The 224,049-nt window shown below is 69.6% G+C and carries 213 protein-coding genes, 1 tRNA gene and 1 riboswitch (2 of these 215 running past the window's edge); of the genes, 111 read left to right on the forward strand and 103 right to left on the reverse strand.

What is annotated here, in order from left to right; genetic code table 11:
* The 3 genes from AC1U89_RS00495 to AC1U89_RS00505 all read right to left on the reverse strand — a co-directional run.
* On the reverse strand, positions 1-1,164 hold the 5' portion of the coding sequence (locus tag AC1U89_RS00495) for a YifB family Mg chelatase-like AAA ATPase (RefSeq protein ID WP_479897682.1). 381 nt of this gene lie to the left of the window's left edge; only the first 1,164 of its 1,545 coding nucleotides appear in the window; the start codon lies at positions 1,162-1,164; its stop codon lies beyond the left edge, outside the window.
* A gap of 129 nt (positions 1,165-1,293) precedes the next feature.
* On the reverse strand, positions 1,294-2,241 hold the full coding sequence (gene gshB, locus AC1U89_RS00500; RefSeq protein WP_479897683.1) for a glutathione synthase: 948 nt from the start codon (positions 2,239-2,241) through the stop codon (positions 1,294-1,296).
* Between the two features lie 110 nt (positions 2,242-2,351).
* On the reverse strand, positions 2,352-2,924 hold the full coding sequence (locus AC1U89_RS00505) for a DUF308 domain-containing protein (RefSeq protein ID WP_479897684.1): 573 nt from the start codon (positions 2,922-2,924) through the stop codon (positions 2,352-2,354).
* A gap of 144 nt (positions 2,925-3,068) precedes the next feature.
* Here AC1U89_RS00505 and AC1U89_RS00510 point away from each other — a divergent pair, with 144 nt between their 5' ends.
* Both AC1U89_RS00510 and AC1U89_RS00515 read left to right on the forward strand, forming a co-directional pair.
* On the forward strand, positions 3,069-3,545 hold the full coding sequence (locus AC1U89_RS00510; RefSeq protein ID WP_479897685.1) for a MarR family winged helix-turn-helix transcriptional regulator: 477 nt from the start codon (positions 3,069-3,071) through the stop codon (positions 3,543-3,545).
* A 170-nt stretch (positions 3,546-3,715) separates the two neighbouring features.
* On the forward strand, positions 3,716-4,723 hold the full coding sequence (locus AC1U89_RS00515) for a zinc-dependent alcohol dehydrogenase family protein (protein ID WP_479897686.1): 1,008 nt from the start codon (positions 3,716-3,718) through the stop codon (positions 4,721-4,723).
* 84 nt (positions 4,724-4,807) lie between these two features.
* Here the strand turns inward: AC1U89_RS00515 and AC1U89_RS00520 are convergent, their stop codons facing one another.
* The 5 genes from AC1U89_RS00520 to rdgB all read right to left on the reverse strand — a co-directional run bounded on the left by AC1U89_RS00520 (position 4,808) and on the right by rdgB (position 8,746).
* On the reverse strand, positions 4,808-5,623 hold the full coding sequence (locus AC1U89_RS00520) for a SirB1 family protein (protein ID WP_029909086.1): 816 nt from the start codon (positions 5,621-5,623) through the stop codon (positions 4,808-4,810).
* Positions 5,620-6,033 (reverse strand): YraN family protein, encoded by a 414-nt coding sequence (locus AC1U89_RS00525; protein ID WP_479897687.1) that lies wholly within the window; start codon positions 6,031-6,033, stop codon positions 5,620-5,622. Before AC1U89_RS00525 ends, AC1U89_RS00520 begins: the two co-directional genes overlap by 4 nt.
* Positions 6,030-6,899, reverse strand: coding sequence for a 16S rRNA (cytidine(1402)-2'-O)-methyltransferase (rsmI, locus tag AC1U89_RS00530; RefSeq protein ID WP_479897688.1), 870 nt, complete (start codon positions 6,897-6,899; stop codon positions 6,030-6,032). The genes AC1U89_RS00525 and rsmI overlap by 4 nt, the downstream gene beginning before the upstream one ends.
* Before the next feature lie 100 nt (positions 6,900-6,999).
* Complete coding sequence (hemW, locus tag AC1U89_RS00535) at positions 7,000-8,148, reverse strand: radical SAM family heme chaperone HemW (protein ID WP_479897689.1); 1,149 nt, start codon at positions 8,146-8,148, stop codon at positions 7,000-7,002.
* Positions 8,141-8,746, reverse strand: coding sequence for an RdgB/HAM1 family non-canonical purine NTP pyrophosphatase (rdgB, locus tag AC1U89_RS00540; protein WP_479897690.1), 606 nt, complete (start codon positions 8,744-8,746; stop codon positions 8,141-8,143). The genes hemW and rdgB overlap by 8 nt, the downstream gene beginning before the upstream one ends.
* Positions 8,747-8,921: 175 nt before the next feature.
* On the opposite strand from rdgB, the gene AC1U89_RS00545 reads away from it, so the two are divergent.
* The 4 genes from AC1U89_RS00545 to AC1U89_RS00560 all read left to right on the forward strand — a co-directional run bounded on the left by AC1U89_RS00545 (position 8,922) and on the right by AC1U89_RS00560 (position 10,741).
* Positions 8,922-9,212 (forward strand): type II toxin-antitoxin system RelE/ParE family toxin, encoded by a 291-nt coding sequence (locus tag AC1U89_RS00545; protein WP_479897691.1) that lies wholly within the window; start codon positions 8,922-8,924, stop codon positions 9,210-9,212.
* A gap of 45 nt (positions 9,213-9,257) precedes the next feature.
* The gene (locus AC1U89_RS00550; RefSeq protein ID WP_479897692.1) at positions 9,258-9,563 is read left to right on the forward strand and encodes an addiction module antidote protein; all 306 of its coding nucleotides are present in this window, start codon (positions 9,258-9,260) and stop codon (positions 9,561-9,563) included.
* 390 nt (positions 9,564-9,953) lie between these two features.
* Complete coding sequence (locus AC1U89_RS00555) at positions 9,954-10,487, forward strand: DUF2975 domain-containing protein (RefSeq protein WP_479897693.1); 534 nt, start codon at positions 9,954-9,956, stop codon at positions 10,485-10,487.
* A gap of 23 nt (positions 10,488-10,510) precedes the next feature.
* Complete coding sequence (locus tag AC1U89_RS00560) at positions 10,511-10,741, forward strand: helix-turn-helix domain-containing protein (protein ID WP_029909097.1); 231 nt, start codon at positions 10,511-10,513, stop codon at positions 10,739-10,741.
* Positions 10,742-10,916: 175 nt separating this feature from the next.
* Here AC1U89_RS00560 and rph read toward each other — a convergent pair whose 3' ends face one another.
* Positions 10,917-11,636, reverse strand: coding sequence for a ribonuclease PH (rph, locus tag AC1U89_RS00565; protein ID WP_479897694.1), 720 nt, complete (start codon positions 11,634-11,636; stop codon positions 10,917-10,919).
* Positions 11,637-11,759: 123 nt separating this feature from the next.
* On the opposite strand from rph, the gene hrcA reads away from it, so the two are divergent.
* The gene (hrcA, locus tag AC1U89_RS00570; RefSeq protein ID WP_479897695.1) at positions 11,760-12,836 is read left to right on the forward strand and encodes a heat-inducible transcriptional repressor HrcA; all 1,077 of its coding nucleotides are present in this window, start codon (positions 11,760-11,762) and stop codon (positions 12,834-12,836) included.
* Positions 12,837-12,843: 7 nt separating this feature from the next.
* Complete coding sequence (grpE, locus tag AC1U89_RS00575) at positions 12,844-13,464, forward strand: nucleotide exchange factor GrpE (protein WP_479897696.1); 621 nt, start codon at positions 12,844-12,846, stop codon at positions 13,462-13,464.
* A 90-nt stretch (positions 13,465-13,554) separates the two neighbouring features.
* Here the strand turns inward: grpE and AC1U89_RS00580 are convergent, their stop codons facing one another.
* Complete coding sequence (locus AC1U89_RS00580) at positions 13,555-14,025, reverse strand: low molecular weight protein-tyrosine-phosphatase (protein ID WP_479897697.1); 471 nt, start codon at positions 14,023-14,025, stop codon at positions 13,555-13,557.
* Between the two features lie 97 nt (positions 14,026-14,122).
* Between AC1U89_RS00580 and msrA the strand changes: the two genes are divergently transcribed.
* The 3 genes from msrA to AC1U89_RS00595 all read left to right on the forward strand — a co-directional run bounded on the left by msrA (position 14,123) and on the right by AC1U89_RS00595 (position 16,480).
* Entirely contained in the window at positions 14,123-14,641 is a 519-nt protein-coding gene (msrA, locus tag AC1U89_RS00585) for a peptide-methionine (S)-S-oxide reductase MsrA (RefSeq protein ID WP_479897698.1), read from the forward strand.
* 138 nt (positions 14,642-14,779) lie between these two features.
* Entirely contained in the window at positions 14,780-15,898 is a 1,119-nt protein-coding gene (dnaN, locus tag AC1U89_RS00590) for a DNA polymerase III subunit beta (RefSeq protein WP_479897699.1), read from the forward strand.
* A 150-nt stretch (positions 15,899-16,048) separates the two neighbouring features.
* On the forward strand, positions 16,049-16,480 hold the full coding sequence (locus tag AC1U89_RS00595) for a DUF1493 family protein (RefSeq protein ID WP_479897700.1): 432 nt from the start codon (positions 16,049-16,051) through the stop codon (positions 16,478-16,480).
* A gap of 34 nt (positions 16,481-16,514) precedes the next feature.
* On the opposite strand, the gene AC1U89_RS00600 is transcribed toward AC1U89_RS00595, so the two are convergent.
* On the reverse strand, positions 16,515-16,643 hold the full coding sequence (locus tag AC1U89_RS00600) for a hypothetical protein (protein ID WP_479897701.1): 129 nt from the start codon (positions 16,641-16,643) through the stop codon (positions 16,515-16,517).
* A gap of 182 nt (positions 16,644-16,825) precedes the next feature.
* Between AC1U89_RS00600 and AC1U89_RS00605 the strand changes: the two genes are divergently transcribed.
* The 8 genes from AC1U89_RS00605 (at position 16,826) to gyrB (ending at position 24,327) form a co-directional block, all read left to right on the forward strand.
* The gene (locus AC1U89_RS00605) at positions 16,826-17,200 is read left to right on the forward strand and encodes a VOC family protein (RefSeq protein ID WP_479897702.1); all 375 of its coding nucleotides are present in this window, start codon (positions 16,826-16,828) and stop codon (positions 17,198-17,200) included.
* Positions 17,201-17,382: 182 nt separating this feature from the next.
* Positions 17,383-18,027 (forward strand): hypothetical protein, encoded by a 645-nt coding sequence (locus AC1U89_RS00610; protein WP_479897703.1) that lies wholly within the window; start codon positions 17,383-17,385, stop codon positions 18,025-18,027.
* A complete protein-coding gene (locus tag AC1U89_RS00615) occupies positions 18,024-18,638 on the forward strand; it encodes a hypothetical protein (protein WP_479897704.1) in 615 nt (204 codons plus the stop codon). Before AC1U89_RS00610 ends, AC1U89_RS00615 begins: the two co-directional genes overlap by 4 nt.
* Positions 18,639-18,855: 217 nt before the next feature.
* Positions 18,856-19,545, forward strand: a complete 690-nt coding sequence (locus tag AC1U89_RS00620) for a hypothetical protein (protein WP_479897705.1) — start codon at positions 18,856-18,858, stop codon at positions 19,543-19,545.
* Between the two features lie 99 nt (positions 19,546-19,644).
* Entirely contained in the window at positions 19,645-20,394 is a 750-nt protein-coding gene (locus AC1U89_RS00625) for an SDR family NAD(P)-dependent oxidoreductase (RefSeq protein ID WP_479897706.1), read from the forward strand.
* Positions 20,395-20,452: 58 nt separating this feature from the next.
* Positions 20,453-20,641: a hypothetical protein gene (locus AC1U89_RS00630; RefSeq protein WP_479897707.1), complete on the forward strand. Its 189-nt coding sequence runs from the start codon at positions 20,453-20,455 to the stop codon at positions 20,639-20,641.
* A 42-nt stretch (positions 20,642-20,683) separates the two neighbouring features.
* Positions 20,684-21,847 (forward strand): DNA replication/repair protein RecF, encoded by a 1,164-nt coding sequence (recF, locus tag AC1U89_RS00635; RefSeq protein WP_479897708.1) that lies wholly within the window; start codon positions 20,684-20,686, stop codon positions 21,845-21,847.
* Between the two features lie 59 nt (positions 21,848-21,906).
* On the forward strand, positions 21,907-24,327 hold the full coding sequence (gene gyrB / locus AC1U89_RS00640; RefSeq protein ID WP_479897898.1) for a DNA topoisomerase (ATP-hydrolyzing) subunit B: 2,421 nt from the start codon (positions 21,907-21,909) through the stop codon (positions 24,325-24,327).
* Between the two features lie 71 nt (positions 24,328-24,398).
* Here the strand turns inward: gyrB and AC1U89_RS00645 are convergent, their stop codons facing one another.
* The 3 genes from AC1U89_RS00645 to AC1U89_RS00655 form a co-directional block, all read right to left on the reverse strand.
* Positions 24,399-24,953 (reverse strand): RICIN domain-containing protein, encoded by a 555-nt coding sequence (locus AC1U89_RS00645; protein ID WP_479897709.1) that lies wholly within the window; start codon positions 24,951-24,953, stop codon positions 24,399-24,401.
* 123 nt (positions 24,954-25,076) lie between these two features.
* The gene (locus AC1U89_RS00650; protein ID WP_479897710.1) at positions 25,077-26,093 is read right to left on the reverse strand and encodes a hypothetical protein; all 1,017 of its coding nucleotides are present in this window, start codon (positions 26,091-26,093) and stop codon (positions 25,077-25,079) included.
* Positions 26,094-26,372: 279 nt separating this feature from the next.
* Positions 26,373-27,653: an NRAMP family divalent metal transporter gene (locus tag AC1U89_RS00655; RefSeq protein ID WP_479897711.1), complete on the reverse strand. Its 1,281-nt coding sequence runs from the start codon at positions 27,651-27,653 to the stop codon at positions 26,373-26,375.
* A gap of 160 nt (positions 27,654-27,813) precedes the next feature.
* Here AC1U89_RS00655 and AC1U89_RS00660 point away from each other — a divergent pair, with 160 nt between their 5' ends.
* A complete protein-coding gene (locus tag AC1U89_RS00660) occupies positions 27,814-28,764 on the forward strand; it encodes a bifunctional helix-turn-helix transcriptional regulator/GNAT family N-acetyltransferase (RefSeq protein WP_479897712.1) in 951 nt (316 codons plus the stop codon).
* 137 nt (positions 28,765-28,901) lie between these two features.
* Here the strand turns inward: AC1U89_RS00660 and ybaK are convergent, their stop codons facing one another.
* From ybaK to AC1U89_RS00700, 8 genes are all read right to left on the reverse strand, one after another.
* Entirely contained in the window at positions 28,902-29,375 is a 474-nt protein-coding gene (gene ybaK / locus AC1U89_RS00665) for a Cys-tRNA(Pro) deacylase (protein WP_479897713.1), read from the reverse strand.
* 77 nt (positions 29,376-29,452) lie between these two features.
* Positions 29,453-31,936: a glycoside hydrolase family 3 protein gene (locus AC1U89_RS00670; protein WP_479897714.1), complete on the reverse strand. Its 2,484-nt coding sequence runs from the start codon at positions 31,934-31,936 to the stop codon at positions 29,453-29,455.
* 396 nt (positions 31,937-32,332) lie between these two features.
* Entirely contained in the window at positions 32,333-33,856 is a 1,524-nt protein-coding gene (locus tag AC1U89_RS00675; protein ID WP_479897715.1) for a tryptophan halogenase family protein, read from the reverse strand.
* Between the two features lie 120 nt (positions 33,857-33,976).
* Positions 33,977-36,928 carry a TonB-dependent receptor gene (locus AC1U89_RS00680; RefSeq protein ID WP_479897716.1) on the reverse strand — a complete coding sequence of 984 codons (2,952 nt, stop codon included), beginning with the start codon at positions 36,926-36,928 and terminating at the stop codon, positions 33,977-33,979.
* A 251-nt stretch (positions 36,929-37,179) separates the two neighbouring features.
* On the reverse strand, positions 37,180-37,911 hold the full coding sequence (locus AC1U89_RS00685) for an SGNH/GDSL hydrolase family protein (protein WP_479897717.1): 732 nt from the start codon (positions 37,909-37,911) through the stop codon (positions 37,180-37,182).
* Positions 37,908-41,351: a glycosyl hydrolase 2 galactose-binding domain-containing protein gene (locus AC1U89_RS00690; protein ID WP_479897718.1), complete on the reverse strand. Its 3,444-nt coding sequence runs from the start codon at positions 41,349-41,351 to the stop codon at positions 37,908-37,910. Before AC1U89_RS00690 ends, AC1U89_RS00685 begins: the two co-directional genes overlap by 4 nt.
* A 46-nt stretch (positions 41,352-41,397) precedes the next feature.
* Positions 41,398-42,897 carry a carboxylesterase/lipase family protein gene (locus AC1U89_RS00695; RefSeq protein WP_479897719.1) on the reverse strand — a complete coding sequence of 500 codons (1,500 nt, stop codon included), beginning with the start codon at positions 42,895-42,897 and terminating at the stop codon, positions 41,398-41,400.
* A complete protein-coding gene (locus AC1U89_RS00700; protein WP_479897720.1) occupies positions 42,884-43,807 on the reverse strand; it encodes an ROK family protein in 924 nt (307 codons plus the stop codon). Before AC1U89_RS00700 ends, AC1U89_RS00695 begins: the two co-directional genes overlap by 14 nt.
* A 182-nt stretch (positions 43,808-43,989) precedes the next feature.
* Here AC1U89_RS00700 and AC1U89_RS00705 point away from each other — a divergent pair, with 182 nt between their 5' ends.
* Entirely contained in the window at positions 43,990-45,213 is a 1,224-nt protein-coding gene (locus AC1U89_RS00705) for an ROK family transcriptional regulator (RefSeq protein WP_479897721.1), read from the forward strand.
* Positions 45,214-45,228: 15 nt separating this feature from the next.
* Here the strand turns inward: AC1U89_RS00705 and AC1U89_RS00710 are convergent, their stop codons facing one another.
* The 3 genes from AC1U89_RS00710 to AC1U89_RS00720 all read right to left on the reverse strand — a co-directional run bounded on the left by AC1U89_RS00710 (position 45,229) and on the right by AC1U89_RS00720 (position 49,254).
* Complete coding sequence (locus AC1U89_RS00710; RefSeq protein ID WP_479897722.1) at positions 45,229-46,827, reverse strand: flavin monoamine oxidase family protein; 1,599 nt, start codon at positions 46,825-46,827, stop codon at positions 45,229-45,231.
* Positions 46,828-47,028: 201 nt separating this feature from the next.
* Positions 47,029-48,063 carry an aldo/keto reductase gene (locus AC1U89_RS00715; RefSeq protein ID WP_479897723.1) on the reverse strand — a complete coding sequence of 345 codons (1,035 nt, stop codon included), beginning with the start codon at positions 48,061-48,063 and terminating at the stop codon, positions 47,029-47,031.
* 21 nt (positions 48,064-48,084) lie between these two features.
* Positions 48,085-49,254 carry an MFS transporter gene (locus AC1U89_RS00720; protein ID WP_479897724.1) on the reverse strand — a complete coding sequence of 390 codons (1,170 nt, stop codon included), beginning with the start codon at positions 49,252-49,254 and terminating at the stop codon, positions 48,085-48,087.
* Between the two features lie 99 nt (positions 49,255-49,353).
* On the opposite strand from AC1U89_RS00720, the gene AC1U89_RS00725 reads away from it, so the two are divergent.
* The gene (locus tag AC1U89_RS00725; protein ID WP_479897725.1) at positions 49,354-50,268 is read left to right on the forward strand and encodes a LysR family transcriptional regulator; all 915 of its coding nucleotides are present in this window, start codon (positions 49,354-49,356) and stop codon (positions 50,266-50,268) included.
* 147 nt (positions 50,269-50,415) lie between these two features.
* Here AC1U89_RS00725 and AC1U89_RS00730 read toward each other — a convergent pair whose 3' ends face one another.
* The 4 genes from AC1U89_RS00730 to AC1U89_RS00745 all read right to left on the reverse strand — a co-directional run bounded on the left by AC1U89_RS00730 (position 50,416) and on the right by AC1U89_RS00745 (position 53,323).
* Positions 50,416-50,892, reverse strand: coding sequence for a cupin domain-containing protein (locus tag AC1U89_RS00730; RefSeq protein ID WP_479897726.1), 477 nt, complete (start codon positions 50,890-50,892; stop codon positions 50,416-50,418).
* Between the two features lie 8 nt (positions 50,893-50,900).
* The gene (locus tag AC1U89_RS00735) at positions 50,901-51,821 is read right to left on the reverse strand and encodes an alpha/beta fold hydrolase (RefSeq protein WP_479897727.1); all 921 of its coding nucleotides are present in this window, start codon (positions 51,819-51,821) and stop codon (positions 50,901-50,903) included.
* A gap of 150 nt (positions 51,822-51,971) precedes the next feature.
* A complete protein-coding gene (locus AC1U89_RS00740) occupies positions 51,972-52,838 on the reverse strand; it encodes a dienelactone hydrolase family protein (protein WP_479897728.1) in 867 nt (288 codons plus the stop codon).
* A 140-nt stretch (positions 52,839-52,978) separates the two neighbouring features.
* Positions 52,979-53,323, reverse strand: a complete 345-nt coding sequence (locus tag AC1U89_RS00745; protein WP_479897729.1) for an L-rhamnose mutarotase — start codon at positions 53,321-53,323, stop codon at positions 52,979-52,981.
* A 153-nt stretch (positions 53,324-53,476) separates the two neighbouring features.
* Here AC1U89_RS00745 and fucP point away from each other — a divergent pair, with 153 nt between their 5' ends.
* From fucP to AC1U89_RS00780, 7 genes are read left to right on the forward strand one after another with little or no spacing between them, the layout of a single operon-like run.
* A complete protein-coding gene (gene fucP, locus AC1U89_RS00750; RefSeq protein ID WP_479897730.1) occupies positions 53,477-54,781 on the forward strand; it encodes an L-fucose:H+ symporter permease in 1,305 nt (434 codons plus the stop codon).
* Complete coding sequence (locus tag AC1U89_RS00755; RefSeq protein WP_479897731.1) at positions 54,781-55,608, forward strand: amidohydrolase family protein; 828 nt, start codon at positions 54,781-54,783, stop codon at positions 55,606-55,608. The genes fucP and AC1U89_RS00755 overlap by 1 nt, the downstream gene beginning before the upstream one ends.
* A gap of 4 nt (positions 55,609-55,612) precedes the next feature.
* Positions 55,613-56,383 (forward strand): IclR family transcriptional regulator, encoded by a 771-nt coding sequence (locus tag AC1U89_RS00760; protein ID WP_479897732.1) that lies wholly within the window; start codon positions 55,613-55,615, stop codon positions 56,381-56,383.
* A complete protein-coding gene (locus tag AC1U89_RS00765; RefSeq protein ID WP_479897733.1) occupies positions 56,380-57,414 on the forward strand; it encodes an aldo/keto reductase in 1,035 nt (344 codons plus the stop codon). Before AC1U89_RS00760 ends, AC1U89_RS00765 begins: the two co-directional genes overlap by 4 nt.
* A 10-nt stretch (positions 57,415-57,424) precedes the next feature.
* Positions 57,425-57,721: a UxaA family hydrolase gene (locus AC1U89_RS00770; protein WP_479897734.1), complete on the forward strand. Its 297-nt coding sequence runs from the start codon at positions 57,425-57,427 to the stop codon at positions 57,719-57,721.
* Between the two features lie 2 nt (positions 57,722-57,723).
* Positions 57,724-58,935: a UxaA family hydrolase gene (locus AC1U89_RS00775; RefSeq protein ID WP_479897735.1), complete on the forward strand. Its 1,212-nt coding sequence runs from the start codon at positions 57,724-57,726 to the stop codon at positions 58,933-58,935.
* Between the two features lie 13 nt (positions 58,936-58,948).
* Complete coding sequence (locus tag AC1U89_RS00780) at positions 58,949-59,677, forward strand: SDR family oxidoreductase (RefSeq protein ID WP_479897736.1); 729 nt, start codon at positions 58,949-58,951, stop codon at positions 59,675-59,677.
* A gap of 22 nt (positions 59,678-59,699) precedes the next feature.
* Here the strand turns inward: AC1U89_RS00780 and AC1U89_RS00785 are convergent, their stop codons facing one another.
* The 5 genes from AC1U89_RS00785 to AC1U89_RS00805 form a co-directional block, all read right to left on the reverse strand.
* Complete coding sequence (locus tag AC1U89_RS00785) at positions 59,700-59,927, reverse strand: hypothetical protein (RefSeq protein ID WP_479897737.1); 228 nt, start codon at positions 59,925-59,927, stop codon at positions 59,700-59,702.
* On the reverse strand, positions 59,875-60,537 hold the full coding sequence (locus AC1U89_RS00790) for an RNA polymerase sigma factor (protein ID WP_479897738.1): 663 nt from the start codon (positions 60,535-60,537) through the stop codon (positions 59,875-59,877). The genes AC1U89_RS00785 and AC1U89_RS00790 overlap by 53 nt, the downstream gene beginning before the upstream one ends.
* A 115-nt stretch (positions 60,538-60,652) precedes the next feature.
* The gene (locus AC1U89_RS00795; protein WP_479897739.1) at positions 60,653-61,027 is read right to left on the reverse strand and encodes a flagellar protein FliS; all 375 of its coding nucleotides are present in this window, start codon (positions 61,025-61,027) and stop codon (positions 60,653-60,655) included.
* Positions 61,014-62,714, reverse strand: a complete 1,701-nt coding sequence (fliD, locus tag AC1U89_RS00800) for a flagellar filament capping protein FliD (protein ID WP_479897740.1) — start codon at positions 62,712-62,714, stop codon at positions 61,014-61,016. Before fliD ends, AC1U89_RS00795 begins: the two co-directional genes overlap by 14 nt.
* Positions 62,715-62,833: 119 nt before the next feature.
* Entirely contained in the window at positions 62,834-63,934 is a 1,101-nt protein-coding gene (locus tag AC1U89_RS00805; RefSeq protein WP_479897741.1) for a flagellin N-terminal helical domain-containing protein, read from the reverse strand.
* Positions 63,935-64,254: 320 nt separating this feature from the next.
* Here AC1U89_RS00805 and AC1U89_RS00810 point away from each other — a divergent pair, with 320 nt between their 5' ends.
* From AC1U89_RS00810 to AC1U89_RS00835, 6 genes are all read left to right on the forward strand, one after another.
* The gene (locus AC1U89_RS00810) at positions 64,255-64,539 is read left to right on the forward strand and encodes a flagellar hook assembly protein FlgD (protein ID WP_479897742.1); all 285 of its coding nucleotides are present in this window, start codon (positions 64,255-64,257) and stop codon (positions 64,537-64,539) included.
* A gap of 11 nt (positions 64,540-64,550) precedes the next feature.
* Positions 64,551-65,828 carry a flagellar hook protein FlgE gene (gene flgE, locus AC1U89_RS00815; protein ID WP_479897743.1) on the forward strand — a complete coding sequence of 426 codons (1,278 nt, stop codon included), beginning with the start codon at positions 64,551-64,553 and terminating at the stop codon, positions 65,826-65,828.
* Positions 65,828-66,139, forward strand: coding sequence for a hypothetical protein (locus AC1U89_RS00820; RefSeq protein ID WP_479897744.1), 312 nt, complete (start codon positions 65,828-65,830; stop codon positions 66,137-66,139). The genes flgE and AC1U89_RS00820 overlap by 1 nt, the downstream gene beginning before the upstream one ends.
* 5 nt (positions 66,140-66,144) lie before the next feature.
* Entirely contained in the window at positions 66,145-67,848 is a 1,704-nt protein-coding gene (gene flgK, locus AC1U89_RS00825; RefSeq protein WP_479897745.1) for a flagellar hook-associated protein FlgK, read from the forward strand.
* Between the two features lies 1 nt (position 67,849).
* Complete coding sequence (locus tag AC1U89_RS00830; RefSeq protein ID WP_479897746.1) at positions 67,850-68,746, forward strand: flagellin; 897 nt, start codon at positions 67,850-67,852, stop codon at positions 68,744-68,746.
* A 138-nt stretch (positions 68,747-68,884) separates the two neighbouring features.
* Entirely contained in the window at positions 68,885-70,051 is a 1,167-nt protein-coding gene (locus tag AC1U89_RS00835; RefSeq protein ID WP_479897747.1) for an acyltransferase family protein, read from the forward strand.
* Here the strand turns inward: AC1U89_RS00835 and AC1U89_RS00840 are convergent.
* From AC1U89_RS00840 to AC1U89_RS00870, 7 genes are read right to left on the reverse strand one after another with little or no spacing between them, the layout of a single operon-like run.
* Positions 70,048-71,064: a Rieske 2Fe-2S domain-containing protein gene (locus AC1U89_RS00840; protein ID WP_479897748.1), complete on the reverse strand. Its 1,017-nt coding sequence runs from the start codon at positions 71,062-71,064 to the stop codon at positions 70,048-70,050. The two genes, AC1U89_RS00835 and AC1U89_RS00840, sit on opposite strands and share 4 nt — an antisense overlap.
* Positions 71,061-72,188, reverse strand: a complete 1,128-nt coding sequence (locus AC1U89_RS00845; protein WP_479897749.1) for a hypothetical protein — start codon at positions 72,186-72,188, stop codon at positions 71,061-71,063. The genes AC1U89_RS00840 and AC1U89_RS00845 overlap by 4 nt, the downstream gene beginning before the upstream one ends.
* Entirely contained in the window at positions 72,185-73,351 is a 1,167-nt protein-coding gene (locus AC1U89_RS00850) for an ATP-grasp domain-containing protein (RefSeq protein WP_479897750.1), read from the reverse strand. Before AC1U89_RS00850 ends, AC1U89_RS00845 begins: the two co-directional genes overlap by 4 nt.
* Positions 73,348-74,607: a cell division protein FtsA gene (locus AC1U89_RS00855; RefSeq protein ID WP_479897751.1), complete on the reverse strand. Its 1,260-nt coding sequence runs from the start codon at positions 74,605-74,607 to the stop codon at positions 73,348-73,350. Before AC1U89_RS00855 ends, AC1U89_RS00850 begins: the two co-directional genes overlap by 4 nt.
* Positions 74,604-75,449, reverse strand: a complete 846-nt coding sequence (locus tag AC1U89_RS00860; RefSeq protein WP_479897752.1) for an MBL fold metallo-hydrolase — start codon at positions 75,447-75,449, stop codon at positions 74,604-74,606. Before AC1U89_RS00860 ends, AC1U89_RS00855 begins: the two co-directional genes overlap by 4 nt.
* Positions 75,446-76,447 (reverse strand): NAD-dependent epimerase/dehydratase family protein, encoded by a 1,002-nt coding sequence (locus AC1U89_RS00865; protein ID WP_479897753.1) that lies wholly within the window; start codon positions 76,445-76,447, stop codon positions 75,446-75,448. The genes AC1U89_RS00860 and AC1U89_RS00865 overlap by 4 nt, the downstream gene beginning before the upstream one ends.
* The gene (locus AC1U89_RS00870) at positions 76,447-77,451 is read right to left on the reverse strand and encodes a 3-oxoacyl-[acyl-carrier-protein] synthase III C-terminal domain-containing protein (protein WP_479897754.1); all 1,005 of its coding nucleotides are present in this window, start codon (positions 77,449-77,451) and stop codon (positions 76,447-76,449) included. Before AC1U89_RS00870 ends, AC1U89_RS00865 begins: the two co-directional genes overlap by 1 nt.
* 360 nt (positions 77,452-77,811) lie before the next feature.
* Here AC1U89_RS00870 and AC1U89_RS00875 point away from each other — a divergent pair, with 360 nt between their 5' ends.
* From AC1U89_RS00875 to AC1U89_RS00990, 24 genes are read left to right on the forward strand one after another with little or no spacing between them, the layout of a single operon-like run.
* Positions 77,812-78,513, forward strand: coding sequence for a flagellar hook-basal body protein (locus AC1U89_RS00875; RefSeq protein ID WP_479897755.1), 702 nt, complete (start codon positions 77,812-77,814; stop codon positions 78,511-78,513).
* A gap of 1 nt (position 78,514) precedes the next feature.
* Positions 78,515-79,279: a flagellar hook-basal body protein gene (locus tag AC1U89_RS00880; RefSeq protein ID WP_479897756.1), complete on the forward strand. Its 765-nt coding sequence runs from the start codon at positions 78,515-78,517 to the stop codon at positions 79,277-79,279.
* A 50-nt stretch (positions 79,280-79,329) separates the two neighbouring features.
* Positions 79,330-79,746, forward strand: coding sequence for a hypothetical protein (locus AC1U89_RS00885; RefSeq protein WP_479897757.1), 417 nt, complete (start codon positions 79,330-79,332; stop codon positions 79,744-79,746).
* Complete coding sequence (locus tag AC1U89_RS00890; protein WP_479897758.1) at positions 79,743-80,333, forward strand: flagellar basal body L-ring protein FlgH; 591 nt, start codon at positions 79,743-79,745, stop codon at positions 80,331-80,333. The genes AC1U89_RS00885 and AC1U89_RS00890 overlap by 4 nt, the downstream gene beginning before the upstream one ends.
* Positions 80,330-81,445, forward strand: coding sequence for a flagellar basal body P-ring protein FlgI (flgI, locus tag AC1U89_RS00895; RefSeq protein ID WP_479897759.1), 1,116 nt, complete (start codon positions 80,330-80,332; stop codon positions 81,443-81,445). Before AC1U89_RS00890 ends, flgI begins: the two co-directional genes overlap by 4 nt.
* Positions 81,446-81,452: 7 nt before the next feature.
* Positions 81,453-81,797 (forward strand): flagellar basal body rod protein FlgB, encoded by a 345-nt coding sequence (locus AC1U89_RS00900; RefSeq protein WP_479897760.1) that lies wholly within the window; start codon positions 81,453-81,455, stop codon positions 81,795-81,797.
* Positions 81,798-81,800: 3 nt separating this feature from the next.
* Positions 81,801-82,235, forward strand: a complete 435-nt coding sequence (flgC, locus tag AC1U89_RS00905) for a flagellar basal body rod protein FlgC (protein WP_479897761.1) — start codon at positions 81,801-81,803, stop codon at positions 82,233-82,235.
* Positions 82,232-82,543, forward strand: coding sequence for a flagellar hook-basal body complex protein FliE (gene fliE, locus AC1U89_RS00910; protein WP_479897762.1), 312 nt, complete (start codon positions 82,232-82,234; stop codon positions 82,541-82,543). Before flgC ends, fliE begins: the two co-directional genes overlap by 4 nt.
* Before the next feature lie 37 nt (positions 82,544-82,580).
* Positions 82,581-83,894: a flagellar basal-body MS-ring/collar protein FliF gene (gene fliF, locus AC1U89_RS00915; RefSeq protein ID WP_479897899.1), complete on the forward strand. Its 1,314-nt coding sequence runs from the start codon at positions 82,581-82,583 to the stop codon at positions 83,892-83,894.
* Entirely contained in the window at positions 83,875-84,345 is a 471-nt protein-coding gene (locus tag AC1U89_RS00920; RefSeq protein ID WP_479897763.1) for a hypothetical protein, read from the forward strand. The genes fliF and AC1U89_RS00920 overlap by 20 nt, the downstream gene beginning before the upstream one ends.
* Entirely contained in the window at positions 84,342-85,070 is a 729-nt protein-coding gene (locus AC1U89_RS00925; RefSeq protein ID WP_479897764.1) for a FliH/SctL family protein, read from the forward strand. The genes AC1U89_RS00920 and AC1U89_RS00925 overlap by 4 nt, the downstream gene beginning before the upstream one ends.
* Positions 85,067-86,395: a FliI/YscN family ATPase gene (locus AC1U89_RS00930; protein ID WP_479897765.1), complete on the forward strand. Its 1,329-nt coding sequence runs from the start codon at positions 85,067-85,069 to the stop codon at positions 86,393-86,395. Before AC1U89_RS00925 ends, AC1U89_RS00930 begins: the two co-directional genes overlap by 4 nt.
* On the forward strand, positions 86,395-86,844 hold the full coding sequence (locus AC1U89_RS00935) for a hypothetical protein (RefSeq protein ID WP_479897766.1): 450 nt from the start codon (positions 86,395-86,397) through the stop codon (positions 86,842-86,844). Before AC1U89_RS00930 ends, AC1U89_RS00935 begins: the two co-directional genes overlap by 1 nt.
* Positions 86,841-87,674 (forward strand): hypothetical protein, encoded by an 834-nt coding sequence (locus AC1U89_RS00940; protein ID WP_479897767.1) that lies wholly within the window; start codon positions 86,841-86,843, stop codon positions 87,672-87,674. The genes AC1U89_RS00935 and AC1U89_RS00940 overlap by 4 nt, the downstream gene beginning before the upstream one ends.
* Positions 87,664-88,053 carry a flagellar hook assembly protein FlgD gene (locus tag AC1U89_RS00945; protein WP_479897768.1) on the forward strand — a complete coding sequence of 130 codons (390 nt, stop codon included), beginning with the start codon at positions 87,664-87,666 and terminating at the stop codon, positions 88,051-88,053. The genes AC1U89_RS00940 and AC1U89_RS00945 overlap by 11 nt, the downstream gene beginning before the upstream one ends.
* Before the next feature lie 14 nt (positions 88,054-88,067).
* Positions 88,068-89,261, forward strand: a complete 1,194-nt coding sequence (locus AC1U89_RS00950) for a flagellar hook protein FlgE (RefSeq protein WP_479897769.1) — start codon at positions 88,068-88,070, stop codon at positions 89,259-89,261.
* Positions 89,258-90,004 carry a FliM/FliN family flagellar motor switch protein gene (locus tag AC1U89_RS00955; protein ID WP_479897770.1) on the forward strand — a complete coding sequence of 249 codons (747 nt, stop codon included), beginning with the start codon at positions 89,258-89,260 and terminating at the stop codon, positions 90,002-90,004. Before AC1U89_RS00950 ends, AC1U89_RS00955 begins: the two co-directional genes overlap by 4 nt.
* An 11-nt stretch (positions 90,005-90,015) precedes the next feature.
* Complete coding sequence (fliN, locus tag AC1U89_RS00960; RefSeq protein WP_479897771.1) at positions 90,016-90,345, forward strand: flagellar motor switch protein FliN; 330 nt, start codon at positions 90,016-90,018, stop codon at positions 90,343-90,345.
* Positions 90,346-90,386: 41 nt separating this feature from the next.
* Complete coding sequence (locus AC1U89_RS00965; protein ID WP_479897772.1) at positions 90,387-90,728, forward strand: flagellar biosynthetic protein FliO; 342 nt, start codon at positions 90,387-90,389, stop codon at positions 90,726-90,728.
* Positions 90,725-91,666 (forward strand): flagellar type III secretion system pore protein FliP, encoded by a 942-nt coding sequence (fliP, locus tag AC1U89_RS00970; protein WP_479897773.1) that lies wholly within the window; start codon positions 90,725-90,727, stop codon positions 91,664-91,666. Before AC1U89_RS00965 ends, fliP begins: the two co-directional genes overlap by 4 nt.
* Positions 91,663-92,430, forward strand: a complete 768-nt coding sequence (locus tag AC1U89_RS00975; protein ID WP_479897774.1) for a sigma-70 family RNA polymerase sigma factor — start codon at positions 91,663-91,665, stop codon at positions 92,428-92,430. Before fliP ends, AC1U89_RS00975 begins: the two co-directional genes overlap by 4 nt.
* Before the next feature lie 9 nt (positions 92,431-92,439).
* Positions 92,440-93,009 (forward strand): tetratricopeptide repeat protein, encoded by a 570-nt coding sequence (locus tag AC1U89_RS00980; protein WP_479897775.1) that lies wholly within the window; start codon positions 92,440-92,442, stop codon positions 93,007-93,009.
* Positions 93,010-93,026: 17 nt separating this feature from the next.
* Positions 93,027-94,370 (forward strand): serine hydrolase domain-containing protein, encoded by a 1,344-nt coding sequence (locus AC1U89_RS00985; protein WP_479897776.1) that lies wholly within the window; start codon positions 93,027-93,029, stop codon positions 94,368-94,370.
* A gap of 54 nt (positions 94,371-94,424) precedes the next feature.
* On the forward strand, positions 94,425-94,682 hold the full coding sequence (locus AC1U89_RS00990; RefSeq protein ID WP_479897777.1) for an acyl carrier protein: 258 nt from the start codon (positions 94,425-94,427) through the stop codon (positions 94,680-94,682).
* Between the two features lie 2 nt (positions 94,683-94,684).
* Here the strand turns inward: AC1U89_RS00990 and AC1U89_RS00995 are convergent, their stop codons facing one another.
* On the reverse strand, positions 94,685-96,283 hold the full coding sequence (locus AC1U89_RS00995; RefSeq protein ID WP_479897778.1) for a class I adenylate-forming enzyme family protein: 1,599 nt from the start codon (positions 96,281-96,283) through the stop codon (positions 94,685-94,687).
* A 44-nt stretch (positions 96,284-96,327) separates the two neighbouring features.
* Here AC1U89_RS00995 and AC1U89_RS01000 point away from each other — a divergent pair, with 44 nt between their 5' ends.
* Entirely contained in the window at positions 96,328-97,620 is a 1,293-nt protein-coding gene (locus AC1U89_RS01000; protein ID WP_479897779.1) for an AMP-binding protein, read from the forward strand.
* Between the two features lie 25 nt (positions 97,621-97,645).
* On the opposite strand, the gene AC1U89_RS01005 is transcribed toward AC1U89_RS01000, so the two are convergent.
* Positions 97,646-98,995 (reverse strand): condensation domain-containing protein, encoded by a 1,350-nt coding sequence (locus tag AC1U89_RS01005; protein WP_479897780.1) that lies wholly within the window; start codon positions 98,993-98,995, stop codon positions 97,646-97,648.
* A 136-nt stretch (positions 98,996-99,131) separates the two neighbouring features.
* Between AC1U89_RS01005 and AC1U89_RS01010 the strand changes: the two genes are divergently transcribed.
* Entirely contained in the window at positions 99,132-100,085 is a 954-nt protein-coding gene (locus AC1U89_RS01010; RefSeq protein ID WP_479897781.1) for a hypothetical protein, read from the forward strand.
* A gap of 11 nt (positions 100,086-100,096) precedes the next feature.
* Here the strand turns inward: AC1U89_RS01010 and AC1U89_RS01015 are convergent, their stop codons facing one another.
* The 6 genes from AC1U89_RS01015 to AC1U89_RS01040 all read right to left on the reverse strand — a co-directional run bounded on the left by AC1U89_RS01015 (position 100,097) and on the right by AC1U89_RS01040 (position 118,368).
* Positions 100,097-102,133 (reverse strand): flagellar biosynthesis protein FlhA, encoded by a 2,037-nt coding sequence (locus AC1U89_RS01015; RefSeq protein WP_479897782.1) that lies wholly within the window; start codon positions 102,131-102,133, stop codon positions 100,097-100,099.
* The gene (locus AC1U89_RS01020) at positions 102,126-103,184 is read right to left on the reverse strand and encodes an EscU/YscU/HrcU family type III secretion system export apparatus switch protein (protein WP_479897783.1); all 1,059 of its coding nucleotides are present in this window, start codon (positions 103,182-103,184) and stop codon (positions 102,126-102,128) included. Before AC1U89_RS01020 ends, AC1U89_RS01015 begins: the two co-directional genes overlap by 8 nt.
* Positions 103,184-103,942, reverse strand: a complete 759-nt coding sequence (locus AC1U89_RS01025) for a flagellar biosynthetic protein FliR (RefSeq protein WP_479897784.1) — start codon at positions 103,940-103,942, stop codon at positions 103,184-103,186. Before AC1U89_RS01025 ends, AC1U89_RS01020 begins: the two co-directional genes overlap by 1 nt.
* Before the next feature lie 3 nt (positions 103,943-103,945).
* Positions 103,946-104,185, reverse strand: coding sequence for a flagellar biosynthetic protein FliQ (locus tag AC1U89_RS01030; RefSeq protein ID WP_479897785.1), 240 nt, complete (start codon positions 104,183-104,185; stop codon positions 103,946-103,948).
* 378 nt (positions 104,186-104,563) lie between these two features.
* Complete coding sequence (locus AC1U89_RS01035) at positions 104,564-105,124, reverse strand: hypothetical protein (RefSeq protein ID WP_479897786.1); 561 nt, start codon at positions 105,122-105,124, stop codon at positions 104,564-104,566.
* Positions 105,121-118,368: a LysM peptidoglycan-binding domain-containing protein gene (locus AC1U89_RS01040; protein WP_479897787.1), complete on the reverse strand. Its 13,248-nt coding sequence runs from the start codon at positions 118,366-118,368 to the stop codon at positions 105,121-105,123. The genes AC1U89_RS01035 and AC1U89_RS01040 overlap by 4 nt, the downstream gene beginning before the upstream one ends.
* 251 nt (positions 118,369-118,619) lie before the next feature.
* Here AC1U89_RS01040 and AC1U89_RS01045 point away from each other — a divergent pair, with 251 nt between their 5' ends.
* Positions 118,620-119,768: a tetratricopeptide repeat protein gene (locus AC1U89_RS01045; RefSeq protein ID WP_479897788.1), complete on the forward strand. Its 1,149-nt coding sequence runs from the start codon at positions 118,620-118,622 to the stop codon at positions 119,766-119,768.
* On the opposite strand, the gene AC1U89_RS01050 is transcribed toward AC1U89_RS01045, so the two are convergent.
* From AC1U89_RS01050 to AC1U89_RS01070, 5 genes are all read right to left on the reverse strand, one after another.
* A complete protein-coding gene (locus AC1U89_RS01050) occupies positions 119,765-120,172 on the reverse strand; it encodes a hypothetical protein (protein WP_479897789.1) in 408 nt (135 codons plus the stop codon). The genes AC1U89_RS01045 and AC1U89_RS01050 overlap by 4 nt on opposite strands.
* A gap of 178 nt (positions 120,173-120,350) precedes the next feature.
* Positions 120,351-120,427, reverse strand: a tRNA-Arg gene (locus AC1U89_RS01055).
* A 70-nt stretch (positions 120,428-120,497) separates the two neighbouring features.
* Positions 120,498-121,814, reverse strand: coding sequence for an NCS2 family permease (locus AC1U89_RS01060; protein WP_479897790.1), 1,317 nt, complete (start codon positions 121,812-121,814; stop codon positions 120,498-120,500).
* Positions 121,815-121,817: 3 nt separating this feature from the next.
* Positions 121,818-122,876: a purine nucleoside permease gene (locus AC1U89_RS01065; RefSeq protein WP_479897791.1), complete on the reverse strand. Its 1,059-nt coding sequence runs from the start codon at positions 122,874-122,876 to the stop codon at positions 121,818-121,820.
* A gap of 249 nt (positions 122,877-123,125) precedes the next feature.
* Positions 123,126-124,088, reverse strand: coding sequence for an ABC transporter ATP-binding protein (locus AC1U89_RS01070; protein ID WP_479897792.1), 963 nt, complete (start codon positions 124,086-124,088; stop codon positions 123,126-123,128).
* Between the two features lie 155 nt (positions 124,089-124,243).
* Between AC1U89_RS01070 and AC1U89_RS01075 the strand changes: the two genes are divergently transcribed.
* From AC1U89_RS01075 to AC1U89_RS01090, 4 genes are all read left to right on the forward strand, one after another.
* Positions 124,244-124,528, forward strand: a complete 285-nt coding sequence (locus tag AC1U89_RS01075) for a zinc-finger domain-containing protein (RefSeq protein ID WP_479897793.1) — start codon at positions 124,244-124,246, stop codon at positions 124,526-124,528.
* On the forward strand, positions 124,528-124,959 hold the full coding sequence (locus AC1U89_RS01080; protein ID WP_479897794.1) for an acyl-CoA thioesterase: 432 nt from the start codon (positions 124,528-124,530) through the stop codon (positions 124,957-124,959). The genes AC1U89_RS01075 and AC1U89_RS01080 overlap by 1 nt, the downstream gene beginning before the upstream one ends.
* A gap of 94 nt (positions 124,960-125,053) precedes the next feature.
* A complete protein-coding gene (locus AC1U89_RS01085) occupies positions 125,054-125,716 on the forward strand; it encodes a hypothetical protein (protein WP_479897795.1) in 663 nt (220 codons plus the stop codon).
* A gap of 32 nt (positions 125,717-125,748) precedes the next feature.
* Positions 125,749-126,999 (forward strand): UbiH/UbiF/VisC/COQ6 family ubiquinone biosynthesis hydroxylase, encoded by a 1,251-nt coding sequence (locus AC1U89_RS01090; RefSeq protein WP_479897796.1) that lies wholly within the window; start codon positions 125,749-125,751, stop codon positions 126,997-126,999.
* Between the two features lie 46 nt (positions 127,000-127,045).
* On the opposite strand, the gene AC1U89_RS01095 is transcribed toward AC1U89_RS01090, so the two are convergent.
* From AC1U89_RS01095 to AC1U89_RS01110, 4 genes are all read right to left on the reverse strand, one after another.
* Positions 127,046-128,134: an acyltransferase family protein gene (locus AC1U89_RS01095; protein ID WP_479897797.1), complete on the reverse strand. Its 1,089-nt coding sequence runs from the start codon at positions 128,132-128,134 to the stop codon at positions 127,046-127,048.
* Positions 128,135-128,138: 4 nt separating this feature from the next.
* Positions 128,139-128,339 (reverse strand): Trm112 family protein, encoded by a 201-nt coding sequence (locus AC1U89_RS01100; protein ID WP_477034572.1) that lies wholly within the window; start codon positions 128,337-128,339, stop codon positions 128,139-128,141.
* Positions 128,340-128,540: 201 nt separating this feature from the next.
* Complete coding sequence (locus tag AC1U89_RS01105) at positions 128,541-129,203, reverse strand: LON peptidase substrate-binding domain-containing protein (RefSeq protein ID WP_479897798.1); 663 nt, start codon at positions 129,201-129,203, stop codon at positions 128,541-128,543.
* Between the two features lie 10 nt (positions 129,204-129,213).
* The gene (locus tag AC1U89_RS01110) at positions 129,214-130,128 is read right to left on the reverse strand and encodes a tetratricopeptide repeat protein (RefSeq protein ID WP_479897799.1); all 915 of its coding nucleotides are present in this window, start codon (positions 130,126-130,128) and stop codon (positions 129,214-129,216) included.
* 134 nt (positions 130,129-130,262) lie between these two features.
* On the opposite strand from AC1U89_RS01110, the gene AC1U89_RS01115 reads away from it, so the two are divergent.
* Positions 130,263-130,673, forward strand: a complete 411-nt coding sequence (locus AC1U89_RS01115) for a hypothetical protein (protein WP_479897800.1) — start codon at positions 130,263-130,265, stop codon at positions 130,671-130,673.
* 2 nt (positions 130,674-130,675) lie between these two features.
* On the opposite strand, the gene AC1U89_RS01120 is transcribed toward AC1U89_RS01115, so the two are convergent.
* Positions 130,676-131,182, reverse strand: coding sequence for a prolyl-tRNA synthetase associated domain-containing protein (locus AC1U89_RS01120; RefSeq protein WP_479897801.1), 507 nt, complete (start codon positions 131,180-131,182; stop codon positions 130,676-130,678).
* Positions 131,183-131,253: 71 nt separating this feature from the next.
* On the opposite strand from AC1U89_RS01120, the gene AC1U89_RS01125 reads away from it, so the two are divergent.
* Positions 131,254-131,997 (forward strand): DUF6065 family protein, encoded by a 744-nt coding sequence (locus tag AC1U89_RS01125; protein WP_479897802.1) that lies wholly within the window; start codon positions 131,254-131,256, stop codon positions 131,995-131,997.
* Positions 131,997-132,422, forward strand: a complete 426-nt coding sequence (locus tag AC1U89_RS01130; protein WP_479897803.1) for a hypothetical protein — start codon at positions 131,997-131,999, stop codon at positions 132,420-132,422. The genes AC1U89_RS01125 and AC1U89_RS01130 overlap by 1 nt, the downstream gene beginning before the upstream one ends.
* Here the strand turns inward: AC1U89_RS01130 and AC1U89_RS01135 are convergent.
* Entirely contained in the window at positions 132,419-133,768 is a 1,350-nt protein-coding gene (locus AC1U89_RS01135; RefSeq protein ID WP_479897804.1) for a voltage-gated chloride channel family protein, read from the reverse strand. The genes AC1U89_RS01130 and AC1U89_RS01135 overlap by 4 nt on opposite strands.
* Positions 133,769-133,794: 26 nt before the next feature.
* Positions 133,795-133,873, reverse strand: a riboswitch (Fluoride riboswitch).
* A gap of 34 nt (positions 133,874-133,907) precedes the next feature.
* A complete protein-coding gene (locus AC1U89_RS01140; RefSeq protein ID WP_479897805.1) occupies positions 133,908-136,319 on the reverse strand; it encodes a membrane-bound PQQ-dependent dehydrogenase, glucose/quinate/shikimate family in 2,412 nt (803 codons plus the stop codon).
* A gap of 188 nt (positions 136,320-136,507) precedes the next feature.
* Here AC1U89_RS01140 and AC1U89_RS01145 point away from each other — a divergent pair, with 188 nt between their 5' ends.
* From AC1U89_RS01145 to AC1U89_RS01155, 3 genes are all read left to right on the forward strand, one after another.
* Positions 136,508-137,062 carry a hypothetical protein gene (locus tag AC1U89_RS01145; RefSeq protein ID WP_479897806.1) on the forward strand — a complete coding sequence of 185 codons (555 nt, stop codon included), beginning with the start codon at positions 136,508-136,510 and terminating at the stop codon, positions 137,060-137,062.
* 2 nt (positions 137,063-137,064) lie between these two features.
* Positions 137,065-137,367: a winged helix-turn-helix domain-containing protein gene (locus AC1U89_RS01150; protein ID WP_479897807.1), complete on the forward strand. Its 303-nt coding sequence runs from the start codon at positions 137,065-137,067 to the stop codon at positions 137,365-137,367.
* Between the two features lie 201 nt (positions 137,368-137,568).
* Positions 137,569-138,258 carry an alternative oxidase gene (locus tag AC1U89_RS01155; RefSeq protein WP_479897808.1) on the forward strand — a complete coding sequence of 230 codons (690 nt, stop codon included), beginning with the start codon at positions 137,569-137,571 and terminating at the stop codon, positions 138,256-138,258.
* 192 nt (positions 138,259-138,450) lie between these two features.
* On the opposite strand, the gene glmM is transcribed toward AC1U89_RS01155, so the two are convergent.
* On the reverse strand, positions 138,451-139,797 hold the full coding sequence (gene glmM, locus AC1U89_RS01160) for a phosphoglucosamine mutase (RefSeq protein ID WP_479897809.1): 1,347 nt from the start codon (positions 139,795-139,797) through the stop codon (positions 138,451-138,453).
* A gap of 162 nt (positions 139,798-139,959) precedes the next feature.
* Here glmM and glmS point away from each other — a divergent pair, with 162 nt between their 5' ends.
* A complete protein-coding gene (gene glmS, locus AC1U89_RS01165) occupies positions 139,960-141,780 on the forward strand; it encodes a glutamine--fructose-6-phosphate transaminase (isomerizing) (protein WP_479897810.1) in 1,821 nt (606 codons plus the stop codon).
* A gap of 64 nt (positions 141,781-141,844) precedes the next feature.
* On the forward strand, positions 141,845-142,798 hold the full coding sequence (locus tag AC1U89_RS01170; protein WP_479897811.1) for a DUF1176 domain-containing protein: 954 nt from the start codon (positions 141,845-141,847) through the stop codon (positions 142,796-142,798).
* Here AC1U89_RS01170 and AC1U89_RS01175 read toward each other — a convergent pair.
* Entirely contained in the window at positions 142,795-144,210 is a 1,416-nt protein-coding gene (locus AC1U89_RS01175) for an APC family permease (RefSeq protein ID WP_479897812.1), read from the reverse strand. The genes AC1U89_RS01170 and AC1U89_RS01175 overlap by 4 nt on opposite strands.
* Positions 144,211-144,332: 122 nt before the next feature.
* Between AC1U89_RS01175 and AC1U89_RS01180 the strand changes: the two genes are divergently transcribed.
* Complete coding sequence (locus AC1U89_RS01180) at positions 144,333-144,809, forward strand: SAM-dependent methyltransferase (RefSeq protein ID WP_479897813.1); 477 nt, start codon at positions 144,333-144,335, stop codon at positions 144,807-144,809.
* On the forward strand, positions 144,806-145,540 hold the full coding sequence (locus AC1U89_RS01185) for an HAD family hydrolase (RefSeq protein WP_479897814.1): 735 nt from the start codon (positions 144,806-144,808) through the stop codon (positions 145,538-145,540). Before AC1U89_RS01180 ends, AC1U89_RS01185 begins: the two co-directional genes overlap by 4 nt.
* A 43-nt stretch (positions 145,541-145,583) precedes the next feature.
* Here the strand turns inward: AC1U89_RS01185 and AC1U89_RS01190 are convergent, their stop codons facing one another.
* From AC1U89_RS01190 to AC1U89_RS01200, 3 genes are all read right to left on the reverse strand, one after another.
* Entirely contained in the window at positions 145,584-146,633 is a 1,050-nt protein-coding gene (locus tag AC1U89_RS01190; RefSeq protein ID WP_479897815.1) for an alpha/beta hydrolase-fold protein, read from the reverse strand.
* A 90-nt stretch (positions 146,634-146,723) separates the two neighbouring features.
* Positions 146,724-147,914, reverse strand: a complete 1,191-nt coding sequence (locus AC1U89_RS01195) for a class I SAM-dependent methyltransferase (RefSeq protein WP_479897816.1) — start codon at positions 147,912-147,914, stop codon at positions 146,724-146,726.
* Between the two features lie 100 nt (positions 147,915-148,014).
* Positions 148,015-149,010 (reverse strand): aldo/keto reductase, encoded by a 996-nt coding sequence (locus tag AC1U89_RS01200; RefSeq protein WP_479897817.1) that lies wholly within the window; start codon positions 149,008-149,010, stop codon positions 148,015-148,017.
* Positions 149,011-149,115: 105 nt separating this feature from the next.
* On the opposite strand from AC1U89_RS01200, the gene AC1U89_RS01205 reads away from it, so the two are divergent.
* From AC1U89_RS01205 to AC1U89_RS01225, 5 genes are all read left to right on the forward strand, one after another.
* On the forward strand, positions 149,116-150,009 hold the full coding sequence (locus AC1U89_RS01205) for a LysR family transcriptional regulator (protein WP_479897818.1): 894 nt from the start codon (positions 149,116-149,118) through the stop codon (positions 150,007-150,009).
* Positions 150,010-150,166: 157 nt separating this feature from the next.
* Positions 150,167-151,195, forward strand: coding sequence for an aspartate-semialdehyde dehydrogenase (locus AC1U89_RS01210; protein WP_479897819.1), 1,029 nt, complete (start codon positions 150,167-150,169; stop codon positions 151,193-151,195).
* Between the two features lie 104 nt (positions 151,196-151,299).
* Positions 151,300-152,211, forward strand: a complete 912-nt coding sequence (gene rarD, locus AC1U89_RS01215; RefSeq protein WP_479897820.1) for an EamA family transporter RarD — start codon at positions 151,300-151,302, stop codon at positions 152,209-152,211.
* Positions 152,212-152,281: 70 nt separating this feature from the next.
* Complete coding sequence (locus AC1U89_RS01220; RefSeq protein ID WP_479897821.1) at positions 152,282-153,571, forward strand: serine hydrolase domain-containing protein; 1,290 nt, start codon at positions 152,282-152,284, stop codon at positions 153,569-153,571.
* Entirely contained in the window at positions 153,568-154,995 is a 1,428-nt protein-coding gene (locus tag AC1U89_RS01225; RefSeq protein ID WP_479897822.1) for an MFS transporter, read from the forward strand. Before AC1U89_RS01220 ends, AC1U89_RS01225 begins: the two co-directional genes overlap by 4 nt.
* Positions 154,996-154,999: 4 nt before the next feature.
* Here the strand turns inward: AC1U89_RS01225 and AC1U89_RS01230 are convergent, their stop codons facing one another.
* The 3 genes from AC1U89_RS01230 to AC1U89_RS01240 all read right to left on the reverse strand — a co-directional run bounded on the left by AC1U89_RS01230 (position 155,000) and on the right by AC1U89_RS01240 (position 158,032).
* Entirely contained in the window at positions 155,000-155,818 is an 819-nt protein-coding gene (locus AC1U89_RS01230) for a transporter (RefSeq protein WP_479897823.1), read from the reverse strand.
* 10 nt (positions 155,819-155,828) lie between these two features.
* Positions 155,829-156,968 (reverse strand): serine hydrolase domain-containing protein, encoded by a 1,140-nt coding sequence (locus tag AC1U89_RS01235; RefSeq protein WP_479897824.1) that lies wholly within the window; start codon positions 156,966-156,968, stop codon positions 155,829-155,831.
* A gap of 203 nt (positions 156,969-157,171) precedes the next feature.
* Positions 157,172-158,032, reverse strand: coding sequence for a pyridoxal kinase (locus AC1U89_RS01240; protein WP_479897825.1), 861 nt, complete (start codon positions 158,030-158,032; stop codon positions 157,172-157,174).
* 209 nt (positions 158,033-158,241) lie between these two features.
* Between AC1U89_RS01240 and AC1U89_RS01245 the strand changes: the two genes are divergently transcribed.
* Positions 158,242-159,564 (forward strand): site-2 protease family protein, encoded by a 1,323-nt coding sequence (locus AC1U89_RS01245; RefSeq protein WP_479897826.1) that lies wholly within the window; start codon positions 158,242-158,244, stop codon positions 159,562-159,564.
* 58 nt (positions 159,565-159,622) lie between these two features.
* On the opposite strand, the gene ahcY is transcribed toward AC1U89_RS01245, so the two are convergent.
* The 3 genes from ahcY to AC1U89_RS01260 form a co-directional block, all read right to left on the reverse strand.
* Positions 159,623-161,014, reverse strand: coding sequence for an adenosylhomocysteinase (gene ahcY / locus AC1U89_RS01250; RefSeq protein WP_479897827.1), 1,392 nt, complete (start codon positions 161,012-161,014; stop codon positions 159,623-159,625).
* A 106-nt stretch (positions 161,015-161,120) separates the two neighbouring features.
* Positions 161,121-162,158, reverse strand: a complete 1,038-nt coding sequence (locus AC1U89_RS01255) for a DUF1176 domain-containing protein (RefSeq protein ID WP_479897828.1) — start codon at positions 162,156-162,158, stop codon at positions 161,121-161,123.
* Positions 162,159-162,183: 25 nt separating this feature from the next.
* The gene (locus tag AC1U89_RS01260) at positions 162,184-163,716 is read right to left on the reverse strand and encodes a CYTH and CHAD domain-containing protein (protein WP_479897829.1); all 1,533 of its coding nucleotides are present in this window, start codon (positions 163,714-163,716) and stop codon (positions 162,184-162,186) included.
* Positions 163,717-163,824: 108 nt separating this feature from the next.
* Here AC1U89_RS01260 and bioB point away from each other — a divergent pair, with 108 nt between their 5' ends.
* Positions 163,825-164,841, forward strand: coding sequence for a biotin synthase BioB (gene bioB / locus AC1U89_RS01265; protein WP_479897830.1), 1,017 nt, complete (start codon positions 163,825-163,827; stop codon positions 164,839-164,841).
* A gap of 176 nt (positions 164,842-165,017) precedes the next feature.
* Here the strand turns inward: bioB and AC1U89_RS01270 are convergent, their stop codons facing one another.
* The 5 genes from AC1U89_RS01270 to AC1U89_RS01290 form a co-directional block, all read right to left on the reverse strand.
* A complete protein-coding gene (locus tag AC1U89_RS01270; RefSeq protein WP_479897831.1) occupies positions 165,018-165,296 on the reverse strand; it encodes an HPr family phosphocarrier protein in 279 nt (92 codons plus the stop codon).
* Positions 165,293-165,700, reverse strand: a complete 408-nt coding sequence (locus tag AC1U89_RS01275) for a PTS sugar transporter subunit IIA (RefSeq protein ID WP_029909326.1) — start codon at positions 165,698-165,700, stop codon at positions 165,293-165,295. The genes AC1U89_RS01270 and AC1U89_RS01275 overlap by 4 nt, the downstream gene beginning before the upstream one ends.
* A gap of 75 nt (positions 165,701-165,775) precedes the next feature.
* On the reverse strand, positions 165,776-166,210 hold the full coding sequence (locus tag AC1U89_RS01280) for an HPr kinase/phosphorylase (RefSeq protein WP_479897832.1): 435 nt from the start codon (positions 166,208-166,210) through the stop codon (positions 165,776-165,778).
* Complete coding sequence (locus tag AC1U89_RS01285; RefSeq protein WP_479897833.1) at positions 166,207-167,868, reverse strand: sensor histidine kinase; 1,662 nt, start codon at positions 167,866-167,868, stop codon at positions 166,207-166,209. Before AC1U89_RS01285 ends, AC1U89_RS01280 begins: the two co-directional genes overlap by 4 nt.
* A gap of 7 nt (positions 167,869-167,875) precedes the next feature.
* Positions 167,876-168,586, reverse strand: coding sequence for a response regulator transcription factor (locus tag AC1U89_RS01290; protein WP_029909332.1), 711 nt, complete (start codon positions 168,584-168,586; stop codon positions 167,876-167,878).
* 203 nt (positions 168,587-168,789) lie between these two features.
* Here AC1U89_RS01290 and AC1U89_RS01295 point away from each other — a divergent pair, with 203 nt between their 5' ends.
* On the forward strand, positions 168,790-170,511 hold the full coding sequence (locus tag AC1U89_RS01295; protein WP_479897834.1) for a hypothetical protein: 1,722 nt from the start codon (positions 168,790-168,792) through the stop codon (positions 170,509-170,511).
* Between the two features lie 228 nt (positions 170,512-170,739).
* Here AC1U89_RS01295 and pseC read toward each other — a convergent pair whose 3' ends face one another.
* Both pseC and pseB read right to left on the reverse strand, forming a co-directional pair.
* Positions 170,740-171,921, reverse strand: coding sequence for a UDP-4-amino-4,6-dideoxy-N-acetyl-beta-L-altrosamine transaminase (gene pseC, locus AC1U89_RS01300; protein ID WP_479897835.1), 1,182 nt, complete (start codon positions 171,919-171,921; stop codon positions 170,740-170,742).
* The gene (gene pseB / locus AC1U89_RS01305) at positions 171,921-172,955 is read right to left on the reverse strand and encodes a UDP-N-acetylglucosamine 4,6-dehydratase (inverting) (protein WP_479897836.1); all 1,035 of its coding nucleotides are present in this window, start codon (positions 172,953-172,955) and stop codon (positions 171,921-171,923) included. Before pseB ends, pseC begins: the two co-directional genes overlap by 1 nt.
* A gap of 128 nt (positions 172,956-173,083) precedes the next feature.
* Between pseB and AC1U89_RS01310 the strand changes: the two genes are divergently transcribed.
* The gene (locus tag AC1U89_RS01310) at positions 173,084-173,491 is read left to right on the forward strand and encodes a hypothetical protein (protein WP_479897837.1); all 408 of its coding nucleotides are present in this window, start codon (positions 173,084-173,086) and stop codon (positions 173,489-173,491) included.
* Positions 173,492-173,646: 155 nt separating this feature from the next.
* Here the strand turns inward: AC1U89_RS01310 and AC1U89_RS01315 are convergent, their stop codons facing one another.
* The gene (locus AC1U89_RS01315) at positions 173,647-174,150 is read right to left on the reverse strand and encodes a nucleoside deaminase (RefSeq protein WP_479897838.1); all 504 of its coding nucleotides are present in this window, start codon (positions 174,148-174,150) and stop codon (positions 173,647-173,649) included.
* A gap of 50 nt (positions 174,151-174,200) precedes the next feature.
* Here AC1U89_RS01315 and AC1U89_RS01320 point away from each other — a divergent pair, with 50 nt between their 5' ends.
* Positions 174,201-175,607 (forward strand): pseudouridine synthase, encoded by a 1,407-nt coding sequence (locus AC1U89_RS01320; RefSeq protein WP_479897839.1) that lies wholly within the window; start codon positions 174,201-174,203, stop codon positions 175,605-175,607.
* A gap of 30 nt (positions 175,608-175,637) precedes the next feature.
* Here the strand turns inward: AC1U89_RS01320 and AC1U89_RS01325 are convergent, their stop codons facing one another.
* Complete coding sequence (locus AC1U89_RS01325) at positions 175,638-176,495, reverse strand: CPBP family intramembrane glutamic endopeptidase (RefSeq protein ID WP_479897900.1); 858 nt, start codon at positions 176,493-176,495, stop codon at positions 175,638-175,640.
* Between the two features lie 222 nt (positions 176,496-176,717).
* Between AC1U89_RS01325 and AC1U89_RS01330 the strand changes: the two genes are divergently transcribed.
* Positions 176,718-177,356: a TMEM175 family protein gene (locus tag AC1U89_RS01330; protein ID WP_479897840.1), complete on the forward strand. Its 639-nt coding sequence runs from the start codon at positions 176,718-176,720 to the stop codon at positions 177,354-177,356.
* Positions 177,357-177,360: 4 nt separating this feature from the next.
* Positions 177,361-177,924: a 16S rRNA (guanine(966)-N(2))-methyltransferase RsmD gene (gene rsmD / locus AC1U89_RS01335; RefSeq protein WP_479897841.1), complete on the forward strand. Its 564-nt coding sequence runs from the start codon at positions 177,361-177,363 to the stop codon at positions 177,922-177,924.
* Positions 177,925-177,927: 3 nt separating this feature from the next.
* Here the strand turns inward: rsmD and AC1U89_RS01340 are convergent, their stop codons facing one another.
* Positions 177,928-180,030, reverse strand: coding sequence for an AsmA family protein (locus AC1U89_RS01340; protein WP_479897842.1), 2,103 nt, complete (start codon positions 180,028-180,030; stop codon positions 177,928-177,930).
* 247 nt (positions 180,031-180,277) lie between these two features.
* The gene (locus AC1U89_RS01345) at positions 180,278-180,640 is read right to left on the reverse strand and encodes a hypothetical protein (protein WP_479897843.1); all 363 of its coding nucleotides are present in this window, start codon (positions 180,638-180,640) and stop codon (positions 180,278-180,280) included.
* Positions 180,641-180,793: 153 nt separating this feature from the next.
* Here AC1U89_RS01345 and AC1U89_RS01350 point away from each other — a divergent pair, with 153 nt between their 5' ends.
* The 3 genes from AC1U89_RS01350 to AC1U89_RS01360 all read left to right on the forward strand — a co-directional run bounded on the left by AC1U89_RS01350 (position 180,794) and on the right by AC1U89_RS01360 (position 182,642).
* Positions 180,794-181,435 (forward strand): HAD-IA family hydrolase, encoded by a 642-nt coding sequence (locus AC1U89_RS01350; protein WP_479897844.1) that lies wholly within the window; start codon positions 180,794-180,796, stop codon positions 181,433-181,435.
* A gap of 33 nt (positions 181,436-181,468) precedes the next feature.
* A complete protein-coding gene (locus AC1U89_RS01355; RefSeq protein ID WP_479897845.1) occupies positions 181,469-181,753 on the forward strand; it encodes a 4a-hydroxytetrahydrobiopterin dehydratase in 285 nt (94 codons plus the stop codon).
* Positions 181,754-181,856: 103 nt separating this feature from the next.
* Positions 181,857-182,642, forward strand: coding sequence for an SDR family oxidoreductase (locus AC1U89_RS01360; RefSeq protein WP_479897846.1), 786 nt, complete (start codon positions 181,857-181,859; stop codon positions 182,640-182,642).
* Positions 182,643-182,818: 176 nt separating this feature from the next.
* On the opposite strand, the gene AC1U89_RS01365 is transcribed toward AC1U89_RS01360, so the two are convergent.
* Together AC1U89_RS01365 and AC1U89_RS01370 are read right to left on the reverse strand one after the other, a co-directional pair.
* Entirely contained in the window at positions 182,819-183,376 is a 558-nt protein-coding gene (locus tag AC1U89_RS01365) for an ActR/PrrA/RegA family redox response regulator transcription factor (RefSeq protein ID WP_029909359.1), read from the reverse strand.
* Between the two features lie 88 nt (positions 183,377-183,464).
* Positions 183,465-184,874: an ActS/PrrB/RegB family redox-sensitive histidine kinase gene (locus AC1U89_RS01370; protein ID WP_479897847.1), complete on the reverse strand. Its 1,410-nt coding sequence runs from the start codon at positions 184,872-184,874 to the stop codon at positions 183,465-183,467.
* A 55-nt stretch (positions 184,875-184,929) separates the two neighbouring features.
* Here AC1U89_RS01370 and AC1U89_RS01375 point away from each other — a divergent pair, with 55 nt between their 5' ends.
* The 3 genes from AC1U89_RS01375 to AC1U89_RS01385 all read left to right on the forward strand — a co-directional run bounded on the left by AC1U89_RS01375 (position 184,930) and on the right by AC1U89_RS01385 (position 187,633).
* Positions 184,930-185,523, forward strand: a complete 594-nt coding sequence (locus AC1U89_RS01375; protein ID WP_479897848.1) for an SCO family protein — start codon at positions 184,930-184,932, stop codon at positions 185,521-185,523.
* A 91-nt stretch (positions 185,524-185,614) separates the two neighbouring features.
* Entirely contained in the window at positions 185,615-186,865 is a 1,251-nt protein-coding gene (locus tag AC1U89_RS01380) for a polyhydroxyalkanoate depolymerase (RefSeq protein ID WP_479897849.1), read from the forward strand.
* Positions 186,866-186,913: 48 nt separating this feature from the next.
* Positions 186,914-187,633, forward strand: coding sequence for a M48 family metallopeptidase (locus AC1U89_RS01385; RefSeq protein ID WP_479897850.1), 720 nt, complete (start codon positions 186,914-186,916; stop codon positions 187,631-187,633).
* 36 nt (positions 187,634-187,669) lie between these two features.
* Here AC1U89_RS01385 and AC1U89_RS01390 read toward each other — a convergent pair whose 3' ends face one another.
* On the reverse strand, positions 187,670-189,634 hold the full coding sequence (locus AC1U89_RS01390) for a transglycosylase domain-containing protein (RefSeq protein WP_479897851.1): 1,965 nt from the start codon (positions 189,632-189,634) through the stop codon (positions 187,670-187,672).
* A gap of 322 nt (positions 189,635-189,956) precedes the next feature.
* Here AC1U89_RS01390 and recQ point away from each other — a divergent pair, with 322 nt between their 5' ends.
* Together recQ and AC1U89_RS01400 are read left to right on the forward strand one after the other, a co-directional pair.
* On the forward strand, positions 189,957-191,795 hold the full coding sequence (recQ, locus tag AC1U89_RS01395; protein ID WP_479897901.1) for a DNA helicase RecQ: 1,839 nt from the start codon (positions 189,957-189,959) through the stop codon (positions 191,793-191,795).
* Between the two features lie 100 nt (positions 191,796-191,895).
* Positions 191,896-192,204, forward strand: a complete 309-nt coding sequence (locus AC1U89_RS01400) for a hypothetical protein (RefSeq protein ID WP_479897852.1) — start codon at positions 191,896-191,898, stop codon at positions 192,202-192,204.
* Between the two features lie 11 nt (positions 192,205-192,215).
* On the opposite strand, the gene mmcB is transcribed toward AC1U89_RS01400, so the two are convergent.
* On the reverse strand, positions 192,216-192,671 hold the full coding sequence (gene mmcB, locus AC1U89_RS01405) for a DNA repair putative endonuclease MmcB (protein ID WP_479897853.1): 456 nt from the start codon (positions 192,669-192,671) through the stop codon (positions 192,216-192,218).
* A gap of 89 nt (positions 192,672-192,760) precedes the next feature.
* On the opposite strand from mmcB, the gene AC1U89_RS01410 reads away from it, so the two are divergent.
* Positions 192,761-192,967, forward strand: a complete 207-nt coding sequence (locus AC1U89_RS01410) for a hypothetical protein (RefSeq protein ID WP_337685335.1) — start codon at positions 192,761-192,763, stop codon at positions 192,965-192,967.
* Here the strand turns inward: AC1U89_RS01410 and AC1U89_RS01415 are convergent.
* From AC1U89_RS01415 to AC1U89_RS01425, 3 genes are all read right to left on the reverse strand, one after another.
* Positions 192,964-193,518, reverse strand: a complete 555-nt coding sequence (locus tag AC1U89_RS01415) for a lipocalin family protein (protein WP_479897854.1) — start codon at positions 193,516-193,518, stop codon at positions 192,964-192,966. The genes AC1U89_RS01410 and AC1U89_RS01415 overlap by 4 nt on opposite strands.
* A 1-nt stretch (position 193,519) precedes the next feature.
* On the reverse strand, positions 193,520-194,038 hold the full coding sequence (locus tag AC1U89_RS01420) for a lipocalin family protein (protein WP_479897855.1): 519 nt from the start codon (positions 194,036-194,038) through the stop codon (positions 193,520-193,522).
* Positions 194,039-194,140: 102 nt separating this feature from the next.
* Positions 194,141-195,274, reverse strand: coding sequence for a ferritin-like domain-containing protein (locus AC1U89_RS01425; protein WP_479897856.1), 1,134 nt, complete (start codon positions 195,272-195,274; stop codon positions 194,141-194,143).
* A 161-nt stretch (positions 195,275-195,435) separates the two neighbouring features.
* Between AC1U89_RS01425 and AC1U89_RS01430 the strand changes: the two genes are divergently transcribed.
* A complete protein-coding gene (locus AC1U89_RS01430) occupies positions 195,436-196,143 on the forward strand; it encodes an NAD-dependent deacylase (RefSeq protein ID WP_479897857.1) in 708 nt (235 codons plus the stop codon).
* A gap of 1 nt (position 196,144) precedes the next feature.
* On the opposite strand, the gene AC1U89_RS01435 is transcribed toward AC1U89_RS01430, so the two are convergent.
* On the reverse strand, positions 196,145-196,582 hold the full coding sequence (locus tag AC1U89_RS01435) for an SWIM zinc finger family protein (RefSeq protein ID WP_479897858.1): 438 nt from the start codon (positions 196,580-196,582) through the stop codon (positions 196,145-196,147).
* A complete protein-coding gene (locus AC1U89_RS01440; protein WP_479897859.1) occupies positions 196,579-196,980 on the reverse strand; it encodes a metallopeptidase family protein in 402 nt (133 codons plus the stop codon). Before AC1U89_RS01440 ends, AC1U89_RS01435 begins: the two co-directional genes overlap by 4 nt.
* A 138-nt stretch (positions 196,981-197,118) precedes the next feature.
* On the opposite strand from AC1U89_RS01440, the gene divL reads away from it, so the two are divergent.
* Positions 197,119-199,431 (forward strand): cell cycle protein kinase DivL, encoded by a 2,313-nt coding sequence (divL, locus tag AC1U89_RS01445; protein ID WP_479897860.1) that lies wholly within the window; start codon positions 197,119-197,121, stop codon positions 199,429-199,431.
* A gap of 169 nt (positions 199,432-199,600) precedes the next feature.
* Here the strand turns inward: divL and AC1U89_RS01450 are convergent, their stop codons facing one another.
* The 7 genes from AC1U89_RS01450 to sdhC all read right to left on the reverse strand — a co-directional run bounded on the left by AC1U89_RS01450 (position 199,601) and on the right by sdhC (position 205,562).
* Complete coding sequence (locus tag AC1U89_RS01450) at positions 199,601-199,921, reverse strand: 2Fe-2S iron-sulfur cluster-binding protein (RefSeq protein ID WP_029909408.1); 321 nt, start codon at positions 199,919-199,921, stop codon at positions 199,601-199,603.
* 32 nt (positions 199,922-199,953) lie between these two features.
* Positions 199,954-201,174, reverse strand: a complete 1,221-nt coding sequence (locus tag AC1U89_RS01455; RefSeq protein ID WP_479897902.1) for an NAD(P)/FAD-dependent oxidoreductase — start codon at positions 201,172-201,174, stop codon at positions 199,954-199,956.
* Between the two features lie 96 nt (positions 201,175-201,270).
* A complete protein-coding gene (locus AC1U89_RS01460; RefSeq protein ID WP_479897861.1) occupies positions 201,271-202,170 on the reverse strand; it encodes a tetratricopeptide repeat protein in 900 nt (299 codons plus the stop codon).
* On the reverse strand, positions 202,167-202,949 hold the full coding sequence (locus AC1U89_RS01465) for a succinate dehydrogenase iron-sulfur subunit (protein ID WP_479897862.1): 783 nt from the start codon (positions 202,947-202,949) through the stop codon (positions 202,167-202,169). Before AC1U89_RS01465 ends, AC1U89_RS01460 begins: the two co-directional genes overlap by 4 nt.
* Positions 202,950-202,960: 11 nt before the next feature.
* Positions 202,961-204,748, reverse strand: a complete 1,788-nt coding sequence (gene sdhA, locus AC1U89_RS01470) for a succinate dehydrogenase flavoprotein subunit (RefSeq protein WP_479897863.1) — start codon at positions 204,746-204,748, stop codon at positions 202,961-202,963.
* Positions 204,748-205,152: a succinate dehydrogenase, hydrophobic membrane anchor protein gene (gene sdhD, locus AC1U89_RS01475; protein WP_479897864.1), complete on the reverse strand. Its 405-nt coding sequence runs from the start codon at positions 205,150-205,152 to the stop codon at positions 204,748-204,750. The genes sdhA and sdhD overlap by 1 nt, the downstream gene beginning before the upstream one ends.
* A gap of 2 nt (positions 205,153-205,154) precedes the next feature.
* Entirely contained in the window at positions 205,155-205,562 is a 408-nt protein-coding gene (gene sdhC, locus AC1U89_RS01480; RefSeq protein ID WP_479897865.1) for a succinate dehydrogenase, cytochrome b556 subunit, read from the reverse strand.
* 244 nt (positions 205,563-205,806) lie between these two features.
* Between sdhC and AC1U89_RS01485 the strand changes: the two genes are divergently transcribed.
* Positions 205,807-207,981 carry a hybrid sensor histidine kinase/response regulator gene (locus AC1U89_RS01485; RefSeq protein WP_479897866.1) on the forward strand — a complete coding sequence of 725 codons (2,175 nt, stop codon included), beginning with the start codon at positions 205,807-205,809 and terminating at the stop codon, positions 207,979-207,981.
* 283 nt (positions 207,982-208,264) lie between these two features.
* Here the strand turns inward: AC1U89_RS01485 and AC1U89_RS01490 are convergent, their stop codons facing one another.
* The 3 genes from AC1U89_RS01490 to AC1U89_RS01500 form a co-directional block, all read right to left on the reverse strand.
* Positions 208,265-208,849 (reverse strand): NUDIX domain-containing protein, encoded by a 585-nt coding sequence (locus AC1U89_RS01490; RefSeq protein ID WP_479897867.1) that lies wholly within the window; start codon positions 208,847-208,849, stop codon positions 208,265-208,267.
* Positions 208,850-209,066: 217 nt separating this feature from the next.
* Positions 209,067-210,185: a cell division protein ZapE gene (gene zapE / locus AC1U89_RS01495; RefSeq protein ID WP_479897868.1), complete on the reverse strand. Its 1,119-nt coding sequence runs from the start codon at positions 210,183-210,185 to the stop codon at positions 209,067-209,069.
* Between the two features lie 51 nt (positions 210,186-210,236).
* Positions 210,237-211,148 (reverse strand): LysR substrate-binding domain-containing protein, encoded by a 912-nt coding sequence (locus AC1U89_RS01500; protein ID WP_479897869.1) that lies wholly within the window; start codon positions 211,146-211,148, stop codon positions 210,237-210,239.
* Between the two features lie 114 nt (positions 211,149-211,262).
* Between AC1U89_RS01500 and AC1U89_RS01505 the strand changes: the two genes are divergently transcribed.
* Positions 211,263-212,018 (forward strand): SDR family oxidoreductase, encoded by a 756-nt coding sequence (locus AC1U89_RS01505; RefSeq protein WP_479897871.1) that lies wholly within the window; start codon positions 211,263-211,265, stop codon positions 212,016-212,018.
* 90 nt (positions 212,019-212,108) lie between these two features.
* Positions 212,109-212,297 (forward strand): hypothetical protein, encoded by a 189-nt coding sequence (locus tag AC1U89_RS01510; protein WP_029909430.1) that lies wholly within the window; start codon positions 212,109-212,111, stop codon positions 212,295-212,297.
* 46 nt (positions 212,298-212,343) lie between these two features.
* Here AC1U89_RS01510 and AC1U89_RS01515 read toward each other — a convergent pair whose 3' ends face one another.
* Positions 212,344-212,979 (reverse strand): hypothetical protein, encoded by a 636-nt coding sequence (locus AC1U89_RS01515; protein WP_479897872.1) that lies wholly within the window; start codon positions 212,977-212,979, stop codon positions 212,344-212,346.
* Positions 212,980-213,084: 105 nt separating this feature from the next.
* Here AC1U89_RS01515 and AC1U89_RS01520 point away from each other — a divergent pair, with 105 nt between their 5' ends.
* The 9 genes from AC1U89_RS01520 to AC1U89_RS01560 all read left to right on the forward strand — a co-directional run.
* Positions 213,085-213,939, forward strand: coding sequence for a 1-acyl-sn-glycerol-3-phosphate acyltransferase (locus tag AC1U89_RS01520; protein ID WP_479897874.1), 855 nt, complete (start codon positions 213,085-213,087; stop codon positions 213,937-213,939).
* The gene (gene tsaE, locus AC1U89_RS01525) at positions 213,936-214,391 is read left to right on the forward strand and encodes a tRNA (adenosine(37)-N6)-threonylcarbamoyltransferase complex ATPase subunit type 1 TsaE (protein ID WP_479897875.1); all 456 of its coding nucleotides are present in this window, start codon (positions 213,936-213,938) and stop codon (positions 214,389-214,391) included. Before AC1U89_RS01520 ends, tsaE begins: the two co-directional genes overlap by 4 nt.
* Positions 214,381-215,472 carry an N-acetylmuramate/N-acetylglucosamine kinase AmgK gene (gene amgK, locus AC1U89_RS01530; RefSeq protein WP_479897876.1) on the forward strand — a complete coding sequence of 364 codons (1,092 nt, stop codon included), beginning with the start codon at positions 214,381-214,383 and terminating at the stop codon, positions 215,470-215,472. Before tsaE ends, amgK begins: the two co-directional genes overlap by 11 nt.
* On the forward strand, positions 215,469-216,212 hold the full coding sequence (murU, locus tag AC1U89_RS01535) for an N-acetylmuramate alpha-1-phosphate uridylyltransferase MurU (protein ID WP_479897878.1): 744 nt from the start codon (positions 215,469-215,471) through the stop codon (positions 216,210-216,212). Before amgK ends, murU begins: the two co-directional genes overlap by 4 nt.
* Before the next feature lie 2 nt (positions 216,213-216,214).
* Positions 216,215-219,199, forward strand: a complete 2,985-nt coding sequence (addB, locus tag AC1U89_RS01540) for a double-strand break repair protein AddB (protein WP_479897879.1) — start codon at positions 216,215-216,217, stop codon at positions 219,197-219,199.
* The gene (locus AC1U89_RS01545; protein WP_479897880.1) at positions 219,199-219,759 is read left to right on the forward strand and encodes a hypothetical protein; all 561 of its coding nucleotides are present in this window, start codon (positions 219,199-219,201) and stop codon (positions 219,757-219,759) included. Before addB ends, AC1U89_RS01545 begins: the two co-directional genes overlap by 1 nt.
* Positions 219,734-223,237: a double-strand break repair helicase AddA gene (gene addA, locus AC1U89_RS01550; protein ID WP_479897881.1), complete on the forward strand. Its 3,504-nt coding sequence runs from the start codon at positions 219,734-219,736 to the stop codon at positions 223,235-223,237. Before AC1U89_RS01545 ends, addA begins: the two co-directional genes overlap by 26 nt.
* 117 nt (positions 223,238-223,354) lie before the next feature.
* Positions 223,355-223,690 (forward strand): thioredoxin, encoded by a 336-nt coding sequence (trxA, locus tag AC1U89_RS01555; RefSeq protein WP_479897882.1) that lies wholly within the window; start codon positions 223,355-223,357, stop codon positions 223,688-223,690.
* Between the two features lie 166 nt (positions 223,691-223,856).
* A protein-coding gene (locus AC1U89_RS01560; RefSeq protein WP_479897883.1) for a hypothetical protein crosses the window boundary here: on the forward strand, positions 223,857-224,049 show its beginning. Its footprint extends 1,079 nt past the window's final position; the window shows 193 of its 1,272 coding nt (coding positions 1-193); the start codon lies at positions 223,857-223,859; its stop codon lies off the right edge, out of view.

Here is a 224,049-nt window from a genome sequence, read left to right on the forward strand (position 1 = left end):
GGCCGGCATGTCGACAGCCAGGTCGATGCGGTCCATCAGCGGCCCGCTGACCCGCCCCTGGTAGTCGCGCTGGCAGCGGGGCGCCTTGCCGCACGCCCCGCGCCCGGCCCCGCCGTGGCCGCAGCGGCACGGGTTCATCGCCGCCACCAGCTGCACCCGGGCCGGATAGCGCACATGGGCGTTGGCCCGGGCCACCATCACCTCGCCGGTCTCCAGCGGCCCGCGCAGGCTGTCCAGGGCCTGGACCCCGAACTCGGGCAGCTCGTCCAGGAACAGCACGCCGTTGTGGGCCAGCGACACCTCGCCCGGCTTGGCCTTCAGTCCGCCGCCGGTCAGGGCCGCCATCGAGGCGCTGTGGTGCGGGGCCCGATACGGCCGGGCGCGGGTTAGGGTCCCCTTGGCGATCAGCCCCGCTACCGAATGGACCATCGAGGTCTCCAGCAGCTCGTGCGAGCTCAGGGGCGGCAGGAGGCCGGGCAGGCGCTGGGCCAGCATCGACTTGCCCGAGCCCGGCGGGCCGCAGAACAGCAGGTTGTGCGAGCCGGCGGCGGCGATCTCCAGCGCCCGCTTGGCGTGCTCCTGGCCCTTGACGTCGCGCAGGTCGCGGACCGCCTCGCCCTCGACCACCGGGCCCGGAGACGGGGCCGACAGCACCTGGCCGCCCCGGAAGTGGTTGATCAGGGCCACCAGCGAGCGCGGGGCCAGGATGCGGGTACCGCCCGCCCAGGCCGCCTCGGGCCCGCAGGCCTCTGGGCAGATCAGGCCCAGGTCCATCGCCCCGGCGGCCATGGCGGCGGGCAGGGCCCCGGCGCAGGGGGCGATCCGTCCGTCCAAGGACAGTTCCCCCATCGCCGCCCAGCCATCCAGCGCGTCGATCGGGATCACGCCCATGGCGGCCATCACCGCCAGGGCGATGGGCAGGTCGTAGTGGCTGCCCTCCTTGCGCATGTCGGCCGGGGCCAGGTTGGCGACGATGCGCTTGGGCGGCAGGGCCAGGCCCATGCCGGCGAATGCTCCGCGCACCCGCTCCTTGCTCTCGGCCACGGCCTTGTCGCCCAGGCCGACGATGACCATGACCTTGTCGCCGCCCGTCAGCTGGACCTCGACGTCGACGCGTCGCGCCTCCACCCCCTCGAACGCCACCGTGACGACCTTTGCCGCCATTGGGATTCGCCCCTCTTGTCCACCCATTTATCCACAAGCCAAGCATGGCCGTTGGAGCGGAGCAAGAACGAAAAACGAACGTTTCAGGAAAGTGTGACGATTCAGTCGTCTAGAAGTAGTTCCTAATCCTCAGGTAGAGCTTAGTTCGGCGATCCGATCCCAGAGGATCGCCGCGGCGTCGGCGCCGCCGAACCGCTTGAGTTGCTGGGCCCCGGTCGGCGAGGTGACGTTGATCTCGGTCAGGTACTCTCCGATCACGTCGATGCCCACGAACAGCAAGCCGCGCTTCTTCAGTTCCGGGCCGATGATGGCGCAGAGCTCCAGGTCGCGCGCGGTCAGGTCCACGGCCTCGGCCCGGCCGCCCACCCGCAGGTTGGACCGCACCTGGCCGGCGGCCGGCACGCGGTTGACCGCGCCCACCGGTTCGCCGTGCACCAGCAGGATGCGCTTGTCGCCCTTGCTCACGGCCGGGACGAATTTCTGGGCGATCACCTGCTCGCGGCCGATCATGGCGTGCAGTTCCAGCAGGGCGTCCAGGTTGGGGTCGTCGGCCAGCAGCCGCGCCACGCCCGAGCCGCCGCCGCCGTAGAGCGGCTTGAGCACGATGTCGCCGTGCCGGGCGCGGAAGTCGTAGATCGCCTCGTGGTCGCTGGTGATCAGGGTCGGCGGCTGGACGCCCGGGAAGTCGGTGACGAACAGCTTTTCGGGCGCGTTGCGCACCTCGGCCGGATTGTTCACCACCAGGGTGCGGGGGTGAACCTTCTCCAGGAAGTGGGTGGCGGTGATGTAGGCCATGTCGAACGGCGGATCCTGGCGCATCAGCACCACGTCGACGTCGTCCTTCATGTCCAGGAGCACGGTCTCGCCCAACTCGGCGTGGGCGCCCTGGGTCTTGGTCAGCTTCAGGGGCTGGGCGCGCGCGAACACCCGGCCGTCCTCCATCGACAGCTTGTCGGGCGTGTAGAACCACAGCTTGTGGCCGCGCTGTTGGGCCTCCCACATCATCAGGAAGGTGGTGTCGGTTTCGATATTGATCCCCAGCACGGGGTCCATCTGGACGGCGACTCTCAGCGACATGGGGACTCCGGACGGGCTTGGATCGACTTGGGGGATCGGCTTGGGCGGCGCGGGAGGTCCCGCGCCGCGATTGCCTAGTTAAGGCGGCCCGGCCGCGAATGCGAGGGGCGTCAGGCCGTAGCGCCGCGCCGGCGCGTCTTCAGGGCCAGCAGGATCGCCGAGACCAGGAAGTAGAACGCCCCGAACGCCGCATAAGGCGCGACGATGGCGATAACCGGCATGGCGGGGGCGGCGGCGCTCTTGATGAAGAACCCGCCGGCCAGGGCCGACTGGGCGCCGCTCAGCACCATCGCCCACTGGGCGCCGTAGGTCCGCCAGCGGCGCACGCCGACGGTCAGCTGCAGCAGGCCGGCCAGGACGGCCCAGACGCCGAACAGCACCAGCACCAGGCGCGGGTCGATCCGCAGGGCGGCCAGCACGCCCAGCGCCACCGCGACGCTGACGGCGGTGTTGAGGGCCTGGGGGACATTGGCGCGGAAGCCGCCGTTGGCCTGGGCGTCCCGGGCGTTCGCGAACGCGTCCCAGGCCGGATAGAGCACCAGCAGGACGCCCGCGACGACGGGGTTGGCGACGCCGATCGCGAAGGCGGCCGCCACCCAGGCGGCGGCCACGGCGGCGCGGAGGAGATAGTAGCGCACGAGGGCGGGCGCGGCGGCGCGGGTCTGGATCGTGTCTTGGGCCATGAAGGCCTCCTTCGGGGACGGTTGTCGGGACAGGCCTGGGCCCGCTCTGATGTCACGACATTCGATGTCGCGACAGATAATTGTCGTAGCCGAGGGCCCCGATCCCTGTCGAGTCATTATTTGTCACGACATATAATCTTGCCTATGAGAGACGATCCGAAGGAGCCCTCCGTGTCCGCCCACAAGCTCACGCTCGACGACCAGCTCTGCTTCTCCCTGTACGGGGCCGGCCTGGCGATCAACCGCGCCTACAAGCCGCTGCTGGACGCGCTGGAGATCACCTATCCCCAGTACCTGGTGCTGAGCGCGCTCTGGGAAGTGGACGACCAGAGCGTCGGCGCGATCGCCGAGCGGCTGGGCCTGGACTCCAGCAACGTCACGCCCCTGGTCAAGCGCATGGAGGCGGCCGGCCTGCTGTCGCGCCAGCGCAATCCCGACGACGAGCGCCAGGTGGTGGTCAGCCTGACCGACCACGGCCGCGACCTGCAGGCCCGCAGCGCCTGCCTGGGCCAGACCCTGTTCACCTCGGCCGGGATGAGCGTCGAGCGGCTGATCCAGCTGAACAAGGAGGTGCAGGCCTTCCGCGACTCGGTGGCGCGGTTCGTGGCGGAACAGCACTGACCGGGGACATGCCCTTGCGGCGTGTCCCCATCAGCTAGCGCCGCGCCTGGACTTGGGGACACGCCCAAGGGCATGTCCCCGTCAGCAGGTTGACGTCGCGGCGTGCTTGAAGCGCCGGGCGGCCGGGCCCACGCTCGTTTCGAGGAAACGCTCAAAGCGAGGCCAAGCCCATGAAAGCCATCCAGATCGCGGCCCCCGCCGGCCTCGACGCCCTGCGTCTGGTCGACCTGCCCGAGCCCGACGCCCCGGGACCGGGCGAGATCCTGGTCCGCGTCCGCGCCAGTTCGCTGAACTATCACGACTATCTGGTGGCGCTGGGCGGCATCCCGACGGCCGACGGGCGCATCCCGATGTCCGACGGGGCCGGCGAAGTGCTGGCGGTGGGCGAGGGCGTGACGGGCTTCGCGGTCGGCGACCTGGCGGTCTCGACCTTCTTCCCGCGCTGGCTGGACGGCGAGGCGCCGGACGACGGCTTTTCCGGCGTGCCGGGCGACGGCGCCGACGGCTACGCCCGCGAGCGGGTGGTGGCCCCGGCCACGGCCTTCACCCGCGCGCCCAGAGGCTGGGACCCGGCCGAGGCGGCGACGATCACCTGCGCCGGCGTGACGGCCTGGCGCGGCCTGGTCGCGGACGGCGCGCTGAAGGGCGGCGAGACGGTGCTGGTGCAGGGCACGGGCGGGGTGTCGATCTACGGCCTGCAGATCGCCAAGGCCTTCGGCTGCACGGTGATCGCCACCTCGTCGTCCGACGAGAAGCTGGAGCGGCTCAAGGCCCTGGGGGCCGACCACCTGATCAACTACAAGTCCGAGCCCGAATGGGGCAAGGCGGCGCGCAAGCTGACCGACGGCAGGGGCGTCGACCATATCCTGGAGATCGGCGGGGCCGGCACGATGCCGCAATCGATCGTCGCGGCGCGCAACGGCGGCCACATCGCGCTGATCGGCGTGCTGGCCGGGGTGGCGGGACCGGTGCCGACCGTGGCGATCATGGGCAAGCAGCTGAAGGTGATCGGCCTGACCGTCGGCAGCCGCCGCCACCAACTGGACCTGGTCCGCGCCATCGACGTGGCCGGCTACCGGCCGGTGCTGGACAAGCATTTCCCGCTGGCGGAGCTGGCCGACGCCTTCCGCCACCAGGCCTCGGGCGGCCACTTCGGCAAGATCGTGGTCGACATCTGACGGGGACATGCCCTTGCGGCGTGTCCCCAAGACTTGGCTCCGTGGATGCTGCTGGGGACACGCCGCAAGGGCATGTCCCCGCCCCTAGTTCAGCCGCAGCCGCACGCGCTCCCGCGCTGCCCGGGCGGCGATCGCAGCGCCGCCGTCCAGGACCTGGGCGCGGGACAGGGCCTGCAGCGCCCCGGCCAGGGCGCCCTGGCCCTCGCGGGCGGCGGCGACGTCCAGCCAGGGGTGGTGGTCGGTGGGGTCCAGCAGGGCCCGGCGCAGGGCCGAGCGCTCGGCGCGATGCCAGTCGCGGGCCTGCTGGGCGCGGGCGAAGATGGTGTTCTGCAGGCGGATCAACACGGCGCGATCCGAGATCGGGCTCATCAGCACGTCCAGCTTGGCGGCGACGTCGGGCATCAGGCCGGTGCGCAGGGCCCGGCGCGACAGCTCGGACGGCAGCACCACCCGCCCCTCGCTGAACGGGTCCAGCGCCAGCGGCCCCTCCTCGGTCTCGATGCGCAGCAGGAAGTGGCCCGGGAAGTCGACGCCGTGCAGGTCCAGGCCGCAGGCCCGACCGGCGTGCAGGTAGAACACCCCCAGCGTCACCGGCAGGCCCTTGCGGCGGTCGGCCACGGCGATGACGTCGGCGTTGTCGGGATGGTCGTAGGTGATCAGGTCGCCCGACAGGCGCAGGTCGCCGGCCATGGTCTCGGCCAGGGCCTCCTCGGGCGACTCGCCCTTCAGCCGCTCGGTCAGGCGGGCGATCGAGGCCTTGGCCATGTCGAGCACCGGGGCCAGGTCGCGGTCGGGATCGTCGTGCACGGCGCAGGCCAGGGCGGCGTCGAACAGGGGGAAGGCCTTGTCCGAGCACTCCCCGGCGCTGGTCAGCAGGGCTTCGGCCTCTTCCCGCGTCATTGGTCTTCCGCCCAGGCGTTGGGGACGTGACGCGGGCGACGCCCGGGGGCCAGGGCGATCAGGTCCAGGCGCACCGTCGCCTCGCGCAGACCGGCGCGATGCGCGGCGATGTGCGCCCCGGCGCGACGCAGGCGAGCCCTCTGCTCGTAGGTCACCGCTTCCAGCGCGGCCTCCAGACTGGTTCGGCTCTTGACCTCCACAACGGCCAGCACGCCGCCGCGTTGCGCCAGCAGGTCGATCTCGCCCAGCGGCGTGGCCAGGCGGAAGCCCAGGATCCTATAGCCCTTGGCCATCAGCCACAGGGCCGCGACCACCTCGGCGCGCCGCCCCGACAGCCGCGCGGCCGCGCCGCGCGCCTGCCGTTCCGGTCGGATCGGACGTTCTGGGCGGGCGGGACGGGCCGGGCTCATCCGGCCTCCTTCATGGCCAGGGCCTGGCGGTAGAGGTCCTTGCGCGACAGGCCCAGGGCCTTGGCGACCTCGGACGCGGCCTCGCCCAGCGGCAGGCGGGTCATGGCCTCGCGCAGGGCGGTCTCGGCGTCGGCGGCGGTGGCGACCTCGTCCTCGCCGGGACCGACCAGGATGACGATCTCGCCCTTGGGGGCCTCGAACCGCGGATCGGCGGCCAGGACGTCGAGCGCCCCGCGGATGCAGGTCTCGTAGAGCTTGGTCAGCTCGCGGGCCACCGCGCCGGGGCGCGGGCCGAACACGGCGGCCATGTCGGCCAGGCTGTCGGCCACCCGTGAGGCGCCCTCGTAGAAGATCAGGGTGGCGCGGACATTGGCCAGGTCCTCGAAGAACGCCTTGCGCGCGACGGTCTTGGTCGGGGGGAAGCCGGCGAACAGGAAGCGGTCGGTGGGCAGGCCGGCCAGGGTCAGGGCCGCGAGGGCCGCCGAGGCGCCGGGGATCGGGAACACGGCGTGGCCGGCCGCGATGGCCGCCTGGGCCAGGCGCGAGCCGGGGTCGGAGACCATCGGCGTGCCGGCGTCCGAGACCAGGGCGATCCGCTCGCCGGCCTCCAGTCGCTCCAGGATGCGCGGCGTCTCGCGGTCGGCCACGTGCTCGTCATAGCGCTGCAACTTCTTGGAGATGGCGTAGGCGGCCAGCAGCTTGCCCGACACCCGGGTGTCCTCGGCCAACAGCACGTCGCAGCCGTTCAGCACGTCCAGGGCCCGCAGGGTGATGTCGCGCAGGTTCCCGATCGGCGTCGCCACGAGATACAGCCCCGGCGCCAGGGGCGCGTCGGACAGGGCGGGCGGGGGAAGCTGGCGGCTCAAGGGCGGACTTTCCGACAGACTGGGCCCGAGGAGACTGGGGACCGACACGAACAAAGGCGCCGACGACGCGGGTTACGCAAGACCATGGTCGACAGGGTTATCAGGTCGCGAGCAGTCCTGTCAGCCGGTCCAAGACAAGACGGCCGGACCGTGTGGCCCGAAGCCTGATCCTATCGTCCACGAGAAGATTTGCTTCAACCAGAGATTTCACCCGGGGCGTGTCCGGCGACAAGTCCAAGGCGGCGACCTCGGCGAAGGCCACGCCGTCGTCGATGCGCAGGCCCAGCAGCAGCCGCTCCTCGGCTGCCTCCAGCGGCGTCAACGCCTCGCGCTCGAAGCCGACGCCGGTCTCGGCGACCGCGCGGACATAGTCGGCGATCCCCCGCCGGGCCGTGGTCGCCAGCTTTCCCTCGGCCAAGGTCAGGCGGCCGTGGGCCCCGGGACCGACGCCGACATAGTCGACGCCGCGCCAGTAGACGAGGTTGTGGCGCGAGCGGGCGGCCTGACCCCGGGCGTGGTTGGACACCTCGTAGGCGTCGAAGCCGGCGGCCTCCAGCACGGCCTGGGTGGTCTCGAACAGGGCGGCGGCCAGGTCCTCGTCGGGCGGGACCAGCTTGCCCCGGCCCACGGCGCGGTCGAAGGCGGTGCCCGCCTCGATGGTCAGCTGGTAGGGCGAGACATGTTCGGGGCCCATGGCCAACAGGGCCGACAGCTCGGCCGCCCAGGCCTCCACGGTCTGGCCCGGCAGCGCGTAGATCAAGTCGGCCGACAGGCGCGGGAAGGCCTTGGCCGCCACGGCCAGGGCCCGCCGGGCCGAGCCTGCGTCGTGGTTGCGGCCCAGCAGCTTCAGCGCCGCGTCGTCCAGGGCCTGGACGCCCAGCGACAGCCGCGCCACGCCGGCCGAGGCCAGGGCCTCGAAGCGGTCGGTCTCGGCGTCGGTCGGATTGGCCTCGAGGCTGATCTCCAGGTCGTCGGCCGGAGTCCATAGCGCCTTGGCGGTCTCGATCACCCGGGCGACCTGGGCGGGGTCCATCAGCGAGGGCGTGCCGCCGCCGAAGAAGATCGACAGCAGCCGGCGCGGGCCGGTCAGCTCACGCTGGGCCTTCAGGTCGGCGACGATGGCGTCGGCCAGGGCCGCCTGCTCGTCGGTCCGCCCCCGGTCGCGCACGACGTTGAAGTCGCAATAGGGGCAGATGCGCGAGCAGTAGGGCCAGTGGACATAGACCCCCAGCGCGGGAAGGTCAGTCAAACAGCGCCGCCTTCAGCTTCTCGAACGCCACGGCGCGGTGGCTCATGGCGTCCTTGGCGGCCGGGTCCATCTCGCCGAAGGTCTGGTCGAAGCCGTTGGGGATGAAGATCGGGTCGTAGCCGAAGCCCCGGTCGCCGCGCGGCGGGAAGGTCAGGGTCCCGTGGACCTCGCCCTGCACCACCACCGCCGGGCCACCGTTGGGCCACGCGACCGCGAGGGCGCAGGTGAACCAGGCCGAACGATCCTCCGAGCCGGTCTCCTCGATCCGCTCGGCGACCTTGTCCATGGCCACGGCGAAGTCCTTGGACGGCCCGGCCCAGCGCGCCGAATAGATGCCCGGCGCGCCGTCCAGGGCGGCGACGGACACGCCCGAATCGTCGGCCAGGGCGATCTGGCCCGACAGGTCGGCGGCGTGGCGGGCCTTGAGCAGGGCGTTGCCCACGAAGGTGGTCTCGGTCTCGTCCGGCTCGGGGATGTTCAGCGAGCCGGCCGCCAGCACCTCGAAGCGGCCGTCCAGCAGGGCGGCCAGTTCCTTGGCCTTGCCCGGATTATGGGTCGCCGCGACGAGCTTCGTTCCCGCTTCCAGCTTCAGCGTCATCGCGTCTCTCCTCTGGGACAATTCAAATACGGCTTCTCTACTCCTCCATGTCGCCCTTCGCCCGCAAGGTTCGCGTGGCGGCTTTCCGATTTCCGACGAGCGCGCAGGGCCGCTTCGTATCTCATAGGATACATTTTGCTTGCAGCGCGAACGTATCCTATGGGATACAGTCACCATGATCGAGGTTCGCGTCACCGACGAGTTCACCGAATGGTTCGAGGGCCTGAAGGACGCTCGCGCCGTCCATGCGATCACGGCCCGTTTGAGCCGCTTCAGCCACGGCTTGATGGGCGATGTCCGTCCGGTCGGCGAAGGGGTCAGCGAGGCCCGCGTGCATTACGGACCAGGCTTCAGGATTTACTTCGTCCAGCGGGGCGACGTCCTGATCGTGGTGCTCTGCGGAGGCGACAAACGAACACAAGACAGGGACATCGAAAGAGCCAAGGCCCTGGCGAGCGGGCTCTAAACCTCGCCAACCGGGTTTCGCCGACCCGCAACCGAGAGACATGTGATGACCAGCACCAAGACGACGCCGTTCGACGCGGCGAAATACATCGACACTCCCGAGGCCGTGGCCGCTTTCCTGGAGGACGCGCTCGCGACCGGCGACGCCGGCTATGTCGCGCACGCACTGGGCGTCCTCGCCCGATCCAAGGGCATGACGTCTGTCGCTGAGAAGACCGGTCTGGGACGCGAGAGCCTGTACAAGGGCCTGAAGGAAGGCGGGAATCCCCAGTTGGAGACCGTGTTGAAGATCGTGGCTGCGCTTGGCCTCCGGCTGAAACCCGCCCCGGCCGAGGTGGACGACGCCGCCTAGCCCGCCCGCCGCCATGGTGTCCCCGGCGCCACACCTTGGATAATCTGTTCGATGAGCGCGATCATTACAGAGGTTTAATATCGTTTATCGATAAGCGACATTGGCGGTCGTGGAATCGCTCCCTATGTTCGCCGCATGGGAGAAACGCCATGTCGGCGCGGTCCCGCCCCACCGATCCGAAGGCCCGCCATGTCCGCCGCCAGACTGTTCCGCATCGTCGACGCCGTCGCCACCCGCCTGGCCACGCTGACGCTGATCGCCGGTCTGCCGCTCGCCGCCGTGACCTTCGCGATCAAGACCTTCTGACCCCGGACAAGAGCTCGCCTTTGACCCGTCCCGATCCGCCGGGGCATGGTCGGCGTTTCTGTGTGAGGGGAAGGGGAAGAGCGGATGCGCGCCTTGGGGCCTGGCTCGGTGTCGAGCTTCCTGAAGATCATCCTGGACGTGATCTATGTGGGCCTGTGGGTCTGGGTCAGCCTGCTGGCGATCTTCACGGTCGCGGTGCTGCTGCTCAGCTTCAATCCCGAACTGATCACCTCGAAACTGCATATCGGCAGCTCGATCGACGAGCTGATCAGCAAGGGGCCGTTGTTCGCCGGGGCCCTGGGGGCCTGGGCCCTGCTGTCGGGCGGCTGGATGGTGATCGTCGAGCGCCTGCGGCGGGTGTTCTCGACCCTGACCGCCGGCGACCCGTTCCATCCGGACAATGTCCGCCGCCTGCGGGTGGTGGGCCTGGTCCTGGCCGCTCTGGAGATCGGCCACTACATCTTCGCCGCCCTGGCCAAGTGGCTGGCGCCGGACACCAAGATGATCGACGGCTCGTTCAGCCTCAGCGCCTGGTTCCCGGTCCTGGTGGTGTTCGTCCTGGCCGAGGTCTTCCGCGAGGGCGCGCGCCTTCGACGGGAGGCCGAACTGACAATCTGACCCCGCGGAGACTTTAGATTCCCATGGCCATCCGCGTGCAACTGGACCGCATCCTGCTGGAAAGGCGGATGTCGCTGACCGAGCTGTCGGACCGGGTCGGCGTGACGATCGCCAACCTGTCGATCCTCAAGACCGGCAAGGCCCGCGCCGTGCGCTTCACGACGCTGGACGCCCTGTGCCGCGAGCTGAACTGCCAGCCTGGGGACCTGATGACGTACGAGCCGGGGCCGGGGGAGGCCCACGAGGAGGATTGACCTGATCCTTCGCCCCTTGCGGGAGAAGGTGGCGCGGAGCGCCGGATGAGGGGTCTCTCAGATAGAAAAGCCGCGATCAGCCGAAAGGCCGATCGCGGCTTTTGCGTTCTTCAACCCCTCACCCGACCCCACTGCGTGGGGCCACCCTCTCCCGCAAGGGGAGAGGGATAGGGGGTTACTTCCCCGAAACCGCTTCGCGCTGCTTGATGAACAGCTCGCCAATGCCTTTCTCGGCCAGGGCGAACAGCTGCTCGAACTCGGCGCGGGTGAAGCCGCGCTTCTCGCCGGTGGCCTGGATCTCGACGATGTCGCCGGCGTTGGTCAGCACGAAGTTGCTGTCGGCCTCGGCGCTGCTGTCTTCCTCGTAGTCGAGGTCGAGCACCGGGGCGTCCTTGTAGACGCCGCAGGAAACGGCCGCGACCTGGCCGAGGATCGGGTCGGTCTTCAGCACGCCTTCCTCGATCAGGTAGTTGACCGCGATGCGCAGGGCGACCCAGGCGCCGGTGATGGCGGCGGTGCGGGTGCCGCCGTCGGCCTGGATGACGTCGCAATCCAGGCTGATCTGGCGCTCGCCCAGGGCCTTCAGGTCGACCACGGCGCGCAAGCTGCGGCCGATCAGGCGCTGGATCTCCTGGGTGCGGCCGCTCTGCTTGCCCTGGGCGGCTTCACGGCGACCGCGCGTATGCGTGGCCCGGGGAAGCATGCCGTATTCGGCCGTGACCCAGCCGGCGCCCTTGTTGCGCATCCAGCCGGGGACGCTTTCCTCGACCGTGGCGGTGACCAGCACCTTGGTGTGGCCGAAGCTGACCAGGCACGAGCCTTCGGCGTAGCGGTTGACGCCGGTTTCCAGCGTGACGTCTCGCGTTTGATCTGGGGCGCGTTCGGACGGACGCATGGGAAACTCCGGGGCTTTGCGTGATAGGATGGGGCCGCTTATCCTAGTTAAGACGGTCGTCCAATCCCGTCGAAACCCGAGGGACCCGCCCAAGGGACTCTGGCGGGCGCGTTCGAAGGCTACATGACACAGCTCTTTTCGGGGTTTTCCGCTCAGACTCCCAGCCTCACGGACCTGGACGCCCGCGCCCGCGACATCTTCCGGCGGGTGGTCGAATCCTATCTGGAGACCGGCGAACCGGTCGGATCGCGGACGATCTCACGCGGCGGGGTGCAGCTGTCGCCGGCCTCGATCCGCAACACCATGCAGGACCTGGCCCAGCTGGGCCTGCTGGACGCTCCCCACACCAGCGCCGGCCGCATCCCCACCCATGCGGGCCTGCGGATGTTCGTCGACGGCCTGCTGGAGGTGGGCGACATCGGCGAGGAGGAGCGGCGCACTATCGAGTCGCGGCTGTTCGCCCACGGCCGCTCGTTCGAGGAAGCCATGGGCGAGGCCAGCGCCATCCTGTCGGGCCTGGCCGGCGGCGCCGGGGTGGTGGTCGCGCCGGTCCGCGAGGGCGGGGTCAAGCACGTGGAGTTCGTGGCCCTGGGCGCCGACCAGGCCCTGGCGATTATGGTGTTMGACGACGGGGCGGTGGAGAACCGGCTGATGCGCCGCGCCGCCGGCGTCACCCCGGCCGCCCTGCAGGAGGCGTCGAACTTCCTCAACGCCCGCCTGCACGGCCGCACCCTGCACGAGGCCAAGGTCGAGATGGCCGCCGAGCTGGACACCGCCCGGCGTGAACTGGACGCCGCGGCGGCGCGTTTGGTCGAGGACGGCCTGGCCGCCTGGAGCGGCGGCGAGGAGCCCGATCGCGCCCTGATCGTGCGGGGCCGCGCCAACCTGCTGGCCGACGCCAGCGCCCGGGAGGACCTGGAGCGCGTGCGCCGGCTGTTCGACGACCTGGAACAGAAGGGCCAGTTGATCGGCCTGCTGGACGACGTGAGGACGGCCGAGGGCGTGCGCATTTTCATCGGGGCCGAAACGCGACTCTTTTCGCTTTCGGGTTCCTCCCTGATCGCGGCGCCCTATATGACGGGCCGACAGAAGGTGCTGGGGGCGATCGGCGTGATCGGCCCCACCCGCTTGAACTACGCTCGGGTGATCCCGCTGGTGGACTATACCGCCCGGGTGCTCGGGCGGATGATGGACGGATGAGGACTAGATGACCGACGAACAAACGCCGGCCGAGGACGTGGCCTTCGAGGCCGACGACGCCGCGCAGGAAATCGAGGCGCTGCAGCTGGAAGTGGCCGCCCTGAAGGACCAGGCGCTGCGCTTCGCCGCCGAGGCCGAGAACACCAAGCGCCGGGCCGAGCGCGAGATGAACGACGCCCGCGCCTACGCGATCCAGAAATTCGCCCGCGACCTGCTGGGCGTGGCCGACAACCTGTCGCGCGCCACCGCCCACAGCCCGCGCGAGTCGCAGGACGCGGCGGTCAGCAACTTCATCATCGGCGTCGAGATGACCGAGAAGGAGCTGCAGGGCGCCTTCGAGCGCAACGGCCTGAAGAAGATCGACCCGACCAAGGGCGAAAAGTTCGATCCCCACCTGCACCAGGCGGTGATGGAGCAGCCCTCGGACGAGGTCGCCGCCGGCGGCGTCATCCAGGTGCTGCAGGCCGGCTACGAGCTGATGGGCCGCCTGGTCCGCCCGGCCATGGTCGCCGTGGCCGCCAAGGGCTCGACCGGCCCGGAAGCGCCGAGCGAGCCGACGGCCGGGGCCGCGAACCCGTACGCCAGCACCGGCGCGGATACGGGTGGGTCGTTCGACACGAAGGCCTGAGTTCGGCCTGAGCTCCAATTTCGTTGTCATCCCGGAAGCCCCGCAGGGGCTGTCCGGGATGACAACCTTTGTGATGGGCTGGAAGAGCGTTCAGCCCTCCCCCTCGATCAAGTCCGCCAGCCCCCTGCCCCCCGCCACCGCATCGGCCCAGGTCACGTCGAACCCGGCGTCGTCGCCGTAGTACGGGTCGGCCACCGACTTGCCGTGGCGGCCTTCCACCGTATCCAGCAGCAACAGCAGCGCCGCCGTCCCGTCCGAGGGCCGGATGCGCTTGAGGTCGGCGAGGTTGTCGCGGTCCAGCGCCACCACGTGCGTGAACCGGCGGAAGTCCTCGGGCTTCACCTGGCGGCCGCGATAGCCCRCGATGTCGACGCCGTTGCGCAGCGCCACGGCCTGGGCCCGGCGGTCGGGCGGATCGCCGACGTGCCAGGATCCGGTCCCGGCCGAATCGATCTCGACCTCCAGCCCGCGCCGTTCGGCCTCGAGGCGGAAGGCCGCCTCGGCCAGGGGCGAGCGGCAGATGTTTCCGAGGCAGACGAACAGGACAGCGGAACGCGGCACGGGCGACCTTTCGCGACGGGAAGCGCCGGCTTGCGCACGGCCCCGGCAAGCCCAACATGTAGCCTCGCCCATTCCCCTGACGAAAGGCCGACTTCCCATGACCACGCAAACCGCGATCCTCGCCGGCGGCTGCTTCTGGGGCGTCCAGGACCTGCTGCGCCGCTATCCCGGGGTCTTGAAGACCCGCGTCGGCTATTCCGGCGGCGACGTGCCCAACGCCACCTATCGCAACCACGGCACCCACGCCGAGGCGATCGAGATCGTCTTCGACCCCGACCTGATCAGCTATCGTCGGATCCTGGAGTTCTTCTTCCAGATCCACGACCCCACCACCCTGAACCGCCAGGGCAACGACAGGGGCCTCAGCTACCGCTCGGCGATCTTCTACCTGGACGACGAGCAGAAGCGCGTGGCCGAGGAGACCATCGAGGACGTCGACGCCTCGGGCCTGTGGCCGGGCAAGGTGGTGACCGAGGTCGCCCCCGCCGGTCCCTTCTGGGAGGCCGAACCCGAGCACCAGGATTATCTGGAACGCATCCCCAACGGCTACACCTGCCACTTCATCCGGCCGGACTGGAAGCTGCCGACCAAGGCCGAACGCGAGATCGTCGGCTAGACTGTCGCTCCAGTGCGCATTTCGCCGCGGCCGGGCCTTCCCCCGGTCGCGGTTTGCGCTAATGTCGCAAGTCCATTCATTGCGGGGCCACGGGGGGATTCTCTCTGACGGCGGCGGCCCCGGGACCTGGACCGAGATATGAAGCTTACCATCGAGCGGGCGGCGCTGCTGAAGGCGCTGGGTCACGTGCAGAGCGTCGTCGAACGCCGCAACACCATCCCGATCCTGTCGAACATCCTGCTGTCGGCCGACCGCGACACCCTGTCGTTCTCGGCCACCGACCTGGACATGGAGATCATCGACGAGGGCCTGGCCCAGATCGACGTGCCCGGCCAGATCACCGCCCCGGCCCACACGCTCTATGAAATCGTCCGCAAGCTGCCCGACGGCTCGGACGTCTCGCTCAGCTTCAGCGGCGACGACCCGCGCCTGGTGATCCAGGCCGGCCGCTCGCGCTTCAACTTGCCGGTCMTGCCGGCCGGCGACTTCCCGGTCATGAGCAGCGACGGCCTGTCGGGCCGCATCTCGGTCGACACCAACGAGCTGATCCGGCTGATCGACAAGACCCGCTTCGCGATCTCGACCGAAGAGACCCGCTACTACCTGAACGGCCTGTACCTCCACACCGTCAACGACGGCGGGACGACCAAGCTGCGCGCCGTGGCCACCGACGGCCACCGCCTGGCCCTGGCCGAGATGGACGCCCCCGAGGGCGCCGCCGGCCTACCCGGCGTGATCGTGCCCCGCAAGACCATCCAGGAGGCCCGCCGCCTGATGGAATCGGCCGGCGAACAGGTCGACCTGCAGATCAGCGCCCAGAAGATCCGATTCGAGTTCGGCCGCGCGGCCCTGACTTCCAAGGTCATCGACGGCGCCTTCCCGGACTATCTGCGCGTCATCCCGCGTGACAACGCCAAGATCCTGACCCTGGACAACGACCTGTTCGCCAAGGCCGTCGACCGGGTGGCCACCATCTCGGCCGAGAAGAGCCGCTCGGTGAAGCTGGCCGTCGAGCCGGGCCGCATCACCCTGACCGTGCGCAACATGGAAGCCGGCCAGGCCGTGGAAGAGGTCGAGGTCGACTACGACGGCGAGGCCTTCGAGATCGGCTTCAACGCCCGCTACCTGCTGGACGTCTGCGGCCAGATCGGCGGCCCGATCGCCGAGTTCCGCTTCGCCGACCCGGCCTCGCCCACCCTGGTGGTCGATCCGACGGACCCGGGCGTGAAGTACGTGCTGATGCCGCTGCGGGTCTAGGGGCTCACCTTGGTCCTTGAGGAAACGGGCGCTCAGGCGCCCGTTTTGCTGTCCGGCGGACACTTGCCTCTACGGACCGTTTCGCGGCGGCGCGAGGGGCTTGAGGCGAGGCTAAATCCGAAGCGGATGAGCCGGGGTCGGAGGAGCAGGTTGATAAGCGACGCGCGTTCCGAGCTGGCCGATCTCCTCGAGAAGCACACGGGCGAACCCGCGCCGCCCTCTGCCGGCGACGTGGACTTGTTCGACGATTTGGGCGTTGAAGGCGACGACGCCTTCGAGTTCATGGACGACTTCGCCGCTCGGTTCGGTGTCGATATGGACGGTTACCGCTGGTATTTCCATCACGGCGAGGAGGGCCACAATTTCGGAGCCCTGTTCTTTCGCCCGCCCTATCGGCGCGTGCGCCGCATACCGATCACGCCCGATATCCTTCTTGAAGCCATTCGGACAAAGCGGTGGCCCCTGGCGTATCCAGAGCACGAGGCGCCGGACGTCCGCTGGGATATCCGGGTGAACCAACTGTTTGGCGCCGGGTTCCTCGCCCTCTTCGCGCTCTGGCTATGGAAAACCTTCGTCCGTTGAGGACGAACCGCACGGGGCTGGAATCCCGCGCCCGTTAGGCGATGCCCAGCACCCGCACGGCCAGCCACAGCGCGCCGCAGATGATCGCCCAGCCGGTGGCGACGCCCAGTTCGGGGTGGTTCTGCCACCATTGGCGCCGAGCGCCCAAAGCCTTGAGTTTCACGAGCCCCCTCCCCAGGGTTTGTTACCGTTATTCATGCGTGACACACGGACTCGCGCAAGCAACCTCCGGTGTAACGGGATCGTCACATACCGCTATATCCCTGTCACCTGTCCGTTCGCCCGTTCTTGTCGCCCCCTTCGCCCATGCTAATGTCCGTTTCATAAGAAAACGGGAGGAAGCGCATGGCGAAGATCAGCTACATGACGGTCGGCTCGAACAAGCTGGAGGCGGCCAAGGCCTTCTATGACGACCTGCTGGGCTCGATCGGCATGAAGGGGGTCTATGACCATCCGTCTGGCGGGCGGCTCTATCGCGGCAAGGGCACGGGCCTGTTCGGGGTTCTGGGTCCGTATGACGGCAATCCGGCCTGCATCGGCAACGGCATGATGGGCGGGTTCGACTTCGAGACCCGCGAGGAGGTCGACGCCTTCCACGCCCGGGCCATCACGTTGGGCGGCTCGTGCGAGGGCGCGCCTGGCGAGCGGATGCCTGGAGCCTATTTCGCCTATTTCCGCGACCTCGATGGCAACAAGCTGTGCGGCTACAAGTTCGGCTGACGCCGCCACCGGGCCCGAGGCCACGGCGGCCGATGAGGAGGAAGAGACGGGCGCCGCGTGCGCCCGTTTTGCTGTCCGCGCCGATGTGCGCATTCGCACATAAATAACGAGAGCCACGCCACCGCCGACACCGGGGCGCCGGAGCACGATCAGGCGATCAACAACGCTCTCGGGAACCTCCCATGGCCGGCAAGGCGCAGGAAGCCTGGCAGCTGAAGCTCCTGCCCCTGATGATGAGCTTCGTCATCGGCGCCGCCGTCTTCTTCAGCGCGGTCGTGCTCTGGCGCTTCGTGGCGATCGACGACCAGCTGGCCAGCCCCGGACGCGGCGTCGCGGCCCTGGAGGCGCCGCCGGCCAAGCTCGCGGACGACGCCAAGGCCGCCCTGTCGCTGGAGCGCTACGTCATCGAGCAGCGCTACCAGCAGGCCTCGCTGATCGTGCGGGCCCGTCTGTGGACCCGGTTCGTCGGCTTCATCACCGGCATGCTGCTGGCCCTGGTGGGCGCGACCTTCGTCCTGGGCAAGCTGAGCGAGCCGGAAACCCACGCCTCGGGCAATGCCGAGGTCGCCGGCCACAAGCTGGGTTTCGCCATTTCCAGCACCTCCCCAGGGATCATCCTGGCCAGCCTCGGCACGGTGTTGATGGCCCTGACGATCGCCATCCCCGGCCAGGCCAGCACCCAGGACGCCGCGATCTACTATCGCGGCCAGGCGGGGCTGGACGCGCCGCTCCCCGACGTCCCGCCCGCGCCGTGCCCGAACGGCGACACCGATCCGCTCAGTTGCCTGCCCACCCACATCCCCGAAACCCCAAGGAGCCAGCCATGACCCGCATCCTCATCAAGTCTGTCGCAGCCGCCGTCGTCCTGATCGTCGCGACGCCCCCGGCGCCGGCCTCGGCCGCGGTCGATCCCCCCGAGCTGCGACGGGGCCGCGACTCCTACAACATCAGCGATTTCGCGTCGGCCTATCAGACGCTCGCGCCCTACCGTGCGAAGGCCGGCCCGGCGCTGGAGGTCGATTTCCTGGTGAGCGCCAGCGCCTGCAGGCTCGCCTACAAGAACTTTCCCGACCAGGGACGGGCCGCGCTCAAGACCCTGGGCGCGCGCTATTACCCCCTCTCACTCAAGAACGGTTGGCCGCAACGCATCAACGGGGCGCTGGCGACCTGCGGTCAGGGTCTGCAACGGCCGCCCGCCAACCTGGCCGTCGCCGGCACGTCCGGGACCTTCATGGAGGCCTTCCCGCTGGACCTGGCGGCGCCCGCCGACGCCATGGCCAGCGGCGCGGCGGGTCGCGGCGCGATCGCGAGCCCGTCGTCGCAGACCTTGAAGAGCGACAAGCTGAGCGACGTCGGCGTCAGCGGCGCCGCCCTGAAGGGCCAGATCCAGGCCCCGGCGGCGGCGAACCTGAAGGCCGGGGCGATGAACCGTCAGTAGGATTCGCCCCACGAACGCGAAAGGAAACGGGCGCTTCAGAGCGCCCGTTTTTTTGCCTCCGCACCCGATGTGCGCAATCGCACATAAATGGCGAGAGACACGTCACAGTCAGCGAGGCGGCGTCGAGGCACGGTCACGACAGGACCACGGAAGCCCTCAACGACGGCGACGCCCCGGTCGCCCGCCGGCGAGGTTCCCGAAACCCAAGGAACAGCCGATGACCTCTCGCCTCAGATCCGGTCTGGTCGCCGTCGCCCTGATCACGGCCTGCCCGTCCGCCCCCGCCCTCGCGGCCACCAAAGCTCCCGTCCCTCTCGAAGTCCGGCAAGCCCAGGCCTTTGTCGACAACTGGGAGTACGAGCGCGCCTTCAACACGCTCGTGCCCTACCGCTACAGGACGGGCGGCTCGCTGCGGGTCGATTTCCTGATCGCGGCCAGCGCCTGCAAGATCGCGCAAAAGGACCTGCCCTCCAGGGGAAAGGCGGCGCTGGCCTCGCTGGAGGATCGTTACGGGGGCACCAAGGCGTGGCTGGACTTGCAGGACCGCGTCCTCGAAGCCCAGCGAACCTGCGGCCAGGGACTGCAAAGGCCGATCTTCGTCGCGGGCTCCGCCGGCGTCTCCGGCAAGTTCATCGGCAAGCCCCAGGAGGACTCGACCCCGCCGCCCGGCGCGATGGTGGACGACGCCCTTCCCGAGCCCGTCGCGCCGGTGGAGGTCACCCCTCCGCCGGAGGCCGCCCCCGCGCCCCAGGCGCCGGCCAAGTCCAGCTCCCGGAAACTGCGCAACGCCATGGCCGGCATCGCCGCCACAGCGGCCGCCGCCTTCCTGAGCAGCCTGGCCGAGAACGCCGGCGCCGCGGCGGCGGAGAAGTTCAAGGACCCCGGCGACCAGGAGGCCGACAAGTAGACGGGTTTCGCGCGTCCGGAGCGGCGCCCCTGATGCCGATCCGGGCCTGAGCCCCTATATCCTCGCCGGGCGCCTTCCGGCGCCGGCGAGGAGCATCTCATGAGCATGGATTTGAGCGGCCGCGCGGCCCTGGTCACCGGCGCGTCGTCGGGCTTCGGCGAGGCCGTGGCCCTGGGCCTGGCCAAGGCCGGCGCCAGGGTTGCCCTGGCCGCCCGCCGCGAGGACCGCCTGCGCGATCTGGCCGCGCGCATCCAGGCCGCCGGCGGCGAGGCGCACGTGATCGTCGCCGACTTCACGAAGGAGGAAGAAGCCCAGCGCGCGGTCCGCGAGGCCGAGGCCGCGTTCGGGCGGCTGGACATCCTGATCAACAACGCCGGGGTCATGTACCTGGAGCCGGTGGCCACCGCCGACCTCGGGCGCTGGCGTTCGATGCTGGAGCTGAACCTGCTGGGCCTGATCGCCGCCACCCAGGCCGCCCTGCCCGGCATGACCGCCCGCAAGGACGGCCACATCGTCAACATCGCCTCGACCGCGGCCCACGTCGCCAACCCGATGGCGGCGGCCTATTCGGCCACCAAGTTCGGCGTGGCGGGCTTTTCGGAGGCCCTGCGCAAGGAGGTCCACAAGGACAACATCCGGGTGTCGGTGATCTCGCCCGGCATGGCCGCCACCGAGCTGCGCGACCACATCGCCGTGCCGGCCGTTCAGAGCGCCGTCAACCAGTCGGCCGCCGCCATGCGCCAGCTGACCGCCGAGGACGTGGCCGACGCCATCCTCTACGCCGTCAGCCGCCCGCCGCACGTGATGATCAACGAAATCCTGATGCGCTCGACCGATCAGGAGCGGTAGGCGGCCACGGTCCCGATTCCGCCTTCGTCGCGACCCGAGCCCGCCACGATCCGGGCGCATGGCGAGACTTTCTCCCCCTGAGGAATCCGCCATGCGCATCGCCTGGGAACGCATCGCCACCATCGTCTTCAGCGGGCTCGCCTGGGCGATGGCCCTCGTGGCGGGCCCGCACTTGGCCCACGCCCTGCGGCACCCGTCGCGCCTGGTGGCCCATGCGAGCGTCGGTCGCCGCCGCGAGCAAGGCTGACGTCGATTTAGACCTGCGGCGCGAATAGGCTAGAACCCCCCGGTGAGCCGCGCCGCCCTGCTGTCCCTGACCCTGACCGACTTCCGCTCGTACGAGCGCGCGACCCTGCGTCCGGACGGCGCCAGCGTCTATCTGTTCGGGGCCAACGGGGCGGGCAAGACCAACCTCCTGGAGGCGATCAGCCTGCTGTCGCCGGGCAAGGGCCTGCGCGGGTCCAGCCTGACCGAGGTGGGCCGCCGCCTGCCGGGCGAGACCACGGGCCGGGCCTGGGCCGTGGCGGCGGAAGCCCAGTCTGGCGACGACGAGCCCGTCCGCCTGGGCACCGGCGTCGAGCTGGCCGGCGCCGCCCGCCGCGTCGTCCGCATCGAGGGCGAGACCGTTCCGCCCGGCCGGCTGGCCGACCATGTCCGGCCGATCTGGCTGACCCCGGCCCAGGACCGGCTGTTCCTCGAGGCCGCCGGCGAGCGCCGCAAGTTCTTCGACCGCCTGGTGTTCGCCGGCGAGCCCGACCACGCCCGCCACGCCAACGCCTACGACAAGGCCCAGCGCGAGCGCATGCGCCTGCTGACCGACGCCGCCGAGAGCGGCCAGCCGGCCGACACGGTGTGGCTGACGGCCCTGGAGGCGCGCCTGGGCCAGGCCGGTGCCCTGATGGCCGGGGCCCGGGCCCGCACCCTGCTGGCCCTGCAGGCCGAGATCGACACCCGCGGCGACCGCCCCTTCCCGCGCGCCCGCCTGGCCCTGACCGGCGAGTGGGAGGCGATGGCGCTGGAGGGCGTCGAAACGGCCGAGATCGAGCACCGCCTGGCCGCCGCCCTGGCCGCCGCGCGCCCCCGCGACGGGGCCGCCGGACGCGCCCTGACCGGCCCGCACCGGGGCGATCTGGCCATCCATCACGTCGACAAGGACCGTCCTGCGGCGGAATGTTCGACCGGGGAGCAGAAAGCGCTGATTCTGAACCTGGTTTTGGCGCAGGCCACGCGACTTTCGCGTGCGAAGGACGCCCCGAATCCTATAGTGTTGCTCGACGAAGTCGCCGCGCATCTCGACCTGAAAAGGCGAGCCGCCCTGGCCGACGAAATCACGGCGCTCGGCCTGCAGGCTTTTCTGACAGGCACCGACGAGTCGCTGTTCGACCATCTGAAAGGTCGGGCTCTGGGCGTTCGCGTCAGCGAACGGGGCCTGACCGCATTGGAAGACGTATGACCGAAGAGACCAAAGGCCAAAACTCGGAAGATCGCCTGACGACGGCGGACGGCTCGGAGATGTCGGCCCCCGAAGTGATGACGGGCGAGTACGGCGCCGACTCCATCAAGGTGCTCAAGGGCCTGGACGCGGTGCGAAAGCGCCCCGGCATGTACATCGGCGACACCGATGACGGCTCGGGCCTGCACCACATGGTCTACGAGGTGGTCGACAACGCCATCGACGAGGCCCTGGCCGGCCACGCCACCAAGGTGGAGGTGATCCTCAACGCCGACGGCTCGGTGACGGTCACCGACGATGGCCGCGGCATCCCGGTGGGCATCCACGAGGGCGAGGGCGTCAGCGCGGCCGAGGTCATCATGACCCAGCTGCACGCCGGCGGTAAGTTCGACCAGAACAGCTACAAGGTTTCGGGCGGCCTGCACGGCGTGGGCGTCTCGGTCGTCAATGCGCTCAGCGACTGGCTGGAGCTGAAGATCCACCGCGACGGCCACAGCCACCAGATGCGCTTCGAGCGCGGCGACGCGGTGACCTCGCTGAAGGTGACCGGCGACTCGCCCATCCGCACCGAGGGTCCCAAGGCCGGCGAGGTGCTGACCGGCACCGAGGTGACCTTCTTCCCGTCCAAGGACACCTTCGCCTTCATCGACTTCGACCGGAAGACGCTGGAGCACCGCCTGCGCGAGCTGGCCTTCCTGAACTCGGGCGTGACCATCTGGTTCAAGGACGAGCGCGACGCCGAGCCGTGGGTCGAGAAGCTGCACTACGAGGGCGGCATCGAGGCCTTCGTGCGCCACCTGGACAAGGCCAAGACCCCGCTGCTGAAGACGCCGATCGTCATCCGCGGCAAGAAGGACAAGGTCGAGGTCGACCTGGCCGTCTGGTGGAACGACAGCTACCACGAGCACATGCTGTGCTTCACCAACAACATCCCCCAGCGGGACGGCGGCACGCACTTGTCGGCCTTCCGGGGCGCCCTGACGCGCATCATCACGAACTACGCCGAGAGCTCGGGCATCACCAAGAAGGAGAAGGTCAATGTCGGGGGCGAGGACGCCCGCGAAGGCCTGACCTGCGTGCTGTCGGTCAAGGTGCCGGACCCCAAGTTCAGCTCGCAGACCAAGGACAAGCTGGTCTCGTCCGAGGTGCGCCCCGCCGTCGAGAGCCTGGTGCAGGAAGGCCTGGCCACCTGGTTCGAGGAGCATCCGAACGAAGCCAAGGCGATCGTCTCCAAGATCGCCGAGGCCGCCGCCGCCCGTGAAGCGGCCCGCAAGGMCCGCGAACTGACCCGCCGCAAGAGCGCCCTGGACATCACCAGCCTGCCCGGCAAGCTGGCCGACTGCTCCGAGCGCGACCCGGCAAAGTCCGAGATCTTCATCGTCGAGGGCGACTCGGCCGGCGGCTCGGCCAAGCAGGCCCGCAACCGCGACAACCAGGCCGTCCTGCCCCTACGCGGCAAGATCCTGAACGTCGAGCGCGCGCGCTTCGACAAGATGCTGTCGTCCGACCAGATCGGCACCCTGATCACGGCCCTGGGCGCCGGCATCGGCCGCGACGACTTCAACCCGGACAAGGTGCGCTACCACAAGATCGTGCTGATGACCGACGCCGACGTCGACGGCGCCCACATCCGCACCCTGCTGCTGACCTTCTTCTATCGTCAGATGCCGGAGCTGATCGAGCGGGGCTACATCTACATCGCCCAGCCGCCGCTCTACAAAGCCGCCAAGGGCAAGTCGTCGCGCTACCTGAAGGACGACGCCGAGATGGACGCCTTCCTGGTGGACGAGGGCGTCGACGGCGCCGAGCTCGACCTGGCCTCGGGCGAGCGCCGCACCAGCCAGGACCTGCTGGCCCTGGTCCAACTGGCCCGCCAGGCCAAGGGCAACATCGACCGCCTGGCCCAGCGCGCCCCGGCCTTCGCCATCGAGCAGGCGGCCCTGGCCGGCCTGTTCGGCGACAAGCCCGACATCGCCGCCGCCGCCAAGCGACTTGATCTGTATGCGGAGGAAGGTGACGGCCCGTGGTCGGGCGAGCGCTCGGACACCGCCTTCGTCTTCACCCGCATCCGCCGCGGCGTGACCGAGACCGTGGTCCTGGACGACGGCCTGCTGCACGCCGCCGACGCTCGTCGCCTGGCCGAACGCGCCGGCGCCCTGGCCGAGGTGTTCTCGGGCTCGGCGATCTTCCGCCGCAAGGACAAGTCTACCACCGTGCGCGGTCCGCTGGACCTGGTGGGCGCGGTGCTGGACGCCGGCCGCAAGGGCCTGTCGATCCAGCGCTACAAGGGCCTGGGCGAGATGAACCCCGATCAGCTGTGGGAAACCACCCTGGACGTCGAGGCCCGCACCCTGCTGCAGGTCCGCGTCAACCACGCCGACGACGCCGACGACATGTTCAGCCGCCTGATGGGCGATCTGGTCGAACCGCGCCGCGAGTTCATCCAGGAGAACGCCCTGGACGCCGAGGTGGACGTCTAGCGCCGGTTGTCATCCCGGAAGCCTCGCAGAGGCTGTCCGGGATGACAACGGCGTGTGGCTTTCAGCCTTCGCTACTCCCCCGGCCGCTGGAGCTTCAGCCGCAGGATCCACGTCCGCGACGGGTCGCCGTCGCAATTGTACTGCAGGCCGGTGACGTTGTTGTCGGTGCTGCGCCCACCGGCGATCGTCAGGCACTTGTCGGTCTGGACGTTGCGGATCTGGTGCAGGCCGTTGCCCCCGACATCGCTGATGTGCCAGGTGCGCGACGGATCGGCGTCGCAATTGAACTGCAGCGCGGTGACGTTGTTGTCGGTGCTGCGCCCGCCCGCGATGGTCAGGCACTTGCCCGTGCGCACGTTGCGGATCTGGTAGATGTCGTACCCGGCCACCTGGTTCAGCGTCCAACGTCTCGACGGGTCGGCGTCGCAGTTGAACTGCACGGTCTCGACATTGTTCTCGGTGCTGACCCCGCCCGCGATGGTCAGGCATTTGTTGGTCTGGGCGTTGACCAGCATCACCTCGGCGCCGATGGCGGCGGCCTGGACCGGGCCGAAGGTGCAGAAGGTCGCGAGCGCGAACACGATCGACGCCGCCGCTCGGGCAGCGACACGACGAAACCCCGTCATGATGATTTCCTTTGGCGCGAACAACCGCAGCGCCATCGCGTTCCCGATTCCGCATAAGCATTGCACCCGAGATTACGGGTTGCAATTCTATAATTTCTACTTGTGCGCTAATAACGCGGACAATCAATCGTCCGTGAAATAGTCCGCGATCGCCGCATCCACCGACTCCAGTTCGAACCCCGGCGAGCCGGCGCGCTCCAGGGCGTGGCGGATCTGCCAGGCGCTGCGGCCGACGTGGATGCCCATGCCGCGCAGCTCCTCGATGATGGCGGCGCGGGTGGCGTCGTCGACCGACTTGTTGTTCTCCAGACGCGCCTGGTCCAGCCGCCAGCCGAAATAGGTGTCGGGCGTCAGTTCGATGACCGCGCCGGGGGCCGGCAGCCATTCGTAGATGGCGCAGCGGCGGTCGACGGCCGCGTCCACATAGTTGGCCAGGCAGTTGCGGTAGCGGCGGGCGGCGTCGCGGATGGCCGCTACGGTCTCCAGCGGCCGCAGACGCTCCGTACCCGGATGAGGCGGCTTGGGCAGTTCGCGTCGGAAGTCGTCGGCCACCAGGTTGAACAGGGTCTTGGCGGTGGGGGCGCGGGTCCAGACGGCGATCCGCTCGGCCAGCACCGCCTCCGGCAGGCGGCGGGCCAGCAGGACGTGGGCCTCGGCCAGCAGCTTGGCCTGGGCGGCGCTGACCCGCACGGCCGCCCCGCCGGCGTCGCGCAGCGGGCGTGGCAGGGCGCCCAGGGTGCGCACCTGCATCGGATCGATCCGGTCGGCGTGGCGCAGGGTCTTGGCCGGCTTGGGATCGGCCAACAGGGCGACCAGGACGCGGTAGTCCTCCGGCGCCCAGGCGATCTCGCCCAGCCGCTCCAGCGCCCGGGCCAGGCCTTCGGGGGCGGGGTCCAGCACCAGGCGCACGGCCTTGCGCAGCGGGGCCTCCAGCAGCAGGTCGACATCGATCGCCGCCCGGCCGTCGGCCGTGGTGGCCAGCATCAGGCAGATCAGGTGCCGCCGCGCCGTCGGGGCGGTGACGAAGGGCGTATGCGGCGCGGGCCACAGGGCGGCCAGCACGTCCGCATAGGCGGGCGCGATCAGGCGCAGCAGGGGCGAGGCGAGCTCGGTCGCCTGGGCCAGAACGAGGGTGGTCATCGATAGCTCCCGGCGACGGCCGGGGCGGTCGTCGCTAGCGGTGTTGGAGGTCTTGCGGACGAAGCGGGCGCGGCTCGCACGACGCGCGCCATCGCACCGGGATCGGTGGCTTGTATGGCTGGGCGGCGTTCAAGGTCATGCGGCGGCGGCTTTCCGGAGCTGGATCGGGGGTGCGCTGATCTCACGATCCCCGTCGGCGGACAAGACCGTCGCGCCCGCCGGCACGACTTGACGTTTACCTTGTTGCCGCCAGGACACGGTTCGGCGAACGACGCGCGCTCAGGCCATCGCCACGAACATCGCCGCCGCCGCGACCGCCATCACCGCCGTCGCCAGCCAACCGAATAGCTTCAGGGTCGGCCCGGCGATGAAGCGTCCCATCTGGTCGCGCCGCGAGACGACCAGCATCATCACCACCATCATGGGCACGGCGATCACGCCGTTGATCACCGCGCTCCAGAAGAGGGCTTGGATCGGATCGATCTTCAGCAGGTCCAGGCCCACGCCCAGCAGGGTGGCCGCGCCGATCACCGTGTAGAAGCCGATCGCCTCCCACGGCTTGTTGTCCAGCCCGCAGGTCCAGCCTCGGGTCTCGCCCACCGCATAGGCGGCCGAGCCGGCCAGGACCGGGATCGACAACAGGCCGGTGCCGATGATTCCCAGGGAAAACAGCAGGAAGGCGAACTGGCCCGCCGCCGGCTCCAGCGCCTTGGCCGCGTCGGCCGCTGTCGCGATCTCGGTCTTGCCCGTGGCGTGCAGGGTGGCGGCGGTGGCGATCATGATGGCCAGGGCGATCAGGTTCGAGACCGCCATGCCGAAGAAGGTGTCGGTTCGTATGCGGCGCATCTCCGGCTTGGCCTGCTCGGGCGCCTCGGTCAGGGGGTGCGCCGCGTCGTCGTGGTCGACCTCCTCGACCTCCTGGGCGGTCTGCCAGAAGAAGAGGTACGGGCTGATGGTGGTGCCGAACACCGCCACGATCGTGGTGATCGCGTCCTTGGAGCCCAGCAGCTTCAGGTCGGGCATGACCAGGCCTCGGGCGACGTCGCCCCAGTCCAGCTTCACGACCAGCACCACCGCCACATAGGCGAACAGCACCAGGGTCAGCCATTTCAGGATACGGACATAACGCTTGTAGGGGATGAACATCTGCAGCAGCAGCGACCCCAGCGCGAAGCCGATCGTGAACAGGTGCGCGCCGCCGTGCGCCAGGAGCTGCGCCGCCGCGCCCATGGCCGCCAGGTCGGCCCCGATATTGATGGTGTTGGCGACGAACAGCAGGGCGACCAGCGCCGTCACCGCGCCCCTGGGGATCACCTCGCCCATGTTGCGGGCCAGGCCCTTGCCGGTGACCCGGCCGATCTGGCCGCTGACCAGCTGGATCGCGCACATCAGCGGATAGGTCAGCAGCAGGGTCCACAGCAGGCCATAGCCGAACCGCGCGCCGGTCTGGGAATAGGTGGCGATGCCCGACGGATCGTCGTCGGCCGCACCGGTGACCAGGCCGGGGCCCAGCTGTTCGAACAGGGCGATCGAGCGGACGCGGCGGAGCAGCGAGGTCATGACGTTTCCCGCCGTTCGGCGCTTGGAGAGGCTGAGAACACCATCTCGGCGCGCTTGGTTCCTGTGTCGGCTGGCGCACCCAACGCGAATTTTCTCTTGCCAAGCAAATTACATAGCTATGTATATATAGCGACATACTTTCGATCTCGGGACCGCGATCATGACCCCCGACACCCTCGCCGACCTGGGCGTGACCTTCCTGGGCAGCCGGATGAAGCGCCTGGCCGACCGGCTGCAGACCGACGCGGCCGCCACGCTCCAGGCCATGGACCTGCCGATCCAGCCGGCCCAGCAGCAGTTCCTGGCCGTGCTGCGCCAGCAGGGCCCCCAGACCGTGGGCGGCGTCGCCCAGCACCTGCGGATCAGCCAGCCGACCGCCACTCGCGCCATCCAGGCCCTGATGGAGCAGGGCCTGATCGACGCCAGCCGCGAAGGCCGCGACCAGCGCCAGAAGCTGCTGTCGCTGAGCCCGGACGGCGAGGCCCTGATGGACCGGCTGGAGCGTGACCTGTGGCCCCGGGTCGAGGCCGCGGCCGTGTCGCTGTGCGGCGGTCGCCACGCCGCCCTGCTGAAGGAGATCGAGATGATCGAGGCTGAACTGGACCGGCGCTCGCTGGTGGACCGGATCATGGCCCCGGAGATGCGCGTGCGCGACTTCTCCGACGACCTGGCCCAGGCCTTCCACGACATCAACGCCGAATGGATCTCGCGGATGTTCGTGCTCGAGGAGAACGACATCCGCCTGCTGGAGGACCCGCGCGGCCTGATCGTCGACAAGGGCGGGGCGGTGCTGTTCGCCGAGACGCCGGACCTGGGCGTGGTCGGGACCTGCGCGGTCATGAAGATGAAGGACGGCTGGTTCGAACTGACCAAGATGGGCGTGCTGGAGGCCGCGCGTGGCCGCAAGGTCGGCGAGTTCCTGCTGGCGGCGACGATCGAGCGGGCCAAGGCCATGGGCGTGGCCGACCGGCTCTACCTGCTGACCAACAGGAAGTGCGGCCCGGCCATCCACCTGTACGAGAAGCTGGGCTTCCAGCACGACGCCGAGATCATGGCGCTGTTCGGCAGCCGCTACGAGCGGTGCGACGTGGCGATGCGGTATCGGGGTTAGAGTCCTTCTCCCCTTGCGAGAGAAGGTGTCGGCGAAGCCGACGGATGAGGGGTCGAAAGCCCCGTCCGGAGAATTCTGAGAGACCCCTCACCCGACCTCGCTCCGCGAGGCCACCCTCTCCCGCAAGGGGAGAGGGATCAGGCTGAGACTTGGGCCGCCACGGCCCTCAGCACCTCGCGCGCCGCGTTCGGGTCCAGCCGCACCTGCAGGCCCCGCTGGCCGCCGTTGATGTAGACGTAGGTCTCCGCCAGGGCGTCGGCCTCGATCACCGCCGGCAGGGCCTTGCGCTGGCCGAAGGGACTGATGCCGCCGACCTTGTAGCCGCTGATCCGCTCGGCGTCGGCGGGCTTCATCATCTGGGCCGACTTGCCCCCGACGGCGGCGGCCAGCTTCTTCATCGCCACCTCCCGGTCGGAAGGCACGATGACCAGCACCGGCTTGCCGTCGACCAGGGCCATCAGGGTCTTGAGCACCCGGCTGGGGTCCTCGCCCAGGGCCGCGGCCGCGGCCAGGCCGATGCTGTCGGCGTCCGGGTCGTAGTCGTAGGCGTGGACGGTGAAGTCGACCCCGGCCTTGGTCAGGGCCTGGGTGGCGGGCGTGGTGCGGGACATGGCGTCACTATAGCCAAGCCCGCCCGCGTGGAGCCAGACCCCGGCTTGGGCCTGGCCTCCTCGAACCTTGTCGGACCCTACTTCGGGCAGATCGCGTCGCCCTCGTTGGAGGCCAGGCGCACCTCGGTCAGGGTGACGCCGAACGGCGCGGTCGTGCCGATCACGAACGGCGCGGTGACGTGGTCCATCTTGGCCCCGACCGCCTGGAAGCAGGACAGCTTGATCTTCGCGCTGCGCCATTCGCCCGGCTTGGCCGCCTTGACCAGGGTCGAGACGTCGATCGTCCCGGCGCACGAGGCGTCGTCGGCGCAGCCGATGCTCATCGTCACGGGCGCGGTCGGAGGGGCGTCGATCCGGTAACGGACCATCACCGCCATGTCGCCGGTGGTCTGGCGCGACAGGTCGACCGGCGGGCCGTGGATGGCCAGCATGCCCTGGCCGGTCCAGGCGACCTGGCGGGCGTTCTCCTGGGCGCCGGCGTCGATCGTCTTGACCGATCCCGCCCCCAGGAAGTCCATGCGCCACGGCGCGGGCAGGCGGCCGTCGACGAAGTAGCGGTCGACGCTGCCGGCGGCGGCGACGTTGCCGGCGTCCTCCGACAAGGCCGCGACCTGGCCGGGCTTGGCGTAGCTGAGGCCGTAGCCATAGGCGAACTGCGGGTCGTATCCGGGCTGGCCTCGGTTCAGCGGCCCCTGGTCGGCGCGCTTGGGCCACGAGAAGCCCAGTTTGCCCTGGAAGTCGCGCGCCGGCTTGCCATCCTTGCCGGCCACCAGCACGTCGGCCACGCCGCCGCCCTCCGAGCCCGGCAGCCAGGCGGCCACGAAGGCGTCCGAGGCGTTGATCTCGGGGTTCACCCACAACGGACGGCCCGACAGGAACACCGAGACGACGGGGATGCCCTGGGCCTTCAACTTCTTCAGCAGGGCCAGGTCGGTCTTGTCGCCCAGCTGGTAGCCCAGATGGGCCACGTCGCCCTGGAATTCCGCGTACGGATCCTCGCCGAAGACGACGATGGCGACGTCGGGCTTGGTCTTGAACTGGCCGTTGGGCGCCAGCTCGGCCTGGCCGCCGGCCGCCTTCACCGCCTGCTCGATCCCGCCCCAGATCGACTGGCCGTGCGGGAAGTCGCTGTTCTTGTTGCCCGTGCCCTGCCAGGTCAGGGTCCAGCCGCCCGAGGCCTTGCCGATGTCGTCGGCGGCGCCCGCCACCAGCACCCTGGCGCCCGGCTTGACCGGCAGGACACCGTCGTTCTTCAGCAGCACCAGCGACTTGGCCACGGCCTCGCGGGCGATGGCCCGGTGGTCGGCGGCGCCCAGGCGGTCCAGCTTGCCCTGGACGGTCGGCGCCACGCGCTCGAACAGCCCGGCCTTGACCTTGACCCGCAGGATGCGACGCACGGCGTCGTCCAGCCGCGCCATCGGAATCTCGCCCGACTTCACCTGGGCCAGGGTGTTGTCGTAGAGGCCCTTCCAGCTGTCGGGGGCCATGTACATGTCCAGGCCCGCGTTCATCGCCTGCGGGCAGCTGACGTTGGTGCAGCCCGGCAATTGTCCGTGGGCGTTCCAATCGCTGACCACGAAGCCCTGGAAGCCCATCCGGCCCTTCAGCACGTCGGTCAGCAGGGTCTTGTTGCCGGTGATCTTCTGGGCGTTCCAGCTGGAGAACGAGGCCATCACCGTCAGGATGCCGGCGTCGATGCTGGGCGGATAGCCCTGGGCGTGGATGGCGACCAACTCCTGCTCGGAGATCCGGGCGTCGCCCTGGTCCTTGCCGCCCTCGGTGCCGCCGTCCGCCAGGAAGTGCTTGGCCGAGCCGGCGATGTGGCCGGCGCCGAGGGTCTGGCCGGGCTTCAGCTCGCCCTGCAGGCCCAGGGTCATGGGGCCGGAATAGGACTTCACCACCTCGGGGTCCTCGGCATAGCCCTCGTAGCTGCGGCCCCAGCGGTCGTCGCGCGGAACGGCCACCGTCGGCCCGAAGGTCCAGTCGCCGCCGACCACCGCCACCTCCTCGCCGGTGGCCTGGCCGATGCGACGGATCAGGGCCGGGTCGCGCATGGCGCCCAGGCCGATGTTGTGCGGGAAGATCGTCGCCCCGACGATGTTGTTGTGGCCGTGCACGGCGTCGATGCCGAACAGGATGGGGATCGGGGTGTGGCCGGGCCGCGCGGCCAGGGCTTCCTTGCGATAGGCGTCGACCAGGTCGATCCAGGCCTGGGGCGGGGCGCGGTCATTGCCGCCCGGAGCCGAGTTGCCGCCGGCCAGGATCGAGCCCAGCGGATATTTCTCCAGATCGGCCGGGGTCATCGAGGCGATGTCGCCCTGGATGGTTTGGCCGACCTTCTCCTCGACGCTCATCTTGGCCATGAGCTGGGTGATGAAGGCCTCGGTCTTGGCGTCGGTGATCGCCGCCGGGCTGGCCGCCGCGGGCCACTGGTCCGGATGGGCGATGGTCGACGGCGCCGGGCTCGACTGCGCGAAGGCCGCGCCCCCCAAGCTGAAAGAGGCCAGACCGGTCGAGGCGACGAGGGCCGAAATCAGCAGGCGGCGAGGCGAAACGGTCATTCAACACCTTCGAGAAGCGGCCCGGGCGACGGGTGCGCGGGCGGAATTGCGCGGCAAAGAACCGGCGCGACGGGGAGAACGTCGTCGCGCCGGAGTTTGGAGAGCCCCCGATGAAGGGCATCCAGTCGCGCCGACGTCGGAGGGGTCTGACGCCGGCGTGTCGTCCCCGCCGACGGATCGGCGCTGGAATGGGACGCAGAGGAATTCGTGGGACGCCGCTCGCCGCTGTCGGGCGCGCTGGCGCGGGCTCTAGGTGTTTCCTTCCCTGAAACGGGGGCTGGCGCCCCTCTTCAGCCTTGACTGCACCATGGATTGACAGCGCTGTCCAGACATTTGATAGCGGTACCTCGGCGATCCTCCCTGGATGTCGATACGAGGGTCCGGCGCCGGGCGGCGTCAGGCCATGGCGGCCTCGGCGGCCCACAGGCCGTGGCGTTTGAGATAGTCGGCGTGGCTGGGCATGGCCTCGACGCGGCGGGCGATCAGGGCCTTCATGTTGCGGAAGCCGTCGGCGATCGCCCGGCTGTCCTGGCCCGCCACCAGCGGCGAATAGGACTGCGGACGCACGCCCTGCCCCAGCAGCACCGCCAGCCACGAGGTCGGGGTGAACATCTCGTCGGGATGGATGACCAGCTGGCCGCGCTCGCGGAACAACTCGATCCGCTCGGCCAGCGAATCCGGGATGGACATCTGGCGCACATAGGACCACAGGGCCGCGTCGTCGCGGGCGGTGGCCTTGTAGTGCAGGACCAGGAAGTCGCGGATCGTCTCCATGTCGACCTGGATGCGGCGGTTGTAGACGTCGCGGTTGGCCGGCGAGAACGCCCGGTCGGGGAAGTGCTGCAGCAGCTTGTTGATGCTGGCCTGGATCAGATGGATGCTGGTGGACTCCAGGGGCTCCATGAAGCCGCTGGACAGGCCGATGGCGACGACGTTCTTGTCCCACATCCGACGGCGGCGGCCGGTGTTGAACCGCAGCAGGCGCGGCTCGGCCAGGGGCTCGCTTTCCAGGTTCGCCGTCAGGGTCTCCACCGCCGCCTCGTCCGAGATGAAGCGGCTGGAATAGACGTAACCGTTGCCGACCCGGTGCTGCAGCGGGATCCGCCACTGCCAGCCGGCCTCGCGGGCCGTCGAGGTGGTGTAGGGCGACAGCGGGCCGCGCAGGGCGCACGGGACAGCGGCGGCCCGGTCCATCGGCAGCAGGTCGGACCAGTCCTCGTAGCCGGCCTTCAGCGTCTGCTCGATCAGCAGGCCGCGGAAGCCCGAGCAGTCGATGAACAGGTCGCCCTCGACGACCTGGCCGGACTTCAGCCGCAGGGCGGTGACGAAGCCGGTCTCGGGATGCTGATCGACCTGCACGACCTCGCCCTCGGTGCGCGCCACGCCCAGCTTCTGGGCGAAGCGGCGCAGGTACTGGCCGTAGAGGATGGTGTCGAAATGATAGGCGAAGCCGAAGGTCGACATCGGGTCGCGCGGATCGTCGCTCTGCCGGTCGAACCGGCCGGCCTTGGCGGCCTGGGCGCACAGCGAATAGTCGGCCAGGTCGAGGGCCCCGCCCTCGTGGTCCAGCTTCAGCCAGTACTGGAAGAAGTGGCCCAGCTCGGCGTTGAGGCCGTAGACGCCGAACGGGTGGAAGTAGGACTGGCCCAGGGCGCCCCAGTCGCGGAACTGGATGCCCAGCTTGTAGGTGGCCTGGGTCTCGCGCATGAACTCGGCCTCGTCCAGGCCCAGCATGGCGTTGAACAGGCGGATCGGCGGGATCGTGGCTTCCCCGACGCCGACGACGCCGATGTCCTGGGATTCGACGACCTGGATGCGGTAGCGGCGGTCCAGGCCGCGCGCCAGGGCGGCGGCGGTCATCCATCCGGCGCTTCCGCCCCCGACGATGACGATGTTCTGGATCCAGTTTCCGTCAGACATCTCGCCGTCCTTCCAGCTTGGTGACGTCCCGCCGCCCKGCGATCCTGAGCCGGGCGGCGGCGACGCTCAAGGGCGACGGCCATGGCCCGCGAGGAGCCATGGCCGGGCCTTGCCTCGGTGCTAGCGGCCGAAGCGGTAGCGCAGACCGAACGTCACGCGGCGGTCGCCCGACACGAAACGGAAGGGCAGTTCGGAGAACTGCAGGTAGGCCTTGTTGTCTTCCTTGGTCAGGTTCGAACCCTCCAACGTCACCTTCAGGTCCTTGGTGATGTCGTAGGCGATCTGGCCGTCCAGCTGACCATAGGCCTCGTTGAAAATCCCCAGCCTGTGGGTGTCCGGGTTGGCGCCGAAGCTGAAGGCGCCCAGGTAAGCCTTGTCACGCCAGGCATAGGACAGGCGGGTGGAGAAGGGACCGCGCTCGAAATAGCCCAGGACGTTGAAGGCGTGCTTGGACACGCCGGGGATCGGCAGGTTCTTGGAGAAGTCGGTGAACTCGGGCGATTTGGAGTCCGAGTAGGTGTAGTTGGCCGTGAAGCCGAACCCGTTCTCGAACGCGTACTGCGCCTGAGCTTCCAGACCCTTGATCTCGCCGCCCTCGCCGTTGACCACCGAGTCGAACGTACCGGTCGTGGCCCCCGCCACCGACTGGTCCTTCACCGTCACCGGGAAGGTCTCGGGGACGATGAACGAGTCGATGCTCTTGTAGAACACGCCCGCCGAGACCAGGCCCTGGCTGCCGAAATAGTGCTCCCAGGTCAGGTCGAACTGCGACGCGCGGAACGGATCGAGGTCCGGGTTGCCGCCGCTGCCGTTGGTGTAGAGGAACTTGTCGAAGTTCGGCCCCGGGGTGGACGAGCGGGTGAAGTTGTACGACGCGCCCTGGCCCAGCTGGAACAGGTTCTGGGCGGCCACGACGCGGGCGCCGCTGGCGCGGACCTTGTCCTGGTCGGTGACGTTGAACACCGCGTTGATCTGCGGCAGCACGTCCGTGTACTCGCGCACCGTACGTTCGCTGTCCGGGTTCTTCAGGATGCCGTTCCAGCTGTCGGTGCCCCACCACAGCGGGGTCACCGGCGTGTTGGACGAGTCGATGACCAGCTTGGTGTGCACCACCCGGACGCCAGCGTTGATGTGGTAGCCCTCGTCGCCGAGGTCGGCCATCACATAGCCCGAGGTCGTCTCGTCCTTGATTTTGAAGGACTCGATCGGGTCGCGGTAGAAGGCGAACTTGGTCGACGGATACAGGCCCTGGATCCAGCCGACCGGGTTCTTCATCTGCCCATAGTCTTGGAACAGCGCGTTCACCCCATGCACGTTGTCGGTGACCGCGCGCCCCGGCGCCGTGGCGGCGGTCTGGTAGGGCGTGTTCACAGCGACCGAGTTGCCGAAGCGCGAACAGCCGTAGAAGGCGATGTCGCACTTCTTCAGGCCGATGGCGCCGTCCTGGAAGTAGCCCAGCGGGGTCCAGTCGACGAACACCCCGTGGTCGGTGGTGCCCTGGGCGCTGGCCGGCAGCTCGCCCTTGCCCGAGAGGTCGTTCAGGTAGCGGCCGTAGTCCGAGGTGACCTTGTCTTCCGAGTAACGCAGACCGGCGCTGAGCAGCATGTTGGCGCCTTCGCCGAACTCGGGACGGTAGTGCAGGTCACCGGTGAGGGCCTTGTTGTCCAGCTCGGTCTTGTCGCCGAACGCCCAGTGCGACTTGAAGAACACCGAACTCGGCGTCGTCATGGCGGTGGCCAGGTTGGCCGCCGGCGTGAACATCGGATAGGCGCCGTTCGTGAAGCTGTAGGTCGCGGTGGCCGGTGCGGTGGCGTTCGGGGCGAAGCCCGCGACGCCGTCACGCACGGTGTACTGCGTGTAGCGCGTATCGACCTGGGCCGAGTTGGACTTGTAGTCGGTCTTCGACCAGGCCGCGCGGGCCTCGCCGCTCCAGCGGTCGGTTCCCTTCCAGTCCAGCGCGAACTGCACGTTGTCGGTCTTGGACTTGGCGTTCTTGGCGAAGGTGTCGCCTTCCGACGAGTTGGCGGTGACCGTGCCCGACTGCAGGACGTCGTTGCTGCTCTTCACCAGGCCCTGCGAGTTGTACATCGCGTTTTCGTTGGCGTAGGCCCACTTCAGCGAGTGCTCGCCCGTGAAGATCTTCAGGTCCGAGTGGAACCAGTCGGCCGTCAGGGTCACGGTGTCGGAGACGTTCCAGTCCGCGTTCAGCGAGAAGGCGGTGCGCTTGCGCTCCTGGTGGCGGTTGTTGCTGTAGCGGTATTCCGGCGACCAGAGATTGGTCGTACCGGTCTGGACCTGGTTGTTGCCCGTCGCGGTGGGGCGGTTGAGATAGGCCCAGCCGCCGCGGTTCTCACCGCTGAGCACCTCGGTGTTGATCCAGTTCTCGTCGTAGGTGAAGCTGCCCAGCAGGCCGAAGTCCGGCGTGATCTTGTAGCCGATCACCGCCGACAGGTTCGGCTTCAGCTTGCCGTCGGTCGAGCCCTGGTTGCCCGCGACGTCCAGCGACGCGGTGAAGTCGTCCGCCATGTCCAGCGCTTTGCGGGTCTTCAGGTTGACCGTGCCGCCGAGGGCGCCGGCCAGCTGATCCACCTGGGGCGACTTGATCACATCGACGCCGGCCAGCAGGTTGGACGGGATGCCCTCCAGCGAATTGGTCTGCTTGAGGTTGCCTTCGCCCAGGCGGAAGGCTTCCAGGCCCGACAGGAAGGTGTCGCCGTTCAGCAGGGTGATGTTCTGGTCCAGACCGCGGATGCGGACCTTGGTGCCCTGGCCGTTCTCGCGGTCGATCTGCACGCCCGGCAGGCGCTGCAGCGACTCGGCGATGTTCTGGTCGGGGAACTTGCCCATGTCCTCGGCCGTGATCGACTCGATGATCTGGTCCGAGTTCTTCTTCAGGCTGAGGGCGTTGGCCAGCGAGGCCCGGAAGCCGGTGACGACGACTTCATCAACCTGGGATGGTTCCTCGTTCTTGGCCGGCGCAGTCTGGGCCAGGGCCTGGCCGGCGCTCAGCAGCACCATGGCCGAGGCGGCGCCGAGCAGAGCCGTGCGCGATCGATAAGACTTTGTAGTCATTGTGCATTCCCCTGATGTGCGGCAGCAGTTCTCGTTCTCGATCAGCGGAGCCGAACGAGCCAAGATGCGGAGTTTTGAGGGATGCGTGCGCATCCTCCCGTGGATTTCCGGCTTATTTTTGAGTGCCGGTAGCCTCAACCTATGGAGAACCGACAGCGCTGTCAACAGCGCTGTCAGATTGGACGGGAGATTCCGAAACTGATTTTCGTTATGCGACTTTCAGGTCACGCCCGGAGCACGGCAGATCGCCCTCAAGCCAGGGCCTTGGCGATCGCCGCCAGGGCCACGGGTTCCATGACCGCGTAGCCTTCGCGGGTGGGATGTACCCCGTCATAGGCCAGGCCCGGCTTCATCCCGCCCGCCCCGTCGTCCAGCACGCGGGTGTAGTCGGCCACCGTCGCGCCGCGCTGGGCGGCGTACGACTTCAGCCAATCGTTCAGGGCCCGGACCTTGGCCGTGGGCCCCAGGCCGGGCTTCCAGGGGAACTCCGCGACGGGCAAGACCGTCGACAGGATCACCGCGATCCCGTTGGCCTGGGCCAGGGTGATCATCGCCATCAGATCGGCCTGGGTGGCGGCCGGGTCGTAGGGTCCGGCGTTCTGGGCGATGTCGTTGACCCCGGCCAGGATGTGCACCGCCGCCGGCTTCAGCGCCACCACGTCGGGCCAGAACCGCACCAGCATCTGGGCCGTCACCTGGCCGCCGATCCCCCGCCCGAGGAAGCCGTTGTCGGCGAAGAAGGCCGGATGGGAATCGCGCCAGCCCTGGGTGATCGAGTCGCCGATGAACACCACCCGCCGCCGTTCGACCGGCAGGGTCTTGTCCGCCGCGTTCTCGGCCGCGTAGCGCTGGAGGAACGGCCAGTCGGTGCGCAGCCGCTCCTCCTCGCTGGGCCAGGCGGGCGCGGGGGCGGGCGTCTGGGCCAGGACCAGACCGGGGACGGCGAGACCCGCCGCCAGCAGGGCGCGACGATCCAGCATCATCGGGCCTCCCCGATGGTCGTCACCGTCGGGACGACGTTCCAGCCGCGCAGCTCGACCTTGGCCCCCGCCCGCCCCGCGCCCGGATAGCGGACCTCGACCGTCCGCCGCTCGCCGGGCAGCAGCGAGACGTAGTTGTCGGCGTAATAGGCGGGCAGGATGCGCGCGCCCTTGGCGTCGACCAGGGTCAACTTGCCGTTCAGGGCCGGCGCCGAACCCGTATTGGCCAGGGTCACGGTGACCGCCGTCTCCGCGCCCGAGACCGACGAAGTCGCCACGATCGACACCGGCTGGGCCGTCATGGCCGACAGCCTGCGCTCGCCCTCGGCGTCCCTGGCTACCCAGTAGAGGTTGCTCGACAGCGCCGTCCCGTCGGCGGCCGTCAGGTCCAGCCGCACCACCACCGCCCCCTGGCCCAGCGGCCCCGACAGGTCCAGAACCTCGCCCAAAGTCACCGCGTCGGCGGCGGCGTCGATCCGCGCGGTGCGGTCGTCCAGGACCTTGCCGTCCAGCCCTAGCACCCGGGCCCGCAGGCTCGCGCCCGAGATCGGCGTCAGGCCGTTGTTGACCACCGCCAGCCGGTGGTCGGCCAGGCTCATCTGCACGTGGACGGGCTCGGCGGCCTTCTGGGTTCCGTAGTACGACGCGTGGGTGTCGTAGTCGTGGCTGAGGATCTGCCACATGGTCGAGGGCCAGGCGGGCTGGGTCATCCACAGCAGGCGACCCGACGACTTGGTCCATAGCTCCTGGTTCATGCCCTCGAAGATCGCCCGGTGCGTCTCGTAGTTCATCAGCTGGGCCTTGCGCTCGAAGTCCTCGAGGCTGGTCGGCGCGCCCAGCTTGGCGGTCATGGCGTCCAGGAAGGTCTTGGTCGCGCCGTTCCCGGTGGGGTGCCAGTCGTGATAGGCCCAGACGTCGCTGATCGGCCAGCGGTCCGGCGCGGGCACGGCCGCCTCGAACGCCTCCAGGGTCGGGAACGACGGCGTGCCGACCTCCACCGAGAAGCCCTTGGCGTGCTCGGTGAAATAGGTCTCCGGCTCCCGGTAGTTGTAGGGCCCGCTGTTCTGCAGGTTCACGCGGTTGGAGCTGCCGGTGTACCAGCGCGTGCCGTCCAGGTCGTGGACCAGCGCCTCCAGTCCCTCGTTGAGGATCGGCTGCGGGATGCCTTCGTTGCGGCCGAACCACAGGGCGATCGAGGGGTGGTTGCGGTAGCGGCTGATCACGTCGGCGGCGTTGGCCAGGAACAGCGGCACGTCCTGCGGCTCCAGCTGGTAGTCCTGGGTCGAGGCCCAGAAGTCGTTCAGCACCAGCAAGCCGTACTCGTCGGCCAGGTCGTAGAAGACGTCCTCGGTGTTCTGCCCCACCCAGTTGCGGATGATGTTGAGGTGGGCGTCCTTGTGCAGGCGGAAATAGGGCTCCAGCCGCTCGCGTTCGACGCGCTTGCGCCAGTCGTCCGTACCCCAGTTGCCGCCCCGCGCGGCGATCTTCACGCCGTTGACCTTGATCACCAGGTAGGGCGTCAGGCCGGTGTCCGGCGCCTCCTTCACGGCCGGCGAGGTCTCGCCGACCTTGGTCAGCGAGGTGGCCCAGCCGCCGTCGACCTTGCGCACGCCTTCGTGGCTGCCGTCGGTGACGTCCTGGCCCAGCTGGCGGGCCTTGGCGTAGTCGACCCCCACCCGCCGCAGCTCGCCGTGCGAGTCCATCAGCGACAGCTCGTAGGTCATCTGGCGCAGGCCGATGCGGCTGTCCTTCTGGTCGCTGGTCCGGCCGTCGACATTGGCCAGGACCCGCAGGCCGTACAGAACCTGTTGGCCGTAGCCGTTGGGCCACCAGAGCTTGGGGTTCTTGATCGCCAGTTGCGGGAAGTCGGCGGGCTTGAACAGCACCTCGCCCTGGCCGCGGGCGAGCGTGACGGTCTTCTCCACGGCGACGTCGTCGAAGGCGGCCCGCACCGTGGCCTGGACCGGGGCGTTCGTCAGGTTCTCCACCGGCACGGCGATCTCGACCTCGGCGACGCTGTTGTCGGACTTCGGAAGCGTGGTGACCACGTGGGTGTCGCCGATCCGCACCGGGCCGGTCGAGGTCAGCACCACGTCTTGCCACAGGCCGGTGTTGCGGTCGCGCACGCTGGGGATCCAGTCCCAGCCCTCGCTGGCGATGAAGGTCGGGCCGTCCAGGGCCTGCATGCCGCCGTTCTCGCCGACCCCGGCGGTCAGGCTCTCCTCGTGGGCCAGGCCCGGATGCGGCGGCGGCGAGACCTTGACCGCGATGGCGTTGATCCCGGGCTTCAGCTTGCCGGTGACGTCGAACCGCCCGCGGATGAAAGCGCCCTTCAGCACGCCCAGCTTCTCGCCGTTCAGCCAGACCTCGGCGGCGTAGTTGACGCCCTTGAAGACCAGCGCCTGGTGGCGGCCGTCCTGGCCGGCCCCTACGCCTTCGGGGGCGGTGAACTCGGTCCGGTACCAGTAGTCCTGCCTGTTCAGGCTCTCGGGGATGACGGTGTTGTTCAGGCCATAGTCGGGATCGGGATAGACGCCGCGATCGACCAGGGTGGTCAGGACCGTGCCGGGCACGGTGGCGGCGTACCAGGCCTTGGCGTCGTAGCCGGGTTTCGACAGCGCTGTCCCGTCAGCACTGATCTTCGGCGCCTCGACCAGCGACCAGCGCTTCAAGGTCCAGGCGGCGGCGCCTTCCGAGGCGGGAGCGGCGACCAGGGCGGGACCGGCATAGGGCGCGATCGCCACGGGCTTGGAGAACGGGGCCTTGGTCCTGGGCCGGGTCCAGGCGTCCTGCGGCGTCACCTGGCCGTACATCTGGCGCACCTGCACCGGCCAGGTCGGGCTGCCAGGCTCGTAGACGGTCAGGGCCGGGTCGGGCTTGGCGGCCGCCAGGGCCTTGACCTGGGCCGGGGTCAGGGCGCCCGCCTGGGCGGTGAAGCCGGCGACCTTGCCGCCGAACGGCGCGCCCGGCTTGCGCGGGCCCAGCTGCACGGTCGCGGCCGAAGCGACCGGCGCCGCCGGCCCTTCGGCTGCCTTGGCCCCGTCGACATAGAGCGTGACCTTGACCCCGTCCGACACGGCCGCAAGGTGGGTCCAGCCGCCGGGCTTCAGAGCGCCCGGCCCCTTCACGACCGTCGAGCCGGTCAGGACGGCCGGCGCGCCGTCCTCGAGGACCAGGAACCGCCCGCCGCTGGCCGTATCGCCGAGCCCGGCCACCACGACGCGGCCGGACGACGTCGTCGCCGGCGAGATCCAGCCCTGCAGCGACCACGGCCCTTCCGCCGGCAGCGGGCTTCCCGCCAGGGGCTTGGACAGGCCGTCGCCGCCGCGCGGCAGGTCGGCGTTGTAGGGGCCGTAGACGGTCTGGGCGGCCGCCGGAAGGGCCGCCAACGCAACACAGGTCGCCAGGAGCGACAGGCGAAGGCGGGCGAACTTGGTCGTCATGTCTTCCTCCTCGAGCCGACCTCTTTCGGGCCGGTCTTTGTGTTGTTCAGGGACGCGGTAGGAGGCGGCAGAACGCGCCGCGATCGTCTCTCGTGACCTGGGGGCCGGACGGGGTGAAGGCGATCGCCTCGACCGCCGCCCCCTGGGCCGGCCAGGGCGCCAGCCCTGGTCCGTTGGGATCGCCGGTCCTGGCGAAATTGGTCCAGTAGGCGCCCAGGCGCGGCCATTGGCCTTGGGTCGTCCCGGCCGGCGGAGCGTCGAACACGAAGGGCAGCTCCGAGCCGTGGCGCACAATCCCCGCGCCGGGCGCGGCCACGGCCAGCTCGTAGCGCCAGACCCGCTGGCCCGCCGCGACCTGCCGCGCCGCCACCCAGGTGGCCGGGCAACGGAAGCCGGTGTCGGCGGCGATCTGGTCGGCGACGGACTCGGAGGCCGGGGCGTCGCCGTCGAGCTCGTAGAGCTTCAGCGCCTGGTCGGCGTGTACGCCGTATTCGGCCTTCACCCAGGCGCGGGCGTTGGCGGGACCTTTGTAGAGCGACAGCTCGTTGGCGCTGTTCCCGATGATCAGCGGAACCCGCGCCTGTCGGCCGGCGGCCAGGGTCTCGGCCGGCGTCTCGCGGATCACCGCCCCGTCGACCACCGCCTGCAGCCAGACGAAGCCGTCATCCGCGATGGGCGGCTTGAGGCCCTCCGATGCGTTCAGCACCGCCTCGCCCGAAGCCGCCCGCATGCCCGCCAGATTCTTGGCGCCCAGGGCTTCGGCCAGGTCCCGGCCCAGCGCCTCGTTCTGCGCCAGCGTGCGCGGCGGCAGGCCGAAGCCCGCCGTGCCGCTCTGCGCGATGGCCTTGTGGAACAGGCCGCGCGCTTGCGGGGCCAGCATCAGCAGGCCCACGTCCTGGGCGCCCGCGGAATGGCCGACGATCGTCACGTTGCGAGGATCGCCGCCGAACCGGGCGATGTTGTCGCGCACCCAGCGCAGGGCTGCGACCTGGTCCATCAGGGCGTAGTTACCCGAGGCCCCGCCGCCCTCGGCGGTCAGCTCCGGGTGCGACACGAAGCCGAAGGCGCCCAGCCGGTACTGGATCGAGACCAGCACCACGCCCTGTTCGACCAGCGCGGAGTCCACCGTGCCGCGGGCCGAACCGGCGCGGTTGGCCCCGCCGTGGATCCAGACCATGACCGGCAGGGGGCCGTAAGGCTCCAGGTTGGGCGTGCGGACGTCCAGATAAAGGCAGTCCTCGCGGCTGTCGGCGGCGTCCCGGGCGTTCCAGCCATACGACCGTTGCAGACAGGGCCGGCCGGAAACCGTGGCGTCGCGGGTCCCCGTCCAGGGCTGGATCGGAGCCGGCGGCTTCCAGCGGCGCTCACCGACGGGCGGGGCGGCGAAGGGTACGCCACGGAACACCGCCCCAGCGCCGCGCGCCTCACCCTGGATCCCGCCGCCTGTCACCGCGACGGTCGGACCGTCGGCGGCCATGACCGGACCCGCCGCCCCTAAAGCCAGCAGGAGGGCCAGCAGGGCGGCGCGGCGGTCAGGCCACGGCATGGGCTTGGGCTTCGGCCTGGGTCCACAGGCGGGCCGCGCCGCGCACCCCCGAGGAGTCGCCCCACTTGGCCGGGGCCAGCCGGGCGCGCCAGCCGTCGGAGAACACGTGCGGCTCGATGAAGGCGGGCAGGCGCTCGTAGAGTTCGGCCACGTTCGACATGCCGCCGCCGAACACGAAGGCGTCGGGATCGACGATGTCGCAGATCACCGCCAGGCCCCGGCCCAGACGGTCGAGATAGCGGTCGAAACTGGCCTGGGCCCCGGCGTCGCCGGCGCGGGCGGCGGCGACGATCGCCTCGCCGGTCAGGGCCTGGCCGGTGCGCTCGGCGTGGTCGCGGCGGAAGCCCGTGCCCGAGATCCAGGTCTCCAGGCAGCCGTGGCGGCCGCACCAGCAGGCCGGGCCGGGCGACTCCTCGGGCTTGGGCCACGGTAGAGGCGTATGGCCCCACTCGCCGGCCACGCCGTTGGCGCCCTCGACCAGCTTGCCGTCGATGGCCAGGCCGCCGCCGCAGCCGGTGCCGATGATCACCGCGAAGACGCCCGCCAGGCCCGCCGCCGCGCCGTCGACGGCCTCGGACAGGGCCAGGCAATTGGCGTCGTTGGCCAGGCGCACGGGCCGGCCCAGACCCGCCTCCAGATCCTCGCGGAACCGGCGGCCATTCAGCCAGGTGGAGTTGGCGTTGCGCATCACGCCGGTGCGCGGCGACACCGATCCCGGCGCGCCGACGCCGATCGAGCCGCGGCCGCCGGCCTGCTGCTCGGCCTGGGCGATCAGGTCGCGCACGGTGACGATGGCGGCGTCGTAGGATCCAGGATTGGGGGCGCGCACACGGGCCAGGAAGCGGCCGTCGGGCGAAAGGGCGGCGGCCTCGATCTTCGTGCCGCCAAAATCAACGCCGACCTGAATCAAACCCGGTTTCCTCCAGCGGCCTTTTGCAGGCTTGTCGTAGCGGCGTCGAGGCGCGGCTTCCAGCTTGCGTCATAGTCGGCGGCGGCGAATAAAGAAAGCAATTTAAGTTATTCCCGAAAGCGGCGCCGCTATCGCCATCGGCCGCCGCGATGCTACTAGGGCCTCTGGTCGAAGGTCATCGAATGCCGTCCTTGGAAGTCTCGCGGAAATCGAACCGGAAGCGCACCGCCGGCGCCAGCCTGTCGGGGGCCAATCTCGAGCGGGTCGGCGACCACAACCAGCGGGTCATCCTGCAGGCCATCCGGGTGGGGGGACCGATCACCCGCGTGACCCTGGCCCAGATCACCGGCCTGACCCCGCCGGCCGTGGCCAACATCACCAAGCGCCTGCTGGACGACGGCCTGATCCTGGAAGCCGGCCGCGTCCAGGGCGCGCGCGGCCAGCCGGCCATGAACCTGACGATCAATCCCGACGGCTGCCTGTCGATCGGCGTGAACATCGACCGCGACCACATCACCGTCGTGATGCTGGACCTGCTGGGCGCCGTGCGGGCCCGAGCCAGCCAGGAGATCGACTTCCCCCTGCCCGCCGACGTCGCCAAGTTCTGCAAGGTCCAGATCCGCAAGATGCTGGCCGCCTGGAAGGGCCCGCCGCCGCGCCTGTCGGGGATCGGCGTGGCCCTGCCCGACGACCTGGGCCGGGTGGACCTGCCGCACCGGCCCGAAAACTACGATGTCTGGAGCACGGCCGACATCGGCAAGCTGATGGCCGACATCCTGCCCCTGCCGGTGTTTCTCGAGAACGACGCCGCCGCCGCCGCTCTGGGCGAGCTGCAGTTCGGCCACGGCCTGCGGCGGCCCAGCTTCTTCTACGTCCTGGTCTCCTCCGGCCTGGGCGGCGGCCTGGTGATCGAGGGCGACTATTTCCGCGGCGCCCAGGGCCGCAGCGGCGAGATCGGCTTCCTGCCGGTCAGCCTGCCCGAGACGACCGCCAAGGCGCTGCAGGAGGTGGTGTCGCTGTCGGCCCTCTACGCCCACCTCGAGGCGGGCGGGATCGCGGTGACCCGCCCCGATCAGCTGGCCGAGCTGACGCCCCGGGGCCAGGCCCTGGTCGAGGACTGGATCGCCCTGTCGGCCCGGCTGCTGGTCCAGCCGTTCGTGTCGATCAGCTGCCTGGTCAACCCGCAGGCCATCTATGTGGGCGGCCGGCTGCCCACCGAGCTGCTGGACCGGCTGGTCGCGGCGGTCAACGACCGCCTGGCCGCGATCGCCGACGTGCCGGCCCTGGCCCGGGTCGAGCGGGCCGCCACCTCGGCCGACGGACCGGCCGTGGGCGCGGCCCTGCTGCCGTTCATGGCCCAGCTGCTGCCCTCCCGCGCCGCCCTGATGAAGACCGGCGCGGCCTGACCCTCCGGCTACGGATCAGATGGCCCGCTGGGCGGTCACCGGCTGACCCTTCCGGTGCTGGGCGTCTAGCATGACGATGGCGCKGTGGGCGGCGCGGATCGCCCCCTCCTGCCAGGCGCCCACGTGGCTGAGATATTCGCCGGCGAAGTGGATCGGCCCGTCCGGCTGGCCCAGCAGGTGGTAGTCCGGCTCGTCGTCGCTGGCCCAGCCCACCCCGATGCCGAGATTGTAAGGCACCGCCGCCCACTGCACCTGCATGGGCTTCTCCAGCAGCTGGCCGCAGCCGGGATGCATGGCCTCGATGACCTTGCGGGTGTGCTCGATCTGGGCGGCGCGGGGCATCTTGGCCAGCTCGTCCGCCGCCCGGCCGCCGGCATAGGCGCCCAGCAGCACCCCGGTCTTCGAATGCAGGCCGTAGCTGGGATACCAGACCATGTTGCTAGGGCCCTTCACGAACGAGAGGCCGCCGTAGATCTGGTACTTGGGCCCTTCCCAAAAGCGCGGGGCCTGCCAGCCGATCTTGATGCTGTCGCGATAGGGCGTGCGGGCGATGGCGGTCTTGTAGGCGGGGCTGAAATCGGCGTCGATCTTGGCCAGCACCGGCAGGGGGATGGTCGAGATGCAGTAGTCGGCCTCGATCGTCAGGTCCTGGTTGGCGACCTTGTCGTGATAGGCGATCTTCACGCCCTTGCCGGTCTTGCGGATCTGGCGCACCTCGCACTGGCGCTTGATGATCTTGGGGCCCAGGGCCTTGGCGAAGGCGTGGGGGATGGCGTCCATGCCGCCCTTGGGCTGGAACATGGTGGCCTGCATGTCGATGGTCTCCTCGAACAGCACGCCGTTCCAGAGGTCCTCGTCCAGCAGGGCCTTCAGGCTGATGGGATCGTAGGGCGTGGCGCGCTCGTCGCCGGCCCCCGGCTCGATCTTCAGGCCGGCGCGCTGCGAGCCCTTGTAGAAGAGATCCGGCGACAGGTCGCCGTAGGTCTTGAGGAAGGCGACCATCCGCTGCTTGTCGTCGGGCGTCAGGTCCTCATCCAGCGCGCCTTTGTTGATCGCCTTGGCCAGCAGCTCGGAGACGTGGCCGCGCGTGTCGTTGACGGCCGTGCGCATCTTGATCGGCTTGCCGCCGTTGGCGTCGAAATTGAGCAGCAGGGCGCTGCGGCTGGTGTTGACCTCGACCTCCAGCTCCACGCCCAGCTCGCGGCAATAGCCCAGGACGATCTGGTGGTGGCTGGGCAGGCGCGCGGCGCCGGCGTTCATGTACTGGCCCTCGTCCCAGGCGCAGACCTGGCGCGAGCCGTCGGTCATCTCGATCTTGTCGCCCCGGCGCACGGTCCAGACCCGGCCGCCGGTGCGGGCCCGGGCCTCCAGGATCGTGCAGTCGTAGCCAGCCTTGCCCAGCTCCCACGCCGCCGCCATGCCCGACACGCCGGCGCCCAGGATCACCACCTTGGCGCCGTTCCCGCCGCCGCCCTTGGCCAGGTCCGGCGGCGCGCCGGCCGCGAAGGCCGTGGACGGGGCCAGCAGGCCCAACGCCTGCATGGCGGTGAAGGCGGCGCTGTAACCGCCGGCGGCGCCGATGGCGTGAATGAAGCTGCGACGGCTGACCGGCATGCATGACCCTTTTTTGCCTGTTGGTTGGGGCTATGCGAGGCGGCGGCTTCCGGTGGGTCAATTCAGGCGGCGGTCCCACCCGGCGTTTGCGGGCGCGGCGCCGTCTGAGCTTGCGGCCGGCGCCGCATTTCGCGGCGCGGGCCGCTTGTCCGTGCGCGCTGGTGCAAGAGCCGGGGCGCGCACGGACAAGCGAGTCGAGGCCTAGACCGGCGGCGGGTTGACCTGCTTGAAGCCGCCTTCCCGCCAGTAGGGATAGTGTGGATAGGCCGGGGTGACGGCGCTGGCGGCGTCGAGACGCGCGATCTGGTCCGGCGTCAGGCTCCAGCCGACCGCGCCCAGGTTCTGGCGCAGCTGCTCCTCGTTGCGGGCCCCGACGATCACGCTGGACACGGTGGGCCGGCGCAGCAGCCAGTTGATGGCGATCTGCGGCAGGGTCTTGCCGGTCTCGGCGGCGATGGCGTCCAGGGCGTCGACCACGGCGTAGAGCTTCTCGTCGTCGACCGGCGGGCCGATGTCGGCGGTCTCGTGCAGGCGGCTGACCTCGGGAAGCGGCTGGCCGCGACGGATCTTGCCGGTCAGCCGGCCCCAGCCCAGCGGGCTCCAGACCATGGCCCCGACGCCCTGGTCGATCCCCAGCGGCATCAGCTCGTGCTCGTAGTCGCGGCCGACCAGCGAATAATAGGTCTGGTTGGCGACGTAGCGCGGCCAGCCGTGGGCGTCGGCGACGGCCAGCGACTTCATCAGCTGCCAACCGGAGAAGTTGGAGGCGCCGACATAGAGCACCTTGCCGGCCCGGACGAGATCGTCCAGGGCCGACAGCACCTCCTCGATGGGCGTGAAGGCGTCGAAGGCGTGCAGTTGCAGCAGGTCGATGCGGTCGGTGCGCAGGCGCGTCAGCGCCGCCTCGACGCCGCGCACCAGCCGCAGGCGCGAGGTCCCGGCGTCCAGCGGGCCGTCGCCGGTGGGCAGGCCCAGCTTGGTCGAGATCAGGGCCTGGTCGCGCACCCCTTCCAGGGCCGCGCCGAGAACCTCCTCCGAGGCGCCGTTCGAATAGACGTCGGCGGTGTCGAACAGATTGACCCCGGCCTCCAGGCAGATCTCGATCAGACGGCGGGCCGCCTGAGCGTCGGTGTCGCCCCAGTGGCTGAACAGCGGGCCGCTGCCGCCGAAGGTGCCGGCGCCGAAGCTGAGGGCCGGGACCTTCAGCCCCGATTTTCCGAGTTGGCGGTATTCCATGATCCGACGTCCTTTTTGAGATCAGAGGGCGGCGACGCGGGGAACGCGGCGCTCAAGAGAGAGGCTGAAGGCGGCCAGGGCAAGCGCCGACAGGGGCACGGCGGCGGCGACCAGGGGCACCGAGGCCAGGCCCGGGCCGTGGGCGATCACCGCCCCGCCCAGCCAGGCGCCGAAGGCGTTGCCCAGGTTGAAGGCGGCGATGTTCAGGCTGGAGGCCAGGCCCTGGCCCGCGCCGCCGGCCTGGGACAGCACCCGCATCTGCAGCGGGGCGACGGTGGCGAAGGCGGCCGCGCCCAGGCCGAAGGCGGCGACCACCGCCCCGATCCGGTCGTGGAAACCGAAGGCCGAAGCGACCAGCACCAGGGTCAGGATGGCCAGGCTGCCCAGCAGGGCCGGAGCCAGGGCCTTGTCGGCCCAGCGGCCGCCCACCAGGTTGCCCCCGACCAGGCCCGCGCCGAACACCAGCAGGATCGGCGAGACCGCTTCCTTCGAGAAGCCGGCCAGCTCGGTCAGGATCGGCTGGATGTAGGTGAAGACCGCGAACACCCCGCCGAAGCCGAGGACGGTCATGGCCAGGCCCATCTGCACCTGCGGGCGGGCCAGGACGGCGAACTCCTCGCGCAGCGGGGCGAGCTCGGCGACGTCCTTCTCGCGCGGGACCAGGGCCGCCAGCACGACGAAGGCGACGAGGCCGATCGCGCCCACGGCCCAGAAGGTGGCGCGCCAGCCGAAGGCCAGGCCCAGCCACGAACCGAACGGCACGCCCAGCAGGGTCGCCAGGGTCAGGCCGGTGAACATGATCGCGATGGCCGAGGCCTTGCGCTGGGGCGGGACAAGGCTGACGGCGACCAGCGAGCCGACGCCGAAGAAGGTGCCGTGGGCCAGGGCCGTGACGATCCGCGCGGCCATCAGCAGGCCGTAGGTCGGGGCCAGGGCGGCGGCGACGTTGCCGATCGTGAAGATGGCCATCAGCACCAACAGGGTGGTCTTGCGGGGCAGGCGGCGGGTGGCGATCGTCAGGATCGGCGCGCCGACGAACACCCCCAGGGCGTAGCCGGTCATCAGCAGGCCGGCCTGCGGGATCGAGACCCCGAGGTCGGCCGAGACCTGCATCAGCAGGCCCATGATGACGAATTCGGTGACGCCGATCCCGAAGGCGCCGACGGTCAGGGCGTAGAGGGCGAGGGGCACGACAGGAACTCCGAAGGATTTCGAACCGCCGAGATAGTGCCCGCCGCCATCATGAATTAGATTGGAGGAAAGCACCGCACCTGTGAGTTGAAGTCAAAGATGGCCAGGCTGGAGATCAACCGTTCGGGCGAGATGGAGGTCTTCGCCCGCGCCGTGGAGCTGGGCGGGTTCTCGCCCGCCGCGCGCGCGCTGAAGATGACGCCCTCGGCGGTGAGCAAGCTGATCGGGCGGATGGAGGCGCGGCTGGGGGCCCGTCTGATCAACCGCTCGACCCGCAAGCTGACCCTGACGGCCGAGGGCGAACTGTTCCATGAGCGGACCCTGCGGCTGCTGGCCGACCTGGACGAGGCCGAGAGCGCGGTGGCCGCCAACACGACCCCGCGCGGCCGGGTGCGGATCAATTCCAACGTGCCGTTCGGCCTGCACCACCTGCTGCCGCTGGTCCCGCGCTTCTCGGCGGCCTATCCGAAGGTGATCCTCGACATCGTGCTCAGCGACACGGTCGTGGACCTGATGGACGCCCGCACCGACGTCGCCATCCGGGTGGGGCCGATGCGCGCCTCGCAGCTGATGGCCCGMAAGCTGGGCGAGAGCCCGATGGCCGTGGTGGCCTCGCCCGACTACCTGGCCCGCCACGGCGCCCCGAAGACCCCGCGCGATCTGGCCGCCCACAACTGCATCGGCTTCAACTTCACCCGCCATTGCGACAAGTGGCCGTTCCTGGACGGCGGCGAGCGCCTGTCCCTGCCGGTGCACGGCGACGCCACGGCGGGCGACGGCGAGACCTCGCGCCAGCTGGTCCTGGTCGGCCAGGGCCTGGCGCGGCTGTCGCACTTCCACATCGGCCCCGACCTCGCCGCCGGCCGGCTGGTCCCCGTGCTGGAGGCCTATAATCCCGGCGACGTCGAGGAACTGCACGCGGTCTATGTCGGCCACGGCGGCCAGCTGCCCAGCCGGGTGCGGGCCCTGATCGACTTCCTGGTCGCGGAGGTCGATCTGCATGGGGTGCGCTAACAAAACTCCGCTCATCCCGGCGAATGCCGGGACCCAGATCCCAAAGCGGTGCGGATGATTGGAAGGGCTCAGCGCTTTTGGCGTCAGCCTCAAAGCCATTCCATCTGGGTCCCGGCATTCGCCGGGATGAGCGGATTCAAGAGGGCCCTACGGCTTGGGCGCCGCCGCGGGATCGACATAGACCGTGTCGGTCGGGCCCTGGCCGAAGATGTAGACCACCACCGGCTCGTCCCGCGTCAGGGCGAAGTGATGGTCGCCCGCCGGCTCGGTATAGAAGCTGCCCGGCGGCAGGGCCTTGACCTTGGCCTCGTCGGCCTTGTCGCCGTAGCCGAAGAACCAGGTGCCCGAGATGACCACCGCCGTGCGCTCGTCGCGGTGGCTGTGGGCGGCGATCCGGGTGTTGGCCGGGGCCGACAGCCGGATCGTGTAGGGTCCGGGCTTGGTCGGGTCGCCGGCCAGGACCGAGGTCTGGATGCCGGCCACGCCCGAGGAGCCGGGACCGGCCCCGCCCCGGGCCAGGGCGGCGGCCTCGGTCGGGGTGAGACGCAGCTCCGGGCTGGGCGCGGCGCCGGCGCCCGTCGTGGTCAGCAGGACCGCGACGAAGGCCAGCGCGAGGGTCTTCATGGGGGCCCTCACAGGGGCTTGTCCAGGAACGGACGCACCAGGGCGATCGTGCCCTTGGGGTTCTCTTCCATGATCCAGTGGCCCGAGGCCGGCACCACGCCCTCGGTGACGTTGTCGGCGGCGGCGCGCATGACCGTGGCCATCATCGGACCGAACGACTTCTCGCCGCCCAGGGCCAGCACCGGCATGGTCAGCTTGCCGTACTGGGCCAGGAAGGCCTTGTTGTCGACGGCGTCCTGGTCGAAGGCGTGGAACTGCTCGAAGCCGGCGTGCATGGCGCCCGGCCGGGCGTAGAGCGCGGCGTAGTGGACCCGGGCGTCCTCGGTGAAGTTGGCCGGATTGGCCGAGAACTCGTTCCAGAAGCGGTCCAGATAGATGCGCTCGCGGCCGGCGACCAGGCGCTCCATGTCGGGCCCGCCGAACCGGAAGTGCCACAGCAGCGGGTTCTTCAGGACCTCTTCCCACGGACCGATGCCCGGCACCGGGGCGTCGATCAGCACCAGGCGGGTGACGCGCTTCTGGTTCTGCACCGTGAGGGCGTAGGCGACCATGTTGCCGATGTCGTGGGCGACCACGTCGGTCTTGTCGATCTTCAGCGTGTCCAGCACCCCGATCATGTCGGTGGCTTGCGTCTTCTTGTCATAGCCGCCGGCCGGCTTGGTCGACAGGCCCATGCCGCGCAGGTCGGGGACCACCACGGTGTGGTCGCGCGCCAGGTCGGCCGCCATCGGCGCCCACATGTCGCCGGTCTCGCCGTAGCCGTGCAGCAGCAGGACGGCCGGGCCGTGGCCGCCGACCCGGACGTGGATCGTCGTGCCGTTGGTGGTGATCTCCTGGGTCTTGAACGACGCCGGGAAGGCGGGGATTTCAGCGTGGGCGACACTCGCCAACGACAGCAACGCGACAACCCATAGCAACAGACGCTTCATGGCGAACCTCCTGATTTCGGTACGCCTATCTGCGCCTTGCTCCGCCCGGGCGGATTGGACGATTCCGCCGGGACTCGGCGTTTTCCGTCGGGCCGCCTCGCCGTCGCCGATCCGGCGACGACGAGGTTCGGACGCCCGGCGTTCGGACCGTCAGGCCAGGGCGCGCTTGTAGAGCGCCAGCAGGTTGGCCCACGCCTTCTCGGCGGCGGGCTCGTTGTAGACGGCGCTGCCCTTGACGGTCCAACCGTGGGCCGCGCCCTCGAAGACCTCGACCTGGGCCGGGCGCTTGGCCTCGGCGAAGGCGGCCTTCAGCTTGTCCTTCACGGTCGGATCCTGCTTGTCGTCGTTGTCGGCGACCTCGATCAGGTACTCGGCGTGGGTCTTGGGGATCAGCAGGTGCGGGCTGGTCGGCTGGTCGGTGACCAGGCCGCCGCCGTGGAAGGTGGCCACCGCGCCGATGCGGGCCGGGACCGCTCCGGCGGTGCGGAACGACAGCGGGCCGCCCATGCAATAGCCCTGGACGCCGGCCTTCTTGGCCTTGTTGGTCTGGGGCTGGGCGTCGAGGAAGGCCAGATAGGCRACGGCGTCGCGATCGGTGCCTTCCGGTGTCACGGTGGCCCGCAGCGGGGTCAGCTTGGCGCGGTCGTCGGGCTTGGAGAAGTCGAAGGTCCCGTCGATCACCGGCGCCTTCTTGGCGCGGTAGTAGAGGTTGGGCGCCAGCACCACATAGCCGGCCGCGGCCAGGCGTTTGCCCATGTCTCGGAACGCCGGGCGCAGGCTCAGCACGTCGGGCCAGATCAGCACCGCCGGCCACTTACCCTTGCCCTCGGGGTAGAACAGGGCGGCGTCGGACACGCCGTCGGGGGTCTTGATCTCGACGTCCTTCTCGACGACCGGGGCCTGCGCCCCGGCCGAGGTGGCGGCGATCCCGCCCAGGGCGGCGGCGGCCAGGCCGAAGGTCCGGCGCGACAGGCGGGGATCGTGGACCAGACCCGGGTGGATATCGTCGTCACACATGCGAGCAGCTCCGTCGGTGCGGCAGGGGGATGGGGCGCACCCATTACCGCATGACCCAAGCTCGAAAATGTTTCAACGGGGAAACGTCGTTCGACGAACCGGCGCCGCCACGCGACCAACGTCGCCGGCCGGTCGACCTATCATCCGTGTTCGGCCAGGTCGAAGATGCGGGTCGCCGGCGTCCATTTCTCGCCCGGCGCCGCCCAGGACAGGGCCTTCTGCAGCGCCCCCATCATCGCCTCCCAGGCCTGAACGTCCGGATCGGCGGCGTCGGCGGCGGCCTTGGCCTCCGGCGAGAAGTTCGGACCGGTCTCCATGATCATGAACAGCCGGGGACCGGTCAGCCAGATCTGCATCTCCAGGATGCCCGCCGCCCGGATCGACCGGGTCACCGCCTCGGGCGGCCCGCCGGGCGCGTGCCAGCGCCGATAGGCGGCGATCGTCTCGGGATCGTCGTGCAGGTCCAGCGCCAGGCAGTGCCGCATCCGGTGTTCCTTCCCTAGCATCGCTTTTGTTTTCATATTTGACGCGACACATCACATGTGATGCTTTTCGTTCCAGACAAACAGGGGCGGGTCAACCGCCCCCGGGCCAGACAAACGGGAGCGGGTCAACCGTCCCCAAGGGAGGAACCCGCCTTGGACAAGAGTCCCCCGCAACGGACGGCGTTGGCGCCGTTGATCCTGATCGTCGCCCTGTTCTTCCTGTGGGGCGTGGCAAACAACCTCAACGACGTGCTGATCCCGCATCTGAAAAAGGCCTTCTTCCTCAATGACCTGCAGTCGGGCCTGGTGCAGTCGGCCTTCTATCTGGGCTATTTCTTCCTGGCCCTGCCGGCCAGCGTGGTGATGCGCCGCTGGGGCTACAAGGCCGCGGTGATCGTCGGCCTGCTGCTGTTCGGCCTGGGCGCCCTGCTGTTCTACCCCGCCGCCGAGGTCCGGCAGTATTCGTGGTTCCTGGCCGCCCTGTTCGTCCTGGCCTCGGGCCTGGCCTTCCTGGAGACCTCGGCCAATCCGCTGATCACCGTGCTGGGCGACCCGGCCAAGGCCGAGCAGCGCCTGAACTTCGCCCAGGCCTTCAACCCGCTGGGCTCGATCACCGCCGTGGTGATGGGCCGACAGTTCATCCTGTCGGGCGTGGAGCCGACCAAGGCCCAGTTCGCCGCCATGACCCCGGCCCAGTTGGACGCCTTCCAGACCGCCGAGGCCCATTCCACCCAGGTCCCGTATCTGGTCATCGCCGGGGTGGTGCTGGCCTGGGCCCTGCTGGTGGCCTTCACCAAGTTCCCCCACCAGGCCGGGCGTCCCGATCCCGGCGAGGCCGACGCCGGCCTGCCCGCCGCCCAGGCCATCCCCGCCCTGCTGGCCCGGCCGCGCTTCCTGTTCGGGGTGGCGGCCCAGTTCTTCTATGTCGGCGCCCAGGTCGGGGTCTGGAGCTACATGATCCGCTACGCCCAGCACGAGGTCCCGGGCATGGGCGAGAAGACGGCGGCGGCCTATCTGTCGTGGTCGCTGGTCGGCTTCATGGCCGGACGCTTCCTCGGCGCGGCCGCCATGGGCCGCGTGCGCCCCGCCCTGCTGATGGGCCTGTTCGCGGCGATCAATGTCGGCCTGACCCTGGTCGCGGCCCTGGTCGGCGGCAAGGTCGGACTCCTGGCCCTGGCCGCCACCAGCGTCTTCATGTCGATCATGTTCCCGACCATCTTCGCCGGCTCGCTGAAGGGGCTGGGCCCGCTGACCAAGACCGGCGCGTCGTTCCTGGTGATGAGCATCATCGGCGGGGCGGTGCTGACGGCCGCCATGGGCGCCCTGTCGGACGCCAGCGCCATCAACTTCGCCATCCTGGTGCCCTGCGCCTGCTTCGCCGTGGTCGGGCTGTTCGGCTTCACGGCCGGCCGCGCCACGCGCGAGGACCTGCGGGCCGCCCCGGTGGGAGCCCACTAGTGCTGATCGACGCCCATCAGCATTTCTGGCGCGTGGGCGAGAACGGCTTCTCCTGGCCCACGCCCGACCTGGCGGCCATCCACCGCGACTTCGGGCCGGGCGACCTGGCGGCGGTCGGCGGGGCCGTCGGCCTGGCCGGGTCGGTGCTGGTGCAGTCCCAGGCCGACGACCGCGACACCGACTGGCTGCTGGACCTGGCCGCCGACGAACCGCTGGTGCTGGGCGTGGTGGGCTGGGCCGACCTGGCGGCGCCCGGCGCCCCGGCCCGCATCGCCGCCCTGGCGGGGCGTCCCAAGCTGCGCGGCCTGCGGCCGATGCTGCAGGACCTGGACGACGACGCCTGGATCGCGTCGCCCGACCTCGATCCCGCCCTGGACGCCATGGTCGCCCACGGCCTGTCGCTGGACGCCCTGGTCCTGACCCGCCACCTGCCGCACCTGCTGGACCTTGCCCGCCGCCGGCCCGACCTGGCCATCGTCATCGACCATGGCGCCAAGCCGCCGATCGCCACCGGCGACGGGACCGAGGCGTGGGCGCGGGGCGTCGAGGCCCTGGCCGAGCCGCCGCAGGTCTTCTGCAAACTGTCGGGCCTGCTGACCGAGGCCGCGCCGGGGCAATCGCCCGAAGCGTTGGCGCCCTATGTCCGCCGCCTGGTTTCGGTGTTCGGCCCCCAGCGGCTGATGTGGGGCAGCGATTGGCCGGTGCTGGACCTGGCCGGCGACTACGGCGGCTGGCTGGCCCTGGCGAAGACCCTCAGCGGCCTGACCGATCCGGCCGACCTGGCGGCCCTGTTCGGCGGGACATGTCGCCGCTTCTATCGGATATAGCGCCATGGCCGAGTCCGAAGACACCCTCTCCAAATACCGCGCCCCCGCCCTGGAAAAGGGCCTGGACGTCCTCGAACTGCTGGCGGCGCGGGGCGAGCCGATGGGCATGGTCCAGATCGCCGCGGCGCTGAACCGCTCGGTCAGCGAGCTGTTCCGTATGGTCCAGGTGCTGCAGCACCGGGGCTACATCGCCGACACCGCGACCGGCGAAGGCCTGGTCCTGACCGACAAGCTGTTCTCGCTGGGCATGGCCCGCGCCCCGACCCGGACGGTGCTGGAGGCCGCCCTGCCGGTGATGCGGCGGCTGTCCGACACGATCCGCCAGTCCTGCCACCTGGCGGTGGCCAGCGCCGACCAGATGGTGGTGGTGGCGCGGATCGAGGCGCCCGGCAACCTCGGCTTCTCGGTTCGGGTCGGCTACCACCGGGCCATCGTCGAGGCGACCTCGGGCCTGGTGCTCTACGCCTTCCAGCCCGAACAGGTCCGGGCCGAGTGGCGCGCCCGGCTGGAGCCGACGCTCGCCCCTACAGCCTGGGCCGGCTTCGAGGCCAGGGCCAAGAAGGCCCGGGCCGACCGGCACGTCCTGGCTCCCAGCGACGTGACCCGACTGGTGGTCGATCTTTCCGCGCCGATCTTCGGACCCGACGGCGTCGCCGCCGCCCTGACCTCGCCCTATGTCGAGACGCCCACCTCCATCTCGGTGCCCGACACCATCGCCGCCATCCGGGCGGCCGCCGACGAGATCTCGGTCGAACTCGGAGGCCCCTTCCCGTGACCCTGGCCGACGCCCCGTCCGTTTCCCGCGGCCGCGCGAGCCGGCCGGGCCTGCCGCCGCTGGGCTTCGGGGCCGCCGGGATCGGCAATCTCTACGCCGCCATGAGCGACGCGGCGGCGCGCGAGGCGGTCGAGGCCGCCCTGGCCGCGGGCCTGGCCTATTTCGACACCGCCCCGCACTACGGCTTCGGCCTCAGCGAGACCCGCCTGGGCGCGATCCTGCCGCCCGGGGCCAAGGTCTCGACCAAGGTCGGCCGGCTGCTGCGCCCCGCGCCCGAGGTCGACCCGGCGGCCGAGCGCCACGGCTTCGTCGCCGCCGCGCCGTTCGAGCCGGTGTTCGACTATTCCTACGACGGGGTCATGCGGTCGTTCGAGGCCAGCCTGAAGCGCCTGAAGCGCGACCGCGTCGAGGTGCTGCTGGCCCACGACCTGGGCGCGGCCACCCACGGCGCGGACGACCTCGCGCGGCGGCGCCAGTTCTTCGACGGCGGCTACAAGGCCATGCGGGCGTTGCGCGACGGCGGGGCGGCGGACGCCATCGGCCTGGGCGTCAACGAGTGGGAGATCTGCGACGCGGCGCTGGACGAGGGCGACTTCGACGTCTTCCTGCTGGCCGGCCGCTACACCCTGCTGGAGCAGACGGCGCTGGACCGCTTCCTGCCGCGCTGCGCCGCCCGCGACGTGTCGATCATCGTCGGCGGCCCGTTCAATTCCGGCGTGCTGGTCGAGGGCGTCAGGGCTGGCGCCCACTACAATTACGGCCCCGCCTCGGCCGCGGTCCTGGACCGGGTGCGCAGGCTGGAAGCGGTCTGCCAGGCCCACGCCACGCCCCTGGCGGCGGCGGCCCTGCAATTCCCGTCGGCCCACACCCAGGTGGTCAGCGTCATCCCCGGCCTCTCCAGCCCGAGCCAGGTGCGCCAGGCCCTGGCCTGGGCCGACCACGCCATTCCCGACGCCCTGTGGGACGATCTCCGCGCCCAGGGCCTGCTGCATCCCGACGCGCCGACGCCGCGCGCGAAGACCCTGTCCTGAGAGCGTACCGATGAGCCTGATCCTGCTGCATCCCGACGACAACGTGCTGGTGCTGAGCGCGCCGGTCCACGCGGGCCAGGTCGTGACCATCGACGGTCAGCCGGTGATCGCCGGGGCGGACGTCGGGGTCGGCCACAAGCTGGCCCGCCGCGCCCTGGCGGTCGGCGACAAGGTGCTGAAATACGGCGCGCCGATCGGCTCGATCACCGCCCCCGTGGCCGCCGGCGGCCACGTCCACCTGCACAACATGAAGAGCGACTACATCGCCAGCCACACCCGGCAGGCGACCGGTTCGGAAGGACACTGACCATGGCTCAGGCCCTGCGAGGCTATCTGCGGTCCGACGGCCGCAAGGGCATCCGCAACGTGGTGGCGGTGGCCTATCTGGTGGAATGCGCCCACCACGTGGCCCGCGCGATCGTGACCCGGAGCGACGACGCCGACGTCCACCTGATCGGTTTCCCCGGCTGCTACCCCAACGCCTATGCGCTGAAGGTCATGCAGGCGATCACCACCCACCCCAATGTCGGCGGGGTGCTGCTGGTCTCGCTGGGCTGCGAGAGCTTCAACCGCGAGCAGCTGCGCGCGACCATCGAAGCCAGCGGCCGTCCGGTCGAGACCCTGGTGATCCAGGAGAGCGGCGGCACGGCCAGCACCATCGCCAAGGGCCTGGAGGCGGTGGAACGCCTGCGGGCGATCGCCGCCGGGACGCCGGTGACGCCGATGGACGTCTCGGAACTGGTGATCGGCACGATCTGCGGCGGCTCGGACGGCACCAGCGGCATCACCGCCAATCCCGCCGTCGGCCGCGCCTTCGACCGCCTGGGCGCGGCGGGGGCGGCCTGCGTGTTCGAGGAGACCGGCGAACTGGTCGGCTGCGAGCGGATCATGGCCGACCGGGCGATCACCCCGGAACTGGGCGTGGAGCTGGAGCGCAGCGTCCGGAAGGCCGAGGCCTACTACACCGTAATGGGCTACGGCAGCTTCGCGCCCGGCAACGCCGAGGGCGGGCTGACCACCCAGGAAGAAAAGTCGATGGGAGCCTATTCCAAGTCCGGATCGGCGCCGATCGTGGGCATCCTCAAGCCCGGCGACCTGCCGCCCAGCGGCGGGCTCTACCTGCTGGACGTGGTGCCCGACGGCGAGCCGCGCTTCGGCTTTCCCAACATCTCCGACAACGCCGAGATCGTCGAGCTGATCGCCTGCGGCGCCCACCTGACCCTGTTCACCACCGGCCGCGGCTCGGTGGTCGGCTCGGCGATCTCGCCGGTGATCAAGGTCTGCGCCAATCCCGAGACCTACCGCAAGCTGGCCGGCGACATGGACGTCGACGCCGGGCGGATCATGGAGGGGCGCGGCACGCTGGACGAGGTGGGCGACGAGATCCACGACCTGGTGCTGGCCGTGGCCGGCGGGGCGCGCACGGTCTCCGAGGCGCTGGGCCACCAGGAATTCATCCTCACCTACAAGGCCTTCGACCCGATCGGTCCGGCCTGCCTGCCGCTGCGGCGGGCCAGCTAGCGAGTAACGACAGATGGGAAGACTTTCCGGCAAGACCGCCCTGGTCACGGCCGCCGGCCAGGGCATCGGCAAGGCCAGCGCCGAGCTGTTCGCCCGCGAAGGGGCGCGGGTGATCGCCACCGACATCAACGCGGCGCTGCTGGGCGAGCTGCAAGGCTGCGAGGTCCGCCGCCTGGACGTGCTGGACCCGAAGGCCATCCTCGACCTGGCCGCGGAGCTCGGTCCAGTGGACGTGCTGTTCAACTGCGCCGGCGTGGTCCACAGCGGGACGATCCTGGACTGCGACGAGGCGGCCTGGGCGTTCTCGACCGACCTGAACGTCACCGCCCAGTACCGGATGATCCGCGCCTTCCTGCCGGCCATGCTGGCGGCGGGCGGCGGCTCGATCGTGAACATGTCGTCGGTGGCCAGCTCGATCAAGGGCGTGCCCAACCGCTTCGCCTACGGCGCCACCAAGGCGGCGGTGATCGGCCTGACCAAGGCCGTGGCGGCCGATTTCGTCGGCCAGGGCGTGCGCTGCAACGCCATCTGCCCCGGCACGGTCGAAACCCCGTCCCTGAACCAGCGCCTGGCCGACACCGGCGACTACGAGGCCGCGCGAGCGGCCTTCACCGCCCGCCAGCCGATGGGGCGCCTGGGCCGGCCCGAGGAACTGGCCCAGCTGGCGCTGTACCTGGCCAGCGACGAGTCGGCCTTCACCACCGGCCAGATCCACATCATCGACGGCGGCTGGATCAACTGATCCGGCCCGGGCGCGCACCGGCTCAGGCGTCGCGCTCCACCCGGCCCAGGGTCCTGTCCACCAGGCCGTCCAGGTCGCCGGCGTCGTCGCCGAACATCATGAAGTCGTCGGCGCTGGCCTGGGCGAACAGCGCCACCGCCTCGTCGGACACGGCCAGCAGGGCGACGGCGGCCTCGGCCTCGTCGGGCGGCCAACGCTCAAGATCGGCCCCCAGGCTGGCGAGGCTGGCTTTGAACCGGGCGATATCCATGGCTACAGATCTTCTTCTGTCTCTGGAGATTGGTCTTCAGCGCCGCACGCCCCCGTTTGAGGAGCGACCGCACCGCCTGTTCCGAACAGCCCAGGACGTCGGCGATTCTACCAACGTCCAGCTCCTCGAAATAGAACATAGTCAGGGCCTGGTTCTGGGCGGCCGGCAGGCGGTCCAGGGCCAGGCGCAGGCCCTTGGCGCTTTCCATCCGCTCGAGGCGGACCTGAGCGTCCTCGGGTCGGGCCGCGCGCTGGTCGGCGTCGGCCAGGCGGGCGATCACCTCCTGCGGCTCGGGCGAGGCCTGGGAGACGCCGCGTAGCGATCGCCGCCGGTCGATGGCCTTGTTGACCGCCACCCGGTGCAGCCAGGTCGAGAACCGCGCCTCGGGCCGCCAGTCCAGCCGCGCCCGCCACACCGCCACGAACACCTCCTGGGCGACGTCCTCGGCCTCGTGCACGTCGCCCAGCACGTTCAGCGCCAGCCGCCGCACCAGCCGCATGTGGCGCTCGACCAGCAGGCGGAACGCGTCCGGCTCGTCGCCGGCGCAGGCCAGGAACAGGTCCTCGTCCGAGCGGAGATCGGAAAGAGTGTTGTTCGTCGAACCAGGCATTGTTTCGGTCCAATCCAGAGCGTGTCTGAAAACAGGACAGGCAAAACAGAGGCCACATTTCAAATAACTTCGTTAGTAAAACTAACGGATATTTGAAGGAAATATTTCTGCCATACTATTGTACTCCCCTGAGACACTTACAAAACGGTTGTAGCAAGTCGAGCATTTTTTGATACAGCGGCGACATACTGCGTCGGCGGGAGGCCTCGGTGAGCGTTTCCAGCAAGGAACGGTAAAACCGGCGAAGCATCGCGCCGTCCTGTCCGGCGGCCGAAAAGTCCAGGCTGGTCGACAGCACCATCAGGATCTGGGTGGCGCGGGCGGCGTGGCGGCACATTTGATCCAGCGCCCCGGCCTCGTGGGCCGATTTTGCCGAGGCGATCGCGCGATGCAGCTCCTCGTGCACGGCGGCGAGCACGTCGCGCGGGTTCTGGTTCAGATTGCGGGCGGCCGCGTAGGCCCCCAGGGCTCTGGCGTTAGCTGTCGTCATCGCTGGTGCTGGCTCCGAGAATGGCTTTGATCTGCTGTTGAAGAAGCTTGGCGGCCGAGAGCTCGCTCTCCATGGTCGCGTACTTGGCGACCAGCTTGGTCCGGTAGTCCTCGGCGTCGGTCCGGATGTCGTCGGCCTTGCTGGTCAGGTCGGTGTCGCTGGTTTCCAGGCTGGCGATCTGGGTCTGGATCGTACCGTTGGTCGTGTTGGCGTAGCCGCTGAGCAGGCTGGTGATCTTGTTGGCGAAGCCCTGCTGCACCTTGACGGCGATCGCGCCGCTCGCGGCCGGAGACAGGGCGAAGGACAGGCCTTCGTAGATCGTGCCCTTGGCGCCGGTGATCAGGCTGCCGACCACGGTGAACAGGCCGCTCTTGCCGCCCACCGTCACGTCGGTGATCGCCCCGTCCACGGCGGTGACGTCCAGGCTGAAATCGAACGACTGGGTCGTGGCGTTCTTCATCAGCTTCAGGCCGGCGTTGTCGGTCGAGAAGCTGGTCTCGAAGAAGCTCGCCACGCTGGAGAGGTTCGTCAGCAGCAGGTTGTCCAGGGTGGTCTCGCTGGACAGCTGCAACTGGTTGCTGGAATCGAAGGTGAGGCCCAGGCCGGACAGGTCGGAGACATCGTCGCCGGCCGAGGCGGGCGAGCCCGACAGCACCGCCGACAGCTGGCGGTTGACGTCGCGCAGGATGCTGTCGGCGAACAGCACCGCGTCGTCCGCCACCGTGCCGTCCGAACCCACGGTCTGGTTGGTCGCCACGAAGGCGCGCAAGGCGTTGTAGGCGGTGATGAAGCCGGTGATCGCCGTCTTGATGTCGTCGTAGTTGGCCTCGACGTCGAGCGTGATGGTCTGGCCGGTGGTCGTGTCCTGCAGCAGCGAGATCGACAGGCCCGGGATCACGTCGGTCAGCTCGTTGCCGTCGCTGGTGATGGTCTGCTGGTCGACGGTGACGATCGACGGCTGCGCGGCCTGAAGCTCCGAGGCGAAGGCGCCGGTGGAGTCGGTCAGGCCAATGCCCAGGGCCACGTCGTCGCCCGAGGTGGTCGAGACGCTGATGGCCTGGTTGGTGTCGCTGGTCGACAACACCAGCCGCGCGCCGGTCCCGGTGCTGATCACCGTGGCCGTCACCCCGCTGGTCGCGGTCTGGGCGTTGATGGCGGTCGACAGGTCGTTCAGCGTCATGCCGCTGGTCACCGTGATGTCGACGGCGCTCCCGTTCGCGGCGCCGATCGACATCACCCCGTCCAGCCCCAGGGCGGTCTTGGCCGAAGCCTGGGTGGCCGACGCCACCTTCTGGGCCTTGGCCAGCTGGGTGACGGTGATCTCGTAGGAGGCCGCGACCGCGTCGCTGTCGGCGCTGACCGCCAGGATGTCGGTGGCGTCCGCCCCGTCCGAGGCGGTCAGATAGGCCTGCTTCTCGTCGAAGGCGTTGGTGGTGGTCGAGATCGCGCTGTAGGTCGACGAGGCCAAGCTGGACATCGAGTCCGACACCGCCTGCAGCAGCGACTGCAGGGTCTGGTAGGACGAGATCTTGGTCTTGTTGGCGGTGACCTTGGCGTCGATCGTGTCGGCACGGGCGGTCTTCTGGGCGACGGCCGCGTCGATGATGGCGTCGGTGTCCAGGCCCGACACCGTGCCGGTGACGTAGCTGGTCGAGCCCGAGGTCGAAACGCTGCTGGTCGTGGTCATGGTTGGCCTATTGGGGCGGGCCTGCTGGAAGGGCGGGGAAAAGCGGCGGGAGGGTCAGGGAGACCCTCCCGCCGAGGTCACGGACGCCKGCGGGGAGCCGACGGCGTCCGTCGATGGACCTACTGCAGCAACTTCAGCAGCGACTGGCTCATCTCGTTGGCCTTGCCGAGAGCGGCGATGGCGGCCGAGGTGAGGGTCGAGGCGTTGGTGTAGTTGGTCTGCTCCGAGGCGATATCGACGTCCGAGATCGCCGATTTCGCCGACTGCAGGTTCTCCAGCGAGGTGGAGATCACGTCGCCGCGGTACTCGAAGCGCGACAGGGTGGCGCCGACATTGGCCCGGGCCTCGGAGACCTGGGTGATGGCGGAGTCGATCGCGTCCATCGCCGTGGCCGCCGAGGCGGCGCTGGTGATCGACGTCGCGTCGATGCCCAGGGACGCCGTGTCGGCGGCCTCGAGCTTGACGCTGATCGTGTCGCTGCTGCTGGTGCCGACCAGGAAGTCGACGCCCGTACCGTTGGTGTAGGCGCTGGTTCCCGTGCCGGCCGTGGCCGTCCAAGTGACCGTGTTGACGGAGTCCGCCAGCAGGTCCTCGGCGGTGGCCTTGGCCGTGCCGGTCGCGTTCAGCAGGAGCGCGCCGGTGTCGTCGACATAGTCGCCCACATCGACGGTGGTCGCGGTGCCGTCGGCCAGGTAGCTGACGGCGCCCAGGCTGGTGTTGCCCGTGGCCACCTTGAAGTAGTCGGTGTCCAGCGTGCCCGCGCTGCCGGCGGTCCCCAGCGTGGTCGTTACCGAGGTCCCGCTGGAAGACAGCAGGGCCACCCCGTTGAAGTTGGTCGTCGACGCGATGTCGTCGATTTCGTCCTTCAGCTGGGTGTATTCGGCGTTGATGTAGCTGAGGTCGTCGGTGCTGGAGCTGCCCGACTGCGCCTGGGCCGTCAACGACTTCATCCGTTGCAGGATGTCGGCGATGTTGGACAGGGCGCCGTCGGCCGTGTTGAGCACCGAAGTGCCGCTGGTGACGTTGGTGGCGGCTTGGTTCAGCACGGTGATGTCAGCGTTCATGGACGTCGCGATGGCGAGACCCGAGGCGTCGTCCTTGGCGCTCACGATCCGCGAGCCGCTCGACAGCTTGGCCAGGGATTCGCTCTGCGCGGCGCTGTTGGTGTTCAGGTAGCGCAGGGCGGTGTTGGCCGCTGTGTTGGTGGAGATGACAGGCATTTTCTAATCCGGCTCTCTAGCTAGAGGCCGCGTCGGACGACCCGGCGCGGGAAGCCTCCCGCCGTTCTGCGCGGTCAGGCTTCACCGGGTTGAACGAGACCCCCTCGCCGTATGGGGCGGACTATTTTCGTCTGCGCCAAAGGTAGGGACACACACTCACCCCGAAGCCTCCGCCGGGATCGCCCAGGCCTTGCCGTGAGTGTGTGTCCCCGTCTTCGTCCCGGACATTTCGAGCGGTCCGAAAAAACACCGCCCCATCCGGCGACCCCGCTCCGTTGAACCCTGYGAACGACGCCGCCCGGCGTCATTGGAGGGTTCCCATGACCGCCATCGCCTCGACCACCAGCGCCGCGACCACGGCCGCCACCAGCACGTCGTCCAGCACGACGGCCCTGGGCACGACCGACTTCCTGAAGCTGCTGATGACGCAGCTGACCAACCAGAACCCGCTCGATCCGCAGGACCCCACCGAGTTCACCAGCCAGCTGGCGACCTATTCGGGCCTCGAGCAGCAGATCAACATGAACCAGACGCTGACGACGATGTCCGACAACATGTCGTCGCTGCTGACCCAGGTTCAGCTGCTCGCTTCCGGCCAGAGCTAGGAGCGCGAGCGATGAGCCTTTCGTCCGCCCTCTCGACCGCGGTGTCGGGCCTGTCGGCCCAGAGCATGGCCCTGGCCGCCATCTCCGAGAACATCGCCAACTCCTCGACCACGGCCTACAAGACCAAGGAGGTCGACTTCCAGTCGCTGGTCACCGGCGCCATGGGCTCGGCCAAGTCGACCAGCTCGGTGGTCGCCAAGGCTAGCCAGGCCCTGAACGTCGGCGGAGTGATCTCCTCGACCGCCACCTCGACCAACGTCGCCATCGACGGCGCGGRCTTCTTCGTGGTCTCGGCCCATCCGGGCGACACGTCGTCGGACCTGGTCTACAGCCGCAACGGCAGCTTCTCGACCGACGCCGACGGCTATCTGGTCAATAGCGAGGGCTACTACCTCCAGGGCCTGCCCACCGACGCCGACGGCAACGTCCTGGCCAGCAACGCCAGTGACCTGTCCAGCCTGCAGGCGATCAATTTCAACTCGATCGGCGGCACGGCCAAGGCCACCGAGAACGTGACGATGTCGGCCAACCTGCCGGCCGACGCCACCACGGGCCAGTCCTTCACCACCAGCATGGAGGTGATCGACTCCCTCGGCGTCAGCCACACCGTCGGCCAGAMCTGGACCAAGACCGCCGACAACACCTGGTCGCTGGCCCTGGCCAATCCGACCCTGACCTCGGACGGGACCACCACCTCGGGCGTGATCAGCCCGTCCACGGTGTCGGTGACCTTCAACACCGACGGCAGCCTGGCCTCGACCAATCCCTCGCCGGTGGCGATCAGCATCACCGGCTATTCGACCGGCGCGGCGACCAGCGGCATCACCCTGAACCTGGGCACCTCGGGCGGCACCGACGGCCTGACCCAGTTCGCCTCGACCTCCTCGACCCTGTCGATCACCCCGACCATCGAGCAGGACGGCGCCAACTACGGCGAGCTGTCGGGCGTGACCATCGACGCCAACGGCCTGGTCACGGCCAATTTCGACAACGGGGTCAGCCTGGCGATCTACCAGATCCCCGTCGCCACCTTCAGCAATCCCAACGGCCTGACCCACGTCTCGGGCACGGTCTATGACGAGAACACCAACGCCGGCCAGGTGCACGTCAACCTGCCGGGCGACGGCAGCTCCGGCACGCTGGTGGCCAGCGCCCTGGAGGGCTCGACCACCGACATCGCCACCGAGTTCAACAAGATGATCATCGCCCAGCAGGCCTATTCGGCGGCCTCGCAGGTGATCACCACCACCAAGGGGATGTTCGACACCCTGATCCAGGCCGTGCGCTGATGGGGACGATCGAACGTCTGAGGCTGCGCGCCGAACGCTCCCGACGGGCGGGCGCCGAGGCCCCGCTGGTCGCCACGGTCGAGGAGGCCCGGGCCCTGGCGCGCGGCGTGGCCGAGGGCCTGGCCGCCGCCCCCGAGGCCGACCGCCTGCTGCTGCTGGCCAGCCTGCACGAAGTGCAGGCGGCGCTGGGCGCGCGGCTGTCGCGGCTGGACGCCGAGATGGGCGAGGGCCGCGAGCGGATCGGCGCGGTCAACCGCGGCCTGTCGGCCCACGCCGGCTATTCCCACCGCCCATCGCCACGCAAGGGCTGACCGCCATGTCGCTGTCCTCGATCATCGGCGCGGCGAGCTCGGCCCTGACGGCGTCGCAGAGCCGGATCGCGGTGGCCAACCTCAACGTCGCCAACGCCGACGACGCGACCTACACCCGCAAGAGCGTCACCAGCGCGGTCAGCACCACGACCCAGACCCTGTCGGACGCCACCATCCTGCGGGTCGCCGACGCCTATCTGAGCAAGACCGTGCTGAAGACGGCCGCCGCCGCCGGGGGCGACGCGGTGGCCGACAGCTACCTGCAGTCCTATGACGCGGCCCTGGGCTCGACCGCCACCGGCGACGACGTCTCCAGCCTGGTCTCGGCCTTCCAGACCGCCCTGACGGCCCTGTCGTCCGGCGCCGACGCCACCAGCAAGGCCCAGCTGGTCTCCGACGCCGCCGACCTGGCCCAGGGGATCAGGAGCCTGTCCGGCGAGGTCCAGGCCTTGCGCACCCAGGCCAACACCCAGATCGAGACCACGGTCGGCACGATCAACCAGACGCTCAAGAGCCTGGCCTCGCTGAACGACCAAGTCGCCACCGTCACCGCCCAGGGCGGCGACGCCACCAGCCTCGAGGACCAGCGCGACGCGGCCCTGACCACCCTGTCGGGCTTGATGGGCGTCTCCAGCTATGTCACGGCCGACAACCAGCTGCGGGTCTACACCACCGGCGGCGACGCCCTGCTGGGCACCACGGCCGCCACGCTCAGCTACACCGCCTCGAGCACGCTGGGCGCGGGCGCGACCTATCCCGGCGCGATCTCGGGCATCCTGCTGAACGGCAAGGACATCACCGCCAGCCAGTCCTCTGGCGAACTGGGGGCCCTGGTCACCCTGCGCGACCAGACCCTGCCGGCCCAGCAGGACCAGCTGGACCAACTCGCTTCGACCCTGATCACCCAGGTCAACGCCGTGACCAACGCCGGGACCTCGGTCCCCGCGCCCGCCAGCCTGACCAGCGCGGCAACGGTCTCGGCCTCCGACCCGCTGTCGGCGACCGGGACCCTGCGCGTGGCGGTGACCGACTCCGCCGGCAAGGTGGTCTCGACCCAGGACCTGGACCTTTCCAGCTACGCCACGGTCGGCGACCTGGTCACGGCGCTGAACGGGGTCAGCGGCCTGTCGGCCAGCATCGGCGCGGACGGCAAGCTGACCATCGCCACGACCGACAGCGCCAACGGCGTGGCCCTGGCCGACGACGGCGCGGCCATCTCGGCGAAGTTCGGCTTCAACGACCTCTTCACCGGCTCGACCGCGTCCGACATCGGCGTGTCGACCCGGCTGGCCAACGACGCGAGCGGCCTGCCGACGGCGGCCCTGTCGACGACCTCGACCCTGGCGGTCGGCGATCTGGCCCTGGCCTCGGGCGACAGCACGGTCGCCGACAAGCTCTCCAGCCTGTTGACCGCCTCGGTGTCGTTCGCCGCGACCGGAAGCCAGGGGGCCAAGACCGTCAGCCTGGCGTCCTTCGCGTCCAGCTTCGTCTCCCAGGCCGCGACCCTGATCTCGACCGCGTCCACCACCAGCGCCGCCTCGACCGCCGCCAACGACGCGGCCGTCTCGCGGTTGCAGAACCTGACGGCGGTGAACGTCGACGAGGAGTTGGCCAACATCACCCAGTACCAGACCCAGTACGAAGCCAACGCCCAGCTGATCTCGATCGCCAAGGCGCTGTTCGAGACGCTGGTGAACATGGTGAGCTGAAATGCTGAACCGCGTCGCCAGCTTCGCCCACACCAGCGCCATGACCGCCGCCAGCCTGAAGGTCCAGGCCAAGCTGGCCGACCAGCAGACGCAGACCGCCTCGGGCCTGAAGGCCCAGACCTACGGCGGGATCGCCCAGAGCACGGCCAGCATCCTGACCCTCGGCAATCAGAGCGCCCGCCTGACCGCCGACAACACCGCCGCCTCGTCCGCCGCCGCCTACGTCCAGGCGGCCTATTCGGCGGTGGGCGAGATCGCCGACCTGGCCACCACCATCAAGACCCAGCTGTCCTCGATGATGAGCAGCTCGACCCTGGACGCCGCCACGGCCGGCCAGTACGCGGCCGACTGGCTGACTGACCTGCAGGCCCTGCTCAACAGCCAGCAGGGCGGGACCTATCTGTTCTCGGGCCAGGCCACCGACACGGCCCCGGTCGATTTCACCGCCGCCGGCTACGACCCGACGGCGGGGGCGGACACGAGCTACTACGGCGGCGCGGCCACGGGCCGGACCTTCTCCGGCTCGGACGGCCAGACGGTGTCGCTGTCGGTCTCGGCCGGTTCGTCGGCCTTCGAGCAGCTGGCGCGGGCCATCGCCACGGTCGCCGCCAACCCGACGGACACCGACGCCATCGCCAGCGCCTACGCTCTGTCGGGGGAGGCGCTGACCGGCGTGGGCACGCTGCAGGAGACCATCGCCATCCAAGCCTCGTCCCTGCAGACGATCACCGACCGCAACACCGCCAAGATCGACGCCATCGACGCCTTGGTCACCGACCTGAAAGGCGCCGACCTGACGGAGGCCGCGGTGCTGACCACCCAGTACCAGACCCAGCTGGAGGCCCTCTACTCGATGATCAGCACGCTCGCGTCGCTGAGCCTGAGCAAGTACCTCTAGGGCTGTCCACGCCGACCTTCTGAGATTCCTGGGCGATCTCCCAGAACGGCGGAGCTACGGCCGATTTCTACCTGTGGCTGTTAATTCGAGGGAAAAGAATCCCGGGCCATTTTGCAATCCTCGATAGAGGGTCGCATCATGGTCGCACTGGAGAAACCCCAGCCCTCGCCGGCGACCGATACGTCCTCGCCGGCCTCGGCGGGTGAAGCGCGGCGGATCGTGGCGCTCGACGGCGTCCGGGGCCTGATGACCCTGTTCGTCCTGATTTCCCACCTCTTCGCCGAGGTCACCGGCGGCGTCACGGCCCTCATGTTCGGCTGGGTCGGCGTCGACATGTTCTTCGTACTGAGCGGCTATCTGGTCGGCAGGCTGATCCTGGAGAAGCGGACCTGCGGGAACTTCTTCTCGGTCTTCTATGTGCGGCGGTTCCTGCGGACCATCCCCGCCTACATGGTCACCGTCCTGGTGGTGTTCGGCCTGTTCCGGCTTTGCGACCCCGCCTGGTCCGAGGCTGAGCCGGCCTTCCCCCTCTGGGCCTATCTGACCTTCAGCCAGCCCGCCTTCATGGTCGCCACCCAGTCGATCGGGCCCCACTGGCTGGCGCCCACCTGGACCCTGGCGATGGAGGAGCATTTCTACCTCGTCGCCCCCGCGGTCATCGTCTTCACGCCGCGTCGATGGCTGCCCGCCGTCCTGATCGGCTTGGTGGCGCTCGCGGTCGGCCTGCGCCTGGCGATCTTCGAATTCCATTTCGCCAACCCCATGGCCGGCCTGATCCTGCTCCCCAGCCGCGGTGACCTGCTGGCGGTGGGCATACTGGCGGCCGTGGCGGCGACCTCGTCGCGCGTCCCGTGGGCGCGGATCGACCTGCTGCTCCGGCTGACGCCGCTGGTCGCCCTGATCGTCGTCTGGATCGCCAAGGCCTTGGGCGGGTCGGCCTTCGACGTTTTCGCGCCGCTGATCATGGCGATCGGCTGCGCCGGCTACTTGTTGGCGCTGGTCAGGGGCGCGCCCGAGGCCAGGACGATGGAGTCGCGCTTCCTGCGGTTCTTCGGCAACAACAGCTACTGCATCTATCTGTGCCACCTGCCCATCCTCGGGCTGATGCACGGCCTGATCCTGCAGGGCCGGCCGGGCCTGGTCACGCCGCAGCAATGGGCGGTGACGATCCTGGCCCTGCCGCTATGCGTCCTGGTCGGTTGGGGCATGACCAAGCTGATCGAGGAGCCGCTGACCCGCTGGGGCCGGTCGTGGAAGTGGAGCGAGACCGTGGCGGCGCGCTCGGCGCGGATCCAGCCCGCCTAGAGCCAGATCGTGTGGGGCCCGTCCACCGCCGGCTCCAGCGCTTCGCCCTGGTAGAGTCTGGCGAGCGGAACGGCCAGGCGGTCGGTGGGGCCTGACTTGAACCGGGGTCCTCCGAAGGCGGCCATGGTCGCGTGTTGCTTGTCCAGGGCGCGACGATCCTGTTCAGCGACGGGGCGCACGAAGGCCAGGATCGCCTGGCGCTTGAGCCAGGCCGGGGCGCGGCCCTTCGGGGTCGTCCAGCAGCCGAAGGCGCGATAGCGGTCCGGCGTTTCAGGGACGAAGAACGCCGTGGCGCACAGGGTGAGGCGCTCCTTCTTCTCCCAGCGCCCCTGGAAGACGACAGGCGGCAGGTAGCGGCCGACGCTCCGCGCGCGCTCACCTTCCAGCAGGCGCGACATCCAGCCCCGGTCCGGCTGATCCTGGTCGTAGGCGACGTCGAAGTCACGGGCCCGCAGGGTCAAGGTCTGGCGAACCGGCTGACGACGCGCGCTCACTCGGATCAGGCCGTCGTGGATGAAATTGGTGTGGAACGGATCCAGGATGTTTTCCAGCGCGTCCAGGGCGCGTCCGCGCCAGGGCGGTTGCGTCCACCAGAAATGGTCGTGGTCCGGGTCGCCGATCAGAGGCGGCAGGACGAGCTCGGGCGAGGCGTCCGCGCGTTCGAGGCGCACGAACACCGCGCCGTGCCGCTCGACCGTCTCGAACCGTCGGGCGCCCAGCTTGTCGACGGCCACGCCCTCGCCCGCGCCGGGAAACTCCACGCAGGCGCCTGTGCCGTCGAACCGCCAGCCGTGGTAGGGACAACGCAGGGCGCCCTGGACCACCTTGCCGTCCGACAACGGATAGTTCCGGTGCGGGCAACGGTCCTCCAGGGCCGAGACCGCGCCGCGCCCATCCCGGAACACTACGATGGGGACGCCGGCGATCTGGCGCGCCAGAGGCTTGGCCTTGAGCTGAGGCGAAAGGCAGACGGGCAACCAGGTGCGGTTCAGGCCGGCGGGATAGGGCGTCATCCGGCAGCGATCCTTTCCAGGGTCGGGGTCAGGGCGTCGAGAGCCTTGGCCAGCAGGGCGTAACCCGCCCGACGCCAAGGCGGAAGATGACTGTCGAACACGACCTGGTATTCCAGCGCGGGCGTGGCGCCCCGGTTGCGCTTGAAGACGCCGGCGCCGGCCGAATAGTTGACGGCCAAGCCCTCGGCCAGGGCCCGCTGCACCGACAGGGCCATGGCGATCCTGTAGAGGCCCTCGGCGGGCGGCCGCGAACGGTCATGGCCCAGGAGGGGGCTGGCCAGCTCGTGCTCGCAGACGTGGTCGCCGGCGAAGGCGACGATCTGGCCGGAAGGCGCGCGCACCCACTCCAGACGCAACATGCCGGCCGAGACGGCGGCCTCCAGGAAGGCCGCGGAATACCCCGGATTGGTGCGGGAGTATTTGGCGATGTAGATGTCGGCGTACAGCGCCAGGGCCCGGTCGAGCTCTTCGGGGGACGGGGACGGCGCGGCTTCGACGACCAGGGCGTGGACGCCGGCGAGCTTCAGATCCGCCTTGACGTCGGTGCGCGGGCTCCACTGCCTGGCAGGCTCGGCCAGCCGCCACACGACCCGGCTGAGCACGCGCCGCCCGCCGGCCGCCTGCATCCTGGCCAACAGCGGCGCGTGGTCGCCCAGGTTCAGGGAGCGCCAGACGATCGCCCGGTCCGGAAAGGCCGCGCGCAAGACCGCCAGGGCTTCGTCGAGGTCGTCGCCCGGCCAGCGGCCGTGCAGGCTGGTCGAGAACAGCAGGTGGTTCACGTAGACGACCCGGTCGGCCTTCGTCGCCCGTAGAAGCCCCTCGGCCAGATACGACCCCAGGCGAGCCAGGAGAGCCTGGCCGCCCCGCAGGTCTCGATCGATCTCGTCGCGCAGCGACCGGCCATAGGTGACGATCGGCGAGGTCAGCCAGCACCCCTGCGGACCTTCCGGCGTCAACAGGGGAACGGCGCGATCGCGCAGCTGCAGCGCCGCCAGATCGAAACGGGCGTTGTCCAGGGCTCCGGCCGGTTTCAGCCTGGCCAGGGCGCGGACATATCGCCCGACGGCCGGGTCGCCCCAGACGATATCGGGATCGTCGACGGCCAGGACGCGAACGGCGTTCAAGCGCCGGCTCCGTTCCATTCGATGTCGGCGGTCATGGCGGCGGCCAGGCTGCGGCCGGAGGCGGCCGCCTTCACGGCGAAGGCCAGGCTGTCGACCAAGGCGCCGGCGAGGGGCAGGCGATCGCCCGGCGCGACGATCACGTCACGCCCGTCGCGACGCAGGGTTCTCCACTCGGCCAGGCGGCCGGCGCGGAGCGCGGCCGGCAGACCGAACAGACCGAAGGCCGGCCCCAGATAGAGGAACGGCGGGTCCGAGGGCTCGACGCACGGCGCGTCGCCGAAGAAGGCGCGGGCCAGCGCCGGATCCCGAGCGAAGAGGTGGGCGCCGCTGGTCGCGCGCGGATTGCATTCCAGCAGCCACGGCCGGCCCTGGGCGTCGAAGATGACGTCGCAGGCGAACTGACCGTCGCGGATGATCCCGGCGGCCAGGGCGACGGCGAGATCGCGCAGGACGGCGGTGGTCCGCGCGTCCGACGCCGCGAAGGCGTAGCTGGCGCCGCCGCGTTCGCGCCATGTCGAGCCATAGGCGCAGAAGGCCGTCAGCCGCCCGGCTCGGGCGATCGCGTAGAACGAGCTTTCGATGCCGGCGACATGGCGCTGGGCGACCCACGGACGCTGGTGGGAAATCGCCAGCGTCGCGACCTGTTCAGGCCGTGGCTGAATCAGGGCGTGGACGCCGAACCGCGAATATTCCGGCTTGAAGACCAGGGTCGCCGAGGGCGGCAGACCGGAGAGCTCGGCGGGATCGGTCAGCGTCCAGGACTCCGGGACCGGCAATCCGATCTCGCCGCAGGCGCGGCCGAACAGGCGCTTGGAATGCAGCGTCCGCAGCGTCTCGAACGGCGGCGCGAAGAGGCGCGCGGCCAGGGCGGGGCGCCGCTGGGCCAGGGCGGCCAGATGAAAGACCTCCTCGCAGGCCGGGACGACCAGCGTCGGCTTCAGCGTGGCGAGCAAGCGCTCGATGTCGGTCGCGAAGGCCTTCGGGCGATGCACCGGCGAGGCATAGCCATGGACGGCGTCCGGCGCCTGGGACAGTCGAGCGGTCCAGCATGGACTGCAGTCGGCCATGTGCACGCGGCGGCCGGCCGCGCGAAAAGCGCGGGCCAGGTCCAGGGCCGCCGGGGCCCGCGCGCCGGTGATCAGGATGACGGCGTCCGCGCTCACGGGAACCACCGCACGCGTCGGCGTTTGGGTCGGGTCTCGACCGTAGTCACTACCTCTGTGGTGACCGGAAGCGACAGGCCACGCGCCGCGAGCAGCGCTTCAAGCGCGGCGCGGGCCGGCGCCTGGTGTTCGCCGTCCGCGACGAAGATCCGGACTCCGGCCGGCGAAGCGTCGGCGCGCCAGGACGCGAAGATCGGCAGGGCCGTCTCAAGGGCGTCATCGATTTCGCGAGGCAGAACCAGGCCCTCGCCCGACCGCCAGATGTCGCCGACGCGCCCCTCGACCGGCTGGATGGCCAGGCGCGGCGATCCGCAAGGGCAAGGCGATCGGGGTTCGATCAGATCGTCCAGCCGCACGCGGACCATCGGCTGGCCTCGTCGGCGCAGGTCGGTGACGATCGGCCGGAAGCGGTTTGATCCGGCGACCGGATCGCGCTCGACGATCAGGCTGTCCTCGTTGAGGTGCAGGGTATCGAACCGGCAGGGGGCGCCGAGGAAGCCCTCGGTCGCCTGATACAGGGGCGCCGGCGAAAGGCCGAACACCTGGGCCAGGCGCTCGCCTTCGCGCTGGCCCAGCGGTTCGGCGCCGTAGAGCAGCCCGTCCAGGTGCGGCGTCCAGGCGCCGGCCTCGACCCGTCTGGCCAGGGCGACCAGGACGTGGGGCGGCGCCACCAGATGGGTCGGCGCGAACGCCCGCAGGGCGTCCAGTTGGGCCTCGGGCGACATGTCCAGGCCGATGAAGCTGAAGGCCGCGCCCGCCGCCTGAATATCGGCGTACAGGCGGTTGTTGGCGCGCAGGATCAGGGCGGCGCGGATCGGTCGCAGCAGGCGTCCGGGCGTGATCAAGCGCCCCAGCAAGACCCCCAGATAGCGATCCCGCTCGGCCGCCATGGTCAGGAAGACGCCTCGCCCGCCCTGGCTTCCCGTCGAGAACCCCGCCTGGACCTGGTCGGGCAAGTCGGCCTCGCGGCCCTCCTCGGCGGCCTGGGCCGCGTCGAGGATCTGGGCGGCGCTCAGCCCCAGACTGTTCCAGGCCCCCAGGTCGGCGCGCATCTCGGCCGGCTCGCGCACGGGAAAGGCGTCCAGGGGGCGGCCGGCCAGCGCGGCCAGCGCGGGAGTCCGGGCCAGGGCGGGCGCCAGCCGGCCCCAGAGACGGCGTTGGCGCGCCAGCAGGGCCGCGCGATCGGCCAGCCTGGCGTCGCACAGCTTGGTGTCCAGGTAGGCGGCGGCGATGCGGCCGGCGCGACGGAGACTCAAGGCGTCTCGGCGGCGCCCGCCGCCTCCCGGCAGTGGGAGGGGACCAGCACGACCTCGCCCCCGCGCGCTTCCAGGGCGTGGAGATCGGCCAGGGTGCGGCGATAGCGGTCGGTTCGCCCCAGGAGCGCGGTGGTCAGGGCCGGCGGCGGGCGGTTCTCGCGGATCGCCCGCAGCGACCACGCCGCGTCACCGACGAAAAGCCGCAAGCGATCGTCGAGGCCGCGCACCGCCAGGCCCCAATGCCCGACGCAATGGCCGGGCAATTCCACGGCCAGCAGGCTGCCGTCTCCCAGCAGGTCGGCGCCGGTCTCGAACGGGCGCAGGTCCAAGGGCAGCGGGCGCCTGGGCCGATCCTCGAAGAAGACGGCGCGCGACTCGGCGTCCGGGGGCAGCAGGCCGGGCAGAAGCCCCTGGCGCACGCCCGCGAACCGCCCGACCCGGCGCATCTGGTCCAGGCCCGCCCGCGCGCAATAGAGCCGCGCCTTGGGAAAGGCCGGCAGGCCGGCGACATGGTCTCCGTGAAAGTGCGAGATGATCACGCCCCGAATGTCGTCGGGACCCAGCCCGAAGCGGCTGATCTGGCGGGCCGCCGGCTCGTGCTCGCCCAGCGTCACGGGCGTGGTGAGGGCGTAGAGCCTTTCCGGCCAGCGACGCGTGACGCGGAAGAACGCCGGATCATAGCCCGTGTCCCACAACAGCGGCCCTTCCGTCGGATGCAGGATCAGGGCCGTAAGCGCCGGAAAGTCGACGGGGCAGAGGCTGCCGCCCTTCAGGGCCGCGGCCTCCGGGTGCACGCACGAGCCGGCCTTCAGCAGATGGATTTCACAACACGCGGGGCTCATGGCCACGATCCTTCCCTCCGGCGCCGCGCCAGTTCAAGCGCGGTCGCGCGGGCGTCGTGGCGGGGCGCGTAGCCGAGGTCGCGCCGGGCGGCGGTCAGATCGAAGGTCTGGGAGAAGGCCAGGGTCGCCACGCCGTAGGGCGTCAGCGGCGGTTCCGGCCGGCCGGGCAGGAGGCTCGCCACGCCCTGCGCCAATGTCGCGATCCCGTTCAGCAGGGGCCAAGGCGCCGGCACGATCCGCAAGGTCAGTCCCAGGACCGCGGCGAGGTCCAGCGCGAAGGCGCGGACGCTGATCGGCGCGCCGCCGGAGATGTTGAAGGCGCGCCCGCCGACGTCCGTCAGCCTCCGATCCGCCAGGATCAGGGCGTGGGCGGCGTCGCGGGTGTCGGTCAGCTCCACCAGCGCCCGCCCGTCCCGGGGCAGCGGCGCGCGCCGGCGCGCGACGAGGTCCAGCAGGCGGGGCAGCAGGACCTTGTCGTCGGGGCCCACCAGCGCGCGAGGGCGGATGGCGACGGTGAAGAAGTCCGGTCTGTTCGCGGCCAGCACGAGGCGTTCGGCGGCCAGCTTGGTCCGGGCATAGGCGTTCAAGGGGCGGCTGGCGGGGGGATCGGCCTCGGTCAGGGCCAGGCGATCGCGCGTTTCGGCATAGATCGAGGGCGACGAGACGAAGACCAGACCCTGGCAGCCGACCCGGCGCGCCGCGTCGAGGAGCGTTCGGGTCATCTCGACATTGACGCGCTCGAACGTCCGGGCGGGACCCCAAGGGCTGGATAGCGCCGCGGCGTGGAAGACGACGTCCATGCCGGCGCACAGTTCGATCGCGCGGTGCGAATCCTCGACGAGATCGACCTCGATGGTCTCGGCGCCCATGGCGCGAAGGCGCTGGGCGGCCGAGGCGTCGCGCCCCGTCGCGCGAACCGCGTAGCCTTCGGCCAGCAAGGCGGCGGTCAGCGCCAGGCCCAGCCCACCGGTGGCGCCCGTGACAAGGGCTCGGCGCATTATACGCGCAGGACCATGGCGCTGACGCTGATCCCGGCGGCGGTGCCGAGCAGCAGCACTGTCGTCCCCGGCGCCAGGCGTCCATCGGCCCAGGCGCGATGCAGGGCGGAGGGGATGGAGGCGGCGATCTGGTTGCCGTGATCGGCGAAGATGTCGATCACCCGGGACGGGTCGCCGCCCATCAACCGGCGCACGTGCTCCAGGCCCGGTTGGCTGGCTTGGTGGGGCACGATGAGATCGACGCTGGCGCGGTCCAGACCGGCCTCGCCCAACACCCTGTCGATCAGCGGCGGCAGCCGTTTGGCGGCGGCCTTGAACACGCCGAAGGGGTCCATGTGAAAGGTCGCGGCGGCCTGGAACGCTTCCAGTCCGTCCTCGAGCCGCACGCGGGTGCCGCCGGCGCGTAGCGTGGCCAGATCCTGGCCCTGCCCGTAGGTTTCCAGCCCCCGCGCGAGCAGCGCCGGTCCCTTCACATCCTCGGCCGCCTCGATGCAGACCGCCGCCGCCCCGTCGCCGAAGATCGCGCTGGCGGCGGGATCGCTCCAGTCCAGTCCCGCCGAGGCGATGTCGCTGGACACGACCAGCGCCCGCCGCCACCGGCCGGTMGCGAAACCCATGGCCGCCACGTCCAGCGCCATCAGGAACGACAGGCAGGTCTGATTGACGTCGAAAGCCAGTATGCCCGTCCGGCCCAGGCCCAAGGCCTGCTGGATCAGCACCGACGTGCCCGGAATCGGCTGCTCCATCACACCGCAGGCGCCGATCAGCACATCGAAATCACCCTCGGCCCAGCCCGCCGCCGCCAGGGCGTCACGGGCGGCGGCGGCGCCCATCATCGACGTGGTTTCATCGGGGGCCGCGACGCGCCGGGAGTCCAGGCCGAACTGCGCGCGCGTCGCGCCGGCCTCCTGGCCAAAACGAGCGTCCAGCACCGCCGAAGCGACTTCTTCCCGGGGTTTGTAGACGCCGAGGCCCGCGAACCGCATGGGCGCGACACTGAACATCCMGCAGCCCTCCACCGCTTACTGGGCTCAACGCATAGTCGCGCGCACCGCCCTTCGCAACGATTTCACGGTGGCGTTGCGCGGCGGCGCGGGCTGGATCGGACAGCCTCCGCCGATCCCGCGGGGGGTTCTAGCGCGATCATCGAAACCCACTTGCCAAGCCGATATGACGACGCCGAGCGCACCCGGCAAAGCCACGCTGGACCGCGGCGACGATTAGAGCTGCGTGCCTTAAACGCCAGCCCGGCATGGCCCTGCTCGCCGTCAACCGACGAAACCCGCCGATGCCGATAAACAAATTTCGGGATTTTACGAATGCAACTTGCCCGCGCGGCCAAGGTCGAGCTAGCTTGAGCGTAAATGAAAGCGTTAGTAGAATCCGCATCGGCCATCCTGTCGCAATCCGAGCGGCGGGTGGAGCTGTCAGCCCAGAACATGGCGAACATCTCGACGCCTGGATTCAAAAGACGGACAGGTTTCGAAACATTTCTATCTACGAACTCTGCGACCACGCCGAGCTCGATGCGGAATTCTGCTGTCGACTTTTCCTCAGGCAAAGAAATAAACACGGGAAATCCGTACGACCTCGCGATCCTGGGCGACGGTTTCTTCTCCGTGCGATCGGGCGATCGCATCCTCTATACTCGCCAGGGACAATTCCAGCGCGATAATGAAGGCCGGCTGGTGCTGCCCCAGGGCTTCGCCCTGCAGACGCAAAGCGGCGGCGACCTCGTGCTCAAGAGCCAGGACGTCAAGGTTCTCGCCGACGGCACGGTGCTGGAGCGCGGCGAGCCCGTGGCTCGACTGGCCGTGGTGGATTTCGAAGATCGCCACGCCCTGGCCCCCGCCGTCGGCGGGCTGTTTTCGGCCTCGGCCGACGCGGCCCGCCCCCTCGATGCTCCCTCCGTCCGCCAGGGCGAACTGGAGTCCTCCAACGTCTCAACCGGCGACGAGATGATCACCATCATGGAAGCCCTGCGGCGCGCCGAGTCCGCCCAGCGCGTGGTGAACATCTACGACGACCTGATGGGCCGCGCCCTTACCTCTTTCGGACAGCCCTGACATGAACGGCGCCTTCTACATCGGAGCCACGGGCCTGCGCGCCGAACAGCGTGCGCTCGACACCACGGCCAACAACATCGCCAACATCAACACCCTGGGCTTCAAGCGCTCGGAAGCCCGGTTCTCGGAACTGATGGCGGCCGGGGACGCGACGGCCGACGCGGCGGTGCGGTCGAGCGATCTGCTGTCGGGCGTGACGGTCGGCGGCTCGGCGCGGATCTTCAGCCAGGGCGACCTGAAGCAGACGGGCAAGCCGATGGACATCGCCATCCAGGGCGACGGCTTCATCGAGCTGATGGGTCCCGCGGGCGCCGGCGTGGCTTGGCGCGGCGGATCGCTGAAGGTCAATGACGACGGCTTCTTGGCCGCCTCCAACGGCATGCCGCTGAAGGCTATGATCTCGGTGCCCAAGGGCGCCCAGTCGCTGACGATAGACCGCGACGGCAAGGTTCGCGCCCTGGTCGACGGTGACACCACGCCCACGGAGCTGGGCCAGATCGATGTGCTGATGGTCAACGACCCCGCCGGCCTGTCGGCGCTGAGCGACGGTGTGTACGCCTTGGCCTCGAACGACATCGGCCAGGCGAGCGCACCGGGCGAGGAAGGCGCGGGCGTGCTGGTCCAGGGCTCGGTGGAGACCTCCAACGTCGAACTCAGCGACGAGATGATCGCCCTTCTGATCACCCAGAGGGCCTACGCGGCGAACGCCCAGGTCGTCCAGGCCGGGGATCAGTTGATGGCCATAGCCAACGGCCTGAAACGATGACCGGCTCAGCCTAGGCTCGCAACGCAATGACCTCGGGGGGAAATCTGGTTTTGGCGGCTGCGGCGATCGGCGCGGTCTGCTGCGCGCCCGCCGCGGCGCGCGAGAGCGCCGCCCCGTGCCTGAGGGTGGTCAACGCCGTCGCCCGGGGCGAAGTCCCGGTGGCGCGCGACGTCTCGCCCGCCGCCTGCCCCGCTGACCCCGGCGCCCTCCCGCTTCGCTACGACCCCGCCGCCAAGGCCCTGAGGGCCACGCGCGACCTGTCGGTCGGCGAGACCCTTCCGCCCACGCCCTTCGCCCTGCCCACCATCCGCGCCGGCGATCGTCTGGTCTTGGCCGCCCGCATCGGCGCGGTGACGGTCGAGCGCCAGGTGATCGCCCTGCAGCTGGGCCAGGCCGGCGCCCCGGTGTTCGTCAAGGCCGCCGACGGAACCGTCTTCGCCGCCACCTTCCCGGAGATCGCCCGATGACGCGCGCACACCGACTGACGGCCCTGTCGACCCTAGCCGCCGCTCTGGCCCTGACCGCCGGCGCGGCCTCGGCCACCGATCTCTACACCCCCGGCAGTTGGCCCTCCCTGGCCGCCGACCGTCGGCCCGAGCGGCCGGGCGACACCCTGACCGTGGTGATCTACGAAAACTCCACGGCCACCAACTCGGCCCAGAACGGCTCGCGCCGCGCCAATCGCATCGCCGGTCGTGCCACCTCGGGCTCGACCGCCAAGTCCGCCTCGGGCGAGCTGAGCGGCGATTTCGACGCCGCCGCCCAGACCGAGCGGGCCGGCAAGCTGGTCGCCCAGATCAGCGTCACGGTCGAGTCGGTCGCCCCGAACGGCGACCTGATGGTCGCCGGCGAACAGATGCTGAAGGTCAACGGCGAGCAGACCCATATCCGGCTGCGCGGCAAGGTCCGTCCCGCCGACATCTCGGGCGACAACACCGTGCTGTCCACTCGCCTGGCCGACGCGGCCATCGACTATGACGGGGCCGGCTTCGTCAGCCGTCGGGCGGGTCCCGGCGTCGTCAACCACATCCTGACCATGCTGGGCCTTCCATGACGCGCCGCCTCCCCGTTCTCGGCCTGGTCGTCGCCCTGGGCGTCGGGCTGACCTTTTCGCCGGCCCTGGCCGACGGCGTGCGCGTCAAGGACCTGGGCCGCTTCCTGGGCTGGCGCGACAACGCCCTGGTCGGCTACGGCGTCGTCACCGGCCTGTCGGGCTCGGGCGACTCTCCCCGCAACCAGGTCACCCAGCAGGCTCTGAAGAACGTCCTCAGCCGCCTGGGGGCCAATGTGGCGCCGATCCAGGTGCAGAGCCGCAACGTGGCCGTGGTGGTTGTCACCGCCACCCTGCCCCCTTCGGCCCACGTGGGCGATCACATCGACGTGGCCATCTCGTCGGTGGGCGACGCCCGCAGCCTGGCCGGCGGCACGCTGCTGATGACCCCGCTTCTGGGGCCCGACCAACGCAGCTACGCCCTGGCCCAGGGCCCGCTTGTGGTCGGCGGCTATCACTTCGAGAACAATCAGAACTCCCAGCAGAAGAACTACCCCACCTCGGGCGTGCTGCCCGGCGGGGCGACGGTCGAGAACGCCGTGACCGCCAACCTGGTCGGCGCCGACAAGACCCTGACCTTCATCCTCAAGGACCCCGACACGGCGACGGCCAACCGCATCGCCGACGGGATCAACGCCGCGTCCGGAATGCGCATCGCCTTCGTCCGCGACCCGGGGGCGGTGGGCATCCTGGCGCCGGACGGAGACGTCTATCGCCTGATCTCGCGTGTCGAAGACGTTACGGTGACACCGGTATCTTTGGCGCGAGTGGTGATCAACGAACGTTCGGGCACGATCGTCGCCGGCGAGGCCGTTCGCATTTCAAGCGTCGTAATCTCGCAGGGCGACATCAAGGTCTCGGTCGTCACCGACAACGAGGCCTCCCAGCCGATGTTCTACGGCGACGCCGGCGCCGGGGTGCGCAGCCTGATCGTCACCAACACCAAGCTCGAGGTCACCGAGAAGGACGACGCGGCCATCCGCTTCCCCAGCACCACGGTCGCCGACCTGGTGACGGGCCTCAAGCACGCGCACGTCGACACCCGCGGCATGATCAACATCCTCCAGGCCATCAAGGCGGCCGGCGCCTTGCACGCCGACATCATCGTTCAGTAGGGACCCCATGGAAGCGCTCTCCGCCACCGTGATGCTCAGGGCGCTGGACGGCCTGTCCATGCGCCAGATCGCCACCGCCCAGAACATCGCCAACGCCGGCACGCCGAACTACCGCCCCGTGCGGGTCAGCTTCGAGGAGGCGCTGCGCGCCGCCGCCGGCCAGGGCGAGGAGGCGACCCACGCCCTGTCGTTCCACGTCGAACCCCAGCCAGTCGCCGACTACGGCCCCGAGATGCGCTTGGACCTCGAGACCGCCACGGCCTCGACCACGGCGGCCCGCTACGCCGGTCTAATCGAGATCCTGGGCCGCCAGATGCAGATCAACGCACTCGCCATTTCGGGAGGCCGCTAGACCATGCGCGCGATGGAGATCAGCAAGACCGGCCTGGACGTCGAATGGCGGCGCCTGGAGGTCATCGCCGACAACCTGGCCAACATCAACACCACCCGCACGGCGGGAGGCGCCCCCTATCGCGCCATGCGCCTGCTGTCGGGGCCCAAGACCAGCTTCGCCGGTCATCTGAGCCACGGCGAGACGACTTCGGCCGGCGAGCTGGAAGGGGTGACGGTCTACGGCCTGGAACCCACCAACGCGGCGCCACGCAGCGTCTACGAGCCCGACAATCCGGACGCCGACGCCAACGGCTACGTGGCCTATCCGTCGGTCGACCATGCCCAGGAGATGGTCCTGATGGTCAAGACCGCCCGCGCCTACGAGGCCAACATCGTGGCCATGAACATCTCGCGCCAGATGTACGCCAAGGCCCTCGAGCTGGGTAAGCGGTCGTGAGCGTGGTCCCCGTCGAGGCCCTGAGCGCCATCACCTCGGTCGACGCCCTGGCCGGCCAGACCCCCGCCGCGCCCCAGCGCGCGACCGGCGGCTCGTTCTCGCAGATGCTTTTGCAGGGCGTCGACGACGTCAATCAGAAGCTGGTCGACGCTGACAATCTGGCCACCGCCTTCGCCCTGGACGACTCCATCCCCGTGCATCGCGTGACCTACGCGCTCGAGCAGGCCCGCGTGTCGTTCGAGATGATGATGCAGGTCCGAAACCGGATGATGGAGGCCTATCAGGACATCATGCGGATGCAGCTGTGATCCACGCGGATCGGCGGCGGGATCCTTGAATTCAGAAGTGTGGGACCAGGTAGTGGACCTGATTAAGTGGTTTAGATCGTTCTCTCCGCTCCGGCAGCTGGCCTTGCTGGCCCTGACCGCGGCGGTTCTGTGCGCGATCCTGTTCGCCGTCTATTTCATGGTGCTGCGCAAGCCTTACGCGACGCTGTTCACCAACATGCGGGCCAACGACGCCGCCACGGTGGTGGGCGAGTTGGACAAGAAGAAGGTGCCCTATCGCCTGGCGGACGGCGGCCAGACGATCAAGGTGCCGGCCGACGTCGTCGACCGCACGCGCCTGGACATCATGAGCCAGGACCTGCCGATCAAGGGCACGGTCGGCTTCGAGCTGTTCAACAAGTCGGACATGGGCCTCACCGAGTTCGCCCAGAAGATCAACTACCAGCGGGCCCTGCAGGGCGAGCTGGCGCGCACGATCATGACCATGGATGTGGTCGAGACCGCCCGCATCCACCTGGCCCTGCCCGAGGCGACGATCTTCCGCGACGACCGCCGGCCGTCCAAGGCCTCGGTCACCATCCTGACCCGCGGCGGCGTCCCGCTGTCGGCCGCCACCGTGCTGGGCGTTCAGCGGCTGGTCGCCGCCTCCGTGCCCGAACTGGCCGTCAATGACGTGGTGGTGCTGGACGGCCACGGCGACGTGGTCAGCACCACGGTCGACACTCCCGCCGGCGCCGCCTACGACGCGACGACCGCTCCGGCCGGAGCCCAGGAAAAGCAGGCCATCGAGCAATACTACGCCGCCCGTCTGCGCCAGGTGCTGGAAAGCGGCGCCGCGGGCCGGACCGTGCAGGTCCGGGTCTGGGCCGGCTATGACCCGCAGGACTCGGCGGTCGACGACGACGCGGCCCGCTGGTCGCCGGCGACGCGCGCCTTCCCCCTGCGGGTGACGATCTTCACCGACGCCCAGGACCCCGCCGCCCAGGACGAGGCGCGGGCCGTGGTCACCGCCGTCATCGGCGCCGCCCCCGGCGACTCCGTGGCCTTCTCGCCCATGAGCGCCTGGCGCGCCGCCGCCGCTCCGCTGGAGCCCTACGCCGCCCTGCCGATCGCGGCGACGCCCGAACCGACCGCCCAGGCCACGGCCGCGCCCTCGCGCGCACCGGACTTGGAGCCAACGCCGCGCAAGCCGATCTCGCCTTGGACAATCGTGCTGGCCCTGGTGGTGGTCGGGGCCCTGGCCATGGCGTTGCTGGCCCAGCGCCGGCTGGCGCCGCCGCGCCGCCTGTCGCCCGCCGACCACGACGACTACGCCCAGCAACTAAAGCTGCTGCTCGAAAAGGAGGGGTCCGATGCCCTCCCCACGGCCTGACCGCGCTCTGCGCCGGCTGGTCGCCGACCTGGCCAACGCCCGCGGCGACGATATCGCCGCCGTCCTGGCCAAGCTGGACGCGCAGCAGCGGCGAACGATCGAGACCCTGCTCGCCGAATATCGCGGCGCAGTTGTCTCGGTCCCCGTCCAGCCGACCGCCCCGGCGCCGCCGAGGCCCGAAGCCGACGCGTTCGACGGCGTCTCGTCCTGGCTGGCCGCGCGGGTGAGCGATCGCCCGGCCTCGGCCGCGCCACTGCGCCTGGGTCCGGACGCCGGCGGCCCTTCGCTGGAACACGCCATGACCGCCTCGGCGCTCGCCGCCTTGCGCGCGGCGGCCGCAACCGTGCGTCCCTCGCCCGCGCCGCCGGTCACGCCGATCGAGCATCCGCCCCGACCGCCCCGTCGCGACCGGCTGCATGACATCTTCCTGGGTCGGCGCACGCCGTCATGACCGGGATCATCAAGTCCCGCGAGGCGGCCAAGTCTCCGCACGTGCGTCCCCTGCCGAAGGCGGGCCCAGCGACGGGCGTCGCCTCGCTCGCCTCGGAAACGCCGGCGGTCGCCGTCGAGCCCCAGGTTGATCCCGAACTGGTCGCCGCCCGCGCCGACCTGGCTGAAGCCAAAGCTCAGATCGCCGTCAAGGACGCCGAGATCGCCGACTTGGTCGCCGCCCTGGAGACCGCCTTCGTGGACGGCCAGGCCCGGGGCCGCGAGGCGGCGCTGAAAGAAGCGGCCGGCGAGCGCGAAGTCCTGGCCGCCAAGCTGCAGGCCTCGGGCGAGCGGGCGGTCGGCGTTCTGGAGCGCGACCTGGCCTCGCTGGAGCGCCTGGCCGTGAGCCTGACCCTGGAAAGCCTGCGGAAAATGCTGGGCGAGCCCGGCGCCCAGGCGGCCCTGGCGCCGGCGATCCTGCGTCGGCAACTGGCCCAGCTGGACGCCGCCAGCGTGCTGCGCGTCCAAGTCTCGCCCGTCGACTTCCCGGACGCCGAGGCGTTGGCCGAGCTGAATGCGGCGGTCGGCCATCCAGGCCTGGAGATCACGCCCGACGCGCGGCTGGCCAGCGGCGACTGCACGATCAAGCTGGCGCTGGGCGCTCTGGAGGTCGGCCCCAACCAGCAATGGGCCCGCCTGCTGGACGCTCTGGCGCCCCTGGCCGAACCGGAGGCGCCGGCGTCATGACCAGCGCCCATCCGTTCCTGGACACCCTGCGCAACCTGGACCTGGTGGCCCGCACCGGCCGGGTCCGCCGGATCCTGCCGACCTTTATCGAGGCCGACGGCCCCAGTCTGCCCCTGGGCGGCCGGTGCCTGGTCGAGACCCGCGGCCGCGACGCGGAAGCGCCGTCGTCGGTCCTGGCCGAGGTGGTCAGCGTCAACCGCGACTCGATCGTTCTGGCGCCGTTTGAAGACGCCCAGACCTTCTCCGGCGCCAAGGTCACCGCCAGCGTCACCTCCGGGGTCGTGCCCGTGGGCGACGCCTTCCTGGGACGGGCGGTCGACGCCCTGGCCCGGCCGATCGACGGACGCGGGGAGATTGTCGGGGCCCGTTTCGCGCCCGCGACCGGCGCGCCCGTTCCACCGATGGCCCGGGTGTCCCCCAAGCGGCGGCTGGACAGCGGCATCCGCGCGATCGACGGCCTGCTGACCCTGGGCCAGGGCCAGCGCGTGGGCGTGTTCGCCGCCGCCGGCGTGGGCAAGACCAGCCTGCTGACCCAACTGGCTCAACAGGTCGAGGCCGATCGCGTCGTCATCTGCCTGATCGGCGAGCGCGGCCGCGAGGTCGAGGCGTTGTGGTCGCAGGGTCTGTCGGCCCAGGCTCGGGCCAAGACCGCCCTGATCGCCGCCACCTCGGACCGCACGGCCGCCATGCGGGTTCAGGCCGCCTCATACGCCCTGGCCCTGGCCGAGCATTGGCGCGACCAAGGCCATCACGTGCTGCTGCTGCTGGACTCGGTGACCCGCCTGGCCATGGCCCTGCGCGAGATCGGCCTGGCCGCCGGCGAACCACCGACCGTGCGCGCCTATACGCCCAATGTGTTCGCGGCGATTCCCAAGCTCGTCGAACGCTGCGGCGCGCTGAAGTCGGGCGGGGCGATCAGCGCCGTCATGACCGTGCTCAGCGAGACCGACGAGGTCGACGACCCGATCTCCGAAATGATGAAATCGCTGCTGGACGGGCACATCGTGCTGTCCCGTAGCCTGGCCGAACAGGGCCACTATCCGGCGATCGACGTCTCGCGCAGCATCAGCCGTCTGGCCGCCGGCTTGATGCCGGACGAGCACCGCGCCCACGCCACGCGCGCCGCCGAGCTGATGGGGGTTTACGAGGCCTCGCGCACCCTGATCGAGGCCGGCGTCTACGTGCACGGCAGCAATCCCGACATCGATCTGGCCCTGGAGAAGCGGCCCGGGCTGATGAAGTTCCTCAAGCAGCGCCAGACCGAGCGGACGCCCTATGGCGAGGTCTGCACCACCCTGTCGCAGTTGGTCGGAGGCGCGGCCTGATGCCCCGTCATCACCCCTCCAAGACCCTGGGCCAGATCCTCGACATCCGGCAAATCCAGCGCCAGGCGGCCGAGGCCAAGGTGGTTCAGGCCGGCCAGCGACTGGACGCCGCCGAGCGGGAACGCGACACGGCCGACGAGCGGCTGGAAGTCGCCGAGGCCCGCTGGCGCGACGCTTTGTCGGGTCCGTCCATGGCCCTTCATCTGATGGGCGCCCTGTCGGCCGAGGTCCTGGCCCAGGCCCAAGGCGTCGTCGAGGCCCACAACGAGGTCGCCTCGGCCCAGGACCACAAGACCCAGACCCGCGACCAGTGGCGCGGCGCCCTGGCCAACGAAGACGCCGTCAAGGCGCTCACCCGCGCGGCCCGGTCCATCGAGGTCCGACGGGCCGACGAGGCGGCGCTGGGTGACCTGGCCGACCGGGTCGCGCATCAGGGAGCCACGCGATGAAGATTGCCCCATCCCTCCCCACCGCCACGCACCCCGCGGCCCGGTCCGCCGCGAAGCCGGCCGCTCCGTCCAGCGGCCTGTTCAAGAGCCTGCTGACGGATGGCGACGCCGGCCCGGCGCCCAGCCAGGCCTCTGACGATGACAGCGCGAAAACCTTGATCGACCTGGCCCAGGCGCAGCAGCATCGCGCGCTGGGCTTCAGCGAGGCCGGCCTGCTGGGCGTGGGCCAAGGTCCCTTCGCCGCCCCGCCGGCGACGGTCTCGGAGATAGACGGCGCGTCCCCGCCAACCGGCGCCGCCGAGGCCCAAGCCGCAGCCGCCGCCTGGGTCCGTCCGGACCAGCCGTCCGCGCCCCAACCTGGCGCCCCGGCGATCGCGGTCGCGGGGCCGCCGTCTGGTGCGCTTCCTGGACGCACGGCTCCGGCCGGCGCCGGTTCGGCGGTCGCCACCGCACCGCCGGGGCCTTCCCTGCTCGATACCTCGGCCCACGCCCTGATCGTCCGCACCATCAGCGACGCCCTGCGCGACACCCAGGCCCAAGACCCGGCGACGACATCGGATCGCAACCCGCCTTCGGCGCGGTTCGATCCAACCCGCCCGCCCAGGCCCGAAGCCAAGACCCAGGTGGCCGTCGCGGTGTCGGAAGCCGACGGCGCGCTGCAGGTGGTCGCCGCCTCGCCCGGCATCAATCCCGAGACCGCCGTCCGCGTGCGTCGGATCGTCTCCGACCTGGCCGAACGGTTCGGACTGCGTCTGAGCGACCTGCACCTCAACGGCGTCCGCGTCGCCCCTTTCAATACCGGTTCCACAGGAGCAGCCCATGGCGGTTGACGCCATCAGCTCGTCGTCGAGCGCCTACGGCCTGGATTTCCAGTCGCTGCTGAAGATCATCATGACCCAGCTGACCTACCAGGATCCGCTGAAGCCGATGGACAACTTCCAGTTCGTCTCGCAGCTGGCCCAGTTCTCGCAGCTCCAGCAGAGCCAGACGCTCAACGACCAGATCACCAGCCTGCTGTCAGCCCAGTCGATGACTCAGGCCACCAGCCTGCTGGGCCGCACGGTCGACTTCACGTCCGAAACCCAGAACCTGTCGGGCACGGTGCAATCGATCTCGGTGAGCTCCGGCACGCCCGAGCTGACCATCAAGCTGTCTGACGGCACGCTGCTGGCCAACATCGGCTTGGCGAACATCAACACCATTCGTTAGCGGGGGAACACGTCATGCTTGGCGCCATCTATGTCGGAATGAGCGGACTGACGGCCTATTCGAAGGGCCTGCAGAGCATCAGCAACAACGTCGCGAACCTGAACACCCTTGGTTACAAGGCCACCACGGTCAGCTTCACCGACGTGTTCAACCAAGGCGGCGGCGGCATGTCGTACGCCGGCGGTTCGGACAGGGAGCAGACGGGCAGCGGCGTGAGGATGGGTCTGTCGCAGACGGACTTCAAACAGGGCGACCTGCGTCAGTCCACCAACGATCTGGACCTGGCGATCCAGGGCAGCGGCTTCCTGGCCCTGGTCGACGGCGACAAGGTCTTCTACGCCCGCACCGGCCAGTTCAAGGTCGACAACGACGGCTACATTACCCTGGACGGCACCCAGCACCATCTGGCCGTGCTGAACGACGCCCAGCAGCCGACGGCCATCAACCTGGACGCCAAGCGCATCAGCCATCCCAAGTCGACCACCAAAGTGACCTTCGCCGACAACCTGTCGTCCACGGCCACGGACGCCACGGTGTCCAGCATCGCGGTCTACGACTCCAACGGCGGCAAGCAGATCTGGCAGGTCAAGCTGACCGCCGTGGGCGCCACCTCGCCGGGCGAATGGAAGGTCACCGTCACCGATCAGAACAACCGCCAGGTCGGCTTGGGCACGCTGAAGTTCAACGGCAGCGTGGTCGACTCCACCACCGCCAAGATCACCATCACCGACACCCCCACCGGCGCCGATGCGCTGTCGGTGGTGCTGGACTTCTCCAGCGGCGTGACCAGCTTCGCGGGCGGCACCTCCTCGACCCTGCGCGCGGCCTCGACCGACGGCAACGGCGTCGGCGCGCTGACCGCCGTGACCATTGACGAGGATGGCCAGGTCAAGCTGACCTATTCCAACACCGAGACCGAACTGGTCGGCTCGGTCGCCCTGGCCGATTTCCGCAGCCCGCAGGACCTGGAGCAGGTCGGCAACGGCGTGTTCGTCGACAAGGGCAACGGCCAGCGCCGCATGGTGGCCAGCGGCGTCGACGGCGTGGGCAAGCTGGTGTCGCGCCAACTGGAAGCCTCGAACGTCGACCTGTCCCAGGCCTTCGGCGACCTCATCCTGATCCAGCGCGGCTTCCAGGCCTCGTCCCAGGTGGTCAGCGTCACCAACGACATGATCCAGCAACTGTTCGGCATTCGAGGCCAGGGATGAGCCAAGCCGCGGTTCACGACTGGCTGCCGCCGGAGGTCGTCCTGCGGCCCGCCGTCCGGGCGAGGATCGAGGAGGCGGTCGCCGAATGGTCGTCCGCCTGGTTCGCCACGCGCGCGATCGGCGTCTCGGGCGTCAAGACCGTCGCCCGCTTCAAGGCCGGCGAGGACCGCCGCCTCGAGGGCAAGACGGCGAGGGTCGGCTATTCGGACCGCGCGGCGCGCCGCCTGCTCGACTGGGCGCTGGACGCGCGGCTGGATCAGGCGACGCTCACCCCGCTGGATCAGAAGATCCTCGACGGCTTCGAGCGCAAGCTGGTCGAGGACCTGCTGGTCCGCCTGGACGCCATCCTGGCCGTGTCCCCAGCCGGCGCTGCACGCGAGTCCGCGGGCGGGCTGGAGGTCGGGCTGTGCGAGGCCCAGTCCGGCGACCTGTTGACCCTGAGCCTGCCCCAAGAGGCCGTGCTGCCCCTGGCCCGCGCCGCCCTGCCCGCCCCGCGCCCGCGCGATCCGCTGGACAACCTGGCCGGCGCCCTGGCCGGCACGGACGTGGTCATCGACATCACCCTGGGCGAAGCCGACGTGCGCCTGGGCGACCTGCACGCCCTGGCGCCCGGCGACGTGCTGATTCTGGGTACGCCGCTCACCGGCCTCGCCCAAGTGACCTTGGCGGGAAGCCCCGAGGTCTTCGCCCGCGCCGCCCTCACCGATCTCGACGGCCAAATGGCCGTGACGTTTCAAGCCTGACTGGACCCTTCATGACTTCCCCCACCGCCAAGGTCGCGCCCGCTTCCGACAAGGCCCACGCCGACGTCGCCTCCCCGGCCGCCGCCGGGCCCGGCGTGCTGTCGATCAACGCCTCGATCTTCAAGGACGTCCACGTCCAGCTGCAGGCCAAGCTGGGCCAGGCCCGGATGTCCGTCGAGGAACTGCTGGCGCTAAAGGCCGGCTCGGTCGTCAAGCTGGACCTGCTGATGAGCGAGCCGATCGAACTGCGCCTCAATGAGTCCTTGATCGCGCGCGGCGAGATCGTCGCCGTCGACGACAATTTCGGCGTCCGGATCATCGAGGTCGCCAACCTGCCATGACCGTTCGGTCCTCCTTCCTCCCCGCCGGTTTGGCGGGACTGATGCTGTACGCGTTCGCCGCGCCGGCGTGGGCCCAGACCCTGGGCCAGGGCGCGAGCACCGAAACGCCGTGGCTGCGCGTCATCGCCGCCCTGCTGCTGTGCCTGGGCCTGGCCGTCGCCGCCGCCCTCCTGCTCAAGAAGCACCTGGGCGGCCCGACGCCCGCCCTGTTCGGCGCCAGGGCGCGCCGTATCCAGTTGATCGACACCCTGCGGCTCAGCCACCAGGTCGACCTCTGCGTCGTCCAGTACGGCGGCAAGCAACTGCTGGTGGCCGCCAGCCCCGGTGGAGCCACGCTGCTGGCCAGCGGCGAGCTCGACGAAGAGCCGACGCCGACCCCATGAAAGCCCTGCTCCGCGCCCTGCCGACGCTCGCCGCCGTCGCCCTGTTGGGCCTGACGAACACCGCCTCGGCCCAGACCAGCCCCGCGCCCGCGGCTCCGGCCGAGACGCCCGCCGTCCAGCCCGTCCCGAGCGCCGCCGCTCCGATCCAGATCCCGACGACACCCGCCGCCACCGCGACCCCGACCGCGACCGCGACCACCGAGGCAGCACCGGTCGAACCCGCTCCGACCGGTTCCATCCGCAAGGCCCGGCCGGCGACTGTCGCGTCCTCGCGCGTCCTGCCCGCCGCTCCTCGAGAGGACGGTCCTGTACGGACGGCCGAACCGATCCGCATCGCCCTGATCCTGACCCTGCTGGGTCTGATCCCCGCCCTGGCGATCTGCGTCACGCCGTTCATCCGCATCATCGTCGTGCTGTCGATGATCCGCCACGCCATGGGCATGCCCGAGACCCCGCCCAACCAGGTGCTGGTCAGCCTCGCCCTGTTCCTGACGATCTTCACGATCCTGCCCACCTGCAACGCGGTCAACAACATGGCCCTGCAGCCCTTCCTGGCGGGACGGATCTCGGTCGAGCAGGCGATGGAACAGGGTCAGTCACCCGTGCGCGCCTTCATGCTTCGCCAGGTCGCCGACCGTGACCTGAAGACGATCTACGAGATCTCCAAGCAGCCCCTCCCGGCCTCGGCGTCGCAGGTCGGGTTCATGCAGCTGACCTCGGCCTTCATGCTCAACGAGCTGCGGGTGGGCTTCAAGATCGGCTTCGTCATCCTGCTGCCGTTCGTGCTGATCGACCTGATCGTCTCCAGCATCCTGCTCTCTCTGGGCATGCTGATGGTGCCGCCCGCCACCCTGTCCCTGCCGCTTAAGGTGCTGATGTTCGTCCTGATCGACGGCTGGAGCCTGGTGCTGCAGGGGGTGGTCGGCAGCTTCAAATGAAGCCAGGCCTCGCCATGGAGACCTCGCACCTCGACGAGGGCGACAACCACGGCGAGGCCGCGCTCTGGCGCGCCTTCAAGGAGACCGGCGACGCGGGCGTCCGTGAACAGCTCTTCTCCCTGTACTATCCGTTCGCCCGCCGGGTGGCTCGGCGGCGCTATCTGGATCGCAAGTCCGGCGATATCGAGTTCGCCGACCTGTGCCAGCTGGCCTATGCCGGTCTGCTGGAGGCGATCGACCGCTTCGACCCCAACCTTGGCGTGCCGTTCAAGGGCTACGCCTCGTGGCGTATCTCCGGCGCGGTCCTTGATGGCGTCAACAAGATGAGCGAAGTGCGCGAGCAGATCTCGTTTCGCAATCGCGTCCGGCGCGACCGCACCCGCTCGCTGGTAGACAAGGACCCCGACTCCATGTCGACGCCCGAGGCCATGGAAGCCTTGGTCGACGCCGCCGTCGGCCTGGCCCTGGGTTTCATGCTGGACGACACCGCCCTGCTGATCGACGGCGAGGCCAGCACGCCCTCCACCGCCTATGACAGCCTGGCCTGGAAAGAACTGGTGCAAAGGCTCACGGTGCAGGTCGCCGCCCTGCCCCCGCGCGAGCAGGCCGTCATCCGCCACCACTATCTGCAAGGCATGAACTTCGACCACATCGGCGCGCTGCTCGGCGTCACCAAAGGGCGCGTCTCACAGATCCACAAGTCGGCGATCAGCGGGTTGAAGGCCCGCATGAACCGGGCCGGCGACTTCAAGCTCGAACGTTAGGACCAAGCCATGACCCAGAACCCAACGGCGCAAGAGTGCCCAGCCGAGGACCTGCTCGCGGCGGTCGACATCCTCAAGCAAGACGACGAGGCCGGCCTGGCGCGCATCGATGAGCTGATCCAGCGGTATGACGGCGACGCCCGGCTCCATTTCCTGAAGGGATCGTTGCTGGCGGGCATGCGGCGCTACGAAGAAGCCCACGTCTTCATGCAGCGCGCGGTCGAGCGCGCGCCCGGCTACGCCATCGCCCGCTTCCAATTGGGCTTCCTCGAAATGACCTCGGGCGACTATCCGGCCGCGCGGACCACCTGGGCCCCGCTGCTGGACCTGCCGGCGGAGGATCCGCTGCTGCTGTTCGTCATGGGCCTGGAGCAACTGGCCAAAGACTCCGTGCCGGAAGGCATCGAGCTGCTGCGCCAGGGCATCGCCCGCAACACTGACAATCCGCCCCTGAACAACGACATGCAGCTGATCATCGACAAGACGCTGGAGGAAGCCGGCGCGCGGCCGGCGGACGACGAGCCGACCACAGCCACTCACCTGCTGCTGCAGCGCTACGCCAACAAGACCAAGCACTGAAGTCCATGTCCCAATCGATGACCCAAGCCGTTCGCGACCTGCTGGAAGCCGCCGTCGCCAATCCGCGTGGCGGCGCGCCCGGCGTGGCGGCGGTCGGCGGCGGGGTCCTGGGAGCCTTCTCCGAGGCCGCGGGCGAGATCGCGGTGCGGCGCGGCGAGCCGCTGACAACCCTGACCCGGTTCCCGATCTCGTGCGTCGTCAAGCCGATGGTGGCGCTGGTCTGCCTGGAGCTGGAACGCCGGGGCCAGCTGAGCCTCGACGACGATATCGGCGAGCACCTGCCTGAACTGCGCACCGAGCCCGGCCAGCCCACGGGGATCAAGATCACCCACCTGCTGTCGCACACGGCCGGGTACATCGAGCCCAAAGATCCCGACGCCCGCTGGGGCTATAGCTGGGACCGTTTTGCCGCCTTCTTCCGTCAGCGTGACCAGGCGTTCCCGCCGGGACGGGTGTGGAGCTACACCCACACCGGCTATGTGATCCTGGGCAAGGTGATCGAGGCGATCACCGGCCGTCCGGCCTTGGAAGTGTTGGACGAAGAGCTCCTGGCGCCGCTGGGGATCGCCCCTCGCGTGTTCGCCGAAGCCGTGCAGGAGCGGACCGCCTTCACCGCCCTGCACATGCCGTCCATCCGGACCCGCCAGATGGAGGCCATGGGCGCGCCGCGCGACACCGGCTTCTTCCGCTGCTCGATCTCGGACCTGTCGCTGTCGACCATCGACCTCCATCGGATCGCGCTCTATCTGGCCGGCGGGCTGGACGATCTGCTCCCCTCCCTGGCCGCCTCCCGCCGGCGGCTGTTCAACCGCGTCGCGACCTTGCCGCCTTTCATCGGCAGCTCCGACGCCGAGGTGATCCCGGACGCTTACGGCCTGGGGGTCGGACTGTTCGGCGGCGTAGGGGGCGTGAACGGCTCCTTCGTCGGTTCCACGTGCGCCCTGCGTTTCGATCCGGCGGCTGGGACCGCCGTGGCCGTGGCCCTGAACGCCTGGGTTCCTCAGACCCGTGACCGCCTGACGCTGGACCTCGAGACCCTGGTGGCCGAGCACCCCTCGCACCGCCTGTCCTCGCCGGTCGATCCTGACCTGATGCGCGATCTGGAAGGCCAGTACGAGGGCCTGATGCTGGGCACCACAGCCCGCTTCGAGATCATCCGCGAAGGCCCAGGCTACCTCTGCCGGGTCAAGAGGCCCAAGGTCGACGCGCCCGTGGCGCGGCTTGCCCTGGACCAAGGCCAGATCGTCGCCAGCCCGATCCAGCCGGGCTTCGCCCTGGCGCTGGAGCGGTGGGCTCCCGACGCCCCGACCTCGCTGCTGGTCGGCGCCTGCGCCTATCGCAAGGTGTCCGATGCGGTCTAATCCCCTCCCGCGCGCCGTCGCGCACCGCCCTTCTGATCTGGAGCGTTCCTACCGATGAGTTCGACCGAGCAACAACTGTGCGACATCTGGCGCGAGGTGCTCAACGTCCCCGAAGTGACCGCTGAAAGCGACTTCTTCGGGCTGGGCGGCGACTCCGTGGCCACCATGATCATGCTGATGCGAGTCGAGGAGGCCTTCGCGCTGTATCTGGACCCGGGCGTGATCTACACGGCGCMGACCGTCGCCCTGCTGGCTCAGGCGGTCGAGACCGAACTGAACACCCGGGCGGCCGAGGCCGCTCCGGTCGCCTGAACTCAGCCCGCGAAAGCCGGCCGCCGGACCTTGCCCGACGCCGTCAGCGGCAGCTCGCGCACCAGAGTCAGCCGAATCTGGCCGACCTCCGCCGGCAGGCCCTGGGTCAGCGTGGCCGTGAGCTCGGCGCGCAACGCCTCGTCCGTAGGATCGGCGACGACCCAGACCTCGACGCCCTGGCCTTCAGGCGCGAACGCCGCGCTGGCGGCGTGGGCCTTGTCATGATGCAAGGCCAAGGTCTCGATCTCGCGGCACGACACCAGCCGTTCGCCAATCCAGCGGCAGTTCTCGCGCCGGTCCAGGATCCGCAGGCCGCCGTCGGCGTCCAGAATTCCGACATCACCCGTGGCCAACACGTCCAGCGACCGGGTCGCGCCGTCGGCGTCGACATAGCCGCGCGCCAGGATCGCGCCCCGCACGACCACGTCGCCTGGTTCACCGACCGCCAGGTCCGCGCCCTGGGCGTCGACCACACGGACTTCGACGGTCGGCAGCGGGACGCCGCGCCCTCCGCCGGCCAGGAGATCGGCCTCGGACGAGACGGTGATCGACCCGTTGGTCTCGGTCATGCCGTAGCCGCCGCCGACGCGGACCTCGGGCAGGTCGCGCTTGAGCCGATCCAGCAGGTCTTCCGGCAAATGGGCGCCCTGGACGTTGATTGTCCGCAGCGAGGCCAGGTCGACCCCGCCGGGCCGCGCGTCGAGCAGAGCGCGCATCAGGGTCGGGGTCATGCCACCGAGGGCGGTGGCCCCGTGCTTGGCGATCGCAGAGACCAGATCGGCGGGCGAGGCCCGGTTCGGCGCGAACGCCGCCTTGCCGCCCATCATCATCGCCAGCAGCACCTGCGCGTAACCGCCGATGTGGAACAGCGGCGCGGTCACCAGGGTGCATGGCGGCGGGGGCGCGGAGGTCGGGCGCGGCGCACCGATCGACTGCAAGGCGCCGCCCAGCAGCATCCCTCTGAGACCCGTGAGCAATCCCCGATGATCGATCAATACACCTTTGGGCGCGCCGGAACTGCCCGAGGTGAAGGCGATCAGGGCGATGTCGGCGGGCGTGATGGCCGCGGTCGGCGGGGCGCCGCCCCCCTCATCGGATGGCCGAGTCACGGCGGGACGTCCGGTGGCCGCCGCGACGGTGGCGGCCATCTCGTCGGTGTCGGTCACGCCCAGCTTGCAGCCTGTCCGCGCGATGGCTTCGCCCAGCGCCTGGCCTTGGCCGACGTCCAGCAGCACCGCCGTTCCGCCCAGGGCGGTAATGGCGACAAAGCCGACGATCCAGTCGGCCTTGTCGGCGACTGCGAGCGCGACCCGATCGCCTGGCGTAAGACCGGCCGCCATCAGCGCCTCCGCCAGTCGATCGGCGCGCGCGAACAGCTGGGCATAGGTCAGGCTGTTTCCGTCAGACACAATGAAGGCCTTGTCGCGGAAGGCCCTCGCCCGGGCGTACACATCGGCCAGGGTCTGGGGTCCGGTCCGGAAGCTGGGCGCCGCGCCACGTCCATGGTCCTCGACCGCCAGTTCGAACGGTCCTCCCGGCCCCGTCAGGCGGACGGCAAGGGCGGACCTGGGATCAAGCGGCAAGGAAGATGCGTCCGGCATTGTTCTCTCGAATCCGCCGCTCTAGCTTGCGACGGGGGAATCCAATGAGTGTTGAAGGCAGACCATTCTGGGCCGCGCTGGAAGATGGCGGGCGCAAGACCGCCCTGATCGAAGCCCGCCAAGGCCAAGCTGTAACATACCTCGAACTGGCCCGTCTGGCCGATGAGGCCGCCGAGCGCGAACCGATTTCGGCGGCCAAGGCATTGGTGTTCCTCAAGCTGCCCGCGACCATCGCCGCCGTCGCCCGGCTGCTTGGCGCCTGGCGCGCCGGTCACGCCGTGCACATCCTCAAACCCGACGCCCCCGCCGAGCGCGAGGCGCTTCTGGCGCGGTTGTATGGCGACGGAGCGTCCCTGCATCCTGATCTGATGCTGTTGCTGGCCACCTCCGGCTCGACCGGCGACGCCAAGCTGGCGCGGCTGTCGGCGCGCAACCTGACAGTCAACGCCAGCCAGATCATCAGCGCGCTGGAGATCGATCCCGAGGCGCGGCCCCTGCTGAACCTGCCGCTGTCGCACACCTACGGCCTGTCGGTGCTGACCAGCCACCTGGCCCGCCACGCCACCGTGATCCTGAACGATCGCTCGTTCCTCGATCCCGACCTCTGGACCGCCTTCCGCGCCCATCGGGCCGATGGACTGCACGGTGTGCCCGCCAGCTACGCCCTGTTGCGCGCCGCCCGCGCCAAGGGCTTGGCGCTGGACGGGCTGCGAACCTTGACCCAATCGGGCGAGGCCTTGCCGGCCGCCACCGCCGACTGGATGCGCGACGACCTGCTGCCGCGCGGCGTGCGGGTCTACAAGATGTACGGCATGACGGAAGCGACGGCGCGCGCCTGCGTCCTGCCGCCCGAGGCCTTCGCCGATCATCCGGGCTCGGTGGGCCGCCCCGTGCCGGGCGGTGCGATCACCATCGAGGACGGCGAGGTGGTCTTCCGCGGCCCCAACGTGATGATGGGCTACGCCCACGGACGCGACGACCTGGCGCGCGGCGACGACCTGAACGGGTTGCTGCGGACGAATGATACCGGCGAGCTGGACGCCAATGGCTTCCTGCGCCTGACCGGCAGGTTGGACAGGGTGGGCAAGGTCGACGGCCAGCGCCTGAACCTGGCCGAGATCGAACGCGAGTTCTTCCCCGATCAGGCCGTGGCCCTCACGGTCTCCGACGGCCGGCTCTCGATCATCCACGAGCTGGCGTTGGGCGATCCCGCCCGGCGCGCGCGCGACCTGGCGGCCGCGCTGAAGCTGATGCCCGCGAACGTGACGGCGCGGGCCGTGGCCGCCCTGCCTCGCCTGGACAACGGCAAGATCGACTACCGCGCCCTGCCGGGCTGACCGAAGTCAGCCCCCCTTTCCGAACTCAACCCCAATCAGCGACGGGGGCCTCATCCCGCCCAACGATGCGGGCCAACACCTCGCGGAAACCGTCCAGCAGGCCGGGAATGAACGGGGCCTTATGGTGGAAATAGCCCGAGATCTGGCCATCGAACTCGCCCAGTTCCAGCCAGTAATGACAGACGCCTGGTCCAGGCGGCGACAGGGCGCCCGGCGCGGGCACCGTGATCGGCGTCCAGGCCGAGAGCTGAGCGGTCATGACGCCGGCGGGCGGCGGCGGCGGACGCGGAATCTTCGGCCGGCCCGGGGTGAAGTTGAAGCCGGGCGACAGGATCTCGTATCCCTGCTCGGCCAGGGCCTGGGCGATGAAATCCGAGCGGACGAACTGGGCGCGGGCCCCGGCGGAGATCGCTTCCCAGGTCAGGCGCACCACATCGGCGAACGACGGCTGGCCCGACAGGTCGACGCGATAGTGGATCTTGTCGGCCAGGTAGCCAATCACCGGCTGCAGCGCGGGGCTCTCGCGCCCAGCGGTCACGCAGGTGATGATCTGATCGGCGCGATCGGTGACCCGCGCCAGCAGAACGAATTGGGCGGCCAGCAGTACGGCGAACAGGCTGGTCTTCTGCTCCCGCGCCACCGCATGCAAGGCCTCGCAGGTGGCGGGATCGATCTCGAACCGCTCGCGGCCGTCGAACACCGCCTGGTCCTCACGGGCCTTGGCCAGCGCGGGAGCCGGCGGCGCGGCCAGGCGATCCTTCCAGTAATCCAGCTGCCTGGCGCCGTCCTCACTGTCGATCCAACTCTGCATCCCGACCAGATAATCCGCATACTGGATCTGAAGTCCGGGATTCGTCGGCGCTCCGCCGGCCGCCAGGGCCCGATGGCACGCTCTCAACTCACGCCAGAACAGGCCGATGCCCGCGCCGTCGCAGATGAAGTGGTGCAACACCACCCCGAACACATAATCGTCCTCGGCCAGTTGAATCAGGAAAGCCCGCATCAAGCCGGCCCGCATGTCGAACGGCCGCCAGACGCATTCCGCGGCGACCTCCATCGCCTTGTCCTCTCCCTGGCCGCGCAGGTCGACGAACTCGATCTCGACCGGCTTGTCGCGCTGGAACGCCAGGTGCGGCTTGCCGTCCTGCTCGACCACGGCGCTGAGCACGGTCTCGTGCCGATCGGCCACCGCCTGCAGGGCGTCGCGCAGGATCTCGCGGTCCGTCGGCTCGCGAATACGGGCGACCGCGTGCGGTCGATTGGCCGAGGAAACGCCGACCAGGCCTTCGCTGAAATTCTTCCAGGAGTGGAGTCGGAAGCTGGGAACGGTTCCTTCGTGGGTGAGACGCGAAAACTGGGGCAAGGCTTGGGACATGCTCGACGCCGAAATGGATTTCTAGAAGTTCGAGATTACCGGTCACATCGATGAAAGCAATATTTCAATGACAAGTAATAATTAAAGGCGCCCACCTATTGCCCGAAGGAATGGGGCAACCTAACAATATCTCAAGATGGCAGAAAATATCCACAACACGTGGTCGATCGACGACATCGTTCGCCACGCCGCCAATTGTCGCCACGATCGGCCCTCGGCCGCCATATTGAAGTCCGTCGACGATTATAGGTTGCAGTTCGACCGGCAGCCGCATTCGCGATCCGGCGTCGGCGTGACGGTGTTCACCTTCCATGCCACCGTGCCGGAGACCCACGCCGCGATCGACTATGTCGACGTCAAGCACAACCACCATCAGTTCGACTATGAGGGGCTGTCGAACCATCTGATTTGGAGTTCGACCTCGTTCGCCAAGGCGAACATGTACTTCATCACCAGCGCCGACAGCGGCAAGGTCTTCGAGCAGAACAACATCAAKACGGTGCACCTGCACATCGACCGGGCCAAGCCGATGCTCGAGCGGGTCAAGGCCATGCTCGGCTACGTGGAGTCCGAGGCCTTCGCCAACGACACGGTGTTCCTCGACACCGACGCCTTCCCGAACAAGCCCCTCGAGCAGGTGTTCGACAACAGCTTCGACATCGGCGTCACCTATCGCCTGACCCCCGGCTACATGCCGTTGAACGAGGGCGTGATCTTCTGTTCGGCGCGCGACAAAGACGCGGTGCGGCGCTTTTTCCGCACCTATCTGGCGACCTACGAGGCGCTGATGTCCGCTCCCGTGATCGCCGCCTACTATGGCGACGTGGCCCGCTGGCGCGGGGGCCAACTGTCACTGAACGCCGTCGCCCCACCGATCGACCGCCATGTCGACGGGGTGGTTGTCCAAGACGGGATCACCTTCCGGTTCCTGCCTTGCGACCTGTTCAACTACTGGGTCGAGACGCCGCCGGCCCATGATGAAGCCGAGCTGGACGACAAGTTCATCCTGCACCTGAAGGGCGACAGCAAACCCATGCTGCCCCAGCTGGCCGCCTACCAGGCCGACCGCCTCAAGCGCCTGACCACCTGACCTTCCCTCGATCACTCCACGTTGACGATGGCGAACGACGCCAGGTCGATCGTGGCGGGCACTTCGTTCACCGACAGCACGGCCAGGCGCGGCAACGAGCGCTTGGTGAAGGCCTTCAAGTGGCGGCGGATGTCGGGACCGCACAGCAGCACCGGCGACAGGCTCTGGCGCATCATCTGTTCGGTCATCGGCGCCAGCTTCATCATCAGCTGCTCGGCCAGACGCGGCTCGATCACGAAGGCGCTCTTGCCGTCGCTGCGACGGATGTTCTCGGCCACCTGGGACTCGACACGCGGGCTTAGGCTGAGCACCGACAGCTGTTCCTGGTCACCGCGCAGCCCGTGGCAGATGCTGTGGCTGAGCCGCTGACGGACCAATTCGGTCAGGTCGCCCGGGTCCTTCGTCTGGCGAGCCAAATCGACGAGCGCCTCGGCGATCTGGTCGATATTGCGAATCGAGACGTCCTCGCCGAGCAGATTCTGCAGGATGCGCTGCACGTCCGACACCGTCAGCAGCGCCGGCACCAGCTCCTCGATCAGGCCCGGCTGGCGACCCCGCACCCCCTCCAGCAGGGTGACCACGTCGGACCGCKAGATCAGCAGCGGAGCTTCGTTGCGCAGCACCTCGCCCAAGTGGGTGATCAGCACGGTGATCGGGTCGACCAGGGTGTAGCCGCTGTCCTGGGCTCGGTCGCGCAGGTCCTGGTCGATCCAGATTCCGGGCAGGCCGAAAGCTGGGTCGCGCGCCGCCAGGCCGGGCAGCGGCTCCTTGGTCTCGCCGCCGGTCCCGATGGCCAGGGTCCGATCCGGATAGACCTTGGCATGGGCGTGGCGGTTGCCAAACAGCATGATCTCGTAGGCGTTCGGGTCCAGGCCCGCCCCATCCTGGAAGATCACGGCGGGAAAGGCGAAGCCGTTGACCTTTTCCTGCTGAGCTCGCAGGGCGGCGATCCGTTCACTGAGCAACGGCTTGAGCGCCTGCCAATGCTGGGTCAGCTCCTTGCCGATCAACACCTCGATCGCCGCCACCGCGCGGCTCTCGCCGCCCAGTCGCGCCTCGGTGTCGGGCTGGTCGATCGGCGCGCTCTCCAACGCCTCGCGCTGGCGGCGGCGCATGCCCAGCCACAGCGCCACCGAGGCCGCGATCAGGATCACCCCCGGCCACTTGGGCATGCCCGGCAGGCATAGCAGGAGCAGCAGGGCCCCGATCACGATGATCGGAATCTTCGACACCGAGCCCAGCTGGGCCAGAATCTCGCGGCTCAACTGGCGGTCGGCCGACGAGCGGGTGACCAGGATGCCGGTGGCGGTCGAGATGATCAGGGCCGGCACCTGGGTGACGATGCCGTCGCCGATGGTCAGCAGGGTGAAGGTCTGCAGGGCGGTCATCCAGTCCATGCCCTTCTGGGTCATGCCGATGATCCAGCCGGCGAAGATGTTGATCAGCAGGATGATGATGCCGGCGACCGCGTCGCCCTTCACGAACTTGCTGGCCCCGTCCATCGCCCCGTAGAAGGCCGCTTCCTTCTCCAGCTCCTTGCGCCGGCGCTTGGCCTCGTTCTGGTCGATCAGGCCCATGTTGAGGTCGGCGTCGATGCTCATCTGCTGGCCCGGTACGGCGTCCAGCACGAAGCGCGCGGCGACTTCCGACACCCGCTGGGCGCCTGAGGTCACGACCACGTACTGGACGACCACCAGGATGAAGAACACCACCAGCCCGATCACGAAGCTGCCCTGGACGCCGAACGAACCGATCGCTCCGATCACCGAACCCGCATGGGCGTCCGTCAGGATCAGGCGGGTGGCCGCCACGTTCAGCGCCAGCCGGTACAGCGTGGCCACCAGCAGCAACGACGGGAAGGTCGAGAAGGCCACCGGCTTCTCGACATAGAAGGTCAGCAGCAGGATCGACAGGGCGAAGGCGAAGTTGCTGATGATCAGCAGGTCCAGCAGCACCGACGGGATCGGCGTGAACAGCACCAGCAGGATGCCGATCACCGCCAGCACGAGCACCAGGTCGCTGTTCTTGCCCAGGACGTTCCTAAACATGAGGACTCTTCTTACGCATTTTCAAATAGATGGCGGCCACGGACTGGAACAGGACATCCGGGATCGGGCGGTTCAGTTCGCAGCGGTAGAGGATCCGGGCCAGTTCTCGGCTCTCGACGATGGTCACGCCGTAGAGGAAGGCCGTCCGCTTCAGGCGCAGGGCGAACTCCCCCGCCCCCTGAGCCACCACCTTGGGCGCGGCCATTGTGGCGGGATCGTATTTCAGCGCCACGGCGAAGTGGGTCGGGTTGGTGATCATCACGTCGGCGCCGCGCACCCCGCGCAGGCTCTGGCTGGTCTTGACGAACTCGCCGTGCAGCTGTTTGCGCTTGGACTTCATGCGCGGATCGCCCTCGCGATCGCGGGACTCGCGCTTCACGTCGCGCCGGCTCATCCGCATCTTCTTGAGGAAGTCGCGGCGCACGATCAGCTGGTCGAAGATCGCGAACGCCAGGGCGGCGATCACGAACAGCGACAACAGGCGGAAGGCGGTCCGCTGCATGGCCGAAACCAGGCTGTCGGCGTCGACGATCACCGGGCTCTCGGCGCGGATCGCCCCGCGCACCACCATGACCGCCACCCCGACATAGAAGGTCATCTTCAACAGGTTCTTGCCGGTCTCGACCAGCATGCGCACCGAGAACATCTTCTTGAGGTTCTGGGCCGGGTTCAGCTTGCCGAAGTCCGGTTTCAGCGGCGCGGCCGTGAAGATGAAGCCGGTCTGGATCAACTCGCCCACCAGCACCACCAGGAAGATCGCCACGCCCAGGCCGATCAGAGGCTTCAGCGCCGCGGAGGCCAGCATGCCGACCGCCGCGGCGATGGCCGCCGGACTGTCCAGCAGGCCGCCGGCCGCGGACAGGGCGCTCTGGAACGACCACTGGATCTTGGCGCGCAGGCCCGGACCGGCGATCCACATGTAGAGGCAGAAGGTCGACAGGCTGGCCAGGAAGCCCAGGTCCATGCCCCGCGCCACCTGCCCCTTCTCGCGCGCCTTGCTCAGCTTGAACGGTGTGGGGGCCTCGGACTTGTTCTGCTCGGAATCGCTCATCACAGAAGTCCGGGCAGGCCCGCCAGCGTCAGGCGCACCAGGCGCAGTAGCAGCGCCGACGACAGGCCCAGGGTCACGGGCAGCACCAGCATCAGCACGATCGCCTTGATCTGGAAGCCCAGCACCAGGACGTTCATCTGCGGCACGGTGCGGGCCAGGGCGGCGATCGCCAGGTCGGTGAGGAACAGGGCCAGCACCGTGCCGCCGCCCACGCCCATGGCGGTCAGGAACACGATGCCGATGTAATGGGTCAGCGGCGCCAGCGTGCCCGGCATAACCCCCCGCCCCACTGGCATGGCCTCCACCGACGCGGCGAGCAGGCGCAGCAAATCGCCGGGGCCGTCGACGGCGAAGAACACCACCCCCGCCAGCAGGGCGAACAGCGTGCCGACCAACGGGGTCTGGGCGCGGGTCGCCGGGTCGATGACCATGGCCATGCCATAGCCCGCCTGCACGTCGATCAGCCGCCCCACCGTGTACAGCGCGCCGAAGGTCAGCTGGAAGGCCAGGACGAAGATCGAGCCCAACAGCAGCTCGCGCAGGCCCGCGACGACGAGGGAACCGGTGTCGACGCTCACCGCGGTCTGGGCCGGATAGGCCGAGACCAGGCAGACGGCGATCCCGATCCCGAACAGGGCGCGGAACAGCGGCGGAACCTTGGTCAGGGAGAACGGCGGGGCGAAGGCGAAGACAGGTGAAATCCGCAAGCTCAGCAGACCGCTAGAAACCGCCCAGCCGACAAGAGGATCGACCTGCACGCCCTAGCTCAGCGACGGGATCAGCTTGATGGTGTAGAGCGCGAAACTGGTGATCCGCCCCAGCATCCACGAGCCCAGGGTGATCAGCATCAGCCCGGCGATCAGCAGCTTGGGCACGTAGGTCAGGGTCATTTCCTGCAGCTGGGTGGCTACCTGCAGCACGCTGATCAGCAGGCCCACGACCAGGGCGGCGACGAGAATCGGCGCGGACACCACGAAGGCGTTCCACAGCATCAGATTCATCAGCTCTAGAGCCTGATCCGCCCCCACGAAATCCCCCGACTTATCCTTGTACCCCACCCCTGCGATTGCATGAAAGTTGTGGGGGTTCAAGGGGGGGGGGTTCGGGAGCACGACTGGCGGAGGCAGATGGCGTGCCTGCGTAAACGCAGGCTTGTCAGGTTAACGACGGCGGCCAAATCGCCAAGCGACATGAGCCTCGGCGCGAAGTAGCGAAGGGTCGGGCGGCGGATGCCATGGCCTTGCACCTCTGCCGCCCTTGCGGGAACCATCTTCTCCGTCGGCGGCCTGGCAGAGTTTCAGAAACGGGGCGGCTCCCCCCCCCGCCCCTCGCTGCGTCGCCTGGGCGCAGATCTTCAGGATGCCCTGAGGCACGTTAGATCATTCATCGCCGAGGTTGCCCGGTAGCTTAAGATCAAAATCTGGCGGTGATTGCTCCGCCGTTGTCGTCAGGCGCTTCCCGGACAACAGCATGGCCATCGCTTCCTTGCCTAACCACCAGTTCCGAACCTTCGTGAAGTCTTCGGCCTTCAAGGCGGATTGGAACCATTTCATAAGTTCTTGTGCGACAGGCTTTTCGTGGACGGTCGCCACGCTTCCGGGCAACAGGGTTCCAGTCTTCCAGAGGCCCGCCATGTTCAACGAGATAGCCTCTTCGTTATCGGCCCCGAACAAGTTCCAGCGCTTTTCACCTCTCTTCGTCACAGAGACTTGCATGTGATTTTTAGTGTCTCGATGAGACACCATGTAGGCTTGAGATTGACTCCCGGTCTCGTGGGTCGCTAGCCCGGGATTGGGGATTTGCGATGACTCTAGATAGATCGCCCGATCTGGAGTCGAGAGAGTTCCAATTTCGATAAATTTCAACGGTGCATTTGATTCCAGCCGCCGCAGCACCGGCGCGATGTCGGCTGGGGTGGCGAAAAAGAAAATCTGCTTCATGGAACCCGCTTCGGAACAAGGATGAGTTTGTCATTCGGGAAGGCTGCTCTGATCCTAGCAGCTGCCGCAGCTTCACTGGCTGTTGGAGTCACTCCGTCCGCGCGAGTCGTCACAGTCTGGATTCTCACGGTGCGACCGTTCGGCGCAGTAGCCGTGATATCAACGTAGCTCCCGCCCTTCGATCCGCCACCAGGTCCTGCAATATATTCCTCCGGGCCAAGACCGCCTCCAGGCCGATCGCCAAAAGTGTATTCACGGGTGTCAAGCTCGCGAGTGATCGCATAGTTCTGCTCCCGTGTAGCCGTCGAGCCCCATCGTCCGCCACTCTCTGACAGGTAACGTTGGGTGAATGGCGAAAGCGTCTCACTCTCTGCAGCGTCAAAACCGATTTCATCCAGGTCCAATCGCCCTCGGTTGAACACGGCCTTGCTCTCCACCATCTCGGGCAGGCCCAGGGCCCCTGAAAGCAATTCCGGCTGATACTCGCCGCTTAGCCGCGCAAGACGATTCAAGTCCCCGCTGGCGATCGCCTGGCCGAGCGGTCCGCTTTGCGCGACCATGTTGTCTCGTGCCGATTGAGGATCCCGCGCCAGATTGCGGAAACCCTCTACCGTCGAGACTGCCAAGTTCAGTGTCCTGAAGCTTTGCTTGATGGGACTGGCCTGGTCGATCTGGCTTCGTACGCCCTCCAATACGCCTTGCGTCAAAGTAGCGAGCGTGCCGGCAGGGTCCTGCCGGAAGTCCGCCCAGGACGCCGCTTCACGTGCCGCCCTGATGCCCAAACCCTCGGTGTGATTTGCGCTTATTGAAGAGGTGGCCTCGTTCAGAAGCGGGACGTCGATATAGCCTCCGCCAAAGAGCTCTTGCTGCAGGCCAGGCTTGTAGTCGAGCGCCACGGCGCCAAAGTCTTTGTTAGCGATGTAGATTTTTCGGATCAGGCGATCCTCGCCGCCTCGTCTTTCTAGGACATCGCCGATTTCGACCTTCGTGCCGGCAGGGACCCTAAGCCGCGTGTTGTCCACCCACGCCCCATTCTGGTGGATGGGAATGACTCCATCGACCATGGTGCCAGGCGCGCCCATGAAGCCGGCCGAATAGCCCGCCGTCGCACTACGGTCGCCCGATGACGGCCTTCGCGCGGCCCCTGCCGTGATCGTCCTGGCCGCCCCTGATCCTGAATAGTCATAGGAGAGGTCGCTGGCATTGATGAAGGGAGCGTAGCTGAGTTGCTCATTGACCATGCGAGGCGTTGATCCGGTGATCGGGCCTTCGACCCCGACCGTCTCGATGGGCCGAACCTCCCCAACATCGCGAGCGATCCCGAACTTGCCCTCACCCCGACGTTCGGCCAGTTCAGCCGCGCGCTGCAGCCCCCCAGCAATCGCGTTACCGATCGTGCTGCTGATCACGTCCGGCAGGGCCGTCATCAGGTTTTTGCCGAAGTCCGAACCATCGATCAGGCTATGCGCCGCGGCGCCGGCGATCGCACCGGCGCTTCCGGAAAGCGCGGTGGAGGCCATGCCCTGCCAGCTATCGGCTCTGAACTCCCCGAACTTGGTCGTCAATTTGGTGTCCACGGCGCTGGACACGCCGGCGACCACGCCCGCGACCGCGACATTGGTCCAGCTGAACTTGTCCTGCACCCCTATGACAACGCCGATGCTCTGACTGATCGCATTGTTCGCCGCGCCCTTCGCGACGGCGATGGCGAAGTCCTCGACGTTGTGGACCGATCCCACCGGGCCCACGCCGCCAACCGCGGCGGTGACCGCCGCCATGGCGACGCTCTTCCAGCTGAACTTGTCCTGGTTGCCGGTGGCGACCCCGAAGGCCTGGCTGGCGATGCTGCCGGCGGCGGCGGCGATCGCGCCCGCGGTGGCCGCGGCGATACCGCTGGTAGCGCCGGCGAAGACCCCGCCAAACAGGGTGCTGGTCGGGGCCGTGAGCGCGCCGTAGGTCAGCGCGGTCACCACCACCGCCACGACCACCATCAGGATCTGGCCGACGACGCCGCAGCCCTTCTTGGCCTTGGCGGCCAGGACCGGGGCCGGGGCGTTGGTGGGCGAGGTTTCGCCCATCGCCTGGTTGGGGTCGTAGGGACGGAAGGTGGCGTTGTTGTTGTGGAGGTTGGCGACCTTGTTGGGGATCACCAGGCGCATGCCGGCGGCGATGGCGCCGGGACCCGACAGGCCGTTGGCGTCGGCGATCAGGTACCAGAGGCTGGCGTCGCCCCACATCGCCGTGGCGATGGAGTTCAGGGTGTCGCCGGCCTTGGCCGTGTAGGTCGAGCTGGCGTCGCCCTGGCTGGTCGGGCTGATCGGGTCGTAGCTCTGGTCGAAGTCGGCCTGGGCGCCGCGGCCGGTGAACACCTGGCCGGGCGTGTGGTTGGCGCCGCGGGCGTTGATCGTGGCGGCGTAGTCCAGCTTGCCGGCCCCGTCGTTGCCGACGTCGCCGACCCGCAGGTTGTTGAAGTAGTAGTAGAGCTCGACCGGACGGCCGGTGTTGATCACCGGATTGGCGATGGCGGCCTGCACGCCGCTGGCCGCGCCATACCCGGCGATGTCCTGGCGCATCATCACCTGGCCCATGGCGTCGGTGACGTAGGTCATGGTGCGCGGGAAGCCGTCGTTGACCGAGGCCGAGACCAAGTTCCCGCCGTTGTCGTAGGTGTAATAGGTGTACCAGGTCCGGGTCGCGACCGAGGAGGACCCGCTGCTGTAGCTGACCGCCGACACCACCGCGCTGTCCCACCAGACATAGGTGTTGTTGGTGCGGGTGTTGGTGGTCTGGCCGCTGCGGGTGGAGGCGGAGGTGCTGAGCGTCAGCGGGCCGCCGCCGGCCGCGTAGGTGTAGGTGGTGGAGGTGTAGGTGTAGACGCTGTCCGAACCGAGGGTGTTGGTGTAGTCCGCCGTCACGTTCGAGCGGCTGTCGTAGCTGGCGGTCTTGCTGTAGGCCAGCGCGCCAGTGGCCGTGTACTCGTAGTGCTCGGTCACGCGACCGAGCAGGTCGCGCGTGTCGCTGGCCAAGGCGACCTGGGCGGTCATGCCGCCGGCATAGGTGCCCTCGTTGACCGTGGTGGACAGCAGGTAGCCGTCCTCGGTGTAGCTGTAGTGCTCGGTGCGGCCGGTGGAGTAGGACTGCTGGCTGGTGACCGTGTAGGCTTGGCTGATCGTGCGGGCGGCGATGACCTGCTCGGGCCGCCAGGCGGTCGTGTAGTAGCCCGGATCCTGGGTGGCCGGCGTGGTGTAGGCCGGGACCACGACATTGTAGTATTCCGTGTGGCCCGGCACGATGATGTCGGGCTGAGGCACCGACACCATCACCTGCTTGTGCCAGTAGCCCGTKCCGTCCCACTCTCCTGTTTCGCTGGTATAGCTTATGGCTTCCGCGACATAGCTGCCCCAGGAAGAAGCGTACTGGTCGATGTTGAGGTACGCGATTTCGTCGTCGGCCAGGTAGTGGCTATAGGAGGCGTGGGCCGGAATCGTCCTGCCGTTCGGGAGCGTGACCGCCGGCACCGCCCAGGGCTGGGTGATTGGCGGCTGCGGTATGGCGTAGGTGTCCACCCAGTATGATCGGGTTTCGGTATGCTCCGGGACATAGACGCCCGGATGGATGGCGCCTTCGACCCAGACCTTGGCCTCGGGCACGAGATAGCGCCCGGTGCCGTCCATCCTGCCCACCTCGCCGGTGACGCTGACGGCGTAGTAGTAGCCTCCGTTGTAGTAGGTCGAGACGATGTCCTGGGCCTCGATATAGTAGGCCACCGCATAGTGGGCGGGGATCGTGCGTCCCGGAACGGTGACCGCCGGAACGGTGGTGGTCACCGTCTCGGTCTTGGTGATGGTGGTCGTGGCGGTGGCGCGGTTGCCGGCCGCGTCATAGGTGATCTCGACGCCCTCGGCGCCGCGGACGATCGCGTTGCTCGCCGTGTCGAATGACCCCTTCGTGGTGACGAAGCGGTTCATGCTGTCGTACTTGTACCAGTAGTCCTGGACCTGGCCGGTCGCCCCGGCGGCGCTGGTGTAGACCGACCGCATGCGGCGGATGTTGCCGACGGCGTCGTAGGCGTAGGTGATGTTGATCGGCCGCGAGTTGGCATAGCCGCTGTCCACCACCGAGGTCAGGCGGTTGAGGGCGTCGTAGGTCGAGGTCGCGTTCTGGAACGAGACCCCCCCGCTGGCCGAGGCCGCCGAGTATTGCTCGATCGTGCGGTTGCCGTTGGCGTCGTAGCCGTAGGTGGTGGTGGCGGTCACGCCGGCCAGGCTGGTGTCGGTGAGCGTGGCCACCTTGCCGGTGTTGAAATAGCTGTAGACCAGGGTGCGGCCGCCCAGGTTCGGGCCGGCGTCCTGACTGGCGATGCGCCCGGCCTTGTCGAAGCTGTAGAGCGAACGGTGGCCGCCCTGGTMGATATGCTCCGTGGTGCGCCCGAAATAGTCGCTGCGGTCGATCGAGGTCGTGCCGCCGGCGAAGTTGGTGATCTTGGTCCAGCCGCCGAACACGCCCAGGCCGTTGGTCGAGAGCACGCCGTTGTAGCTGTAGGTGTAGCTGGTGACGTCGCCGGCGTAGCTGACGGTCTTGATGACCCGGCCCTGGCGGTCGTAGTCGGTGGTCTCCTTGACGCTGGCGCCGAGCACCGAGTTGGCGTGGCTCAGCTGCTGGCCCAGGCCGTCATAGGTGTATGTGTCGACCAGCGCGCCGGCGGCGCCGCGCGTGGGATGGGTCACGGTCAGGGTCCGGCCCATCTTGTCGTAGGTGCGCGTTTCGACGAAGCCCAGTTCGTTGGTGAACTTGCGCGCGTCGCCATACACGTCGAAGCCCACGCGGCTGACGGTGTGGTCGGCGTGGAATTCAGCCGTGACCAAGGCTTCATCACCGCCGTATCCCGAGCCGGCCAGCAGCAGGCGGCTGTTGAGATTGCCATTGGCGTCGGTGACGCCGAGCAGGCGGCCGGAGATGTCGTAGGCGTAGGTCTCGGTGGGGACGACGCTGATCACCGCGCCGTTCTCGGCCGTGTAGGTCGTCTGCGGGCTCTTCTTCTGAACCAGCTTGCCCAGGGTGTTGTAGGCGAAGTTGGTGGTGTAGCCGCGCGCGTCGGTCTCGGACGCCACCTCGCCGAAGGCGTTGTAGGTCTTGCCGCTGGTCAGGTTGGCGACGCCGCCGCCGGCCGTCAGTTCACGACGCGCCTCGACGGAGCCGGTCTGCTGGCCGCGCTTGTCGTAGGTGCTGTAGGTGAGCGTGACGCCGGCCACCGAACCCGCGCCGAGGGCGACAAACAGCCCGCCGATGGTGGCGGTGGTGAACCCGGACAGGTCCGCGCCGGACGAGGTGAGGGTTTGGGTCGCCTTGCCCGCGCCGTCATAGACGTAGAGCTTGATCACGCCGTCGCCGGCCGTCGAACGCCACAGGCGGCCGCCGGAGTCGTAGTCGTACTTCTCCTGCCAACCGCCGTTGACGCCCTTGGCGACGACCTCGCCATAGGCGTTGTACTTGACCTGGGTCTGGTCGCCGAGCGTCCAGCTGGAGCCGTAGCTGGCGGTTCCCTGGGAGATGACCCGGCCCAGTTGGTCGTAGCGATAGACGTTGGCCTCGGCGACCGTCGCGCCGTCGGACTTCGTCCTGACATACGACTCCCGCAGAACGCGTCCGCCCACGTCGTAAGCGTAGGTGCGGGTGAAGCCGGCGGCGTCCGTCACCGTCAGCAGGCGCCCGGTGCCGCCGGCGTAGGTGTAGGTCGTGGTCTGGTCGGTGGTCGCCGTGCCGGCCAAGCTGCGGACCGTGCTGCGGGTGAGGTCGTTGAGACCGTTGTATTTGGTCTCGGTCATCGTCCGGACCGAAGCGCCGGTGTAGTCGGTGAACGCCGAGGCGGTGGCCGAGGTCTGGCGGCCCAGGCCGTCATAGGCGTAGTCGATATAGTCGCCGGTGGCCTCGGTCTTGCGGGTGACGTTGCCCAGTCCGTCATAGGCGTAGGTGATCAAGGCGCTGGTCGGGCCGGCGCTGAGCACGCCGGTCGTGGCGTTGATCGTATAGCTGGCGACGCCGTTGCGCTGCTCGGTGAGCCGGTGGCCATTGCGGTCGTAGGTGAAGACCGTGATGCGGTCGTCGGCGGTCTTGGCCACGTTGGCGCGCAGGGCGACCGGATCGCTGGACGTCGTCACGGCGCTCGCCACCCGCGTGGCGAAGCGTTCCTCGGTCAGCACGTTGCCGTCGCCGTCCAAGGTGTAGGACGTCAGGTAGTTTTCCTGGTCGACGCTGGCGACCTTGTGGCCGGCCTTGTCGTAGAACGAGAAGACGCTGCGGCCGTTGGGGTCGATCACCTGCACGACATTGCCGGCCGCGTCATAGACCGTCTGGGTCACCAGGTTCGACGTCGTCAGCGCATTGCCGTTGGCGGGCAGATTGACCAGCTGGCTCGCCACGGTCGAAGCGACCAGGCGGTTGTTTCGGTCGTAGGTATAGAGCGTCTCGCGATAACCGCCCGAACCCGTCGGCTGGGGATCGGTCGGCGCCAGGGCGCCGTAGGTTCCGGCGCGGACGCTGTAGTCGCCGCTGTAGGTTCCCGGCGTGGCCGAGGTGGGGATCCACGAGCCCTCGACCCGATAGCCCGTACCGTCCCAGATCCCCACCTCACCCGCGGCGTTGTAGGCATATTCCGTCAGCGTGGAGCTGGTGCAGTCGTAGGTCCATTCCTGGACGACGTTGGCGATCTCGCCGCTCGCCATGTAGCGCGGCGGGCCGATATGGCCCTCGACCACCGTATCGGCCGTCCAGGACCCGGTCGGGCTGGAAGGCGTGATCGCCACCGGATCGGCGTAGACCCGCTCGGACGCCACGTTGCCGGCCAGGTCGTAGGTCCAGGTGTGAAGCGTGCCCACGCCATCCACCTGCGAGACCTTCCGGTCCAGATGGTCGAACCAGCTGATCGTGCGCGCGCCGGCCTGGTCGACCGTCTGGACGATGTTGCCGCGCTTGTCGTAGGCGATGGTCGAGATCGGCGTCACCGAGGTGGTCGTGCCGAGGTCCTCGCTCAGCACCTGGACGCTGTCGCCGCTCTCCTGGATCAGGCGGTCGAGCCTGTCGTAGGCGAAGAGCGTCGTGCGCTGCTCGGTCAGGCCATAGGCCTCGATCGTCTTGGTGCGGTTGCCGCGCGCGTCGTACTCGTACTTGTTGGTGATCGTGGCCGACTGGGTCGTGCCGTCGGCGCGGGTGGACCCCACCGGCAGCACCTCGGTCAGCATCAGGCCGCGCTTGTCGTAGACATAGGTCTTGGTGGCCAGCAGCTTGTTGGTGACCGCCGTGCGGTCGCCGAAGGCGTTGAGCGTGTAGGTCTCGGTGTAGTTCTCCGCGTCGGTGACGGAGGTGACGCGGTCCAGGCGGTCGCGGACGAAGGTGGTGACCTGGTCGGCGGCGTTGGCCGTCACGGTCGGCATGACGCCGACCGTCGGCGCCGAGACCTTGACGGCGCCGCGCGTGACCTTGGTCACCTCGCCGCCCACGGAATATTCGGTCTTGGTGTAGTAGCCCTCGGGATCGACCTGCAGGACCAGCTGGTTGAGCTTGTCGTAGTAGAAATAGCCGACGTTGTTGCGCGGGTCGGTGACCTTCACCAGGTTGCCGAACGCGTCGTACTGCTTGGCGGTGACGGCGTTGACCCCGGCGTCCAACTGGACGGTCTCGGTCTTGATGTGGCCCACGGCGTCGTAGGCGTAGGTGGTGGTGAAGCCGCGGGCGTTGGTGATGGTGGTCACCCGGCCCAGGCCGTCATAGGCGTAGGTGGTCGTCGCGGCCTCGGCCGTGCCGTAGCCCAGCGTCTCGCTCGCGAGCCGGCCGGCGGCCTCGTAGACCCGATGGGTCGTGGCCGCGTCGGCGGTCTGGTAGGCCACCGTGCTGTCGGTGATCCGGCCCTGCGCGTCCAGCACCAGGTGGGTGACCACCCCTTCGGCGTTGGTGACGTCGGTCAAGCGGCCGGCGGCGTCATAGGCGTAGGTGGTCGTCGCCGCGGCGTCGAGGGTCGCCTGCGCCGTGCCGATCGTCGACTTCAGGCCCGCGGCGGTGGTGCCGTCGCTGGTCGAGTACTTGGCCGCGTAGCGGAGGGTCTTGGTGACCCGGCCGACCGAGTCGTATCGGGTCTCGGTGACGTAGCCTTCGGCATCGACCGCGTAGACCGGGCGGCCGGCGGTGTCGTAGAGCGTGCGGCTGGTGCGGTCCTCGTCGATCGCCGTGCCGGTCAGGCCGGCCGACCAAGCCTGCATCGTGGCCAGGCTGGGGTCCAGGTTGTTGTCCGTATCCGCCGGGTTGACGTAGGCGGTCTCGTACTGGCGCACCTTGATGACGCGGCCCGCCGCGTCGTAGCTGAAGGCGGTGACCTGCCCCATGGCGTCGATGGTGAAGATCGCCCGATTGGCGCCGTCATAGACCGTGCGGCTGACCCGCTTGTCAGCGGGCGCCAGGTTGGAGTTCTGGTCGACATAGGCGATCGTGTAGGTCCCCGTCGCCGGGATGGCGAGGAGGCCTTGTCGCGTGCGGATCAGATTGCCTGAACCGTCATAGATGTACTTGGTCGGCCGCAGGTAGGTGTCCAGCGAATAGCGCAGCTGGCCGTCGCCATTGTACAGATAGATCGTCACCTCGTCGTTGGCCGAGGTCGCGACGGCCGCGGTGATATCGGCGCTGGTCGGGGTCAGCGACAGGGTCCCCAGGGCCGCGGCGGCGATCTGGTTGGCGTAGAGGCGGACCGAGGCGACGCGCCCCTCGCCGTCGTAGGTCCGGACGGTGACGGCCCCGACCGCATCCACCGTCCAGGTCAACCGCCCCTCGGCGTCGTAGACGTAGCGGGTGATCTTGTCCGTCGCGTCCTTGGCGGCGGTCACGTTGCCGTTTTTGTCGTAGGTGTAGTTGGTGGTCAGGTTCAGGCCGGCGGGGTCGACCTGCGTCTTGGTGCGCCGGTCGGCCTTGTCGTAGCTGTACTGAGTGACCTGGGCGGCCGACGTGCCCGCGGCTTCCGTCACGGTCAGCACGCGGCCGGCCTTGTCGTAGGCGTAGACCGTCGCGATCGCCAGTCCGGCCGGGTCGACCGTCACCGTCGTCTGGCGTCCGACCTTGTCGTAGGCGATCGTCACCACCCGGGTCGCGTCGGTGACGGAGATCTGCTGACCCTTGGTGTCGTAAGCGTAGGACGTCGTCAGGTTCATGCCGCCGCTGTTGACCTTGCGGTTCAGCACGCGATTGGCCGCGTCGTAGGTGAAGCTGGTCTTGAGACCGGTGGCGTCGATGATGTCGACCAGGCGCTCGGCCTTGTCGTAGTTGCGCGTTTCCGTGCCCGCCGCATCGGTCTTGGTCTTCAGCGCGCCGCTCTTGTCGTAGGTGTAGGTCGTCACCCGACCCGCGCCGTCGGTCACCGAGATCGTCTGGCCGTAGGCGTTGGCGACGCTGGTGGTGATGATCCCTTCGGGCGTGGTGACGGTCACCTGGCGGTTGAACGCCGTGTAGGCGTAGGTGGTCGTCTTGTTCTCGCGATCGGTGAAGCTCACCACCGCGCCACGGGCGTCGTAGGCGAAGCTCTGAACCCGGTTCAAGGCGTCGGTGGTCGTGATCGTCCGCCCGGCTCGATCGTAGGTCGACGAACGGCTCGCACCGTTCGGGTCGATGGTCTGCAAGACGCGGCCGAAGGCGTCGTAGCCGAACTGGGTCGTCAGCTGCAGGCCGCCGGTCTCGGCGTCGCGGGTTGTGGCCAGCAGCAGGCCACGGCGATCATAGGCCTGGGTGGTCACGACCGAGCTCGTGGCGTCCAGCTGGGCCACGCTGATGGTCTGTTGGCCGAAGGCGCTGTAGCCATAGGCGGTCGTGGCGCCTGTCGCGTCGGTCGACATCGTGACCAGATCGCGCGCGTCGTAGTCCAGGTGGGTGACGCTATCGAGAGCGGGGTTGGCGATCGCGGCCACCGCGTTGAGCAGGGTCGTATTGACCAGACCGCCGTCCATCCCCGCGACCGGCGTCACGGGCGCCGCATAGACGATGGTGTCGGTCAGGCGCCCCAGGTTGTCGTAGCGGCGCTCGGTCACCTCATTGGCGGCGTTGACCGTATGGGTGAGCTGCCCGTCCTTGTTGTAATAGTAGAGGGTCCTGAGGCCCGATGTGCCCGTGCCGTTCGGGTCGATTCTGTAGACCAGACGGTCGGCCGCGTCGTAGGTGTAGCGGACGCCGTAGGTGTTATAGACGGTGTTGATCTGGGTGGCCGTGGGCGTGGCGCCCAGCGCGGCGAGCGCGGCGCTGCCTTCGCCCGACAGCTCGCGGATCAGGCGGCCGCGCAGGTCGTATTCCCGGTTGGTGGCCCGCACGTCCGTCGGCGTCTGGGTCGAGACGGTCGAGGTCGAGATCAGGTTGCCGGCCGTGTCATAGCCGTAGGTCGTGGTCTCGGTCCCACCGCCCGTCAGGCTCCGGGTCATGGTGGTGGCCCGCCCGCTGGCGTCGCGAACGTAGGTCGTGGTCTCGATCGGGCCGGAGGCGGCGGCGGCGGCGACGTTGGCCAGGGTGGCGGCGACGCCGGCCGCCAGCTTCTGGCCGTGGATCTCCTCGCGGACGTCGCCGTCGGCGGTGTAGTTGTAGCGGACGATGTCGCCTTCGCCGTCGACCGTGGCGCGCAGGCGGTTCTGGCCGTCATAGATCGCCCGATTGTGGATGTCCTTGGCGCTGAGGGCGCCGGACACCACCGTGGACTGCAGGGTCGAGAAATCGTCGCTCGCGCGATTGCCGGTGGTCGCCGTGGCGTAGCGGATGGTTTCGACCTGGCGTCCCAGATTGTCGTAGACCATCTCGGTCAGGTAGCCTTCGGCGTCGAGCACGCCGATCAGCTGGCCGAAACGGTCATAGAAGTTGCGGGCCGTGCGGTCGAAGGTCGCCGAGGCGGCCGGCAGCACCTTGGCCGTCGGCGGCGCGGCCTTCAGCGCGGCGACGTCCAACTGGGTGGCGTACTGCGTGGTCGCGACCAGGCGCGAATAGCCGTCATAGACATACTCGGTCGCGGCGCCGGTCGGATCGATGGTCTCCACCAGACGGCCGGAGGTGTCGTAGACGCGCCATTCCCAGGAGTCGTTGGCGTCGGCGACGGGCCGCAAAGCCGCGATCGTGGCCGTGGTCGGACTGCCGGTCGCCGCCGAGATCTGGGCGGCGGTGGGCAGGGTCTTGTAGCGGATCGTCCGGACCAGCAGGTTGTCGCTGTTGTAGATGTACTCGACGACGCTGCCGTCGGCATCCAGGTCGGCGACCTTGCGGCCCAGCTTGTCGTAGAGCTGCTGGCTCTTGACGCTGGTGGGGTCGCTGGTGGTGAGCAGCCGGCCCAGCTTGTCGTAGGTGAAGTTGGTGACCGAAGAGCCCTGCGTCCCGGCCGAGCTGGTGAAGCTCAGCAGATTCCCGATGGCGTCGTAGACCGAGGTCTGCACCAGGCCGCTGGCCAGGGTGACGATCGTCTTGCGGGCGGCGTCGCTGAACGCGATGCTGGTGGTGTAGCCGCGCAGGTCGGTCGAGGCCACCAGGCGACCCAGGCCGTCATAGACGAAGGTTTCGTGCGGATGGGTCCCGGCCGGATCGCCCGCGCCGTCGAGGGTCACCCGGTTGAGCAGATTGCCGGCCTGATCGTAGATGAAGCTGGTGCGCGAGACCTCGGTCGGATCGCTGGTGTCGCCCTGGCCGTTGACCAGCAGCTTGCCATAGGTGGTCACGCTGGCGACGTTGCCGCGGAAGTCGTAGGTGGTGTCCGTGCGAACGCCCCCGGACTTGTCGGTGAGGCCGGCGAACCAACTGGCGGTCAACGCCGCGGTCGGGGCGTTCGCGAAGTTGCCGACCTGGGCGTAGTTGCTCAGTTGCAGCTCGCCGGTCCGGCGCCCGTACCCGTCATATTCGTAGGTCGTGGCGGTCAGGCCGCCGTTGAAGCCGACCAGGCTGTACTGCAGGCGATTGGCGCTGTCGTAGAAATAGAAATAGGCCGGCAACACCAGGCTGCTGCCCGGGCCGTAGTGCAGTTCGCTCGTCAGCTGGCCGGCGTTGGTGTAGCTGCGGACGACGCCGTTGCCGAGCAGGTCGGTCTCGGTCGCCACGTTGCCGAAGGCGTCGTAGGTGTAGGTGACCACATTGCTGCCGGCGGCCGCGGTGAGCACGTCGCCGTTGGCGTTGTAGGTGAAGGTGGTGACCTGGGCGGCCTCGCCGGCGACGGCGGGCGGCGCGGTGATCTGGGTCAGCTGGCCAGCCGCGTCATAGACCAGGCTGGTGACCTGGCTGTAGGGGTCTGTGACCGTGGTGGTGCGGGTGGCGGTGTTGTAACCGATGGTCGTCACGCGGGTGACGCCCGACGAGATCGTCTCGGTCAGTGTGCCGACCCGGTAGTCCCCCGCCGTGGGCTGGATATAGGCGATCTGCAGCAGCGAGCCGTCGCTCTGGGCGATCGAGGCGATGCGGTTGCTGGTCCCGCTGTAGGTGTAGGTGGTGACGTAGGTGGCGGCGTCGGTGATGTCGTTGTCGGTCGGCGACAGGTCGACGGTCACCGTGGTCAGGCGGTTGGAGGTGTCGTAGCCGTAGCGCACCCGGGTCAAGGTGGTGACCGAGCCGGCGCCGTCGGGCTTGTAGCCCGTGACCACCTGGGTCAGCAGGGTCCCAGTGTAGACCAGATCGGTGTAGTAGCCGTCGGCCGTGGTCACCCGGCTGACCTGGCCGCCGGCGTTGTAGCTGAAGGTCAGGGTGTTGCCGTTGTTGTCGGCGCTGGTCAGGATCCGGCCGCCATTGGCCTCGTCATAGCGTTCGACCACCAGGCTGTTGCCGTCCGCCCAGGTCCAGACCCCGGCGTTGTAGGTGAGCTTGTCGTAGGCGCCGCCGCCGTCGGTGGCGATATAGGCCGAACGGCTGGCCGACCAGCCGTACACGACCTGGGCGCCGTCCCAGTCGGTGCGGGTGATCGTGCTGCCGACGGTGTTGAGCGTGCCCGTCAGGCCCGTGACCGAGCGTTGGACGCTGAGCCGCCAGTTGTCGGTGGAGGTCCCCTTGCTGTTGTAGGCCCGGGCGATCACGTCGTCCGGACCCAGCCCGATCAGCATCTCGTCCGTGCGCTGGACGACCAGGTTGCCGGTGGCCGCGTTGACGTAGACGTTCTCGCCGCCACGTCCGACGGTCGCGTTGCCGAGGAGGCCGCGCGATCCCAGCAGCGCGACCGAACTGCTCTGGAGACCCAGGCTGTTCCCCGTGACAATCGCGACCATGGCTCGCTCCCCGTACATCTCGTTGGCCGGGGGTCGGACGCGGCTTCGCCCAACCCCACAGAGGTGTGGTCGGAAGCGCGTCGCGGAGGTTTAGGACTTTCTTCGCGATTTCGAATTTTCGCCGTCTAACCTTGGCTGCCGGACGCGCCGATGCGCGTCAGGCTTGCGAAGCCTCCCGGCCGGCGATAGGTGGGAATCACGCCAGGGGCGCGACGGTCGCCGTCGCCCAGACCCTTGCCGGGGGATAGATCATGAGCGCGCCCGCCACGTCCGTCGAACCTCAGGGGCGCTTGCGCAGGCTGCTCGACTTCCTGGCCCACGATCCCGAGAACCCGCAGCTGTTGGGCGACGCCGCCGCCGCCGCGTTCGACGAGGGCGATCTCGACCAGGCCGCCGCCCTGCTCTCCCGCCTGTCGGCGCAAGGCCCCCTGCCGCCCGCCTTGCTCAACCTGCAAGGCCTGGTCGGATTGAAGGCCCGACGGTTCGCCGACGCCGCGGAGGCGTTCGCGGCCCTGCACGCCCTGCATCCCGACGACGCCTCGATCCGCTTCAACCTGGCCTGGGCCAGCTCCGGCCTGCACGACCACCAGCGGACCAACGACCTCCTCGACGACGCGACCCTCGCGGCGATCGCCCCGGCGGCGGCCCTGAAGATCCAGGCCATGCACCACCTGGGCCTGCTGGACGAGGCCCTGGCCCTGGGCGAGACCCTGGTCGGGCAGCGCGCCGACGACGAAGGCCTGATGAGCGCGCTGGCGCTGGTGGCGTCGGACTCCGAGGACATCGACCTGGCCCGGCGGTACGCCGAGCGGGCGGGCGGACATCCGGACGGCGCCTCGACCCTGGGCCTGCTGCTGCTGAACGACGACCAGGTCGACGGTTCGCTGGTCTGTTTCGACCAGGCGCTGGCCCGACGCGGCGACAATCCGCGCGCCATTCTCGGCAAGGGGCTGGCCCTGCTGCTGAAGCGCGACGACGCCGCCGCCGAACATCTGGACGCCGCCGCCGAGATCTTTGGCACGCATCTGGGATCGTGGGTTTCGGCCGGTTGGGCCCAGTTCGTGAAGGGCGACATGGCCGCCGCCCGTGCGCGCTTCGAGACCGCCTTGCAGCTGGACGACACCTTCGCCGAATCCCATGGGGCCCTGGCCGTGCTCGACATCGTCGAAGGTCAGCTGGAAAGCGCCCGCAGGCGGGTCGCCGTCGCCCTGCGCCTGGATCCGCAATGCCTGTCGGCGGCTCTGGCCAAGAGCCTGCTGCTGCTCAGCAGCGGTCACCAGCGATCGGCCCAGAAGGTTCGCGACACCGCCATGAACCTGCCGGTCGGCGCCAACGGACGGACGATCGCTCAGGCCATGATCGCGTACGGCTTCGCCCCGGAAACGCCTCCCGAAGACTAGACGTGCGCCGAGAGGCGCAACTCCCGCACGATGTTGGCCAGAAGCCTAGCACCGGCCTCGTCGCCGCGCAGGGCATCGACCACACGGTCGACCACTTGTTGGAACTTGGCCTCATTGATCATCTTGGCGCCGAACTGTTCGGCCAGGATGCTCTGGATCAGCGCCCGCCCCAGTTGGCGATCGTCGACGCCATCGATCCGCGCCAGCGCGTAAACCGAATCCAGCCCCGCAGCAGCCCGATCGGGCGTGGCGGATTTCCGCTCGGCCCGTCCGGTCGTCTTMGTGCGCTCGAGCAGCTTGCGCCGCAGAACCAGTACCAGTTGATCGACGTTGGAAATCGGATCMACTGACGCCCTCCAAAGGCCGGCTCGTCCCGCTGCCGACCACACCGATCGGTTTTCCATCAAGCCGCATGTTTTGCAACGGCCCGAGCGTCGCCCGATCGTCCATCGTGCAGTCCCGAGCGGCCAAGCCGCGGTCGAGATCCAAGATCATGGAGGCAGAACCGAACCGCTTCGCATCATGGCCGCCTCGACGGGCGAGCACTTCATGCTTTTCGAAGTTCTCGGTTCTAAACCGAAGTGGCGCACCCGACACGATTCGAACGTGTGACCTTTGCCTTCGGAGGGCAACGCTCTATCCAGCTGAGCTACGGGTGCTTCCGCCTTGCGGAAGCGCGGTCTTAGCCGAAAGGCCGCGCCTGCGCAAACGGGTCTTTGCCTGCTTGGGTCAGCCTTTGGCCAGATAGATGAAGCGGACCACGAACAGCGCCGCCAGGATCAGCAGCAGCCAGTCGCCCTTGCCGATCTTGCCGGTCAGCAGGCGCAGCGCCGCGTAGCTGGTGATGCCGAAAGCCAGGCCGTTGGCGATCGAGAAGGTCAGCGGGATGGTGATCAGGGTCAGGAAGGCGGGGATGGCCACGGTCGGGTCGGCCCAGTCAACGTCGACCAGCGCGCCGACCATCAGGGCCCCCACCAGGATCAGGGCCGGGGCGGTGGCGGCGGCCGGGATGGCCTGGACCAGGGGCGCGAAGAACAGGGTGACTAGGAACAGCACGCCCACCACCACCGCCGTCAGGCCGGTGCGGCCGCCGGCCGTCACGCCCGAGGCGCTCTCGATATAGCTGGTCACCGTGGAGGTGCCGGCGGCCGCGCCCGCCATCGTCGCCACGGAGTCGGCCAGCAGGATGCGGTTCAGGCGCGGGATCGAGCCGTCGGGGGCTTGGAGGCCCGCCTTCTTGGTCACGGCCACCAGGGTGCCGACATTGTCGAACAGGTCGACGAACAGGAAGACGAAGACGATCTCCAGCATGGCCAGGGCCATGCCGCCTTGGAGATGGAAGGCGCCGCCGATGTCCATCTTGAAGGCCGTGGCGGTCAGGTCGGCCAGGCTGGAGGTCGCTGGCGCGATCTTGGCCAGGCCCAGGGCCCAGCCGGCGGCGCTGGCCAGCAGGATGCCGATCAGGATCGCGCCCTTGACCCGCCAGGCCTGCAGCACGGCGATCAGCACCAGGCCCAGGATCGCCACGGCGGCGGTCGGGGTGGTCAGGTCGCCMAGGGCCACGGTGGTGGCGGGGTGGGGGACGATGATCCCCGCCTCCTTCAGGCCGATGAAGGCGATGAACAGGCCCACCCCCGCGGCGACGGCCGAGAACAAGGGCTTGGGGATGGCCGCCACGATCATCTGGCGCACGCCCACCAGGGTCAGGACCAGGAAGGCCACGCCCGACAGGAAGACGCAGCCCAGGGCCGTCTCCCAYGGCACGCCCATGCCCTTGACCACGGTGTAGGTGAAATAGGCGTTCAGCCCCATGCCCGGCGCGAGGGCCAGGGGGTAGTTGGCGACCAGCCCCATCAGGATCGAGCCGAAGCCGGCGGCCAGGCAGGTGGCGGCGGCCACGGCGGCCACGGGCATGCCGGCCTCGCCCAGGATCGTCGGATTGACCACCACGATATAGGCCATGGTCATGAAGGTGGTGACGCCGGCCAGCACCTCGGTGCGGACGTTCGTTCCCTGGGCCTTGAGGCCGAAGAGGCGTTCGAGCATGGCTTAGCGGCTCCCGGCGGTCGCGGTGGGAAGGGCGTTGGCGTAGCGGTCCCAGTGGGCGGTCAGCTCGCGGACCACCGGCCCGCCGACCGCGAAGGTCGCGAGGAACGAGGCCTTCAGGCTCTCCTCGTGGAACACATGCGGCAGGCTGGTCTGGCCCAGCGGGGCGCGCGAATAGTTGCTGCCCGTGCGCAGCACCAGGACCCGCCGGCGGTCGATCTTTCCGGACGCGGCGTGGGCGTCGAGCACGTCGAGGATCCCCTGGTCTTCGCAGTCGGTCATGGTGAAGGTTCCCGCCCCGTCGGTCCAGAGCTTGACCCAGTCCTGCGCCCACTGGGTCCGCCGGGGACCGTGCCAGAAGCGCACCGTGCCCAGGGCGTCGCCCTGCAGCACGAACGGCGGCCGCTGGCCCTGGGGCGCGTCCTTGTAGGGGGCGCGGACGGCCTTCAGGGCGGCGTTGTCCGGCAGCTTGACGTCCTTGGTCAGGGCGTAGGCCCAGTCGACCAGGCCACGGTCCAGGGTCCAGACCATGGCGCTGGAGCCCTCGGCCTTGCCCTTCACGTTCGGCTTCTCGGCGTCGTTGGAATAGAGGCCGTAGGGCCAGCCGGCGGGGATGTCGCGGTCGTCGACCTCGTAGATCGGGTCGGCGTCGACCACATAGCGGGCCCAGGCGGCGCTGCCGACCGAGGCGGCGTCCGGGTCGACCCCGGCGATGCCGGCGACGATCCAGTAGGCCTTGGACAGGTCGAACTGGTCCGACAGGATCAGGGCCGCCACGCTGTCGCGCGCCCGGCCGCGCATGTCGCTGACGATGGCCAGCACCCCGTCGTCGGAATAGCGGGCCACGTGGCGCACGCCGGGGATGCGGATCTCGTGCTTCAGCGGCCAACCCTCGACCCAGGGCTGGAACTCGCCCGCGAAGTCGCCGGTGTCGGCCCCGATCTCGAAGGTGGTGACGACCACGACCTTGACCGGGATCCGCTCAGCCGCGCCGGCCTGGGCCAGGCCGAAGGCCAAGACGACGCTCAGCGCCAGGACGATCCGAAACCACAAACCACGCATGAAAGGCCCCGCCTGAAATCCGCGCCGAACCTCCACCGATGCGGCCGGGGATGCAATCGGGGATCGACGGGAGGGGGCGGGATGTTCTTGTCGGCGCCCAGGCGGCGAACACTTGCCCCCTACGGACCGCTTCGCGGTCGCCTTCCCCCATCAGGGGGAAGAGGGCGCGCGTTCTCGTCCTCCGCCCCCTATGGGGGCGGACAGACCGCGAAACGGTCCGGTGGGGGCAAGTGAGTGAGCCTCTGAACCCTAGGTGCTCAGCGGATCCTTGGCGTTCGGATCGCCATAGGTCAGCGACACGAACACGTCCTCCAGGTCCGGGTCTTCCGTCGCGATGTCCTTGATCTTCAGGCCCTCGGCGCGGACGGCGGCCAGCACCTGCTCCACGCTGGACTGGCCGGTGCGGTACGAGACGCTGAACGCCCCGGCCCCGCGTAGCTTGGTCTCGAAGCCCGGCAGCAGCGGCGCGGCCGTCACCGGCTCCTCCGGCGTGACCACCACGTTGCGGATGTCCATCCGCCCCAGCAGCTTCGGCGTCGGCTCGCAGACCACCACCTCGCCGCGGTTGACGATGGCGATCTGGTCGCACAGCTCCTGGGCCTCTTCCAGATAGTGGGTGGTGAGCACGATGGTCACGCCCAGCTGGTTCAGGCCGGTGACGTAGCTCCACAGCTGGCGGCGCAGCTCGACGTCGACCCCGGCGGTCGGCTCGTCCAGGATCAGCACCGGCGGCTGGTGGACCATGGCCTTGGCCACCATCAGGCGGCGCTTCATGCCGCCCGACAGCTGGCGGACATAGGCGTTGGCCTTGTCGCCCAGGCCCAGGGCGTTCAGCAGCTCGTCGGTGCGGCGCTCGTTCTTGGGCACGCCGTAGAAGCCGGCCTGCACCTCCAGCGACTCGCGGGGGGTGAAGAAGACGTCGGCGGCCAGTTCCTGCGGCACCACCCCGATGGCGGCGCGGGCGTCGCGCGGGCGCTCGTCGATGTCGCGGCCCCAGATGCGCACCGTGCCGCTGGTCTTGCGGGTCAGGCCGGCCAGGATGTTGATGAAGGTCGACTTGCCCGCGCCGTTCGGGCCCAGCAGGCCGAAGATCGAACCGCGCGGCACCTTCAGGTCGATGCCGTTGAGGGCGCGCTTCTCGGGCGCGGTCTTGCTGGCGGGATAGGTCTTGAACAGGCCTTCGGCTTCGATCGCGTACGCGGGCAGGTCCATGGAACGTCCAGATGCGGCCCGCCAAACCCAAGAAGGCGGACGATAGGGAAGGGAACGGGCCCCGTACGAATTGACGGCGGCGCGACTGGTCGCATAGGTATGCCTCCATCGCCGCCACGCCAAGGCCGCGTCTGGATTTCAAGGGTTTTCGAAACATGGCGCGCAAGGCCAAGTCCACCGCTCCCACCGCCATGGAGCCGACCGTCGTCGACGTCGGCGCCGGTCCCGCGCCGGAAACCGTCATCGTCCGCTCGCACCGCATCGCCTGCGACGGCGTCGGCGGGGCCCTGGGCCATCCGCGCGTCTGGCTGGAGATGGGCGCGGCCGGCTTCGTCGACTGCTCCTACTGCGACCGCCGCTTCGTGGCCTCGACGGCCGCCGGCCACGACGAGGACGAGCAGCTGGCCCCGGGGGTCTACGAAGGCTCCGGCGGCCACTAGTGACCGAGTCCATCCCGACGGCCCAGCGCGCCGAATCCCTGGCCAAGGCTTGGGAGGCCGCTGAATGGCCGCACGAGGCCCCCGTGCTGCGGGCCATCGCCATGCCGTCCGACACCAACCCCGAAGGCGACATCTTCGGCGGCTGGCTGCTGTCGCAGATGGACCTGGCGGCGGCCTCGGTCGCCTTCCACCGCGCGGCCGGCCGCTGCGCCACCATCGCCATCGACGGCATGACCTTCATCAGTCCGGTGTTCGTCGGCGACGAGGTCAGCCTGTTCGCCAAGATCGTCCATGTGGGCCGCACCTCGCTGAAGGTGCAGGTCGAGGCCTGGCGCCGCCGCCGCGACGGCGAACAGGCCCACAAGGTGACCCAGGGCGTGTTCACCTTCGTGGCCATCGACGAGAACCGGAAGCCGCGGCCGCTGCCCTAGGGCCGGACGCAACGGAAGATTGCGACGCCCCCGGCTTTCGCCCAATGTTCGACAGGGCAGGCGGCGCGCGGGCGCTCCGTCCAATGGGGGCGGCATGCGTACGGGCGATTTCCTTATGATCGTTGTTCCAGCGATCAGCGCCGTCCTGGCCATCGCCGCGTTCGAGCGGTGGAAAAGACGGCGCCCTCCGGCGCTGCCGCCGAAATCCAGACCGATCGACGGCCCGCCGTCCAACGCGTTCGAATATTACCCGGGCATGCCTACAGGATATGTGGGCTACACMGATTACACGGCCATGTGCTGCGACCTGAACGACGACCTGCTCGGTCGCCCGGCGGACGAGCAGTTCCTGCGGGTCGGCTTCGGGGAAGGTCTGGTGAGCGTCCTGGTCGAGCACCTGCAGGATAGTCCGCAGCCCAGGACCATGATCCCGATTTCCGGCGCGACTCCAGACGATGAGGCGATCATCGGTTGGATAAACGTCGTACAACGGCACGGCGTCGACAATTACGGCCCGTCCACCCGCAATCTGCTGCAGGGACTTCAATCGACCTCGCGGGACTTGCTTGCGACGGGCCCCTATCGCCTGGGCTTCTGGGAGAAGAGGACGGGCGAGATGCGGGAAAGCCTCGCGTCGACGGGCCTGACGCTGGCCGACCTTGCCGCGCTGACCGCTTCGATGGCGCAAGCGCGACGGCGAGGCGCGGAGCTGGCCGCCGCGACGCTGGCTTCCCCCGCCGGTCATTGGCGCCTCTAGACACCACCGTCCGCCGCGCGCCATATCCGCCCATGCGCGACCACGACGCCGACGTCATCATCGCCGGAGCCGGCATGGCCGGAACCACCCTGGCGCTCGCCCTGGCCTCGGCGGGGGTCAAACCCCTGCTGGTCGATCCCCAGCCGTTCGACGACCAGCTGGCGCCGACCTTCGACGGCCGCTCCTCGGCCATCGCCTATTCCTCGTTTCGCCAGTGGCGGGCGATCGGGGCCGGCGAGGCCCTGGCGCCGCACGCCCAGCGGATCGAGCAGATCCTGGTCACCGACGGCAAGACGCCGGGCCCGTCCTCCGGCGGCCCCTCGCCGTTCTTCCTGCGCTTCGATTCCAGCGAGATCGCCGACCGCTCGGAAGGCGAGCCCCTGGGCTATCTGATCGAGAACCGCCAGATCCGCGCCGCCCTGTCCCGGACGGTGGTCGACAAGAAGATCACGGTGCTGGCCCCCGCCGCCGCCAAGGGCCTGGAGGTCACGCCGGCCGGCGCGACCGTGACCCTCACCGATGGGCGGACCCTGTCCGCGCCGCTGGTGGTCAGCGCCGAGGGCCGCAACAGCGCCCTGCGCAAGGCCGCGGGCATCGGCGACATCGGCTGGAGCTACGGCCAGAGCGGGGTGGTGGCCACCGTCCGCATGCAGCATCCGCACCAGGGCGTGGCCCACGAATACTTCCTGCCCAGCGGACCCTTCGCCATCCTTCCGCTCACGGACAATCGCGCCAGCCTGGTGTGGACCGAGAGCACCGATCGCGCCGAAGCCCTGCGCAACGCCTCGCCCGAGGCCTTCCACGCCCACCTGATGCGGCGGTTCGGCGAGTTCCTGGGGACGGTCGAGATGGCCGGCCCGACATTCGTCTATCCGCTGTCGCTGTCGCTGGCCGAGCGGCTGGTCGCCCCGCGCCTGGCCCTGATCGGCGACGCCGCCCACGGCGTGCATCCGATCGCCGGCCAGGGGCTGAACCTGGGCCTGAAGGACGCCGCGGCCCTGGCCGAGGTGGTGGCCGAGGCCCTGCGCAACGGCGAGGACATCGGGGCCGAGGCGACGCTGGAGCGCTACGCCCGCTGGCGGCGGTTCGACAACGTGTCCAACGCCCTGGCCTTCGACGGCTTCGTGCGCCTGTTCTCGAACGACAATCCGCTGCTGCGCCTGGCGCGCGGCGTGGGCATGGCGGCGGTCAACCGCATCGCCCCGGCCCGGCGGTTCTTCATGCACGAGGCCGGCGGCGGAGTGGGCGACCTGCCGAAGCTGCTTCGCGGCGTGGCGCTGTAACCCCCTCCGTCGGCCTTCGGCCGACACCTCCCCCCGAGGGGGAGGATTAAACCTTCACKATCCAGCCGCGCCGCCGCATGTAGGCCAGCACCACCCAGATCAGGCCGACGAAGATCGCCACCGGGATCAGGGCCGCCGTCCGGTCGCCGACGATGGGCGTCGCCCAGCGGTACGGGATCTTCAACATGTGGGCGGTCAGCATGATCGAGGCCAGCATGTGCAGGCTGTAGGCGAAGACGGCGTTGATCCCGAAGTCGGTCAGGAAGGTCGTCCCCGGCGGGCGCCGGCCCTTCACGTCCAGCGCCTGGTGCAGGCCGGCCAGCAGGACCAGGGCGATCCCGGTCGACAGCAGCACGAAGCTGGAGGTCCACAGTTCCTTGGAGATCGGGAAGACCAAGCCCCAGGCCAGGCCGCCGACGATCCCCGCGACGCCGGCGATCAGCAACCCCAGCGCCCCGCGCCGAGCCAGCAGCCACTCGCCGGCCGCCACGCCCAGCAGGGCCTGGGCGATGGCCGGCAGGGTCGAGAGCAACCCCTCGGGGTCGTAACCCAGCGAGCCCGGCACATAAGTGTGGGCGCCCAGCACCAGGCGGTCGAACCAGCCGACGAAATTGGCCCCGGGCTTCAGCAGGTCGGTCGCCCCGTCCGGGAACGGCAGGAGGGTCAGAGGCCAGTAGAGCAGCAGGATGGCGGCGGCCACGATCAGCCGGGCGCGCGGCCCCAGGGTCTTGTAGAGGACGGCGGCGACCAGGAAGGCCAGGGCCAGACGCTGCAGCACGCCCATCGGCCGGAACAGCACGCTCTCGGGCGTGGCCATCCAGTAGAGATTCGAAAGGATCAGGCCCAGCAGGAACAGGCGTCCGGACCGGACCAGCAGGCGCCGCAGCGTGGCGCCGTCCAGGCCGTTTCCGCGCCCGGCCAGGGCCAGAGGGATCGAGACCCCGGTCATGAACACGAAGGCCGGGAACACCGCGTCGGCGACGGTGAAGCCGCGCCAGGCCGCGTGCTCCAAGGCGGCGAACTGAGCGTAGCCGCTGACATAGTGCAGGTAGGACGCCGAATTGACGACGATCATGCCCACGATCGTCAGTCCACGGAGCACATCCAGGGAAGCGAGGCGCGGGCGGGTCTCCACCGCCTCAGTCTTCCAGGCTGCGGGCTTCCTCGGGCAGCATGATGGGCACGCCGTCGCGGATCGGATAGGCCAGCTTGGCGGCGTTGCTGATCAGCTCGCCCCTGGCGCGGTCGTAGAACAGCGGCGCGCGGGTGACGGGACAGACCAGCACCTCCAGCAGGCGCGGGTCGAGATCGGCGGGCGGCGGAGGCGGTTGGGCGGTCATGGACACGGTTCTATGCGGTTTCGACGAAGTTGAGAACCTTCACTGGCCTTTCAACCGGCATCCTCGGACTTGTTCCGAGGAGCCCTGCTTCAGCCGAGAAGAAGGATAATCCGTGAAGCGGTGAGGCGGCGGCTTTGCTCGGACCGACAGCGCGGCGGCGCGAGGGGTCCTCGGAACAAGTCCGAGGATGACGGCCGTGTGTTACTGGATCATCGTCGGGTCTTCATCATCCCCCGCGGCGTCGATCTCCAGCAGGGCCACCAGGGTCTCGCGGCGCTCGGCCAGGGTCGGGGCCTCAAGCAGGGCCTGCTTCTCGACCGGTTCGAACGGCAGGGCCATGGCCAGGCTGTTGATCAGGGCGTCCGACGGCGCGGCCTCGGCGCTGGACCAGTCGATGGCCAGGCCGCGATGGTCCAGATAGCGGCGCAAGGCCTCCAGCAGGGGCGAGGCGTCGCCCGGGCTCGCGGCCTGGGGCGTGCCCTCGCGCAGGTCGGCCTCGAAGGTCGCGAAGTCGGCGCGCACCTGGCGATAGGGCGAACGGGCCGGCAGCTCCTCGCCCACCCGGAACCGGCAGACGCCCGTCAGGGTCACCAGATAGCGGCCGTCGCTGGTCTCGGCGAAGCTGGTCACCCGCCCCGCGCAGCCCACCGGCGCTAGATTCGGCCGCTCGATGTCGCCGCCGGGACGGGTCTGGACCATGCCGATGATCCGCTCGCCCGACATGGCGTCGTCGAACATGTTGAGATAGCGCGGCTCGAAGATGTTCAGCGGCAGCTGGCCGCCGGGCAGCAACAGGGCGCCGTCCAGCGGGAACACCGGGATCACCAGCGGCAGGTCGTCCGCCCTTCGATAGGATCCCGGCATCTTACGCTCCCTAACTGAACAGGATGGAGGAGAGCCGCTTGCGGCCGGCCTTGGCCACCTCGGACGCGTAGCCGGCGGCCTCGAACACGGTCAGCAGCTGCTTGCGGGCCGCCTCGTCGTTCCAGGCACGGTCGCGTTCGATGATGGTCAGAAGATGGTCCGAAGCGGCCTGAAGATGGCCGGCGCCGGCCAGGGCCTTGGCCAGCTCGAAGCGGGCCTCGTGGTCGTCGGCGTTCGCCGCCAGGCGCTTTTCGAACGGCGCGGTCTCGGACGGGGCGTCTTCCGCCAGCGCCAGGGCGGCGCGGACGCTTTCCAGGTCCGGGTCCTTGGCGCCGGCCGGAGCGGTGGCCGCCACCTCCGCCGCGCCCTCCAGGTCGCCGCCGGTCAGGTAGCACTTGGCCAGGCCGCCGATGGCCTTGAGGTTGGCCGGGTCCATCTGCAGCACCTGGGCGAAGGCCTGGGCCGCGCCGCCGATGTCGCCCAGCTCGACCGACTCCTTGGCCATGGCCAGCAGGGCGTCGACGTCGCTCTCGGCGGGCGGACCGGCCAGGCGGTCGATGAACGCCTTCACCTGGCTCTCGGGCAGGGCGCCCTGGAAGCCGTCGACCGGCTGGCCGTTGACGAAGGCGTAGACGGTCGGGATCGACTGCACGCGCAGCTGGCCCGAATAGCCGGGGTTCTTGTCGACGTCGATCTTGACCAGCTTGACCGCCCCGCCGGCCGCGTTGACCGCCTTTTCCAGGGCTGGGGTCAGCTGGCGGCACGGGCCGCACCAAGTGGCCCAGAAGTCGACGATCACCGGCTGGGTCTTCGACGCCTCGATCACGTCGGCCATGAAGCTGGCGTCCGTGCCGTCCTTGATGTGCGCGCTCTTGGGCGCGCCGCCGGCCTGGATGGGAGGAGGGGTGTCGCCGATCAGGGCCATCGGGTCTCTCGTACTGGGTGGGGAACGCTTAGGTCGCCAAGATGGTCCTTAGAGTGTCCCCGCGCAATCGTGGCGGGGCGAGTCTTGAGCTGCATGGCGTCTGATGTGATGTTCGGATTCTTGGGGGAGCAGGGATGAGACGCTTACCGACGGCGGCCGCCGGGATCGCCCTGGCCATCATCGCCGGAGCGCCGCGCGCCGAAACGCCCACGAATCCCCCGGGCTTCTGCAAGGCGCTGGACAGATTCGCCTCGACGCCGCCCAACGATCGCTGGGCGCTGTTCTTTTGGCCGCTCCCGAGCGACGACATGATCGTCATGCGCGCGGCGATGGGGGCCAAGCCCATGGATGCGGCCGCGCACGGGCTCTACGCCGCCTACAGCCAGGAGACCCACTACATCCCCCTGGCCGAGCTCAAGGCCCGCCTGGACCAGTGCTCGACGGTCAAACGGGGCCGGGTGAGCCTCGAAGCGTCGGAGGCGGCCTGCGACGGCTATGGGTCGGACCAGCCTTGCCTGAGCATCCGCAGGGCCGCGCCGCGCTGATCCTAGGCGACCACCGCCATCGCGGCGAAATCGACGATCATCGGCTCGATCCCCAGCACCGCCAGGAACCGGCGGAAGCCGGCCTGCGAGACGGCCGTGGTGGCGTCGTTGGCCATCGGGTGGAAGTTGACCGGATCGGCCTGGGCCAAGGCGGCGTCCAGCACGAAGCGCACGCGATGCTCGGTGTCGTTGATCAAGCCGAAGGCGGTGACTGAGCCCGGCGTCACGCCCAGGGTCTGGACCATCAGCTCCGGGCTGCCGAACGACAGCCGGGCCGAGCCGATCACCGTGTGCAGGCGCTTGAGGTCGATCGCCGTCTCGCCCAGGGCCGAGATCAGCCACAGCTGGCCCTTGGCGTCCTTGAGGAACAGGTTCTTGGTGTGGCCGCCGGGCAGGGCCGCCTTGATCTCCAGCCCCTCCTCCACGCGGAACACCGGCGGGTGATCCAGGGTGGAATGGACGACGCCGTGGGCGTCGAGGAAGGCGAACAGGTCGGCGCGGGTCTTCATACGGGACTTCCTAGCCGAGCTCGCTGCCGCTAGACCAGACTCAAGACCAGCTAGGGAAGAAGAGAGCCGGCATGGAATTGGAGTGCTATCCCACCGAGCCCCGTCCGCCCGAGATCGTGCCGGGACGGCCCCAGCGGGCCTGGATGGACCATTTCGCCGACCGCCATCCGTATCGCTGCCTGCCCCTGACCATGGCCAACACCACCGGCTGGGAGATCCTGTGCCCGGTGGGCTTCACGGCCACCTGGGACGGCGGGGCGCACCAGAACTGCATCACCTTCCGCGCCGACCACCCGCATCCGGGCTTCGACGACTTCGTGAAGTCGCACTTCTCGCGCGGGACCATCACCTTCCACACCGGCTACCTGTTCCGCACCCCGCCGGGCTGGTCGATCTGGACCATGGGCCCGCCAAATCATGTGAAAGATGGTGTCCAGCCGCTGGCTGGGCTGGTCGAGACCGACTGGCTGCCGTTCCCCTTCACGATGAACTGGATCTTCACCCGCCCGGGCACGATTCGCTTCGAGAAGGGTGAGCCGTTCTGCTTCTTCATGATGATCCAGGACAAGCCGCTGGAGCAGGTGCAGCCGGTGATCCGCTCGATGAACTCAAACCCCGACCTGCGCGGCCAGTACGACGCCTGGGCCGCCAAGCGCGGCGAGTTCAACGCCCGCATCTTCAAGCGCGAGCCCGAGGCGATGAAGGAGGCGTGGCAGCGCTTCTACTTCAAGKGCGAGTTCCCCGAGGAGATCGAGGCCCCGGCCCCGCAGACCCACGTCAACAAACGCCGGCTGAAGCAGCCGAAGGTGGGGTGATGAAGACGCGGAGCGATCGCACGCCGCAGTCGATCTGGATCATCGCGATCATACTGGTAGCGATCATGGTGTACCCGTTGTTCAAACAGGTCGCGGGCGGGCCCTCCCTGATCACGCCGGTCTGGTTGGGCATGTGGGCAGCCCTGTTTGTCGTAGTGCTCTATCACGCGATCGCGCTGGTCCGGCTCAGCCGCTGGCCGATCCTGCTTCTGGCGGCTGAGATCGGCGGGAGCGCGCTGATAAAGGCGATGAGCCTCCGTCAGGGCCATTTTTCCTGGATGACCGTGGGCGTCATATCCGCGCCGACCGCCGTCATCCTGATCGTCTATCTCGCCTGCACCCTGCCCCACTGGCGCAAGATGAACTGGGCGTTCCTCGGACGGCCGTATCGGCCGGCCGCCGAGCTCGAAGAGGTCTTCGCCTAGGTCGGCCGCCGCTCGCGGACCTCGCGCAGGGGCAGGTCGGACGGAACCGCGTCGCCCCGCACCTTCGCCACGCCCAGTCGTTGGGCCAGGTAGATGCCCGAATGGCCGCTGCACAGGTAGGCGGTGAAACAGGCCACGGCGAGGTAGGCGGTCTGGCCGCCGCCGAACAGCTCCACGCCCATGATCGTGCAGGCCAGGGGCGTGTTGGCCGCGCCCGCGAACACCGCCACGAAGCCCAGGGCCGCGAACAGGTCGGTCGGCGCGCCCAGCATCCACGACAGGGCGTTCCCCAGGGCCGCGCCGATGAAGAACAGCGGCGTCACCTCCCCGCCCTTGAAGCCCGAACTCAAGGTCACGACCGTGAAGACGATCTTCAGCAGCCAGCTCCAGTGGTCGATCCGTCCCGCCTCGAAGAAGCCGGCGATGGTCGGATCGGCGGGATCGGTCGAGAAGACGCCCAGACCCAGATAGGCGCGCGTGCCCAGGGCGTAGACCAGGGCGATGACCAACAGGCCCCCGACCACCGGCCGCAGCGGGGCGAACGGGATCAGGCGCTTGAACACCGCGCCCAGGCGATGCTGGGCCTCGGCGAACAGCAGGCCCGTCAGGCCGAAGGCCACGCCCGCGACGACGACCTTGGCCAGCAGCAGCGGGTCCAGTTCGGCGACGGCCGTGTGGACGGCGTAGGCCGCGTGGTGGATCCCCCAGGCCCGGCAGGTCCAATCGCCGACCAGGGCGGCGAACAGGCAGGGGATCAGCGCCTCGTAGCGGACCTGGCCCAGGGTCAGGACTTCCAGCGCGAAGACCGCGCCCGCCACGGGCGTGCCGAACACCGCGCCGAAGCCGGCGGCGATCCCGGCCATCAAGACCAGGCGGGTCCGTTCGGGATCGAGGCGGAACAGCCGCCCGAAGGCCCCGGCCAGGCCGCCGCCGATCTGCACCGCCGTCCCCTCGCGCCCGGCCGAGCCGCCGAACAGGTGGGTGACCACGGTCGAGACCAGGATGAACGGGGCCATGCGCAGCGGCACGCCGCCGCCGGGCTGGTGGATCTGCTCGACGATCAGGTTGGCGCCGCCCTCGGCCGGACCGCCCTTCCAGCGATAGGCCAGGCCCACCGCCAGCCCCGCCAGCGGCAGGCCGAACAGCAGCCAGGGATGGGCCAGGCGCGTCCGGGTCGCCAGGTCCAGGCTCCACAAGAACAGGGCGCACAGCGAACCGACCGCCGCCGCCATCGGCGCGAGGATCGCGGCCCAGGACAGCGCGGCCCGCAGATGCTTCAGGCGCAGGCCGGCGAAGGCCTGGATGCGGGCGCGGTCGAAACGGGGAGAAGCAGGCAGTTCAGACACGATTCCTCTTTCTCGCGGCGGACCGCGGTCGGGTAGGAATCATCGGCCTCTTCCTGAGAGGCGGTTCGGCATGACGCCCGGCGGAAATCCATCACCGTGGCCGGCTTCTAGGCGACCACGGTGAGGCCTGTCAAATCCGCTACTTCAGCGCATAGGCGATCACCTGGTCGCCGATCGGCGTCTCCATGAAGTGGTGGCCGCCGGTCATGATGACCACGTACTGCTTGCCGCCGACGTCGTAGGTCATGGGCGTGGCCTGGCCGCCGGCGGGCAGCTTGTCCTGCCAGACGGTCTTGCCGGTCTTCAGGTCGATGGCGCGGATCATGTTGTCGGTCGTGGCCGCCACGAACACCAGCCCGCCGGCCGTGACCACCGCCCCGCCGTTGTTGGGCGTGCCGATGTCCAGCGGCAGGTGCGACGGGACGCCGAACGGGCCGTTGGTGCGGGCCGAGCCGAACGGGCGGTCCCACAGCGTCTTGCCGGTCTTCAGGTCGATGGCGCGAATGCCCCCATAGGGCGGCTCCTTGCACAGCAGGCCTGTCAGCGGCAGACGCCAGCCGGCGTTGACGTCGATGGCGTAGGGCGTGCCGACCTGCGGGTCGCCCGCGCCCTCCGCGCCCTTCTTCATCGAGCCGCCGCGGGCGTCGCCGCGCGGGGTCCAGCCCTTGGCGTCGGCCACGGCGCGCGGCACCAGGCGGTTGTAGTTGGGCATGTCGTTGTAGTTGGCGACGATCACCCCGCGGCTGGAATCGACGGCCACGCCGCCCCAGTCCGAACCGCCGTTGTAGCCGGGATATTCGATGTAGCGGCGGTCGGCGACCGGCGGGGTGAAGAAGCCGTCGTACTTGGCCCGCTTGAACTGGATGCGGCAGATCATCTGGTCGATCGGCGACATGCCCCACATCTGCTTCTCGGTCAGGTCGGACTTGCGCAGGCTGTGGTACAGCGAGAACGGCTGGGTGGCCGAGCGCTGCGCCGGCTCGAGCCCGCCCTGCGGCACGGCGCGTTCCTCGACGCCCGTCAGCGGCCGGCCCGTGCGGCGGTCCAGCACGAAGATGTCGCCGCGCTTGCTGGGCAGCACCACGGCCGGAACCGGGCCGCCGGCGGTGGGGAAGTCCACCAGGGTCCCCTGCGAGCCGAGGTCATAGTCCCAGACATCGTTGTGCACGGTCTGGAAGCTCCAGCGCGGCTTGCCGGTGGTCACGTCCAGGGCGACCAGTGAGGTCGAGTACTGCTTCTCCAGCGCCGAGCGGCTGGAGCTCCAGTAGTCGGCGGCCGAGACGCCCAGCGGCAGGTAGACCAGGCCCAGGGCCTCGTCGCCGGTGGCCGTGGTCCACATGTTGGGCGTGCCCTTGGTGTAGGTCTGGCCCTCCGGCGGCAGGGTCGTGATGTCAGGACGCGTCATGTCCCAGGCCCAGCGCAGGGCGCCGCTGACGGCGTCATAGCCCTGGATCACGCCCGAGGGGGCGTCGCGCCTCTGGCCGTCCAGCACCTGGTGGCCGGTGACGATCACGCCGCGCACGAGGGTCGGGGCCGAGGTGATCGACAGCATGCCCGCCGCCGAGGGACCCATGCCGACATTGGTCGAGACCTGGCCGTTCGTCCCGAAGTCGGCGCACGGCACGCCGGTCTTGGCGTCGACCGCGATCAGCCGGGCGTCCAGCGTGCCCTCGATGATCCGGGCGGCGCAGGCCTTGGCCGGATCGGCGCCGGGCACGGCGTAGTAGGAGACGCCCCGGCAGGCGGCGGTGTAGGGGATGGCCTCGTCTGGGACCTTGGGGTCGTAGCGCCAGCGGGTCTGGCCCGTGGCCGCGTCGATGGCGATCATGATGTTCTTGGGCGTGCAGACATAGAGCATGTTCCCCACCTTCAGCGGGGTGTTCTCGGCGCCGTACTTGCCTTGCGCCGCCGCGCTGGGCATGTCGCCGGTGCGGATCATCCAGACCCGGGCCAGGTTGCGGACATTGTCCGGGTTCAGCTGGGTCAGGGGCGAATAGCGCTGGCCGGCATAGGTGCCGCCATAGGCCGGCCAGTCGGCGCCGACCCGCATCAGTGAAGGATCGTTGTCGGTGATGGCGGCGATGGCGGGCAGCGGTCCGTCGACCTTGGCCTTGTTGGCGCCGGCCACCACCATGCCGCCGACGATCAGGAACGCCGCCAGGGCCACGAAGCCGATCAGCGATGTCTTGCGGCCGTCCGGCCCCGGGTCGACCGTCGGCAGGACGGCCAGCACCAGGACCAGCAGCACGGTCGGGGCGATCACGCGCGGGACCAGGGCCCAGCCGTTCAGCCCCACCTCCCACAGCGCCCAGAGCACCGTGGCGACGAACACCCCGACATAGATCCACGCCCCCAGGGCGCGCCTCTGGACCAGCAGGACGCCCGACACCAGCAGGCCCAGCCCGGCCAGCACGTAGTACGGGGAACCGCCCAGCACGGCCAGCCAGGCGCCGCCGATCGCCAGGACCAGGCCGATCAGGGCCAGGACGACGCCCAGGACCACGGCGAACCAGGCGCCCGCGCCCTTTCGAGAAGATGCCAGGGACGCCATCGCCATGCTCCGAAACTGAACGGTCGTGTACCAGACCGAACATGTTCAGCGAGGCTTCGGTTCCCCTTCACGACGGCGATCGCGATGCACCGGAGTCACATCGTAGAGGACTCTGCTTGACAGAGTATCCAGACGTGATAACTCTGCATCACAGAGCGCTCTGGGCGCGAAGTTCAACGGAGGATGCGATGGGCATTTCCAAATCCGAGGCGGCGTCGGCCCTGACCGACATCGAAAGCACGGCCGGCCGCAGCCGGCTGCTGAAGGGCTATCACTACGCGGCCCCGATCCTGATGGTGTGGGGCGTCGTCTGGGCCGCGGGCTACGTCGCCATGGGCCTGCTGGCCCCCGAGCATTGGGGCGTGCTGTGGCTGGTCCTGGACGTGATCGGCGTCGGCTCGACCATGCTGCTGGCCCGGCGCGACAAGACGCGGGGCAAGGCCGGTCACGGCTGGAAGATCGGCGCCGGGGTCCTGGTCATCCTGATCTTCTACGGCGGCACCTTCGCCCTGTTCCGACCCGACTCGATCGACGCCGCCATCGCCTATCCGGGCCTCGTCACCGGCCTGGTCTATGCCGGGATCGGCATCGCCTTCGCGCCTCGCTACCTGTGGATCGGCGCGGCGCTGTTCGCGGCCAGCCTGGTCGGCTTCTTCTTCTTCCAGCCCTGGCTGACCTTCTGGATGGCCGCCGCGGGCGGCGGGTCCCTGTTCATCTCGGGCCTGTGGATGCGGGGAGCGTGACCGTGGCCGAGTTGGACGAGCTTATCCACCAACCCCTGCGGCTGAAGATCATGGCCGCCCTGCACGCCGAACGCGACGCCGAGCCGGTGGAGTTCTCGCGCCTCAAGGCCGCCACCCAGGCGACCGACGGCAATCTGGGCAGCCACCTGACCACCCTGGAGAAGGCCGGCTATGTCGAGATCACCAAGGACTTCATCGGCAAGCGGCCCCGCACCCGCGCGGCCCTGACCCAGACCGGCCGCAAGGCCTTCCGCCGACACGTGGACTACCTGCGCGCCGTGGTCGAGGGCGTCGACGGGGACTGAGGCCTCCTCCACCCCCTCTCCGCAAGGCGAGGGGGTTCTTTTTGCGTCGCCGCCCCTGCAACGCCCGCGCCAAACGGCGTTACGTAGACCCCCTTAGGGGCCGTCCGTTAGGGGGCGCTCCCGAATTTCGCCCGCCGCCGCCCAAGCGTACCAAGGCGTCATGACCGGCCCGAGGCGGACCGGCCCTTCCGGGGAAACATCATGACCAGCCCAGCCATCGACCTGACCGTCCACCACAAGCCCGCCGGCGCTTCGGACCGCGTCGCCTATGGCTTCGTCAAGCTGCTGCGCTTCTGCGCCGACACCTTCTTCGCCAAGCGCTACGGCCACCGGGCCGTGGTCCTGGAGACCGTGGCCGCCGTGCCCGGCATGGTCGGCGCGACGCTGACCCACCTGAAATGCCTGCGCCGGATGGAAGGCGACAAGGGCTGGATCAAGACCCTGATGGACGAGGCCGAGAACGAGCGGATGCACCTGATGACCTTCATCGAGGTCGCCAAGCCCACCCTGTTCGAGCGCTTCGTCGTCGTCGCCGCCCAGTGGGTGTTCTACCTGTTCTTCTTCGGCCTCTACCTGGTCAGCTCCAAGACCGCCCACCGCGTGGTCGGCTACTTCGAGGAGGAGGCGGTGATCAGCTACACCCACTACCTCGCCGAGATCGACGAGGGCCGCAGCGCCAACGTGCCGGCGCCCCAAATCGCGCTGGACTACTGGAACCTGCCCGCCGGCTCCACCCTGCGGGACGTGGTCGAGGTGGTCCGCGCCGACGAGGCCCATCACCGCGACGTCAACCACGGCTTTGCCAATGAACTCCGCGGCCTGCCGCAGGGCGACATCGCCCCCTGCCCGCCGCACGTGGTGCTGGAGCCGAACTGGAAAGCGGCGGCCTGACGCCAGCCTCCCAGCTCAGGCCCCGCGCGCGCCCCGAGGAGTCCCCCTCGGGGCGTTGCGCTGTCTGGGAGCGTAGCGACATGGAGCTGCGCCCGACCCAACATCCGTCATTCCGGGCCTTGTGCCCGGAATGACGGCTGAAAGGGAACGGCGGAGAACGGTCGACCCGCTCAACGCCGGGTATCGAGCGCCCTAGACCGCCTTCACCGCCGAGACGATCGACTTCACCACCTTCTTGACCAGCGCCGGGTCGTCGCCCTCGGCCATGATGCGGATCAGGGGCTCGGTGCCGGACGGGCGGACGACGATGCGACCCGTGCCGTTCAGCTGGCTCTCGCCGTCGGCGATGGCCTCCTTGACGCTCTTGTGCTCCAGCGGCTTGCCGCCGGCGAAGCGGACGTTCTCCAGAAGCTGCGGCACCGGCTCGAACTGGCGGCCCAGGGCGCTCATCGGCTTGCCGGTCTCGATCATCACCGCCAGCACCTGCAGGGCCGCGATCAGACCGTCGCCCGTGGTCGAGAAGTCCGACAGGATCACGTGGCCCGACTGCTCGCCGCCGATGTTGAAGCCGCCCTCGCGCATGCGGGCCATCACATAGCGGTCGCCGACGCTGGTGCGCTCCAGCTTCAGCCCGTTGTCGCTCATCAGCCGCTCGAGGCCGAGGTTGGACATCACCGTGGCCACCACGCCGCCGGCCTTCAGCTTGTCGGCCTTGGCCAGGGCCAGGGCGATGATCGCCATGATCTGGTCGCCGTCGACCACCACGCCCTTCTCGTCGCAGATCACCAGGCGGTCGGCGTCGCCGTCCAGGGCGATGCCGATGTCGGCGCGGTATTCGCGCACCAGCCGGGCCATGGTCTCGGGATGGGTCGAACCGCATTCGGCGTTGATGTTGGTCCCGTTGGGGGCGACCCCGACCGGGAACACCTCGGCGCCCAGTTCGTAGAGGGCTTCGGGGGCGACCTTGTAGGCCGCGCCGTGGGCGCAATCGATGACGATGCGCAGGCCCGCCAGGCTCAGATGGCGCGGGAAGGTCGCTTTGACGATCTCGATGTAGCGCGCCTGGGCGTCGTCGACGCGCTTGACCCGGCCCAGATCGCGCGGCGAGGCCAGGCCTTCCTGCAGGCCCTCGTCCATCAGGGCCTCGATCTTCAGCTCCTGCTCATCCGACAGCTTGTAGCCGTCGGGGCCGAACAGCTTGATGCCGTTGTCGGCGAAATCGTTGTGCGAGGCGCTGATCATCACGCCCAGGTCGGCGCGCATCGAGCGGGTCATCATGGCGACGGCCGGGGTGGGCAGCGGGCCGAACAGCCGCACGTCCATGCCGACGCTGGCGAAGCCGGCGACCAGGGCCGGCTCGATCATGTAGCCCGACAGCCGGGTGTCCTTGCCGATCACCACCAGGTGGCGGCGGTCGTCCTGCGAGCGGAACAGCTTGCCCGCCGCCAGGCCGACGCGCAGGGCGACCTCGGCGGTCATCGGGTGCTTGTTGGCCTGACCGCGGATGCCGTCGGTGCCGAAATAGGCGCGCTTGCTCATGATCTTCACTGCGTCTCGATTAGGCCTTCATCGGACCGCGAAACGATCCGAAATGCAGATTTATGTGGGTCGCCGATAAGCGAATGCTAAAGGCGGCGCTCGAAATATCCCGCGACGGTAGCAATAGTCCTCACCGGCGCGTTTTCCAAAGGATCATGGCCCATGTGCGGCATCATCGGCATCGTCGGCAAAGCGCCCGTCTCGGACCGGCTGATCGACAGCCTCAAGCGGCTGGAATATCGCGGCTATGACTCGGCCGGCGTCGCCGCCGTCGTCAAAGGCAAGGTCGAGCGCCGACGGGCCCAGGGCAAGATCAAGAACCTGGAGGCCCTGCTCGCCGAAGAGCCGCTGGCCGCCCAGAACGGCATCGGCCATGTCCGCTGGGCCACCCACGGCGCGCCCAACGTCAAGAACGCCCACCCCCATACCGCCGGCCGCGTCACCCTGGTGCACAACGGCATCATCGAGAACTTCGCCGAGCTGAAGGCCGAGCTGGCCGCCACCGGCCGCACCTTCGAGAGCGACACCGACACCGAGGTCATCGCCCAGCTGATCGACGCCGAGCTGGCCACGGGCCTGGCCCCGCTGGAGGCCTTCAAGGCCGCGCTGGACCGCCTGACCGGCGCCTACGCCCTGGCCGTGCTGATCGAGGGCGCCGACGACCTGATCCTGGGCGCGCGGCGCGGCAGCCCGCTGGTGGTGGGCGAGGGCCAGGGCGAGATGTTCCTGGGCTCGGACGCCCTGGCGGTGGGCCCCTTCACCAACCGGGTGATCTATCTGGAGGAGGGCGACTACGTGGCCATCGACCACGACAGCGCCCGCATCTTCGACGCCTCGGGCGCGCCGGCGCAACGACCCGTCAAGGTGGTCCCCGCCTCGGCCGTGATGATGGAGAAGGGCAACTACCGGCACTTCATGGAGAAGGAGATCCATGATCAGCCGGAGGGCTGCCAGCGCACGATCTCGGCCTATGTCGACGCCCTGACAAGCCGCGCGGCCATGCCCGGCGACCTGGACTTCAAAGCCCTGGAGCGCATCCAGATCGTCGCCTGCGGCACGTCCTACATCGCCGGCGTCATCGGCAAGTACCTGATCGAGCAGCTGGCCGACCTGCCGGTCGACGTCGAGATCGCCTCGGAGTTCCGCTACCGCCAGCCGGCCCTGCGGCCGGGCTCGCTGGTCATCGCCATGTCGCAGTCGGGCGAGACGGCCGACACCCTGGCGGCCCTGCGCTACTGCAAGGCCAAGGGCATGAAGAGCGCCGTGGTGGTCAACGCCCAGGAATCCACCATGGCCCGCGAGGTCGACGTGGTCTGGCCGATCCATTGCGGCCCGGAGATCGGCGTGGCCTCGACCAAGGCCTTCACCGCCCAGGTCAGCGTGATGATCGCCCTGGCCGTCGCCGCCGCCAAGGCGCGCGGGACGATCGACGCGGCCGAGGAGCAGCGGATGGTCCGGCTGATGCTGGAGGCCCCGCGCCTGATCGCCGAGGCCATCGGCCTGGAGGACGCGCTGAAGGAGATCGCCGTCGACATCGCCAAGGCCCGCGACGTGCTGTTCCTAGGTCGCGGCCCGATGTCGGCCCTGGCCCTGGAAGGCGCGCTGAAGCTGAAGGAGATCAGCTACATCCATGCCGAGGGCTACGCCGCCGGCGAGCTGAAGCACGGCCCGATCGCCCTGGTCGACGACAAGACCCCGATCATCATCCTGGCCCCCTTCGACAGCTATTTCGAGAAGTCGGCCTCGAACATGAGCGAGGTCATGGCGCGCGGCGGCCAGGTGGTGTTCATCACCGACCCCGAAGGCGCCAAGCACGCCCCGGCCGGCGCCCGGGTGGTGGTCACCGCCCCGGCCAGCGACCCGCTGGTCTCGACCCTGGTGATGTCGGCCCCGATCCAGCTGCTGGCCTACCACGTGGCCGTGGTGAAGGGGGCGGACGTGGATCAGCCGCGCAACCTGGCCAAGTCGGTGACGGTGGAGTAGCGCGCCACGGCTTGACCCTAGGCTGTACAGGCCGGAAGCTCCGCTCGGAACAAGGGGGAGCGGCGTGCGGGCGATATGGGGTGCGCTGCTGATCGCGGCGCTGGGCTTCGGCGAGGCGCGCGCCCAGGCCGGTTCGACCAGCTTCGAGGGATGGTCCGCCGTCTGCGACGATATCGGCGAATGCTCCGCCTGGACTAGCGCCGGCGGCTGGGCCAGGCCGAGCTATCTCCTGCTGCGGCGATCCGCCGACGGCCAATGGTCGGCGCATTTCGGCGTGTCGACCTCAGGGAGCGAGCCCAAGACGATCGCGCTGAAGGTGGTCGGCCCTGGCGGCAAGGCGATCTGGACGCATCCGCTCCAGTCCGCGGCGGACGATCAGTCGATGCGGCGGACCACGATCCCGGCCGCCGAAGTCGTCGCCTTCCGGAAGACGATCGCCCAGGGCCTGTCGTTCGAGACCTATGTCGACGGCAAGCTCGTTCCGGGTCAGACCTTGTCGCTGAAGGGCAGCGCCGCGGCGCTGCTGTGGATCCAGGACAGGGGTCCCGACCCCCGGCGTCCCGTGATCCGGCGCGCCCCAGTCGTCAGCCAGGCCCACCTGCCGAAGGCGACGCCTTCGGAGAACACGCTGTGCGAAGGACCTTTCCTGTCGCGCCTGTCGCCCGGCAAGATCCTGGCCGACACCAGTTGCCGCCCCTTCGCGGACGTGAGCCAGAGCTATACGAGCCTCCAGCTGCTCGACGAAACCGGACGCGCCATCCCCGGGCCCGAGATCGAGGACGTCAGCGAGGACGACAGCGAAGCCCTGGCCGGCGCGACCTACGATTCCAGGACCCGGACCTTGTCGGCTCCCCAGGATGGCGAATATCGGCTGGGCTCGTGCGGCGCGGAGACCGAGTGGGTCTGGGACGGGACGCGGTTCCGCATGGCCCGCCAGACCAAGATGACCGACTGCGTGGGCGTTCCGCGCGGCCTCTGGCCGTCCACCCGGCGGGTGCGGGTGATCGACGCCCGCTAGGCGCCCGCCAGCTTCGACTTGCGCACCGAATAGCCGAAATAGACCACGCACGCCGCCGCCGCCCAGGCCGCGAACAGCAGCCAGGTGTCCAGCGGCAGGCCGGAGATCAGGTAGGCGCAGGCGGCGACGCTGAACATCGGCACCACAGGATAGAACGGCACGCGGTAGCCGCGCGGCAGGTTCGGCTGGGTGCGCCGCAGGATGATCACCCCCAGCGAGACGATGGCGAAGGCGATCAGGGTGCCCATGCTGGTCAGGTTGACMAGGGTGTCCAGCGGCACGAAGGCGGCCAGCAAAGCGATGAAGGCCGCGACGATCCAGGTGTTGAGGTCGGGGCTCTGGGTCTTGCGGTTCACCCGCTGGAACACGGATGGCAGCAAGCCGTCGCGGCTCATGGCGTAGAGGATGCGGGTCTGGCCGTACATGACCACCAGGGTGATCGAGAAGATCGAGACGATGGCCCCGACGCACAGGATCAGCGAGGTCCAGGCCTGGCCGGTCAGGTTGCGCAGGATCACCGCCAGCCCCGCCTCCTGGCCCGCGAAGGCCGTCCAGGGTTGGGCCCCGACGGCGGCCAGGGCCACCAGGATGTAGACGCCGGTCACGATCAGCAGGGACAAGATGATGCCCAGCGGCAGGGTGCGTCGCGGGTCCTTGACCTCGTCGCCGGCGGTCGAGACCGCGTCGATGCCGATATAGGAGAAGAAGATCGACGAGGCCGCCGCCCCGATCCCCGCCATGCCCATCGGGGCGAAGGGCTGCAGGTTGTGGGCGTGGAAGCCGCTGAAGGCGATGACCACGAAGAACAGCAGCACCAGGAGCTTGAGCACCACCAGGATCGCGTTGACCGTCACCGACTCCTTCACCCCACGCAGCAGCAGGATCAGGCATGACCCGACCAGCACCACGGCCGGCAAGTTGAACACCCCGCCCGCCCCGGGCGCCTTGGCGATGGCGTCGGGCATGCGCCAGCCGATCAGGTCGGAGAACATCTCGTTCAGGTACTGGCCCCAGCCCACGGCGATGGCCGAGGCCGAGACGGCGTATTCCAGCAGCAGGCACGCCCCGACCAGGAAGGCGGTGAACTCGCCCAGGGTGGCGTAGGCGTAGCTGTACGATGACCCCGACACCGGGATCGTCGAGGCCAGCTCGGCGTAGCACAGGGCCGTCAGGGCCGCGGTGATCCCGGCGATCACGAACGAGACGATCACGGCGGGACCGGCGGCCGGCACGGCCGTGGTCAGGGCCACGAAGATGCCGGTGCCGATCGTGGCCCCGACGCCCAGCATGGTCAGCTGGAACAGGCCGATCGAGCGGTCCAGGCTCTCCTCGGGCAGATGCTCGCCGCCTTCGGCGATGACCCGGCCCACGGGCTTGCGGCGAAGAAGGTCGGCCGCGCGAAACTGGCCCATGGAGTCCCTCGGAGTCTTTGGGGGGTCTGGAAAACGGCGGCAACCTAGCCTCGCCGGGCCCGCGACATCAACTTGCCTTCGCGGGATTCGCCGCCGAAGCTGGGCTGAAGGCGGAGGAAGCCATGTCCATCACCATGACGCCGATCGGCGTGGTCCCCATTGGTTTCGTTAGAGGCGGTCGCGACGTTCCCGAGGACGACGACTGGGGCCAAAGCCGCGCCCGCATCGACCTGGACCCCGCCCGCTTCGACGCCGAGGCCCTGGCCGGGCTGGACGCCTTCAGCCACGTCGAGGTGGTCTATGTCTTCGACAAGGTCACCGACGACCAGATCGTCACCGGCGCCCGCCATCCGCGCGGCAACACCGCCTGGCCCAAGGTCGGCATCTTCGCCCAGCGCGGCAAGAACCGGCCCAACCGCATCGGGGTTACGGTCTGCGACATCGTGGCGGTGGACGGCCTGTCGCTGGAGGTGCGGGGCCTGGACGCCATCGACGGCACGCCGGTGCTGGACCTCAAGCCCGTCATGGCCGGCTTCGCCCCGCGCGGCGAACACCGCGAGCCCGACTGGGCGCGGGAGATCATGAAGGATTACTGGTGAGCCGGACGCCCCCCGCCACGCTGCCGCGTGCGATTCTCTTCGATCTCGACGACACCATCCTGGCGGCGGGTCAGAGGCTGGAGATCCTCCAACGCGTCGCCCGTGAGTTCGCGTCCGAATTGCAGCCTTTCCTTCCGGACGAGATCGCCGAGCGGCTGGACGCCGCGCTCGCCGCGTTCTGGTCGGATCCGGAGCGCCACAAGGTCGCGCGGTTTGGGGTGCCCGAGGCGCGCCGGCAGGTGATCGCCGAAACGTTCGCGGCCACCGGTTCGACGTCCTTGTCTCCGGACCTGGCGCAGCGCGTCGCGGCGCGGTTCACGGCCTTCCGCGACGAGTTGACCGCGTTCTTTCCCGGCGCCCGGGAAACCATCGAAACGCTGAAGGCGCGTGGCGTCCTGCTGGCGCTCGTCACCAACGGCGGAACCGCGACCCAGCGCGCCAAGGTCGAACGGTTCGCGCTGGCGCCGCTGTTCGACCACATCCAGATTGAAGGCGAGCACGACTTCGGCAAGCCCGATGAACGGGCCTATCTCCACGCCATGAGCGCCCTGGGCGTCGAGGCGCACGAGACCTGGATGGTGGGCGATCACCTGGAATGGGAGGTGGCCGCGCCGCAGAGGCTCGGCATCTTCGCGATCTGGCACGACCCCCACGGCAAGGGCCTGCCCGAAGACAGCCCGGTGCGGCCGGACAGGACCATCCGGGCGATTTCCGAGCTGATCGAATCCTGAGCGTCCGCGAGCGGGAAGGTCCACCGGCGCTCGGGCGCCGGTCTCATTCGTAGACCAGCTTCTGCCCGAAGAACGGCAGCATGTCGGTATAAACCCGCCCCGTTTCGCCCCAGGTGCGGTCGCCCCAGCCGCCGACATATTCCTCGGCCTCGTGCGGCACGCCGAACTCGACCAGGGCTCGCGAGAACGCCTGGTTGGAGACCACGTGGTCGGGATTGGGGTCGTTGCGGCCCCAGTCGAACTTGAACCCGCGCAGGGTCTTCAGGTTGTCGGCGTAGCGCGGCAGGTTCTGGCCCAGCAGGAAGCTCGACTGCAGCTTGGCGGTCAGTTTCATGTCAACCGTCATGCGCCCGTCCGGCCCCTTGCGCGCCGGCAGGTCGGCATAGAGCGGCGGCCTGTCGAGATTGGGCAGGTGGGCCTGGTAGATCGCCACGAATAGCTGCGAGAAGCCGTCGGCCTTCAGGTCGTCCAGCGACCTGGCGTTCTGGATCAGGTCCCAGTTGGGTCGGGAGGACATGGTCTGCAGGCCCAGGCCCGTGCCGACCGGGTGGAGGGCGTAGACCGAACCGAACACGTCGGCGTGGCGCATGCCGAAGGCGATCGCGCCGTAGCCGCCCATGCGGTCGCCGGCCAGGCCGCGTGAGTCCCGGGTCGCCAGGGTCCGGAACTGCTTGTCCGCCCACGGAACAAGTTCGCTGACCATGAAGTCGTCCCAGCGACCGGTCACCGGCGAGCTGGTATAGATCGAGCTGCCCAGCGGGGTGCTGAAGTCGGCGGCGACCACGATCACCGGCGGGATGGCCCCGGCGGCGATTGCCTTGTCGAGCAGGGCGGCGAAGCCGTCCCGGTCGAAGGCCGGGCGCTCGTCCTCGAACAGGTTGTGCAGCCAGTAGACCACCGGGTAGCGCCGGCCCGAGGCGTCGTAGCCGTCGGGCAGGTAGACCCGCACCCGCCGCTGCGGACTGACGCCCACCTTGTTGCCGTCAAAAGCCTTGGACGCGACGACGAAGTCGCGCACCTGGCTCTGGGCCAGGGCCGGCGTGGTGGCCAGCAGGGTCATGAAGGCCGTCAGCAGCAGGCCGAGCCGGATCATCGGGACTCTCCGTGTCACACCCAGGGAGAACGCCACGCCACTCAACTAAGGATCATCAACGCCCGGCAATCGGGCGCATTCGTGGCGCCGCTAGGCGCGCCGCTCGCCCTCGAACATGTAGTCCCGGGTGATCGGCAGGGCCCCGACCTTCTTGGCCACCTGGATCTGGAAGACCATGTGGCCGCCGTAGCGGAAGCCCAGCTCGGCCCCGCACAGGTAGAACTCCCACATCCGCCGGAACCGCTCGTCGAACATCGTGGGGATGTCCGGATCGGCCAGGAAGCGCATCCGCCAGTGCTTGCAGGTCTCGGCGTAGTGCAGGCGCAGGATCTCGATGTCGGTGATCCACAGGCCCGCGGCCTCGACGGCCTTCACGATCTCCGACAGGCCCGGGATGTAGCCGCCGGGGAAGATGTACTTGGCCGTGAAGGCGTTGGTCGCGCCGGGGCCGGACATGCGGCCGATGGCGTGGATCACCGCGCTGCCGTCGTCGGCCAGCAGGCGCTTGACCGTCTCGAAATAGGTCTGGAAGTTCGGCGCGCCGACGTGCTCCAGCATGCCCACCGAGACGATGCGGTCGAAGGTCTCGTCCAGGTCGCGATAGTCGGTCAGGCGGAACTCGACCTGGTTCGACAGCCCCGCCTTTTCGGCGCGCTCCCTGGCCAGGGCCAGCTGTTCGGTCGACAGGGTGACCCCCGTCATCCGCGCCCCGTGGTCGGCCGCCAGGGTCAGGGACATGCCGCCCCAGCCCGAGCCGATGTCCAGCACCTTCATGCCGGGCGTGATGTTCAGCTTGGCGCCGATATGGGCCTTCTTGGCGGCCTGGGCCTCTTCCAGCGTCATGTCCGGCCGCGCGAAATAGGCGCAGCTGTACTGCATGTCGGTGTCGAGGAAGCGTTTGTAGAGCTCGTTGCCCACGTCGTAGTGGTGGGCGACGTTGCGGCGCGAGGCGATGCGGTCGTTGACCGACTGCACGGTGCGCTTGATCGCCTTGCGGGCCCGGGTGACCGGCGTGCCGCGCTTGGGCGTGCGCCCGCCGCTCCTGCCGACGATCTCCAGGAGGTCCCACAGGGTCCCCTGCTCGATCTTCAGGTCGCCTTCCATATAGGCCTCGCCCAGGCCCAGGCTGGGATTGGCCACCAGGCGGCGCAGGCCGCGGGCGTTGACCCGCATCGCCACCGGCGGGCCCGAGCCGTCGCCGGCCTTGGTGGTCGAACCGTTGGGCAGGTGGATGGTCAGGTCGCCGACCTTGACCATCTTCTTCAGCAGAGCTTCGATCATGGCCGCGAAGCTAAACCCAGCTTCGCGGCCGAGAACAGGCCGAAATTTTCATCCGCTCACCCTTGAAAACGCGAGCGCCAAGACCAGGGAGGCTGACCCGTCAGCGCTCGCTGTCCAGGTGCGCCATTTGGGCCTCGGCGTAGCGCGTGCCCGCCGCCGCGTCCTTGGGCACGGCCCGTTCGATGGCGGCCAGGTCGTCGGCCGACAGGGTGACGTCCAGCGCGCCCAGCGACTCGGCGAGACGCGCGCGGGTGCGGGCCCCGACCAGCGGCACGATGTCCTGCCCTTGCGCGGCCACCCAGGCGATGGCGATCTGGGCGACGCTGACGCCCTTGGCCGCCGCGATGGTCCGCAGGGCCTCGACCAGGGCCAGGTTCCTGTCGACATTGTCGCCCTGGAAGCGCGGGGAATAGGCGCGGAAGTCGCCCTGGGCCTTGCCCTGGTCCTTGTCCCAGTGGCCGCTGATCAGGCCGCGCGACAGGACGCCGTAGGCGGTCATGCCGATGCCCAGCTCGCGCAGGACCGGCAGGATCTTGTCCTCCACGCTCCGCGTGATGATGGCGTACTCGATCTGCAGGTCGACGATCGGATGGACGGCGTGGGCCTTGCGGATGGTCTCGACGCCCACCTCCGACAGGCCGATGTGGCGCACGAAGCCGGCCTGGACCATCTCGGCGATGGCCCCGACCGTGTCCTCGATCGGCACGTTGGGGTCCAGGCGCGCGGGGCGGTAGATGTCGATGTGGTCGACGCCCAGGCGCTGCAGCGTGTAGKCCAGCGAGGTCTTCACCGCCGCCGGGCGGCCGTCGAAGCCGATCCAGCCGGCGCCGGGATCGCGCTGGGCCCCGAACTTGACGCTGAGGATCGCCTTGTCCCGCTTGCCGCCCTTCAGCGCCTCGCCGATCAGCATTTCATTGTGGCCCATGCCGTAGAAGTCGCCGGTGTCGATCAGGGTGATCCCGGCCTCCAGGGCGGCGTCGATCGTGGCCAGGCTCTCGGCGCGGTCGGACGGGCCGTACATGCCCGACATGCCCATGGCCCCCAGGCCCAGGGCCGAGACGACGGGGCCGGTCTTGCCGAGTTGACGCGTTTGCATGGGGAAGTCTCCGAAGGGGGCGGTGTCTATGGCGGGGACTATGCGCCGCCGCCTCGCGTGCGATAATCCGTTCATCACCGCACGAGCCGTTCGGAAAATCGCACAATGGCCCAACCCGACCTCGCCGATCTCGCCGCCTTCACCGCCGTGGCCCGGGCCCGCAGCTTCCGGGGCGCGGCCGCCCAGCGCGGGGTGTCGGCCTCGTCGCTGTCGGAAGCCCTGCGGCGGCTGGAGGCGGACCTGGGCGTGCGCCTCCTGAACCGCACCACCCGCAGCGTCACCCCCACCGAGGCCGGCGAGCGGCTGCTGGCCCGGCTGACGCCCGCCCTGGCCGACGTGACCCTGGCCCTGGACGAGGTCAACGCCTTCCGCGACAGCCCGACCGGCGTGCTGAAGCTGAACGTGCCGGGGGCGGTGTCGCGGATCGTCTTCCCCGACCTGATCCCGCGCTTCCTGGCGGCCCATCCGGGCGTGCGGCTCGAGATCACCGCCGAGGACGCCTTCGTCGACGTGCTGGCGGCCGGCTACGACGCCGGCGTGCGCTACGACGAGCGGCTGGAGAAGGACATGATCGCCGTGCCCCTGGCCGGCCCGCAGCGGTTCGTCGTGGTCGGCTCGCCGGCCTATTTCGCCGCGCGCGGCCGGCCGACCCATCCGCGCGAGGTGCTGAACCACCCCTGCATCCGCCATCGCTTCCCCAGCGGGGCCAGCTACGCCTGGGAGTTCGAGAAGGACGGCGAGGTGATCCGCGTCCAGCCCGAGGGGCCGCTGGTCACCAACAGCGGCGAGCTGGAACTGGCCGCCTGCGAGGCGGGCGTCGGCCTGCTGGCCACCTTCGAGGGCTTCGTCGCCGGCTCGATCGCCGCCGGAAGGCTGGAGACCGTGCTCGAGGACTGGCTGCCACCGTTCAGCGGGCCCTATCTCTACTATCCCAGCCGCCGCCACATGCCCGCGCCGCTGCGGGCGTTCGTGGACTTCGTAAAGGCCGAGCGGAAATAGGGCGTGCAGAACCCGTCCACGCCGGGTGAAATCTTCCCCGAACGCTCCGCGCTAAGCGTCGCATTAGAAAGCCTGTCCTTGCTTATGCGCCTTCCCGGGCGTAACGGGACCGCTCCCGCCGTCGACGGCGGGCTCAAGTTTGAAATTGGAGGCTGCGATGGGTTACCGGGTCGCCGTGGTCGGCGCCACGGGCAATGTGGGCCGTGAGATGTTCAACATCCTCGAGGAAGTGAAATTCCCCGTGGACAAGATGCATGCGATCGCGAGCCGCAAATCCATCGGCGTGGAAGTCTCGTTCGGCAGCCAGATCCTCCGCTGCGAGGACCTGGAGACCTTCGACTTCTCGACCGTCGACATCGTGCTGATGAGCGCGGGCGGGGCGATCTCGAAGGCCTGGGGCGAGAAGATCGGCGCGGCCGGGGCGATCGTCATCGACAATTCCAGCCACTTCCGGATGGACCCGGACGTGCCGCTGGTGGTGCCGGAAGTGAACCCGGACGCCGTCAACAGCCTGCCCAAGAACATCATCGCCAACCCCAACTGCTCGACCGCGCAGTTGGTGGTGGTGCTGGCTCCCCTGCACGCCGAAGCCAAGATCAAGCGAGTGGTCGTCTCGACCTACCAGTCGGTCTCGGGCGCGGGCAAGGAAGGCATGGACGAGCTGTGGGAGCAGACCAAGGGCGTCTACGTCCTCGGCGCGCCGCCGCCCAAGAAGTTCACCAAGCAGATCGCCTTCAACGTCATCCCCCACATCGATGTGTTCATGGAGGACGGCTACACGAAGGAAGAGTGGAAGATGATGATGGAAACCAAGAAGATCTTGGATCCGTCGATCAAGCTGACCGCCACCGCCGTGCGCGTGCCGGTCATGGTGGGCCACGCCGAAGCCGTGAACATCGAGTTCGAGACCCCGCTGGACGAGGACGACGTCCGCGAGATCCTGCGCGACGCCGACGGCGTACAGGTGGTCGATAAGCGCGAGGACGGCGGCTACATGACGCCCAAGGAAGCGGCCGGCGAGTTCCCGGTCTATGTCTCGCGCATCCGCACCGACCCGACCGTCGAGAACGGCATCGCCCTCTGGTGCGTGGCCGACAACCTGCGCAAGGGCGCGGCCCTGAACGCCGTGCAGATCGCCCAGCTGCTGCATGAAAAGGGCCTGATCAAGCAGAAACTCCCGGCCTAAGCCGCCGTCCGCAACAAGCGGGTGGACGATTTCAGGGCTCCCGGGACATCAGGTCCCGGGAGCCCTTTTCATTTGCGATCTACGATTCGAGGGGACACGAAGCGATGTCGGCGGATTTGACCAAGAGCCCAGACGAAGCCCGGACGGCGTTGATCGCCGGGGTGGGCTGCTACCTGCTGTGGGGCTTCCTCCCGCTCTATTTCCACCTGCTGTCGAACCTGGGCGTCGGCCCGTGGGAGATGGTCGCGCACCGCACCCTGTGGGCCGCGCCCTGGGCCTTTCTCGCCGTGCTGCTGGCCCGCCAGGGCGGCCAGGTGGCGGCGGTGCTGCGCCAGCCCCGCACCCTGGGGATCCTGGCCCTGAGCACGGCGGCGATCTTCATCAACTGGTCGATCTACGTGTTCGCGGTCACCGCCGGCCACGTGATCGAGGCCAGCCTGGGCTATTACATCAACCCGCTGATGAACATGGCGGCCGGCGCCCTGCTGTTCCGCGAGCGGATCAGCCGCGAGGGCGCGGTCGCTATCGCCCTGGCCGTGATCGGGGTGGCGATCCAGACGGCGGCCCTGGGTCACCTGCCGATCATCTCGCTGGGCGTGGCCTTCAGCTTCTGCCTCTACGCCATCCTGCGCAAACAGGTGAAGGCCGACGCCCAAACGGGCCTGTTCATCGAATGCGCCTACCTGGCCGTCCCGGGCCTGATCTACGTGCTGCACCTGCAGGCGACGGGCGCCAGCCACTTCGCCACGGGCGCGGGCGTCACCACCCTGCTGGCCCTGGCCGGACCGGCCACCGTCGTGCCCCTGGCCCTGTTCGCCTGGTCGGCCCGGCGCATGCCGCTCAGCGCCATGGGCTTCCTGCAGTTCATCGCCCCGACCCTGCAGTTCCTGATCGGCGTGGCGCTGGGCGAGGCCTTCACCCCGCTGCGGGCCCTGTCGTTCGGCTTCATCTGGGCGGGCGTGGCGGTGTTCGCCTATGGAGCCTGGAAGCGGACCCGAGCGGTGGCGGCGGCCTGATCGGCGACGTCCCCGGGGGTGACGGCGCGGGGAACTCGGCTAGGCTGCCGGGCTTGAGGAGAGCCGCCGCATGCCCACCCGACGTTCCCTGCTCGCCGCCGGCGGCGCCCTGGCCCTGACCGGCGCGGCGCGCGACCCGCTGGACGACCTGCTGGCCGGGGCCGGCGATCCGGGCGCCGCGGTTCCGGGTCTGGCGGGCGCGGCGTTCAAGGACGCGTCGAAGCCCACGGCAACGACCGTGGCGCGCGGCTTGGCCGACGTCGCGACCGGCCGGCCGATGGCGGCGGACTCCCCTGCCCGCATCGCCTCGATCTCGAAGCTGGTCACGGCCCTGGGCTTCATGACCCTGGTCGAGGCCGGCAAGGTCGGGCTGGACGACGAGGTTTCCGACATCCTCGGCTGGTCCCTGCGCCATCCGCGCTTCCCCCAGGCGGCGATCACCCCGCGCCGGCTGATGTCGCACACCAGCGGCCTGCGCAACGGCCCCAGCTATCCCGTCGCCTTCGGCCGCCCCCTGAGCGCGGCCCTGACGCCCGGCGGCGCCCAGTGGGACGACGGGGCCTGGTTCGGCCCGGCCGGCGAGGCCCCGGGCGACTGGTTCGCCTATGCCGACGTCAACTACGCCGTGGTCGCCCAGCTGATCGAGCGGCTGTCGGGCCAGCGCTTCGACCGCTTCATGACCGCCCGGGTGCTGGAACCGCTGGGCGTCAGGGGCGGCTTCAACTGGAGCGGCGTCGCCCAGGCGGATCGCGACCGCCGCGCGGTGCTCTATCGCAAGGCCCCGTCGGACGACGGGCCCTGGGACGCGGCCGGGCCCTGGGTCGCCCAGCTCGACCAGACCCTGCCGCCGGCCCCCGAGGTCGCTGTCCGCGTCGCGCCCGAGGCGGCGGGGCGGGCTCTGGACAGCTACCAGCCCGGCGAGAACGGCTTCGTGTTCGGGCCCCAGGGCGGGCTGCGGGCCTCGGTCGTCGACCTGGCGGCCGTCGGACGGCTGCTGGCCCGACACGGCGCGCCGATCCTCAAGCCGGAGACCTTCGCCGCCATGGCTGCGCCGACCTGGCGTTTCGATCCGGCCCGACCGAACGGCGAAGGCTATGGCGGCCTGATCCGCGCTTACGGCCTGGGCGTCCAGACGCTGACCGGCACAGCGGGAAGCGACAATCCTTTCGACGGTTGCGAAGGTTGGATCGGCCATGCGGGCGACGCCTACGGCCTGACCTCGGGCCTATGGGTCGATCCCGCGCGCGGCACGGGCCTGGCCTATCTGCTGACCGGCCAGGCCGCGCCGCTGGAACGCAATCGGGGACGCTCCAAGCTGACCCGTCAGGAGGAAGCCATGGCAGCGCGGTTGCGTCGATGATCGGAGCCCAGCACCCGCCCTGCGACGACGGCGTCGTCCGGGCCCACCCCTGTCCCGAGAGCGAGGGTCCCGCGCCCCGCAAGCGCCTGGCCCTGGCCGCCACGGTGCTGGGCTCGAGCATGGCCTTCATCGACGGCTCGGTGGTCAATGTCGCCCTGCCGGCCATGCGCGCGGCGCTGAAGGCCGACGCCGCCCAGGTGCAGTGGATCGTCAACGCCTACCTGCTGCTGCTGGGCGCCCTGGTGCTGATCGGCGGTTCGGCCGGCGACCGCTACGGCCGGCGGCGGGTGTTCGTGATCGGGGTCTGCCTGTTCGCCGCCGCCTCGCTGGGCTGCGCCCTGGCCCCGGACGCCGGCTGGCTGATCGCCGCCCGCGCCGTGCAGGGGATCGCCGCGGCCCTGCTGGTCCCGGCCAGCCTGGCCATCCTGGGCTCCACCTTCGACGACAAGGAGCGCGGCGGGGCGATCGGGGCCTGGGCCGGGTTCGGGGCGGTGACCACGGCGATCGGGCCGGTGCTGGGCGGCTGGCTGGTCGACCACGTCTCGTGGCGCGCCATCTTCCTGATCAACATCCCGCTGGCCGTGGCGACCGTCTGGCTGGCCCTGGCCGCCGTGCGCGAGAGCCGCGACCCCGAGGTCGAGCGCCTGGACTGGCGCGGCGCGGTGCTGGCCGCCGCCGGCCTGGGCGCGGTGACCTGGGGTCTGACGGCGGCGGGACAGCGCGGCTGGACCAGCCCGGCCGTCTGGGGCGCCCTGGCGGCCGGCGCGGCCCTGCTGGCCGGCTTCCTGTTCAGCCAGGCCCGCGAGGCGCATCCGATGATGCCGCTGGCGCTCTACCGCTCGCGGACCTTCAGCGGCGCCAACCTCCTGACCCTGGCGCTGTATTTCGGCCTGACCGGGGCGCTGTTCTTCCTGCCCTACGAGCTGATCGCCCGCCACGGCTATGCGGCCGCCGCCGCGGGGGCGACCCTGCTGCCGTTCTCGCTGGTCATGGGGACGCTGTCGGGCGTGGCGGGGCGCCTGTCGGCCCGCTTCGGGGCGCGGCCCATGCTGACGGTCGGACCGATCCTGGCGGGGATCGGCTTCGCCCTGCTGAGCGGGCCGTGGATCGGTTCGGGCTTCTGGACCGGCGTGCTGCCCGGCCTGCTGACCGTGGCCCTGGGCATGACCATCGCCGTCGCGCCCCTGACCAACACGGTGATGAGCGCCGTTGCCGCCAGCCACGCCGGCGTCGCCTCGGGGATCAACAACGCCGTGGCCCGGATCGCCGGCCTGCTGGCGGTGGCGGTGCTGGGCCTGATCTATTTCGCGCCGGGCCCGTCCGGCTACCCCTGGGTGATGGGGATCAGCGCGCTGATGGCGGTCGTGGCGGGGATCGTCGGGGCGCTGATGATCGAGGGCAAGCCCCGCGCCCCAAAGGCCTAGAGCCCTAGAACCGCTTGGCCACGCCCACCGCCAGCTCCAGGTCCGGCGTGTCGTGGTTCAGCCCCACATAGGCCGAGGCGTCCAGCTGGACGTCCTTCAGCGCGGTCGGGGTCCACGCGGCGGTCAGGTCGAAGCTGGCCGAGGTGACGTGGCCGGACGGGTCCTCGTCGCGGTCGGCCCACAGCTCGACGCCCAGGGCCACCGGCCCGAACGACCGCCCGACCCCCACCGCGCCGCCGAAGCCCCCGTGGCGGCCCGAGCCGTCGGCGTCGGCGCGGACGTCGACTTCCGGCGACAGGGCCAGCGACCAGTCGGCGTTCAGCGGCAGCGAAACGGGCAGGATCACGCCGCCCAGCCAGGTCCCGTCGCCGATCTGGTCCGATCCGACCGGCGCGGTGACGAACGGCTGCAGGGCGACCGAGACGCCGTCGCCGCCGGGATTGAGCAGCGACCAGCGCAGGGCCAGGCCCAGGTCGCCGACGCCGTCGGCGGTGGAGCTCGCGCCGTGGTCCTTGTCGTGGATCCGCTCGTAGGCGTTCCAGCTGAGCTGGCCCTCGACGCGGTCGGACAGGCCCAGCCGCAGCTCCAGGGTTCCGAAGGAGTTGTCGTCGCTCGACGTCCCGCCGCCCCGGGTCCAGGCGCGGTCGACCAGGCCCAGCTCGGCCTGGAAGCGGCCGGCGTCCAGCACGCAGGGCGGCGAGCCCTTGCCGGGCCGGTCGGCGCAGAAGTCACGTCCCGTGTCCTGGGCCGCATCCTGGGCGTGGGCCGCCGAGGCCAGGAGCCAGGCCAGACCGGCGACGCTGACGATTGCGGCCTTGGCCATGTCCGTCTCCCTAGAGCGCCGTGTACGCCGCCTGGATCAAACGCACGGCGCGCGGATCTCCGATCAGCTCCGTGCCTTGCTTGTYCATCACATAGGCCCCGGATACGCCGCGCGACGGGTCGGCGAAGGCGCACGAGCCGCCCCAGCCGCTGTGGCCGAAGGCCTCCGCCGTCGGGCCGTAGAAGAAGTTGGGCGTATTGCGCATGAAGCCCGCGCCCCAGCTGATCACATAGGGCAGGACCAGGTCCTGGCCGACGATCCGCTCGGCGCTGGCCTGGGCGATCACCGCCGGCGACAGCACCGGCACGCAGTCCAGCTCGCCGCCCGAAGCCAGGGCGCCCATCAGCCGGGCCAGGGCGGGAGCCGTGGCGTGGCCGTTGGCCGACGGAATCTCGGCCCGGCGCCACTCGGCCGTACCGCGGCCGCCGGGCGCGGCCCATTTGGTCATGAAGGCGGCCTTCACCGCCTCGTTCATCGCCCCGAACTGCGGCAGGCCCGTGGGGCGCATCAGCTCGGCGCAGCGGGCGTGCTCGCTGTCGGGCAGGCCGATCCAGATATCCAGGTCCAGCGGCTGGGCCAGGTCCTCGCGCAGCGCCGTCCCCATGGTCCGGCCGTCGACGCGGCGGAAGATCTCGCCGGCCGTGAAGCCGAAGGTCACCGGGTGGTAGCCGCTGGCCGAGCCGATCGGCCACAGCGGGGCCATGGCGGCCAGCTTGGCGGTCGTGGCCTCCCAGTCGAACCAGATGGCCGGGTCGACCTCGTCCGGGAAGCCCGACAGGCCGTCCTGGTGCGACATCACCTGGCCGACCGTGACGTCCTGCTTGCCGGCCTGGGCGAACTCCGGCCAGACCGAGGCGACGGTCTGGTCGTAGGACAGCCGGCCCTGGTCGACCAGGCGGGCGATCAGCAGGGCGGCGACGGCCTTGGTGGTCGAGAACAGCGGGGTCAGGGTGTCGGGCCCGAAGGCGACCTCGCGCTTGCGGTCGGCGAAACCGCCCATCAGGTCGACCACGACCTCTCCGTGGATCGCCAGGCTGAACCGCGCCCCCAGCTCGCCGCCCCCAGGGGATGCGGAGTCGAAGTTGGCGGCGAAGGCGTCTTTGACGGCGGAGAAGCGATCGGGGCAGAAGCCGGTGATGTCGACGGTCATGGGTTTGCTCTACTCCACCGCCGTTCAGCTTGTCACCCGCCACCACAACACCGTCATCCCGGGCCTTGTGCCCGGAACCCCTGGTTCAGCTCGCATGTGAAGTACAATGGCGCGCCAGCGCGCCACACCTCCGCACTTGCGGCGGACAGAGGGGTCCCGGGCACAAGGCCCGGGATGACGGGCTGAAATTGTGGTCGCTACCTCTAGGCCAGCCGCTCGATCCGCACGGTCGGTGAGGTCTGCTTGATCCGCGCGGCCATGGCCACGATCGGTAGTTCGGGCGCGTTCCAGATATTGGCCGCCGTCACCGTCTCGGCCACGCCGCCCACGGCGCGGGCCAGGCCGTACGAGATGGTCTGGCCTTCCAGGATCGAGGCGGCGTAGAGGGCGGTCAGCAGGTCGCCGGTGCCGCTGGGCGAACGTTCGGCCTTGGCGTGGGCGGCCAGCCAGGCCTCCTTGCGGTCGACATAGACCACGCCGATCTCATTTCCTCTGTGTACGGACGACACCAGGGTCGGCTTGCCCAGCAGGCGGCCGGCGCGCACCGCCGCGTGGGGGTCGCGCGAGTCCGTGCCGGTCAGGCGCTGCAGCTCCCAGGCGTTGCAGGCCACGATGTCGGCGCGCGGGATCAGGTCGCTGGCGATGGCCTCGGCCACCTCGGCGGGGACGTAGAGGCCCTTGCCGGCGTCGCCCATGGTGGGGTCGACGATCACGGTCGGCTTGCGGGCCGTCGCGCCCTGGGGCGGGTTCTCGCGCGGCGCGGCGCGGACGGCGTCGATGGTCCGGGCGGCGGCGCGCACCTGGGCGGCGCTGGCGAAATAGCCGGTGATGACCATGTCGGTCAGGCCGAACAGGCCATTGGCCTCGATGCCGTCCAGCATGCCCTCCATCACCTCGATGGGCGCGGGGGCGCCGCCGGGGATGCCCCAGCCGGGATGGCGGCCGAACAGCACCGTCGGCACGACCATCGAGTCGATGCGGAACTGCACGAGGGCGGCGGCCTGGGCCGACGCGCCGACCCGGCTGCCGGCGACATGGCTGGAGATGATCAAAGCGAGCGGCATGACTAGCGGCTTAGCCGAGCATTGGGGACTTGAATAGGGCAAGCTGGGCCATGATCGGCGACTGACCGCATAACATCGGTATGTCTTTGCCCGAGCATCCCAGACCTTGCTCAACCGCCCAAGGAAAAGGCCGCCAGGCGCGCGCCTGGCGCGCGCCTGGCGGGCGGCGGCGTTGACTCGCCAAGCCTGACCATGGACAGGCTAAGGCCATGCTTGGTTTCATTTCGGACGGCCCTCTCCGTGCGGGCGCGACGCGCCGCTGCCGCCAGTGCGGTTTCCGATCCGCCGTCGCCTCGTCGTTCCGCGTCGAGCGCGGCGGCGTGTTCGGCCGTCGGGGTCACGTCTGCTTCGGGTGCAAGCCCTATCAGGCCGGAGCCGATCGCGCCTACTGGCATAGCTGGTTCTTTCAGCTGTTCACCTCGGCCGCGATCGCCTGGTGGTGCAGCCTGGACGGCGGCTTCGCTTTCGGCGTCCTGCTCTGGCTGACCCTGGTCCTCGCCCGCCCGCTGGCCATCCTGGTTCACGAATCCGGGCACGTCCTGGCCGCCAAGGCGGTCGGCTTCGACGTGGTCGACGCGCAGGTCGGCCGCGGCCCCGTGGCCTTAGCGCGCCGCGTCTGGGGCGTCCGTTGGTCGATCCATCGCTACGCGGCGCTGGGCGGGCTGACCCTGTTCATCCCGCCCGAGGGGGCCAGCCGTTGGCGCAGCGGCGTGTGCTACCTCGGCGGCGCCCTGGCCAACCTGGCGGCGGCGGTCGTGGCGGCCGCGCTCTTTCCGTTCGCGGACGGCGCCGTGGGGGGCCTGGCGGGGGCGGTCGTCGTCGGCTGGCTGTTCCTGAACCTGCTGATGGCGCTCAACGCGCTGTGGCCGACCAAGGGCGTCGACCACCCCTCGGACGGCGCCCTGATCCTGGCGCTGCTGCGCAAGCCCGCGCCCGACGCCAACGAGCGGTTCCCCATGCTCCGTCAGACCCAGCGCCTGACCTTGGCCGGCCGCTTTTCAGAGGCCGCCGACGCCTTCGAGGCCCAGCTGAAGGTCTGGCCGAACGATCCGTACGCCCTGGGCATGGTCGTCCACTGCGTCGCCCAGGCGAAGGGCGATCGCGCGGCGCTGGCCCGCTATCGCGCCCTGGCCGCCGAAGCGCCGGCCGGACCGCCCAGGCCGTTCGAATGGCATGCGTACATGGCCGGCTGGATGGCCGGCAATATCGCCTGGGCGGCGATCAACGCCGGTCCCGACGCCGATCTCGACCTCGCCGAACGGCAGCTCCAGGTCGCCCTGTCGCTGCTGCCCGACGTCCCGGCCATCAAGGGGACCCATGGCGCTTGGCTGGCCGCCCGCGGCCAGGCCGACGTCGGCGAAGGGCTGCTGGCCCAGGCGCTTCCCGAACTGGAGACGCCCGCCGACAAGGCCGCCTTCGCCCGGCGGCTGGCCGAGGCCCGGCGCGCGCGCCAGGACGCCGTCGGCGCGGCCGAGGCCGAAAGGCTGGGCGACCACATCCTGGACCGCGCGCTGGAACGCCCGGCCGTCTAGCAAAAAGGCCCGCCGCGTTTCCGCGGCGGGCCCTTCCGGCTTGGCCGTGAAGCCAGGCTTAGTAGCGGTAGTGACCCGGCTTGAACGGACCCTTCACCGGCACGTCGATGTAGTCGGCCTGTTCCTTGCTCAGCACCGACAGCTTGGCGCCCAGCTTCTCCAGGTGGAGGAAGGCGACCTTTTCGTCGAGGTGCTTGGGCAGGGTGTAGACGTCGTTCTTGTAGGCCGACTTGTTGGTCCACAGTTCGATCTGGGCCAGGGTCTGGTTGGTGAACGAGGCCGACATCACGAACGAGGGGTGGCCCGTGGCGTTGCCCAGGTTCACCAGGCGGCCTTCCGACAGCAGGATGATCTTCTTGCCGTCCGGGAATTCCACGTGGTGGACCTGCGGCTTGATCTCGTCCCACTTGAAGTTCTTCAGGCCGGCGACCTGAATTTCCGAGTCGAAGTGGCCGATGTTGCAGACGATGGCGTTGTTCTTCATCCGGCGCATGTGGTCGACGGTGATGACGTCCTTGTTGCCGGTCGCCGTCACGTAGATGTCGGCCTTGTCGGCGACGTCGTCCAGGGTCTGGACCTCATAGCCTTCCATCGCCGCCTGCAGGGCGCAGATCGGGTCGATTTCGGTGACGATCACGCGGGCGCCGCCCTGGCGCAGCGAGGCGGCCGAGCCCTTGCCCACGTCGCCGTAGCCGCAGACCACCGCGACCTTGCCCGACAGCATGACGTCGGTGCCGCGACGGATCGCGTCGACCAGCGATTCACGGCAGCCGTACAGGTTGTCGAACTTCGACTTGGTGACGCTGTCGTTGACGTTGATGGCCGGGAACGGCAGGTCGCCCTTGGCGGCCATCTGGTACAGGCGGTGCACGCCCGTGGTGGTTTCTTCCGACACGCCGCCGATGGCGTCGCGGATGGCCGAGTAGAAGCCCGGCTTTTCGGCCAGGTAGCGCTTCATCACGGCGTAGAGCGCTTCTTCTTCCTCGTTCTGCGGGTTGTTCAGGATCGACGGATCCTTCTCGGCCTTCGGGCCCAGCACGCACAGCAGGGTGGCGTCGCCGCCGTCGTCGAGGATCAGGTTCGGATAGCCGCCGTCATGCCATTCGAAGATCTTGTGGGCGTATTCCCAGTACTCGACCAGGTTCTCGCCCTTGAAGGCGAATACCGGGACGCCGGCGGCGGCGATGGCGGCCGCGGCGTGGTCCTGGGTCGAGAAGATGTTGCACGAAGCCCAGCGGACCTCGGCGCCCAGCGCCGTCAGGGTCTCGATCAGGACGCCGGTCTGGATGGTCATGTGCAGGCTGCCGGCGATGCGGGCGCCCTTCAGGACCTGGGCCGGGCCGTATTCGGCGCGGGTGGCCATCAGRCCSGGCATTTCGGTCTCGGCGATGGCGAKTTCCTTGCGGCCGAAATCGGCGAGCGAGATGTCCTTGACGATGTAGTCGGCCACGGTCGGCTCCTGCGGTCGGGGGATGGTCTTGCGCGGTCTATACCGCGCCCAGGCCCTTCTCGCAATTAAGGCATAAGGATTTCTTTATATGCCAGCCGGGGATCGGTTAGCGCACCTCGGCGTGGAAGACGGTCGGCCAGTCGTAGCCGTAGCCTCGGCAGACCGGCATGACGGTGGCCTCGGACAGGGCGAAGACCTCGCCGCTCCAGACCCACGCGCTGGAATTGCCGCAATCGCCGACCCCGCGCCCCTTGCTGTAGGACGACAGGATGCGGGTCTTGGGATCGTAGTCGGCGTTGGTGGCCAGGCCGTCGTCGACGCCTTCCAGCGGGGCCAGCACCGCCTTGCCCGCCTTGTCGACCACCACGAACAGCGAGTCGAAATTATAGGCCCCGCCGCTGCAGGGGACCTGCCACAGCACCGTGTCGGCCGACAGGCGATAGGCCTCCGGCTTCTGGCTTTGCCAGTCTGGGCCGACGTCGCATTCGGCCTTGCGCAGCAGGGCCTGGACCGCGGCGGGCGGCTTGGACGGCAGGCTGGTCTGGGCGCTGGCCGACGCGGCGCGGAGCACCGGGGCGGGCGGCGGGGCGGGGACGCCGGAGGCCGGGGTCGCGCCCTTGGCGACCATGGCCGTCACCGTGCCGACCCGCTTCTGCTGGTCGTCGGCGTAGCGCAGGGCCGCGACCATGCCGGCCAGCGACACTTGGCCCACCGTCTTGTCGCCGGCCCGGATCGTCAGCACCGCGCCGTTGCGCGCCGCGCCCAGCAGCGGCCCCACCTGGACGTCGTCGAGCACGACGGTGAAGCCGCCGGCCTCGCTCAGGGACTTGGACCGGGCGGTCAGCACCACCTTGTCGTCGACCGCCAGGACCGGCGGCTTACCCCCGAGGCCGGCCTCGCTGTCGGACTGGTCGATCTCGACCTTGGCCGGGGCCCCCGCCGCGCCGGCGCGGGTCAGGCGCAGGACGGCGGGCAACTCGCCCTCCTCCGACCCGAAGCCGACGACCGTGCAGGCCCGCTGGTTGTCGCAGACCACCGTCCAGTCCTTGAAGCTTTCGACCCCGTCGGCTCGGGCCGMGAAGGGGGCCGCGACGGGAACCAGGGCGAGCGTGGCCAAGGCCAGGACCGGGATTTCGATTTTCATGCGACGCCTCCGAAAAGAGGAACGATCACCAGAACCGTTTGGCCTCGACGAAGCTGACATAGGCCCCCTGGGCGTCGGCCAGCAGTTCGGCTTCGTGCTCGGCGCCGCCCGCCGTCAGCCGCCCGGCGGCGAAGGCGGCCTCGGAATCCTCGCACGACAGGGCCACCTCGCGGGCCAGGGCCTCGCGTCCGGCCAGGTCGTTCAGCAGGCCCAGGGCGTCCTGCAGGTCCTTGGTCGCCTCGACGAAGCGGGCCAAGCGCTTGGGATGCTCGGGGAACAGCCCGCCCAGGTCCTCGACGGCGTAGCGCAGCTTCTTGCCGCGGATGCGCAGGTGGTGGCGGTCCTCGGGGCTCAGGGCGACCAAGTCGCGGCCGTCCTTGCGGATGCGGCGACGGCGCTTGTCCAGCGCCTTGGCGGCGAAGGCGGCGGCGGGCTTTTCGCGACGCTTCTTCAGGCGGGCGTCGGTGGTCCAGGCGCCGGCCTCCAGCCAGGCGGCGGCGTCGATGGCCAGGGCGCGGAAGCGGGCGCTGTCCACGGCCGCGTCGGCCCGGGCGTAGGCCTCGGTCTGTGCGGTCAGCAGCGCCTTGCCGAAGGCGGCCAGGGCGCGGGCCTCGGCCTGGGCGGTGTCCGTCGGGTCTTCGTTTGGCTCCTGGGCCGTCTGGCGCTCGACGGCGGGCCGCCAGACGTCGGCGATGAACACGTCCAGGCCCCGCGCCGCGCCCAGTTCGTCGGCCAGCCATTTCAGCTCGGCCTTGACGTGGAGGGCGGCCGGGTCGCCGGCCAGGGCCTTGAAGGTGGACAGCAGGGCGCGGAACCGCCGGGCCGCCACCCTAAGCTTGTGCACCCGCTCGGGACCGGGCCGCGAGCGCAACGCCTCGGCGGCGGCGCACAGCCGGTCCAGGGCCGCGCGGCCCAGGGCCTGCAGCGCCTCGCCGGTGGTCGCGTCCAGCTTCAGGGTCGCCTCGGCGCGCGGGCCTTCCGGTTCGCCCAGGGCCAGGGCGTAGCCGCGCTCGGCCTTGCTGACCAGGGACAGGCGCAGCGGCGCGTGGGCGGCCAGGTCGCGGGCCAGGTCGAACAGCACGCGCGGCGCGCCGGCCTTCAGCTCCAGCTCCAGCTCGCTGACCGCCGCGCGGCGGTCGTCGGCCAGCAGCTCGCCCTGGTCCAGGGCCGCCTCGATGGTGGCCCCGTCGCGCTCGACCAGCCGGGTGACGCGCCGGACGTTGGTGGCGAACACCGGGGCCAGGGCGTCGCCGTTGATCACCTGGGCGGCCGGGGTCTTGGCCAGCAGGTCGCGGTCGGGCTCGGGCCCGGCCACCGCGTTCTCCCACTCGCCGCGGGCGAACACCCCCCCGGACGAGGCCGACTTCAGGGTCTGCTTGCGGCCGTTCTCGCCGTCGCGGATGCGCAGGCCGAAGCCCGCCTTGCGCAGGGCGTGGTCGACGGTGTCGAAATAGGTGGCGTCGAGCTGTCGAACCGCTTCCCGCCCCTCAAGCCGGGCCAGGATCGCGTTCGAAGACTCCGGGGCGATCAGGAACTTCAGCTCGATTTCGTGATCCATGCGACGATTATAACTTGGCCGACGACATTTGGCTGCATCGGCGCGTGATGACGGGCGCACGCTGGACGTGCTTGCCATTCCCTTTGACCGAGTCCAAACCTGCGCGCCATGAGCCAGATCAACGCCGCCCAGCCCCGCTACGATTGGACCCTCGACCAGGTCGAGGCCCTGTTCGACCTGCCGTTCATGGAGCTGGTGTTCCAGGCCGCGACCGTGCACCGGGCCTGGTTCGACCCGTCGGAAGTCCAGCTGTCGCAGCTGCTGTCGGTCAAGACCGGCGGCTGCGCCGAGAACTGCGGCTATTGCAGCCAGTCGGCCCACTTCAAGACCGGCCTGAAGGCCGAGAAGCTGATGGACGCCGACGTCGTGATCGCCAAGGCCCGCGAGGCCCGTGACGGCGGGGCCCAGCGCTTCTGCATGGGCGCGGCCTGGCGCGAGCTGAAGGACCGCGACCTGCCCAAGCTGGCGGCCATGATCGGCGGGGTGAAGGCCCTGGGCCTGGAGACCTGCGCGACCCTGGGCATGCTGACGCCGGAACAGGCCAAGCAGCTGAAGGACGCCGGCCTCGACTACTACAACCACAACCTCGACACCGGCCCCGAATATTACGGCGACGTGGTCTCTACCCGCACCTATCAGGAGCGCCTGGACACCCTGGCCTACGTCCGCGACGCGGGCATGAGCACCTGCTGCGGCGGCATCGTCGGCATGGGCGAGACGCGCCGCGACCGGGCCAGCCTGCTGCACCAGCTGGCCACCCTGCCCAGCCACCCCGACAGCCTGCCGATCAACGGCCTGGTGCCGGTCAGCGGCACGCCGCTGGGCGACGCCATCCTGAAGGACGGCGCCAAGGCCATCGATTCGATCGAGTTCGTCCGCACCATCGCCGTGGCCCGGATCGTCTGCCCCAAGTCGATGGTCCGCCTGTCGGCCGGCCGCGACGACATGAACCGCGAGCTGCAGACCCTGTGCTTCCTGGCCGGCGCCAACTCGATCTTCGTCGGCGGAAAGCTCTTGACCACCCCGCTGCCGAACATGGACGACGACAGCAAGCTGTTCCACGACCTGGACCTGCGCCCGATGGGCGCGACGGCGGTGAAGCCGGAAGCGGTGGCGGCGGAGTAGTTCTGCTTCCTTCTCCCCTTGCGGGAGAAGGTGGCGGCGCAGCCGCCGGATGAGGGGTCTCCCGAACGACAAAAGCCGCGACCGGCCCTTCGGCTGTCGCGGCTTTCTGTTCTTCAACCCCTCACCCGACCGCCTTCGGCGGCCACCCTCTCCCGCAAGGGGAGAGGGAAGAGGGGTCACCGCTCCTCGTCGAACCTGTTCGAGACCAGCTCGGTCAGCGCATCCAGCGCCGCCTCGGCCTCCGGGCCTTCGGCGGCGATGTCGATGGTCGAGCCGATGCCGGCGGCCAGCATCATCAGGCCCATGATCGAGCGGGCGTCGACGCTGGTCCCCTCGCGGGCGACCGTCACCTCGGCGTCGAAGCCGGAGGCCAGCTTGACGAACTTGGCCGAAGCGCGGGCGTGAAGCCCCCGCTCGTTGACGATCTCGACCGTGCGCGCCGCCATGCGACTCATTTTTCTCCCGCCAGCACGTAGGAGGCCACGGAGATGTATTTGCGTCCAGCCTCCTGGGCGTGGGCGACGCAGGCTTGCAGATTCTCGCGCTGGCGCACGCTGGCCAGCTTGATCAGCATCGGCAGGTTCAGACCGGCGATCACCTCGGCCTTGGTCTGCTCCATCACCGAAATGGCCAGGTTCGAGGGCGTGCCGCCGAACATGTCGGTCAGCAGAATCACGCCGTCTCCGTCCTGATCGACGGCGGCGCACGCCTTCAGAATGTCCGACCGGCGACGCTCCATGTCGTCTTCCGGGCCGATGCAGATGGCCTTCACCGCGCTCTGCGGTCCGACCACATGCTCCATGGCGGAGACGAACTCCTCCGCCAGCCGCCCGTGCGTGACTATCACGAGCCCGATCATGCCTGATCTCTCAAACGGGATCCCCATAACCCGTGGCGGCAGGGAGGCGCCGCGCGGGCCGTCTTGATACGCTTGTTAGTCGGCGACTCCAAGATGCTCGAACATCCGTCTGATTTTCCCGGGGGCGCCGGGTTCCAGAGGCCACAGGTCCAGAACGCGCGTGGAAACGCCTTCGATGACTTCGTACATGGGGTCCGGCAGCCGTTCCACCGCCTGCGGCCGATCCACGCACCGCACCAGGAGATCGATCCGGCAGAAGGGCCGATTGGGCTGGGGCAGCACGCCCAGGCCCCGCGCCTCGACCAGTCCGGCCAGCGAATCCGGCGCGCGGCCAAAGAGGGCCCCGCCCGAAACGAACACAAGGGCGCGGTCGTCGGCGACCAGCACGAAGCCCTGGTCCAGGGCCCGCAGCGCCAGGTCGCTCTTGCCGACGCCCGACGGGCCTTCGATCAGCGCCCCGCGCCAGGTCCCGGCCACCCGGCGGGCGATCAGACCGGCATGGCGGATCATTCGCGCGGGCCGTGATGGTGGGGACCGTGGGCGCCGGCCTCGGGCAGGTCGACCCGGAACCGCGCCCCGATCACCTTGCCCTCGGCGTCCTTGCGGTTCTCGGCCCGCATGGTCCCGCCGTGCGCCTCGACGATCTGGCGGGCGATCGAAAGGCCCAGGCCCGAATTGCCGCCGAACGCCTTGCCCTTGGGCCGCGAGGTGTAGAAGCGCTCGAAGATGGTCTCCAGGTTGTCGGGCGGGATCCCCGGACCGTCGTCGTCGACCGTGACGATCAGCCGGTTGTGCTGGTCGCGCAGGCCGGGATCGCGGCTGAGCGTAACGCGCACCTCGCCGTCGGCGGCGCTGAACGAGCGGGCGTTGTCGATGAGGTTGCGGAACACCTGGCCCACTGGGGTCTCGCGCGCCACGATCCGGGCGTGCTGCGGCGCGCGCTTGGCGTCGAAGGTCACGCGCACGCTGCCCGGGGCGTCGCCCGGACGCAGCTGGGCCTCGTAGAGATGGATCACCTCGGCCAGCAGCAGGTTCAGCTCGAAGGCCCGCGGCGCCTCGCGCGACAGCTCCGCGTCCAGGCGCGAGGCGTTGGAGATGTCGGTGACCAGGCGGTCCAGGCGGGTGACGTCCTGCTGCAGGATGTTCAGCAACCGCGCCCGGGCGGCGGGGTCGCTGACCAGGTCCAGGGTCTCGATCGCCGAACGGATCGAGGTMAGGGGGTTCTTGATCTCGTGGGCGACGTCGGCGGCGAAGCGCTCGATGGCGTCCATCCGCTCGGACATCGAATCGGTCATCTCCTCCAGCGCCCGCGACAGGTCGCCCAGCTCGTCCTTGCGGTCGGAGATGTCGGGCAGGGAGATGGCCCGGGCGCCGTCCAGCCGCACGCGGTCGGCGGCGCTGGCCATGCGCAGCACCGGCTGGGCGATCAGGCGGTTMAGCAGGAACGACGAGATCAGGGTGGTGGCGATGGCGATCAGGGCGAAGGGCAGCAGGGCCTTGCGCTCGGCGGCGATGATCTGGTCGATGTCGCCGGCTTCCAGGGTCAGCACGCCCAGGACGGCGCGCACGTGCTGGATGGGGATCGAGACCGACACCACACGCTCGCCCATCTCGTCGATGCGGGTGCCGGCCACGGGCTCGCCCAGCTTGGCCTGGGCGATCTCGGCGGCCAGGGCCTCGCGGGCCGCCCTGGCGACCTCGGGCTTGGTGTCGGAATCGCGGGTCGGCAGGCCAAAGGCCGGCTGGCCGGGCTTGCGGGCCGGCGGCAGGACCTTGGACTCCACCCGGTCGGCGACGACATAGCTGTCGGCCAGCTGGTTGCCCTGGGCGTCGAACAGCCGCGCCCGCTGCGAGCGCGGGATGAACAGGCTCTGCAGGATGTCGCTGGCCTGGTCGGGGGCCAGGCGCGGCTCGGGGTCGCCGACCGTGGCGGCCAGGTCGATGACGTTGGCGATCAGCTCGCCCTGGGTGGTCAGGCTGTCGATGCGCGTGTTGATCAGACCGCTGCGCAGCTCGTTGAGCACCAGCGCGCCGCCCAGCAGCACCGCCAGGGCCAGCAGGTTGAGGCCGATGATCAGCCGGCCCAGGCGCGAACCCCTGGGCCAGGCGAATTTCGGCCACGTCAGGCGCCGTTTCGGCTTGCCCTCAGGCCCGCTGTCCGAGGCCATCTTGCGATCAGGATTCGCGATATCGGTAGCCGACGCCATACAGGGTTTCGATGGAATCGAACTCCGGATCGACCTGGCGGAACTTCTTGCGCATGCGCTTGATGTGGCTGTCGATGGTGCGGTCGTCGACATAGACCTGATCGTCGTAGGCGGCGTCCATCAGGTTGTCGCGGCTCTTCACGAAGCCCGGGCGCTGGGCCAGCGATTGCAGCAGCAGGAACTCGGTGACCGTCAGGCGCACCGGCTTGCCGTCCCACAGGCTGTCGTGCCGCGCGGAATCCAGCGTCAGCTTGCCGCGCTTCATGATCTTGGAATTGGCCGCGCCCGGGGCGGCGCCGGCGGCGTCCTCCTCGTCGGGACGGGCCCGGCGCAGCACGGCCTTGACCCGCTCCAGCAGCAGGCGCTGGCTGAACGGCTTGTGGATGTAGTCGTCGGCCCCGAGGTTGAAGCCGAGGATCTCGTCGATCTCGTCGTCCTTGGAGGTCAGCATGATCACCGGGATCTCGGTGGTCTGGCGCAGGCGGCGCAGCACTTCCATGCCGTCCATGCGCGGCATCTTGACGTCCAGGATCACCAGGTCGGGCGCCTGGCTCTCGACCGCGTCGAGGCCCGACGCGCCATCGTAGTAAGCCTTCACGACGTGGCCATGGCTTTCCAGCGCCAGCGAAACCGAGGCGACGATGTTCTCGTCGTCGTCGATGAGAGTAATATCGGCCATCGAGCCCTATGGGTCCTTTCGCGGATTTCCTGTCGATACTATCGACCGGCGTCGCCCGCTACAACGCGTGGCGCGGCTAAGCTTTCCCGTTCTTTTGCGGCTCCAGCGTGGCGCGAATGCGGCGCGCTCCGACAACCCGCGCGGCGGCAACCTCACCTTAAGGTCTTGTATCCCATAACGGAGTCTCGGGGAGCCCTTTGCCTATGAGCGACCAAGTCCATTACGAGCTGTTCGTGCGCCGCAAGCCCGGCGCGCAATGGACGCTCGACATGGCGACCGAGATCCGGACCCACGCCCTTCAGACCGCCGAGGAGGCCCTGGAGCAGGGCCGGGCGATCGCCGTGCGGGTCAGCAAGGAGACCCTCGACCCCGAGACGCGCGAATACAAGTCGATCGCCATCTTCACCAAGGGTCAGGTCGACGGCGGCAAGCCCAAGAAGCAGCAGGAGGACCTGGATCCCCTCTGCGTCCAGCCGTCCGACCTCTACACCGCCCACGCCCGCGACCGCATCGGCCGGCTGCTGGAGGGCTGGCTGGACCGCCACAACGCCACGCCGTTCGAGCTGCTGCACCGTCCCGACCTGGTCGAGAAGCTGGAAGCCTCCGGCACCGACCTGCAGCACGCCCTGCAGAAGATCGCCATCCCCGAGGCCGAAGCCCGGGGCATGTCGGTCCACGAACTGATCCGCACCTTCCAGGGCCTGGTCGAGCGCACCGTCGCCAACCTGATGAAGGCGTTCAAGAAGGGCGACCTGCCCGACCTGGACAAGGAAGGCTTCGCCCGCGCCGCCGAGCGCCTGGCCATCGATCCCGACCGCGCCTTCCTGCTGGGGGCCGGCGTCGCCGCCTCGATCGCGCCCGGCAAGAACTGGTCCGAGAAGCTGGCCCGCCTGCTGGACCTGGCCGACGCCGCGCCCAGCGAGCCCAAGGCCCGCGCCGCCGCCCTGGCCGCCATCGAGACGCCCCTGGCCGAGATCATCGGCTCCAAGGCCGGCATGGCCGATCTGCTGGGCGGCCAGAAGGAGGGCGGCGAGGCCGACCTCGGCACCACCCTGGCCGCCATGACCCGCCTGGCGGGCGGGGCCCAGGTCGAGGCCCTGATCCGCGTCGAGACGGGCGTGCGCAACTGCATGCCCGAGCTGTCGGGCACGGCCCGGCGCCTGTGCGAATGGCTGAGCGGCGAGGAATTCCCCGCCGTGCGCATGTCGATCGCCCAGCGGGTGCTCAAGGAACTGAACGGCGTGCGCCGCCTGAAGCCGGCCGACGCCGAGCAGGAGATCGAATTCCTCCGCGCCCTGGCCATGAGCCTGACGGCCGCCGCCGGCCGCATCCTGCCGCCGGAAGACATCACCAGCGCCTTCACCACCCGGTCCAAGACCCTGCTGAACGGCGAGTTCATCGAATCCCTGCTCGGCCGCGACCGCTCGTCGCGCGAGGAGGTTCAGATGCTGATCCGCCTGGCCGAGAACGTCATGGGCGCGGTCAACAAGCGCACCGCGGCCCGCTGGCTGTCGGCCAACGTCCTGGCCCTGCGCTTCGAGCGCGAGCTGCGCCAGGGTCCGGATTCGGCGGCCGCCAAGCTGGCCGCCCTGGCCGCCCTGCAGAAGGCCCTGGTCCGCTCGGGCCTGGTGGTCGAGGACTACGAGCCCCTGTGCGCGCGCCTGGGCGAGGTGGGCGGCATGATCGAGGCCGACGCCCGCCTGGTCGCCATGCTGGTCCGCGCCCCGGCCCCGCTGGCCCAGAAGATGTCGGTGCTGATCAAGCTGGCCATGGGCGAGGCCGGCCCCACCGGCCCCGTCGCCGACCGGGCCAAGGCCGAGGTCATGAAGCTCGCGCGGGCGCCCGAGGCGCGCGAGGAGCTCGCGGCGTCGCCGGAGACGATGGACCTGCTCAAGGGCATGGTCCAGCAGAAGGCGGCGGCCTAGAAATCTTACCCTCTCTCTTTGAGAGAGGGAGGGGCCCATGGCGAAGCCATGGGAGGGTGAGTGGTTACACCCTCACCGAATAGAGCGCGGCCGTTCGGGCGTCCTCAAATCCTCCCCGTCGCGAGCCTTCTCGAGTCCTTGAGACTTGGCGGAGCGCATGGAGCCTTTCCGGCCAGCGGTGAAACCACTCACCCTCCCACCGCCCTCGGCGGCGGGCCCCTCCCTCTCTCAAAGAGAGAGGGATTTCTTCAGCGCCTCGACCACCCGGTCCACGTCGCCGTCGACCATCGTCGGATAGAGCGGCAGGGTCAGGCAGCGGGCGTACCAGGCGTCGGCGCCGGGCAGGGCCAGTGCGCCGTAGCGGGCCTGGTAGTAGGGCTGGGTGTGCACCGGGATGTAGTGGACCTGGCTGCCGACGCCTTGCGCCTTCAGCGCCTCGACCACCGCCAGACGGGTCGTGCCCAGGGCCTCGAAATCGATCAGCACGGTCAGCAGGTGCAGGGCCGGATCGGACCAGGCGGGGCTTTCCGCCAGGCGCACGGCCGGGGCCAGGGGCGCCAGCTTCTCGGCGTAGAGCGCGGTCAGCGCCTTCCGGCGGGCGACGAAGCGGTCGAGCTTGGCCAGCTGCGAGATCCCCAGGGCGCAAAGCACGTCGGGGATGCGGTAGTTGAAGCCCAGCTCGGACATCTCGTAGACCCACGGCGCGGCCCCGGCCGGCCGCTGCATGCCGTGGCCGCGCAGCGAGCGGGCCCGGGCCGCCAGGGCGGCGTCGTTGGTGGTCAGCATGCCGCCTTCGCCCGTGGCCAGGGTCTTGACCGGATGGAACGAGAAGCTGGCGAAGCTGGAATAGGCGCCGTCGCCCACCGGATGGGCCGCGCCGTCGAAGGTTCCGACCGAGCCCAGGGCGTGGGGCGCGTCCTCGACCAGGGTCGCGCCGACGCCGTCGGCCAGGTCGCGCAGCGCCGGCAGGTCGCAAACGTCGCCGCGCAGGTGGACGGGCAGCACGGCCCGCACCCGGCGGCCTTCGGCGCGCTTCAAGGCGTCGGCCAGGGTGTCCGGCGTCATCAGGCCGCTGTCGGGATCGACGTCGGCGAACACCACCTCGGCCCCGACGTAGCGGGCGCAGTTGGCGGTGGCCAGGAAGGTGACCGAGGGGGCGATGCAGACGTCGCCACCCTTTCCTTCATTGGCGCCGACGCCCAGCGCCATCATCGCCAGGTGCAGGGTGGCGGTGCCGTTGGCCACGGCGATGGCGTGCTCGGCCACGACCTTGGCCTTGAAGGCCGTCTCGAAGGCCTCGACCGTCGGGCCGGTGGTCAGGAAGTCGGCGCGCAGGGCCGCCGCGACCGCCGCCACGTCGTCGTCCTCGATGGTCTGACGGCCGTACGGCAGGAACGGCGGACTGCTCATCAGGCCTTCTCGGCCAGCATGGCGTTCAGGCCGTCCTCGCTGAGCCAGTCGTCGTTGCTGTCGCTGCTGTAGCTGAAGCCCTCGGCGACGTCCTTGGTCCCCGCCTCGCCCCGGAAGGCCTTGCGCGGATATTCCACGAAGGTCGGCTCGATCACGTAGCGGTCGGCCAGCTCGACGGTGGCGCGGGCGTCGTCGGCGCTGATCATCATCTCGTGCAGCTTCTCGCCGGGGCGGATGCCGATGATCTTGACGCCGGCGGTCGGCGACATCGCCTTGACCAGGTCGGGCATGGTCATGGACGGAATCTTGGGCACGAAGATCTCGCCGCCGCGCATGATCTCCAGCGACGACAGCACGAACTCCACGCCCTCGTTCAGGGTGATCCAGAAGCGGGTCATGCGCGCGTCGGTGACGGGCAGCTCGGTCGCCCCCTGGCCCAGCAGGCGCTTGTAGAGCGGCACCACGCTGCCGCGCGAGCCGACGACGTTGCCGTAGCGGACCACCGCGAAGCGGGTGCCGATGTCGCCCGACAGGTTGTTGGCCGCCACGAAGGTCTTGTCCGAGGCCAGCTTGGTCGCGCCGTACAGGTTGATCGGGTTGCAGGCCTTGTCGGTCGACAGGGCGACCACCTGCTTGACGTGGTTGTTGAGGCTGGCCCAGACCACGTTCTCGGCGCCCAGCACGTTGGTGTGGATGCATTCCGAGGGGTTGTATTCGGCGGCCGGCACCTGCTTCAGGGCGGCGGCGTGGATGACGATGTCGACGCCGCGCAGGGCCAGGGTCAGGCGCTCACGGTCGCGCACGTCGCCCAGGAAGAAGCGCATCTTGCCGTAGGTCGCCTCGTCGAACTGCTCGCGCAGCTCCAGCTGCATGTCGCTCTGCTTCAATTCGTCGCGGGAATAGACGATCACCTTCCGCGGGTTCGCCCGCTTGAGCACGGTTTCGATGAAGCGGCGGCCGAACGACCCGGTGCCGCCGGTCACCAGGATGACCTTGCCGTCCAGATCGAGCTTTTTCGGTGAAAAGCGCCCCAATTTCAGTCTCCTACGCCCCCGCCGCGAGCTCTACGCTATGATCGCGCTCGGGACGATTCATGGTTAACGGCCCTTTGTGCCCCGCCAGACGTAAAGAGGACGTCAACCACGTCGTGTCACAAGGGGCCATGCGCCGCGCCCTCCTCATTCCCGTCCTGTCGTTGCTGGCGGCCGCCAGCCTGTCCGCCCCGCCCGCCTTCGCCGGCCACGGTAAGGAGGAGAAGAAGGCGCCGCCGACCTATTTCGCCCTGCAGCCGCTGACGGCGACCACGATCCGCCGGGACGGCCGCCGGGGCGTCATGACCCTGGAGACAGGCATCGAAGCCAAGGACCCGGCCCTGATGGAACGCGCCCAGCAGTCCGAGCCCCGCCTGCGCGCCGCCTTCGCCCAGGTGCTGATGACCTACACCGCCGGCATGCCGCGCGGCGCCGCGCCCGACCTGAACTATCTGGGCGACAAGATGCAGGACGCCGCCGACAAGGTGCTGGGCCGCAAGGGCAGCAAGGTGCTGCTGGGCTCGGCGATGGTGAACTGATCCACCGTCATCCTCGGACTTGTTCCGAGGATCCCTCTATCCGCCGCGCTGTCGTATCAAGGGATGCATTCGCCCTCCCGTATCCCCGTCCCCCTTCTTCTCGGCTGAAGCAGGGGTCCTCGGAACAAGTCCGAGGATGACGGATGTGGGGGGAGCTACTTCTTCCGCCGTTCCCTGAAGAACCCCCGCAGCAGCTCGGCGCTCTCCTGGGCCATCACCCCGCCGGTAACCTCCGGCCGCCAGTGGCAGGTGGGCTGGGCGAAGAACTTCGGCCCGTGCACCACCGCCCCGCCCTTGGGGTCCTCGGCCCCGAACACCACCCGGCCGATCCGCGCGTGGCTGATCGCCCCGGCGCACATGGCGCAGGGCTCCAGCGTCACCACCAGGGTCAGGTCGGTCAGGCGGTAGTTGCCCAGCTTGGCGGCGGCGATGCGCATCGCGGCGATCTCGGCGTGAGCCGTGGGATCGTGCGCCCCGATCGGCCCGTTGCCGGCCCGGGCGAGCACCTCGCCGGTCGCCGGATCGAGGATCACCGCCCCCACCGGCGTCTCGCCCGCCGCGGCGGCGGCGCGCGCCTCGTCCAGGGCGAGAGCCATGGCCGCCAGGTCCCGGGCGTCTTGATCCACCCTGTCTTGATCCTGGGGGGGATCGGTGCGCATTAGGAAACCGCCCATCGTGAGATGCGCCCTGCCCTTGAAGGACGACCGCCATGACCGAGAAATACCAGCCCCACCTGCATGACAACGCCCTGCTGGGTCAAGACGAGCACGAGCTCGGCCCCGACGGCGAAGGCGGCGAGGGCGAGCGCGTCGCCAAGCTGCTGGCACGCTCCGGCGTGGCCTCGCGGCGCGAGGTCGAGCGGCTGATCGAGGCGGGCAAGGTGGCGCTGAACGGGACGGTGCTGAGCACCCCCGCCGTCAAGGTCCGCCCGGGCGACCTTCTGACCGTCGACGGCAAGATGATCGACGAGCCCGAGCCGACGCGCATCTTCCGCTATCACAAGCCCACCGGCCTGCTGACCTCGCATAACGATCCCAAGAACCGGCCGACGGTGTTCCAGGCCCTGCCCCGCGACCTGCCCCGCGTCATCTCGGTGGGCCGCCTGGATCTCAATTCCGAGGGCCTGCTGCTGCTGACCAACGACGGCGAGCTGTCGCGCGCCCTGGAGATGCCGCAGAACGCCTGGCAACGCCGCTACCGGGTGCGCGCGTTCGGCGTGACCACCCAGGAGAAGCTGGACCGGCTGAAGGACGGGATCACCATCGAAGGGGTGCGCTACGGCGCGATCGAGGCCCGCCTGGACAAGGCCCAGGACAAGGCCGGCGGCCGGAACCTCTGGATCACCGTCTCGCTCAGCGAAGGCAAGAACCGCGAGGTCCGCAAGGTGCTCGAGGCCATTGGCCTGAAGGTCAACCGCCTGATCCGCCTGTCGTACGGCCCGTTCGCCCTGGGGACCCTGCTGCCGGGCCAGGTCGAGGAGGTCGGCCCCCGGGTGATCCGCGAGCTGCTGGAGGGCATCATCCCGGCCGAGAACATGCCGCAGGGCGACAAGCCCCGGTTCGTCGGCGTGGCCGACCCGCTGAAGGCCCCGGGCCAGGCGGGCGGCGGCGACGTCCAGCGGCGCGGCGTGCCCCGGGTGGGCAAGATGACCCAGGTCTCCATCCTGCAGCCCGAGGAAAAGGCCGAGGACGAGAAATTCGTCCGCAAGCCGGGCTGGGCCAAGCCGAAGAAGAAGCCCGTGATCGCCCACAAGGCGGGCGCGGCCAAGCCGGCCGCCGGGAAGACCGCGCCTGGGAAGCCGGGCGCGGGGAAGCCGGGCGCGCGTCCGGGCAAGAAGTCGATCGAGACCAAGATCGTCGGCCCCCGCGCCCTGTCGCCGCGCGAGGCCGCCGACAAGCGGATCCGCGAGAAGGCCCTGGCCGAAAAGGCCGCCGACAAGCGCGGAACGGCCCAAGGCAAGGACGCCCGTCCCGCGGCGGCCAAGCCCGCGTCGGCCAAGCCCAAGCCCGGCGCGTTGCGGGCCAACGGCTACAAGCCGATGGGCGGAGGCCCGAGCGGGAAGCCGGGCGGCGCGCGGCCGGCCGGAAAGCCCGGCGCGCCACGCGGCAAGCGCTGATCGATCAGGTCGCCGCCCTAGGTCGCCGCCCTAGGTCGCCGCGAAGCGGGTCCAGCGGCGCAGCGGCGCCCACCGCGCGGCGATCTCGGCCAGGGCGACGTAGCCGGCCAGCATCAGCGGGGCGATCAGCAGGGTCTCGGGCGGGAAGCCGTGCGGCGGGTCGGGCTTCAGCGCCATCGGCTGGATGAACAGCAGGATGACGATGTTGTTGGCCGCGTGGGCCCCGACGGCGAATTCGATTCCGCCCAGCCGCAGCGTCATCCAGGCCAGGCCCACGCCCATGGCCAACCGCATGAGGAAGGCGTCCAGATTGGGGTCGAAGTGGATGGCCGAGAACAGCAGGCCGCTCAGCACCAGCACGGCGCGGGGATCGGGGAACCAGACCCCGACGACCTTGACCAGCCAGCCCCGGAAGACCAGCTCCTCGGCCGCCGCGGCGATCAGCAGCAGCACGACGACCAGGACCAGATAGGTCAGGCGGGCGCCCAGGTCGGGACCGATCGCCAGGATCGGCGCGCCCGGCGACTTGGGGTCCAGGGCCGCCGAGGCCAGCAGCAACGGCCCGATCGTCACCACGAACAGGCCCAGGCCCAGCAACAGCAACCGCCAGCGGAAGCGCGGCGCGGCGGTGAAGTACGATCCCAGCCGGCGACGATTCAGCAGGGCCGCCGCGCCCACGAAGGCCAGGGCCATGCCGCCGTTCACGAAGGCCAGCAGGCCCAGCACGAAGGCCACTTCCTTCAGGCTGGTCGGGGCCTCGCCGCGGCTGATCATCTCCATCAGGCGCTCGACCGACTCCACGCCGCCACCGACGATCGCGAAGGCCACGAACACGACGACCCCGCCGATCACCGCCGCCAGCAAGGCCGCGATCACGCCGATGGGCACGGTCAACAGGAGCGGAAGGACGCGCCGGTCGGCGGGCGTCAGATCGTCCAGGAACGGTGACTGTCGAAGCTCTGCTGGCGCCACGGGTTTTCGATCCGGTTGTGGATCATCGCTAGGCGTTCGCCGCGCGCGACGCAAGCGGCGCGACACGCGACTTGCCCCGCCAGCCGGCGCGCGGCACACAACGCAGGCAACATGGGGCGACGATAGGCCGGGGCGAGCATGACCGACATCACCGACAAGGAAGCACAGCACCTTCATCGCMTGATCCTGTTCTCGGACGCGGTGTTCGCGATCGCCATCACCCTGCTGGCCATCGAGATCCATCCGCCCGAGCACTGGAGCAGCGTCGGCGACCTGCTGAGCCAGATGCGGCACAAGCTGATGGCCTACGCCGTCAGCTTCGCCGTCGTGGGCGTCAACTGGATCGCCCATCGCCGCACCTTCTCGCGCCTGCGCCGGGCCGACGGCGTGCTGGACGTGCTGAACCTGCTGATGCTGGGCCTGCTGGCCCTGCTGCCCCTGGGCACCGAGATGCTGTGGGAGAACGGCACGTTCTCGTCGGTGGCGGTGTATGTGGCGCTGGTGACCGCCATCGGCCTGGCCCACGCCCTGGCCTGGGGCTACGCGGCCATGTTCGCCGGACTCTCCGAACCCATTCCGACCGGCGAGAAGGTCTATGTGCTGCTGCGCGTGGCCCTGCTGCCGGGCCTGATGTGCGGCCTGACCTTCCTCAGCATCATCACCCAGAGCTGGTGGGGCTGGGCGGGCATCGCCGTGGTCGTGGCCGCGCTGTCGATGATCAACCGCCTGATGGCCCGGAGCGGCAAGCTCCCCGCCGTCCAGACCGCCGAGGACTGACCTCTTGCGCATCGTTTCGGGCCAGTATCGCGGCAAGGCCATCGTCACCCCGCCGGGGGCCAACACCCGCCCCACCTCCGACCGGGCCCGGCAGGCGGTGTTCAACATCCTCGAGCACGCCGCCTGGGCGCCGGAGCTGCACGGGGCGCGGGTGATCGACGTGTTCGCCGGCTCGGGGGCCCTGGGCCTGGAGGCGATGTCGCGCGGGGCCGCCTTCTGCCTGTTCGTCGAGACCGACGACAACGCCCGCGGCGCGATCCGCGAGAACATGGAAGCCTTCGGCCTGTTCGGCCAGGCCCGGGTGCACCGGCGCGACGCCACCGATCCGGGTCCGCGCCCGGGCAGCGTCGGCGCGCCGTTCGACATCGCCTTCCTCGACCCGCCCTACGCCAAGGGCCTGGGCGAGAAGGCCCTGGCCGCCCTGGCCGCCGGCGACTGGCTGTCCCCCGGCGCCGTCGTGGTGTTCGAGCGCGGCCGCGACGAGCCCGATCCCGCGCCCGAAGGCTTCGAGCGGCTGGACGCCCGGGAATACGGGGCGGCGAAGGTGTTCTTCTTCCGGCGGGCCTGACCGCTACTTCTTCGCCTTGGCGGGCGTGGTCTGGGCCACCTTGACCGGGGCGCCGTCGCTGCGGGCCTCGGCGACCAGGCCGGCGCAGTCGGCGTCCTTGGCCTCGCCGCCGGTCACAAAGGGCAGGATGGCGGCCAGCGGCGAGACCAGGGCGCCCAGCGCCGCGGCGATCCCGCCCTGGGCCACCGCCCCGCCGGTCTCCAGCCCCACCTTCGGCGCCATGAACGGCCCCTTGATGGTGATCGGGATGAACAGCCGGATCAGGCGCGGCTTCTTGCTGTCGCCATCGATCCTCAGGTCCATGCGCTCGTTCTGCAGGTCGATCGTCCCCTTGCCGCGCGCCAGCACCACGCCGGTGTCGGCGACGATCTGATTGGAGGTCATGACGCCGTCCTTGACGCTGAAGTCGGCCACGGCGCAGCGGACGCTGGTCTCCTTGTCGCTCTTGCTGAGCAGCAGGAGCAGGCCCTTGGAGGCGTTGACGCCCAGGAGCTCGGCGAAGGCCTGGCGGATCTGGCCCTTGGGCGAGACCAGGGTCACCTGGCCGTTGGCGGTCGAGGCCGCGCGGTGCACCGAATTGCCGTAGCCGGTCAGCTTGGCCCGGGCCATCACCCCGCCCTCGATGGCCGGCTTGCCGTCGTTCTTGATGGTGATGAAGTCCTCGAGCTTGGCGTTGGTCAGGCGCAGGTCCAGGTCGGTGCGCGGCACCTTGGGATTGGCGTCCAGCCGCACCTTCCCGGCCAGGTCGCCGCGCGAGAAGGTGAAGGCGATGGGATCCATGGTCAGCACGCCCTTCTCCAGCGTCAGGTCCAGCCGGACCTTCTGGAGGGGCAGGTTGGGCGCGTTGACCGCCAGGGCCCGGTACTTGACCTTGGCGTCCATGGCCTTGACCCGGTCGACCTGCAGGGTGGCGTCGGGCAGCAGGCGCTGAGTGGCGTCGCGCTGGGCGGCCTCGACCTTCTGGCCGGCCGAGGCGGTCTCGCCCCGTCCCGTGGCCGGCGCGGCGCCGACCAGGCTGCCGAGGTCGTCGAAGTCCAGACGCCGGGACTGCAGGTCGGCCTCCAGATAGGGCCGCTCGCGGCCCGTCAGCACGAACAGGTCGCCCGAGACGTCGCTGTCGCCGACTCGCCCGTTCAGCTTCTTGAAGTCGAACCGCTGGCCGTTGCGGCTGAGATGGCCGCTGATCTTGTACGGCGGGGTGTTGGGCAGGGTCAGGCCGGTCAGGGCGTAGAGGCGGTTCAGGTCGGTGCCGGACACGCTCACCTGGGTCTCGAACAGGCCCAGATTGAACGGCTTGGTGATGTCGCCCTTGGCCGTGACGTGGGTCGAGCCGGCGTCGACCCTGGCGTCGAACGGATAGGGCCGGTTGGGCGAGATGTTCAGCAGCGGGCCGCCGGTGACCAGGGCGGTGAACGGCGAGCGGTTCAGCTGGCCCTTGCCCTCCAGCACGAACCGGCCCCGGCCCTCGCCGGTGACCTGTTCGTTGGAATTGACCGTGCCCAGGAAGAAGATGTCGCGCTGCTGGTCGGCGTAGCGCAGCTGGCCGTCATTGATGATGAAGTGCTGGATGGCTGGCAGCTTCAGCGGCTTTTTCGGCGCGTTCGGGTCGCCGAACGTCCAGTTGGCGCGGCCCGAGGGCTCGCGCAGCAGGCGCACGTCGGGCCGGTCCACCGCCAGCAGCGGCAGGATGACGTCGCCCTTCAGCAGGGGCAGCAGCTTGATCTGCACCGCGATGCGGTCGACCTTCGCCATGGGGGTCCCGGCCGGCGAGCCCTTGGGGTCGGCCTTGGCCGCCCAGTCGGGCTGGGCGATGCGCACGCCCAGGGCCTCGGCCTTGGGCGAGAACGACCAGGGATGGACGCGCAGGTCGCCGGTGATCACCACCTCGCGGTTCAACCGCGCCGAGGCGAAGCGGCCCAGCGGTCCCCGGAACCAGTTCCAGTCGAAGATCACCAGGAAGACGACGATGGCGATCGTCAGCAGGATCGCCCCGATCATCCCCCAGCGCGCGCGCGGCGGCAGACCGCGCAGGCGCGCGATCAGGTTGGGGGGCGGCGGATTGGGGGCGAGCGTCGTCAGGGCGGGAACCTCCGGATACCCGTCCACAACGCGCGGACGGGGTCCTTATGTTCCGAAAACGGTCAGTCCCGCCCCGGGAGGCGTCCGGCGACGGCTAGTAGACCAGTCGCAGGCTGCCCACGCCGATGGCGGCCAGCACGAAGGCGACGATCGCCACGATCTCGTAGGCCTTGAAGAGCGGCTTGCTCGGTTGGCGCATGATAAATTTTCCCCCGTCCCGATTTGATGCGTGTGGTCCCCCCTCACGCAATCCCCGGGCCAAAAACATGAATCTTCACGGCAGCTTGCCCGGCCAGACCAGGAAGCCGCCGGCGTCGCGCCCCGCGACGCGATAGGCCGGATAGGGCGCGGCCGGGACCGGCGGCGCCGGGTCCGGGACGATCCGGGTCCAGCCGCCGTAGCGGTCGCCGCGCAACGGCTGGTCCTCGACGTCCAGGGGCCGCTCGTACGCCCAGCGGTCGAAGTCGCTCCAGACGGCCCGGGCCTCGCACTCGACGCGGTCGTAGCGATAGGCCCCGCCCGGGCCGGTGACCCGGCGGACGGCGCAGTCCTGCGGCCGATCGGCGGCCGACGCAGCGGCGCCCGTTCCGCATACGGCGGCGACGAGACCCAGCAAAAGCAGCGCACGGCGGATCATGGCGAAAACTCCAGAGGGTTAACAAACCAGAGCCCAAGCGTGCTTTCGCGCGCTTTCGCCTTCAACGCGAGCTTGGCCATGAAGATTCTTGGGACGATTGCCAGACGCGCCCGCCCGCCCTAGCCTCCAGTCAAACAAGTGTTTGAGGCGAGCATGGCGATCGAGGCGGTGATCTGGGATTTCGGCGGGGTTTTCACGACCTCGCCGTTCGAGGCCTTCCGGCGGTTCGAGGCCCAGCGCGGCCTGCCGCAGGACTTCATCCGCCGGGTCAACGCCGCCGATCCCGACGCCAACGCCTGGGCCCTGTTCGAGCGCAACGAGATCGACGCGGACGCCTTCGACGCCCTGTTCCTGGACGAGGCCACCCGCCTGGGCCACGCCGTGCGCGGCGCCGAGGTGTTGCCCCTGCTGTCGGGCGACGTGCGGCCGCGCGTGGTGGCGGCGCTGAAGGCCTGCAAGGCGCGGTTCAAGGTGGGCTGCATCACCAACAACGTCGTCACCGGCCACGGCACGGGCATGGCCGGCTCGGCCGAGAAGGCCGAGGCGATCGCCGGGATCTTCGCCCAGTTCGACGCGGTGATCGAAAGCTCCAAGGCCGGGGTCCGCAAGCCCGACCCGCGCATCTACGAAATGATGTGCGAGCTGATCAAGGTCAGGCCGGAGGCCTGCGTCTACCTCGACGACCTGGGGGTCAACTGCAAGCCGGCGGCGGCCCTGGGTATGACGGCGATCAAGGTCTCGACCGAGGACCAGCTGCTGGCGGACCTTGCGGCGGCGACCGGTTTGGCGTTCTGAGAGGGAAAACCCTTTCCGCCGCAGGAGCCCGCCATGACCCGCCCCGCCAAGATCGGCGCCGCCGCCGCCGCTTCCCAGCTTGAAGGCTGGGCGTCGGTCGCCGACAAGGACGCCATCGGCAAGACCTTCAAGTTCGCCGACTTCAACGCCGCCTTCGGCTTCATGACCCGCGTGGCCCTGATGGCCGACAAGCTGGACCACCATCCGGAGTGGTTCAACGTCTACAACCGGGTCGAGGTGGTGCTGACCACGCACGACGCCGACGGCGTCAGCGAACTGGACGTGACGATGGCCAGGTTCATGGATTCGATCGCCTAGCGCCCGCGCGGCCCTCCGTCCGCTTCGCGGACACCTCCCCCGTTGCACGGGGGAGGCGGACAGTTCAAACTAGCGTTTGAATTATAACGGGAGGACGCCGCCAATGGCGCAGAGCACGGGCCGGGTCGCCGGCAAGAAGGCCTTCATCACGGGCGGCGCCCAGGGCCTGGGCGCGGCGGCCGCGCGGCGGCTGGCCGAGGAAGGCGCCAAGGTCAGCCTCGCCGACATCAACTTCGCCGGGGCCCAGGCCGTGGCGGACGAGATCAACGCCGCCCACGGGCCCGGCACGGCCTTCGCTTTCGCCCTGGACGTCACCCAGGAAGACCAGTGGATCGAGGCCCTGGAAAAGGCCGACGCGGCCATGGGCGGCATCTCGGTGCTGCTCAACAACGCCGGCGTGGCGGGCGACAAGCCGCTGGAGCAGATGGAGTTCGACCTCTGGAAGAAGATCATGTCGATCAATGTCGACAGCGTCTTCCTGGGGGCCAAGCACGCCCTGAAGTACATGCGCGCCCATCAGCCGGGCTCGATCATCAACATCAGCTCGATCGCCGGCCTGATCGCCAACCACAACTCGCCGGCCTACAACGCCTCCAAGGCCGGGGTCTGGCTGCTCTCCAAGAACATCGGCCTCTACTGCGCCAAGATGGGGCTGGATATCCGCTCCAACTCGATCCACCCGACCTTCATCGACACCCCGATCCTGGACCCGCTGAGCCAGCGCCTGGGCAAGGAAGAGGCCCACGCCAAGCTGGGCCGCCAGATCCCGCTGGGCCATATCGGCGAGCCGAACGACATCGCCAACGCCGTGCTCTACCTGGCCAGCGACGAGAGCAAGTTCATGACCGGCGCCGAACTGAAGCTGGACGGGGGGATTTCGGCGATGTGAGGAACGATCCTTCTCCCCTTGCGGAGAAGGTGTCGGCGAAGCCGACGGATGAGGGGTTGAAGAACAGAAACGCCGCGACAAGCCGAAAGGCCGGTCGCGGCGTTGATCGTTTGAGAGACCCCTCACCCGCCCCCCTTCGGAGGCCCCCCTCTCCCGCAAGGGGAGAGGGATAGGGATCAGCGCGGCGCGCGCTTGGCCAGGATCCGCTGCAGGGTCCGCCGGTGCATGTTCAGCCGCCGGGCGGTCTCCGAAACATTGTGGCCGCACATCTCGTAGACGCGCTGGATGTGCTCCCAGCGCACCCGGTCGGCGCTCATCGGGTTTTCCGGCGGGGCCGGCGCCGCGTCCTTGGCGGCCAGCAGGGCGCGGGCCACGTCGTCGGCGTCGGCCGGCTTGGACAGGTAGTCGATCACCCCGGCCTTCACCGCCGCGACGGCGGTGGCGATGTTGCCGTAGCCGGTCAGCATGATGACCTTGGCGTCGGGCCGGACGTCGCGCACGGCCTCGACCACCTTCAGGCCGGTGCCGTCCTCCAGCCGCATGTCGAGCACGGCGTGGGCGGGGGCCTGGGATTTCAGGGCGCTCATCGCCTCGGCGACCGAAGCGCAGAGCGTCACCGCAAATCCGCGCTGTTCGAGCGCCCGGCCCAATCGCGTCCTTAGCGGCGCGTCGTCGTCGAGAAGCAGCAGGGACTTGTCGGGCAGGGCCGCGACCATTTCACCGATATCCGCCATGAAATTCAGCGCCTCCCAACGCCGACACTCAACCGGGCCACGAGCGAGCTATCTTGTTGCCCAAATGCCGAGTGTCGCAAGTGTTTCATCACAACTCGCTCGCACCGATGATGGCCGGCGCCTCCAGCGCCGACCTCGGCCAGCGCGCGGCGACCACCGCGCCGCCGCGCCGACCGTTCTTGAAATCCACTGTGGCGCCTGTTCGTTCCAACAGGGTCTTGGCGATGAAGAAGCCCAGGCCCATGCCGATATGGCCGGTCCTGGAACCCTCCGCGCCCGGACGGGACGTCACATAGGGCTCGCCCAGCTTGGCCAGGATCTCCGGCGAGAAGCCCGGCCCGTCGTCGCGCACCTCGATCACCACGGCCCGGGCGTCGAAGCGGGCCACGACGATCACCTCGGCCCGGGCGAAGTCGACGGCGTTCTCGACGATGGTCGTCAGGGCGTGGAGGATCTCGGCCCGCCGCCAGATGTCGGGCGCGGAATCGCCCGGCGGGCCGTTGACCACCGCCTCCACCCGGATGCCGTGGATCATGTGCGGCTCGATCACCTCGTGCACCAGCTGGGTGAGGCTGATGCGCTCGTGCACGGCGTCCTTGGCCTCGGGCATCTCGGTCAGCCGGGCCAGGATCTCGCGGCAGCGGGCGGCCTGGCCGATMATCAGCTCGGCGTCCTCGCGGGTCTGCTCGTCGGGCGCGTTGCGGACCATCTCGCGGGCCACCACCGAGATCGTGGCCAGGGGCGTGCCCAGCTCGTGGGCCGCGGCCGCGGCCAGGGCGCCCAGGGCCGACAGGCGCTGCTCGCGGGCCAGGACGGTCTCGGTGACGTTCAGCGCCAGCTCCATCCGCGCCGATTCGGTCGCCGCCTGCCAGGCATAGGCCCCGGTCACGGCGATGCCGAGGATGCGCGACAGCACGATCGTCATCAGGGTCAGGCCGCCGGGCACGGGCCCCGGTCCCGCCGACGGCCGGTAGGGCAGCGGCAGGTTGAAGAAGGCCAGGATCACGCAGGCCGCCACCGCCAGGACGCCGATGGCCGCGGCGAACCGGGCCGGCAGGGTGGCGGCGGCCAGGGTGACGGGCGCGATCAGCAGGAGGGAGAACGGATTGATGATCCCGCCGGTCAGGTACAGCATTCCCGCCAGCTGCAGGGTGTCGAAGGCGATCTGGGCGGTGGCCTCGACCTCGCGCGCCATCCGCTGGCCGCCGAAGGCCAGGCCGATCAGCACGTTCAGCCAGGCCGACATGGCGATCAGCGAGAAGCACAGGGCGTAGGGGACCTTCAGGTCCAGGACGAGGCCGGCGATCAGCACCGCGGCCGTCTGGCCGATCACCATGATCCAGCGCTGGGCGATCAGGGTGCGGACCCTCAGGCGTCCGCGACGCAGTCCCGGACCCGTCCAGGACCAGTCCTCGTCTTGCGCCGCCTCGACGTCAGGCTTATCGAGCCCCGGTCGAGGCGAACTGTGCGGCGCATTCTTGAGAGACGCGTCTGCCATGTCGCACCTTAAGGCCAGAATTTCCCCTCTGGCGAGAGCGAAAGGTTCAACGCCCATGCCGCGTCATCGGTTGTTCGCGATTCTGGCAGGCCTCCTGGCCGTGCTGGTGGCCGGCGGGCTGATCTTCAAGGCGGGCGTCTTCGACAAGGCGCCGCCGCCCTCGCTGGTGGGCGGTCCCTTCCAGCTGGTCGACCAGAACGGCAAGCCGACCACCGAGGCGGCGTTGAAGGGCCAGTGGAACGCGGTGTTCTTCGGCTTCACCTACTGCCCGGACGTCTGCCCCGGCACCCTGCAGGCCCTGGCCGCCGCCAGCGACCAGCTGGGGCCCAAGGCCAAGGACCTGAAGATCGTCTTCATCTCGGTCGATCCCGGCCGCGACAATCCCGAGCAGCTGAAGACCTTCCTGTCGGGCCCGACCCTGCCCAAGAACATCCTGGGCCTGACCGGCACGCCCCAGCAGGTGGCCGCGGCCGCCAAGGCCTACCGTGCCTATTACAAGCAGGTCGGCGACGGGCCCGACTACAGCGTCGACCACTCCACGGCGATCTACCTGATGGATCCCAAGGGCCGGTTCACCAAGGTGATCGCCTACAACCTGCCGCCCGAGGAGATCGCCCGGCAGATCAAGGACGCGATGGAAGGGCGCTAGACCGGCGCCCGCGACGCTGTACCGCTACCGGAAAGTGGTGCCTTCTTAGGGTTTGGCGTGTTATGTTGCATCGCAACATATTGGATGCGCCATGCTGTACGCCCTGCATGAGGCAAGCTTTTATGCCTCCACGCCCCTGCGCTTCGCGGCCCTGGCCGCGCGCGACTTCTGGGGTTCGCCCCTGAACCCGGCGGCCGACACCGATCTGGGCCGGCGCATCCACGCGGGCGCGGACCTGTTCTCGAACGTCACCCGTCGCTACGGCAAGCCGGAGTGGCGCGTCGACACGGTCAAGATCGGCCAGGTGGACGTGCGCGTGCGCCCAACCGTGGTCTGGGAAAGCCCCTGGGCGCGACTGATCCAGTTCGACCGCGACATGGCCGACATGCGCCGGGCCGGCAAGTTCCAGCTGGACCCCGCCGTGCTGATCGTCGCGCCGCTGTCGGGCCACTACGCCACCCTGCTGCGCGGCACGGTCGAGGCCTTCCTGCCCGACCACGCGGTGTTCATCGTCGACTGGGTCAACGCCCGCGAGGTCTCGGTCCTGCAGGGCCGTTTCGACTTCCACGACTATATCGACCACATCCAGCAGATGCTGCGTCTGCTGGGCCCGCGCCCCAACGTCGTGGCCGTCTGCCAGCCGGGCCCGCCGGTCCTGGCCGCCGCCGCCCTGATGGCCGAGGACAACGACCCCTCGCGCCCGGCCAGCATGACCTTCATGGGCTCGCCGATCGACGCGCGCCTGTCGCCGACCGTGACCAACCAGCTGGCCGAGGAAAAGCCGTTCACCTGGTTCCAGTCGAACATGATCTACACCGTGCCCGCGCCCTATCCGGGCATGGGCCGGCGCGTCTATCCGGGCTTCGTCCAGCTGGCCAGCTTCATGAGCATGAACGCCGAGAAGCACCAGCAGGCGCACCAGCGCTACTTCCAGGACCTGGTGAAGGGCGACGGCGACAGCGCCGACAAGCACCTGGAGTTCTACGACGAGTACCTGTCGGTGCTGGACCTKACCGAGGAATTCTACCTCCAGACCATCGACATCGTCTTCCAGCAGTACCTGCTGCCCAAGGGCGAGCTGGTCCATCGCGGCCGCCTCGTCCGGCCCGACGCGATCACCGACATCGGCCTGATGACCGTCGAGGGCGAGAACGACGACATCTCCGGCATCGGCCAGACCCAGGCCGCCCACGCCCTGTGCTCGTCCCTGCCCGAGTCGATGAAGGAGGACTACGTCCAGCCGGGCGTGGGCCACTACGGGGTGTTCAACGGCCGCCGGTTCCGCGAGGAGATCTATCCGCGCGTCCGCGACTTCATCCTCAAGAACGACCCGAACTTCTAGCGCCGGGCCGGCCTTGCGCGACTCCCGACGAGGGGCGATCTAGAGGACATGAACCTCTTCCGCCCGCAGCGCTACGCCGACGGTGACCGGCTGGACGTGCGCGGTTGCGCCGTGCGGCTGAAGGTCGACGGCCGGGCGCGGCGCATCTCGTTGCGGGTCGATCGGGCCAAGTCCGAGGTGGTGGCCCTGGCCCCCACCCCGCGCCGGCTGTCCGAGGCCGTGGCCTTCGCCCACGAGAAGGCCGACTGGATCGCCGGCCAGCTGGCCGCCCTGCCCAACCGCCAGGTCATCGCCCCCGGCGGCGTCCTGCGCCTGCTGGGCAAGCCCTATCGGCTGGAGGTCGGTCCCGGGCGACCGAAGATGACGGAAGACGCCCTGATCGCGCCGGACGACAGCGCCTGGGGCCTTCGCATCCTGCGCCTGGCCAAGCGCGAGGCCCTGACCCGCCTGACCGAGCGCACCGCCCACCACGCCGCCGCCCTGGGCCGCCCCATGCCCTCGGTGGCCATCGCCGACCCCAAGGCCCGCTGGGGCTCGTGCCGCCCGGCCCGGCCCGGGCATCCGGCGGCGATCCGCTACAGCTGGCGGCTGGTCCTTGCCCCGTTCGAGGTGGCCGACTACGTCGTGGCCCACGAATGCGCCCACCTGATCGAGGCCAACCACGGTCCCCGGTTCTGGGCGTTGTGCGAGACGCTCTCCGGCGACCCCGCGCCGCACCGCCGCTGGCTGCGGGCCCACGCGGCCGAGCTGCACGCGATCTCGGCCTAAATCCAGCCTTCCCTCCCAGGGGGAGGGACAGACCCACTAGTAAGGCAACTGCTCCGGCGCCGGGGTCCCCGGAGCCGGCGTTTCCGCGGCCGGGCCTTCGGGCGCGGCAGACGGGTCCAGCAGGGCGCCGATCGGGTCGTCGCCGGCCGGAGGCGGAGGCTCGATGACGCCGCCGGGGATCGGGGTGGCCTTCAGGCGCGGCAGGGCCGCGGACATGAAGGTCTTCCAGATCTCGGCCGGGGCTCCGCCGCCGGTGACCTTCTTCATCGAGGTGTTGTCGTCCTTGCCGGTCCACACCGCCGTGACGAAGCCGCCCGTGTAGCCGACGAACCAGGCGTCGCGGTAGTCGCTGGTGGTGCCCGTCTTGCCGGCGATGTCGTAGCCCGCGACCTTGGCCCGGGCGCCGGTGCCGTTGGCCACCACCTGGCGCATCATCTGGTTCATGTACTGCAGCGACGGCGAGCCGATCACCGCCGGGCGCTGGGTCTTGTCGACGCTGTGGTCGTACAGGACCTTGCCGCTGGTCGTGCGGATGCGCTCGATGCCGTAGCCCTTGGCCAGGAAGCCGCCGTTCGAGAACGGGGCGTAGGCCTGGGCCATCTCCATGGGCGAAACCTCGACCGCGCCCAGGGCCATCGACGGGTCCAGCTGGATCTTGCTGGTGATGCCCAGGCGACGAGCCGTGGCGGCGACGTTGCTGGTGCCCACCTCGCTGGCCAGGCGCGCGGCGACCGTGTTGATCGACTGGGCCAGGGCCGTCTGCAGGGTCATCGGACCCAGGTACTTGTTGGTGTAGTTCTTGGGCTCCCAGTTGCCGATCTTCACCGGCTCGTCGACCACCATCACCGACGGGTTGCGGCCCTGGTCCATGGCGGTCAGGTAGACGAACGGCTTGAAGGCCGAGCCGGCCTGGCGACGGGCGCTGGTGGCGCGGTCGAACTGGGTCTCGCCATAGTCGGCGCCGCCGACATAGGCGCGGATGCGGCCTTCGCCGTCGATGGCGACCAGGGCCGCCTGCTGCACGCCCTGGGCCTTGTGGCCCTCGACCCCGACCTGCACCGAACGCTCGGCGGCCACCTGGATCGGCAGGTCCAGGGTGGTCTCGACGACGAGGTCCTCGGTCGGTTCGCCGACCAGCGAGCGCACCTGGGCGTCGACATAGTCGGTGAAGTACTGGGCGCGCTGGTTGGCCAGGGTGGCCGAGACCCGGACGGGCTCGGCGAAGGCCTGGTCGCGCTGCTCGGGCGTGATGGCCTTCATCCGCACCATCTCGTCCAGCACGATGGTGGCGCGACGGGCGGCGCGGTCGCTGGCCGAGACCGGCGAATAGCGGGCGGGGGCCTTCATCAAACCGGCCAGCAGGGCGGCCTCGCCGACGGTCAACTGGCTGGCGGGCTTGTTGAAATAGCGCTGCGAGGCGGCCTCGATGCCGTAGGCCCCGGCCCCGAAATAGACCCGGTTCATGTAGAGGGCCAGGATCTGCTTCTTGCTGAACTTCAGCTCCAGCCAGACGGCCAGGATCAGCTCCTGGGCCTTGCGGCGATAGTTCTGGGCCGGGCTGAGGAACAGGTTCTTGGCCAGCTGCTGGGTGATGGTCGAGCCGCCGCGCTGGGGTCCGCCCTCGTGGCTGAGGTTCCAGATCAGCGAGCGGGCGATGCCCCAGGGGTTGAAGCCGATGTGGTGGTAGAACTGCCGGTCCTCGATCGCCACGAAGGCGGCCGGCACGTATTCGGGCAGGGCGTCCAGGTCGACGGGCGGGGCGTACTGGCTGCCGCGCACGGCCAAGAGGGCGCCGGAGCGGTCCAGATAGTTGATCGAGGGCTGGCGCTTGACGTCGTACAGCTTGGAGGTGTCGGGCAGGTCGCTGGCGAACACCGCGAAGAAGGCGACGACGAAGATCAGGCCCCAGACGCCCAGCACCATCGTCCAGTAGAGCAACGCCTGCAGGGGCGTGCGCTGAGGTTTCGCCGGCTTGTTCCCGCCGAAGGCGCCGTTGGCCATGTCCGTCCTTGATCCCGAAAAGGCGCGAAGTCCCGGGGCCGCGCCGAAATCCGTTTAGCCGAAGCTCACAAAACGCGCGACAAGATTGACGAGGGATGAACGGCCTTCGGTGCGGCCCAGTGGGTGTCTTGCGTGCGGCGCGTGTTCATGGTTCGTTTCAGCCTGTGGTCGCGACCAGGAAGGCTGGCGACCGTCCATGCAGGGGCCGTGCAGCCGATGTCCGCTTTCAAGCCGATTTTGGGGGCCGGATCATGGCGCCGCGCTTGGCCTGACGTCCGCGCGCTGTCAAAAGACGCCCGTGTACGACCAGCCTGATTCCGTCATCGACCACCCGCCGCCCTCGCTCGACGCGGCGCGCGAGGTCCTGCGCCGCACCTTCGGCCATTCGGACTTCCGGGGCCTGCAGGCCGGAGTGATCGGCGAGCTCTTGGCCGGGCGCAGCGCCCTGGCCGTGCTGCCCACCGGCGGCGGCAAGAGCCTGTGCTATCAGATCCCCGCCCTGGTCCGTCCGGGCCTGGGCCTGGTGGTCTCGCCGCTGATCGCCCTGATGGCCGACCAGGTGGCCGGCCTGCAACAGGCCGGGGTCGCGGCCGAGCGGCTGGACAGCAACACCCTGCCCGCCGAACGGGCCGAGATCTGGCGGCGGATCGACGACGGGCGCCTGGACCTGCTGTACCTGTCGCCCGAAGGCCTGATGCAGCCGTCGATGCTGGAGCGGCTGTCGCGCCTGCCCCTGTCGCTGGTCGCCGTCGACGAAGCCCACTGCGTCAGCCAGTGGGGGCACGACTTCCGCCCCGAATACCGGATGCTGGGCCGCCTGGCCGAGGTGTTCCCGCACGCCCCGCGCCTGGCCGTCACCGCCACGGCCGACGCCCGCACCCGCGACGACATCCGCGCCGAACTGCGCCTGAAGGGCGCGGCCGAGTTCGTCGACAGCTTCGCCCGTCACGAGCTTGCCCTGAACGCCGAGCGCAAGAAGGGCAAGGGCCACGACCGGGTCATCGAACTGGTCACCGAGCGTCCCAACCGCGCCGGGGTGGTCTATGCCGGCAGCCGGGACTCGACCGAGAAGCTGGCCGAGAAGCTGATCGCCGAGGGCATTCCGGCCCTCGCCTACCACGCGGGCCTGGACAAGGCCGTGCGCGCCCGGCGGCTGGAGGAGTTCCTCGAGGCCGACGAGGCGGTGATGGTGGCGACCATCGCCTTCGGCATGGGGGTCGACAAGCCCGACGTCCGCTTCGTGATCCACGCCGACCCGCCGGCCGCCATCGAGGCCTACTGGCAGGAGATCGGCCGGGCCGGCCGCGACCGCCAGCCGGCCGAAGGCATCACCCTCTACAGCTCGGCCGACCTGGCCTGGGCCGTGCGCCGCATCGAGGCCCAGAGCGCGCCCGACGAGGTCAAGGCCGTGCAGCTGCGCAAGCTGCGCCAGTTCTACGCCATGCTGGAGGGCGTCACCTGCCGCGCCGCCGCCGTCCGCCGCTATTTCGGCGAGGAGGGGGTCGAACGCTGCGGGGTCTGCGACATCTGCGTCTCGCCGCCCACGGGGATCGACGCCAGCCAGGCGGCCCAGAAGGCGCTGTCGGCCGCCCACCGCATGGGCGGTCGGTTCGGGCGCGGCCGCCTGGTCGACCACCTGCTGGGCAAGACCAAGGACGTCACCCAGGCCGAGGCGACCATGTCGACCTTCGGCATCGGCAAGGAGTTCAGCCCCCAGGGCTGGCGCGACCTGATCGACACCCTGGTGTTCGAGGGCCTGCTGCGCGAGGACCCCAACGACGGCCGGCCGCTGATCGGCCTGGGCGACGGCGAGGGCGTGCGCCAGGTCTATCGCGGCGAGCGGCTGGTCAGCTTGCGCCAGCAGCCGATCACCGCCGACGGCCAGGCCCGGTCCGGGGCCGGCAAGACGGCCCGCAAGCGCCAGGCCCTGACCGTGCCGCTGGAGGACCAGGCCCTGTTCGAGGCCCTGCGAAGCTGGCGGCGCGAGGAGGCGGCCCTGCAGCACGTGCCGCCCTACGTCATCTTCCACGACGCCACCCTGGCCGAGATCGCCGCCGCGCGTCCGGCCACTGCGGCCGCCCTGGCCAAGGCCGGCGGCGTGGGCCAGGGCAAGCTGGACCGCTACGGCGAGGCCGTGCTCAAGGTGGTGCGCGACAACTAGAAAAGGACGGCGGCGCCGCAAGCGCGAGAAACGTTTTGCCGCCGGGCGTGTTAAGAGTGTTGACCCCATCTCCTCCACGGATTTCGGCACGGGATTTCGCATGACCGACTTCACGATCAAGACCGCCACCCCCGCCAAGACCCGCGCCAAGCGCGCCAAGGCCGCCGTGGACAAGGCCGTCGAGACGGTGACCGAAAAGGCCCACGTCGCGGCCGAATACGCCGCCGAGAAGGCCGGCGTCGCCCGGACCTTCGCCGCCGAAAAGGCCGAGGTCGGCAAGGCCTGGAGCATCGAGAAGGCCAAGGCGGCCCACGTGATCGCCGAGGAACGCCCCGTCGCCGTGGCGATCGGCGCGTTCGTGGCCGGCGCGGTGTTCGGCTTCCTGCTGGCCCGCAACTTCGACCGCTAGACCGACAGGCCTCAGAGCGTCAGCCGCTCGGCGTTGACGCCGGCGGCGCGCAGGGCGGCCAGCCGGGCGAAGGCCAGAGTCAGCGCCTTGCGCCGCGCCGGGGCCAGGGGCGCGACCTGCGCCTCGCGCACGATCGCCCCGCCGAAGCCGTCGGCGACGATCAGGCCCGGCTCCTCGGGCAGGATCCCTTCCGGGAAGTCGGGCGACACCGAGAAATAGAAGGCGTCGCAATAGGGCGCGTATTCGGGCCATTTGCGATCGACGCGGAAGTCCTCCAGCCCCGACTTCACCTCGACGATCAGCACGTCGCCCTTGGGCCCCAGGGCCATCAGGTCGGCCCGCCGTCCGTTCGGCAGGGTCACCTCGGCCAGCGGCGCATAGCCCAGCGACACCAGGAACCGCGCCGCCCCCCGGGTGACGAGGTCGGTGGTCTCGGGCCGCGTGCGGAGATCGACGATGATGTCCATGCCGAAAACATGTTCCAGCTTTGTTCGCGTGACAAGGGCGATGTGACGCCGGTAGCGTGACCGGGAAGCGTCACAGTCAGATCGGTCCCATGAGCCTCACCGCCATCCTCATCAATATGCTGCCCATCTTCCTGCTGATCGGCGTGTGGATCTTCTTCATGAAGAAGATGGGCAAGGCCTCGCCGGCGGTAACCACCCAGCTGGACTGCATGACCGCCCAGCTCGAGGAGACCCGGCGGATGAACCAGACGCTGGAGCGGATCGCCGTCGCCCTGGAAGAGCGCCGAGGCGCCTAGCGCGACCCGTGCCGGGTGACCCGCAGCTTTGAGGTGTCATAGCCCATCGCCCGGGCGCGGTCGGTCAGGGCGCTCAGCTGGGCCGGCGTCGGCGGTTCGCGGGTCAGGAGCCACAGATAGCGGCCCGAGCCCTCGCCGACGATCGACCAGCTGTAGTCGTCGGCGTGGTCCAGCACCCAGTAGTCGCCCAGGAAGAACGGGCCGAAGAACGAGACCTTCAGCTTGGCCGAGGTGGCCGGGTCGGCGATCTTGGCCTTGCCCTCGCTGACCTTGGCGGGGCCGGTCGGCCCGCCCTGGCGGCAGGTGTTGAGCACCCGGATCAGGCCGTCGGGGCGTTTCGAATATTCGGCGGTGACGCCGTCGCAGCCCTTCTCGAACCGCATGTCGTAGCGCGCCGCCTCGTACCAGCGGCCGGCGTAGCGTTCGAGATCGACGGCCTTGGCCGGCTGGGGCGGATGCGGGTTGCCGCTGGGCTGCGCCATGCACGCGGCGACGGCGACCGCGGTCAGCAGCAGGGCGACGACGACGCTGGAGATGTGACGCGGTCGCATCTCAGGCCGGCGGCTGCTGCGGATATTCCAGCTTGGCGTAGCCCAGGCTCTTCACCCGGGCCAGGGCCTGGGCCTTGACGCCCTCGCTCAGCACCGGATGGCGGGCCAGCAGCCAGACATAGTTGCCGCCCGGCGTGGCCATGATCGCCCAGGAATGGTCGTCGGCGCAGTCCAGCACCCAATATTCCTGCTTCTTCAGCCCGCCCAGGAAGCTCATCGTGAAGCGGGTGTTCTGGCTGCCGCCCAGGATCTTGCCGGTGGTGTCGAACGCCTTGGCCGCGCCGCTGGCCGAGCCCCTGCGGCAGACCTGGTGGACGGAGAAGCTGTCGCTGCCCTTGCCCGTGAATTCGGTCGTCGGGGCCTCGCAGTCACGCTGGCCGGCGTTGGGCGTGCGGGCGATCTCGTACCACTTGCCCGAATAGAAGCTGGCCGGGATGGCCTTGGCCGGCGGCTTGGCGGCCGCCAGCGCGCCGGTGACGGCGAGCAGGCTGACGGCGATCGAGATCGAAAGACTGCGCATGACGCCCACCTTGCCCCACAAGTCGTCCACAACGCAAAACGCCCCGCCGGGGTTCCCTCGGAGGGTCCCGGCGGGGCGCCCGCGTTCAGGCGGACGAAGGGTCTATTCGGCGGCGATGGTCACCGGCGCGACGCGGTCCTTGAAGTTGATGGCCTGCAGGTGGCGGATGCCTTCCTCGGCGATGTCGTCGCCGACCATGCGGTCGCCTTCGCCCTTCAGCTCCTCGATGTCCACGTACATGGCGTAGAAGGCCTTGGTGCGGTCGGTGATGATGCCGGCGTTCAGCAGCGTCTTGACCAGCACCCGGAAGATGTTGGTCTGCTCCTTCATGTTCTCCCGACGCAGGTCGTCGGTCATGATCTTCCCGTACTCCTCGACCACCTTGTCGGGGTCCAGGCCGAACTCGCGGTAGAGGTCCAGCTGCTGGTGCGGCGAGACCAGGTTGAACAGCAGGGTCTGGAAGCAGTGGGCCGCCCAGTCCTCGATGATCGCGTGCTCCTCGGGGCTGAGCTTGGGCACCGTGCGGTCGGCCCAGATCTTCCCGAACTTGTGGTGGAAGGCCTCGTCGGTCATCACCAGCTGCAGCAGCTTCTTGCCGACCGGGTCGTTGATATTGTTGAAGAAGGTGGCGAAGGCGCCCATGGCCAGGCCTTCCACCAGCATCTGCATGCCGATGATCTTCTTGTAGACCTCGGGCGCGCCGATGATCTCGACCAGCAGGGTCTTCAGGGCCGGGCCGCACTCGACCGGCTTGCCCCAGCGGGCCTTGATGTACTTGGCGAAGGCCGTGACGTGGCGGGCCTCTTCGCGGGTCTGGTTGGCGGCGTATTCCTGGGCGCCCTGGTCCTTGAGCACGTGGCACAGGCTGGCCGACAGGTTCAGCGCGCCCTGCTCGCCGTGCAGGATCGACGAGAAGCTGCGCAGCACCGACTGGTTGATGAAGCGGACGCGCTGCTTGGGATCGGAGAGATGGTTGGAGACGTAGTCGGTGGACAGGGCGATCACCAGCTCCTCGGGAACCAGCGCCTGGTTCTCCATGTCGAACGGCTCGTCGAAATCGATATAGGCCTTGTCCAGCGGGTCCCAGAAGTGGTCGTGGGTCGCGGAAATGATCTTGTCGAAGGCGCTGGAGCGGTTGCCGTAGCGATCGAGTTCGAGCATCGACTCGAAGTCGTCCGGCGCCACCGCGTCGTACATGGCGTCCTTGGTGATGTTCTTGTCCGTCGCGCTGGTCATCCTTGGGGGCTCCTCGCCTAAAGGGGCTGGACAGGCCCCGTCTAACGCGGGTCTCTGGCCTATCTAAACACTGTCAACTCAAAGACGCGGCGGGGTCAAATTAAAAATGACGACTGCGTCAGGTTCGCAAATGGGCCCGGGGCCCCTGGGGAAACCACGCCATGGGCCTTAACGTCTTCGTCCTGACCGGCGCCGGGATCTCGGCCGAGAGCGGCCTGGGCACCTTCCGCGACACCAGCGGAATTTGGACCCAGTACGATCTGTCCGAGGTGGCCACGCCCGAGGGCTTCGCCCGCGACCCGGCCAAGGTGCGGGCCTTCTACAACGCCCGACGGACCAATCTTGAGGGCGCCGCGCCCAACGCGGCGCACACGGCCCTGGCCCGGCTGCAGACGGGGCTGGCCGCGAAGGGCGGGCGCCTGTTCCTGTGCACCCAGAACGTCGACGACCTGCACGAGCAGGGCGGCTGCGTCGACGTGATCCACATGCACGGCGAGCTGCGGGTGACGCGCTGCCATGCCTGCGAAGCCAGGTGGCCCGACGCCGGTCCGCTGAGCGCCGACACGGTCTGCGCCCGCTGCGGCCAGGCGGGGACCGCCCGCCCGCACGTGGTGTGGTTCGGCGAGGAGCCGCTGTTCATGCACGGCATCCAGGACGCCCTGGAGGAGTCCGACCTGTTCGTCTCGATCGGCACCTCGGGCTCGGTCTACCCGGCCGCCGGCTTCGTGGCCCAGGCCCGGCGGCTGGGACTCCGGACCTGCGAACTGAACCTGGAACCCTCGGACAACGCCCGGGCCTTCGACGAACGGCGCTACGGGCCGGCGACGGAGGTCGTGCCGGCCTGGGTGGACGAGGTGCTGAGGGGGTGAGCTAGCCCTCCAGCCCCGCCAGCACCTTCGGGTCCTTCTTGGCCAGCTCGACGATCCGCTCGATCAGGGCGTCCTTGCCCTCCAGCGCCAGGCCGTCGCGCACCTTCGCCAGCCGCTCGCGGACATAGCCCCGCCCCGTGCCATCCAGCAGGTTGGCCGCCACGACCACGGCCGCCTGGTGCTTGCAGGCTCCGAACTTGTCGAAGCCCGGGCAGGTGCAGGCGCCTTCGCCGTCCGGGGCGCGCAGGGCGACGACATAGAGCTCGCCGGTGCTGCCGGTGACGTGGGCCGTAACGGCGTCGTCCTCGATGGCGATCAGGTCGACGGCGCCGGCCTCGGCCATGGCCGCGCCGCTCTCGAACCAGCGCTCGTCCATGCGGCCGCGCCAGGCGCCCTCATCGAAAAAGGGGGCGTCAAAGAGAGTGTCGCCGTGGCTCATGCGTCGTCCTCGATGCGGTGGATGTCGTCGTCCGACAGGCCGAAATGGTGGCCGATCTCATGGACCAGCACGTGGGCGATCAGCTCGCCCAGAGTGACGTCGCCGCGTTCGCACCATTCGTCCAGGATCGGGCGGCGATACAGGAACACCATCGACGGCTGCGGCGTGGGGTCGAACAGCGAGCGGCGGGCCAGGTCGACGCCCTGGTAGAGGCCGGTCAGCTCGAACGGGTCCTCGATCCCCAGGTCGTCCAGCACCTCGTCCGAGGCGAAGTCGTCGATGCGGAACACCACGTCGCCGATCTGGCGGCGGAAATCGGCGGGCAGGTCGTCGAAGGCCTTGCGCGCCAGGGCGGCGAAGTCGTCCAGCGAGGGGGCCATGCGGTCGGTCCAGGTCATGGTCGGTACATAGGCCGGAGGGACCGCGCCGGAAAGCCTCCGCGACAGCCACGCTCATCGCGCTCTGGCCACGCGCGGCCTAATCTGTGAAGCTGATTCGCTAACCATGTGCGCAGCCAGGGGCCGACGACCAGCTTGATGACCTCGTCCGACTTGATCCTGGCCGCGACGGCCGGCGCGGTCTGCCTCGCCCTCTGCGCCACCTTGTGGGCGATGTCGCAGCGACGGCGGTTCGAGGACCACCTCGGCCGGCTGAAGGCCCGCGCCGTCGGCCTGGAGACCCGGCTGATGGACAGCCAGGGCGCGGCCGAGGCGTTCGAGAGCGCCGTGGTCGCGATCCATGACGACGGCGTCGACCTGGTGTCCGGCGAAGACGCCCTGGCCGCGTGCGCCGAGATCCTGGACGTCGCCGCCGACGCCCAGGCCGTGGTGCTGGCCCTGACCGAGGCCGATCCGTCCCACGCCCAGAAGCTGAAGGCCCTGTTCGAGCAGGGCCAGTCCTGCGCCTTCGAGGCCCGCGGCCCGCGCGGCGGCGTGGTGGTCGAGGGCCGGGCGGCCGGGACTCGGGCCTGGCTGCGCCTGTGCGCCGCCGCCGCCAGCGAGACCGGCCTGCCGGACGCCGGACGCTTCGCCGCCTTCATGGACGGCCTGGTCGAGCCGGCCTGGATCTCGGGGGCCGACGGCGCGCCGGTCTGGGGCAACGCCGCCTATCTGCGCGTGGTCGGGGTCGAGACGGCCGCCGACGCCTCGCGCGACAACAAGTCGATCGACCGGGCCGCCGACGCCCTGGCCGTCGAGGCCGCCAAGGCCGGCGAGCTGCGCGAACTGGTCCGCTGGGTGCCGCTGGACGGCCGCCGCCGGGCCCTGCGCTTCTCGGCCCAGCCCCTGGAAGGCGGCGGGGTCGGGGTGTTCAGCAGCGACGTCACCGAGGTCGAGGACATGCGCGACGCGCTGAAGAAGCACGTCGCCGCCCATGACGAGACCCTGAACCACATCGCCGACGCGGTGGCGATCTTCAGCGCCGGCCGCCGCCTGGCCTTCCACAACACCGCCTTCGCCGAGCTGTGGGGCCTGGAGCCGGCCTGGCTGGCCGAGCGCCCGACCCACGGCGAGGTGCTGGACCGCCTGCGTCAGCGCCGCAGGCTTCCCGAAACGGTTGATTATGCGCGGTGGAAGGCCGCCGAGCTGGCCCGCTACGAGGACCTGGGTCCCCAGGCCGACGAGATGTGGGACCTGCCCGACGGCCGCACCCTGCGCGTCGTGCGCCAGCCCCACCCGCTGGGCGGCATGCTGGTGCTCTATTCCGACATCACCGGCGAGCTGAGGCTGAAGGCCCAGTACAACGCCCTGATCCAGGTGCAGCAGGCCACGCTGGACAAGCTGAACGACGCCGTGGCGGTGTTCGGCTCGGACGGCCGCCTGCGCCTGCACAACGAGGCCTTCGAGACCTTCTGGAACGTCTCGGCCCAGGCCCTGGAGGCGGCGGTCGATTTCGAGGGCGTGGTCGAGCTGTGCGTGCCGCGCCTGCACGACCTGTCGTTTTGGCGCGAGCTGAAGGGCCGGGTGGCCGATCCCGACCCGCAGATGCGCGCCCCGACCTCGGGCGAGACCCGCACCTCCGACAACCGGATCATCGTCTATCAGAGCCGCCCCCTGCCGGACGGCGCCACCCTGATCGCCTTCGCCGACGTCACCGACACCCGCCAGCTGGAAAGCGCCCTGGCCGACCGCTCGGCGGCCCTGACCGAGGCCGAGCGGCTGAAGCGCGACTTCGTCGGCAACGTCTCGTACGAGCTGCGCACGCCGCTGACGACGATCATCGGCTATTCGGAGCTGCTGGAGCGGGCCGACGGCCTGACCGAGCGCGGACGCGGCCACGTGGCCTCGGTGCGCGCCGCCGCCACCCAGCTGGCCCGCTCGATCGACGACGTGCTGGACATGGCCCAGATCGACGCCGGCGAGATGGCGCTGGAGATCGAGGACATCCGCGTGGCCGGCCTGCTGGCCGACGCCCAGGAGCGCTCGCTGAACGCCGCCCAGATCGGCGGGGTCACCCTATCGGTCGAGTGCGACAAGGACGTCGGCCTGATCCGCGGCGACCACAAGCGCCTGTCGCAGATCCTGGACCACCTGATCGAGAACGCCCTGCGCCAGACCCCGCCCGACGGCGTGGTCACCCTGTCGGCGCGACGGGCCCTGGGCGAGGTGCGGCTGGACGTGTCGGACACCGGCCGCGGCGTGCCGTTCCACGTCCAGGCCCACATCTTCGACCGGTTCGTGGGCCGGGATCGCGGCGGCCCGGGCCTGGGCCTGGCCCTGGTCAAGGCCCTGGTCGAGCTGCACGGCGGCTGGGTGGCGCTGGAAAGCGAACCCGGCGCGGGCTCGACGTTCACGTGCCATCTGCCGGAGACCCAGCAGCCGGGGGCGGCGCAGCCGGAGTTCGGGTTCTAGGCCCGGGTCTGAGCGGCGAACACTTGCCCCCTACGGATCGCTTCGCGATCGTCTTCCCCCACAGGGGGAAGAGGGCCGGGCGGCGCGGCCTCCGCCCCCTATGGGGGCGGACAGACGGCGAAGCCGTCAGGTGGGGGCTAGTGGGTGAGCCACTGCCCCCTGACGCGACCTAGTGCTGGCTCTCGGGCAACCGCACCACCAGCCCGTCCAGGGCGTCGCTCACCTTGATCTGGCACGACAGGCGGCTGTTCGGCTCGACGTTCTCGGCGAAGTCGAGCATCGACTCCTCCATGGCCGACTTCTCGCCGGTCTTGTCCAGCCAGGCGTCGTCCACATAGACGTGGCAGGTGGCGCAGGCGCAGGCGCCGCCGCAGTCGGCGTCGATGCCCGGCACGTTGTTCTTCACGGCGCCTTCCATGACCGTCAGGCCCGGCTTGACGTCGATGACGTGGTCCGTGCCGTCGTGCTCGATGTAGGTGATCTTGGCCATGGGTCCCCTGAACTGGCTTTTGAACGGTCGTTTTACGCCGCTACTTCTTTCATGGAAATCGTGGTGTCCGCCAGCTTCAAGAGGCTGACGGGCGTGCGTTTGGCGATCAGCTGCTTGCCGGCCATGAATTCGGGCGGCGCGTTGACGGCCTCGACGGCCTGGACCAGGTCGCCCTTGAGGTGAAAGACGGCGAACTTGGCGGCCGCCACGTCGCCGCGCACCACCTGGCGGTCGGCGTCGAACGGAATGCCGGCGATCTGGAGCTTGAGGTCGTACTGGTCGGACCAGAACCACGGGATCTCGTGCGGCGGCATCGGACGCCCGGCGATGGCGGCGGCGGCCTGCTTGGCCTGCTCCAGGGCGTTGGGCACGCTCTCCAGGCGGAACTGGCGGCCATAGGTCGGCAGCGGCCGGTGGGTCAGGTCGCCGATGGCGAACACGAACGGGTCGGCCGTGCGGGCCTCGAGGTCGACCACCACGCCGTTGGCGCACTCCAGGCCGGCGTCGCGGGCCAGCTCCTCGTTCGGGACCGCCCCGACCCCGACCAGGGCGACGTCGCAGGCCACCACCCGGCCGTCGGTGAAGCGCACGCCGGTCACGTGGCCGTCCTGGCCCTCGAAGCCCGCCACGCCGGCGTTCAGCTCGAAGGCCACGCCCCGGGCGCCGTGATAGTCCTGGAAGAAGCAGGACAGGGTCTCGCAGGCCACCCGGGCCAGCACGCGCGGCTCGCGCTCGATGATCATTACATGACCGCCCAGGGCGCGGGCCGAGGCCGCCGCCTCCAGGCCGACATAGCCGCCGCCCACCACCGCCAGGCGCTTGCCCGGACCCAGGGCCTGCTTCAGGGCCTCGGCGTCGGCCGCCGTGCGCAGGGCCAGCACGCCGGCCAGGTCCGCGCCGGGGATCGGCAGGGCCCGGGCCCGGGCGCCGGTGGCCAGGATCAGGTAGTCGTAGGGCAGGGTCTCGCCCGAGGCGAGGCTGACGGTCTTGGCGCCGCGGTTGATCGACACCACAACGCCGCCCAGGCGCAGGGAGACCCCGGCCTCCTCGTACCAGCTGCTGGGCTTCAATTGCAGGCTATCGGCGTCGGCCTCGCCCTTCAGCCAGGCCTTGCTGAGCGGCGGGCGCTGATAGGGCAGCAAGGGCTCGTCGCCGATCAGCACGATCGGACCGGTGTGACCGTACTGGCGGAGAAAGGCCGCGGCCGAACCGCCGGCATGGCCGGCGCCGACGATGACGACGCGGCTGTTCAGATCACCGGTGCCCGCTTCACTCAACGCCCGTTTCCCCTTGTTTGATCAAAAGTGACGCCACCGTCACTTTTTGGCAAGCCGCTTCCGATCCACGGCTCAACGCTTGGCCGCCTTGGCCTTGAGCAGCAGGTCCAACTGGATGCCGATCTCGCCGCGCAACGCGGGGTCGCGGGCCAGGGCCTTCTGGTACCAGCCGATCGCCTCGTCCACCGCGGCCCAATTCTCGCGCCCCTTGACGACGAACGCCCGGACGAAGGCTTCGTCACCGAGGTTCCTGTCGGCGTCCAGGCGACCCTGGGCGTAAGCCTCCCGCCACAGGGCGGCGGCCTTGGCGTTGTCCTTGGCGACGCCGTCGCCGTACCAATACATCTGGCCGAGCGTCAGGGCGGCGTTTTTCTGGCCTTGGGCGACGGCCCTCTCGTACCAGACGCGCGCCTCGACCGGATCGCGGGTCACATTGCTGCCCATCAGGTAGAAGTTCGCCAGGTCGGTCTGGGCGTCCCGGTCGCCGGCCTCTGCGGCCTCGCGGCACAGGGCGACGCCGCGCTTGGGATCGGCGGGCCCGCCCTCGCCGGCGATCAGCAGATTGCCCAGCGCGCACTTGGACTTGGCCGAGCCCCGGTCGGCGGCGGCCTGGAACAGGGCGCGGGCCTTGCCGGGATCGGGCTTGGAGCCGTCATGGCCCATCTGGACGCATTCGGCGTAGACATGGGCGGCGTCGGCGCGGGTCGCGGACGCCGCGCGCCAAAGCCCGCAAGCCTTGGCCTTGTCTTGCGGGAAGCCGCCGGCTCCGACGAAATAGGCGCCGCCGACCATCTGCTGGGCGCCGGCGTCGCCCCCGGCGGCGAGGCGTTCCAGCGTCGCCCTGCCGGCGGCCGGATCGCTTCCGGTCAGCTGATCCCGGGCCTTGAGGACCTCGGGACTGAAGTCCTGTGCGCTCGCGCCCGCGGCGCTGACCGAAAGCAGGCCAACGGCGAGAGCGAGCGCGCGGATCATACCACCCGCTCGACCAGCATCTTCTTGATCTCGGCGATCGCCTTGGCCGGGTTCAGGCCCTTGGGGCAAACCTGGGCGCAGTTCATGATCGTGTGGCAGCGATAGAGCTTGAACGGGTCCTCGAGGTTGTCGAGGCGGTCGCCCGTGGCTTCGTCGCGGCTGTCGATCAGCCAGCGGTAGGCGTGCAGCAGGGTGGCCGGGCCCAGGTACTTGTCGCCGTTCCACCAGTAGCTGGGGCACGAGGTCGAGCAGCAGGCGCAGAGGATGCACTCGTAGAGGCCGTCCAGCTTGGAGCGGTCTTCCGGCGACTGCTTCCACTCGGTGCGCGGCTCGGGCGTGACGGTGTGCAGCCAGGGCTCGATCGAGGCGTACTGGGCGTAGAACAGCGTCAGGTCCGGGATCAGGTCCTTGACCACCGGCTGGCTGGGCAGCGGGCTGATCTGCACGGCCTTGCCGGGCGTGTCGGCATGGCCGTGGGTGCAGGCCAGGGTGTTGCGGCCGCCGATGTTCATCGCGCACGAGCCGCAGACGCCTTCACGGCACGAGCGGCGGAAGGCCAGCGTCGGGTCGATGGTGTTCTTGATATAGAGCAGGGCGTCCAGGACCATCGGGCCGCAGGCGTCGACGTCCACCTCGTAGGTGTCCCAGCGCGGGTTGCGGCCGTCTTCCGGGTCGTAGCGATAGACCTTGAACGAACGCGTGTTCTTGGCGCCGGCCGGAGCGGGCCAGTGCTTGCCGTTCTGGACGGTGGAGTTCTTCGGGAGGGTGAGCTGAACCATCGATCGTACCCTCAGTACACGCGTTGCTTCGGCGGGATGTAGTCGATGTCCTTGGACATCGTGTAGCTGTGCACCGGCCGGAAATCGATCTTCACCTGGCCGGTCGACTGGTCGAGCCAGGCCAGGGTGTGCTTCATCCAGTTGGTGTCGTCGCGCGTGGAGAAGTCCTCGCGCGCGTGGGCGCCGCGGCTTTCGGTGCGGTTCACCGCCCCGGCCACGGTGACGACGGCCTGGCCGATCAGGTTGTCGAACTCCAGGGTCTCCATCAGGTCGGTGTTCCACACCAGCCCGCGGTCGCTGACCTTGATGTCCTTGGCCTTGTCCCAGACCGCCTGCAGACGCTCGACGCCGCTTTCCAGGCTCTCGCCGGTGCGGAACACCGCGGCGTCCTCCTGCATGGCCTTCTGCATCTCCAGACGCAGGGCCGCCGTCGGCGTGCCGCCGTTGGCGTTGCGGAAGCGGTCGAAGCGGGCCAGGTGCCCGTCGGTCATGCTGTCCTTCAGCTCGGGCTGGGTGGCGCCGGGCGTCAGGATCTCGGCGCAGCGCAGGGCGGCCGCGCGGCCGAACACCACCAGGTCGATCAGGCTGTTGGAGCCCAGGCGGTTGGCGCCGTGCACGCTGACGCAGGCCGCCTCGCCCACGGCCATCAGGCCGGGGATCACCTGGTCGGGGTTGTCGCCCGACTTGGTMACGACCTCGCCGTGATAGTTCGTCGGGATGCCGCCCATGTTGTAGTGGACGGTCGGCAGGACCGGGATCGGAGCCTTGGTCACGTCGACGCCGGCGAAGACCTTGGCGGTCTCGGAGATGCCCGGCAGGCGCTCGTGCAGGATCTTCGGGTCCAGGTGGTCCAGGTGCAGGAAGATGTGGTCCTTGTTGGGACCCACGCCGCGGCCTTCGCGGATCTCGATGGTCATGGCCCGGCTGACCATGTCGCGCGGGGCCAGGTCCTTCACCGACGGGGCGTAGCGCTCCATGAAGCGCTCGCCTTCCGAGTTGGTCAGGTAGCCGCCTTCGCCGCGGGCGCCTTCGGTGATCAGGCAGCCGGCGCCGTAGATGCCGGTGGGGTGGAACTGCACGAATTCCATGTCCTGCAGCGGCAGGCCGGCGCGCAGGGCCATGGCGTTGCCGTCGCCCGTGCAGGTGTGGGCCGAGGTGGCCGAGAAGTAGGCGCGGCCGTAGCCGCCGGTGGCCAGGATGACCATCTGGGCCTGGAACCGGTGCAGGGTGCCGTCGTCCAGCTTCCAGGCGGTGACGCCCCGGCAGACGCCGTCTTCCATGATCAGGTCGAGCGCGAAGTACTCGATGAAGAACTCGGTGTCGTGGGCCAGGGACTGGCCGTACATCGTGTGCAGCATGGCGTGACCGGTGCGGTCGGCCGCCGCGCAGGTGCGCTGGATCGGGCCTTCGCCGAAGTTCTTGGTCATGCCGCCGAAGGCGCGCTGGTAGATCTTGCCGTCCACGGTGCGCGAGAACGGCACGCCCCAGTGCTCGAGCTCATAGACCGCCGCCGGGGCGTTGCGGGTCAGGTACTCGATGGCGTCCTGGTCGCCCAGCCAGTCCGAACCCTTGACGGTGTCGAACATGTGCCAGCGCCAGTCGTCCTGGCCCATGTTGCCCAGCGAGGCCGAGATCCCGCCCTGGGCGGCGACCGTGTGGCTGCGGGTGGGGAACACCTTGGTGACGCAGGCGGTCTTCAGGCCGGCCTGGGCGCAGCCGAGCGCGGCGCGGAGGCCCGAGCCGCCGGCGCCGACCACGACGACGTCGAAGCGGTGATCAATGAACTTGTAGGCCGACATCAGAGGGCTCCGGTGAAGGCGACCTTGAGGATCGCCACGACCCCAAGAGCGCCGCCGAGGACGCAAACGAAAAGATTGGCGAGGACCAGCACGGTCTTGGTCGTGAAGTCCGGGATGTAGTCCTCGATCACCACCTGCACCGCGCCCTTTAGGTGGACTAGGGCGACGACGATCAGCAGGCAGAGCAGGACGGTGTTGTGCGGGATGGCCACCCATTCGGCGGCGCCGTCGAAGCCCAGGCCGGCCAGGCGCAGGGCGGCGAACACGCCCCACAGGGCCAGCGGGATCAGGGCAATGCCCGAGACGCGCTCGGTGACGAAATGGCCGACACCGTGGTGCGAGGCGCCCAGGCCCCGGGCCCGGGACATCGGCGTGCGGAAGCGGGCGGAGGACGACTTGGCCATGATCAGAGCGCTCCGGTTTGGGCGGCGATCGCCCAGACGACGATCGCGCCGACCACCGCGAAGGCGATGGCGGCCGCGCCGGTCATGTCGGCCGTCTTCGGCGTGAAGCCCTTTCCGGCGTCCCAGAAGGTCTGACGCACGGTGTAGGCGATGTTGTAGAGCACCGCGACCGTCAGGCCGAACAGCACCAGCTTGCCCAGCGGCGAGCCCAGGCAGCCGGTGTAGCAGGCGTAGGCCTGGGGACCCGAGGCCAGGGMCAGGGCCCAGCCGGCCAGCAGCAGGACGCCGACATAGAGGGCGAAGACCGTGGCGCGGTGCAGGATCGAGCAGGCCATGGTGATGTGCCAGCGCCAGACTTGCAGGTGCGGCGACAGGGGGCGCTCGGGCAGACCCCCGCTGGTCTCGGTCATKGTTGTGTCCAACCCTTTAGCTTTGTGCGTTGCGGGATGCTTTTAAGCGCGACGCCCCGGGTGTCAACGCGGGCGCCCTTGTTGAGAAACGTTCTCATGACCGAGAGGATGGGCGCGGCGGAATCCAGGCGCCGGGGCGCGCGGGGGCGCCCGCCCCGGGTCGATCGCCGTTCGCCGAGCACGTTCAACCTTTCGTTCAAACCTAGACCGTAAAGGAGCCGTTGACCAAGTTGGGGTGCGTTCAATGGCCGCGGGGATTTCGACGGAGGCGCCGGCGCCGTCCGGCTGGCGACGGGGACCGCGCGCGCTGTTCGACGTCCTGCGCGTCGCGGGCGGCGACACCGGCGGCGCCGGCGCGCGGCTGGTGTTCTCGGCCGTCGTCTTCTGCGCCACCCTGCCCTATTCCAGCGACCATGCGCCGTACTTCTGGATGGCGGCCATGGCCGCCCTGGCGATCGCCGAGGCGCGGACCACGGACGGCGCCGCCGACCTGTTCGCCTGGATGCAGAGCGCCGGCTACGGCCTGGCCGGCTTCTACCTGACCTTCTTCCAGGTCGGCGCGGCCCAGACCTTCGGCGTCACCCTGTACGGCGTGGTCATGTTCGAGATCCTGGTGCGCGACTACGCCCGGCCCAAGCGCCTGATCACCAACCTGACGCCGATGCTGATCTCGATGGCCGTGGTCCAGCTGGGGGCCAGCGCCCGGCTGATCCAGCGCGACCAGCCCTGGCGGATCGCCACCGTGCTGGCCACCACCTACCTGGTGTTCCGCGTCTTCCGCTCGCTGCAGATCGACCTGACCCGGGCCCGTCGCGAGCTGGCCGAGGCGCGGGGACGGGCCGAGGCCGACGCCCGCACCATCCGCGAGGCCCACCGCATCGCCCTGATGGCCGAGGACATGGCGGGGGTCGGCCACTGGCGCATCGACGCGGCCAGCGGCGTGACCACCTGGTCCGAGGGCGTGTTCCGCATCTACGGCCGGGAACCGTCGGCGGGCGTGCCCGACCGCGAGGTCCAGCTGACCCACTTCCCCGCCGAGGACCGACCCCGCTGGCGGGCCGAGCTGGAGACGGCGGCCGCGACGGGCGAGCCGTTCGAGTTCGAGACGCGCCTGACCCGCGCCGACGGCACGGTGCGCGACATCGTCAGCCACGTGGCGGTCGAGCTGGGCCCCGACGGCCAGGTCGCCACCCTGTTCGGCGCCCTGATGGACGTCACCGAGTCCCGCGCCCGCGAAACCGCCCTGATGGACGCCAAGCTGCGGGCCGAGGCCGCCGCCGAGGCCAAGGCCGAGTTCCTGGCCAATATGAGCCACGAGATCCGCACCCCGCTCACCGCGATCAACGGCTTCTCGAGCCTGCTGAGCGACCTGCCCGACCTGTCGCCCGACGCGGACCTCTATGTCCGCCGGGTCAGGACGGCGGGCATGACCCTGCTGACCGTGGTCAACGACATCCTGGAGTTCTCCAAGCTGGACTCCGGCCACGTGGCCCTGTCGCCCCAGCCCTTCGCCGTGGCGCCGTTCCTGGACGACGTGATGGCCCTGTTCGCCGACCAGGCCCGCGCCAAGGCCCTGGCGCTGTCGCTCGATCTCGACGCGGGCGTCCCCGCGATCCTGCGGGCCGACGCCAACCGGCTGCGCCAGGTGATCGTCAACCTGGTCAGCAACGCCCTGAAGTTCACCGAAGCCGGCGAGGTGCGGGTGGAGGTGCGCCATGCCGACGGCGTGCTGGCGGTGTCGGTGCGCGACACCGGCTGCGGCGTGCCCGAGGACAAGCGCGACGGCCTGTTCCAGCGCTTCTTCCAGGCCGACGGCTCGATCAGCCGCCGCTACGGCGGCACCGGCCTGGGCCTGTCGATCTGCAAGGGCCTGGTCGAGCTGATGGGCGGTTCGATCGCCATGGCGCCCGCGCCGGACGGCGGCTCGATCTTCGCCTTCGATGTCCGCGCCGAAGAGGCCGCGGCGGCCCCCGCGGGCGCGAGCCTCGAGCGCGCCGGCCCCGTCGCCGCCGCCCAGGTCCTGGTCGTCGACGACGTGGCGGTGAACCGCGAGCTGGTGCGCGCCATGCTGCAGGCCGTCGGCCACGAGGTCTCGGAAGCCGCCAGCGCCGCCGAGGCCCTGCGCCTGACCKCCTGCGAGCGGTTCGACCTGATCCTGATGGACCTGCAGATGCCGCAGGTCGACGGCTTCACCGCCGCCCGCGCAGTCCGCGCCCAGGACAGCGCCAACCGCGACACCCCGATCATCGCGCTGAGCGCCGACGTCCTGCCCGAACACGTGGCGGCCAGCGCCGAGGCCGGCATGAACGGCCACATCGGCAAGCCGATCTCGCCGGTCGAGCTGCTGGGGGCCGTGGAGCGCTGGACGGGCGTGCGGGTTTCGGAAGGCGGGGCGGACAAAGAATCCCTCTCTCTTTGAGAGAGGGAGGGGCCCGCCGCCGTCAGGCGGTGGGAGGGTGAGTGGTTTCACCGCCGGCCGGACGTCAACCGCCTAGCGGACGCCCCAACAATAGTTCCGTCATCCTCGGACTTGTTCCGAGGACCCCTGGTTCAGCCAGGTTGCCGGTCCAKAAGCAGCCGCGACCTCACCGTTTCAACGACCTTGCTTCTTCGCGGCGGACATAGGGGTCCTCGGAACAAGTCCGAGGATGACGGGTGTATTTGATGCAGCGCTTCAGGTTGGAACCGCATCAACACCGCCCCTACCCCCTAAACACCGTCAGCGCCGCGTGCTGCAGCAGCATGATGGTCTTGGCGTCGCGGATGCGGCCGTCGGCGATCATGGCCAGGGCTTCGTCGAGGGGCAGTTCCAGCACCTCGATGTCCTCGCCCTCGTCGGGATGGCCGCCGCCGTCGCCGATCCGCATCGAGGCGTCGTACGGCGCGACGAAGAAGTGCAGGATCTCGGTCACCGAGCCCGGGCTCATGAAGGCCTCGAAGACCTTGGTCACCTCGCCCAGCCGATAGCCCAGCTCCTCCTCGACCTCGGCGCGGATGCGCACCTCGGGCTCGGCGTCGTCCAGCAGGCCGGCGGCCGCCTCGATCAGCAGGTCGTCATAGCCGTTGACGAAGGCCGGATAGCGGAACTGCTTCACAAGCAGCACGGTGCGACGGGCCAGGTCGTAGGGCAGCAGCACCGCCCCGTTGCCGCGGTCGTAGTGCTCGCGCGCTTGCGTCTGCCAGGTCCCGTCCCGCCGCTTCCAGTCGAAGGTGGTGGTCTTCAGGACGTACCAGTTGTCGGAGAGCAGCCGGGTCTCGTGGACGCGGACGCGGTCTTTGACGCTCATGGGTTCCTCGTCCTCATCACTCGGCCGATCCCAGGCCCATTCTTTTCAACCGTCATCCCGGGCCTTGTGCCCGGGACCCCTCTATCCGCCGCAGGTGCAGCGGTGTGGCGCGCCGGCGCGCCAATCTACCTCACGCGTCAGCTGACCCAGGGGTCCCGGGCACAAGGCCCGGGATGACGATGATGGGGAAGGCCACGCGCTCGAATATCGATCAATCCTAGTCCCGCACCCGCGCCACATAGTCGGCCGACCGCATCTCCTGCAGGCGCGACACCGTCCGCTCGAACTCGAACGAGCCGTCGCCGGCCGGGTACAGGGCCTCGGGCTCGCCGTGGGCCAGGGCCACCAGCTTGGCGTCGGCCTCGTAGAGGGCGTCGACCAGGGTGTTGAACCGCTTGGCCGCGTCGCGCCGGTCGGGCGTCAGCAGCGGCACGTCCTCGAGGAACAGGGTGTGGAAGCGCTCGGCGATCGCCAGGTAGTCCTGCGGGCCCAGGGCCTGCTGGCAGAGGCTGGCGAACGAGGCGCGCAGCAGGCCGCCGGCGGCGCGCGGGAAACGCATCTTGCGGCCTAGGACTTCCACCGTGGCGCCGGTCTCATCGGCCCCGTCCAGCATGTCGGCCCACAGCCGGTCGAACTCGGCCAGGTTGGCCTTGTCGTCGGGCGCCAGCCAGGTGCGGGCGGCGCGCAGGCGGTCCAGCCGGAAGTCCACCGGGCCGCGCACGGCCACGATCTCCAGCCTGTCCTTCAGCATCTCGATGAACGGGACGAAGAGCTGGCGGTTGAGGCCGTCCTTGTAGAGGTCGTCGGGCGGGCGGTTCGAGGTGGCCACCAGGGTAACCCCTTGGGCGAACAGGGCCTCGAACAGCCGGCCCAGGATCATGGCGTCGGCGATGTCGGTGACCTGCAGCTCGTCGAAACACAGCAGGCGGGCCTCCTGGGCGATCAGCTCGGCGGTCGGGGCGATCGGGTCGTCGCCCTTGTGCTGGCCGAACCGCGCCTTGCGCTCGGCCGCGTCGCCCTTGCGCCAGGCGTTGATGTGCTCGTGCACCTCGGCCATGAAGGCGTGGAAGTGCGCGCGGCGCTTCCTGGCCACCGGGGCGCTGTCGAAGAACAGGTCCATCAGCATGGACTTGCCGCGCCCGACCGGTCCCCACAGATAGACGCCCTTCTGGCTCTTGGGCTTGCGGCCGAACAGCGAGAAGCCGGGCTCGCCGGCGCTGTCGAGATCGGCCTCCAGCCGCGACAGGGCGTCGACCGCGGCGGCCTGGGCGACGTCGGGCTTGATCTCGCCCTGGGCCAGGCGCTCTCGGTAGGCGGTGCGGACGGATGTGGGCATCGGCGCTCCGGTTAGCGCGACGCGGCGTGCGGGGGAAGAGCCAACAGCGCCCTAGGCCCGACCCGCCATCCGCATGCGGCCGCGCATGAACTCCACGAACGCCCGAAGCGCGGCCGAGGCGCCCAGGCGGCTGGGATAGTAGAGGTGCCACGAGGTCGGGCCGGCCAGATAGGCGTCCAGCACCCGCTCCAGCCGGCCGTTCAGCACGTGCCCCATGGCCAGCGGCTCGGGCTGGTAGGTCAGGCCCAGGCCGTCCAGCGCGCCCTTCATCAGCAGGTCGAAGTCGTTGACGCTGAGCGGGCTGTCGACCGCCACCTGGAACTCGCGGCCGTCCTCCTCGAACTCCCAGCGGTAGTTGTTCATCCGGGTGGTCTGCAGGACGTTCAGGCAGGGGAAGCCCTTCAGGTCGCGCGGATGCTCCGGCCGGCCCCAGCGCTGCAGCAGGGCCGGCGCCCCGACCACGCAGAACCGGAACGGATGTGACACCCGCACGGCGACCATGTCCGGCGCGATCATCTCGCCCATCCGCACGCCGACGTCGAAGCCCTCCTCGATCAGGCTGACCTGGGCGTCGTCGACCACGATCTCCAGCTTCACGTCCGGATAGGCGCGGACGAAGTCGGTGATCACCGGAGCCAGCACCATGCGCAGGGCCAGGCGCGAGGTGGTCAGGCGCACCGTGCCCGCCGGACCCTCGCCCAGCGACCGGGCCGAGGCCGTGGCCGCCACCATCGCCTCGACCGCCGGCTGGGCGCCGTGCAGGAAGCGCCGCCCGGCCTCGGTCAGCCCGACCTCGCGAGTGGTGCGGGCGAACAGCACCACGCCCAGCCGGCCTTCCAGCTGCTTGACCGCGTGGCTGACCGCCGCCGGCGTCACGCCCAGGTCGGCGGCGGCGACGGTGAAGCTGCGCCGCTTGGCCACGGTGGTGAAGGCCACGACGCCGTCCAGCAGGTCGCGCTGCATTATCAAATCCTGTTTGAAACCACGTTGAGACTATCAAGGATTATCGCGGACCGGTCGAGCCCTCATCTTCCCCGTCACGAGGCGAGGACGCCCCGAACCAAAGGAGATTTCCCCATGTCCGCCAGCATGTCCGCCAACATTTCCGGCAAGGTCGTCGTCGTCACCGGGGCCAGCAGCGGCCTGGGCGAGGCCACCGCCCGCCACCTCGCCGAAAAGGGCGCCCGCCTGGTGCTGGCCGCCCGCCGCGTCGACCGCCTGGAGGCCCTGGTCGCCGAGATCACCGCCGCCGGCGGCCAGGCGATCGCCGTCCAGACCGACGTCACCGTCAAGGCCGAGGTCGACGCCATGATCGCCGCCGCCGTCCAAGCCTTCGGCCGGGTCGACGTGCTGGTCAACAACGCCGGCTACATGGCCATCGCCCCGATGTCGGCGCGCCTGACCGACGAGTGGGACAAGATGATCGACATCAACATCAAGGGCCTGCTGTACGGCGTCGCCGCCGCCCTGCCGGTGTTCGAGGCCCAGGGCTCGGGCCAGTTCATCAACCTCAGCTCGATCGCCGGCCGCAAGGTCTTCAGCCCGGGCGGCACGGTCTACAGCGGCACCAAGTTCGCGGTGCACGCCATCTCGGAAGGCCTGCGGCATGAGGTGGGCTCCAAGATCCGCGTGACCGTGATCTCGCCCGGCGGGGTCAACACCGAGCTCAAGCACGGCAGCTCGGACGCGGAGTCGCTGAAAGCCCTGGACGCCTTCTACGAGATCGCCATCGGCCCCGACGCCATCGCCCGCGCCGTCGCCTATGCGGTGGAGCAGCCGGCCGACGTCGACGTCAGCGAGATCGCCGTCCGCCCGACCGCCCAGGATTTCTAAAAGCCCTCCCGCGGTCGATGCGCGCCCCCGGTCATGAAACGTGGCCGGGGGCGAGGTCGTTTGGTCCCTGAAACGTCAGAGGAGACCGTCATGGCCCAGCCCGAAGACCGCACCCCGTCCACCGTCGCCCCCGAAGGCGAGACCCGGGCGATCTACGAGGACGACGACAATCTGGAGCTGGACGCGGGCGCCCCGCCGCGCGACGGCGACCTGGACCACGTCCACGGCTCCAAGACCCGTCGGGCCCGAAAGGACGAGATCAGCCGCCGGCCGGTGTGAAGTCAGGTTTCATCCCTCCCCACAAGGGGGAGGGACAGAACTTGAACTAGACTCCCAAATCCTTCCGCACGAACCGGTAGGTCTCGCGCCGCTCGCAGGCGCAGGCCTTCATCGTGCCGTCCTTGGTCCACCAGACCAGCAGCGGATAGGCGAAGCTGACGCCGTTTTCCTTGAGCAGCGGGCGCAGGTCCTCGACGGTCTTGCGGCCGGCCTCGATCACGGCGGTGCGGGCCACGTCGCCGTCGGCGGGGGCGATGCCGGCGGCCGTCCAGGCCTCGACCGGGGTGGCGTCCCATTTCTCCGACAGGGCCCAGCTGCGGTTGACCCACATCTCGGCCACGGTCGCCCGCTCGGCGGGCGTCGACTTGGGCACGCCGTTGCGGTCGGCGCGGGCGATCTCGATCAGCCGGGTGTCGACCCCGGCCTTGTGCAGGCCCGGATATTCCTCGGACTTGAACCGCACGCAGTCGGGACAGGTGCGGAAGCTGACCATGTACAGCTTCTGGCCCTTCAGCCCCGGCGACACCCAGCCGGCGGTCTCCAGGATCTTGGCGATCTGGGCCTGGTTCCTGGTGATCGTCTTGGGCCGCCAGCGCAGGTCGTAGTTCCAATAGGCCCAGACCCCCGCCCCGACGGCGGCGATCACAAGGGCGGCGACGAGCCAGCGGCCGAAACGCTTCATGCGAGAACTCCCCTCTTCCGGCCCCAACGTCCGACGTCGCGACCCATCCGTCAAATTTCCAGGCCTCGCCTTGGAACCGCGCCCGGCCTTCTCTAGACTCGGCGGATGACTATGCAGCAGGCCCAGGACGCGGCCCGCCCCCACATCATCGACACCCTGATCGCCGAGCGGGCGCCGAAGCTGTGCGGCTCGCCGGCCTGGCCGCTGGCGCGCGGGCCGGTGCACGCCCTGCTCAGCTACGGCAAGGCCCGCGCCCTGGCCGAGGCCGTCGCCCCGATGGGCGGCCGCGAGGCGCTGGACTATGTCTCCGGTCTGCTGGCCCTGGAGGTCAGCGTGCGGGGCCTGGAGAACCTGCCGGCCAAGGGCGCGGCCCTGGTCATCTGCAACCACCCCACCGGCATCGCCGACGGGGTGGCGGTCTATGACGCGCTCAAGGTCCGGCGGCCCGACATCACCTTCTACGCCAACGCCGACGCCCTGCGGGTGTGCCCGCGTCTGGACGAGGCCCTGATCCCCATCGAGTGGGTCGAGGCCAAGCGCACCCTGGCCGACACCCGCCGCGTGCTGGAGCGCACCCGCGCGGCGCTGAAGGCCGACCAGGCCCTGATGATCTTCCCCGCCGGGCGTCTGGCGACCAAGGTCCAGGGGCGGCTCACGGACAAGCCCTGGCAGGCCTCGGCCGTGTCGATGGCCCGCTGGAGCGGCGCGCCGATTGTCCCCATGCACCTGACCGGTCCCTGGTCGACCCTGTTCCACCTGTTCGACGGCCGCTTCCAGGAGCTGCGCGACATCACCCTGTTCCACGAGATGCTCAACAAGCGCGGCCAGCGGTTCTCGCTGATCGTCGGCCGGCCGATCCCGGCCAAGGCCCTGGACCCCGACGCGGCCATGGCCACCGGCGCCCTCAAGCACTTCATCGAGCGCGTGCTGCCCACCAACCCCGACGCGGTGTTCGGATGATCGAGATTTCCCTGCCCGACGAGGCGGCCACGAGGGCCCTGGGCGAAAAGCTGGCCCGCGTCCTGCGGCCCGGCGACGCCGTCTGCCTGACCGGCCCTCTGGGCGCCGGCAAGTCGACCCTGGCCAGGGCTTTGGTCCGCGCCCTCACCTCGCCCGACGAGGAGGTCCCCAGCCCGACCTTCACCCTGGTGCAGTTCTACGACGGCCCCGACTTCCCGGTCGCCCATTTCGACCTCTACCGCCTGACCGACCCGGACGAGGCCTACGAGATCGGGCTGGAGGAGGCGCTGGAGGACGGCGCGGCCCTGATCGAGTGGCCCCAGCGCCTGGAGGGGCGGCTGCCGGCCGACMGACTCGCTATAGACATCAGCCCCGTGGGCGAGGATGGACAGGCGCGCCGCGCCACCCTGACGCCCCACGGAACCTTCGAAGGACGCAAGCTTGAGCTCTGATCGCGAAGCCCTGAAGACGGCCTTCCTGGCCAAGGCCGGTTTCGGCGACGCCCGCCGCGAACCGCTGAGCGGCGACGCTTCGACCCGCAGCTACGCGCGCCTCCACAAGGACGGCCAGAGCTTCATCTTCATGGACCAGCCGCCGGCCCTGGAGAGCGTGGTCTGCCCGCCCGGCGCCGGCGAGGCCGAGCGGATCGCCCTGGGCTACAACGCCGCCGCCCGCCTGGCCGCCGGCTCGGTCGCCGCCTTCGTGGCCACCGCCGCCTATCTGCGCCAACGCGGCCTGTCGGCCCCGGCCATCCTGGCCCACGACGTCGACAACGGCCTGGCGGTGCTGGAGGACCTGGGCGACGGCCTCTACGCCACCCTGATCGCGCAGGGCCAGGACGAGGTCCCGCTGTACGAGACCGCCGTCGACGTCCAGGTGGCCCTGCACGCCGAGAGCCCGCCCGAGGTGCTGACCGCGGACGGCGGCGTCAGCTGGCCGCTGCTGACCTACGACACCCTGGCCCTGAAGATCGCCACCGACACCTTCCTGGAGTGGTGGCCGAAGTTCTCGGGCCTAGCGCCGTTCAGCCCCGAGGCCGTGGCCGAGTGGGACGCCCTGTGGGCCCCGGTCTGGGTGCGCGGCGAGGCCGGCGCCAGCGTCTTCACCCACCGCGACTACCACGCCCAGAACCTGCTGTGGCTGCCCGACCGCGACGGCGTGGCCCGGGTCGGCCTGCTGGACTTCCAGGACGCCCTGCGCGCCCACCCCGCCTGGGACCTGACCCACCTGCTGCAGGACGCCCGCCGCGACGTCTCGCCCGAACTGGAACAGGCCATGCTGGACCGGTATCTCGCGGCCCGGCCGTCGGTGGACCGCGCCGCCTTCATCGCCGACTACCGCGCCCTGGCCGCCTCCAACGCCGCGCGCATCCTGGGCCGGGTGTTCGCCCGCCAGGCCCTGCTGGGCCGGCCGCAGTACGAGGCCTACATGCCGCGCACCTGGCGCTACCTGGAGCGCAATCTGGACGACCCGGCGATGGCGGGTCTGAAGGCCTGGTTCGACAAGTACGTGCCGTCGGAGTTCCGTCGATGACCACCGCCGCTCCCCAAAACGCGCCCAAGATCGCCATGGTCCTGGCCGCGGGCCTGGGCACCCGCATGCGGCCGCTGACGGACGACCGGCCGAAAGCCCTGGTCGAGGTGGGCGGCAAGGCGCTGATCGACCACATGCTGGACCGCCTGGCCGCCGCCGGCGTCGAGACCGCCGTGGTCAATGTCCACTATTTCGCCGACCGGCTGGAGCAGCACCTGGTGCGCCGCGCCGCGACCCATCCGCTGCCGCACATCATCATCTCCGACGAGCGGCCCCAGGCCCTGGAGACCGGCGGCGGCGTCAAGCACGCCCTGCCCCTGCTGGGCGACGCCCCGATCTGGGTGGCCAACATCGACTCGGTCTGGATCGAGGACGCCTCGGCCATCGAGGCCGTGGCCCGCGCCTGGGACCCGGACAAGATGGACGTCTGCCTGATGCTGGCCTCGACCACGGAGTCGCTGGGCTTCCACGACACCGGCGACGTGTTCCTGGGCGAGGACGGTGTCGTGCGCTTCAAGGATCCCGGCGAGACCGCGCCCCTGGTCTATGTGGGCGTCCACATCTGCAAGCCCCCGGTCGTGGCCGACGGTCCGGAGGGGCCGTTCTCGCTGCTGCCGATCTGGAAGGCCCTGGCCGTGAACCACCGCGTGCACGGCGTCGCGCCGCAAGGCGTCTGGATGCACGTCGGCGATCCCGGAGCACGGGACGTCGCCGAAGCCCGGCTGGCTGGACACAGCTGACCATGGCCGGCCCCTTCGACACCCCGGGGCCGCGCTGGTTCTCGATCCCCGCCCACCGGCCCTTCGTCGAGGACCTGGCGCGCGGGCTGCTGGACGCCCTGGCGCCGCTGGGGCCGGAAGCCCTGCCCGCCGCCACCGTCCTGACCCCCACCCGCCGGGGCGCCCGCGCCCTGGCCGACGCCTTCCTGGTGGTTGGCGGCAGCAAGGCCCTGCTGCTGCCGCAGATCCGGCCGCTGGGCGACCTGGACGAGGGCGAACCGCCGTTCGAGCCGGGCGAGCTGTCGATCGACCTGCCGCCCGCCGTCTCGTCGCGCCGCCGCCGGTTCGAGCTGGCGCGCCTCGTCGCCGACCACAGCCATCTGCTGTCGTTCCAGCCCCAGGCCGGCCAGGCCCTGGAGATGGCCAAGGCGCTCTCCGAATTCCTCGACAGCTGCCAGATCGAGGAGGTGGTCACCGATGACGGCCGCCTGGACGGCCTGGCCGAGGGCGATCTTGCCCAGCACTGGCAGGTCTCGGCCCGGTTCCTGAAGGCGGTGCTGACCGCCTGGCCCAAGCGCCTGGACGAGATGGGCCTGATCGATGTCAGCGACCGGCGCGTGCGGCTGCTCAACGCCCTCTCCGATCAATGGGAACAGAGCCCGCCTCAAGGCGTGCTGGTCGCCGCCGGCTCGACCGGCACCGCTCCGGCCACCGCCCGGCTGTTGCGGGTGATCGCCAACCTCCCCCAGGGCGCGGTCGTGCTGCCGGGCCTCGACGACGGCCTGGCCGACGACGCCTGGGACCAGATCGAGGGCGTCCAGGGCGAACAGCATCCGCAGGGCGCCATGAAACGTCTGCTGGACGGGGCCGGCGCCACCCGCGCCGACGTCCGCCCCTGGTGGCCCGAGGCCGACAGCCGGGGCCGCTGGCGTCGTCGCCTGATCAACGAGGCCCTGCGCCCGGCCCAGGCCACCGCCGACTGGCTGGCCCAGATCGACCGGCTGCGCGCCGAGGCCCCGGGCCTGGACCCGATCGAGGAGGCGCTGAAGGGCCTGTCCCTGGTCAACGCCCGCACCGAGGAAGAGGCGGCCGTCGCCTGCGCGCTTCTCTTGCGCGAGGCCCTGGAGACGCCCGGCCAGACCGCCGCCATGGTCACCCCCGACCAGGAACTGGCCCGGCGGGTCAACGCCCGCCTGGTGCGCTGGGGGGTGATCCCCGACAGCTCGGCCGGCGCGCCCCTGGCCGCCAGCGCCGCCGCCATCCTGGCCCAGCACGTTGCAGGTTTGGCTGTGGATCCGCTGGATCCTGTCCGCCTGCTGGCCGTCGCCAAGCACCCGCTGCTGCGCGGCGACCTGGACGTCGCCCGCGACCTGGAGCGCCACGGCCTGCGCGGCCCCGCCCCGCGCGACGCCGCCCAGCTGCTGGAGCGGCTGGCGACCTATCCCGAGGCCAAGGCCCTGGTCGAGCGCGTGCTGGCCGCCGCCCACCGCGTGGCCCTGCCCTACGTGGCCGATCCCAAGGCCGGCGCGCCGGCCGAGGCCGCGCGGGCCCTGGTCGAGGCGCTGGAGGCCCTGGCCGATCCGACGGACCTGTGGGCCGGCTCGGCGGGCGAGAGCCTGGCGGGCCTGCTGTCGTCGCTGATCACCGACGGCGTCGCCCTGCCGCCGGCCTCGGCGCAAGGGTTCGCCGACCTGTTCGACCGCATGGTCAACGAGGAGACCCTGCGCGTCGGCGGCGCCACCCATCCGCGCCTGCGGATCTTCGGGGCCATCGAGGCGCGGATGGTGCGGGCCGACCGGCTGATCCTGGCGGGATTGGAGGAAGGCATCTGGCCGCGCGGCGCGCCGATCGACCCGTTCCTGTCGCGGCCGATGCGCGCCAAGCTGAAACTGCCGCCGCCCGAGCGGCGCATCGGCCTGACCGCCCACGACTTCGCCCAGGCCGCCTGCGCGCCGGACGTGATCCTGGTCCACAGCGAGCGGCGCGGCGGGGCGCCGGCCGTCGAGAGCCGCTGGCTGTGGCGGCTGAAGACCCTGGCGCGCGGCGCGGGCCTGTCCCTGACCGAGCGCCCGGACGTGCTGGCCTGGGCCCGCGACCTGGACGCGCCCGGCCCCTATGACCCGATCAAGCGCCCCGCCCCCACCCCGCCGGTCGCCGACCGTCCGCGCAAGATGGCGGTCACCCGGGTCGAGGCCCTGACCCGCGACCCCTACGCCGTCTGGGCCCGCGACATCCTCAAGCTCTATCCGCTGGATCGTCCCGACGAGCCGGTCGAGGCCCGGGCGCGCGGCACGGCGATCCACGCCGCGTTCGAAAAGTTCGCCGAGGACCATCCCGGCCCCGTGCCGGCCAACGCCGCCGAGATCTTCGCCGGCCTCTATCTGGGCGAACTGGAAAAGGCCGGCATGCCGGCCGCCGCCCTGGCCCGTGAACGCGCCCTAGCGCGCGAGGCCGCCCTGTGGGTCGCCGAGCTGGAGACGCGCCGCCGCGCCGGTGCCGAGCGGATCGTCGTGGAAGCCGCCGGCGAACTGACCTTCGACATCGGCGGGCGGCCGTTCACCGTCACCGCCAAGGCCGACCGCATCGAGCCCACGGCCGACGGCCTGGCCCACATCCTCGACTACAAGACCGGCGCCGCCCCGTCGAAGAAGCAGGTCGAGACCGGCTTCTCGCCCCAGCTGACCCTGACCGCCGCCATCCTGCGCGAGGGCGGCTTCAAGGACATCGGCCCGCGCGAGCCCGGCGACCTGACCTATCTGCGCGTCACCGGCCGCAAGCCGGCGGGCGTCGAGGAGGTGCGGGCGACGGCTGGGGTCGACAGCCAGGAGGCGGCGATCAAGGCGCTGAACGGCCTGCGCGAGCTGATCGAGCGCTACGACAATCCGAACCAGCCGTACCTGTCGCGCGTGGCCCCGCAGTTCGTCCACGACCATGCGGGAGACTACGGCCACCTGGCGCGGGTGTTCGAATGGTCGACCAGCGGCGATGACGGGGAGGGGGCGGACTGATGGGCCTGGGCATCGTGATCATCGTCTATCTGGTCTTCTCGGCGATCCTGTTCGGCGTCGCCCTGGCGGTCTGCGCGCTCACTTGGCTGCTGGTCCGTAAGCGCTGGCCCCGGCTGCGGCCCTGGCTGAAGGCCGCGCCTTTCGCGATCGCGGCCACGCCGACGGCGCTGCTCGCCGCAGGCCTGCTCTGGATCAACCTCGCCCCAGCCGGCTTCCGCTTCAAGGAGGTCTTCGCCGTCCCAGCAGGGCGGAACATCCACGACCTGAAGGCCCGAGGTTCGGGCGTGAACGACGCCGAGGAGATCGACCTGGCGTTCTCCACGGACGAGGCCGGCTGGCGTGCGCTGATCGGCCCGCGGTTCGAGGCGGTCCAGGGCGACGACCAGATGCGGGACCTTGTTCCCTTAGCCGGCTCTGAACCGCCCCCCTGGTGGAGAGGTCACCACTGTGGCGACCGAACCGTCCACATCGCGCGTCGCCAACGCGACTGGGACCAGATCGTCGTGACCCGCTGCCGCGACGACGGGCGGGTCTATGTCCAAGCCTCGTGGGTCGACTAGCGTGCTCGTGGACCCCCAACGCATCGCCGCCGACCCGGCCATCTCGGCCTTCGTCACGGCCAACGCCGGCTCGGGCAAGACCAAGACCCTGATCGACCGGGTCGCGCGCCTGCTGCTGGCCGGGGCCGAGCCCGAGGCGATCCTGTGCGTGACCTACACCAAGGCCGCCGCCGCCGAGATGCAGCGCCGGCTGTTCGAGCGCCTGGGCGAATGGTGCGTCACCCCCGACGTCAAGCTGCGCGAGCAGCTGGGCGCCCTGGAGGGCCGCGATCCGTTGGGCTTCGACCACATCGCCCTGTCCAAGGCCCGGGGCCTGTTCGCCAAGGCGCTGGAGACGCCGGGCGGGCTGAAGATCCAGACCATCCACGCCTTCTGCGAGAAGCTGCTGCGGCGCTTCCCGCTGGAGGCCGGGGTCTCGCCCGGCTTCCAGGTGATGGACGACAGCGCCTCGGTCGCCATCGCCCAGGGGGCGTTGCGGCAGGTGGCGACGTGGGTCACCAACCATGACGACGCCTTCGCCCAGGCCTATGCCCGGTTCTCGGTGGCCCTGGACTTCGCCAGCTTCGAGGCGATGTTCGCCGCCTTCGAGGCCCAGCGCGGGGCGATCGGCGAGTATCTGGAACGGGTGGGCGGCCTGGCGGGCGCGGTCGAGGACGTCTGGAAGGTCTGCGGCTTCCACTATGGCCCGAGCAGCGTCGAGGACGTCACGGCCGAGGCCATGGCGGAGCTGGACCGCGACCTGTGGCGCTCGGTCGCCGACGTGCTGCTGAACGGGACCAAGACCGACATCAAGTGCGCCGGCCTGATGCTGGCGGTGGCGACCGACCCGGACGCCGACCTCGACCAGGCCCTGGCGGCCCTGTTCACCGAGAAGGGCGCCGGCACGCCCGCCACCTGGCCGGCCAAGACGTCCGGGCTGAAGAGCCGCGAGGACCTGCGCGTCCGCCTGCTGGCCGAGCAGGAGCGGTTGGAGGAGGCCCGCGAATGGCTGCGCGCCGCCCGCGTGGCCGAGGACAGCGCCGACGCCCTGCGCCTGGCGGCCCTCTACGTCACCAGCCACCAGATCGAGAAGGACGCCCGTGGGGCCCTGGACTTCGCCGACCTGATCGACCGCACCCGCGTGCTGCTGACCCAGAAGGTCGACGCGGCCTGGGTGCTCTACAAGCTGGACGGCGGCATCGACCACATCCTGCTGGACGAGGCCCAGGACACCGCGCCCGAGCAGTGGGCGATCCTGCGGGCCCTGACCTCGGACTTCTTCGCCGGCGAGGGGGCGGTGCGCTGGCGCGCGCAGCACGCGGGCGAGGCGCGTGACGACCGCACCCTGTTCGTGGTCGGCGACGAGAAGCAGTCGATCTATTCGTTCCAGGGCGCCGATCCCCAGCGCCTGCTGGCCGAGACGCAAGGCTACATCGCCCAGATCACCGCCGCCGAGCGCGTCGGCAAGGCCGTGCCCCTGACCATGTCGTACCGCTCGACGGTGGAGGTGCTGAGCTTCGTCGACGCCCTGTTCTCGGCGCCGGAGACCCGGTCCGGCGTCCCGGCCCCGGCCGGCGAGGACGTGGTGCGCCACCAGCCGTTCCGCGTCGACCACAAGGGCTGCGTCGACCTGTGGCCGCTGGAGCGCGAACTGCCCGGCGAGGAGCGCGAGGCCTGGGACGCGCCGCTGGACGCCGAGGGCGAGCAGGGCGCCAACCGCCGCCTGGCCGAAAAGATCGCCGCCGAGATCCAGGCCCTGATCCGGCGGGGCGACGCGGTGTTCGACAAGGAGACGAAGCTGTGGCGTCCGGCCCACCCCGGCGACATCCTGGTGCTGGTGCGGCGGCGCAAGGCGCTGTTCGAGGAGGTGCTGCGGGCGCTGAAGCGGCGCGGCGTGCCGGTGGCCGGGGCCGACCGCCTCAGCCTGTCGGCCCACATCGTGTTCGACGACCTGCTGGCCCTGGGCCGGTTCTGCCTGTTCCCCGACGACGACCTGACCCTGGCGGCCTTGCTGAAAAGCCCGTTCTGCGGCCTGTCGGACGACGACCTCTACGCCCTGGCCAAGGGGCGGGGTGGCACGCTGTGGCGGGCGGTCAACGACCGCGCGGCCGAGCAACCGACCTGGTCCGCCGCCCGCGACCTGCTGCGCTGGGCGCTCGCGGAATCGCGCCGCAAGCAGCCGTTCGAGTTCTACGCCCTGCTGCTGGGCCGGGTGGACGACAGCGTCCGCTCCAACCGCGCCAAGGTGCTGACCCGCCTGGGCGAGGAGGCCGCCGAGGCCCTGGACGAGTTCCTGGCCCAGGTCCTGGCCGCCGAGCAGCGCGGGGTGCGCGACCTGGAGGCCCTGGTCGCCGACTTCGCCAGCCTGGACATCGTCGTGAAGCGCGAGATGGAGGGCGCGCGCCACGAGGTGCGGGTGATGACCGCCCACGGCTCCAAGGGGCTGGAGGCGCCGATCGTCTTCCTGCCCGAGACCACGATGAAGGGCGGGGCGCGCGGCTCCCCGCTGATGCGCACCGCCGACGGCGGCTTCCTGTGGTGCGCCAGCAAGGCCAACGACTGCGCCGCGTCGGCCGAGGCCCGCGAGCTGCGCGAGAAGAAGGACGCCGAGGAGGCCCTGCGCCTCTACTACGTCGCCCTGACCCGGGCCCGGGACCGGTTGATCCTGTGCGGCCGGATCGACGCCCGGACCAAGGACGAGAACGTCGGCGGCTGGTACGCGGCGGCCCGCGCGGCGTTCGCCCACGAGGCTGTCGCGCCGGGCGTGCGGGAGATCTCAGACGACGGCCGCCTGCGCTTCGGCCCCGATCCGATGCGCGCCGAGGCCCTGGCCCCGCGCGCCGCCTCGGCCCTGGTCCACACGCCCGCCTGGACCCTGGCCCCGGCCGCGCCCGAGACGCCCGCCGCCCGCTACGCCGCCCCCTCGACCCTGGAGGACGAGGCCCGGGGCAGCGCGCCCTCGCCCCTGGCCCAGGTGTCCGGCCTGGGCCGCTACCGGCGCGGCGAGATCGTCCACCGGCTGCTGCAGCTTCTGCCGGATATAGAGCCCGTGGGTCGCAGAACGGCCGCCGCCCGCCTGCTGGCCGCCGAGCGCGACCTGACCGACGACCAGCGCCAGGAAATGGCGTCCGCCGCCTTCGGGGTGCTGGAGGACGACCGGTTCGCCGCCGTGTTCGGCCCCGGCTCGCGGGCCGAGGTCTCGGTGGCCGGCGGCGCGGCCACCCTGCCCGCCGAGCTGCGGATCGCCGGCCGGGTCGACCGGCTGGTGGTCACGCCCGACCGCGTCCTGGTCGTCGACTACAAGACCAACCGCCCCTCGCCCGACCGCATCGAGAACGCCGATCCGGCCTATCTGGCCCAGATGGCGGTCTATGCCGCCGTGCTGGCCGAGGTGTTCCCCGACCGCCCGATCGAGGCCGCGATCGTGTGGACCGACGGTCCCAAACTCATGGCGGTTCCAGAAAAGGTGATGGCCGCCGCCCTGGCTCGGCTGTTCTAGATCATTGCCGAGGGGGGCCAGGGCCCCTAAATCTTGCGGCAAGACGGGGAGCGAATCCCCGACCACAACAGTTTTCTAGCGCGCCTTCGATAGTCCGGGCGCAGATGGAGCCAAACGATGAGCACCGTGACGGTGACCGACGAGTCCTTCGAGAAGGACGTCCTGCAGGCCGACAAGCCGGTCCTGGTCGACTTCTGGGCCGAATGGTGCGGCCCGTGCAAGCAGATCGCCCCGGCCCTGGAGCAGATCTCCKAGGAACTGGCCGACGCCGTGACCGTGGCCAAGGTCAATATCGAGGACAGCCCCACCACCCCCTCGCGCTACGGCGTGCGCGGCATCCCGACCATGATGCTGTTCCGCGGCGGCCAGATGGCCTCGATGAAGGTCGGCGCCATGCCCAAGGCCAAGATCCTGGAGTGGCTGAACGAAGCCGGCGTGGTCCAGCCGGCGTAAGCCGCCTCCGCGCTTTTTGAGTTTTGATCAGCGGCCGCCCGTCTCGCGCAAGCGAGGCGGGCGGTTTGCGTTCGGGGCGAAGGACGGCCGGCGATAGGGGTCCTCGGGCCGTCGTACCGGGAAAACCCCGATTCCCGGCCTGAGCGGCCAAAGCCACTGTCGGGCCATGACGGCGTCCCGCAATCGATCGCGGCCATTCCTGGCCCCCGTGCTCTGCGCCGTGACGATCCTGGCGGGCGGAGGCTCGGCGGCCCTGGCCCGGGAGGCGGAGCCGCCCACCGACGACAGGGCGATCGCGACGGCGCCGCCCGATCAGGCTCAAGCCCAGGCCCAGGAGCCGGCCCCGGACGCTCCCCCGG

It is taken from the genome of Caulobacter sp. 05T431 (assembly GCF_056665975.1).

What these genes read in the sequence shown, in the direction of transcription:
- gshB (WP_479897683.1), bottom strand. Translation starts at nt 2,241, where the DNA reads ATGTCGCTGAGAGTCGCCGTCCAGATGGACCCCGTGCTGGGGATCAAT.
- AC1U89_RS00505 (WP_479897684.1), bottom strand. Translation starts at nt 2,924, where the DNA reads ATGGCCCAAGACACGATCCAGACCCGCGCCGCCGCGCCCGCCCTCGTG.
- AC1U89_RS00510 (WP_479897685.1), top strand. Translation starts at nt 3,069, where the DNA reads ATGAGAGACGATCCGAAGGAGCCCTCCGTGTCCGCCCACAAGCTCACG.
- AC1U89_RS00515 (WP_479897686.1), top strand. Translation starts at nt 3,716, where the DNA reads ATGAAAGCCATCCAGATCGCGGCCCCCGCCGGCCTCGACGCCCTGCGT.
- AC1U89_RS00520 (WP_029909086.1), bottom strand. Translation starts at nt 5,623, where the DNA reads ATGACGCGGGAAGAGGCCGAAGCCCTGCTGACCAGCGCCGGGGAGTGC.
- AC1U89_RS00525 (WP_479897687.1), bottom strand. Translation starts at nt 6,033, where the DNA reads ATGAGCCCGGCCCGTCCCGCCCGCCCAGAACGTCCGATCCGACCGGAA.
- rdgB (WP_479897690.1), bottom strand. Translation starts at nt 8,746, where the DNA reads ATGACGCTGAAGCTGGAAGCGGGAACGAAGCTCGTCGCGGCGACCCAT.
- AC1U89_RS00545 (WP_479897691.1), top strand. Translation starts at nt 8,922, where the DNA reads ATGATCGAGGTTCGCGTCACCGACGAGTTCACCGAATGGTTCGAGGGC.
- AC1U89_RS00550 (WP_479897692.1), top strand. Translation starts at nt 9,258, where the DNA reads ATGACCAGCACCAAGACGACGCCGTTCGACGCGGCGAAATACATCGAC.
- AC1U89_RS00555 (WP_479897693.1), top strand. Translation starts at nt 9,954, where the DNA reads ATGCGCGCCTTGGGGCCTGGCTCGGTGTCGAGCTTCCTGAAGATCATC.
- AC1U89_RS00560 (WP_029909097.1), top strand. Translation starts at nt 10,511, where the DNA reads ATGGCCATCCGCGTGCAACTGGACCGCATCCTGCTGGAAAGGCGGATG.
- rph (WP_479897694.1), bottom strand. Translation starts at nt 11,636, where the DNA reads ATGCGTCCGTCCGAACGCGCCCCAGATCAAACGCGAGACGTCACGCTG.
- grpE (WP_479897696.1), top strand. Translation starts at nt 12,844, where the DNA reads ATGACCGACGAACAAACGCCGGCCGAGGACGTGGCCTTCGAGGCCGAC.
- msrA (WP_479897698.1), top strand. Translation starts at nt 14,123, where the DNA reads ATGACCACGCAAACCGCGATCCTCGCCGGCGGCTGCTTCTGGGGCGTC.
- AC1U89_RS00605 (WP_479897702.1), top strand. Translation starts at nt 16,826, where the DNA reads ATGGCGAAGATCAGCTACATGACGGTCGGCTCGAACAAGCTGGAGGCG.
- AC1U89_RS00610 (WP_479897703.1), top strand. Translation starts at nt 17,383, where the DNA reads ATGGCCGGCAAGGCGCAGGAAGCCTGGCAGCTGAAGCTCCTGCCCCTG.
- AC1U89_RS00615 (WP_479897704.1), top strand. Translation starts at nt 18,024, where the DNA reads ATGACCCGCATCCTCATCAAGTCTGTCGCAGCCGCCGTCGTCCTGATC.
- AC1U89_RS00620 (WP_479897705.1), top strand. Translation starts at nt 18,856, where the DNA reads ATGACCTCTCGCCTCAGATCCGGTCTGGTCGCCGTCGCCCTGATCACG.
- AC1U89_RS00625 (WP_479897706.1), top strand. Translation starts at nt 19,645, where the DNA reads ATGAGCATGGATTTGAGCGGCCGCGCGGCCCTGGTCACCGGCGCGTCG.
- AC1U89_RS00630 (WP_479897707.1), top strand. Translation starts at nt 20,453, where the DNA reads ATGGCGAGACTTTCTCCCCCTGAGGAATCCGCCATGCGCATCGCCTGG.
- AC1U89_RS00645 (WP_479897709.1), bottom strand. Translation starts at nt 24,953, where the DNA reads ATGACGGGGTTTCGTCGTGTCGCTGCCCGAGCGGCGGCGTCGATCGTG.
- AC1U89_RS00650 (WP_479897710.1), bottom strand. Translation starts at nt 26,093, where the DNA reads ATGACCACCCTCGTTCTGGCCCAGGCGACCGAGCTCGCCTCGCCCCTG.
- AC1U89_RS00655 (WP_479897711.1), bottom strand. Translation starts at nt 27,653, where the DNA reads ATGACCTCGCTGCTCCGCCGCGTCCGCTCGATCGCCCTGTTCGAACAG.
- AC1U89_RS00660 (WP_479897712.1), top strand. Translation starts at nt 27,814, where the DNA reads ATGACCCCCGACACCCTCGCCGACCTGGGCGTGACCTTCCTGGGCAGC.
- ybaK (WP_479897713.1), bottom strand. Translation starts at nt 29,375, where the DNA reads ATGTCCCGCACCACGCCCGCCACCCAGGCCCTGACCAAGGCCGGGGTC.
- AC1U89_RS00670 (WP_479897714.1), bottom strand. Translation starts at nt 31,936, where the DNA reads ATGACCGTTTCGCCTCGCCGCCTGCTGATTTCGGCCCTCGTCGCCTCG.
- AC1U89_RS00675 (WP_479897715.1), bottom strand. Translation starts at nt 33,856, where the DNA reads ATGTCTGACGGAAACTGGATCCAGAACATCGTCATCGTCGGGGGCGGA.
- AC1U89_RS00680 (WP_479897716.1), bottom strand. Translation starts at nt 36,928, where the DNA reads ATGACTACAAAGTCTTATCGATCGCGCACGGCTCTGCTCGGCGCCGCC.
- AC1U89_RS00685 (WP_479897717.1), bottom strand. Translation starts at nt 37,911, where the DNA reads ATGATGCTGGATCGTCGCGCCCTGCTGGCGGCGGGTCTCGCCGTCCCC.
- AC1U89_RS00690 (WP_479897718.1), bottom strand. Translation starts at nt 41,351, where the DNA reads ATGACGACCAAGTTCGCCCGCCTTCGCCTGTCGCTCCTGGCGACCTGT.
- AC1U89_RS00695 (WP_479897719.1), bottom strand. Translation starts at nt 42,897, where the DNA reads ATGCCGTGGCCTGACCGCCGCGCCGCCCTGCTGGCCCTCCTGCTGGCT.
- AC1U89_RS00705 (WP_479897721.1), top strand. Translation starts at nt 43,990, where the DNA reads ATGCCGTCCTTGGAAGTCTCGCGGAAATCGAACCGGAAGCGCACCGCC.
- AC1U89_RS00715 (WP_479897723.1), bottom strand. Translation starts at nt 48,063, where the DNA reads ATGGAATACCGCCAACTCGGAAAATCGGGGCTGAAGGTCCCGGCCCTC.
- AC1U89_RS00730 (WP_479897726.1), bottom strand. Translation starts at nt 50,892, where the DNA reads ATGAAGACCCTCGCGCTGGCCTTCGTCGCGGTCCTGCTGACCACGACG.
- AC1U89_RS00735 (WP_479897727.1), bottom strand. Translation starts at nt 51,821, where the DNA reads ATGAAGCGTCTGTTGCTATGGGTTGTCGCGTTGCTGTCGTTGGCGAGT.
- AC1U89_RS00745 (WP_479897729.1), bottom strand. Translation starts at nt 53,323, where the DNA reads ATGCGGCACTGCCTGGCGCTGGACCTGCACGACGATCCCGAGACGATC.
- AC1U89_RS00760 (WP_479897732.1), top strand. Translation starts at nt 55,613, where the DNA reads ATGGCCGAGTCCGAAGACACCCTCTCCAAATACCGCGCCCCCGCCCTG.
- AC1U89_RS00770 (WP_479897734.1), top strand. Translation starts at nt 57,425, where the DNA reads ATGAGCCTGATCCTGCTGCATCCCGACGACAACGTGCTGGTGCTGAGC.
- AC1U89_RS00775 (WP_479897735.1), top strand. Translation starts at nt 57,724, where the DNA reads ATGGCTCAGGCCCTGCGAGGCTATCTGCGGTCCGACGGCCGCAAGGGC.
- AC1U89_RS00780 (WP_479897736.1), top strand. Translation starts at nt 58,949, where the DNA reads ATGGGAAGACTTTCCGGCAAGACCGCCCTGGTCACGGCCGCCGGCCAG.
- AC1U89_RS00785 (WP_479897737.1), bottom strand. Translation starts at nt 59,927, where the DNA reads ATGGATATCGCCCGGTTCAAAGCCAGCCTCGCCAGCCTGGGGGCCGAT.
- AC1U89_RS00790 (WP_479897738.1), bottom strand. Translation starts at nt 60,537, where the DNA reads ATGCCTGGTTCGACGAACAACACTCTTTCCGATCTCCGCTCGGACGAG.
- AC1U89_RS00795 (WP_479897739.1), bottom strand. Translation starts at nt 61,027, where the DNA reads ATGACGACAGCTAACGCCAGAGCCCTGGGGGCCTACGCGGCCGCCCGC.
- fliD (WP_479897740.1), bottom strand. Translation starts at nt 62,714, where the DNA reads ATGACCACGACCAGCAGCGTTTCGACCTCGGGCTCGACCAGCTACGTC.
- AC1U89_RS00805 (WP_479897741.1), bottom strand. Translation starts at nt 63,934, where the DNA reads ATGCCTGTCATCTCCACCAACACAGCGGCCAACACCGCCCTGCGCTAC.
- AC1U89_RS00810 (WP_479897742.1), top strand. Translation starts at nt 64,255, where the DNA reads ATGACCGCCATCGCCTCGACCACCAGCGCCGCGACCACGGCCGCCACC.
- AC1U89_RS00820 (WP_479897744.1), top strand. Translation starts at nt 65,828, where the DNA reads ATGGGGACGATCGAACGTCTGAGGCTGCGCGCCGAACGCTCCCGACGG.
- flgK (WP_479897745.1), top strand. Translation starts at nt 66,145, where the DNA reads ATGTCGCTGTCCTCGATCATCGGCGCGGCGAGCTCGGCCCTGACGGCG.
- AC1U89_RS00830 (WP_479897746.1), top strand. Translation starts at nt 67,850, where the DNA reads ATGCTGAACCGCGTCGCCAGCTTCGCCCACACCAGCGCCATGACCGCC.
- AC1U89_RS00835 (WP_479897747.1), top strand. Translation starts at nt 68,885, where the DNA reads ATGGTCGCACTGGAGAAACCCCAGCCCTCGCCGGCGACCGATACGTCC.
- AC1U89_RS00840 (WP_479897748.1), bottom strand. Translation starts at nt 71,064, where the DNA reads ATGACGCCCTATCCCGCCGGCCTGAACCGCACCTGGTTGCCCGTCTGC.
- AC1U89_RS00860 (WP_479897752.1), bottom strand. Translation starts at nt 75,449, where the DNA reads ATGAGCCCCGCGTGTTGTGAAATCCATCTGCTGAAGGCCGGCTCGTGC.
- AC1U89_RS00865 (WP_479897753.1), bottom strand. Translation starts at nt 76,447, where the DNA reads ATGCGCCGAGCCCTTGTCACGGGCGCCACCGGTGGGCTGGGCCTGGCG.
- AC1U89_RS00875 (WP_479897755.1), top strand. Translation starts at nt 77,812, where the DNA reads ATGAAAGCGTTAGTAGAATCCGCATCGGCCATCCTGTCGCAATCCGAG.
- AC1U89_RS00880 (WP_479897756.1), top strand. Translation starts at nt 78,515, where the DNA reads ATGAACGGCGCCTTCTACATCGGAGCCACGGGCCTGCGCGCCGAACAG.
- AC1U89_RS00890 (WP_479897758.1), top strand. Translation starts at nt 79,743, where the DNA reads ATGACGCGCGCACACCGACTGACGGCCCTGTCGACCCTAGCCGCCGCT.
- flgI (WP_479897759.1), top strand. Translation starts at nt 80,330, where the DNA reads ATGACGCGCCGCCTCCCCGTTCTCGGCCTGGTCGTCGCCCTGGGCGTC.
- AC1U89_RS00900 (WP_479897760.1), top strand. Translation starts at nt 81,453, where the DNA reads ATGGAAGCGCTCTCCGCCACCGTGATGCTCAGGGCGCTGGACGGCCTG.
- flgC (WP_479897761.1), top strand. Translation starts at nt 81,801, where the DNA reads ATGCGCGCGATGGAGATCAGCAAGACCGGCCTGGACGTCGAATGGCGG.
- AC1U89_RS00920 (WP_479897763.1), top strand. Translation starts at nt 83,875, where the DNA reads ATGCCCTCCCCACGGCCTGACCGCGCTCTGCGCCGGCTGGTCGCCGAC.
- AC1U89_RS00925 (WP_479897764.1), top strand. Translation starts at nt 84,342, where the DNA reads ATGACCGGGATCATCAAGTCCCGCGAGGCGGCCAAGTCTCCGCACGTG.
- AC1U89_RS00930 (WP_479897765.1), top strand. Translation starts at nt 85,067, where the DNA reads ATGACCAGCGCCCATCCGTTCCTGGACACCCTGCGCAACCTGGACCTG.
- AC1U89_RS00935 (WP_479897766.1), top strand. Translation starts at nt 86,395, where the DNA reads ATGCCCCGTCATCACCCCTCCAAGACCCTGGGCCAGATCCTCGACATC.
- AC1U89_RS00940 (WP_479897767.1), top strand. Translation starts at nt 86,841, where the DNA reads ATGAAGATTGCCCCATCCCTCCCCACCGCCACGCACCCCGCGGCCCGG.
- AC1U89_RS00945 (WP_479897768.1), top strand. Translation starts at nt 87,664, where the DNA reads ATGGCGGTTGACGCCATCAGCTCGTCGTCGAGCGCCTACGGCCTGGAT.
- AC1U89_RS00950 (WP_479897769.1), top strand. Translation starts at nt 88,068, where the DNA reads ATGCTTGGCGCCATCTATGTCGGAATGAGCGGACTGACGGCCTATTCG.
- AC1U89_RS00955 (WP_479897770.1), top strand. Translation starts at nt 89,258, where the DNA reads ATGAGCCAAGCCGCGGTTCACGACTGGCTGCCGCCGGAGGTCGTCCTG.
- fliN (WP_479897771.1), top strand. Translation starts at nt 90,016, where the DNA reads ATGACTTCCCCCACCGCCAAGGTCGCGCCCGCTTCCGACAAGGCCCAC.
- AC1U89_RS00965 (WP_479897772.1), top strand. Translation starts at nt 90,387, where the DNA reads ATGCTGTACGCGTTCGCCGCGCCGGCGTGGGCCCAGACCCTGGGCCAG.
- fliP (WP_479897773.1), top strand. Translation starts at nt 90,725, where the DNA reads ATGAAAGCCCTGCTCCGCGCCCTGCCGACGCTCGCCGCCGTCGCCCTG.
- AC1U89_RS00975 (WP_479897774.1), top strand. Translation starts at nt 91,663, where the DNA reads ATGAAGCCAGGCCTCGCCATGGAGACCTCGCACCTCGACGAGGGCGAC.
- AC1U89_RS00980 (WP_479897775.1), top strand. Translation starts at nt 92,440, where the DNA reads ATGACCCAGAACCCAACGGCGCAAGAGTGCCCAGCCGAGGACCTGCTC.
- AC1U89_RS00985 (WP_479897776.1), top strand. Translation starts at nt 93,027, where the DNA reads ATGACCCAAGCCGTTCGCGACCTGCTGGAAGCCGCCGTCGCCAATCCG.
- AC1U89_RS00995 (WP_479897778.1), bottom strand. Translation starts at nt 96,283, where the DNA reads ATGCCGGACGCATCTTCCTTGCCGCTTGATCCCAGGTCCGCCCTTGCC.
- AC1U89_RS01000 (WP_479897779.1), top strand. Translation starts at nt 96,328, where the DNA reads ATGAGTGTTGAAGGCAGACCATTCTGGGCCGCGCTGGAAGATGGCGGG.
- AC1U89_RS01005 (WP_479897780.1), bottom strand. Translation starts at nt 98,995, where the DNA reads ATGTCCCAAGCCTTGCCCCAGTTTTCGCGTCTCACCCACGAAGGAACC.
- AC1U89_RS01020 (WP_479897783.1), bottom strand. Translation starts at nt 103,184, where the DNA reads ATGAGCGATTCCGAGCAGAACAAGTCCGAGGCCCCCACACCGTTCAAG.
- AC1U89_RS01030 (WP_479897785.1), bottom strand. Translation starts at nt 104,185, where the DNA reads ATGAATCTGATGCTGTGGAACGCCTTCGTGGTGTCCGCGCCGATTCTC.
- AC1U89_RS01035 (WP_479897786.1), bottom strand. Translation starts at nt 105,124, where the DNA reads ATGAAGCAGATTTTCTTTTTCGCCACCCCAGCCGACATCGCGCCGGTG.
- AC1U89_RS01045 (WP_479897788.1), top strand. Translation starts at nt 118,620, where the DNA reads ATGAGCGCGCCCGCCACGTCCGTCGAACCTCAGGGGCGCTTGCGCAGG.
- AC1U89_RS01065 (WP_479897791.1), bottom strand. Translation starts at nt 122,876, where the DNA reads ATGCGTGGTTTGTGGTTTCGGATCGTCCTGGCGCTGAGCGTCGTCTTG.
- AC1U89_RS01070 (WP_479897792.1), bottom strand. Translation starts at nt 124,088, where the DNA reads ATGGACCTGCCCGCGTACGCGATCGAAGCCGAAGGCCTGTTCAAGACC.
- AC1U89_RS01075 (WP_479897793.1), top strand. Translation starts at nt 124,244, where the DNA reads ATGGCGCGCAAGGCCAAGTCCACCGCTCCCACCGCCATGGAGCCGACC.
- AC1U89_RS01090 (WP_479897796.1), top strand. Translation starts at nt 125,749, where the DNA reads ATGCGCGACCACGACGCCGACGTCATCATCGCCGGAGCCGGCATGGCC.
- AC1U89_RS01100 (WP_477034572.1), bottom strand. Translation starts at nt 128,339, where the DNA reads ATGACCGCCCAACCGCCTCCGCCGCCCGCCGATCTCGACCCGCGCCTG.
- AC1U89_RS01105 (WP_479897798.1), bottom strand. Translation starts at nt 129,203, where the DNA reads ATGCCGGGATCCTATCGAAGGGCGGACGACCTGCCGCTGGTGATCCCG.
- AC1U89_RS01110 (WP_479897799.1), bottom strand. Translation starts at nt 130,128, where the DNA reads ATGGCCCTGATCGGCGACACCCCTCCTCCCATCCAGGCCGGCGGCGCG.
- AC1U89_RS01115 (WP_479897800.1), top strand. Translation starts at nt 130,263, where the DNA reads ATGAGACGCTTACCGACGGCGGCCGCCGGGATCGCCCTGGCCATCATC.
- AC1U89_RS01120 (WP_479897801.1), bottom strand. Translation starts at nt 131,182, where the DNA reads ATGAAGACCCGCGCCGACCTGTTCGCCTTCCTCGACGCCCACGGCGTC.
- AC1U89_RS01130 (WP_479897803.1), top strand. Translation starts at nt 131,997, where the DNA reads ATGAAGACGCGGAGCGATCGCACGCCGCAGTCGATCTGGATCATCGCG.
- AC1U89_RS01140 (WP_479897805.1), bottom strand. Translation starts at nt 136,319, where the DNA reads ATGGCGTCCCTGGCATCTTCTCGAAAGGGCGCGGGCGCCTGGTTCGCC.
- AC1U89_RS01145 (WP_479897806.1), top strand. Translation starts at nt 136,508, where the DNA reads ATGGGCATTTCCAAATCCGAGGCGGCGTCGGCCCTGACCGACATCGAA.
- AC1U89_RS01155 (WP_479897808.1), top strand. Translation starts at nt 137,569, where the DNA reads ATGACCAGCCCAGCCATCGACCTGACCGTCCACCACAAGCCCGCCGGC.
- glmM (WP_479897809.1), bottom strand. Translation starts at nt 139,797, where the DNA reads ATGAGCAAGCGCGCCTATTTCGGCACCGACGGCATCCGCGGTCAGGCC.
- glmS (WP_479897810.1), top strand. Translation starts at nt 139,960, where the DNA reads ATGTGCGGCATCATCGGCATCGTCGGCAAAGCGCCCGTCTCGGACCGG.
- AC1U89_RS01180 (WP_479897813.1), top strand. Translation starts at nt 144,333, where the DNA reads ATGTCCATCACCATGACGCCGATCGGCGTGGTCCCCATTGGTTTCGTT.
- AC1U89_RS01190 (WP_479897815.1), bottom strand. Translation starts at nt 146,633, where the DNA reads ATGATCCGGCTCGGCCTGCTGCTGACGGCCTTCATGACCCTGCTGGCC.
- AC1U89_RS01195 (WP_479897816.1), bottom strand. Translation starts at nt 147,914, where the DNA reads ATGATCGAAGCTCTGCTGAAGAAGATGGTCAAGGTCGGCGACCTGACC.
- AC1U89_RS01205 (WP_479897818.1), top strand. Translation starts at nt 149,116, where the DNA reads ATGGCCCAACCCGACCTCGCCGATCTCGCCGCCTTCACCGCCGTGGCC.
- AC1U89_RS01210 (WP_479897819.1), top strand. Translation starts at nt 150,167, where the DNA reads ATGGGTTACCGGGTCGCCGTGGTCGGCGCCACGGGCAATGTGGGCCGT.
- rarD (WP_479897820.1), top strand. Translation starts at nt 151,300, where the DNA reads ATGTCGGCGGATTTGACCAAGAGCCCAGACGAAGCCCGGACGGCGTTG.
- AC1U89_RS01220 (WP_479897821.1), top strand. Translation starts at nt 152,282, where the DNA reads ATGCCCACCCGACGTTCCCTGCTCGCCGCCGGCGGCGCCCTGGCCCTG.
- AC1U89_RS01225 (WP_479897822.1), top strand. Translation starts at nt 153,568, where the DNA reads ATGATCGGAGCCCAGCACCCGCCCTGCGACGACGGCGTCGTCCGGGCC.
- AC1U89_RS01230 (WP_479897823.1), bottom strand. Translation starts at nt 155,818, where the DNA reads ATGGCCAAGGCCGCAATCGTCAGCGTCGCCGGTCTGGCCTGGCTCCTG.
- AC1U89_RS01240 (WP_479897825.1), bottom strand. Translation starts at nt 158,032, where the DNA reads ATGCCGCTCGCTTTGATCATCTCCAGCCATGTCGCCGGCAGCCGGGTC.
- AC1U89_RS01245 (WP_479897826.1), top strand. Translation starts at nt 158,242, where the DNA reads ATGCTTGGTTTCATTTCGGACGGCCCTCTCCGTGCGGGCGCGACGCGC.
- AC1U89_RS01260 (WP_479897829.1), bottom strand. Translation starts at nt 163,716, where the DNA reads ATGGATCACGAAATCGAGCTGAAGTTCCTGATCGCCCCGGAGTCTTCG.
- bioB (WP_479897830.1), top strand. Translation starts at nt 163,825, where the DNA reads ATGAGCCAGATCAACGCCGCCCAGCCCCGCTACGATTGGACCCTCGAC.
- AC1U89_RS01270 (WP_479897831.1), bottom strand. Translation starts at nt 165,296, where the DNA reads ATGAGTCGCATGGCGGCGCGCACGGTCGAGATCGTCAACGAGCGGGGG.
- AC1U89_RS01275 (WP_029909326.1), bottom strand. Translation starts at nt 165,700, where the DNA reads ATGATCGGGCTCGTGATAGTCACGCACGGGCGGCTGGCGGAGGAGTTC.
- AC1U89_RS01280 (WP_479897832.1), bottom strand. Translation starts at nt 166,210, where the DNA reads ATGATCCGCCATGCCGGTCTGATCGCCCGCCGGGTGGCCGGGACCTGG.
- AC1U89_RS01290 (WP_029909332.1), bottom strand. Translation starts at nt 168,586, where the DNA reads ATGGCCGATATTACTCTCATCGACGACGACGAGAACATCGTCGCCTCG.
- AC1U89_RS01295 (WP_479897834.1), top strand. Translation starts at nt 168,790, where the DNA reads ATGAGCGACCAAGTCCATTACGAGCTGTTCGTGCGCCGCAAGCCCGGC.
- pseC (WP_479897835.1), bottom strand. Translation starts at nt 171,921, where the DNA reads ATGAGCAGTCCGCCGTTCCTGCCGTACGGCCGTCAGACCATCGAGGAC.
- AC1U89_RS01310 (WP_479897837.1), top strand. Translation starts at nt 173,084, where the DNA reads ATGCGCCGCGCCCTCCTCATTCCCGTCCTGTCGTTGCTGGCGGCCGCC.
- AC1U89_RS01315 (WP_479897838.1), bottom strand. Translation starts at nt 174,150, where the DNA reads ATGCGCACCGATCCCCCCCAGGATCAAGACAGGGTGGATCAAGACGCC.
- AC1U89_RS01320 (WP_479897839.1), top strand. Translation starts at nt 174,201, where the DNA reads ATGACCGAGAAATACCAGCCCCACCTGCATGACAACGCCCTGCTGGGT.
- AC1U89_RS01345 (WP_479897843.1), bottom strand. Translation starts at nt 180,640, where the DNA reads ATGATCCGCCGTGCGCTGCTTTTGCTGGGTCTCGTCGCCGCCGTATGC.
- AC1U89_RS01350 (WP_479897844.1), top strand. Translation starts at nt 180,794, where the DNA reads ATGGCGATCGAGGCGGTGATCTGGGATTTCGGCGGGGTTTTCACGACC.
- AC1U89_RS01355 (WP_479897845.1), top strand. Translation starts at nt 181,469, where the DNA reads ATGACCCGCCCCGCCAAGATCGGCGCCGCCGCCGCCGCTTCCCAGCTT.
- AC1U89_RS01360 (WP_479897846.1), top strand. Translation starts at nt 181,857, where the DNA reads ATGGCGCAGAGCACGGGCCGGGTCGCCGGCAAGAAGGCCTTCATCACG.
- AC1U89_RS01365 (WP_029909359.1), bottom strand. Translation starts at nt 183,376, where the DNA reads ATGGCGGATATCGGTGAAATGGTCGCGGCCCTGCCCGACAAGTCCCTG.
- AC1U89_RS01375 (WP_479897848.1), top strand. Translation starts at nt 184,930, where the DNA reads ATGCCGCGTCATCGGTTGTTCGCGATTCTGGCAGGCCTCCTGGCCGTG.
- AC1U89_RS01385 (WP_479897850.1), top strand. Translation starts at nt 186,914, where the DNA reads ATGAACCTCTTCCGCCCGCAGCGCTACGCCGACGGTGACCGGCTGGAC.
- AC1U89_RS01390 (WP_479897851.1), bottom strand. Translation starts at nt 189,634, where the DNA reads ATGGCCAACGGCGCCTTCGGCGGGAACAAGCCGGCGAAACCTCAGCGC.
- AC1U89_RS01400 (WP_479897852.1), top strand. Translation starts at nt 191,896, where the DNA reads ATGACCGACTTCACGATCAAGACCGCCACCCCCGCCAAGACCCGCGCC.
- mmcB (WP_479897853.1), bottom strand. Translation starts at nt 192,671, where the DNA reads ATGGACATCATCGTCGATCTCCGCACGCGGCCCGAGACCACCGACCTC.
- AC1U89_RS01410 (WP_337685335.1), top strand. Translation starts at nt 192,761, where the DNA reads ATGAGCCTCACCGCCATCCTCATCAATATGCTGCCCATCTTCCTGCTG.
- AC1U89_RS01415 (WP_479897854.1), bottom strand. Translation starts at nt 193,518, where the DNA reads ATGCGACCGCGTCACATCTCCAGCGTCGTCGTCGCCCTGCTGCTGACC.
- AC1U89_RS01420 (WP_479897855.1), bottom strand. Translation starts at nt 194,038, where the DNA reads ATGCGCAGTCTTTCGATCTCGATCGCCGTCAGCCTGCTCGCCGTCACC.
- AC1U89_RS01425 (WP_479897856.1), bottom strand. Translation starts at nt 195,274, where the DNA reads ATGACCAGCGCGACGGACAAGAACATCACCAAGGACGCCATGTACGAC.
- AC1U89_RS01430 (WP_479897857.1), top strand. Translation starts at nt 195,436, where the DNA reads ATGGGCCTTAACGTCTTCGTCCTGACCGGCGCCGGGATCTCGGCCGAG.
- AC1U89_RS01435 (WP_479897858.1), bottom strand. Translation starts at nt 196,582, where the DNA reads ATGAGCCACGGCGACACTCTCTTTGACGCCCCCTTTTTCGATGAGGGC.
- AC1U89_RS01440 (WP_479897859.1), bottom strand. Translation starts at nt 196,980, where the DNA reads ATGACCTGGACCGACCGCATGGCCCCCTCGCTGGACGACTTCGCCGCC.
- divL (WP_479897860.1), top strand. Translation starts at nt 197,119, where the DNA reads ATGACCTCGTCCGACTTGATCCTGGCCGCGACGGCCGGCGCGGTCTGC.
- AC1U89_RS01450 (WP_029909408.1), bottom strand. Translation starts at nt 199,921, where the DNA reads ATGGCCAAGATCACCTACATCGAGCACGACGGCACGGACCACGTCATC.
- AC1U89_RS01460 (WP_479897861.1), bottom strand. Translation starts at nt 202,170, where the DNA reads ATGATCCGCGCGCTCGCTCTCGCCGTTGGCCTGCTTTCGGTCAGCGCC.
- AC1U89_RS01465 (WP_479897862.1), bottom strand. Translation starts at nt 202,949, where the DNA reads ATGGTTCAGCTCACCCTCCCGAAGAACTCCACCGTCCAGAACGGCAAG.
- sdhD (WP_479897864.1), bottom strand. Translation starts at nt 205,152, where the DNA reads ATGGCCAAGTCGTCCTCCGCCCGCTTCCGCACGCCGATGTCCCGGGCC.
- AC1U89_RS01490 (WP_479897867.1), bottom strand. Translation starts at nt 208,849, where the DNA reads ATGAGCGTCAAAGACCGCGTCCGCGTCCACGAGACCCGGCTGCTCTCC.
- zapE (WP_479897868.1), bottom strand. Translation starts at nt 210,185, where the DNA reads ATGCCCACATCCGTCCGCACCGCCTACCGAGAGCGCCTGGCCCAGGGC.
- AC1U89_RS01500 (WP_479897869.1), bottom strand. Translation starts at nt 211,148, where the DNA reads ATGCAGCGCGACCTGCTGGACGGCGTCGTGGCCTTCACCACCGTGGCC.
- AC1U89_RS01505 (WP_479897871.1), top strand. Translation starts at nt 211,263, where the DNA reads ATGTCCGCCAGCATGTCCGCCAACATTTCCGGCAAGGTCGTCGTCGTC.
- AC1U89_RS01510 (WP_029909430.1), top strand. Translation starts at nt 212,109, where the DNA reads ATGGCCCAGCCCGAAGACCGCACCCCGTCCACCGTCGCCCCCGAAGGC.
- AC1U89_RS01515 (WP_479897872.1), bottom strand. Translation starts at nt 212,979, where the DNA reads ATGAAGCGTTTCGGCCGCTGGCTCGTCGCCGCCCTTGTGATCGCCGCC.
- AC1U89_RS01520 (WP_479897874.1), top strand. Translation starts at nt 213,085, where the DNA reads ATGACTATGCAGCAGGCCCAGGACGCGGCCCGCCCCCACATCATCGAC.
- murU (WP_479897878.1), top strand. Translation starts at nt 215,469, where the DNA reads ATGACCACCGCCGCTCCCCAAAACGCGCCCAAGATCGCCATGGTCCTG.
- addB (WP_479897879.1), top strand. Translation starts at nt 216,215, where the DNA reads ATGGCCGGCCCCTTCGACACCCCGGGGCCGCGCTGGTTCTCGATCCCC.
- AC1U89_RS01545 (WP_479897880.1), top strand. Translation starts at nt 219,199, where the DNA reads ATGGGCCTGGGCATCGTGATCATCGTCTATCTGGTCTTCTCGGCGATC.
- addA (WP_479897881.1), top strand. Translation starts at nt 219,734, where the DNA reads ATGTCCAAGCCTCGTGGGTCGACTAGCGTGCTCGTGGACCCCCAACGC.